Below are 199,494 nucleotides of genomic sequence, written 5' to 3'. Positions count from 1 at the left end.
TTTTCTGAATTCTATAGGAGATAAGTAGCCTAGCTTTTGTTGAATTCTAACTTTATTATAGTTTTCAATGTAATTTTCGACAATATCTATTACAATGTTATTAGAGCTTTTGAGCTCTTTGTTTAGATAGAATGTTTCGCACTTTAGCGAGGAATGGAAACATTCAATCGGGGCATTATCAGCTGGCGTTCCCTTACGGGACATGCTTCTGGTAATGCCTTTTTCTTCGCACAATTTATAATATTCATAAGATGTGTAAACACTGCCCTGATCACTATGGAGTATACAACTATCTGGAATTTCTAATTGATTCAATGTGTCGTTTACTAAACTTTGATTTTGATGATTATCTATCGTATAAGCAATTATTTCTCCGTTATACACGTCCATAATTGACGAAAGATATAACATTGTATTACCGAAAGGTAAATAAGTAATATCCGTTACAAGTGCTTCTAATGGACGGCTTGCGTTGAAATTTCTCTGTAGCAAATTATCTGTTTTATAAAATGGATTACCTGGTCTTTTAGATTTTTTAGGTTTAACGCGACAATTCAGCTCGTTTTCCTGCATAATTCTTTGTACTTTTTTATGGTTTACTTTTTTGACGCTATGTTTATTTAATTCGGCAGTTACTTTTCTATAACCATAGGTATAGTTGTGTTTACGACAAATATATTTTATTTTTTCTTCAACTGAATCTACTTCATAATTTTTAAGTTTCCAGCGGTAATAAGTAGATTCTGAGATATTAAAAACCCCTAATATTACCTTAACTGAATAACTTGATTTCAACGCATTAACCACTTGTATTATTACTTTTGGCGCCACTTCCTTTCCAATTCCTTGTACTTTTTTAAAACATCAATTTCAGCTTGTTGACGTTTAATTTCTAGTTTTAATTTATCTTCATTATTTAATTCTTCAATTCCTTTTCCATACGAATATTGTTTTCCGACTTGTTGATGAAACCTATTGCTTTCACCATCTCTATACCATTTCCACCATCTTTGTACTTGAGTTTTACTTTTAATACTTAAAGTTTCCATAATATGTTTAGTAGAATAACCTTGAATTTTCATTTCTATTACTTTGTTTTTAGTTTCTACTGAATACACTACTTTTTTCATAGAAAAAACACCTCCGAATAAATTCATTTTAATATGAATTCAACGAAAGTGTCTTTATTTTACTCTCACTTATTGGGTTCAGTTCATATAAGACGCGTTCTTTTTTATTTGGTAATTTTTGAATCAATATTAAATAGTTTTAAAATACTGGAAACAACCTTATCGATAGTTTCACTGTTTTATAAATGAATGCATATATTATTTACTCCAGATATTGTTTTTGTTCAGTCATAATTTTATGCGAAGTCATATTCATTGACCTAAAGTATACTTTAAGGTCTATTATGAACAGTGAAGAATATCAATAGAAATATTCTGAAGTACGAATAATGGAGGAATTAATATATGTTAAATGTTAAAGCTAGAGCTGTGAATAGTCCAGATTCTGATTTTTATGCTACAGAAATTAAAAGACGTGATCTTGATACACACGATATTTTAATAGAAATTAAATATGCAGGCATCTGCCATTCTGATATTCATACTGCACATGGAGAATGGGGTCCCGTTAATTACCCATTAGTGCCAGGTCATGAAATCGCAGGAATTGTTAAAGAAGTCGGTTCTGAAGTTAGTAAATATCAAATAGATGACCGTGTCGGCGTGGGTTGCATGGTAGACTCTTGTGGAGAATGTGTTCATTGTCAAAATGGCGAAGAACAATACTGTCTAAAAGGAAACGTCGGTACATATGCAGGTACAGACAGATATGGTGAACCAACTCAAGGTGGATACTCAACACATATCGTAGTACATGAAGATTTTGTATTACGTATTCCTGATAATATTGGTTTAGATGCTGCTGCACCATTACTTTGTGCTGGCATTACGACTTATTCACCTTTAAATCATTGGAATGCAAATGAAGATAAAAAGGTAGCAGTTATAGGTATGGGAGGACTTGGACACATGGCTGTTCAAATTGCACGTGCTATGGGTGCTGAAGTAACTGTATTATCAAGAACATTAAATAAAGAAGAAGATGGTTTGAAATTAGGTGCTTCACATTATTATGCAACAAGTGATGAAGCAACGTTTGAAACACTTGCAAGCTCATTTGACTTAATTATTAATACAGTAAGTGCGAATCTGAAATTAGATGACTACCTTAGATTATTAACACTAGATGGTACAATCGTTAATGTTGGGGCACCCGCAGAGCCTATATCATTACATGTAGCAAATTTAATAGGTCATCGTAGATCATTTGCTGGTTCAGCTATTGGTGGTATAAGAGAAACTCAGGAAATGTTAGATTTCTGTTCAAAACATAACATTGAACCTCAAATCGAATTAATTTCAGCTGACCAAATTGATGATGCCTATGAGAGAGTGTTAGCTTCAGATGTTAAATATCGTTTTGTAATTGATACAAGTACTATGTAATATTTTTAATGAATAATATTCATTTGTAATGACTAAGGAGGTTATTAGATGGTTAGTGAATCTGATATGACTTATTTAGAGAAATGTGTCGAATTAGCAGAACAGGCATTGAATAAGGGAGACGAACCATTTGGATCTATATTAGTGAGTTCTAATGGCAACATTTTATTTGAAGATCACAACCATGTTAGTGGTGGTGATCACACTAGACACCCTGAATTCGAAATAGCGAAATGGGCTGCTTAATCATTTAACACCAGAAGAGCGCAAGACAGCAACGGTTTACACTTCTGGGGAACACTGCCCGATGTGTGCCGCCGCTCATGGTTGGGTAGGTCTTGGAAGAATCGTTTATGCCAGTTCTTCTGAGCAATTAAATACATGGCTAAGTGACATTGGTGCACCACAATCACCAGTAAAAAGTTTACTATCCATCAAGTTATTGAAAATGCTGATGTCGATGGCCCAGTTCAAGAATTGGCAGAAAAAGTACACGTTTTACATTTAAAGTTACACACAAAATAGTTTGATTTCTTGCTAAGCTATTTTTAAAAACGCCTAAAATTGGATGAAAGTAATTCCCCACAATATTTTAAAGTATTGTGGGGTTTTTATGCCTAAATTAGTTGGTGTTGGTATTACCTGATTCAGAAAGATGAAACTTTACTTAACTACTTTTGATGCTAATTCATTCGATTTCACTTTTTTAATAATTCAAATCACCTAGGATAACTTTCTGCGTATCGGTTAATGATGCGGTTTTTTATATTGTTTTATCGTCAATCTTAAACATGTAAAATAACTTTTGAATTAAATGCAGTATAAATTAATTTAGGGAGCGAGACTACGATTCAAAATGAATTTTATCCCACTTCTCATACATGCTTAGTATCTCATTTTATTCACTAATGATTTGTCCTTTGATGACATAATCCTTTTGGTTAACAAAAAATCTCACATCTTTATCTTCAATTTTATAGATATATTCTTTACCTCAGGCTGATGTAGATGTATACTTTGCTTCACCGTAATGATTCAAAAATTCTTTTTTGCTCACTGACTTACGGTCTAATAAGAAGAAAACACCATTCGCTTTATGTTTAGAAACCCCGTAATATGTTGGATCGTATAAGTCTTTATTATTTTTAGTAATCTTGTAATTATTAATCTTGAAGTTAACAGCTTTTAGAGATGTTTTAAATTTCTTATCTAGAATAAAGTTACTTTGATGTGCTGTCTAACCTCTATAATTAAAAGAAGGTTTCACAGATTCTTGTGCATGTGCTTGAGTGACATTAAATAATTCGGGCGTTACAGAAAAGCTCAAAACTAAACTACTATCTAAAATAAATTTAGAAACTTTTTTCATAAAAACCCTCCTCATATTTGTCTTACAGGCCACATTATTACATTAATATTACAATGCCACAAAATAATTATATAAAAATATAAATTTTTTACTTCTTTTTACATTCATACACGCAATTTAACTTTTGATTTTCTTAGTTTAGAGACTTATCACTATAGACAAATTACAAAGTAAATGTTTGATATAATCATAATTAAACAAAGAGCGCATATACATTGCCATGCCCCATGTTGAGAATCATTTGATATACATTGATTTTAAGTGTAAATATAAAAAAATCGCCTGGAACAAAACGTAATGTTCCAGGCGTTGCTATGATAAGTCTTATAATAGTTTCGCGAGTGCGAACATGACAAATTGTAATTGCTCATCCACTTAGAAAGGTTGAATATTGCTTTTTGTATCATTCATTCTACCTCTCATGTAAGGATCTATAGATAAATAAATGGAGTCTACTTGAACTTCACCTACTTAAGGTTCTCGTGCTTCTATTGTTTCAAATCTAAATACAATGGTCTTGAGGGATACCTTATGGTAGTTTTGCAAGTACAATTTGTTGATTATTCATTTATTATTCCTCAAGATATTTAATCGTTGCGTCTGATAATGATAAATCACCATTAATGATTTGGAATTCGTGACCTTTTAATGTTTCATCAGTTAACACAGAAACAAGCACTTCTGCTACATCTTCTCTTGTAATAGACGGATTTTGTACATTTTCAAATTGCGCACTCATATTGAATTGTTGCGTTTCATGATCGTTAGTTAATGCGCCTGGATGCACGATGGTATATTTTAAATTTGCATGTCTTAAGTAGTCATCCGCATAATGTTTAGCAATAGTGTATGGTTTCAAGTCGCCTGACGCATCAAACGCTTCTCGACGTGAGTCGTACGTTGATACCATAATAAAGTGTTGATGACCGACGTGTTCACTTGCTTTAATTGCTTTCACTGCACCGTCTAAATCTACAATGATTGTTTGATCGTCACCTGTGCTCCCACCAGAACCAACGGAAAAAAGGATTTGATCATACGATTTAAATAATTCTATTAATTCATCAATAGATTGTTTTGCGACATCAATGTAAGTTGCATCGATACCATCTGCTTTTAAAGATTCAACTTGTTCTTCTTTTCTAACACCGGCAGTAAAATCAACATCTCGTGCTTTCAGTTTACGTATAAGATGTTGACCGACGCCACCATTAGCACCGATAATTATTGATTTCATGTGTATCGCTCCTTTATGAAATTATTGATTAGCTAAGATTTTTAAAGCGTGTTCAGCAACAGCATGTCCTGATTGAGGATTTTGACCAGTCACAATGCGACCATCTACGACTGCGAAATTGCTCCAGTCATCCTCTTTTTTAAAATGTGCACCGTTACTAATAAATTCGTCTTCTAATAAATATGGCATGTATTCAGTTGTACCATTTGCTTGTTCTTCACTATTTGTAAAACCAGTCACGTCTTTATGACGAACGAGGTAATCGCCATTTTCTTTAATGTCGAGTAGACCAGCCGCACCATGACATACAGAAGAGAGAACGCCTTGGTTATTGTAAATACTTAACGCAATGTCGTTAAGTTCTTTGTTATTTCTAAAATCCCAAATCGCACCATGTCCACCTGCAAAGTAAATGGCTTGATAGTCGCTAGAATTAACCTCTTTTGGAGATAACGTTTGTCCAAATTTGTTCATATAATCATGGTCCATATAGTATTCCCAGTCCTCAGCTCGCATCATTTCAGGGCTAAGACTGATAGGATCAAGAGGCACATATCCACCGTTCGGACTTACGAAATCAACATCATAACCTGCGTCATAGAAATCTTTCGCAAAGTGCGTAACCTCTGAGAACCACGCACCCGTAGGTCTGTCTATATTATCGTATTTTGCAATGTTTGTTACAACAATTAAAGCTTTTTTCATTGTATTTCCTCCTCATTCATGTTTATATAGAGTACAATATCAGTTAAACCTTGGTTTAAGAGAAAGGATATGCTTACATGAAACAATATTACATTGAATATGTCTCAGATTATTGCAATATACCTAAAAGCAAACTGCGTTATTACGAGAAAAAGAATATCTTGAAACACATCGACAGAGATAGAAATAACAAGCGTTTATACACAGACGACGATATCGAAATGATTAAATTTATCCAGTGCCTAAGCAATTTGAATATGCCATTAAAAGAAATCCGAAAAAACACAGACATGCTTTATCAAAACAAAATAGATGTCCCAAGCATTTTACGCGCACACCTAGAATTCTTGAACGAACAACGGAATTTGATCAGTACACATATCTACTTAATTGAACAAGAATTACAAACTGCCATGACCGAGTGACGAAGGAAAAGGGGGGTGTGAATTAAAAGAACGATGAGAAGAGTATGGAGAGTTAGTGAATGAATAAGCATAAGGAAGTTGTAGATTTTAAAGGTGGAGTGCGTAGATAAAGCACGATAGGTGGATAGGCAAAGCTAGAATGAGTCAGAAAATTGCGTCGGGTGGATAAGCTAGAATAGAATTAGTGGGCGATGGATGGATAGACTAGAACAGATTACACAAGCAATGGCGATGAAGGATAGGCATTGCTTGATTAAGGAAGTTTAACAGCAATTATTTTATTATTACTTAGTAATTTATGTGGCTTTGCAATTCTAATAAATTTATCTCCTAGAAACTGACGTGCATTATGAATAAAAGCAACTTGTGGATCTTTCGTAAGTTTATTGTTTATCTGTAAGTCCCTACTTTTTATTTGTGCTTTAATATGTTGATAATCTAATAAATCTTCACCTTTTTCTAAAAAGATATTTACAGGTTAAAGCTTACCTAAAAAAGTTTAATAGTCTTCACATCCACTTCTAAGTTAAGTACAACTTAATTTCTTGTTTTATTTATTATAGGGCTCTGCTTATCGATTTATGATGCGGTTTTTGGTTAATAAATAGCCGGTTTCAATATGAAACCAGCTAAACAAATTTTATGATTTTTATATATTGGGATAGTAACTACAATAATCTTTTAGCAATATGAACAGTAATTTTAGTATGAATGAATTAACTGATAGCAATCTACATGTATAATACAAATATGTAGAGGTTGGTTTCTTATAATAAATGACTCAATGTTCTTACTAATATGATTACGATTAATAAACGTTAAATTTTCATTTTTCAAATATCTAAGTTACAGCGGATACTTTAATTTAGTGAAATTAACTTACTCTAGTAGTACTTTTTTAAAAATGTCTTTTCAAAATTCATGAGCTGATACATAAATTTTTCAAAATCTTCTCTAACAAAACAACTTAACAAAAGTAACTTTATTTCTTTTGTTAAGTTTATTTTCATTTCTTTTAATAAGCGTTCTCCATTATGCGTCAAACTCACTAATTTAGTACGTTTATCATTCGAATAAACTCGTTGCACATAACCTTTGCTTTCTAACTTCTTAACACGTTTTGATGCAGCTGTCTTATAAGTACGTTGCTTATTTGCTAAGTCGTTAATCGATACTTTTTCATTATGCTGAATAAAATACATTGTTTCTATTTGTTCATAAGATAAGTAACGACCTGGTTCCAATTCTTTAACCATGTTAGTAATTGCTTTATTAATATTCGCTGTAGCATCATAGAATTGGTTAATTATTATTTCTAAGTTTCCCTCTTTATGCTCCATATTAACCTTCCTTACTAAACTATCGTTTTTCAACCATCATTGATTTTTTAAAAATTAAATATTACTTATTATAAGCATAATAACTTTATTCCATTACATCACTTTCTTCAGCTTTTTCAGTTGCTTTTCTCATCAGTGGATCAGTAATTGGTTTAAAGATAACACCAATTAATAAAAATCCTATACCAAATAATGAAAGTACCACTAATTTTTTAGTTAAAATTTCAGGTACAGGTCCTCCAACTGCTTCTCTTAAAGCATCTATTGAGTAGGAGAAAGGTAAATAAGGGTGAATTACTTGGAAGAACTCTGGTGTAACTTGGATTGGGAAGGTTCCACCACCACCTGCTATTTGTAGTACAAGGAAGATGATTGCAATTGCTTTCCCTGGATTTCCTAACAATGACACTAAAGTATATACAATTGAAATAAATACAAGTGATGAGAATACTGATATAGCAATAAACCATACAACAGATTCAACTTGCGCTTTCAGTATCACTATATCTCCAATTGATACGATGAGTGCTTGGATAATACCCAACATGTAAAACAACCCACTCTTTCCTAGATAAATTTCTCTTGTCGTTAGATGTGGCTCTAATGATTTATGTTTATTATCTGTCGTTAATAAACTTACTAGTAATAAAGCTCCTACCCATATTGCTAATGCTGTGTAAAATGGTGTGCTTGCTGAACCGTAGTCTTTCACAGGAAATATATCTTTTTGATCTATATTAATTGGATTTGCGATTACATTAGCTTGTTTTTTCAAATCATTTTTCAATAGGTCTACCATTTTATCCACTGCATCGTCGTCTTCAATCTCATCAAATAGTTTGTTCGCTTTAGCCAGATCTTTTTCAACATCTGGTAATTGATTACGTGCAAAATCTGCCAAATTGTGCAAGCTTTCTTTTGCACGTGGTTGATTTGTATCTAAAATATCTACCAAATTATCATAGCGATTAAACAGTGTAGGTATTGTATTGTTCACAGTTGCTGTTGTATCAGATAACTGTTGTTCTAAACCTGGCAAGTCATTTTCAATAAATGATGCTGCGTTAGAAACACTTTGTTTAAATTGTGGATAATAATTTTGAGCAATAGACATTGCATCCATATATCTTTGCTCAATGACTGGTAGTGCACTTTGAATCGTCTCAATTCTATCCTTACCAGTAGTTAAAATACTTTCTCCTGAATTTATAACTTGATCAATTGTGTTTAATTTCGATTGAACAGTTGATAGTTTTATATCGCCGTCATCTAATAATGACATCACATCATTAGATACATCTAATAATTTTTGGTTTAGTTCTGACTTAATATAGTTTCTTAAATCATCTAAGCTACTATTCACGCGTGGAATTTCTTTAAGTAATTCTACTGCTTCTTCTTTACCAGAACTTCCATTCGAAAGTGCTTCACTAAGTTGATTTTGTGTCTTAATTAAATTATTAATTCTATTATTTGCTGATTCTAATTCCTTAATCTCATCAGAAAGATCTACCTTTTCTCTATCTTCAAGCTCTGATAATATATCTATAAACTTTTGATTGGACTTACTTGTTACTTCAAGTCTAGATTTAATATTATCTAAAGTTTCTTTGAAATCTTTTGGCTTATCTGTAGATATAATACCGTAAGTGACATTTTTTAGCGCATTAATATCTTCTTGACTACTTTCCGCTTGTTTGTCGGTATAATTGGATAAAGATAATAATGATTTTGATAGTGAAGATTCCATTGCGCTTACATCTCCACTACTTATTGCTGTTCCATTTTGATTATTCCCAGCATTGTCGCTATTACCATTACTTATTTGCGAAGTTTTAATATTTGAATAACTATCTGACCCTTTAGAACTTTGCTGCTCAGTTTCAACATTTTCTTGTAATCGATTATTAGCATTTTGATTTGCTTCTTGTGCATTATCAACGACTTCTTGATAGCCTTCGACACGCTGTTGCACTGCAGGTAAATATCCTTGCGCTTCATTCAGGCCTTGTAACCCTGCGTCAACCCCTGCGCTTGCAAGGTCTACACCACGATTAATTTTTGGAAAAGCTTCTGGTACATCATTAGATGCAACATTCAAGGCATTTTCAATATTTGGCATGTAGTCATTTAATGCCAATATCAATTTAGCTCGCTCATTTAATGTCGGAATGGCCGCATTAACTTGGTTTAATTTATCTGCAGCATCTATAACCTCACCTTTATGATTTCCTAACGCTCTAAATTCATCAGCATAATTGTCAATTTCATCCTGATTTTCATCTAAATATATTATTTTATCAGCAACATCATTAATTTTGGGTATAGAATCATTAGCTTTAGATACTGCATCTTCAATTTTATTTATGGTTGGAATTTCTTCCTCAAGGTTCACGCCAAGTCGATTTGCTTCATCTAATAATGCTTTTGTTACTGTCTCATTAAATTGTTCATTTGCTTTTTGAACAATGGCACTCGTCCCTGCATTTGTCATTTTAGGCGCAATCGCATTAAGTTTTTGATTCACTTTGTATTCTACGTCTGCTTGCTGTGGGTTTTTTCGAAGTGTGCCGGTAATTTGGTGTGTAAACTTCTCTGGTATGTAAATGGCCGCGTAATAATCGCCCATCTTCAAATCATGATCGGCTTTTTTTCGACTTACAAATTGCCAATCAAAGTTATCATCTTTCTTTAGTTTATTAGTAATTTTATTGCCCACGTTCACATTTTTATCTTTAACTGTATCTCCCTTATCCTCATTTACAACAGCCACTTTAATATTTTTAGTATTACCGTATGGATCCCATGTCGCTTCTAAGTTAAACCAAGCATAAAAAGAAGGAAGAAGTGCTAAACCTCCTAAAATCACTAAAACAGCAGGCGTCTTAGCAATCTTTTTCAAATCCATTACAAATAATTTTATTGCGTTCTTCATTTATACACCTCTAAAACTGTATCTATTGATTTTTCTTACATAAATTTAAAATTACTATTTGTTAATTTCATATAAGTTGATATACTGAATGCATTAACAAAGTCTATCCATTTTATAGTTGATACGTATCAACTAAATCTAAGTCTATTTACAGTGTACCAAGACAAACCATAGTTTGTACATAGCAAAATAATATATTTTAGAAAAGAGGTATTTTCATGAAGCAACAAAAATTATTAGTCTGTTTGCTTTCAACTTCTTTACTTATTCCATCATTTTCTATCAACGATGTTAGTGCCGAATCTTTAGAAAAAAGTGCCACAACTTCTGAATCAAATGACGTGTATAAGGAAAAAGATGAGGAGCAAGCTAAGCAATCACATTCATCAAAAAATGGAAATGATGAAAAGAATAAAGCTAGTGATGAAAAGGAAAATAGTGAACGCAAGAGTAAGTTAAATAGTACAAAAGATGAAAGGACTACAGAAGATATTAATAATAAAAGACATAAAACTTCTGATAATGAATCATCCAACGAAAAAATACCAAGTTCATTTGAAAATTCATTTAATGATTCATCGTCTTATGATAGTTTGAATGTTTTCAAGCCAGAACCTTTTAGGAGTGACAAGGATGGGCTATCTGAATTATTAAATCAACTGTTCTCTAATAATAAAATGAAACAAACTTCTACTATAGAGAATAACGATGTACAAAACGAGAAGAATGACAGTCACAATGATAATACATCTATAGATCAAATAAATCCAAATACGACATATTCGGATGATAGTGACGAATCAAATACTAACAATTTAGAAAAGAATAGTGATAAGGGTTCACTACAAGATGACATTGATGATGTACAGTCATCGGAGAAGTCAGAGAACGATGATATAGATAATAAGTCTGAATCAAACAAACTTCCAGTTGATAAAAATCAAAAAAAAGATGATGGTGAGTCAAAACAATCCTCCCAACAAGATCAATCTTATGAAGAAGCAAATAATGATGCTGATGATCTAGACAACAAAGATAATGACACACCTGCTACTGAAAACGATAATGCCAACAGTGATAACGAAAATGCTGATAAATTAGATACAAAATCTGACGATAAAGTATTAGATGCAATTTTAGACGAGTATAGTGAAGATGCTAAAAATAATAAAAAACAATATGATGCTCAAAAAGATGATTTATCAAATGGAAATAGTAAAAGTAAGGAAAATAATTCTGAGAAACAGGCATCGAATACAAATGCTAACCCTCAATTACCTTCTGAATCACAATTAGCTAAAAAAGAAAAGCCAGCTCAATCATTTGAAAACGACATAAACCAATCAAACATCAGATCTACTGCAACTTTCCAACAATTGCCAAATTTATCGGATGGTAATAACAATTCTAACGATATAACAATTACTGAAAGTAAAAATACACGAGATTTTATTAAAACAGTTGCACAAGACGCTCACGACATAGGTCAAGATGAAGATATTTATGCATCTGTTATGATTGCCCAAGCCATATTAGAATCTGACTCAGGCACTAGCGATCTTGCTAGTTCACCACATTTCAATTTATTTGGAATAAAAGGAGCTTATGAAGGTCAGTCGGCTACATTTAATACACTCGAAGATAATGGCAACCATACGTTCCAAATTTCAGCAAACTTCCGTAGCTATCCAAGCAAAAAAGAATCATTGGAAGATTATGCCAATTTAATCAAACAGGGCATCGATGGTAATCAGGACATTTATAAACCAACATGGAAAAGTGAAGCTTATAGTTACCGTTCAGCAACAATGCATTTGGCTACCACATACGCGACTGATTCACAATACGCGGACAAATTAAATAGTATTATCAACCACTATGACTTAACACAGTTTGATAATAAAAAAATGCCTGATTTAGATAACTACAAAGCGAACAACGATGATTATGATTCAGCTTTCAAACCATTTTCAGAAACAACAAATGACTCTCCTTATCCTCATGGGCAATGTACATGGTATGTTTATAATCGCATGGCACAGTTCGACAAATATGTGAGTGGTGATTTAGGCGACGCACGAAACTGGAATAATCGAGCAGAAAGAAAAGATTATGCTGTTTCTTTAACACCAAAATCTCACACTGCCGTTGTATTTGAGGCAGGTCAACAAGGAGCAGACCAGATCTACGGTCATGTAGCTTTTGTAGAAAAAGTTAACGATGATGGTTCTATCGTTATATCAGAATCAAACATTAAAGGACTTGGTATCGTTTCTTATAGAACAATTGATGCAGATGCTGCAACTGAATTGAGTTACATTACAGGTAATAACTAGTAAATTTAAATATTACCTTTATTTTATTTATTAAAGTGTTTAATTTAACTTTTAATCATTCAAAATACAAATGCTCCATTCAAAGTGAACACTAGTAAGTGGAACTTTGAATGGAGCATTTTAAATATACTATATGAATTAACTCGTACTAAATACGTTATAATTTAATATTTACAATTTTTCGATTTATTTCGTTTGGTGAACCATATTAATCCACCACCTATAATGAAAAGTAGAATCCCTAATGGAATCGTTGATTTTTTTACTACTGTTCCTGTATCAGGTAAAGAAAAATCACCATTATTGTCAAATAAACCACTTAAAAAGCTACCCGAGGAATCACCTAGAGATAAAGCACGCCCAGGCGAAGGATTAGATATATCCTTAATTCCATCTAATATACTATTTCTATTGAATAAATCGTCAAATAGACTTGGTGTACCAAGTAATTTTGAATTTCCACTTAATTTTCGCATCTGTTCATCTCTGTCTAACAAACTCCCATCAAATTTATTTGATAAACTTGGCGTATATTTTAATGGTTCAAACAAACCATGCATATCATCTTTAAATTTACTTATATCTTTATCAGCCTTTAATAAATCATTCAACTCATTATTAATTCCCGATTTCATTAGATTTAATAAGTTATGCTTAGAATCTTCTTTTTTGGCAATAACGTCAGCAAGCGCTTTAGCTTTAGCATCATTTAATTTCGTAGCTAGCATTGTTTCTAAAGCTTTACGTTTATCATGAGATTGGTCCAATATATTTTCTAAAATATCATCGCTTGTAACATTGTCCCCAAAATGATGTTTGATTAAAGCTACAATTTGTTCGTTACTCGGATTTTTACGCATTATTTCACCAACGATTTTTGATGTATCTATATGATCAAATTTAGTTAATAGTATCGTTTTAATAAGTTCTTGCTTATCAGATGTTTTATCAAACATAGATTTTAAAATATCATCACTCGTAGTAGTAGATAAGTTATCTAACTCACTAACAACTTGACTCGCGATTTGTTGATCTGTTTTACCTTTTGTATCTATACGTTCTAAAATAGATTGTGCACTCTTTTCATCAAAAGTACCACTAACAATATCTTTTACAGCTTGTTCTTCATTATTTACAGATTGTAAATGATTTAATACAACGTCATTTTGTTTCTTTAGACTTTGTTGCGTTTTTTCTATTTCTTTTTTCAATTTTTCTTTGTTTTTAGCAGATATTGAGTCTCGTTCAGAAAGCTTTGAATCCAATATCTTTAAATTATTTTCTTTATTTTCGACATAATAATCTAAATTATCTTTTACTTTTGAATGGTTTGTCGTAACTTTATCGATGTCTTTTTTAATTTCGTATGATTGTTGCATTTGATTACTCTCAGTATTAGATGTATCTTTAAATGCTAAACCGTCTTGGTTGTTTTCTTTAACAGCGCTTTTGTCATTTTCTGAAGTTGTATTTTTATTTTCTTCACTATCATTCATATTTGCTATATCTTTACTTTCTTCATTTAGTTTACCCCTATCAACTAAATTGGAAAAATTAACACTATCATCAAACAAATGAGCTGTATCTTGCTTTGTATCTCTTTGATTTAAATTAGCATCAAACGTATTATCTTGCAGACCTTCTTGATCGAACAATTCATTACTATCTTGTTCTTCAATATGGTTAGACTTTTCTTTAACAGAAGAAGCTATATTTTTTTGACCATCTAACTCACTTTTTACACTTTCCTTATCTTCAGATACTTCCTTTTTGTCATTTTCAATTAAATGACTCTGCACTTTATTCTGTTCAATGATTTTATTATCAACCTTTTTTGCTTTCTTCAATATTGCTTCAACTTCTTCTGTACTTTTAGCTTTTATAATTTCTTTAATAGAAGCATCTTTCTGACTATCTTTAATGTTTTTTAGTTTATCAATTTTCTCTTTACCTTCTTGAATGCGTTTTTCTAGCGTATTTTCACTATTCGAATGTGTCTCAATATTTAAATCAGCCTTATCTTTTGCTTCTACTGATGGTGTTGAAGTCACACTATATCCCATTAAAGAAGTGCTAATAATGAGGGCCACACTAGAAAATTTAAATTGATGATTTAATCTGGTTTTATTATTTAAATTATTATACCTTAACTTTTTCATTAAATTCACCTTTCTTCTAATTATTCATCCTCATTATATAGGTTATATAAATTTATTCAAATAGCAATATTGAAATACTATCTCATTTAAAACAATAAATATTGTACAACTCAACTTTTAGCTTTATTTATTATAGGGTTCTGCGTATCGATTAATGATGCGGTTTTTATAATGATTAAACAAACCAAAGAAAGTGATTTACTTGTTAAGTTATCTATCAAAAGTTGTGATTATTACATTTCTTCTGCTACATAAATGGTGCGGTCTTCCCATTGGCCTGTTTCTTCATTATAATTATCACAGGTTATTAAAGTTAATTGTTTTTTTCTTTATCTTGTTCATCTAAAACATCTACGTCATCTGGCTTTACGTCAAATACTTTTGTTATGTGATACTTCCTTTTTTCGTCACCTACATTAAAATAAACTTTACTCCCTTTCTTAACTTCGGGTAAGTTTGTGAATTGATAATCACTTTGGTTTGTATTCGTATGACCTGCAATAGAGATATTTTGGTCGTCTAATGATTCGTCTTCTGTTGCTAAGCTAATACCTCGATCTAATTGTTTAGGTGTAGCAGCGCCAGGATATACAGGTGCTTTAATATCAGCATCTGGGATTGAGATGTACCCCACCATTTCAGATTTATCTTTAGGTATCTTCACTTTCTCATCATCTTTTGATTGTTTATTATAATTTTCTATTTTGTCTCATCATCTTGTTTAGAAAAATAATTTTCTATATATGGTTTTAAAAATAAAAAAATAGCAATAAGTATTAATAAAATACCAATAAACGTTAAAAGCCGACTTTGCCATCGTTTCATTACTATATCCCCTTAATAAAAAGGGAGACTAAGTTTTTATTATACTTAGTCTCCCTTTGAAATTTTAAATTTAAGCTTATTGTAACTTATTAATTTTGTTTTTTACGGCGTGTTCCTAATAAAAGTGCGCCAAGGCTTAATGCTAAACCACCAAATAATGACGTACCAAGCATAGAATCATTTTCACCAGTTTCAGGTAATTTGTCCATATGCTCTGTTGACCCATTTGATTCAGTGTTAGATGCTTCTTCAGTTATATAAAGTTTTTCGCCTGGATATATAACATCATTTACATTTAAGTCATTTACTTCGGCTAATGCTTCTGGTGTCATTCCATTTGATTCTGCTATTTCTGATAATGTTTGACCTGGTTGTACTATAACTGTTTCTTCGTTGCTTTCAGTACCTTCGTTGCTTTCAGTACCTTCGTTGCCTTCAGTTCTACTTTGAAAATTCATACTATCTTTAATTCTATTAAACACTTGTTTTGTGAATTAAATATGAACAAAATGTATAAAATACTCTTATTTGGTGAATATATGGAAATGATGAATTCGCTAATATTACTTTCATTACACAACTGTCTATTTTATCTATTACTGCATTAAGATAAATCTTGAATTTTGTTTGTTATAGAGCTTTGCGGCTCACTTATAATTAAAGTTTAAATGTCTTATTTTATTGGCTCTTATTCAATTAATATCATTATAAATATGCCACAACGTATATAAATTTACGTTGCGGCACTCTCTAAAGTGTATTTATTTTATTTAAATAACATTTCATTCTTCTTTATTGATTTGTTTTTCATACAAATACGTTCTGATTCTAATAAATTAAATTTTCATTATATCTATTTAGACTTTGCTTCTTTATCACTTTCATCTTTTTTTGACTCATCATCAATCTTTTTTTTATTTTGTTCTAATATTTCTTTATTTACGTTAGGTGTGTAATCGACGCCTTCTGTATAATCATTCGCCGCATTCCATAATAAGAACTCATTAATCCCATGGTCTTTGAGAGCTTGAATTTGATCTTCTACAGCTTGGCTATCATAGTCTTTATAGTTACCCTCGCCAAGATATTGTGCAGTAAAGTCTTGTAACCATGGGCGTGATTGTGGTTTCTTGTCATTTAATTCATTTAATACAGAAGTTTCTTTATCTAAGTATCTATCCACCGTTTTATATGGTTCTTTGTCGGGTGTAGTTAAACCAAAATCTCCAGGGCTCCAATGAGATGGATAAATCATTGATGAAATAGCGTCAATATTTTTGGAGATTCTAAGGAAACTTTGCCCAATACCTGGGGCTTCTTCAACCATCGCTGCATAACCAAAAACATCAGCTGAGACCTTAACATCATAGTCTTTAAGTTCCTTATGAGCTGTATTTAAAAATTGACTAATAGTATCAACGCGTTGGTCCACGTCACTCAAGTCGCTATCTTTATAATCACCTTTATCATATTTCAGACTACTTTCTACATTTTCAAAGCCTTCTGGGAATCTAACATAATCATATTGGATGTCTTTGAACCCAGCTTTAGCTGCTTCTTTTGAAACATCAATATTATACTTCCATACGTCTTTCTTAAATGGGTTTACAAATTTATCTCCGCCATCACTTTCCCATACAGAACCATCTGATTGTTTAAACGTCCATTCGGGGTGGGCTTCAGCTAAGTTTTTGTCTTTAAAGGTAACGATTCTCGCAATTGGGTAAATATTTTTATTTTCCATTTTCTTTAATAAAGGCTTAGCGTCCACAAGATCTATTGTATTATCATCAATTTGTTTATTCCCAGTATTAAAATTAATAGTGACATTACCCGAATCATCTTTAACATCTATTACCATCGTATTTAAATCCGTTTTTTCAATAAATTCTGTTAGTTCTTTAAACTTTTCTCCTTTTGTAGAATTTGCATTAACGTAAATCCCTCTCACGCCATCTTTAGGATATTCAATATTACTATAAGTTTTTTGATTTTTTTTGTCCTTTGATTGACTTGTTTGTTTTTTATCACCTGCGTCTTTTGAGCTATTTTGATTTGAGTCGTTTGAACAAGCAGTCGTTAGCATTAAAACACTTGTGAGTACGGCTGGTAAAATTATCTTTTTTTTCATCTTTATAATTCCCCCTAATTTAGACTTAGGCGTCCAATATTTTAGCATTCTTTTTTTAGTTTAAACGAATAATTATATATTGTAAACGTCCATTTATTTAATGATTAATATATTAAATTTTTTATCTCAATAAAAAGTTAGTTTTTAATATTTTTTAATATAAGTACTCTTCGTTGTGTATAGTTATCATTTATAATTTTTTAATTATATTAGGGTCAGCATAGAATTCATTTGCAATGAGCTCCGGTTTAGCTCGTTGATAAAAATTAGATTTTTCATCATAGTAATCATTTAATAATTGCAAACCATCCTTATTCATTGATTGCACTATTCTCTTTACATCTTCTGACACCTTTGGCTCTTTAAGTATTTTTTCTAATTCTTTCATATTATTCTCCCCATTCCATTTATTCATTAATCGAATTTAACTCATCTGTTATATTATTTAATCCATATGGTTGTGCTTCCATAATCCAATTCACGTGGCTTGCTAATCCATCTAAATCAGGAAATAACGATAATTCATTTATTCCATAATATGATAATTCTTCTCTTAATCTTGTTCTATACCGCTTATCAATTATAATTTTAATTAATTCTTCTTTTTTCGATAAGTTATCTTCAATAGATACAGTTGGTTGTTCATGAATTGTGAAAATACCACTTTGTCTTACTATTCTTGTTGCTAACCCATTTGGTTTTACTTTCTTTATCCCCTTACTCTCAAATGGATGCACTTCCTTTACATTAATATCTGATTTTTTTAAATAAGCATAAATAACAGCATCGCAATTCTCAAAGTCTTTCACAGCAAAATATGCTGCTACTAAAGGATTAAAGCTCCAATCTAATAGTCTTGTCGCTAACCCGTGATGCTGGGCAATGGTTAACATATCCCAATCGTTATAAGACTCCTTAAGGAAAATCATAGCCTGACGTTTCCATGCATAAAAAGTTTCTTCATCATTGTATTTGTCATACGGCGAACGCCCTGCTTTTGGTACTAAATCCCATTTTTCATTACTATGGCCCCTAAATAACCATAAACTATTCCCTCTATAGTCATCGAGTACTTCATGCGATTCTTTAAATGATTTAACTTTGTATTTCATAAACATCCCCTCTAAAACAGAACGTACGTTCCCTTATTTATATAACTATCTTAGCTTATATTTAAATAGAAGTAAATGCTAATAAACCGATTGAATAAATTGTTATCTTACACAAATTTATCGTTTATTAACATCTAAAATGGAGGATTCTTATGTTTATAGTAAATAATTCAAACAGTGAAATACTTAAGGCTTTTGCAAGCCTATTTAATAAAGCCACAAAAAACCTCGAATTTCCCAACGACGTTATAATATCATCTGATTCAAAATTAGAAGATGGATTTCAATATGGTCAGTATGAAATTATTATAAAAGATGACTTTAGTACATTAATATCTCAGTTTGGTAAATTAGGCAGTTTTTCTGTCATTTCAGAACGTTTATTTTCAGGACTATACATGTGGTTAGTAGATTATTATGATGAAACTTCTGTTAATGAACAATTTACTGCTACAAAAAATGAGATTATATCTAAGTTTATAAATGTACAAAATGAAACAATTACTAATTATCTAAAATTTTTATTAATGCAAGATTCATTAATATTTTTATCAGAAAAAGAAAAACGAGAGATTAAAATACAACAAACATTTGGAGGGCACTATTTGAATATAAGAAACGTCTTCAATTTTGCAACTTCAAAACCTGTCACTATAAGCAAGCCAAGCATTATAGAAGCCAGATTAAAAAATCTTAAAATTAGATATGCTAACAAAGCAGTTCTCAATAAAATAACCGATAATAGCAAGGATTTAAGTTTACTTACATATGGGTTATCTCAAGAGTATTTTTTCAATGATAATCCTAAGGATTTTTACAATATCAAATACTCTTTAGCTGACATAAAGGCAAGTTTCATCGCTACATATAAAAGTTACTTCACGTCTACATCTGAGTTTCAAGTTGAAGAGTTAAATAGACATGTTGAAAGCGTACTACTACATGTCAAAACTGAAGCTGATGATGATTTTAGCAACAAAGTTTATACTTTCTTTGATGCATTATTAATTGTTAGCTTTTGTTTTATTAAAAAAATAAATAATCAAAATACTTATTTATCATTTATAAGTAATACTCATATTAATAAGCCTAATTCATTGTCTCCCAAAAATATTAAAAGTGAAGGGATTTTCAATATTCTGTTCAAACAAGACGATAGTAAAAAAAATTAAATAAAGATTTCAATTCTTTCATTTCAAAATTAAGTGAATTAGTAAACAATCATCTAATTATTGGAACTAAAGATCAAATAGATTCAATTTCATCAAGTTATGGCGAATTACAAAATGATTATATTGGAATATTAGATTTTCATTATAATTTTCCAAATTCAAAATATGTACTACACCAACTATATAAAGATTATTTCATTTATTATTTCAAAGGCTTTGACGATTTAAAGCAAATTGTTGATTACATACAACAATGCATGTATTCATGTCACAGTAGAAATTGTTTATTTGATATTTTCACACTAAATGAGCAGTTAGCAAATGTACTTCAAAACTATTCTTACAAAGATATAGAAGGAATAAACAATAATGACGTTTGCATACCTAATGATTTAAATTTTATTCAGGTAAATGTCCTTGCTACTCTAAAATCTAAAACATTACTTTCGTTCTTTGAAGATGTGCACTTAATGAAGAAATACACTTCAAAATTGGCTCAATCTAGAAATAATAAAAAATAAAATTCCTGACAAACCCATATAATCATAAGAACAATTGAAAACTTCTTTACAAATTATATTCTTATTCTAAATACTTTGTTGACAGTTATTAAATAAGCGTAAACCCGCAAAAATGCAGGGTTTACGCTTATTTATTTTTGTAAAGATGTATTTAGCCAATATTGATATTACAACATACAATAACACTATAGCTAATCGGCCAAGCTAAATTTAAGCTATTGCTAGCATAGTGGAAAGGAGTAAATCATGTCTAAAAAAAGGCAAAATATGCTTTACGAAAGTACAAAGTCATTAACTTTTTATTTAAAAAAAGGTACGACATTTACTTTTTCTGATTTGAAAATCGCTACAGGCATAGTCTGTAGTACTGATGACCAGCGCGAAGCAGGTAGAAGATATAATGCTTGGGTTAAAAATTATCCAAAAGCACCTGTAGTTATTATTAATAAGAAACCAACTATCTATCAAATATTTTGATATCTAGGAGTGATATAAAATGAACACAAACAAAACACTTTTTGCGGTTGGTCAAATGTTTTTAGTTTTAACGGGATGGTTTATTTCCATCCCGCCTAAAACTAAAGGCGATGATTACAAAACATTTTGTATGTCCAATGCAATCGTGATTACAAAACGTTTTATTGATCCAATCACTAAAATTGAAAAAATTGTTTTATCGGATTTAGATAAAATTGAAATAGTTGAAGACGCTGATATTTTATCTTCCTTTAAACTACCTTCATTAATTAAATATGGTTTTAGTATTAATGAAAAATACACCAAACAATTAGGATTTGCATTACAACAAATGCGGGCTAAGACACCGATTTCAACATTAAAGGAAGGTGTCGGTGTACTAAATTACAACAATGTACCTTTTATATCTTTGAATAAGGCTCATTTTAATAAAAGTATCGCTAATGAACAAAGAAATGCAATTATGTGTAAATCTAAATACGATTTAGAACCAAAGGGCACTTTTGAAGGCTGGTGGCAAATGTATCTTGATGAAGTAAAAGGAAACTTGTTACTGGAGCTTGCTGTGATATTTGGTGTTTCTTCATTAGTGACTGCGTTCTTAAAAACAAAGCATGAAGTCGAATATTTTGGCACGATATTTTCATTTATGGGGAACTCTAGTACGGGTAAATCGACTGCAGCGGCATTAGCAGTTTCAATAGCAGGTAACCCATCTAAAGGTGACCAAACATTATTCAGAGGTTGGAACGGCACCCGTAATGCAATTGAAGGATACTTAAGTAACAACTTTGGTGTTCCTATTGCCTTAGATGAATTATCAGCAGCTACCTTTAAAGATACAAATGGTTTACTTTATTCACTAGCAGAGGGGCAAGGTCGTCTACGTGCTAATCGAGAAGGAAATGTAAAGAATCCTCACCACTTTGGATCTAGTGTGATTAGTACAGCAGAACACACAATATTCAAAGATGCTAGTGCAAATGACGGTCTGAGAGCAAGATGTATAGAAATTTCTGATGTCTTTACAACAAGTGCTGACAATGCAGACGCCATTAAAAAAGGAACATCAAAAAACTATGGACACATAATGCCGTTAGTAGCTGAATATCTTCTAAATCGTGAATCTGAAGTAATCAATTGGTTTCATAGAGAACACGATTGGTTCAAAACACAACTTAACAATGAAACAAACAATGTAGGCATACGTATGTTCAAGCGCTACGCCACCATTACGACATCAGCACGAATATTAGAACGTGTTATCGTAACCCCTATCGATTTGAATGCAGTTAGAGAATACCTAGTGAATTACCACTCAGATTCGGTAAGCGAAAGGTCTCTGTCCGATAAAGCAATCGAACTAATTGTCCAATTTGTAGCACAGTACAGAAATAAATTTTCAGATGATGGTCGATTATCAAATATGCTGGAGGGGTTCGGTCTCATAGAACTTAAAGATTACCATATACAAGTTAAGATAATTGCCAAAGTTTTCAAAGAGATGCTTAAAAATAATCAATTTCAGGACACTGACAATGTAGTTGAAGCTTTAAAAGAAAATGGTTATATGGAATCTGACCGAGGTCGTAAGACAACAAAGCGGAGTGTCAAAGATGCAACGGGCAAATCAAAAACGATAGTATTCTATCATCTTAAATTGGATAAAGAACTTGCATCTATTTTTGGCTTAAGTTCCAATACAGAAACTTTCACATCACCGCAATTTGATGTTAATACAAATCCAGATTTGCTTAATAATTTTATTAAACAAGCGAAAGAAAAAGAAGCAAATGACGATTTAGAAATATGAATTTGAATATTATACCGCTACAACGCTCTATGCGTTGTAGCTCATTAAATCAACCGGAGGAATTAACTATGAATGTAATTGTATTAGCACATGACATTACAGATGAAAGAGAAGCCTACTTAGACGAACCTATTGATACTGTAAAAGCATATTGTAAAGAACATGGTTACAAAATCACAAAAGATTATGACGACGATAGCCAATTAATAAATGACATTAAACTGAAGCACGTCAAACCTAAACGTATTGTTTTTTGGGGCACCTATGAAGATTATCCTGAGTTGGACCAAATCTGCTCAAAGCGAAAAATTGAATTCACTACAATATTTCCAATGTTGGTATAACACTTTTACTACTATCAAAGTCAATTGGGAGGAAGAATATGGACGAATTAATCACATTACTCGCTGATTTAGTGATTGAAGAAATCAATCACACTGATGACTAATAATAACGCCCAACACCAGCCAGGTGTTGGGCTTATCTATAAATTCGTTCATAAATATATATTATCACTTTGGAAGGAGGAAATAAGATGAAACAAGCAATGGGTTACTTACGTCAAAGTACACTCAAACAACAATCTCTAGCAGCACAGAAACAAACCATCAAGGCATTAGCCAAAAAGCATAATATTCCACACATCACCTTTTATAGCGATAAACAATCAGGACGTACTGATAAGCGCAATGGTTACCAACAAATTACTGAACTGATTCAACAAGGACAATGTGACGTATTATGTTGCTATCGTCTGAATCGACTTCATCGTAATCTAAAAAATGCATTAAAACTCATGAAATTATGTCAAAAATACCATGTTCATATCTTAAGCGTTCATGATGGCTATTTTGATATGGATAAAGCATTCGATCGGCTCAAACTCAATATTTTCATCAGCTTGGCCGAACTAGAATCCGATAATATAGGCGAACAAGTCAAAAATGGAATCAAAGAAAAAGCGAAACAAGGTAAAATGATTACAACACATGCACCATTTGGCTATCACTACCATAATGGAACATTCATGATAGACACAGTAAAAGCACCAACAATAAAAGCTGTGTTCAATTATTACCTTCAAGGTTATGGTTATAAAAAAATTGCACAATACTTAGAAGCTGATGATAAATTCATTAATCGTAAGCCCTATCAAGTGCGTAATATTATCCTTAACCCTAATTACTGTGGCCGTGTTATCAATCAATACGGACAATATGAAAACATGTTCCCAGCTATTGTCAGTACAACGATATACGAAGAAGCTCAAGTTACCCGAACTCAGAAACAAGTCAAACGTAAGCCGTCAGAAAACCAACTCAAACAAAAAATAAAATGTCCTTGTTGTGGTTCAACCCTTACCAACATGACCATTAGAAAAACCAATCATTCATTACGTTATTATGTCTGTCCTAAAAACATGAATGCATCACGTTTTGCATGTGACTTTAAAGGCATAAACGCTGAAAACATAGAAAAACAGGTCTTAGAATCTTGCCAAAAATTCTTTCGAGACCAACAGCTCTATTCGAAAATCAAACACGCTATTGAGAAACAGCTCAAAAAACAAAAAATGCATAATACTAATAACACATTAACTCATGAAAAGCTCATTGAAAAATTAGCTCAAGGAACAATTGATGTAGAAACATTCAGAGAACAGTCCCAATCAATTAATCTACAGAATAAACCTATACAAGCAATAAGTGATATTCGGATAAAAGCATCACTACAAAAGGTTATACAGAAAAGTTTCACGTTAAACATGCTGCATCCCTATATTGATGAAATTCATATTACTAAAAATAAAGAACTAAGCGGCATCTATTTAAAAGATGAGCCACTAAACATTGTTAATCAAGCGGTACAATCATCAACTGCCTAAACAAGAAAGGATGAATCATCTATGCAACAACTCAAACAAAAACGTGTCGGTATTTATGTCCGTGTATCCACTGAAATGCAAAGTACAGAAGGTTATAGTATCGACGGACAAATCAATCAAATCAAAGAATATTGTAACTTTCATCATTTCGAGGTCAAAGATATATACGCCGATCGTGGTATCTCAGGAAAATCTATGAACCGTCCTGAGCTCCAACGTATGTTGAAGGATGCGAATGAAGGTCATATCGATTGTGTCATGGTGTACAAAACAAACCGATTGGCACGTAATACATCAGACTTACTCAAAATTGTCGAGGATTTGCATAAACAGAACGTCGAATTTTTCAGTTTGTCTGAACGTATGGAAGTCAACACTTCTTCGGGTAAACTCATGTTACAAATACTTGCGAGCTTCTCAGAATTCGAACGTAATAACATTGTCGAGAATGTATTCATGGGCCAAACTAGACGTGCACAAGAAGGCTACTATCAAGGGAATTTGCCACTAGGATATGACAAAATACCTGATAATAAACACGAACTGATGATTAATCAACATGAAGCGAATATCGTGAAATATATATTCGAATCTTATGCCAAAGGACATGGTTATCGTAAAATTGCCAATGCCCTCAATCACAAAGGATATGTTACTAAAAAAGGTAATCCTTTTAGCATTAATTCAATAACCTATATCTTAGTCAATCCATTCTACATTGGTAAAATTCAATTTGCGAAGTACAAAGATTGGAATGAAAAGCGACGTAAAGGTCTCAATGATACTCCTGTAGTAGCTGACGGGAAGCATTCACCTATCATTAGTCAAGAACTATGGGATAAAGTACATTCACGTATGAAACAAGTTAGTCAAAAACCTCAAGTTCATGGAAAAGGAACCAATCTATTAACGGGTATTATTCACTGCCCACAATGTGGTGCACCAATGGCAGCTAGTAACACAACGAACACATTGAAAGATGGTACCAAGAAGCGAATACGCTATTATTCTTGTAGTAACTTCCGAAACAAAGGTTCAAAGGTATGTTCTGCGAATAGTGTTAGAGCTGAGGTGATTGAGAAATACGTCATGGATCAAATACTTGAAATTGTCAAAAGCGATAAAGTTCTCAAACAAGTTGTCGAACGCGTTAATCAAGACAATCAAGTCGATGTAGCTGGACTCAATCATGATATTGCCTATAAGCAACAACAATTTGATGAAATAAACACTAAACTAAAAAATCTAATTCAAACCATCGAAGATAATCCAGACTTAACATCTGCATTGAAAGCAACTATTCATCAATATGAAACACAACTCAATGACATTACAAATCAAATGAATCAGCTCAAGCACCAACAAAACCAAGAAAAAACATCTTACGATACGAAACAAATCGCTGCCCTATTACGACGAATATTTCAAAATATAGAATCCATGGATAAATCACAGCTCAAAGCTTTGTACCTAACGGTTATTGACCGTATTGACATTCGTAAAGATGAGAATCATAAAAAGCAATTCTACGTTACACTAAAACTTAATAATGAAATTATTAAACAACTTTTCAATAATAATAATCTAGACGAAGTGCTCCTCAGCACTTCGTCTTTGTTTTTGCCTAAAACACTCTACTTTCAAATCTAATATCTATGTACTGTCCTTTCGTCATTCAATAACACCCATCTAACGAACCTTTTCAACATACTAACAAGTCACAACTCAATGTGAAGCTTATATTGTATGACGAAAGAACATCCCAAAATAAAATGTTAACGGGATAACGACAGGATTCAATAACTTCATGTAACAGAAGGATTACGCAAGCGTAATCCCGAAATCCCATTATTATTTATAAATAAATAATATAAAAAGAAAAAGTAAGTCGTACTGACATCTACAAATCCAAATCATATATAAATATATAGCTATATTTCCCGAGAAATAAGCGGGATAACGGGATTTCCTCGTCATACCAACAATGAGCATGCATTTCGGTTGGGATATTTTCTGAATTTCAATGGGATTTTCAAATAATACTAAAAACCATAATATGATAACCAACTGAATGATGGTTCAAATCAAAGAATTGCGCAACAATTCACTAAAAGGTCTAAAATGATATAATTCAATTATATTGTAATATTGATTATAAAATCTAAAAATAGCTAAGGAGTGTATTTTATGTACAAAATAGCCATAGCAGGTGCAGGCGCAATGGGTGGAAGAATTGGTATTTCTATAAAAGAAGCTGGTTATGACGTAACACTTATAGATAATTGGGAAGAGCATGTTAATCAAATTAATCAAGATGGCATGAACATTAAAACAGAAACTGATAACTACTCAATTAACATTCCCGCAATATTAACCAAAGATGTTTCAGCTGAATTTGATCTCATCATAATATTAACCAAAGCTATGCAATCTGAAGAGATGTTACAACGTTTACAAGAAGCTGGCTGTATTCATAGTGGGACAGCTATATTAAGTATGATGAATGGCTTAGGTCATGAAGAGCGATTATCACAAATTGTTCCGCTATCACAAATCTATCTTGGCGTAACTATGTGGACAGCTGGACTGCGCGGGCCAGGTCAATTATTACTCGAAGGCGAAGGATCTATATATCTACAAAGAGCAGATGGTGAAGTAGATGAACAAGCTAATACTATACTTCAAATATTCAATGACTCTGGCTTGAATGCACAAATTAGTTCCAATGTATTCGAATCAATATGGTCTAAAGCTACACTCAATAGTGTTTTAAATCCTCTATGTACGATATTAAACAAAACCATTTACGAATTTGGTAATTATGCACAATCAGATGAAATGATTATGCCAATTATTGATGAAATTGTCGCAGTTGCAAAGGCAAAAGACATTCATTTGGATCGTAATGAGCTTTTTAAAAAAGTTGTATCAGCCTATCCAAAAGAAGCTCAAGGACTTCATTACCCATCAATGCATCAAGATTATTCAAATGGCCGCTTAACTGAAATAGACTACCTTAATGGACAAATAGCTGCTTATGGAAAAGAATTTAATATACCTACACCGATTAATACAATGCTAACTCATCTTGTCCACCAATTAGAATCAAAATTATAATAACTACAAAATCAAATTTAATCATTCTTCTCTCGACGAAGTGCGTCTCAGCACTTCGTCTTTATTTTTACCTCAAACCCTCTTTCTCAAAATATAATATAAACATACTTGTCCTTTCGTCATTCAATAACACGCATCTATCAAATATTTCAACAAACTAATCAGTCATAACTCGATATGAAGCTTATATTGATATGACGAAAGAACATCCCAAAATAAAATGTCAACGGGATAACAGCGGGATTCAATAACTTCATGTAGCAGAAGGATTACGCAAGCGTAATCCCAAAATCCCATTATTATTTATAAATAAATAATATAAAAAGAAAAAGTAAGTCGCAATTACTCCTACAAATCCAAATTATATAAATATATGGCTATATTTCCTGAGAAATGAGCGGGATAACGGGATTTCCTTGTCATATCAACAATTGTGATGATTTTCGATTGGGATATTCTCTTATTCCCACCGGGATTCGTAATAAATGACAAATCAAATATATATTATCCCAATGATGTATATCAACTACATCACTATCACACTATCTAGGAGGCAATGATATGAAAATAACCACTCAAGAGCTCAAACAATATATAACTCGTCTATTCCAACTATCTAACAATGAAACATGGGAATGTGAAGCACTGGAGGAAGCAGCAGAAAATATACTCCCTACTCGTTTTGTAGAGCATTCTCCTCTTGCGCATCTTACACTTGACACTTATACCTACTATAATGATGAGCTACATGAGCTAAGTATCTATCCATTTCTAATGTATGCTAATAATCAACTCATCAGTATTGGTTATCTAGATCATTTTGATATGGACTTTCTCTACCTCACAGATACTAAAAATACGATTATTGATGAACGTCATCTACTAAAAGAGGGAGGGAATGACCATGAATAATTGGATCAAAGTGGCACAAATATCTGTTACAGTCATTAACGAAATAATTGACATCATGAAAGAAAAGCAAAATGGAGGAAAATAGTATGAAAATCAATCGATACATCACAAAAGGCATTAGTGAACACCTATCTCTAGACCTTCAAATCTTACTTTGGAATATGGTAAAAGAAAGAGATAATCAACCTGATACAGATTACCTACACATTTTTAGACTGCAAGAAGATGAGACTATACTCTCAATCATACATGAACAAGAACAACCTGCATACAAATTGGAATATCACTATACAAACTATATGAAAAATCAAAATGCATTACCTAAGAAAGTCTACGTCATCCGTGAAGATGATGTAGACGCTTTTTATTATGTGATGCTTTTACCAGAAGAATACTAAAAGGAGTGACGATGATGAATACAATCAAAAGTACGATACACACAGAAGCCATATTTAGCGATGATGAACAACACCGCTACTTACTCAAAAAGACTTGGGATGAAAAGAAACCCGCATGTACCGTCATAACAATGTACCCTCATTTAGATGGTGTATTATCACTTGATCTCACAACTGTTCTCATTCTCAATCAATTAGCGAATTCAGAACGATACGGTGCTGTATATCTTGTAAATCTATTTTCAAATATTAAAACACCAGAAAACCTTAAACATATTAAAGAGCCATACGATGAGCACACAGACATTCACTTGATGAAAGCGATAAGTGAAAGTGACACAGTGATTCTAGCTTATGGAGCTTATGCGAAGCGGCCAGTTGTTATCAAACGTGTTGAACAAGTAATGGAAATGTTGAAGCCTCACAAAAAGAAAATTAAAAAGCTCATAAATCCGGCAACAAATGAAATTATGCATCCACTCAATCCTAAGGCTCGACAAAAATGGACACTGAAATAAAGGAGGATTATCTATGAACCATAACACTACACAATCAGACTGGCGAATAGTTGCTAGTTGCTTAGCATCGCAAAACTATATTTCAATTATAAAAGGACTAATATATCATTTTACAGCGATTGAAGATGAAGAAATACTTGATAAAATCTATGACGATTTTATGAATGATGACTCTATAACAACAGTACTTAATAATGATTTACAGACAATTATTAATCATTACCTATCAAAATAAAATTATAATATTATTTTAATAAAACTAGAACCTCTCTCATTGCTAGGTGAGAGAGGTTTATTTCTAATTTTTTTTAGTGCCATTCAACTTTAATTTTTCTACTTGAAGTTTCGTTTCTAAATCAGCTGGTATTTCAGTATATTCTCCTACAGTAGAAATAACACCACACGTCAAAACTTTATATTCTTCTCCTGAGTCATCTTTTAACTCTTCAATTTTATTTTCAACTTCTTTTCTATTATCACTTTGATATCTGTATACCTCAATATTCATTGAATTTAAAATGACCAATTCATAAATTGTTAATTGCATAACTTATATTCCTTTCTACTTACTTTACATAATAGGGCTTTATCAGAACCTACATAAACATTTTCTGTGAAAACCCTTGTTTACGTTCTTTCAATCTATCAATTTTTTGGTTTTGTTTTTCAAGAAATTCATCAAAGCTTCTAAAAAAATTACCGATTTTTTCTTGTTCTTCTTTTTTAGGATGATTAACTATTACTTTTGCAATTTCATTTTTATTTATTTTTTTTGGAAACGCTATATGCAAAGTCTTTCTCCATAATTCATTTTGAATTTTTGGAGACTGGATTAATGATTCTAAAAAATATGAATTCATATTTTTGGGTTTTAACAATGCTAAGCTTACATAGTAGGCTAAATCATCGTATGAATTAACTACATTTGTTGTGCCTACATCTCCTATACGAGTCATTAATACATCTCCGTATTCTGGACGAATTTTAAATTCTTTATCAAAGGCTTCTTTAGAAATGTACTTATTAGATTTCAATGTTTTGATATTTTCTACAGAAAGAAATTTAATTCCTTCATTTGTATATTTTGGAGTTTGATGAGTACCATCATAAACACTTGCTACTTCCCCTAATTTCTTCTCTTCCCACTCTGGATAACCATTCCCATTTTCATCTTTAAATCTAATCTTCTGTGAGAATATTTGTTGCATATATCCTTTTTTCTGTTCTTCTAACTTCTCTAATTTTTGTTCTTCTAATTCGATTTGTTGATCAAGTTTGCTAAAGAAGTTACCGATTTTTTCTTGTTCTTCTATAATCGGATAAGGTATTGGCATGGTTTTAAATATTAAATCTTTAATTGCAAAACGATCAGCTCTTGCTCCAGAATCACCATTTAATTTCATAAACTTATGCCAGCCAGTTGTTTCAAAGTAGTAATCTAAAAATACTACGTCAATATTGCGAGTTCTAAAAACATAGTAAAGTGGTGACATTACACCTGTTCTACCTAATTTATTTCGTTTTATCGGTCCAACTGGTGCAAAATTAGAAATACGTGGATTGTAAACAAAATCATCTTCTTGAACAATATAATAACCATTCAAATTCTTCTCGTTTGAAATATCTTTGTCAAAAAAATCTCTTTGGCTGATAACTCCATATTCAGCTGAGTTAGTGAGAGTCTCAGAAAATTGATTATTTTTATTCTTTTCAGTTACTTTATCAGATATTTCTTCTAACTTACACTCTTCCCAGTCACCATCAAAATTTGGAAACCTTAACTGGGGGATGTTTTTAATTTCATTAGTCATGCTTTAACACTCCTAATTCTTTAAGATAGTTATTAATTTCTTGTTCTACTTCGACAATTTCATCATCAATTTGATTTAAGTCTTTTTGAACTTGCTCCAAATCTACTGGTTCTTCTTCTTCAAATGTATCGACATATCTTGGAATATTAAGGTTATAATCATTTTCTGCAATTTCTTCTAAATTTGCCGCATAACTATACTTATCTACGGCTTCTCTATTCTTATATGTTGCTATGATTTTTTCTACTTGTTCGTCTGTTAAATGATTTTGGTTTTTACCTTTTTCAAATTCATTTGAAGCATCAATAAATAAGACATCTTGATCTGCTTCACGACATTTCTTAAATACGAGGACACATGTTGGAATGCTTGTGCCATAGAAGATATTAGCTGGCAAACCAATTACCGCGTCTAAATAGTTTTTCTCTTCAATTAAATATTTACGTATTACTCCTTCAGCTGCGCCACGGAATAAGACACCATGCGGTAAGACTACCGCCATCGTACCTTCATCATCTAAATAATGCACCATATGTTGGATAAAGGCAAAGTCTGCTTTAGATTTAGGTGCTAATTTCCCATAATTACTGAAACGCTCGTCATCATTAAATTTACTATCCGCAGACCATTTCGCACTGTATGGTGGGTTGGCTACAACAGCATCAAATTTTTCACCTTCGAATGCTGGATTTTCTAAAGTATCGTCATTTTGAATATCGAAGTTTTCATAACGCACATCATGTAACAACATATTCATTCGAGCCAAGTTATACGTTGTATTGTTACGTTCTTGACCATTATAACGGTAAACTGTTGTTTCTTTACCGACACGTAGCAGTAATGAACCTGAACCACACGTAGGGTCATAGACATTTCTTAATTTATCTTTACCTAGAGTAACAATTTGAGCTAATATTTTAGAAACCTGTTGTGGTGTATAGAATTCGCCGGCTTTTTTACCAGCGTTTGCCGCAAAGCGACCAATTAGGAATTCATAAGCATCACCTAACATATCAATTTCTAAATCGCTATGTACAAAAGGTAAATCTGCTAAATTAACTATAACTTTACTTAATAAAGCCGTTCTATCTTTAACTGTGTTACCTAATCTTGTAGAACTTAAATCCATATCACTGAACAAACCAATGAAATCATCTTCACTATCTTGTCCAAGCGTAGAGGTTTCAACTTTTCTAATAGCTTGAGCTAAGTGTTCAATGTCAAAGCGTTGATTTTCAATTTCTTTAACCATGCTACTAAATAAATCTTGTGGTTCAATAAAATAACCAACATTCTCTATAAGCTCAGCTTTTAAGTCTTCGCGGTATGCTTCATCTTCCCAAGCTTGTTCATATGTTAAATCTTCACCTGATAATGCTTCAACAACTTCATTTTCAGCTTTTTCTGATAAAAACCGATAGAAGATGAGTCCGAGAATATAGTTACGGAATTCACTCGCGTCCATATTTCCTCTTAAATCATTGGCGATGGACCATAAGCGTTTATGTAATTCAGCCTGTTGTTGGCGTTGTTTCTCAGTAATTGACATGTTATTTCCTCCATTTATTAAAATGCTCTTTGCTTATATAATTATCTTATGTGTTTGTAGCACATATCAAAACCTCTGCAATATTCATTATTACAAAGGTTTGATATATTTTCTAGCTACTATATTTTTCTGTCACTTCTTCGACAAATGATGTGACTGCTTTTTTCGTTTGACGTTTTTCTCGTAATTTTTTATCACCTACAAGCTCCTTAAGGTGATCTTGATTGACAATACCACTATATTCATATTCACCCGTGATATCTTTAAGTATCTGTTCATCAACTGCTTGTTGTTGTGCAAATTGATTAAATTCTGATTCACGTTTTGATTTTTCAAATAGGATATAGGCTTCATCTATATTGTCCTCTTCGGACAATTCAGGTATAACGTCATCGATAAATTCACGAATTAAATCACGTTTCAAACGTAATGTTGGATCATCCGCGTTGTCTAACATACGTATAATTTGTTCACGATTACGTTGTTGTTCTGCCTTATCTTTTAAATCAATTTGTCTGACGAGATCCATGATATAAGAGACATTAATTCGATCATTACGTAGGATTTCTATTTCAAAATCGATATCGTTTAGAATAGAAACTTTTTCAACTTCACCACGTTTAGGTTTCACTTCATCATATATCACAAAGTATTTACTCTTATAGTCTTCAAATTCTTGTTCATCCATACCGATATTTGCTTTTGTAAAATCAAACTCATCAAATGCTTTCAATCTCAGCACGAGTTTTGAAACTAAACGGAAGGCTTCCACAAATGCTTTTTTCTTATTTTCATCTTGAACTTGATCCATATCTTGAGGCTTCAATGCTACAGCTTTTAATTCAGCTAATGCGTCAACAAACTCGGCTTTATATTCATCATAATCTCTCATTAATACTCGATCTGTGTCTTCAGTTTGAGAGAACAATTTTAAGGCGTTATCGGTATTTTGTTTCAAATCACGATAATTCACAATCTTACCAAACGGTTTAGTTTCTTTTTCCACGCGGTTCGTACGTGAATAAGCTTGGATTAAGTCGTGATATTTTAAGTTTTTATCTACATATAATGTGTTTAATACCTTACTATCAAAGCCCGTTAAGAACATATTAACAACGATTAAAACATCAATTTTGTTGTCTTTGACACCTTTTTTGACATTTTTAGAGATATGATTAAAGTATTCTCGGAAGGTATCCGTAGCGAAATTTGTGCCAAAGTTATCATTATAATCTTTGATGACTTCTTCCAATTTTTCTCTAGAATGTGCCTCATCTACTTCTCCTTCATTACGTTCTTCATTGGCGGCATAAGAGAACACACCTGCGACTTTTAAAGGATGTTCATAGTCCTTACTGATCTTTTTAAACGTATCATAATATTTAACAAGTGCTGGAATACTTTGGACGGTTAATATCGCTGAATATTGTCTATTTCTTGTGTATTTGTCATGATTTTCTGTAATATGACGCGCAATCAATTCAACACGTTGATCAGATAACCAAACCTCATCGGTATTAATACCTTCAACTAATTCGTCTGTCTCTGTATCTATATTCTGAGCTTTAATTGTGTTGATATAGTCCACGGAAAAACCCAATACATTACCATCATGAATCGCGTCTTTAATTAAATAAGTGTGTAAACAGCGACCAAAGATGTCCGCAGTACTCCGACCATCCTGGCTTTGATTTTCTTCAAAACGCGGTGTACCTGTAAAACCAAAATATTGAGCATTATTGAAATGTTGACGGACAATGCGATGCATATCCCCAAATTGGCTACGATGACATTCATCAATAATGAATACCACTTTGTCTTTCTTATATTGATCTAATGCTTCAGCATTATTCTGAATCGCTTTAGACATTTTTTGAATCGTGGTAACGATTAGTGGTAAGCTCTTATCCTTTAATTGCTTAACGAGCTGTGCCGTATTATTCGTCTTATCCACGGAACCTTTGGAGAATTTATTAAACTCCTCTTCGGTCTGGCTGTCTAAGTCCTTACGGTCGACAAGGAAAATGACTTTTTTAATGTCATCTTGTTCTGACAATACTTGACTCGCTTTAAAGGAAGTTAATGTTTTACCACTGCCTGTGGTATGCCAAATATAACCATTATTACTCGTTTCCGTTGCTTGATGTATCAAGGCTTCAACTGCATGGACTTGATATGGACGCATGGCCATAAGGATATTGTCTGTTTCATTTAAAATCATATAGCGTGAAATCATTTTAGCGATATGACACGGTCTTAAAAATGTCTCAGTAAATTCATTTAATGTATTAATACGATTATTTTCTTTATCACTCCAATAAAACATATGACTTTTATATATTTCACCATCATTATTAGAGATATAACGCGTATCGATACCATTACTAATAATAAATAATTGTATGTAGCGGAAAAGACCTGTGTAGTTTTGTTTACGATAGCGCATCACTTGATTAAATGCTTCATTGATATCAATGCCACGACGTTTAAGTTCAATTTGAACTAAAGGCAACCCGTTAATTAAAATTGTGACATCATATCTCGCTTTATATGTGTCATCTACAGATACTTGGTTGGTAATTTGAAATTTATTTTGACACCAATGTCTCGTATCCAAAAATGATAAATACACTTCAGATTCATCATCTCGTTTCAAAGGCATTTTATCACGTAATATACGCGCACTTTCAAAAATCCCTTTACCATTAATCATAGTTAACAAGCGTTGAAACTCTTTATCTGTTAAAGGGTCCCCATTTAATTTATCGGCGTGACGTTCATTTAAAATCGAACGGAAATTATCTAATAGTTGTTGTTCATTTCTAATCGTTACAGTTTCATAGCCATTAGATTTTAACTGTTCCATCATTTCAGTTTCTAACGCAAATTCACTTTGGTATACCATAACATCCCACCTTTATCTCTATTCCATTCAATTATAATATATAAATAGATTTAGGTGGTGTAAATTTTATAATTAATTATTTCATTAAATGTTTACGACATATAAAAATAAAGAGCCTATCATTATTACATTTCAAATGTATAAATATCATTTTATTCATAATATTTTATAAAACCTTATTCTCTGATAGAATTAGTTGTGGATGAAATGTAGGGGAGGAGTGTTAATAATGAAGTTAAAAACATTATGTTGTATTAGTTTATCATCTATGTTCCTATTCAGTGCTTGTGGTCAAAACTCAAACGAAACTAGTCATAATAATAATAATCAAAAAACAGAAAAAAAGTCTGATACTAATGAAACAAGCAACAACCAAAATTCAATTAAGAATAAGTCAGACAATTCTAATGAAACTCAAAGTTCAAATGAACAAGTTGAGCATTCAGACAAAACTATAACAGTAGCTGAAGCTAAGTCTATTGTATACAATTCTGCAAATTCACAAAGTTTTCAAGCATTTGTCCAAAATAAAGATGAACTTATTTTTAACAAAGACAAAAGTAATAATAATGAAATATTTATCGAAACACCCTTTGGAGGCATAAATGAGTCAGTTAAGTTTTATGCAATTGTTAATAGACATACTGGTGAAATTATTACTACTGGAAGTGCAGGTACACATGCAGATGGACTTTTAAAAACAGATGATGGAAAGATAGACAAAAAAGCATATAATATAACTTTAGAATTTTATAACACATACGTATATAAAAAAGGTATGCCTAAATTTGAAGAAGCCACTTCTGATATGCCTGCAGAAGAATATAAGAAACTTTCACAATTAGTAGGTGACTATACAAAAAAACAAAAGCAAAATGAAAATAAAGAGCCTCAAACAAATAACAATACACAAAGTACAACTAATGAAAGAACAAATCAACAACACAATACAAACGAAAAACAGAAAAATGATCAAGCATCAAAACAAGAACAACAATCTGAAGCACAGCAAGAAAATCGTAACGAGGAAGCTTCGCAAAATGAGGAACGTGAGGATCCAAACCAACAAATAGAACAACCATCTAGCGAGGATAAGCAAACTCCAGATGCAGCACAAGAAAATAATAACCAAAACAATGATGAAAATACTGATGGTAACAACTATGAAAATGAACAATCTCAAGATGTAGAATCAAAAAGCACAGAAAATGACAAAGAAACTTCAAACGCTTCATAAATATAAAAATATTATTATCAAAAGGAGTCTTTAATTGGTTAGTGTTACACAAAGAATTTCACAAATTAAACAACCCCGTGGTGGGTATTTAAACAGAAAATCATTTGAAGTTAAGCAACTAGAACCAGAAACACTTATAGATACAAAATATGAAAATATAGCACCTCAAACAATTGGTTTAGTCGTAGACTACCTTACTCGTATGGTTATAAATCAAGACAAAGAAAAATCATTTGCCATATCGTTAACTGGCGCAAAATTAGCTGGGGAATTACAAACAGCCGAATCATTGTTAAAAGATATTAATGATAATGATGATCTATCTATTATTAAAGCATGTCAATTGGTAAATTACGATATGGTATATAGAGCAGGAAGCATGCCTAAAGAATTTAAAATTCCAGATCAAGAAACAATTAATAATATAAAATCACTTATAAACAGAAGTCTTTCATTTTTTAATCAAATTGGTGAAGTTAAAATGGATGGTTTCACATTTGAGGGTGGTTATACAAGCATTATTGATACTGGAGATGGCGACTTTCTAACTGAAGATACTTTGTGGGATTTTAAAGTTTCAAAACAACTACCACAGAAAAACAGTACGCTTCAATTAGTGATATATTATTTAATGGGTAAGGCATCTCAAAAGCCTACCTTTGAGAATATACGTTACATTGGTATTTATAATCCAAGATTCAACCAAATTTATAAATATGATATGACACAGGCTGATTCAGAAATGATTGAAACAATCCAAAAATGTGTTATTGGATACGATTAATATAAATATATGAAACATTTTAAGGGATGGTGTATTTGAAAATGAAAAAAACAATAACTAGTTTAGCAGTAGCTACATTGTTGTTATCAGCTTCAGGTGTTGTTAAAGCAGCTGAAAATAAAGAAGATTGGGATGAACCTGTTTTTATTAAAGGCGCTGACTTAGAAGGGCAAGATTTACAACAAACTGAGAATGATCTAGGCGTTGATGATAACTATGAAACTTATAATGTTAACGTCAATGATGTGAGTAATTATATGCCAAACAGCAGTAATCTAAGTTATATTTATTCAAGTGCAACAATTGAACATAAAAAATGGGGTAAAGGTGTTGATGTGAAAATTGATACACCAGATAACATTACAAAAGTGACATCTGAACAATATCAAAATGCTGCAATTACGGCAGGAATTAAAAATGCAGAAATACATATAGCTTCTGTAGAACCAGTAACGGGTGAAGGTGCTTTAGCAGGTATTTATAAAACGTATAAAGAAAAAGGTAACGATCTAAATACTAAAGATATTCAAAATTCAAACCAAGAAATGAATGATTTAGGTACAATTTCGGAAGAAAATAAAGGTAAAGATGGGTATTCAGATGAAGCTTTAAATGCTTCTATAGCAGATATTAAAGAACAACTTGCAGATATTAAACAAAATCAAGATAAACAAATTACACAACAACAAGTTGAAGACACTGTTAATAAAGTCCTCGATGAACGTGGTTTATCAGAAATATTATCAAATAATCAAATTCAAATGATTAATAATAATATGGTGAATGTGGCAAACTCTAATGCCTTAACTTCCGATCCTAAAGCATTTAAACAAAATGCTAAAGATGTATTAAAAAATATTGAAAAAAACTCTGATGATTTATTGAATAAAGCGAAGGATAAAGCCAAAGATTTGAATACAGAAGAAAATAGAAATATTCTACAAAAAATTTGGGATGCGATTGTGAATATTATACAAGCCATTATCCAATTTTTCTCAAATTTAATTAAATAGTTAATCAATACTATTAATTAGGAGGTAGCAAATGATTAAAAATATCGATAGAACTTGGGTTAGATTTTATAAAGAACTTGCTGAAAGATTACTTGATTATAAAAGTAATCGTGAAAATTTGATTGCAAAAATTAAAAAAGTATATGAACTTACTGAAATGAAATTGCCAACTTTAGAGAGAAATAATCAAATGACGGATGTGGATCCGTTTACAGTATTTGGATTATTTAATAAAAGCTCAATGAAAGAATCTAATAAAATCAAAGTTTTAGAAAAATTCGCTGAACTTTTTGATATCAAGGCTAAAGTTCCTTCTAGTTTTGATAGTATACCAACAATTAATAATTTGAATGCGACTTATTATTATTTTGAGGGAGATCGTGAAAAAGACGATATTGATAATTTATGGTTATTATTTGAAGTAGCATTAGCTTATGCTAAGGATAAAACAAAAGCGTATAAATACCAATTTATCAAATTTTTTAATTTAGTAATGGCTCAAAAAGGTATAGGTACTAGTAAATTAACAAGTGGTTTGTATTGGATTGCACCAGAATTTTATGTAAATCTTGATTCTAGATCTAGGTGGTATATATTTGAAACTGAAAAGGTTCCATATGAATACATTAGTCAAAATACAAAACTAAAGGATAAAATATCTGCTGAAGAGTATTTAGAAATTATACACAAATTAAAAATTTACCTTACAAGTACAAAAACATCAACGAAGGATTTTGTCGATTTTAGCTATGAAACTTGGCGATATTCAGAAGAAATTAACAAGAAAACTAAAGGAGAAGTTGAAACGACTAATGCAGACGAAGATGAAGAAATAGTAAATTATTGGACTTTCTCACCAGAGTCTGAAGCTGCAAATTGGGAATCCTTTTATCAAAACGGCATAATTTCCATTGGTTGGAATGAATTAGATAATTTTTCAATATACGAAGATAAGCACCAAATAAAAGAGAAATTGCAAGAAATAAATAAAACTAAAAATAGATACCACAATATTGCAAATGCTGTCTGGCAATTTACTAAAGAAATGAAGATTGGGGATATAGTATATGCTAAGAAAGACCAATCTAAAATAATAGGTTGGGGGGAAATATCATCTGATCATATTTATAACCCTAATGAAGAATTTAAAAATATTAGGTACGTTGAATGGAAAGAAAAAGGGGAATGGATAACACCTGTTAAACTAACTAACAAAACATTAACGAAAATAACTCCTTATAATGAGTTGGTTGAAAAATTAAATGAGCTATTTGACTCTAATGGTATGGATACCATTGAAGAAAAACAAATTTCCTACCCTGATTATGACAGTGAAGCATTCTTGAATGATGTATTCATGAATGAAGAAAATTATCATCGTCTGGTAGAGTTAATCAAAATGAAGAAAAATGTTATATTACAAGGCCCACCTGGGGTGGGTAAAACATTTGCTGCAAAGCGTTTGGCATACTCTATCATGGGATTAAAAGCTAAAGACCGTGTTAAAATGATACAATTTCATCAAAGTTATTCATATGAAGACTTTGTTATGGGCTTTAGACCAACAGAAACTGGTTTTAAACTCCATAAAGGAACTTTTTACAATTTTTGTAAACAAGCAGAAGAAGATAGTGAAAATGATTATTTCTTTATTATTGATGAAATTAATCGTGGAAATTTAAGTAAAATATTTGGAGAACTATTTATGCTAATCGAGAATGATAAGCGTGGCACAGAATTAGACTTATTATATGTGGATGAAAAATTTTCTGTACCAAGTAACGTTTATATTATCGGAATGATGAACACTGCTGATCGTAGTTTAGCTATTCTTGATTATGCTTTGCGCAGACGTTTTGCATTTTATGATATGAGTGCTGGTTTTTCTACAATTGGTTTTAAAACGTATCAGGAAATTTTGCAGAGTGCAAAATTTGATGAATTAATACAATGCGTACAAGAATTGAATAATGAAATTATCAATGATGAAATGTTGGGTGAAGGTTTTATTATTGGACATAGTTACTTTTGTAACATACAAGAAGTGTCAGTTTCTATTTTGTCTAATATTGTTGAATTTGAAATTATTCCGATGTTAAAAGAATATTGGTTTGATGAAGAGCCTAAAATAGCTATATGGTCTGATAGGTTAAGAAGTGCTATCAAATGATAGAAATTAAAAATATATACTATATGCTATCTTATGCATTTACAGTACTTAATAAAAATGGATACAGAAAATTAGAAACGGAAGACTTTAAAAATTCAGTTGATTTATATGCAGCTATTCTAATTAAAGGATTATTTAGTCAAATTAATAGAGGTCTTAATCATGAATATATAGAACAAGAAGAGTCTTTAACTATGATTCGTGGCAAGATTAATATCACTGATTCTATTAAAAATCTAGATGTTATTAATAAGAAATTACGTTGCTCTTATGATGAGTTTTCAGTAAATACATATATGAATCAGATAATTAAAACTACACTTACTTCACTACTTAAAGTAAATATTACAAAAGAACGAAAAATGAAATTAAAAAAATTACTATTGTTTTTTGGTCAAGTAGATATTTTAGATGACCGTAAAATTAATTGGAAATTACGTTTCACACGTAATAATAGGACTTATAAGATGTTGCTTTCTATTTGTTACTTAATTAATGAAAGTTTAATTCAATCAAAAAATGATGGAAGTAAGCAATTTATGGATTTTATAGATGAACAAAACATGTCACGATTATACGAGAAATTTGTACTTGAATATTATAAAAAGGAATTTCCGAAACTTTCGGTTTCAGCTTCTCATATTCCATGGATGGTTGATGACGGGGTGAAAACAATGTTACCAATGATGAAAAGTGATATTACATTGTCGTATAAAAACCAATATTTAATTATTGATACGAAATTCTATGGTAAAACACTCCAAAGTTACTATGATACTCATAAAATACATTCAGGGAATTTGTATCAAATTTTCACGTATGTAAAAAATTTAGATATGAGTTTAAATAAACAAAAAGCAAAAGTTTCAGGTATGTTATTGTACGCTAAAACAAATGAGAATATTAGTCCCGATAATACTTTTCAAATGAGTGGTAACCAAATTAGTGTAACTACATTAGATCTTAATCATGATTTTGAAAAAATTTCAGAAAAGCTAAATCAAATTGTAATTAATCATTTTGAAGTGTAAATTGAGTTTTGTAGAATAATTTTAAATTTTCAGAGTACTATTTCAAAAATTTTCGAAAAATCTTTCTATATCTGTTTGGTATAGCTTGTTCATTAAGGAGGAGGGTGAAAAATGTATTTATTGTCAAAGAATAATCTGGAAGAAATCGAACCAATTACCTTCGGAGAAATGAATATACAAGAAAAAGATATTGAAGAAATGTTACGTCAAAACATCGAGATAATTACTGATGAAGAAGAATCTTTGTTAATTATTGGAGACCAAATAAAAAATAAAGAAAATGCTAGAAGTGATTTGACTGCTTTAGACCAAAATGGAAATATAGTTCTTATTGAAATTAAAAGGGATTTAAAAGATATTAAACAAAGAGTAGAAGCTTTTGAAATTCAAGCTATTAGATATGCAGCAAGTTACGCAACAATTGAAACCATCTCAGAGGCAGTGAACAAAATTTATGCACCATATATAAACAAACATGAAGAAGAATTTTCAAAAGACTTAACTCATCTTAATAGCGATGAATTAGCCAAACGTAAAATAGTTCAATTTTTAGAAGTTAATAAAAGTTTAGACAATTTTAATAAATCTCAAAGAATTATATTGGTAGCTTCTGATTTTGATGTTCAAACTTTATCGGCGGTAGCCTGGCTAAGTGAGAACGGTGTTCAAATAGAATGTTACAAACTAATACCTTATGTATTCAATGAATCTTTTATAATTAATACAGAAAAAATATTGCCGGAAACTAAAAATAAAGCACATTTTATAGACATAGAGGATAAACAAATTTTAAATAGCAGAAAACAAACAAAAAATAGAAGCCTCCCTAGACTTAGAGAAATGATTTTTTGGGGAGTGGTTCAACCTGGAGATATAATAACTCCCAAAAATACAGATATAAAAGGTAAAATATTAGAAAATGGGTTGATTAAATATGGGGGAGAAGAGAAATCACTTAACTTATTTGTAAAAGAAGCATTGGAATGGTCGAGTGTTAAACCTTATATATTAGCCATACATGAACAAACTAATAAATCTTTGTCACAATTAAGGCTTGAATATATGGAAAAAAATAATATGATTTAAATCAAAATTGAGCACTTAACAATGATATGTTGAGTGCTTTTTAGCAAAATCACTAATAAGGGGAGCCTTATCAAAAACCGCATCATTTATGATATGCTTCTCCCCTCATTATCTTAAACGCACGGTAGACTTGCTCGATTACGATGACGCGCATCATTTGATGTGGAAAAGTCATTTTACTGAATGACAGGGCGTAGTTGCTGCGGTCTAAAACCTCTTTGTGTAGACCGTTTGATCCGCCAATAATAAATGTAAAGTCGCTTTGACCGCGTGTCATGCGGCTTTCTATTTCTTTGGCTAATCCTTCTGACGTCAGCATGTTTCCTTTAATCTCTAAAGTAATCACTGTGGATTGTGGTTTTACTTTTGCTAGTAGGCGCTGACCTTCTTTCTCTTTAACTTGCTCTATCTCTTTGTCACTCATATTTTCGGGTGCTTTTTCATCAGCTACTTCGATGATTTCTATTTTAGAATAAGCTCCTAATCTCTTCTCATATTCTGCTATAGCTTGTTTCCAGTATTTCTCTTTTAGTTTACCTACTGTGAGTATCGTAATCTTCATAGTTATCCTCCAAAAATTGTGTAGTAGTTGACAGTTATTAGACTTATCCACAAGTTATACACTTATTCACACTATTCCCTCTTATTATAACAGGAATGCATACTATTTTTTAATAATGTTTACGTTTTCTACACAAAAATAAGTGAATAACCTGTTTATTTGTGGATAACTCTGTGTACAATGTGGGTACTTCCCTGTGAATTGTGCACATCTCTGGATAACTATGTATAATTCCGTGGATAAGTACGAGGTTGTCTTACATACTTATTCACAGTGTTTACATTATCTTCATACTATCTTTGCTGAATCCTTACTACATAGTAATTTCATTAATTGTTATAATTATCCGTCAATTGCATATAGCTATTTTCAGTTAAGACCTAGGGTTGTATACCCATATATTCCTTCTTTTATTGAGTAAATTTCCCTATAAAAATCCTCCTATTAAATGTATTCTATCTTATATATATGCTAAAAAAATATAAAAAACCGATACCTGCTATTGAGATATCGGTTCCTTCACTTTATTGTTGACCATGGATTACATTAGCTTGAAGCTAATGCATTAAGAAAATCTAAACTTCAAACAAGTTAAAATATTCTATAGTGTATATATCGGTGTTGCTTTGGCTTTATCAGTATCGCATAGCAATACTTCTTTTTCTGTGTCGATGTCGTGTTCGTTGAGGACTTGTCCAACGCTCATACGTGCCAAGTCTTTCATGTTGTTATCTTGTGATAAGTGAGACAGGTAAATGCGTTTTGTGCTGCCTGTGATGACGTCTGTCATTGCTAAACCTGCATCTTCATTTGAAACATGTCCCATATCACTCAATATACGTTGTTTCGTCTTCCAAGGATAACCGCACATGCGTAACATATCCACATCGTGATTACTTTCGAATATAAAGGCATCACTACCTTGAATCATGCCTTTCATGCGGTCTGAAACATAACCTGTATCTGTTAAAATCGTGAATTTCTTATAATTATTATGGAAAATGTAGAATTGTGGATCTATCGCATCATGAGAAACATTAAACGATTCGATATCAAATCCAGCAATTGATTTCGTTTCATATGGATTAAAAATGAATTTCTGATCCATTGGAATCTTACTATCTTTCTTTTCAATGGCTGTCCATGTCTTCTCATTCGCATAAATTGGCAAACCATATTTACGTGCTAACACACCTAGACCTTTAATATGATCAGTATGTTCATGTGTAACTAAGATGCCATTTAAATCTTTAATTTGTTTATCTATTTGTCCAAATAGCTCTTCCATTTTTTTTCCTGTCAAACCTGCGTCGACAAGAATACTACCTTTATCACTTTCCACATAAGTGGCGTTCCCAGTACTGCCACTCGCCAATGCGCTCATACGTATCAAGCGATTCACCCTTTCTAATCTATTGCTTCTATTACTTATGGGGAAGTCTCCGGTTTATGTGCCATCAACATGCCCTCTGTCTAATTATTTATTATAATAAAGTAATTTATCTAAGTTTTTGAGAATATGAAACGAGCTCTTTTCTAAAAATTAGCTTGAGCTATCTTCAAAATTCTAAGTATATGATAGGCTTTTGAACCATTTCATACTTCTTTAATAACTCTCATTAACAGTATTTAATTTTAACATACTTTTAGCTTTCAGCATGTCCAAATTGTTTATTTAAATACTAATCTATCTTTTAAATTACATTAATCACTTTCTAAAAAGTGATTTAATAATTATACGTAACTTGTAAAAATTTTTAACGAGACGCCTGAGTAAACAACACGAGTCAAAATCTACAGGATAAGGCAGCGCCCGCGGAAAGCGTGCATAAAAAAACTGCCAACAAAGTCAGAGACTTTGTCAACAGCATGAGCACACCTTACTAAAAAGGTGTGCGTAATTCATTCTCAACTTATCCACAGTTATCCACAAGATTATTCTTCAATAATTTTTGGACTGTCTGCTACAGCTTCGACATAATATGTTTTAATTTTATCGCCGTGTTTTACTTTGATTTCCCAATTGGCTTCAAGCACTTGAACGTTCGGCTCTTTGACAACAGTATAGTAGCCTAGTCGTGCATTAGTTACTTCATCATTGCGCTTGAGATAACGATTATAGTAAAGGTCTTCGATGGCACTTCGCGCTGTGTTCACTTGCTTTTTATCATTATTCGTACCTTCTGAAGGCTCGATAGATTTCATAGCAGTTTGTTCATAACTTGAAGCTTTGCCATCTTCTACATTAAATTCTAATTTCGCTCTACTATTATTCATAATTGGATAATCATTATATGTCTGTTCAAATGTAACTTTTTCATCATCAATATGGCTCATTTCGTAATCTTCACCTTTATAGACGCTGCCTTTGACATACGATTTAAGGTCGGTGAATTGATCATTACTGATGTTAATTGGGTCACTAATATCACCTTTGGCTAATGCGCCTGAATGCTCGCTGGTGATACTTGGACGTGTCTTCGCATAAGATGAAAAATCATTAGACCTTGCTGTCAGTAATTGCATTTTCAAACCATTCACACTTGGGAGGTTCTCTGGAATTTTAATTTCTTCTTGTTTAAAATTCACTGCATTTTCGTCTTCACTATCGCTAATTTGTGATTTATTCACTTTATCCACGTAGATAATAATCAGGCTAATGTTGACTAGAATAAATACGATAATAAATAATGTTTTTGCGCGTTTCCAGTTCATTTATTCTAGCCCCCCATCGTTGTATGCATGCCATTCGCCTTTATACTCTACATACCATTGTGGTTTGAATTCACTATTACGTTGAATTTCGATGTCGCTACCGTCATCTTTATGTTCCATGTTGTAACCAATCGTCATATTTGTTACTTCTTCAAAGTCGATTTCAGGATTGTTTGCCAGTTCTGAACGTACTGTTTCAGCACCTGGTAAATCTATTTCATCTTCACCGCTGTCTATCGTGACATTAGATTTTAACAATGCACGTGCATAACTGAAGACGCCTTTGTCGCTCCATGAGACTTTAATATTATTCAAGTCGTCATCATTGAAAGTTGGTCGGCCGTTTAGGAACATTTGATATGTCAGTTCGCCGCCTTTATTATCTGTGCTGAACAGTCTGTAATCATCTGTAAAGCCACCATGATTGTTGATGTAATCATAAGTACTTGGAATACTATCTTGCATGTTTGTTGAACGATCCTCATCTTCTGAGAGATTCGTGTAGCGATATTTTTCATTATCTTCACTGTAGTTGGCGACACCGGTGTTATTGTTGTATGTCGCTGTCCCACTTTTCGTGCTACGTACGACTACTGAGTCATTGAAGAGTATAGAATTCATCGTATCGACACTGATGCGATTATAAATCGTGTGATATGATTTCAAACCTTTAGGTGCCTTCGGTGCAAAAATATGTGTAGCCTTATCGATGGTATCTTTATTCGTAATAATCTCTGTATATGGCTTCATACTTTTCTGTTGTTCTTTCATTTGTTTAGCAAATGAACTGATCTTCGCCGTCGTCGTCATACGCACAACATTATGACGATCTTTACTAACAGCATAGAGTTTAACTTTGCCGTCTTGATTGTCATCAATTAATAAACGGTCGAATTTAAAGTTATTCGGTACTTTCGCATCGATGTTCAATGCTTGGCCTAAATAAGTCGCTAGTGGCATGTCATAACTGAAATCCAGTACTAAAAATTCGTCACTTAAATCTGGAATGATCAAATTATGGTTACTATGCATTTGTTCGGCATGTAGTACGCGCTGATTTTTCAAGGGGCTGATGGTCTCTTCGACGTTGCTACGTGTCGCTTTCATACCTTCTGTGTCATCACCATTAGAGTGAATGATTTGATATGGCGCAACAACTTTACTCATACCTTGATCAAGTGGTTTACCTATCGTATTTGCTTTCGCATCTTTATTACTACTATCTTGTTGATCTACGTTCACTAAGTCTGGCGAGAAGTTCCACGTCATGTATGTCAGCACAACACTCATTAATACTAAAAGGTATAGGATGATGGATTTGATTAACTCTTTACTCCGCATCCCAATCACCATCTTCTAGTACTTCACATGGCAGTGTAATGAAGATTGATGTTCCTTGTCCTTCTACACTGTTTGCCCAAATGCGACCATTATGTGCTTCAACAATTTCTTTGGAAATGGCTAAGCCTAAGCCTGTACCACCCATTTTACGTGTACGTGCTTTATCCACACGGTAGAAACGGTCAAAGATTTTATCCACTTTATTAATTGGAATACCAATGCCATTATCTTTCACACGTATTGTCATACGATTGTATAATGCGTTCTGTTTCACGTGAAACTCTACACGTTTATCGCCGCGAGAATACTTCATCGCATTGGTAATGACATTATCAAATACTTGTGTCATCTTGTCTGGATCGATTTCTGTAAAAATCGTATTATTTGGAATTTCGCGGACGAATGTCGTTTCCTTATCGGACATTTCGTGACGGTTAATAATTTTATTGATAAACATATTAAAGTCTATGATTTCTTTCGTAATTTGATCGGATTCGTTATCCATTTTAGATAATTGTAAGAGATCATTTACAAGTCGAATCATACGTTCTGTTTCTTCACGTGTTACAGATAAGAATTGCGGCGCAAGTTCTTTATCTTCCCAAGCGCCACTTTCTAACGCTTCAATGTAGCTGTTCATAGATGTCAGTGGTGTACGTAATTCATGTGAAACATTTGCTACGAATTCACGACGTTCACGTTCTACTTGTTGCTGTTCTGTAACGTCATGTAGTACGGCAATGTAACCTGTCACAAACCCTGTTTCTTGAACAATTGTACTAAAGTTAACACGTGCAATAATGCCTTCATTTTCATTAATATCTAATAAGAAGCTATCATTATTCTCTTGAATTTCATCTAAAGAGAATTCTTCTTCTAATTTAAGGACATTTAACATGTAGTCCCCAATAATATCTTCTTTTAGTGAGCCCATCATCGTCAATGCCATGTCGTTGACAATACGCACGCGACCACGGCGATCGGTCGCTATAATACCATCACTCATATGAGTGATTACTGAGTCTAAGCGACGTTTCTCACTTTCTGTATTCGCTTGTGCTTCTTGTACACGTTTCGATAGATTATTAAAGGCAAGTGCCAGCTCACCAATCTCATCGTTACCGTATATTTTTACGCGTTGCGTATAGTTACCTTTAGACATCTCTGCAGCTTGGTTACGCATATCTGTAATAGGTTTCGTAATTGTTCGTGCAATAAAGAAACCTAAGATAATAGTAATTAACAAGGAAATCCCTGTACCAACGATAAAGATTTGGTTGATGCTGCTAAGTTGTTTAAATACATCGTTAATATCCGCTTCGATATAGACGTTACCTATCGTACCGTCGTTTGATGTTTTAACTGGTAAGTTATATACCCACACGCGTTGTTTCCCGTTACCGTAATCTTTTAACACGGTATGGCTATTAATTTCGCCTAAAGATAAGGCTTTTTGGATAGAGTTATCGTTCGCTTTTTGATTTATTAGACTACGCGTAGACTGCTTTGAAGTGGCCATAATAATCTGGTCTTTATCAATAAAGCGGATTTCTTCTATTTCTTGTCTATTGGCATACTCATTTAATAAGTTTTGAACTTCTTTTTGAGCATTAACCGAATTGTCTTCGTCATAGACTTTTTCTATATTAATTTCGATTTGTTTCGCGTATTGCGAAATATTATTTTTAAATGTTTGTGTTAATTCTTTTTCTAGACTATTGGTAAAATATAAACCGATAATTTGCATACCGATTACAATGAGCAACACATAGACAATAACAAGTTTCGTGTGTAAAGACTGAAAATATTTAAGCCATTTCATTTATAAGCGACCCCTAGTCATGTTGTTGGAGGAAATATCCAACGCCACGACGAGTTACTATATATTCTGGGTGAGATGGATCATCTTCGATTTTTTCACGTAAGCGTCGAATTGTTACGTCTACTGTACGCACGTCACCAAAATAGTCATAACCCCAAACAGTTTGCAATAAATGTTCACGTGTCATTACTTGACCCATATGTTTAGATAAGTAATGGAATAATTCGAATTCGCGGTGTGTTAAGTCAATTTCTCCGCCACGTTTTTTGATAGAGTATGCATCTGGATAAATAACGATGTCTTTAATAGAAATTTCATTGGATGCGTTGTCCACTTCTTGTGCTGGTTGTGAATAATGACGACGTAAATTTGCTTTCACACGTGCGATTAATTCGCGTGTACTAAACGGTTTCGTTACATAATCATCTGCGCCAAGCTCAAGACCTAATACTTTATCAATTTCTGAGTCTTTTGCTGTAAGCATAATGATCGGCATTTCAAATTTCTTACGTACTTCACGACATACTTCCATGCCGTCACGCCCTGGTAACATAATGTCTAATAACACGATGTCGGGTTCTTCTTCATATATTAAATCAACTGCATCATCACCATCGTAGGCACAAAATACTTCGTAACCTTCTTTTTTTAAGTTAAATTCTAAAATATCAGCAATTGGTTTTTCATCATCGACTACAACAACTTTTCTAGCCATATTTATAAACCTCATTTCTAAATTGTAGTACGTTCATTTTTAAAAATTTTACGTCTTTCTCTCTAGTATAATTTACCATTTATAACCTATTAATTCTATTTTTCTAAATAGAAAATTATATTTGTATATTGTAAAATTATAACATTGTTCGTATTAAATGGGTACTTATCGATAAATCATAGATGCATCAAGTGTAAACAATATCAGCGTATCAATCGAACTTCTTGCCTATAACCCATATACATCCTGCATTTAACCTTCCTTTTAAGAAGCATGCAATACGCATACATCTTCCTATCAAAATCAAAAAAAGTGATACATATATGAAGTAACGGGTCATGTATTCAAGTTACAGCGGAGAGTGATTCATTCGCTCTAATTTCTACATGTACGCGTCGCTTATTTATATGTATCACATATCATTTTTAAATTGTTTTCGTTTTTTTAACAAATAGAGACAGTATAAATCCGATTATTGTTAAACCTACTATAAAGAAGAAGGTATATTGGATACCATGTGCAAGTACAACTTCTTGTGCAGCAGTCGGGTTAGCTGAACCGAATGCCTTCATTGCTGTAGTGTAAATTGTTATGGCAATCGCAGTACCAGCTGAGCCACCTACTTGAATTAATGTTGTAATCGTAGCTGAACCATCTGCATATAGATGATGTGGCAACTGATTTAACGCATTTGTTTGTGCTGGCATCATAACCATGGATATACCACAGAATAACACCATGAATGCAAGAATGATTGCCCATACTGGAGTAGAAGCTGAAATCATAAACGCGAATGAGATTGCTGCGATAAACATAAGTACGAAACCTATAATGCCAAAGTATCTCGCGCCGAAGCGATCAAATAATGATCCAATAACTGGCGATAATACTAAGTTCACTGCGTTACCTGGTAATAAGATTAAACCAGCAACAACAGAACTAAATAATAGCGCGCCTTTTAAATAGAGTGGTAATAAAATACCTGTAGATAATATACATAAGATCGTTATGAACACCATTGCTGCACCTAGTATAAACATTGGGTACTTAAATACATTTAAGTTAAGCATTGGTGAGTCGATTTTAAACTGACGCACGATAAAGATTGCTAAGCCAATTACGCCAATGAGTAATGGCAACCATACAACGACATCAGTAAATGCCGCTTCTGCCATTGAGCTAAGTGCGAATATTAGTCCTGCAAAACCAATCGTCGATAAGAAAATCGATATAATATCTATTCTAGGTTTCGTAATTTCTCCAACGTTTTCAACATGTGAAAAAGCCATCAATAATACAACAATATATAAAATTGCGCTAATCCAGAAGATGAAGTGCCAACTTGATGCCGAAATAATAACACCTGATAATGTCGGCCCGAGTGCTGGTCCTGCTGTAATAACAAGTCCCATTATGCCCATGACGGCACCACGTTTTTCAATTGGGAAGATTAACATTAGTACGGTCACCATAATCGGTAACAAGATACCTGTACCTAATGCTTGAATAATACGTCCTAACAATAACAAACCAAAGTTAGGTGCAAGTGCGCCTACGATAACGCCTAATAAAGATAATAATATGCCTGTAATAACTAGAGACTTTGTACTAAACCATTTGATTAAATACGAAGAAGCAGGAACAAAACAAGCCATGACGAGTAAGTAACCTGTCGTTAACCATTGTACAGTTGCTGCTGAAACTTGAAAATCAGCCATGATATCTGTTAAAGCCATATTTAATGCTGTTTCACTAAACAGACCCATAAATCCGCCAATCATTAATACGAGTGCATACATTTTTGGATTTTTCACTATTACTTGTGTTGCCATTTGATATACTCCTTTTTATGGTAAACGAAGTATAAGTATAATTAAGAGATAATAAAGTGAGTGTTGCCTTGAGGTATATATTCAAGTGTATAGCAATCGTGCTTTGTCGCTCACTTTATTAAATTCATCTCCATGCTTTACTACTTATTCCTATATTTCCATTTCATTTTAGTCTATATAAATTGAACATCAGTTTAGTATCACCCAGGAAATAATTTAAATCATGATGATAACAAACAACATCCGCTCAATATGAACCTACTTACTGTACCAAATTTTTCAAATTAATGTCAACCTAGTTGACGAAAATGATTGTAAAAAAATTAAGCATCAAACAATTGCTTCTATTGCTTGATACTTAATTATCTATTTAATATTTATTTCAATATCTTCTAAATACCAATCTTGCTGGAGTACTTGTTTAAGTTGCTCTAACTGTGTACTACCAATCATTGTTTCTATGTGCGCGACGAGTTGTAATTTATGTTCTACATACTCTTCAAAACACTGCAGACCTAATGTAGTTAAGTTTACACATTTTTCTTTTTTATTATTGGGCACAGCTTCAACTTGAACGACACCTTTGTGCTCTAATTGTTTGATCGCTTTATGAATAGCTTGGCGTGTGAGATGAATTTTTCTAGTAAGTTCGGCAAAAGTTGGTTTCTCATAGTTGATTTTATCAATCAGATACCATTCTGAGCTGCTGAAGTGAACATCTTGTATTTGCTCTGAAGTTGTGGATTCCAAGGTTTGTCTAAGCGCACTGTGACGTTCACTAATTAAATCTATGAGGTCCAATCCCTCTATACTCTTATCATTTGCCATACTTACACTCCTCACATTGATTTCATATGATGCTATGCCAATAAATACTCATCATCACCACGACATCTCGTTATGTTTATGCTGAAAATTGATATTAATCTACCATATGCTCATTTATCATAAGCAATTTTTTTATCAAATTCAAATTAAGCTCATTTTATAGCTTCTATATGTAATAACACTAGTATAATCAATTGATAATTAAAAAAGCTGAGACATATATATGTCTCAACCTCAATCATTATACTGGCAGTGGCTGACTGAATTGAAAATGCACTTATACCAAGTTATTAAAGAACTACTACTTCATTTATGAAGCCAAGTAGTTCTTATGCAAGAGCTTCAGCGCTTGTATTCCATTTTACAGTCAGCTTTACCGGGCCAGGTTCATACGACGAAATCTTGCTAAAAACATTAGATTTCTGTCCCACTCCCAAAAAAATGCCCATCCTATTGGATGGGCATTGTACGGTCTCGACGGGAATCGAACCCGCGATCTCCTGCGTGACAGGCAGGCGTGTTAACCGCTACACTACGAGACCTAAAAAATGGTGACTCCTACGGGACTCGAACCCGTGTTACCGCCGTGAAAGGGCGGTGTCTTAACCGCTTGACCAAGGAGCCTGTCTTAAGCACAAGTTAAATTATACCAAGTCTCTAGAAGGAAGACAAGCTCTTTTTTTAATTTTATTAGTATAATTTTCTATATTAATTGTATAAAGTTATTGTTTTAAGATTTATTTTGAAAAAACTGCTATAAAGCCATTAATGAAAATGCAGAAATCTTTAAACTCATTCAATATCGTGTGATTAATTTTTAATTTAAAACAAAACTATTAAACTTAAAATCTTTTTTGTTTTCAAAACTTTTTGCTAAACTTGTGTAATAAAATAAATTAGGAGGCTTACCTTTGGCAAATGTATTATTTATCAACTCAGGATCACCCGGACATTTTAATCCAACTATTGCAGTATGTAAAGAACTCGTTGAGCGCGGTGAAAACGTCGTTTATTACATATGCGATAAATATAAAGATAAATTAGCTGACACAGGTGTAGAAGTACGCACGTTACCTACTGATGCTATAGTCGACCGTTTTAGATCTTATGGCCAACATCACTTATATAACGTAATTAACGGTTTATTGAAAACTGCGGATATCATCGTGCCTCAAATTTTGGAAGAAACGAAAGATGAGCATTACGATTATATGATTCATGATTCTATGTTTAGTTGTGGCCATATCCTTGCACAAAAATTAAATATCCCATCAATATCTTCTATTACATCATTTGCACATAATAAACAAAGTTTTGATGCATTTACAGAAAAATTAACAACAATGGTTGATGCCAATGAAATAAAACAAGCAGATGAAACATTTAATGAATTGAAACAACATATTGAATCTACATATAACGTTGAGGTGCCTTCTCGCTTTGAAGCGATGAATAATCCTGGAGATTTCAACTTATGTTATGTAATGAAAGGTTTCCAAATCAATTATGACCTATTTGATGAGCAACTTTGTGTCTTTACTGGTCCTTCAGTCATTCAACCACAACCCTCTGGATTTATGGATGACATTGATCAGACACAGCCAATCATTTACATTTCTTTAGGAACTATTTTTAATCAAAATATCGCTTTTTTCAATAAATGTTTTAAAGCATTAGCAGACATCAATGCATCGATCGTCGTTTCTATCGGTGAAACAAATCATCTGAACGATTTCGATGAGGTACCTGACAACTTTATAATTAAAGATTATGTACCACAAACTGAGTTATTACAGCATACAGCATTATTCTTAACACATGCGGGCATGAATAGTACAAACGAGGCTATGATGATGAATGTGCCAATGCTAGCCTTCCCACAGAGTGCAGACCAACCTATGGTAGCCAAACAGATAGCAAACTTAAATGTAGGTCATCATATTGATGAGGCCATTACGTCTGAACAATTAAGCTGTGCTGTATCAGAAATGTTAGAAAATCAAATGTATTATCAACGACATATCGAAAAAGTAAAAAACGTGCAATCTATCGATGAAGCGGGTTATGCATATGCAGTAGACCAAATACTCGCTTTTCGTAATAAAATTTGCCAATTCAATTAAATAACAGTTATATATAAATAAAAATACCTTGTAGACGCACCATTAACGGTGAACTCTACAAGGTATTTTTTCATAATTAGACTGGAAGCCTAACTTGGTATTATTTTCCTACCATAAAGATTTTAATAAGTTTGTTTGATTACGGTCTGGGCCAACTGAGAAGATTGAAATCTTCACATCACATAGCTCAGAAATGCGTTCTAAATATCTACGTGCATTTAAAGGTAATTCTTCTAATGAACGACAACCCGTAATATCTTCAGTCCAACCTGGTAGTGTTTCAAAGATTGGTTTACAACGGTTTAAGTCTTTCAAGTTTGCTGGGTATTCAGTGATTTCTACACCATCTAATTCATAAGCTGTACAAATCTTCACTTCTTTAAGACCAGTCAATACATCAATAGAGTTGATTGATAAGTCTGTGATACCACTTGCACGACGAGAATGACGTAATACCACTGAGTCAAACCAACCAATACGACGTGGACGACCAGTTGTTGTACCGTATTCACGGCCAACTTCACGAATGTGGTGACCATCTTCATCAAATAGTTCAGTTGGGAATGGACCATCACCCACACGAGATGTGTATGCTTTACATACGCCAATTACTTTAGATACGAATGTTGGACCAACACCGCCACCTACAGTAACGTTACCTGCTACTGGGTTACTTGAAGTTACAAATGGGTATGTACCATGGTCAAGGTCTAACATAACGCCTTGAGCACCTTCAAATAATACTTTTTCTTCTGCTACAAACGCATCATCTAATACTTTAGCTGTGTCTACTACGAAAGGTACGATACGTTGACCTGCAGCGTAATATGTTTCAAAGATTTCATCAAAAGTTGGACATGCTTTGCCAAACATACCTTTGAAGTAATCATTTTTATATTCAATATTATTTTTTAGTAATTGTTCAAATGTTTCTTTGTCTAATAAATCTGCCACACGAATACCGATACGTTGCGCTTTATCTACATAAGCTGGGCCGATACCTTTTTTCGTTGTGCCAATTTTATTATCTCCACGGCGTTCTTCTTCATATTCATCTTGTTTTAAGTGATAAGGTAAAATAACTTGTGCACGATTAGAAATACGTAAATTATCTGTTGAAATACCTCGTTCATTTAAAGCATCTAATTCTTTTAATAGTGCAACTGGATCTACGACTACACCATTACCAATCACTGATAATTTTTCTTTATAAAAAATACCAGATGGTACTAAGTGCAATTTATAAGTTTCTCCACCAAATATAATTGTGTGGCCCGCATTATTACCGCCTGAAAAACGTGCAATAACATCTGCTTGTTCTGCTAGAAAATCCGTAATTTTACCTTTACCTTCGTCTCCCCATTGTGTCCCAACGACTACTATTGATGACATATGAGCACCTCCAAGTTTTTCTCAATTAACCAATGAGTATTCTACCAATACCACAACGATATTGCAAACAAAAATCGAACATTGATTTTTCGTCATTTTTCTAATACTTATTAATTTTCAAATACTGCAATAAATGCGACAAACATAGTAACACCAATGTTTTAATTGTATTTTTCATTTAAAAAAGACACATACTTACATTAAGATTCAAGAATAAAATCCAAACAAAAACCGTACAATAAAACATAAGTTTGTATTATTGTACGGAAAAATTAATTTAATCTTTTTTCTAACCCATCATATCTGCATGAGCATAATCTATATCTGTAAATTTATTATATTGTTTCATAAAGTGCAGCTTCACTGTTCCTGTAGGACCGTTACGTTGTTTGGCAATAATAATTTCGATATCACCATTATCATCATTCGTTTGTGGTTCATAGTTCGTGTCGTCATCGTCTTCTTCATCTTCGCCTTGATTGTAATAATCATCACGATATAGGAAGGCAACGATATCCGCATCTTGCTCAATCGAACCAGATTCACGTATATCACTCATCATTGGTCGTTTGTCCTGACGTTGTTCAACGCCACGTGATAGCTGACTTAGTGCGATTACAGGACATTCAAGTTCTCTGGCAATGGCTTTTAATGTACGAGAAATCTCAGAAACTTCTTGTTGTCTGTTGTCTGAAAAGCGTGAACCACTACCTGAAATTAATTGTAGATAGTCGATCACTATCATGTCTAGCCCGTGTTCTTGTTTCAAGCGGCGACATTTTGAACGAATATCTGTAATACGGATACCTGGTGTATCATCAATAAATATCTTCGTACGTGATAACTTACCTACTGCAATTGTAAAACGATTCCAGTCTTCTTCAGTCATTGCACCTGTTCTTAATCGGTTAGAATCGACATTGCCCGAACTACAAATCATACGTGTCGCTAATTGGTCAGCACCCATCTCAAGCGAGAAGATACCAACTGAATAATTACGTTCATTTGTAGCTACTTTCTGCGCAATATTAAGTGCGAAGGCAGTCTTACCTACAGAAGGACGGGCAGCTAAAATAATCAAATCATTACGGTTAAACCCTGCTGTCATCTGGTCTAAATCACGATACCCTGAAGGAATACCTGGTGTCTGACCACTGTTTTGATCTAATAATTCTGCCGTCTCATATACTTCACCAAGTACGTCTCTAATGTCTTTGAATCCATCACTTTCACGTGAGGATGATAATTCTAATATACGACGTTCCGCGTCGTTCAGTATTACATCTAGTTCCAGTTCATCATTGTAACCATCATTCGCAATACTATCAGCTGTTTGTATTAATTTACGCTTGGTTGCGTGTTTAAATACGATTTCTGTATAGTACTGAATATTACGTGTGGTTGGCACATTACTAGATAATTCAGCTAGATATTGTGGACCGCCCGCTTCATTCAATCGTCCTTCTTGTGACAATTGATCCATGATTGTTACCACGTCAATATCTTTGTTGTCTTCGTTGAGGTTCATCATGGCTCTAAAGATGTGTTGATGCGCGCCTCTATAAAAGGACTCAGGAAGTAATACTTCCTGAGTTGTGTTGATCAATTCTGGATCTATGATAATGGCACCTAAGACAGACTGCTCAGCCTCATTACTGTGTGGCATTTGATTTTGTTCATACATTCCATCCATTACGATTACACCTCATATCTCAATCCGTTATTATTGTTCAACTGTGTGTACACGAATTGTACCTTCGACTTCTTTGTCTAATTTAACTGGCACGTTTGTGTAACCCAATGCGTGGATACCATTTGGTAAGTCCATTTTACGCTTATCAATCTTGATGTCATGTTGTTTTTGTAATGCTTGCGTGATTTGTTTCGTACTTACCGAACCAAATAATTTGCCGCCTTCACCTGTTTTAGCAGATACTTCGACTTCAATATTACTTAATTGTTCTTTTAATTGTTTAGCATCTTCAATTTGTTGTTGACGCTCAGCTTCAGCTGCTTTATTTTTTTGTTCTAATTGTTTTAAGTTACCTGGTGTTGCTTCCACCGCATAATTTTTCTTTATTAAGAAGTTGTTTGCATAACCTACTGGTACGTCTTTAACTTCGCCTTTTTTACCTTTACCTTTTACATCTTGTGTGAATATTACTTTCATGAATTTTCACTCCTACTCATTTGTTCTGTTATAGCTTGTTGTAATTTTTCGATTGCTTCATCGACAGTTACATCTTTCATTTGTGTAGCTGCATTTGTTAAATGACCACCACCGCCAAGTGCTTCCATCGTTAATTGAACATTAACTGTACCAAGTGAGCGGGCAGACATGCCTATGAGGTTGTCTTCTCGTCTCGCTATTACATATGAAGCCTCTACACCATCTAAACTTAACAGTTCATCGGCAGCTTGTGCAACTGTAACAGGGTGATAGATTTTGTCGTTAGAACCGTGGGCAATTGCTACCCCATTCTCTTGCAGTTTCACCGTTTGAATCAACTCAGTACGATTGATATACGTATCAAGATCATCTTTCAAGAAATGCTGTGTCAATATCGTATCGGCACCATGTGCACGTAGATAACTTGCGGCATCAAATGTTCTAGAGCCTGTACGCAATGTAAAGTTACGGGTATCTACGATAATACCAGCAAACATAACTGTTGATTCTAAACGTGTCAGACGTTGTTCTGTCGGTTGATACTCTAGTAATTCTGTGACAAGTTCAGCTGTCGAACTTGCGTAAGGTTCCATATATATAAGCAATGGACTAGAGATAAAGCTTTCACCACGTCTATGATGATCAATCACGACTTTACGGTTTGCTTTATTTAAAATATTTTCATCAATAACCATTTCAGGTTTATGCGTATCTACGATGACTAATGTTGTCTTAGATGTCATAATATCCCACGCTTCATCTGAAGTAATGAAACGATCTTTTAGTTCTGGTTTTTCATTCACTGCATCCATAACACGACGTAACGTTGGATCGATATCTGATTCATTTAATACAATGTAGGCATCTAAATTATTCATCATTGCAAAGCGGGATACACCAATTGCTGCACCGATTGCATCTAAATCAGGACGTGTATGCCCCATAATAATTACTTTGTCGCCTTCCATCAAGATATCTTTTAAAGCGTGTGAAATCACTCGTGCTCTTACACGTGTACGTTTCTCCATTGGATCAGTCTTACCGCCATAGAAACGTACATTACCATTCATACTCTTAATCGCTACTTGGTCACCACCACGGCCGAGCGCTAAATCTAAGCCTGACTGTGAAAGTTCACCCAGGTCGATAAGATTTTCTGAGCCTTCACCGACACCAACACTTAATGTAAGTTGGGCACGATAACCGACACTCTTTTCACGGAGTTGACTTAAAATACTAAAATTAGATTCTTCGATATCTTTTAAAATACGTTGATTTAAGTACGCCACAAATTGATCAGAACTATAACGTTTGAAATAAATGTTATATTCTGTCGCCCATCTACTGATTACACGTGTAACCATAGAGTTAATTTCTGATCTTTGTGTATCGTTCATATTTTGAGTAATTTCATCATAGTTATCTAAGAATAATGTCATGATAATCGGTTTGGATTCTTCATATAATGCTTCCGTCTGAATTTCTTCTGTAATATCAAAGAAGTATAAAACATGTTCTTTTTCAGAATATCGAACGCGATAGTGATATTCATTTTCTTTAATTTCAATTTCTTGTGTTTTTTCTAATTGTTTTAAGATATTAGGATATACTTCGTTTACTGGGTCGGAAATGACATTACGGTCTAATCGTTCCGACATAAAATGGTTCATCCACTCTATGTTTTCATTTTCGTCTAAGATGATCATCCCAATAGGTAAATTCTTAATTGCGATGTTGCTACCTTCAGAAATATGACCACTCAGACCATCTACATAGCTATCTAGTTTTTGTAAAGCTTGTCTTACCAAAAATACTGTCCCTATAATTATAACCACTAAGACAATCGCAGCGATGCCTGCCATAATTTGGTTGAAAACGAACCATATTACAACAAGCGCAATTGCCGTGAGTGCCATTATGATAAATGGCAAGAGCAAGGCTTTTTTAGTGGATTGACGATTCATTTTTCCACCTCAAATCATTTTTTAATGATACGTTTTAAGTTAATACATAAATCTACAACACCCAGGAGGCTTACAATATGTGTAAGTGGCATTAGAATTGTCCCTATTGCCATTAAAATCACAGTAAGTGTGAGCGGCATTGATTTTGCCTTTCCGAAAAAGTGAATCACACTTAACCCCTGAATATACATACATAATGATAACACAATTTCGAAGTTTAATACGATACTTTGGAATGCACTCGGTTCGACAGTAAACATAACACAAAGTAGGACAATCATATACATCCATAGCAATGAACGCTTCATTTGCCACGCATATAATGGTTTGAATATTGGTGTAGCAATTTTGAATTTACGTAAAATTGGAAAAGTAACTAGTAAATTGATTAATATGAGTATAAATACTGCAATAATTACATAACTTGGTAACTGAACTGATAATTGACGGAACATTTCTTCAAACATTTGTTTATAATCTGCACCAACACCTGCATTAGAAATATAATAATTTATTTGATCTTTCACAGGTTTCATTAATGTTGTTGATGTTGGTATTTTATCAAATGTTTGTAATGCCATAAATGCAATTAACGAGATCATACTCACGTATGTAGTTGTAATATAAAGTATACGCTCTTTAGATGTACGTTCTTTTAATAATTGGCCAACAACGAAACTCACTAAGAGTACGAGGACCATGATACTTAATACGAATATATTACCTAATAAAGTTGTCAATACAACTGTTACGACTGCTGTTAAACCAAATGATTCTACAGACTTATGCCATAAAATAATGCCTGGAATTGTCGCAAACAAACTCAATACAAGCCCAAGCGGTGGTAATATATGTAAAGCTAAAGCTACTATGACTAGCGTGATTATACTAAGTATAGTTGCCTTAGGATATATTTTTGAAAACAAATTCGCCACTCCCATACTATTTTTGACTATAACTTTTATTTTAACCTCTTTAAAACTTTTATACAATTATTGCCAACTCATTTCTATAGAAGTTAAACATACACTACACATTCAACTATTTGAAGATAAACTAATGTTCACCCTTTCAGTTGATATTTGATACAGGAACACTCCTTACTACTACATAAAATCACAGGTATTTCCTTGCATTTTCCCATAAAAAATAGGACATACAGTAGCAGTCAGTCTACCTTGTATATCCCACCTGATTATTCTGATTCTACTCTGTCGTCCTAAATTTAATATTCTATAATAAAGTCACTCTCATTTACGCTTGATTTTATATACCTTTAAGAAATGGTATAAATTAGGTGCCCAATCATTAAAATTAACTAAAAATCCATCATGCCCTACATTGTCAGGTACAAAGAAATGTTTATGATATTTAAAGCGTTGCCCAACTGCATAAACAAGGTCATCAGGATAAAGTAAGTCGTCCGCAAAGCCCATCGTCATCATCTTAGTATCTAGTTTACTGAACACTTCGTCCACGTCATCACGGCCTCTATCCACATCGTGACTGTCTAAGACGTCAAGCAGTGTTAGATAACATGAATAACTAAAGTGCTTCATAAACTTATCACCTTGGTGCCTTTGATATGCAACTACTTGATCTGGCGAGAAGCGTTGTTCATAACTTTTAGACGAACGGTATGTTAAGAAACCGAGCTGTCTTGCGATACTCATACCTTGCTCATGGTCTAAATGAATCGCTTGTCTCGCAATTTCATTAAATGCACGGCTATATGAAGATGTTCTCTGTGTAGCAGCAAGTATAACTGCTTTATCAACATCAAATTTACGGTTATATAATAACTCTACTGCCTGCATGCCACCTAAAGAGCCACCTATGAGTATATTAATACGTTCAAATCCTAAGTGCTCAATACCTAATTCAATTGCACGCACTATATCACGCAAAGTTAGTTGTTCTGGAAAGTCTTCATCAGTAAGTGCTGAACTAGAACCAAATGGACTACCAATTACATTAAAAGTTAAAAACTGATAATCGTTAATTGGCATATAACCACCATCAATAATGCCTCTCCACCATCCAGGTTGTTCACTTGTACCATACGTTAAGTGATTTCCTGTCAAAGCATGACACACGACCACAAGAGGTTGACCTTTCAATCCAACATGTTCGTAACGTAATTTTAAGTTTGAGATTGTTTCTCCTGACTCTGTTGTAAATGGTCCTAATTCTAATGTATCAACCGTATAATTCGTCATGATTTACCTCCTACTTAGTAAAAAAACTCCTCACTATAATAAGCAAGAAGTTGAAAATTACTTATCATTCGACTATATCGTTGGTTTTAGCACCGTACTTTATTCAGCCGGTTGCTGAAGCATCATTGGGCCAAATCCCTTAGCTTCTCGAAATAAGATTTAATTTTAATTGTATTGCACTACATTACTACTATTGATGTTTCTACAATCAATTTATCTTTTAAAAAATGTCGGAATTTTCTAATTATTGTTATTCTAACGGATAAAACGATTTACATCAATGAAATAAATTAAAACACCCATCTTAATGCAGCCATAATAATAATGCCACCTACGATTGTAATAGTTAAACTACGTGTGATAACTGCAATCACTACTGTAGGGACCATCGTAATTAAAAATGGCACATTAATGCTATACCCCATCATTCCATCTTGTTGTTCAATCAAACCGTCAATAACTAAAGCAGTAAATAGCGTAATTGGTATAAACGACAACCATTTTACAACTCTTTCAGATAGTTTAATTTTAGATATAAGTAAAAACGGTATTATCCGTGTAAACCACGTCACAATACCACAAAGCAAAATAATGATAAGCATGTGCGTCGTTGTTGTCATCGTTCCATCACCACCCCAATCCCAGCTGCTATCGTAGAAGCAAGTATAATTGCCACATAGGATGCCATAAAGAGACTTAAAAGAAGCATCATCACGATTACAGTAATAATCAATACAAAATACGTCTTAATGCGAGAGCGTTGAACTGATTCAAACTGTGATACAGCTAAAAAGATAAACATCGCTGCAATAGCGAAATCTAAACCTAACGTTTCTGGGTTGTTTATGTATTTTCCAAAAATAGCGCCCATAACACATGCAAATGTCCAAAACAAATAAGCTGTGATATTTAAACCGTGTAACCAACGATCATTAATTTTTTCTCCTTTAAGGTGTGGTGTAATTGCTACACCAAACGTTTCATCTGTAATGAGCGTTGAAAGCCCTATTCGATTTAATAAACCGTATGATTGATAACTCGGTGCGAGTGTCATACTCAGTAGAAACATTCTGGAATTAACGATAAATGCTGTTAACACAATCGCAGAAATCGGCGTACCGGCGATGACTAGTGCACAAATAATGAATTGTGCAGCACCAGCATACACGAGTAAACAGAGTAAGATAATTTCAAGCAAACTAAATCCTGAGGCTACAGCTACAATTCCAAAAGACAACCCTACCCCAGCGTACCCTAATAATGTAGGAACACATTCTTTCACACCTTGCTTAAAAGTTACATGTGCTTCCATTACCTCACTCCTTTCATTTTTAATTTTTAAAAACAATAGATTAAGTTTAATATAAAGCAAGAGTTTCATTCAATGACTTTAGACTTACGTTTGTGCGACGGAAGACAACCCTCAGTTTAAATATGCTGTTATCAAAAGGTTTTTGATGTGTCAGAATTTTATGAAATATTTTAGACTTACCTGTTGTTTTCCGTATAAAAAATCATTGAGGTCACTTATATAATTTTATAAATTACGTTATTTTTACCCCTCCCCTACCCCACCACGATATAAATAAAGAGCGTAGCAAATGCCTTTGCTACGCTCTTTTAGCCATGCTTGTTTAATTTTTATTTTACAGGACGGATTTCTGTTTTACCGCCCATAAACGGAACTAAAGCATCTGGTATTGTAATAGAACCATCTGCGTTTTGATAGTTTTCAACGATTGCTGCAAATGTACGTCCAACTGCTAACCCACTACCATTGAGTGTATGCACTAATTCTGGTTTAGCATTTTTATCACGTTTGAAACGGATATTCGCACGACGCGCTTGGAAGTCAGTTATATTTGAACATGAACTAATTTCCTTATAATCATTATAGCTTGGTAACCAAACTTCTAAATCATATGTTTTGCTAGCTCCAAATCCAATGTCACCTGTACACAGATTCACACGACGATAAGGTAGCACAAGTTCTTCTAAAATCGCTTCTGCATGATTTGTCATTTCTTCAAGCGCATCCCAAGAATCTTCTGGTTTTTCAAAACGAACCATTTCAACTTTGTCGAATTGATGTAATCGAATCAGACCTCTTGTATCACGTCCAGCTGAACCCGCTTCACTACGATAACATGCTGATTGTGCTGTAAATTTAGCAGGTAAGACATCAGGACCTATAATTTCATTACGATAATAATTCGTTAGTGGTACTTCAGCTGTTGGAATTGTGTACAGCCCTTCTTTTTCAATTTTAAATAAATCTTCTTCAAATTTAGGTAATTGACCCGTACCATACATTGAATCTGCATTTACTAACTGTGGTACCATCATTTCTGTATAACCATGTTTTGTTGTATGTTTCGTTACCATGTAGTTCATTAATGCTCTTTCTAATTGAGCACCTTCACCAGTTAAGAAGACAAATCTCGCACCTGATACTTTAGCACCACGTTCAAAGTTAGCCATATTTAAATCTTCTACAAGATCCCAATGTGCTTTTTCTTCAAAATCAAAGTTTCTTGGTGTGCCCCAACGTTTAAGTTCTACATTTTCTTCATCTGACGCGCCTACAGGAACATCATCTTGAATTATGTTTGGAATACGAGACAGTTTATCATTAAGATCATGGTCTATTTGATTTAAATCATCATCTAAGACTTTAATTTCATCCCCAAGTTTACGCATCTCAGCAATAACATCGTCTGCATTTTCTTTATTACGTTTCTTCTGAGCAATCTCTCCACTTACTTTGTTACGTTGCGCTTTCATTTCTTCAGCTTGGCTAATTAATTGGCGACGCTTTTCATCTAATGCTAAAATATCGTCAACTACTTGTGCATCCATACCACGCTTTGTTACTTTTTCTCTAACTAAATCAGGTTCGTTACGGAATAATTTAATGTCTAACATATCGCATTCATCCTTTCAATTTTTAAAAATGTTTGGATAATAACACAAAAAAGACCACATCCCCTCTACAAGGGACGTGGTCTACGTGTTGCCACCCTATTTAACAGCCTAATTAGACTGCACTCTCCATAAATAACGGCCAAAGCCGGTTGTTCTTCTAATAGTAGGTAGATTCACACTAACGTTGATTACTTGTTCACACCAACCACAAGTTCTCTGAAATCAAACAATTAATACTACTTAGCCTACGAACAATAACTTATTAACTTGTTTTAAATATAGCAAATAACCTTATATTTTTCAAGAGTGACAGTGCTGATGTCTATTATATCTCGTTCATATACGCAATATCGTGTAAATATTGCGATACCGCTGCGATATCTTTATGAAATTGTCTATCTTCTGTGATGGATGGTATGATTTGGCGTAACGTTTGATATTTTTCATATGTTTTTGGTGATAACTTATCAATATCTTTATATTCTACAGCTTGTAATGCAATAATTGTCTCTATCGCTAAGACACGTCGTGCATTCTCTACCATCATATAACCGTGACGAGAAGCAATCGTTCCCATAGATACATGATCTTCTTGGTTCGCTGACGACGGTATAGAATCAACACTGGCAGGATGTGCAAGTGTCTTATTTTCTGAAACTAAACTTGCTGCCGCATATTGCATAATCATTGCACCACTTTGTAAACCTAGTTGTGGACTTAAAAATGCAGGTAAGCCATTATTCAATTGTGGATTCACAAGTCTTTCTAGTCTACGTTCTGAAACATTAGCCAGTTCGCTGACCCCTAATTTTAAGAAATCTAAAGCAAAAGCAATCGGTTGTCCATGGAAATTACCACCGGATATCACTAGTGTTTCATCATCTTCATCAAATATAAGTGGATTATCATTTGCAGCATTCATTTCAAATTCTAGTTTTTCTTTAACATAATTGAACACTTGGAAACTTGCTCCATGAATTTGTGGGATACAGCGTAACGTATAAGCATCTTGCACACGTACTTCACCTTGTGTCGTTGTTAACTCGGAACCTTCTAACCAATCTAACATACGCGCAGCTACATCAATTTGTTCTTGGAAGTTACGTGCTTTATGTACTTTTTCATTATAAGCATCTGTAATACCATTGAGTGCTTGATGTGTAAGTGAAGCAATCCATTCTGCTTGATAGCCTAGACTTTCTGCTTCTATATAGCTGATTACACCCTGGGCAGTCATCGCCTGTGTACCGTTGATTAGTGCTAGTCCTTCCTTTGCCTGTAATTCTAGTGGCTTACGCTTCAAGTTATTTAAGACATACCGACTGTCTACCTCTTCACCTTGGTAAAAGACGTTACCTTCACCAATCAAGGCCAATGCTAAGTGAGATAACGGTGCTAAATCTCCAGAAGCACCAAGTGAGCCTTGTTGAGGAACTACCGGCACAATTCTATTATTAATGAAGTATACGAGCTGTTCGACTAAAGCTACTGTAGTACCAGAATGTCCTTTAAGTAGAGTATTTAATCTTAATACCATCATCACTAATGACACTTCTTCTGAAAATGGATCCCCCATACCACATGCATGTGAACGGATAAGGTTAACTTGTAATTGATTATATTCCCCTTCATCAATACGCACGTCACTGAACAAACCAAATCCTGTCGTAATACCATAGACTGTCTCTTTATTCGCTATAATATTCTCTACTGTTTGACGGCTTTGTTTTACCCGTTCAAAAGCTTCTTCAGTTACTTCCACCGTATCTTTCTCGTATAAAAACTTCCTGATATCTTCAATTGTAAGCATTTCTCCATTTAATTGTAATGTCATTTCTCCATCTCCCTACTTATGAATTTAATTCGATTAATTCGAGTATACGCTTACATTTTCAGCAGAACAATAGCTTTTGACACATCCGTAACATGGTATCAAATCACTGTTTTAATAGGGTAAAGTAGCATTCATCTTCATTTTAGAAAACTTAATCATTTCTTAACAGCGTTACCTATTGACTTAAATGCAATACAGGTTTATTATTTTCTATTGTATTAAAAAACAGCTTAAAAATTTAAAAATAAAACTCCTTCAATAGACAGCAATATTTTGCACGTATAATTGAAGATTTTAAAGCCAATTTATAATTACTTTTGTAATTTTAAACTCTGACTTTTACGTATATTATTCAAAAATGAATAGCGTTAAATTATCATAAAATTTAAAAGGAGGTTTCAATATGGAAACTTTATCATCGGTAAGCATTCCTAGACGTGAAGATGATACACATAAAGGTGATTATGGCAGAATCCTTTTAATTGGAGGTAATGCAAACTTAGGTGGCGCAATCATGCTTGCAGCACGTGCATGTGTTTATAGTGGCAGTGGGCTAATAACAGTAGCTACACACCCAACGAACCATGCTGCACTACATTCTCGTTGTCCTGAAGCAATGGTCATTGATATTAATGATACAAAAATGTTAACAAAAATGATTGAAAACACAGATTGTATCTTAATCGGCCCTGGATTAGGTTGTGATTTCAAAGGTAATAACGCAATCACATTCTTATTACAAAATATTCAACCACATCAAACGCTAATCGTAGATGGCGATGCTATAACGATTTTCAGTAAATTGAAACCTGAAATACCTGCTTGTCATGTCATTTTTACACCACATCAAAAAGAATGGGAACGTTTAAGTGGTATTCCTATTGATGAACAAACATATGAACGTAATCGTGAAGCGGTAGATCGTATTGGAGCAACTATTGTCCTAAAAATGCATGGTACGGAGATTTATTTCAAAGACAAAGATTATAAATTACCAATCGGCACGCCTGCTATGGCAACCGGAGGCATGGGTGATACCCTAGCTGGAATGATTACGAGTTTCGTCGGGCAGTTTGATGACACTCAGGAAGCTGTCACAAGTGCAACATACGCACATAGCTTCATTGGTGAACAGTTAGCAGAGAAAATGTATGTCGTTCCGCCATCAAGACTTATAAGCGAAATCCCACATGCCATGAAATCATTAGAAAGCTAATTTATAACGAAAAAAGACCTACCTTAATGAGGTAGGTCTTTTTATATGTGTATTTATATTTAATCAAAGATTATTCTTCTTCGTTGTCATCGCTATCTGCATTATCGATATCTTCGTTAACACGATCCATAAAGTCTTCTCTTACTTCTTTACGGCCATCTTCTTCAGAGTTGTCATCTTCAACTTCTGTATGGATACCATTTCCTGGTGTGTTATCTTCTACAACTGCTTCATTACTAGATGACGCATCTTGTGATTCAGAATCCGTTGTTTGAGCATTTGTTAAACTTGCTTCATTTGCTTCAGATTCTTCAATTGCTTCTTCTTCATCTTCCTCGTTTACTATAGCTACCGTAGATACAAATTGATTATCATCTAATTTGATTAATCTCACACCTTGGGCTGCACGACCATTTTGTGAAATGTCATTTACATCGATACGAATAATAACACCAGAATTTGTTACAACCATCAAGTCTTCTTCTCCTGTGACTGATGTTATACAAACAATATTACCATTACGTTCAGTAATCGTAGCAGTCTTAATACCTTTACCGCCACGGTTTGATAATCTGTAATCTCCTACAGGTGTACGTTTACCGTAACCATTTTCAGTAACGACTAAGATTTCATCATCTTGTTCCGCTTTAGTAACATCTAAGCCGACAACTTTATCGCCTTCTCTAAGCGTAATTCCTTTCACACCTGCTGCTGTACGACCAAGTGGACGTAATGCAGTTTCGTGGAAGCGAATTAATGACGCATGCGCAGTACCGATAAGAATATCAGTTTCACCATCTGTAAGACGTACTGCAATTAGTTCATCGTCATCTTTAAAGTTGATAGCAATCTTACCGTTTCTGTTTATGCGTGAGAAGTTGCTTAACGCAGAACGTTTAACTCTACCTTTTAATGTTGCAAATACAAGGTAATCTTCTTCACTTTCTAAATCTTTAACGGCAATCATTGTACTGATAGATTCATCACTATCTAACTCTATGGCATTGACTACTGGAATACCTTTAGACTGACGTGAGAGTTCTGGTACTTCGTAACCTTTAAGTTTATAAACACGACCTTTATTCGTAAAGAATAAAACGTGATCATGTGTACTTAACGTTACGAGTTGACTAACAAAGTCTTCTTCGAGTGTATTCATACCTTGTACACCACGGCCACCACGATGTTGTGATCTATATGTTGAAACAGGTAGACGTTTAATATAGTTATTATGACTTAATGTAATGACAATTTGTTCTTCAGGGATTAAGTCTTCATCTTCAATATTATCAAGTCCACCAAGTTGAATTTCAGTTTTACGTTCGTCACCAAAACGATCACGAACATCAATCAATTCATCACGCACGATTTGTAAAAGCTTTTCTTCATCTGCAAGAATTGCTTTTAACTCTTCGATATAAGCAATTAAATCATTGTATTCTGATTCAATCTTATCGCGTTCTAAACCAGTTAAACGTCTTAAACGCATGTCTAATATCGCTTGAGCTTGACGTTCAGTTAACTTAAATTGCTCTTGCAAGCTTGCCATCGCAATTTTGTCGTTATCTGATTCACGTATCACTCTAATGATTTCATCAATATGATCTAGTGCAATTCTTAAACCTTCTAAAATATGTGCACGATCTAATGCTTTTTTCAAGTTGTATTCAGTACGTCTTCTTACAACTACTTTTTGGTGATCTAAATATTCAACCAATGCTTCTTTAAGCGTGATAAGTCTCGGTCTACCATTTACCAATGCAATCATGTTTACACCAAATGATGTTTGTAATGGTGTTTGTTTATACAAGTTATTTAGAACAACACTTGCGTTTGCATCTTTACGAACATCAATTACGACACGTACACCTGTACGTAAACTTGTTTCATCACGTAAATCTGTAATACCTTCTATTTTTTTATCACGAGCTAATTCAGCGATTTTTTCTATCATACGCGCTTTATTGACTTGGTATGGTACTTCAGTCACTACGATACGTTGACGTCCGCCACCGCGCTCTTCTATTTCAGCACGAGAACGCATTATAACTGAACCACGTCCAGTTTCAAATGCACGACGGATGCCACTTTTACCTAGAATTAAAGCACCTGTAGGGAAATCAGGACCTTGAACATCTTCCATTAATTCAGAAATCGTGATGTCAGGGTTATGACTTAAACTTAATACGCCGTTAATAACTTCTGTTAAGTTATGCGGTGGAATATTAGTAGCCATACCAACAGCGATACCCGAAGCACCGTTAACTAATAAGTTCGGGAACCTTGATGGTAAGACTGACGGCTCTCTTTCATTACCATCATAGTTGTCTATGAAATCAATTGTATTTTTGTTAAGGTCTCTCAACATTTCAAGCGTGATTTTAGACATACGTGCTTCTGTATAACGCATCGCAGCAGCGCCATCGCCATCCATTGAACCAAAGTTACCTTGACCATCAATTAAAGGATATCGATAGCTGAAGTCCTGTGCCATTCTTACCATTGCTTCATAAATCGATGAGTCACCATGTGGGTGATATTTACCCATTACGTCCCCAACAATACGTGCAGATTTTTTATATGATTTGTCAGGTGTCATACCTTGTTCATGTAATCCGTATAATATACGTCGATGTACTGGTTTTAATCCATCTCTAACGTCTGGCAAAGCACGTGAGACAATAACGCTCATCGCATAATCTAAGAACGATTCGCGCATTTCATTGGTTATATTTCGTTCATTAATTCTTGATTCAGGTAGTTCAGCCATCAAGATATCCTCCTTCAAAAATTCAGTTCATTGTATTAGAAATCTAAGTTCGCATAGACTGCGTTATCTTCAATAAACTGTCTACGATTCTCAACAACATCGCCCATCAACATTTCAAATACTTGGTCTGCTTCTATAGCATCTTCTAATGATACTTGTAGTAACGCTCTGTGTTCAGGATTCATTGTAGTTTCCCACAATTGGTCCGCATTCATTTCACCGAGACCTTTGTAACGTGAAATCGACCATTTTGGACTTGGATCTAGTTCTTCTTTAAGCTTATCTAATTCACGTTCGTTAAACACGTAATATTTTTGTTTACCTTGCGTCAATTTGAAAAGTGGTGGTTGCGCAATATATACATATCCCGCTTCTAATAACGGTCTCATAAAGCGATAGAAGAATGTTAAAAGCAATGTTCTAATGTGCGCGCCATCGACATCGGCATCTGTCATAAGGACAATCTTGTGATAACGTGCTTTACTCAAATCAAATTCTCCGCCAATTCCTGTACCAAAAGCAGTAATCATTGAACGAATTTCATTGTTATTTAGTATTCTATCTAATCGTGCTTTCTCAACATTTAAAATCTTACCACGTAATGGTAAAATCGCCTGTGTCTCTGAATCACGGCCTGATTTTGTAGACCCTCCGGCAGAGTCACCCTCGACGATAAAGATTTCACTTCGAGATGGATCTTTACTAGAACAGTCTGCAAGTTTACCAGGTAGACTTGAGATTTCCAATGCAGATTTACGGCGTGTAACTTCACGTGCTTTTTTAGCTGCAAGACGTGCATGTGACGCCATAATACTTTTCTCAACGACAATACGTCCGACTTGTGGATTTTCGTATAAGAATCTTTCAAATAATTCAGCGAATAGTTTATCAACGACTTGACGCACTTCTGAGTTACCAAGTTTCGTCTTAGTTTGTCCCTCAAATTGTGGATCACTATGTTTGATAGAAACGACCGCTGTTAAACCTTCACGTGTATCCTCACCTGAAAGTCGCTCTTTATCTTCTTTGATTATTTTACTGTTTAGACCATAGCTGTTTAGCACACGAGAAAGCGCACGTTTGAATCCTTCTTCATGTGTACCGCCTTCGTATGTGTGAATGTTGTTCGCATATGTTAATAAGTTAGTTGCATAACCTTTGTTATATTGTAATGCGATTTCAACTTCAATGTCATCTTTTGATTCATGCACATAAATCGGTTCATCATGAAGTGGTTCTTTCGTTTCATTCAACATTTCTACGTAAGATTTAATACCACCCTCATAATGATATGAGTCTTCTCTTACTTCTTCTTCACGTTCATCTCTTAACGTAATTGAAATACCTTTATTTAAGAAAGCAAGCTCTCTTGTACGCTGTTGTAATGTGTCATAGTTATATTCTGTAGTTTCAGTGAAGATCTCAGGATCCGCTTTAAAACGAATTACTGTACCAGTAGGCTTATCAGTTTCCCCGATGACTTTCAAATCAAATTGAGGTATCCCTTTTTTATAAGCTTGATGATAAATTTTGTTATCTTTATAAACGTACACTTCTAAATCTTCAGACAACGCGTTAACTACTGATGAACCTACACCATGTAGTCCACCAGATACTTTATATCCGCCGCCGCCGAATTTACCGCCAGCATGAAGCACTGTCAAAATAACTTCTACAGCAGGACGTCCCATTTTTTCTTGAATACCTACTGGAATTCCTCGTCCGTTATCAGTAACTTTTATCCAATTATCTTCTTCTATAACAATTTCAACTTCGTCGGCATATCCAGCAAGTGCCTCATCGATACTATTATCGACAATCTCCCATACAAGATGATGCAAACCTCTTGCTGAAGTTGAACCTATATACATACCTGGTCGTTTACGAACCGCTTCTAGACCTTCTAATACTTGAATCTGACCAGCACCATAATCTTCCGTGTTGTTCACATCTGACAATGCTTCCACCTTCACTTTCTATTACTTTATAATTTCGCCTTGGTTGATGCGATAAAGTTTAGCGTTCTTCATAATTTCATGCTCTATACCGTCGACTGATGTTGTAGTTACAAAAGTCTGCACTTTATGTTGAATTGTGCTTAATAAATGCGACTGACGTGAATCATCTAATTCACTTAATACATCATCTAGCAATAAGATAGGGTACTCTCCTACTTCGATATTCATTAACTCGATTTCTGCGAGTTTTATCGATAAAGCAGTAGTCCTTTGTTGGCCTTGAGAACCATACGTCTGAGCATCCATACCATTTACATTGAAACCTAAATCATCTCTGTGAGGACCGTATAAACAAACGCCTCTATCTTTCTCGCGTTCCATATTGTCATTGAGCAAAGTTAAGACTTCTTCTAAGCGTTCCGTCTCACTTTTCTCTTCATCGCTGAGTTTTATACTAGGCAAATATTTTAATGACAATGTCTCACGTTCGTCCGTTATCCCAGAATGGATAGGCTTAGCTAGTGATTCAAGTTCTTTAATAAAATGTTCACGTCTGAGCGTAATTTTGAGCGCATACGCTGCAAATTGTTGATTTAAGACATCTAGCATTGTGCTATCTGTCTTTTGACCATATTGCAGCTGCTTCAAATAATTATTTTTTGTTTTAAAATTCGCTGGTACTGAGACAAATCATTTAAGTATACTGCAGAAATTTGTCCAAGCTCCATATCTATAAATCTGCGTCTAATTTGTGGTGATCCTTTGACAATATTTAAATCTTCAGGCGCAAACAATACGACGTTCAAGTGACCAATATATTGAGTCAGTCTACTTTGTTCCAAGTGATTAATTTTAACTTGCTTACCTTTTTTGGTTATAAACATCGTTAAAGGCATTTCACCGTATCTATAACTAAGTTCACCTTCTATTTTAGCATAGTCCATACCGAAACGTATAAGTTCCTTGTCATTGGACGTTCTATGACTTTTAGCCAACGCTAATGTATAAATAGATTCAAGGAGGTTTGTCTTCCCTTGTGCATTCTCACCTATCAATATATTTACCTCTGGATGACAATCAAGGGTAACTGAATCATAGTTACGATAATTTTCTATCTGGAGTGTCTTTAATCTCATTCTTCACCTTGATGTAAAATAACAAATGAACCGATTTCTGGTATGACAATGCTATCTTGATGGTTTAACTTTTTACCGCGACGTGTTTCACGTTCGTCATTTATCAAGACATCAAAATCTTGTAAGAACCATTTTGCTTGTCCACCAGATTCGATAATACCTTCTGTCTTTAGAAATTGCCCTAAAGTAATGTCTCCATCAACGATTACCTCTTCAACCAAATCAATCACTCCGTTTCTTTTAAGCTCACTAATATATTATACCTTTTTTCACGAAAAATTTCATGTAAAATACAGTGTGTAAGCGTATTCTTATAACTAATTTCCACTTCTTTTTAATAATTATCTACAAAGCCCGTTATAGTAGTTGTTTTACATGTAATATTATATCAAATTTCGAGTAGTTTTAATCCGATTTTATGATTCTCTATCCGTAATTTTCAAATATAATTCGAAATTATATCTGCATTTTTAATATTTGAGATTTTAAATGACATTTAAAGCGTGTTTTAGACGCATTTTAAAATTCTATTAAAATACCCTAACAATTAACTATAAATGCTTATATTTAATCTCTCAGTGCCTTTAAAAATGAAATATACCACTTAAAATACTTCTGAAATTTAAGCTTGTCTTAAAAAATGTCCCCTGCTTTATTTATATACACGCATATAGACCAGTAATTACTTTCGAATTTAAAAATGAATAGAAAAAACCCCAGACAAAATAAATTGTCTAGGGATAAGTTATTAATTTCTAATATGTTCTGATTGGTAGAATTAATTGTGTTACCGAATCATCGTCTTTAGGTTTTAAAATAAATGGTTTCATTGTGCCGAAGAATTCTATTTCGACTTCGTCATTATCAATTGCTTTCAATGCATCCATCATATATTTCGAGTTGAATGAAATCTTCAAGTTGCCACCATCAACGTTACTTGCTTTAACGTCTTCGTTAACAGTACCAATTTCAGGAGATGTTGAAGATAATTCTACTAATTCATTACCAGTACTTAATTTAATAACGTTATTACCACCTTCACGTGCTAATAATGATGCACGATCGATTGCATGATAGAATTCACCGTTATTAATGCCTAATTTAATTTCGTAATTCTCTGGGAATAAACGAGATGTATCAGGATAGTGCCCTTCTAATAAACGTGAAATAAAGTTCACATTGCCAACTTTGAACAGTACTTGGTTTGATGCAAAGAAGATATCAATCTCTTCTTCACTATCTGTCATTATTTTATTTAACTCTGATAATGCTTTACCTGGAATGATGACATTTTTATTTTCTGACTCGTCTTCTAATGCCACTTTTCTTACAGCCAAGCGATGCGAATCAGTAGCTGTGCATATTAATTCACTATCTTGTATAAGCCAGTTAACACCAGTGAGTACTGGGCGTGTTTCTGAGGTGGACACTGCGAAATTCGTCTGTGCTATCACGTTTTTAAGTACTTTTACAGATAATTGAATCGCATCATCGCGAGAAACTTGTGGTAATAATGGATATTGATCTGGATCTAAACCACTTAAGTTAAATTCAGAATGGCCTGAAGTAATTAATGTTTGAAATTGTTCATTTGTAGAAAGTTTTACTTCTTTACCAGGTAATTTTTTAATGATGTCTACGAAGAAACGACCAGGGAGTACGACTGATCCAGTTTCTGCAACTTCTATAATGTCTTCACCATCAACTTGTTTAGGTATAGTGATTTCGATAGATATTTCTGAGTCAGAACCAGTAAGTATCACTTCGTTATTTTTAACTTCAATTTTTATACCAGTTAATATTGGTAATGTAGTTCTTGGTGAGATGGCTTTTAATGTGTCATTTAATTGAGCAATAAAATAATCTCTTCTTATTGTGAATTCCATCTAATTTTCAAACTCCTTCCAGTCGTTTATATATAAATTATATAGGTTTTAAAACAGTAGTAATAGTAGTAGGGCTTGTGGATTACGGGATAACTTATATGAATTCAGGTATGACATTATTTAACGACTGTGGATAACTTGTGCACAGTGTGTATGACTTTTACACATTATCCACAATTCCCCAAAATTTATCGTTACTACGTTATTCCTCATTTTTCTACAATTAATCTGTTATAGTACAGTTTTTTTATTGATTTCTAATTTCTTTTTCCAAGTTTTCAAGTTCTTGTTTAAAAGTTGAATCACTACTTACTTCTTTAGCTATTTTTTCATGTGCATGGATAACCGTAGTATGATCACGACCACCAAACTCTTCACCAATTTTAGGTAATGAAAAATCAGTTAGCTCACGTGATAGGTACATTGCAATTTGGCGCGGATAAGCAATGGATTTTGTACGTTTTTTAGCACTAAAATCTTCAATTCTTACGTTATAGTATTGTCCAACTATCTTTTGAATGTCCTGAATCGTGATTTTTTTCGATTTTGGCGCTTGGATAATATCTTTTAAGGCTGCAGCAGTTAATTCAGTTGTAATCGGTTGGCCTTGAAGTTTAGAAAATGCTAATACACGAGTGAGTGCACCTTCAAGTTCACGAATATTAGACTGGATTTGATTAGCAATATAAGTTAATGCTTCAGTTGGAATATTTAAATTTTCTTCTCCAATTTTTTTCTGCAAAATAGCCATTCTTGTCTCGTAATCAGGAGGCGTAATATCAACGATTAATCCCCACTCAAAGCGAGAACGCAAACGATCTTCTAATTTAGCAATTTCTTTCGGCGGTCTATCACTCGAAATAACAATTTGTTTGTTTGCTTGATGTAATTCATTAAAAGTATGGAAAAATTCTTCTTGCGTTTGCTCTTTATTTTGGATGAATTGAATATCATCTATTAATAAAACGTCAATATTACGGTATTTTTCTCTAAAACGCTCAGTTTTATTATCACGAATAGATTTAATAAATTCATTAGTAAATTTTTCACTAGACGTGTAAATAACTTTAGCATCAGGATTGTTTTCCAATACATAATGACCAATTGCATGCATTAGATGCGTTTTTCCTAAACCAACGCCACCATAAATGAAGAGCGGGTTATAGGCTTGAGCAGGTGCTTCGGCAACAGCAAGACTTGCTGCATGAGGAAATCTATTGCCAGGTCCGATCACAAAAGTATCAAAAGTATTGTGTGTATTGAATTGTTCGCCGCCAATGACAGCTTCATCTACACCTGGTGTATACTTTTTCTTTTGTGGCATCTCCTGACTTGTGTGTTGATTTTCACCGGACTTTAAACTCTCTAACTGATCTTCAGAATAGAAAACTGGCATAATTTCATGACCGATTGCCTCATATAATGCAGTTTGAATAATTTCAACATAATGTGTTTTTAACCAATTGGCAACAAATGGATCATCGATAACAACGATAGCTTCATCATTTTGCAATGAGTAAAGCTTAGTATCTTTAAGGAAAGTTTGATAGCTAGGATAACTTACTTTCTCTTGAGCCAAGGTTAGGACTTTTTCCCAAATTTCTTTTTCTGACATATGATTAAACTCCAACTTTCATAAATTTTAAAAGTTATACACAAAAACAACAGGCTTAAATAAAACTAATCACAGCATGTTGATAATTATCCACAAGTTACACACAATCAGTGGATAACTATTTACTAACTATGATTTATACACAGCTGTTTAGTATATAATTCAATAAAGTAAACCCTGTATCTATCAATATTTACATGACTTATCCACACAATTATACTTTTTAACAATGACCAATGTCAAATGGCTGTGAATATGTTGTTAAAACGTAGATGACCTTGTTAATAACATATATATTATCCACAAAAATAGAAAACTTAACTGTGCATAAGTGGATAACTTAGAGGAACAAACAGTATATCAAAAATTTAGCCATTTGTGAGCTTGGGAAATAATTTATAAAGATTGTATGGAAAATGTATAAAGAAAAATGAAGGTAATGCGGTTTATTTTTTAGATAGTGATATTTCTACTATAATAGGGTGAAGTTAGGGAATTTATAATTCAACACTTCCTTATATGCAATTGAATTTGGAAGTGTTTTGATTTTGCCTATAAAATTGCAAAGACTCAAATTGATGCTTGCTTTATAAAATATATTTTGTTATATTGTAGAAGTTGCTTGAATTATGACTAGAAATTAATAACAGTTAAATCAAGACTTAAGAGCAGAAGCGTATATTAATTTATCTATTATAATAGTTAGATAACCGAATAAAGATGGAGGTGTTTTTGCATGGTAAAACGTACTTATCAACCAAATAAACGTAAACATAGTAAAGTTCATGGTTTCAGAAAACGCATGAGCACAAAAAATGGTCGTAAAGTTTTGGCGCGTCGTCGTCGTAAAGGCCGCAAAGTACTATCAGCATAAGATCACTGACTCATCAGTGGTCTTTTTTTTGGTTTTAATGAAGGAAAATGACAGGAAATTACGTTAATTTTCGTTAGTAATTTAAGAAAATTAGTGATATAGATTAAACATATATAAAACATAATACATCTAATGAAGAGATAAGTGAGTGATGGTTGGTGGAAAAAGCGTATCGAATTAAAAAAAATGGTGATTTTCAATTTATTTATAAAAAAGGGAAATCAGTCGCTAATAGACAATTTGTAGTATACACAAAACCCAACAAAAATTTAGAACATTTCCGCCTAGGAATAAGTGTTTCTAAAAAAATAGGTAATGCTGTAGTCAGAACCCGTATTAAGAGAGCTATTCGTGAAAACTTCAAGGTACACAAAGAAGACATGATACCATTAGATATTGTAGTAATAGCGAGGAAGCCAGCTAAAGATATGGATACGTTACAAATTCAAGCGAGTCTTGAACATGTATTGAAAATAGCCAAGGCTTTTAATAAGCGTATCTAAGTAGGGTAGGGGAGCGGTTAATTAGACTATCGTTAGTCTAACCTCAGACAAACCTAAGACTAACTGTGCATTTTTTCAATCAAGATGTTCGCTTTTTGATAGGAAACTCTTTACAATATTATAATGATAAAATTTAGACAATAAAGGAGGCGAGATGGATGATGGATTTAGATACAATAACGAGTATATCCACGCCAATGGGCGAAGGTGCGATAGGTATTGTACGTTTATCTGGTGCTGATGCAGTTAACGTTGCTGACAAGTTATTTAAAGGAAAACAAAAACTTGTAGACGTAACATCTCATACAATTAATTATGGTCATATTATTGACCCGGAATCAGAAGAAGTTATAGAGGAAGTAATGGTTTCTGTGCTACGTGCACCGAAGACTTTTACCCGTGAAGATATTGTTGAAATCAACTGTCACGGTGGTATTTTAACAATTAATAGAGTGCTTGAATTAACAATGAGTAATGGGGCACGTATGGCTGAGCCAGGAGAATTTACGAAACGTGCGTTCTTAAATGGACGTATTGATTTATCTCAAGCGGAAGCGGTAATGGATTTTATTCGTTCTAAAACCGATCGTGCATCAAAAGTTGCAATGAATCAAATAGAAGGCCGTTTGAGTGATATGATTAAGCGACAGCGACAATCCATTCTCGAAATCCTTGCACAAGTCGAAGTTAATATAGATTACCCAGAATATGATGACGTAGAGGACGCTACTACAGAATTTTTATTAGGTAAATCAAGTGAAATTAAAGAAGAGATTAATAAATTATTAGAAACTGGTACGCAAGGTAAGATTATGAGAGAAGGTTTGTCTACAGTAATTGTCGGTAAACCGAATGTTGGTAAATCATCAATGCTTAATAATCTAATCCAAGATAATAAAGCTATTGTTACAGAAGTGCCAGGAACGACACGAGATACATTAGAAGAATACGTTAACGTTCGAGGTGTACCACTAAGATTAGTAGACACAGCAGGTATTCGTGAAACTGAAGATATTGTAGAGCGCATAGGTGTTGAACGTTCTCGAAAAGCATTGGGCGAGGCTGACTTAATCTTATTTGTATTAAATTATAACGAAGCGCTCTCTGAAGAAGACCGTAAACTTTATGAAGTAATCAAAAATGAAGACGCGATTGTTATTGTAAATAAAATGGATTTAGATAAACAATTGGATATAGATGAAGTTAAAGTAATGGTTGGAGATATGCCGTTAATCCAAACTTCTATGTTAAAGCAAGAAGGAATAGATCAATTAGAAATACAGATTAGAGATTTATTCTTTGGTGGCGATGTTCAAAATCAAGATATGACGTATGTATCTAATTCAAGGCATATTTCATTGTTAAAAGAGGCTAGGAATACAATTCAAGATGCAATAGATGCAGCAGAATCAGATATACCAATGGATATGATTCAAATTGACTTAACGAGAACTTGGGAAATATTAGGTGAAATCATCGGAGAATCCGCAAGTGATGAATTGATAGATCAATTATTTAGTCAGTTCTGTTTAGGAAAATAATAAGGAGGAAAATAGTATGGCTCAAGAATATGATGTAATAGTAATAGGAGCCGGGCATGCTGGTATTGAAGCAGGACTTGCTTCAGCTCGACGTGGTGCAAAAACGCTGATGTTAACAATTAACTTAGATAATATCGCGTTTATGCCATGTAATCCATCAGTTGGTGGACCGGCAAAAGGAATCGTCGTGCGTGAAATAGATGCCTTAGGTGGACAAATGGCCAAAACGATTGATAAAACGCACATTCAAATGCGTATGTTAAACACGGGTAAAGGCCCAGCAGTGAGAGCATTACGTGCACAAGCAGATAAAGTATTGTATCAACAAGAAATGAAAAAAGTAATTGAAGATGAAGAAAACCTTGATATTATGCAAGGCATGGTAGATGACTTAATGATTGAAGATGATGTGATTAAAGGCGTACGTACTAATATTGGAACAGAATACTGGGCAGAGGCAGTTATTATTACAACAGGTACATTTTTACGTGGTGAAATCATCTTAGGAAACATGAAATATTCAAGTGGCCCTAACCACCAATTACCATCTATTTCATTAGCTGATAATTTAAGAAACCTTGGCTTCGAAGTTGTTAGATTTAAGACAGGTACACCACCTCGTGTAAATGCGAAAACAATTGATTATTCTAAAACTGAAATCCAACCAGGTGACGATGTAGGTAGAGCGTTTAGTTTTGAAACTACTGAATACATCTTAGATCAATTACCATGTTGGTTAACATATACAAATGCTGATACACACCAAGTGATTGATGATAATTTACATCTATCAGCAATGTATTCAGGAATGATTAAAGGTACAGGTCCAAGATATTGTCCATCAATTGAAGATAAATTTGTGCGTTTCAACGATAAACCACGTCACCAATTATTCTTAGAACCAGAAGGACGTAATACGAATGAAGTTTACGTACAAGGATTATCTACAAGTCTTCCAGAACATGTACAAAGACAAATGGTAGAAACAATCCCTGGTCTAGAAAAAGCAGACATGATGCGTGCAGGATATGCAATTGAATACGATGCACTCGTACCTACACAATTATGGCCAACACTTGAAACTAAAAAAATCAAAAACTTGTACACTGCTGGTCAAATCAACGGTACATCAGGTTATGAAGAAGCGGCTGGACAAGGTATTATGGCTGGTATTAATGCAGCAGCTAGAGTACAAAATAAAGATGAAGTTGTATTAAGCCGTTCTGACGCATATATCGGTGTATTAATTGATGATCTTGTTACGAAAGGTACAAATGAACCTTACCGTTTATTAACTTCTCGTGCAGAGTACCGTCTATTAATAAGACATGATAACGCAGATTTACGTCTAACTGATTTAGGTCATGAATTAGGAATGATTTCTGAAGAGCGTTATGCACGTTTTAATGCAAAACGAGACATGATAAAATCAGAACAAGAACGTTTAGCTAGCATCCGAGTGAAACCACATGATCGCGTTCAAGAAATTATTGAAGCACAAGGTGGTTCTCGCTTGAAAGATGGTATTTTAGCATTAGAATTGTTACGTCGTCCTGAAATGACTTACGACCTAATTCTTGAAATTCTGGATGAATCACATGTACTTCCATCTGATGTTGAAGAACAAGTAGAAATTCAAACGAAATACGAAGGCTACATCAACAAGTCGTTACAACAAGTTGAAAAAGTAAAACGTATGGAAGAGAAAAAAATTCCAGAAGACTTAGATTACAGTGTGGTAGATAGTTTAGCGACTGAAGCGCGTGAAAAATTAACAGAAGTTAAGCCATTAAACATTGCGCAAGCTTCTCGTATATCTGGTGTGAATCCAGCTGATATCTCAATTTTACTTGTTTTTCTTGAACAAGGAAAAATCCAAAGGGTGAAAAATTAAGATGAGTGTAGAATGGTTAACTAAGCAACTCAGTACACAAGGAATAGAACTTTCTGAAGAACAACAACGACAATTTCAAACGTATTATCAAATGCTTGTTGAATGGAATGAAAAAATAAATTTAACAAGTATCACTGAAGAACATGAAGTGTATTTGAAACATTTTTATGATTCAATTGCGCCAAGTTTTTATACGGATTTGACTAAAGAATTAACAATCTGTGATATAGGTGCTGGTGCTGGTTTCCCAAGCATTCCTTTGAAAATTATTTATCCGAATTTAAAAGTTACAATTGTAGATTCGTTAAATAAACGTATAAAATTTTTGAATCAATTAGCGGAAGCGCTAGACCTTGAAAACGTAAATTTCGTGCATGATCGTGCCGAAACGTTTGGCAAAGGAGTCTACAGGGAGTCTTATGATATTGTAACTGCACGTGCTGTTGCTAGACTTTCAGTATTAAGTGAATTGTGTCTGCCTTTAGTTAAGAAAGGCGGTCAATTCATCGCTTTAAAATCTTCTAAAGGTGAAGAAGAATTAGAAGAAGCACGTTTCGGTTTAGGTATCTTGGGTGGTAAAGTTCGAGAAACAATTTCATATGAATTGCCAGAAGAAGCAGGCGAGAGACAAATGATCCTTATAGACAAGAGAAGTCAGACACCTAAGAAGTATCCTAGAAAACCAGGAACACCGAATAAGTCTCCATTGCTTAACAAGTAAATGCAAATCAATACAATTAATTTAGAGGGAGCGCATGGAAAATGAAGAAACCTTTTTCTAAATTATTTGGTTTAAAGAACAAAGATGACATTGTTGGTTATATTGAAGAAGATCATAATAATAGCGTCGAATCTATTCATATCGAACGTATTGTGCCAAACCGTTATCAACCAAGACAAGTATTTGAGCCAAATAAGATAAAAGAACTCGCAGAATCAATAGAAGAACATGGTTTGTTACAGCCTATCGTCGTACGTCCAATAGAAGAAGATATGTTTGAAATTATTGCTGGTGAACGTAGATTTAGAGCGTTTCAATCACTTGGTAAAACACACGCAGAAGTCATTATTAGATATTTAGATGATGAAGAGACTGCAGTGGTTGCACTTATTGAAAATATTCAACGTGAAAACCTATCTGTCGTTGAAGAAGCGGAAGCATATAAAAAGTTATTGGAAATCGGGGATACCACACAGAGTGAATTAGCTAAAAGTGTTGGTAAAAGTCAAAGTTTCATAGCTAATAAACTGCGTTTATTAAAATTAGCACCTAAAGTCATCGAACGTTTACGTGAAGGTAAGATTACTGAACGTCACGCTCGTGCAATGTTAAGTTTGTCAGAAGAAGATCAAGAAATAATGGTTGAAACTGTTATTAGCCAGAAGCTAAATGTAAAACAAACAGAAGCACGAGTGAAACAAAAAGTTGGCCCTGAAAAGGTGACGGCTCAAACATTTGGATTTGAAAAAGACTTAACTGACGCACGTGATGCAGTTGGTAAAAGTCTTGAAAGTATTGAAAAAAGCGGTATTAAGTATGAACATCAAGCTAAAGATCATGACGACTATTATGAAATAAAGATTAAATTATACAAACGTTAATATAACCAAAATAAAACAATCTGGGAAATAGATCCTAGATTAAATCACTGACTGTTAGAATCCTAGTTGGAAATCTAACAGTCTTTTTTATGTTTAAATTTTATTAAGTTAATATAAAAATTCCATTGTAATATTGTGATAAATCAGAAACTGTGATTAAATTAAGAAAACGCTTACACATTATCTAAAGGGGGGGATGATAATATGATCACGTTTATCGTATCTATTATTTTATTAGTTATAGGTTATTTCACTTATGGTAAATACATCGATAAGATGTTTGGCACAAAAGTAGAACGACCGACGCCAGCATTTCATCAAAGGGACGATGTCGATTACTTACCGATGAAGACATCATCTAATTCACTGATTCAGTTATTAAACATCGCTGGTGTTGGTCCTATTTTCGGACCAATTATGGGAGCACTTTATGGGCCTGTCGCATTTATTTGGATTGTTGTGGGTTGTATTTTTGCAGGGGCGGTTCACGACTATTTAACTGGGATGATTTCAATCAGAAATAAAGGCGCTCATTTACCTGAGCTTGCTGGTAAGTTTTTAGGAAAAGTGATGAAACACTTTGTTAATATTTTTTCTATTTTATTATTACTTTTAACAGGGACAGTATTTGTTACAAGCCCGGCATTATTATTACATAATTTATTAGACGGACGTATTGCATTAGGTATCATTATTTTTGTTATCTTTATTTATTACGTTCTTTCTACAATTTTACCTATTGATAAAATTATTGGTCGTATTTATCCAATATTTGGGGCATTATTATTAATCAGTGCGGTTGGTATAGGGTTCCGTCTTATTCAAACGGGCGCACCGATTCCAGAAATTAATTTAAAAAACATGCATCCTGATGGGGCGTCTATTTTCCCATTATTATTCTTCACGATTACTTGTGGGGCATTATCTGGTTTCCATGCGACTCAAACACCAATTATTTCTAGAACAACGAAAAAAGAAAATAATGGTCGTTTTATCTTTTACGGCATGATGATTGCTGAAGGGATTATCGCTATGATTTGGGCAGCAGCAGGCATGAGTCTATTTAATGGTTACAATGGACTTAGTGATGTATTAGCCCGTGGTGAGGCAGCATTAGTGGTAAGTGAAGCTTCTCATCTATTATTAGGTTCTGTATTTGGAACAATGGCAGTGTTAGGCGTAATCATCTTACCGATTACAAGTGGGGACACATCTTTCCGTAGTGCTAGAATGATTATTGCGGATTATTTAAATTATGGTCAACGTAGTGTTGTCAAAAGAATTATCGTAGCTGCACCATTATTTGTAATTAGTTTCGGTTTGACTCAAGTAGATTTCACAGTACTTTGGCGTTATTTCTCTTGGGCTAACCAAACAACTGCCACTGTTGCGTTATGGGTCGGGGCTATGTATCTACTCATGGCTAAAAAGAATTTCTGGGTTGCAGCAATACCAGCCGTGTTCATGACATGGAATATATTTACGTATATTCTTAGTCAGCCAATTGGTTTAGGATTAGATCTTACATTAAGCTATGTGTTAGCGTTTGGCCTGACGATACTATGGATTCTGTACTTTGGTTATCAATATAAGAAAATCACTGCAGGTGAAGAATTTGAATTAGATCACCAAATTCAATATCAGCAACAAACAACTTAAGTTTTTATATTGGCAGTATTTGGATGATAGTTAGTTAGTCTTTAGGGAGCGGAATACGGAATCAGATTTTGATTTCTATCTCGCTCCCTTTGTACTGTCTAAAGGTAGTCTTAAAAACATTGATATCATAGGTGTAAAAGCATTTTGACAATTGAAAAGGTGCATATGTCAAAGAACTTTGGTAGTCTAATAATGATTTCCATATTAATCTCAAGTCAAAGGAGCATGACAATGAATTTAGGTTCTCAAATTAAGTATTTCAGACAGCGTGATTATTTATCTCAAGAAGATTTAGCAGAGAAATTATATGTTTCACGACAAACAATTTCTAATTGGGAGAATGATAAGAGTTATCCAGATGTTCATAATTTACTTATGCTTAGTTCATTGTTTGATGTTTCTTTAGACGATTTAGTCAAAGGAGACGTGGAGATTATGGAACAGAAATTAAAGCAAACGAACTTTAACTTGTGGTCACATTTAATGGTGTGGCCGATGTTATTAGCAGCGATTTTATTTGGTCCAGCAATTTATTATTGGGGAACGATTGGCATAGTCATTGAGGTTGTGCTATTTATTATTGCGATGTACGCTTCTATCAAAGTAGATTTAATTAAGAAGTCTAATAATATGCAAACTTACGATCGAATCGTAGCTTTTATGAAGGGTGAAGATCCTAATGAGGTTAATACTACAAAACTAAGAAATACCCTAACATTTATATATACCTTCGTATTAACCGTAGGCGGTTTTTTAATCATTATGTTATTAAGTATGTATTTTTTTAAATAAAAAATATAGTAAAAGCATCTTTCAAATTTTGAGAGATGCTTTTTTATGTAAACGGGACTGAATGAACTTTTTAGTGTTTTTATAACTTCCATTAAGAATTATCGCAATAAAGATTTGAATGACCAGTTTAGTAGTAATCAACTCCCTACAATTTAATAAATATATTTGTAGATTATGTACATAATGAAATACCTTAAAAATCAAGATACATGCATGCTTATCGGTATTCATTTCAAAAAAGTATCATTAATATCAAGGAAATTTTTACATTTAAATTGCATTTGATTTAAAAGAGTAAAAAACTACCTTAATGTAAGAAAGCGTTTACAAATAATAAATAAGGTGATATATTAACGTTAATTTGGTTAGTTAAATTAACAAACCAACTAAAATAAGGGGGAATTGCTAAAAGTTAACGCGTAAAAATAACTATACATATTACTGGTTTGGACATTCTAATTTATGAATAGTTGTTTTGTTAATCATCTATGAGCAGACATACATTAAAAATTAATGGGGTGGGGTTATGTCCGATAGTTATGATTCTAAACAAAGTGATAAGAATGAACGATTAGGAATGCCAGAGAAACTTACTTTTGGTATCGGGGATTTTGGAGCAAATTATAGTTGGACCTTTATTGCATCTTTTATAATAATTTATATGACTGATGTAGTGGGAATTGCTGGTGCTGTTATCGGTACTATCATTCTAATTTGTCGATTTGCAGATGGTTTTTCGGATTTGTTTATGGGAAGTATTATTGACAATACAAATACAAAGATGGGCAAGGCCAAGCCATGGGTATTTTGGACTGCTCCTATATTAGTTATTTTAACAATTTTATTATTTAACGTGCCACAATCACTTGGAGATACTGGAAAAATCACTTATATATTCGTAGTATACTCCTTGATATCAGTCGTTTTTTACACTGCTAATAACGTTGCGTATTCTTCACTTGTGTCGTTTATGACAAAGAATGAAACTGACCGTGTTTCATTGGGAAGTATTCGTTTTATTTTTGCTAACTTAAGTGTGTTGTGTATTACGACATTTACCACATTTTTAGTTAATGGATTTGGTGGTGGTCAACAAGGTTGGACGGTTACATCTATTATTTACGGCGCATTATGTGCTATACCATTAATGATTGCAGGATATTTTGTAACAGAAAGAAACGTTGCGACTAAGAAATATGACCACGTTGATAAAAAAGATGTCAAAAAACAAAAAAAACGCATACCTTTTACATTAATTATAAAAACATTAATAACAGAAAAATACTTTCTTATTACTATTGTTTTATATTTACTATGGTATTTACGTCAAACAGATAATAGCATGAGAATATATTATGCTACGTATATTTTTAACGATGAAAATGTTATGGCACTTTTAAGTTTTTCTACTTTAATCCCAACAATTTTAGGTTTACTTCTTGCAGCTAAATTTTCAGAAAAGGTTGGAATTAAGAAAAGTATCATTATTGGTTTAGTAATATCAATTATTTCTTATATCATTATGAGTTTGTTCTCGGAAAACTTAACTATGTTAGTTATAGGTTTAGTTATAAATGGTATAGGAATCGTACCATTTACTGCTGCACTAAGTGGTATTGTTGCAGATATTGGCGATATTATATATTGGAAAACAGGAGTTCCAGTACAAGGCTCAGTGTTTAGTTTGGCTAGTGCTGGGATGAAAATCGGATCCGGTCTACAGTCAGCTATTGTAGGGTGGTCATTGTCTATCGGTGGTTATGTCGCAGGAGCTTCAATACAATCTGAAAGTACTATTTTTGCCATAAAATCGATGCAAATATACTTTCCGTTTTTAATGGTTACACTAATAATGATTGTCACATTCTTTTTAAATTATGAAAAATTCATAGGTAAAGTTAAGGACCAAATAAGAAATAATGAAGTGGGAGAATTGAGAAATAAACAAATATATAAATAAGCGGAGGTTATATTATGTCAAAAAAATTATATGTAGCTAAAACAGGATCAGATTTTGCTAAAGGGTCTGAGGATGAGCCATTATTAACAATTAACAAAGCGGCTTCGCTTGCGTTACCAGGGGATACTGTAATCGTTCATGAAGGCGTATATAGAGAAGAAATAAACGACATAAATTCAGGATTAAGCGAGTCTCGCAGAATTACATTTGAAAGTGCAAAAAATGAAAAAGTTACTATAAAAGGCTCTGAAGAAATAAACGATTGGCATCTTGTAGAAGGAAATATATGGAAAGTAGAAGTGCCTAATCAATTATTCAAAACATTTAATCCGTTTTCAGTGAAATTATTTGGTGATTGGCTTGAGGTTGATAATAACCAGACTTTAGGGCAAGTATATTTAAATGGTTATGCACTATTTGAAGTAAGTACTTTTGAGAGATTGAAAAATCCACAAAAAATCGAAAAAGTATTTGATCATTGGACTGAAAAAGAAGTTGATTTTGATTACGCTGATTTATCGACATTTTTATGGTATGCGGAAGTAAATGAAAATAGTACTACAATTTACGCTAATTTTCAAAACAATAATCCAAATGAAGAATTAATAGAAATAAACGTCAGAGAACATGTATTTTCGCCAAATCAAACACATACTAATTATATAACGATTCGTAATTTTGAATTAGCGCATGCTGCAACACAATGGTCTCCACCTACAGCTAAACAAACTGGTTTGATTGATACGAATTGGAGTAAAAAATGGATCGTAGAAAATAATTATATACATGATTCAATGTGTAGTGGTGTTTCAATTGGTAAAGAGATATCTACCGGACAAAACTTTAGTTCAATTAGAAAAGATAAACCTGGCTATCAATACCAAATAGAAACAGTTTTTAGTGCTGTTAACGCTGATTGGAATAAAGAAACAATAGGATCACACATTATTAGAAATAATAAAATTAGCGATTGTGGACAAAATGCTATTGTGGGACATTTAGGGTGCGCTTTTAGTGAAATATATAATAACCACATCTTTAATATTGGTAATAGAAGAGCGTTTTTCGGATATGAAATTGCCGGTATTAAACTACATGCGGCTTTAGATACACAAGTTTATAATAATTACGTTCATAACTGCTCTTTAGGTATGTGGTTTGATTGGCAAACTCAAGGAACAAGAATTAGTAAAAATATATTTAATGAAAATACAAGGGATCTTTTTGTAGAAGTGACAAGCGGACCTTATCTCGTCGATAATAATATATTAACTGCTGATTACGCTTTAGATAATCATGCACAAGGTGGTGCTTACGTTAATAATATTATTAACGGTGAAATGGTTCATAGATTGATGCTAGATAGATCAACGCCTTATCATGTGCCACATAGTACATTAGTCGCTGGATTTGCTCCAGTCTATGGAGGAGACGATAGATTCTACAATAATATATTTATAGGGAAAAATGCTGTAAATAATATTGGAACGGAACTGTATAATGGTTATACAACATCTTTAGAAGAATATAAGTATTTGGTCTCTCAAGAAGAAGGAGATCACCAAGCGTATCATAAAATAAAACAACCTGTTTTTATTAACAATAATGCTTATTTCAATAAAGCCAAACACTTTGAAAAAGAAGAAAATAATTTAATAGATGAGAACTTTAATCCTGCATTATCTTTAGAAGAAGAATCAGAAGGTTTATATCTTAACATTTCATTACCACCATCATTTTTTGAAATTAAAGGAGAAACCCAATCAAGTGATACTTTACCTAAAGTAAGACTAGTAGATGCAGACTTTGAAAGTCAGAACGAAATGCCAATCAGTATTAATACTGATTTAGTAGAAAATATGAGAACGGATACTACACTGTTAGGACCAATTGAAAGTTTACAAGCTGGTGAAAACAAAGTGTTAATTTGGAAACGTGCTGAAATTTAAGAATATCTAAAGGACTAAGTCATTATGATACAGATAAAACGCACAAGATAATTAAAGTACTCTATCTTTAATAAATGTGATACGACCACAATTTGAAGCCCCCCTAAAATCTAAATTTTAGGGGGGTTTTTCATTTATTTGAAACATTGTTAGCTCAGAGGCTGACTATTTTAATTTTGGTTTTTAAGTTTATGAAAAGACTTCTTTTAATATCTTTTTGCTGGTATCATGCTTATCTTTTGTCATAAGTCTGTTAATCAATTTAGAATATTGGATGTTTTTAATGTTCTTCAATTGATTTGCTAATTGTCTTTCATCAGACGGTACTTCAGGGAAATCACCTAATTCAAATATATCAAAGTAAAAACCAACATCATTTTGATAATTTTTATCATCTTCTTGAAGTAAAAATATAGGTTTACTTAAGTGAGCGTAATCAAATATTGTCGATGAATAATCTGTAATCATTGCATCAGCTATAATATAAAGTTCTTTAATTCGTAATTTCAATTTAGTTCACTGTTATTCTTTTGTATTACAACCATTTTTTGAACCGCATGAACTGCATTTTCCTTCTTTGGATTTTTTCATAAATTTAGTTAATGTAAATATAGTGTAGCCAAAAATTGCTGAAAATATAACGATGTTAATGATAATCGACATAAAATCACATCATTAAATAAAAAATTGGCAAACTTGGTAGAAGATGAATGTCAGTACATAGGCAGCAATTAAAGGGTAGGCTACTGCGAATATGGTCCATTTTAAAGAATAGGTTTCCTTGCGAATGGTTGCTACAGTCGATAAGCAAGGGATGTACAATAGGATAAATATCATAAATGCATAGGCTGATAATGACGTAAATTGATCTTGAACGATGTTTACTAATCCGTCTTCATCTGAAGCGTAAATAATAGCCGTCGAACTAACTATGACTTCTTTAGCTAAGAATCCTGGAATAAGTGTCGCACCTGCTTGCCAAGTTCCGAATCCTAACGGTGCAACTAAAACTGCAAAGAAACTTCCGATAGAATGTAAAAAGCTGTCGTTTACATCTACATTGAAACCACTTGGTCCTGTATAATTTAATAGCCAAATAACGACTGAACCTGCAAAGATGAATGTTCCTGCTTTTTTAACAAATCCTTTTGCTTTTTCCCAGGTACTTCTCCAAAGTGTTTTGATAGAAGGTAAACGATATGTTGGTAATTCAACGATAAATACTGAATCATCATTTTTTAATACAGTTTTAGTCAGTAAGACACTTGTTAATAATGCGATGACAATACCAAGTACATAAAGACTTAACACAATGAGCGCTTGATTTTGCTCGAAGAAAACACCAACAAATAATGCATATACAGGTAGCCTTGCAGAACATGACATAAATGGTGCAATTAAAATTGTTGTAAGACGTTCTTTCTCACTTTCAATACTACGTGCAGCCATAATACTAGGCACGTTACATCCGAAACCAATAATCATAGGAATAAAGGATTTACCGCTTAAGCCAAAGGTTTCCATAATTCTATCCATCAATATAGCTATACGTGCCATGTAGCCTGAATCTTCGAGTAAAGAAATAAAGAAGAAAAGTACGATAATTTGAGGGACGAATACTAATACACCCCCAACACCTGCGATAACTCCGTCAGTAATTAAGTCCTGTAAGAAAGCTACAACACCAAGGTTGTCCATGGCTGACTTAACTGTTTCGGTAAATGTACCACCAAGAAATTCATCAAGCTGATCAGATAATGGTGTACCAACCCATGTAAATGTAATGTGGAATATGAGCCACATTATGCCTAAGAAGATAGGGATACCTAATATTCTATGTGTTAGCAATTTATCTATACGATTAGAAAGATATTGTTGTTCTTCATCAGGATATTCAATCACACCGTCTAATAATTGAGCTATGTAGTCGCTACGTTTACGTTGTACTAATTCACGAATAGAACAGTCTAGTAAATCAGATAATGTTTCACGTAATGGGATGATTTTTTCTAACACGGTTTTATCGAGTAATTCATGAATTTTAGGATTATCTAAAAGGAATTGTATAGCGATAAATCTGAAAAGCTGTTTATCGAAAGAAGTATGTTCAGATAAATATTTTTCAATACGAGATATTGTATCTTCTAATTTATCGCCATAATTTATTTTCAAAGGTCTAGATTTTGATAATGAATGGTCTTTAAGCGAATGTAATAAATGAGTCGTGCCTTTACCACTTCTAGCTATGATAGGTAATAAAGGTAGTTTTAATTTTTTCATTAGAGCAGTTTGATTAATACGAATACCACGTTTTGTGGCTACATCTATCATATTTAAGCCGATAATAATGGGTGCACCTAATTCCATTAATTGAACTGTTAATTGTAAATTTCGTTTGAGTTGGCTTGCATCTATGATATTAATCATACCTGAGAACTCATTGTTTAATAAATAGTCGGTTACTACAGTTTCATCTTTAGAAATAGGTGATAGTTCGTATATACCAGGTAAATCTATAAGGCTACCAGCATTCTCTTTTAGACGGCCGACCTTCTTCTCAACGGTAACACCGCTCCAGTTGCCTACATATTCGTAAGTGCCAGTTAACGCATTAAATAATGAGGTCTTACCTACATTAGGATTTCCTAGGATACAATAGCTATTATTCATGTGCTTCCTCTAAAAAATATGACATGCATCACAACCACGTATACTTAAACACTGATCATTAACTTCTAAAATACAAGGTCCTTTAAATAAACATTTTTGCTTAATTTTCACATCTGTCCCGTAATTTAAACCTAACGCATTTAAACGTTGTAACATATGCTGATTTTTGATGTTTAGCTCTTTAATTTTATAACGCTTTTCCAAAGTCGCTGTCTCGATATTTAGCATAGTCATCACTCTTTCTTAATTGTAAATAATAATCGTTTTCAATTATACAACTTAGTTTTGTACTATAAAAGAGTTTTAGAGTTTAATTTTGTGGACATTTTGTTAAAAAATATTGCAATGTTCATAGATTTCAATAAACTTATAATAAAATTTATCAGAAATATATATTAACCTTGAATTTAGGGTATAGATAAGTGAGCAAAAACATTGTATATTTACACTTAAGGTATTACACTCGAATCAAACTTGAAATGAAGCGGTCCAGTTTTTTAGATATTTTGATTCGTAAATATAGTTTTTAATACATAAAAATAAAGACACCAAGACGATTTGTATTCAATCCAATCAGTAGTAATATGTAAATAGTTTATAGGCATTAAGGATTTGTAAAATGCGCATAATGTAGGAGGGATTCAAATGGTTATTCGTGAAAATAAACGTATCAAAGTCAAAAGATTAAATGAAACACGTTCTAGCGGTATTTCTGTGATGATTGAGGAAGGCGGACTGGGAGCCGATCAATATTATCAAATAGAAAAGCAAAACACGGAAACTTCAGAAGAGCATTTACACCAATTTGAAAATGAAGTTCGTGAAAAGAGTGACATTGAACTTATAGATTTATTAGTTGTAAATGCAAAAGAAAATACCAATACGGATTATAATGAAGCGTTGCAAATAATTCAAGAAGAGATACTGGACCGCATGAAATAGTGATTAAAGTCATACAATTGAATAATAAAATGAGCATATGAAGGCTATTGATAGGGAGTAATTAGAACTATATCAGTAGCCTTTTTAGTATGATAGGCTGTCTAAAGTACGTCTATAATGTTAAAAATGATGAGAAATATCAATGAGAACATAAAAAAGGAACGGGAAAACGAAATCAAAAGTTGAAATTTGATTTCGTTTTCCTATTCCCATAAGACTGACTAGATATCAGACTGCTACTGTGTAATTGTTAGGTGGTACTTTTTTGTGCGTGCTTTCCAGCAGCACAGCTTTAGCGTGTAGTCTTCGGCTGATGCTTTCTCCACAGGAGTCGGTCTAAATCACTAACATTTTTATAACAATGAACAAATCAATTAAAAATATAAGGCTTGCCTCCTACGAAATATAGGAGACAAACCTTTAAAATTATATACTAACCCAAAGTACAGCTTTTTAGTTCTGTACACATTTGATTTGTCTATGTTCTGTTATAGCATAATATATTTGTATTTTTGTTAACCATTTAATTCTAATGGATTAGGTCCAATTCTCTTATTTTCATTTAATGCATCAATACGTTCCATTTGATTAGCTGTTAATGAGAAATCAAAGATATTAATGTTTTCTTCTATTCTATGAGGTGTAATTGATTTAGGAATCGTTACGACACCATGTTCTATATTCCATCTAATAACAACTTGTGCTGGAGATTTTCCAATTTCTGCTGCAATCGCATTGATTGTTTCATCTGTTAAAATCTCCGCGTTCATTAGTGGAGACCATGACTCCATGTATATAGATTCAGTATCTAGGTAAGTTCTTAATTCTTGTTGTGTAAAGTAGGGATGAAATTCGACTTGATTGATGACAGGTTTAATAGAAGTTTGTGATTTTAACACTTCTAAATGCTCAATATTGAAGTTACTTACACCAATATTTTTAACTTTTCCTGATTCATATAAAGCTTCCATCCCTTTCCAAGTTTCAATCATGACAGACTCATCTGTACCCGGCCAATGAATAAGATAAAGATCTAAGTAGTCTAGACCTAAGTTATCTATAGAAGTTTGGTACCCTTGTTCTACATTGTCTTTGCCAAAGCTATCAAACCAAAGTTTTGATGTAATAAACAAATCTTCTCTTCGAATATCGGCTGCAGCCATACCTTCTTGTATACCACGGCCCACCATTTCTTCATTTCCGTAAACTAATGCGGCATCAATACTGCGATAGCCGTTAATAATTGCATGCTTCACTGCATCTTTTGCAGTGTCATCATTTTCTACTCTAAAAACACCTAAACCAAGTTGAGGCATAGTATTACCATTATGAAAATCAATATATTGCATAGTTGTTCTCCCTTTTCTGTTTTTGATTTAAAATTATTTTCAAATAATGTTTATATTAATTATATTACCGTTGATTGATTAGAAATGTAAGTACGCACTTTAAAGTAACCTAGGTATCTATTTTATGAATAATCATATTTTCAATTGATTTTTTAAATCGATGTGATTATAATATAGGTATAAAAAATATGACCATTTAGTTCACCAAGCCCTCACTATTCGCTATAATAGTGAGGGCTTTTTATGGTGTGGCTTACGCTATCGCCTATTGTTTTTCGCCACGATTACGAAGCCATTGCGTAAACATGGCAATGATGCAACCACTGATGATTGTGGCTAAGACATTTATAAAAAATATGCCCATTCAGCTCATATCCTCTCAACGTCTAAATTGACGCCTGAGAGATAGGCGACATCCATATTATATAATAGAAAGTCGACGCTTTTATCATATGTTTGAGTTTGTCACTTTATCTTCAAATATTTCCTCAATTATACAAATTAAAACGAATATCATTCTCAATTTATTTAATTTCTTCTTAAAACAACATGTACATTGTATTAGAAAATCATTATACTTAAAAACATGTTTATTTTTAAAACAACAAGGAGTTAGACAAAATGAGTATCATTAAAAGAGTATTTCGGAAAGAAGATTTATCCCGTTATCAAAATAAAGATTCAAATTTAGAACGTACACTTCGTGTGAGAGACTTTTTAGCATTAGGTGTCGGAACGATTGTATCGACTGCTATTTTCACACTACCAGGTGTTGTTGCTGCAGATCATACAGGACCTGCTGTAACACTGTCATTTTTAGTATCAGCTATAGTAGCGGCACTCATAGCTTTCGTATATGCAGAGATGGCTTCAGTGATGCCATTTGCAGGTTCGGCTTATACTTGGATTAGTATATTATTCGGCGAGTTTTTTGGTTGGATAGTAGGGTGGGCGCTCATTGCAGAGTATATTATTGCAGTTTCTTTTGTAGCGTCAGGCTTTTCAGCCAATTTAAGAGGGCTTTTAGACCCCTTCGATATATCATTGCCAAACGCTTTATCCAATTCACTTGGAACTAACGGTGGCATAATGGATATTATTGCAGCAATTGTAATTATTATCACAGCACTCTTGTTAGCGAGAGGTGCATCAGAAACAGCACGCGTACAAAATATACTTGTTGTGTTAAAAATATTAGCGATTTTCTTATTTCTTATTGTAGGTTTATCTGTTATTAATCTTGGAAACTACATACCGTTTATTCCTGAATATAAAGAAACAGCAGCAGGTGCCTTTGGTGGTTGGCAAGGTATATACGCAGGGAGTTCAGTTATTTTCATTGCTTATATCGGTTTTGATTCTATTGCAGCCAATTCCGGAGAAGCAATTAACCCACAGAAAACAATGCCTCGAGGTATCTTAGGGTCACTACTTATTGCAGTTGGATTATTTGTTGCTGTATCACTCGTGTTAGTAGGTATGTTTGATTACTCAGCATACAAAGATAACGCAGAACCAGTAGGTTGGGCATTACGTATGAGTGGACACGGCACAGTTGCTGTTATCGTACAGGCTGTCTCAGTTATAGGTATGTTTACGGCACTTATTGGTATGATGCTTGCGGGTTCACGTTTGCTTTATTCATTTGGCCGTGATGGCATTCTTCCGGCTTGGATAGGCAAGTTAAATACCAAGAATCAACCTAACCGTTCTTTAGTCATATTAACAATTGTCGCAGTCGTTATCGGATCTGTATTTCCATTTGGATTTTTAGCGGAATTGATTTCGGCAGGTGCGCTCGTCGCATTCATGTTTGTGACAATTGGAATTTATGCATTACGCAAAAGAGAAGGTAAAGATTTACCAGAACCAGCATTTAAATTACCATTTTATCCTGTTATGCCGATATTTATTTTTATCTGTGTATTTGCAGTGTTTTGGGGATTAAGCGGACAAGCTAAATTCTATACATTGATTTGGTTTATTATTGGTATTGTATATTATTTATTTTATGCCATTAAGATGAATGGTCAGCAGAAATAGATAGCTAATTATTGGTAAATGTGTAAATACGTATTATACCTTTAGGCTTTATAAAATACATGAAAATCCCTTTCACTAGTAGCTAAAGTGAAGGGGATTTTATCAGTTTTTGATAGCATATCCTAAATTATGTTGGTGAAATAAACTGCAATACTTTCTAAGTTGTTCTGAATATATTCGTTTTATATCCACCAACTTCTAAATCGACTGAGAACATGTGGCCTGCCATGGGTTCTTGGTATTTTTCATAATCATTTAATGGTGCCAATGCCGTAGTCATAAATAAAGTTTTTAAATTTTCTCCACCGAATGCACAAGATGTAACGGTAGAAGTTGGTAAAGTAATACTGTCTATCCATTTTTTCTGGAAAGGGTCAATTTTTGCTACTACGCCGCCTTTGAATAAAGCAACATACAACATGCCTTGTTGATCAATTGTCATGCCGTCGGGTAAGCCATCTGATTCTTTAAAAGTATAAACAGTCTCTTCATTTGAAATTTGACCGGTTTTCGAATCATAATTAAATTGACTCACGGATTGGTTAGCAGAATCGATATAATACATAATATTTCGAACAGGGTCCCAATCAAGCCCATTAGAAAGTGTTACTTTCTCTTTTGCTGTTTCAATATTAGAAAAATCCTTTTCTACGCGATAAAGCCTAGCGATTTGTCCATGAAATTCAGTTTGAGTGCTATCTTGGCTTTCTTTAAACAATCTAAAATCATCATTAACTGTACCTGCCCAAAGTCTACCTAGAGGGTCACACTTAGCATCGTTTAAAAGTATTTTGTTATTTAAATCCATTGGTTTGAAAATCTCTTTTAACGTTTCTTCTTCTAAATTATACAGATAAAATCCATCTTTCATAATCACTATAAGTTCATTTTGTGAGTATTTTGCAAGTGACATTGGAGATTTTTCGAGTTGGTAAAAAGTATATTGATTAGTTTGAGGATAATATGCGCGAATTTTATTCTCTACATTATCTATCCAAAATAAACTTTGATTTTCATCGTCCCATAAAGGACCTTCTGCAAAAGTTGATTGTACACTTTCTTGTAGTAATTTGGCTTGCATGATGTTCCTCCTAATTTTTTCTATAAAAGTGTCTTATAGGAAAAGCACCTTATAGTAAACAGATTGTTGATAAATGAAATTACCTAAAAGGTTTCTAATCTCATACTATCAATATTTAATCTTGAATTACCAATATTGCTAAGTAGCACATAGCAAAGTTGTTTATAATTTAATTAATAAAGGTAAAGAAAGCATAGTTAAGCGTACTTTGATTTTCTAAAAGGTGGATTGTGAATTTATATGACCAATAAAGACAAAAAAAGAAAATTTGATAAAGAAGATAAATTTAGTATTATAACTATTATTCTAGATATATTACTTTCAATAATTAGAGGCTTAATCACTGTGATAAAAAATATATTTTCATAACAACATTCGATCAAAAGCGCTTAACAGTTTATACTCTGTTAAGCGCTTTTGATATATTTCTATTCATTTAATTAAAGATGCTATTTGACAATGTGAAAATTAAAATATATCATTTAAGTATATACTTAAATGATTAAATGAAAGGCTGAAGGTGGGATTTATGAGAGACGTTTTCAAAGCGTTATCAGATAAAACTAGAAGAGATATTTTGGAAATGCTTAAAGATAACAAATTAACAGCAAGTGAAATTGCGAATCACTTTGATATGAGTCAAGCAAGTGTGTCACAGCATTTAAAAGTATTGAAGTTTAACGATTTAGTCTATACAGAAAGGCAAGGAAAGTATATTTATTATCACTTGAATTTATCCGTTTTTGAGGAAGTTATTAAATGGATTGTTCAATTTAATAAAGAATAAATAGGAGGGTACGCTTTTGAAAGAAGTACTGAGACAGTCAAAAACAAGTTTATCTATCATTATTTTAGCAATTGTAACATGGTTAATTGCACTACCATTTTTACCTAATTCTATTCCAATGCAATACAATTCAAATGGAGATGTAAATTGGTCAGCTAATAAATTTTTAGCTTTCATAACAATGATTGGGATTATGATTTTTTGTTATATCATTACTAATATCAAAATATTTAAAGATAAAAATCAAACGACCTTTTCGAATAACGAATCTTTGAATCGATTGCTTAATCCATTAGTACATGGATTTATATATATAATTTCGATGGTTATGATTTTCAGTGCTTTAGGACAATCTGTATCTGTAGAATTTTTAGTTTCAATTTTTTTAGGTATTTTATTAATTATTGTAGGTAATTATTTACCCAAAGCGCCTAGAAATGGTTTGTTTGGTATTAAAAATAAATGGGTTAAAAGTAGTGAAGCAGTTTGGAAAAAGGCCCAAAGGTTTAGTTCGCGTGTTTATATCAGTGTTGGTTTAGCATTTTTAATCTTAGGTTTATTTAGTGTAATTAATTCAGTTATAACTATAGCTTTATGCATTATTTTAATTCTGTTACCATTTTGCTATTCATATTATTTATATCAAAAATTTGTTGCTGAATAATTGGAAAATTTATCCATAAAAAACACTCGTTTACTAATATTATAGTAAGCGAGCGTTTTAATGGTGCCATGTACTATAACTAGTTGAGTAGATTATAAATGAAGTGAGTAAGATAAGTTTCCATGAATGCTGAGATAATGTATAAGGGTAGTGCAATTAATATATAAACTTTCAATAAATTAGTTATAGCTATTTTAAAAGAAAGATTTGGTTTATTATTATTTCTGAAAATATTTGTGATTTTTCTTATTATTGATTTGTTCAGTTTATATAATCCACTGATAACAAAACACATTGCTAGTATTTCTATTATTGAGTGTGGAAAAGATGAAATAACCATTGTGCTGCCTTTATATAAATCAAAATGAACAACAAAACCAAATACAATACCTGTCATTATCGTCGTTGATAATAGGTTTACATAGTATAGAAAAGGAATAGGGAGCAATGATAGTATAAACATTTGTAAAGACACTCTAAAACCGTTATTTATTATGTATTGCCAAAGTTTATTTAAACCATAAGCTTCAGATATACCTTTATGTGATGAACTGCCTAAGCTTTTCAAAGTTTCATAGGATGGGCTAAAAATAATGGCTAAAATAAAAGTAAGGATAAAAATAATAACAGTTATAATATAAATTTTTATCGATCTCTTAAAATAATTAGAATCTTTGATATTCAGCATAAGAACCTTTCTCTTTTCATTTATTTAACTTTTTTATTTTAATGATTCATAGCTATCTTTCTTTTTCTTATTCATAGCTTTAACAAAAATCGGATAAAAAAGTAATAAACAAACGACTAACATTTTAGGTAACATATGTGACTTCCTCCTTTGATTCATGTAACATACAAAATTTTTTAACTAATAAGCACATTTATTACAAGCATAGCTAGACCAAAGTAAATATAAATCGGTTTAACTTTCTTTTTATTTAATAGAGAAAGTTGAATCATTGCTATTCCTAATAATATTAAAGTTCCTTCAAAATTTGACAGTTCAATAATTTTTAAAAGCCCTATGACTGCAAATATAATTAATAAAACGCTATTTAACATTAAAAACATAGCAGTTATTTTCTTCTTTAATCCTTCTGACTCGTTACGATCTATGAATAAAAACCACAAACTTATGGCGATACCATAAATTAGTGCAAGTATTTCTATCATTACGTTCATCATCTCCTTCTTTTCCTTTTCTTTTTATATTGATTTACTGCATATTTATAAACAGTCATTATAAATGCGAATAAAATAGTCGTTAGAATAGTTTTGATAATGTTATATTCATTTATAAAAATTAGGAGCAGTATGCTAAATATAATAAAGAATACGATTAAATTAAATATAAAATATTTAAGTAAGTTCATATGATATACTCCTCTGATTCATTTAATTGTCACTGTTTTAATTATTGTTATTTTCTGGTTTTAAAAAGATAAAGCAATAATAGATAGAAATTACCAGGAAATACTTACAAATATAAGTACTATATAGTCTTTATCTGCAATGAATTTGGGTACAGCAATAGCTACTAAAATAGTAAATAAAATCATGGCTATAATAGTTATTAACTCAATTATTTTCATTTTATATAATCTCTTTGACGCTTTTGACTATTCTCCGAGTTATTACGCCTTTTTGGAGCGACAATATCACTTAAGATACCGATAGCAGCAAAGCTTAATACGAATGCTAGTGACCAACCAGAAGAAATCCAGTCAGTCGACAGTAATAATATGCCGTAAGCGATGGCATATATACATAGCCCTATATGCATGTAAAATCTTAATTTAGTTCTATTCATATTTTTAATTGCCTCCAAACAATTACTTTATCAATTAATACCAAAACAAAAATTAAAAAACACTTTATAATTAAATTAACATGAATCTATTGGTTTTAATACTTAATTTTACATATATTGTTAGAAATATAATGCTTAAAAAAATAATAATAATTGCTTATGTAATATAAATATTGCTATATTATTCCATCTAAAAGACAGATTTGTAAAAGTAGATACTATATATTTTTTTGAAATTTCCTTTTTAATTCAAAATTAATATCATATAGGACTTATGAATAAAAATATAGTCTACTTTAAATTTTAATTTTTTTATAAGGGCAAAACTTTGACTTTCAAGAAATTTAAGCGTAATCTACGTTTTTGACACCGTTTACATATTGTAAAGAAAGAGGTAAGCAAATGGATATTGAAGTCTTGAAGGATTATGTTAACACTGGTCAACTTTCAGTAGGCATTGAATTTGGTTCGACAAGAATTAAGACTGTAGCAATTGACCCCCATTGCAATACAGTTTCTACAGGTTCTTATGAATGGGAAAATCAATATGAAAATGGTTACTGGACTTATTCAATGAATGATGTCTGGGTAGGTATTCAAAAAAGTTATAATGAAATGGCTCAAAAAATTAAAAATTTATGCGGTATACCTATCACTAATTTGTCATCTTTAGGCATTAGTGGAATGATGCATGGTTATTTAGTTTTTGATAAAAATGATGACTTATTAGTACCTTTTAGAACATGGAGAAATAACAATGCGAATGAAGCCGCTAAATTATTACGAAATGATTTTAATGTAAATATCCCTGAACGTTGGAGTATTGCCCAACTATACCAATCAGCTTTAAACAACGAAGATCATGTATCCAAAGTAAAATATATGACAACGTTAGCTGGTTATGTTCATTGGTATTTAACAGACAAAAAAGTGTTAGGTATAGGCGATGCATCTGGTATGTTTCCAATTAATACTGATAAAAAAGAGTTACGCGAAGATTTAATGGAGCGCTTTAACACACTATTTCAAGGATTAGGGTATCAACAAGATATTAAAGATATTCTGCCAGAAGTAATTGTAGCAGGTGAGTCAGCGGGATATTTAACAGAAACAGGTGCAAAATTGATTGACCCAAATGGCCAGCTGAAATCAGGTTGCCCAATGTGTGCTCCTGAGTCCGATGCAGCTACTGGTATGGTTGCTACAAATAGTGTCGCTCCTAAAACAGGCAATGTTTCAGCGGGAACAAGTATCTTTTCGATGATTGTATTAGAGCAACCAATTAAAAATGTATATCCAGAAGTAGACATAGTAACAACACCAGATGGTTATGATGTTGCTATGGTTCACGCGAATAATTGTACTTCTGATATTAATGCATGGATTGGACTTTTTGAAGATGTATTTAGAATAATGAATGTGAAATACGATAAAAATGAGTTGTTTACAAAGTTGTTTGAAAGCGCTTTTAATGGAGACGAAGATCTAGGCAAGCTATTATCATACGGATATATCTCAGGTGAATTTATAACAGATGTAAAACAAGGTTATCCAATGTTTTTACGTCATGTTAATAGCGATTTCAATATAGAAAACTTTATGAAAACACATATTTTTAGTGCTTTTAGTACTTTGAAAATAGGTATTGATTTATTAAAAGAAAAAGAAAATATTCAAATAGATACCATGTTAGGTCATGGAGGTATTTTTAAAACAGAAAAAGTAGCGCAATCGTTTTTAGCAGCAGCATTAGAGAGTCCGGTTAGTGTGATGAAGACAGCAAGTGAAGGCGGCGCATGGGGGATAGCTGTATTAGCACGATATTTGGTAGAAGAACAGCATAATAATTTAACCGATTATTTAAGTATCCACGCTTTTAAACATACTGAGCAATTTACTATAGAGCCTAACGAGAATGATATAAAGAGCTTTAAAAAATACATTCAACGTTTCAAATCATCTCTTCAACTGGAACAACAAGTAGATGAACACGCTTAATGTAAGTGTTAGTTACAGTGAATAAAGCATATTTTAATACGTAGGAGAGATTAGTGTGGAATCATTAAATGCAGATAAGCCGAAGCAATTTTTAGGTTTACCGAGAACTTTGATTTGGGGTTATGTTGCAATAGCCATCTTTATGACAGGTGATGGAATAGAGCAGGCCTTTTTATCTAAGTACATTGTTAATATTGGGTTTGAAGCCCATCAAGCTTCTACCGTTTTAACGCTTTACGGCTTAGTAGTAGCAATCGCATCATGGCTTTCTGGTATTTTAGCAGAAATTTTTAGTCCAAGAAAAATTATGATATTAGCTTTCATTATTTGGATTGTCTTTCATTATTTGGATTGTCTTTCATGTTGGTTTCTTAACTTTAGGTATAGAGCAGCATAGCTATACAATGATGCTGATCATGTATGGTATCCGTGGCTTCGCATATCCAATGTTTATTTATAGTTTCGTTGTGTGGATTACTTATTCAGCACCACGGCATCGTTTAGCTTCTGCGATGGGATGGTTTTGGGCCATGTACTCTGTTGGTATAGGTTTCTTAGGAACATATATACCTAGCTTTTCCATTCCTTGGATTGGCTTTATGGGAACATTGTGGTCATCAATAATCTTTATTTTAATCGGTGGATTGATGGCGATGTTCTTAGTTAAAGATAAAAAAGGTGAAGACAAAGAAGCTGATAAATTAACAGCAAAAGAAATGTTAATTGAGTTTGCTAGAGGTATTACCATTTTGAAAAATCCTCAAATAGCAATTGCAAGTGTTGTTAGAACCATTAATCAATTAGCCCTCTTTGGCTTAGTCGTTATTATGCCGATTGTATTTACAGACACCGTAGGATTTACAACATCAGAATGGTTACGTATATGGGGTCTCATGTACATTGTAACTATTTTCACTAATCTATTTTGGGGTGTTGTTGGTGATAAGATCGGTTGGGTTAGACAAGTTCGGTGGTTTGGGTGTATAGGTATGGTTATTTCAACATTAGCCTTTTATTACTTACCTATTTGGTCAGGACCTAATATTTGGATTGCTGGCAGTGTAGCTGTTATGTTCGGTTTTGCTGTAGCAGCTTTTGTACCGATGTCTGCGATTTTCCCTATTTTAGAACCTAATCATAAAGGTGCTGCGGTATCTATTCATAATTTATCCGCAGGCTTAAGTAACTTCATTGGCCCTGCTATTGCAACAATAACAGTTCCTATAGCAGGGCCTGAATTAACTATTTGGACATATGCAATTATTTATTTTATAGGATTTATTTTAACTTTCTTTATGAAAGTTAACCAACCTAATCATTAATTATAGAAAGGTGATATATTATGACAAACGTTTTAGAACAATTTAAATTAGATGAAAAAGTAGCAATCGTAACAGGAGGCGCAATGGGTCTAGGTAAATCAATGGCTACAGCATTAGCGCAAGCAGGTTCACATATAGTTATTGCAGATATAAATATAGCGGTAGCTGAAGAAACAGCAGAAGAAATTAAGAAAAACGAAAATGTTGAAGCAATTGGATTAAAAGTTGATGTTACAGATCCTGATGCAGTTAATAAAATGGTTGAAGATGTTTTAGGACAATTTGGTAAAGTTGATATTTTAGTAAATAATGCAGGGATGACGATTAATGCAAAAGCAGAAGAAATGTCATTTGAAGATTGGAATAAGGTTATCAATTTAAACTTAAATGGCATCTTTTTAGTAGCACAAGCTGTTGGTCGTGTCATGATTAAACAAGGATATGGTTCAATCATTAATACATCTTCAATGTCAGGTTTAATTGCGAATAAACCTCAAGAGCAAAGTTCTTATAATGCTTCTAAAGCTGGAGTAATCATGTTAACGAAAAGTTTAGCAATGGAATGGTCAAAATATAATATCAAAGTTAATACTATTGCACCTGGCTACATGAAAACAGAACTAACAAAACCATTCTTTGATCAAGGTGGAGAAATGATCGAAGATTGGATGGGCTTCACACCAATGGGACGTCCTGGTATGCCAGACGAACTAGGTGGTATTGTTGTTTATTTAGCATCAGATGCATCTTCATTTGCACAAGGTAGTGTATTTACTATTGACGGTGGTTATACGGCACTTTAATTCAACATATGATAATTATTAAATAGTAGAAATTACTTTAAAGTACCTAATATGAGGCTAAGACATCATACATGTCTTAGTCTCATTTATTATGTCGGGGTAGCTGACTGCTTTGAAAATGCACTTATATTAAGCTTTTAAAGAACCACTACCTCATTTATGAATACAAGTAGTTCTTATGCAAGATCTGTAACTCATATACGAAAAGTAATAATGGCGATATATATTCTAAAGTGGAACCATTGGAAACTATACACAAATCAATATAGATAGTCTAAGGTAGCTCATTGAGTTACCTTTTTTATTTGGATTTTATTAATGACTTTCAGTCAATGGTTCCATTATAATTTGAATTTTCCTAAAGAATATAGCCTTATACTTAATTAATTTATTGAAAACACTATCAACAATTCTTCTATTATTTGTAACTTTTCTTAAATATGCACAAATCTTTGTATTAATTATGTAAACGATTCCAAATATAATGAGGACAAATCAATTTTAGTAGGAGGACATCAGTTATGGATAGTTGGTTAGGTTTAGAAAGTAAAATTATAATTGTTACAGGTGGGAGCTCAGGCATAGGCAATGAAATCGTTAATAACTTATTAGATAATGGCGCAGTTGTTTATAATGCAGATCTGAAAAATAGTGAAGTAAATAATGAAAAATACAATTTTTTACAAGTAGATGTAACAAATAGAGACATCGTACAAAATGCTGTAGATGAAGTTTATTCCAAAGAAGGTAAGATAGATGTTTTAATCAATAATGCGGGTATTAACTTACCACGTGTGTTAGTTGATGAGAAAGAAGAACATCCTGAATACGAAATCAATAACAAAGATTTGGACTTTATGTTTGATGTAAACCTAAAAGGTCCTATTTGGTTCAGCCAAGCAGTTGCTAAATATTTTATTCAACAAGAACATGGCCACATTGTTAATGTTTCAAGTGAAGCGGGACAAGAAGGTTCTGAGGGTCAAAGTATATATTCAGCAACTAAAGCTGCATTAATTGGTTTAACTAGAAGTTGGGCTAAGGAGTTAGGCAAGCACAATATTAGTGTTGTTGCTATAGCACCAGGAATAATTGAAGAAACTGGATTACGCACCTCTCAATATGAAGAGGCATTAGCGTATAGTCGAAATACAACTGTAGATAAATTAAATGGGGATTATTCTAAATCCATTCCTCTAAAAAGAGTGGGGCAATTGAAAGAAATTGCTGATTTAGTATGTTATTTGAGTTCTACCAAATCAAGTTATATCACTGGTACAACAATTAACATTTCAGGTGGTAAATCCAGAGGGTAACCCCATAAAATAGGGGGAAATTATGAAATTAAGTGAAAAACATATAAAAATAGTTGAATTACTGCTCAATGACAATATTTCTCTCGAGAAATTATCATTTAACATAGAAGTTTCAGAAAAGACTATTTTAAATTATATAAAACAAATTAATCATTATTTTGATGGTTTGGTTGTTATATCTAAATATCATAGAACTCTAACGCTTTATATTAAGAAAGAGCAAGCGTTTTTTAATCACTTTGAAGATTTAGTGAGAAATAATGAGGAAAATAACTTTTCTAATTATAACGCCATGGTTGATATATTTTTTCAAATACTAAAAAATCATCCCATTACTATTGATGATCTTGCAGAGTATTATTTTATGAGTAAAACGAGCGTGAATAATTTATTGAGTAATCTCAAAATAGAAATAGATGGATACGATGTTTCAGTCATTGGTAAAACCAATGTAGGTTTATCTATCGGTGGGTTTGAGTATGATATTCGAAAATTAATTATTGAGAAATTCATGGATCGGTATAACAATACTGAAATAGAGGATAAATTATTTATACATCTAACTAAACTTCGCGAGACGTTAAAGCTTGATGAACAATCTTATAATCGTTTTCTTGTTTCTATATTGGTGACAATAGAGCGAATAGAAGAAAGTGAACTCATAGATGATGATATCACTTTAGACAATCATATTTTCTCTTCAAATGACTATAAGGAAATACTTTTTATTCGAGATTATTTGAATGAAAAATATCCAAATATTGATGTAGATAAAGAGATGATTTTAATCGTCATACAATTAATGGGACGACGTGCCTCTATATTAGATGAATTAATTTCATCCACAGATGAAGCACTAATTAATCGTATTATTTCAAACACAGTAGATGACGTTATTGAAAACTTTGCAATAGAAATAGATTATTCGTTATTTACCAAAGATATACGGTTACATATAAAACATTTAATCAACCGTATGCTTTTTGACATTAGACTTAATAACGAAATTTCTTATGATATGAAACAACGTTTTCCCTTTGCTTATGAATTGTCAAAAGTATTAGGTGAAAATATCACGAAAGAGATTGGTTTGGATGTTTCAGAACAAGAATTAGGATTCTTAACCATTTACTTCAGTATTTATTTGGAGCAATTAGAACAAGAATTAAATGAAATTTCTAATATTGCAATAGTGACAGATTATGGATTAAGTACCCTTAAACTGTTGAAAAATAATTTGTATAAAGTTTTTGGATCGAACATCAATATTACTACGATTGAAAAGGTAGAATTTAATGAACATGTAGTAAATGACTATGAGCTAATCATATCAACGACTAAAGAAAACAGACTTTTCAATAGAGTTATTTATATAGAAGATGCATTCGATGAACAATTATTAAAACTCAAAGTAGAACAATTTTTAATCTATAAAGATTTAAAAAGTAAAACTATTTTTAACAAAAGTGTCATTGTTGACAGCATGTCTGATAACGATTTGCATTATATAAATGAACTACTTAGTTATGAAGAAGTAATTGGGAAAATGGTAGATATTTTATATCACGAAAATAAAGTTGAGGACACTTTCAAAGCACATATTATCGAAAGAGAAAAAAGAAAATCTACAGTTAATAAAAATCTAGGTTTCCCACATGCTAGTCAAAATAGAGAAGGTATATATATCAAGGTCGCAATTTTAGAAAAAGGGTGCATCGATTATCCTGAATTAAAAATTGTCGTACTTATAGCTACTCCTGAAAGAGTTGTAAATGAAGCATTATTAATTCGAACGTATGAGGAAATATTGAATTTATCAACAAATGCATTTTTAATTAATAAGTTTTCCGAGAAAACTACCTTTGCTGATTTTGCACAATTATTAAATCAAGAAATGAGGAATTAAGTTATGTTTTTCATAATACTCATCGTATTAGCTGCAGTTGGTTTTGTTGTTCAATATTTATTGGGACTTTTGCAGATAAAAAATTTCACGAAAAATTATACAGATTTACGTAGTAATGGTCGCGTGGCGATTGGGAGAAGACCTTCAATATTTAAAGCAGGAACATTGGTTTTATTCCAATTAAACGGAAAAAATGAAATTGAAGAAGGCCGTTACATGCAAGGGGTAACAGTATTTTCTAAGTTTCGTAAGCTAGAAGGGTTAGAAGGTTTTAAATTAAATAAAGTTACTGATAAAGATTTGAAAAATTATAATAAATTACTAGTTAAAGCAATATTAGATGCTCAACACACACTCAATATTATTGATAAAGGTGGAGAAATTGAAAAAATTCCATCGCCTTTGATGAAAGCAGTTAAAAAGGTAAACAAATTATTTAAAAATGAAAGGGGTATGAAACATGGATTACATCGTTAAATTCGCAGAAGGATTTATAAAATTATTCCAAACGGGCGCGGATACATTTATTGATTGGATGGGGACAATAGTTCCATTAGTACTTATGTTATTAATAGCTATGAATACTCTAATTCAACTGATAGGTGAAGACCGTATTAATATTATTGCACAAAAATCAGCACGTAACCCATTTATGAGATATTTAGTTTTACCATTTTTAGGATCATTTATGTTAGCAAATCCGATGGTTCATTCATTAGGAAGATTTATGCCAGAAAAATACAAACCGAGTTATTATGCATCTGCAGCACAGTTCGCTCATACAAGTAATGGTATATTTCCACATATAAACCCAGCTGAATTATTTATTTTCTTAGGTATTGCCAATGGAATACAACAATTAGGTTTACCAACAGCTGACTTAGCAGTGCGTTACTTATTAGTAGGTTTAGTTATGAACTTTATTGGTGGTTGGATTACTGATTTCACAACAAGTTACGTAGAAAAGCAACAGAAAGTTAAACTGAGTAAAGAAATTAATTTGGAAGGTTGAGGTGAAAAAATGAGTAAACAAGTAGAAATCGTAAAAGGTTCTGGAGGATTTGGTGGTCCACTGAAAATTGCTGTAGCAGGCAAAAAGAATAAATTAGTTTATATAACTGGTGGGCATAAACCTGCAGTTGTGGATAAAATTGCTGATATTACAGGAGCAGAAATTGTTAATGGATTTGAGACATCAGTGCCAGATGAAGAAGTAATGGCAACTGTTATAGATTGTGGTGGGACACTAAGATGTGGTATTTATCCTAAAAAAGGAATACCTACTATTAATATTATGGCTACAGGCAAAAGTGGACCATTGCGTCAATATATTACGGAAGATATTTATGTTTCTAACGTAGATGAAGGACAAGTATCAGAAGTGTCGGAAACAGAAGAAACATCTTTGAGTGAGAGTACAACTCAAAAAGATAATACATCAGCTGAAAAGGTAGCTGGCACTTATTCCAAAGATAAAAAAATTATGGAAACACGAGAAGGAGAAGTAAACAAGTCATTCTTAACTAAAATTGGTTTGGGTGCAGGAAAGGTTATAAACACTTTTTACCAAGCTGCTCGTGATGCTGTAGATACAATGCTACATACCATACTTCCATTTATGGGATTCGTAGCTTTATTGATTGGTATTATCCAAGGATCTGGTATCGGTGACCTTTTCGCACAAATTATGTCACCTCTTGCTGGAAATATATGGGGGCTATTAGCTATAGGATTCATTTGTTCATTGCCATTCTTAAGTCCTTTGTTAGGCCCAGGTGGGGTTATTGGCCAAGTATTAGGTACTTTAATAGGTGTGGAAATTGGTAAAGGCAACATTCCTCCGAATTTAGCATTACCAGCTTTGTTTGCAATTAACACACAAAATGGTGCTGATTTTATCCCTGTAGGTTTAGGATTAGCAGAAGCGGAAACGAAAACAATCGAAGTAGGCGTTCCCTCTGTTTTATATTCAAGGTTCTTGAATGGTATGCCTCGTGTATTTGTAGCTTGGATCGCAAGTTTTGGATTATATAAATAAATTGAAGAAAGGGTTTTAAAATTGTATAAAACGTTAGTAAAAAAAATCGGGCAAGATGCAGGAGCATTTGAAGAAGAAAAAATGATTATATTATTTGGAGACAATGCCCCTGAAGAATTAGCAGATTACTGCTATATTATTGAAGTGCAATCTGTTGAAGATAGTATTACTGAGGAACAAAATTTTTATATAGATAATACAGCATTTGATATTACCAAAGTAGGTTCAGCAGTTAATAAAAATTTAAATGATTTAGGTCATATAACGGTGAAATTTGATGGCGGCACAGTGGCAGAGCAATCTGGCACACTATATGTTGAAGATAAAGATATTCCAATTATTAAAGAAGGTTCAGAGATAGTAATTAAGTAATTTCAATTAATTCCCGGGAAATAATCTACTAACTCATAGTTTTGTTTATGTTAATTTTGAGTATAGTTAAGAGTCATTTAAATCCTTAAGGTAATTTGAGGCAATTCCTGACTAGTTAATAAAGAAATAGTTGAAACTTATTTCCAACTAAACTATACACAAATCAATATAGACAGTCTAAGGTAGCTCATTGAGTTACCTTTTTTATTTGGATTGACGTATCAAATAAAGATAAATATTATGGTTTTCATTTATAAACCGATACAATTATCTTAATTATGATTAAAGGGGAATTTACAATGGATATTAAACTGATTGTTGCGGACATGGATGGAACATTTTTAAATAATGAAAGTCAATTTAATAGTGAATCATTTCAATTATTAAAAGAAAATTGCGAGAAACACAATGTTCGGTTTGTGTTTTGTACGGGGAAACAGTGTGAGCGTGTCGAAAGTATTATTGGGGATTTAGCACAAGATACGTTTATCGTAGGAGATAGCGCAACAAGAATTAAATTTAACGGTGATTTTATTTATAATGCCACGATTGAAAATAGTAAAGCTAAAAAAATTATTCAAGTAATTAAAGATATTGATCCAGCGCAAACTGTACTTGCATGTACCGCATCTGGTGCATATGTCTTACAAGATACACAAGAATCAGAGAAGATATTGGTACATGGCTCATTCCAAAATGTAATTTATATTAATAGTTATGATGAAATTGAAGAAGATATTTTAAAAATTTCTGTACACGATGCAACAGGTAAGTGTAAAGAGACTGCAAAGCAGATTAAACACTATGAGTCAGAGGTTTATATCATCGCATCTGATGAAGAATGGATTGATATTGCAGATTTAGGGGTTAACAAGGGAACAACTATTAACCGAATTCAAAGTTTACTTCAAATCAGTCCAGCAGAAACAATTGCATTTGGCGATGGCTTAAACGATATTGATTTATTTAAAGCAGCGAAATATAAAGTGGCCATGGATAATGCATACCCAGAGTTGAAAGCAGAAGCCAATTTAATAGCTATAAATAATAATGCTGATGGCGTAGTACAAACATTGAATTTATTACTAAATTTTAAATAATAAATATATATAATAGTTTTTAACAATAAGTAGTTGTTTGTGTGATATTATCTATCTAGTACATATGTTTTTTAAATATATGAATTATATAAGATGGAGGCATAGAACATCATGAGTACGAAACAACAATCTGGCAACAAATTAATTTTAGCTATTGTATTAAGTGTATTAACGTATTGGCTGTTTGCTCAATCGTTTATAAATATATCTACGCCAGTGCAACAAACATATCAAACAACGCCTGGTATTATTAATTTATCAGTGAGTATCACATCTTTCGCAACTGGTATCTTTATGGTGGGTGCAGGTGATGTGTCAGACAAAATAGGGCGACTTAAAATGACCTATTTGGGCATCATTTTAAGTATTATCGCCTCATTATTAATTATTATTTCTGATATTACGGCACTACTTATTATAGGGAGAGTCATACAAGGTATATCAGCAGCCATACTCTTACCTGCAACAGTAGGTGTGCTGAAAGATCAATTTGAAGGTAAGGATTTACGTAAAGCGATTAGTTACTTAATGATTGGTACTGTTGGAGGCGTAGGTATCGCTTCATTGGTTGGTGGATTTATCGCTACATATATCAATTGGCAGTCTAACTTCATCTTGTCTATTATTATCGCTATCATAGCATTTGTACTATTACTTGGTACGAAAGAAGAAGCTAAGGAAGTAATCGATAATCGACGATTTGACTATATAGGTATGTTAATCTTTGCCGTTTTAATAGGGAGCATCACCTTATTTGCAACGCAAGGCTTTGAACAAGGCTGGACGAGTCCTTTTTCAATTACTTGTGGTAGTGTATTTATTATTTCTGTAATTGTATTTTACTTTTTTGAACGTCGAAAGCGTGCCCCATTTATTGATTTTGCATTATTCCGTAACCGTGGGCTCGTTGGGTCATCTTTGGTTAACTTTGTACTTAATACAGGTATAGGGGTAACAACAGTATTTAATATCTATGCTCAGACAGAATTGGGCTTAACGCCGTTTCAATCAGGTTTAGTGACAGTGCCGTATGTCATCATGGCAGTGTTAATGGTTCGCTTAGGGGAAAAAATATCACTGCGTCATGGAGGTAAACCAATGTTACTTGTAGGACCATTATTTCCTGCAATAGGCATTATTTTCGCCAGTTTAACCGTATTGCCATCTGACTGGTATATTGTAGCTGTAACATTTGGTTTTGTTATTTTTGCTATTGGCAACGGTTTATGTGCCACACCTGGTTTAACTGTAGCTATTTTAACGATTCCAGATGAAAAAATTGGCCTAGCTTCAGGTCTTTATAAAATGACTTCTTCACTCGGCGGGGCGTTTGGCATTGCAATGAATACGACAATATTCGCGGCGGTACAAGTGACACATAGTGCAAGCGTGGCAGCGACTTGGTCTTTCATCGCTAGTATAATGTTAATGATCATTGGTGTGATTTTAGCGCAGATTATTATACCGAAAAATATAAAAGCTTAAATATGTGTTAAACATTACGCGAAAAGCCAGTTGCTTCATGCAACTGGCTTTTTAATATTGTATTTTATAATTGGTTACCCTTATTCGGAATTGGATTATCCTTGAAAATTTTGGCTAAGTGCATTGTATTATAGGCGAGCATTTCAACGTGTTTTTTAGTAAATTCGTTTACGTGCTCGATGTCTAAATAAGAAGGGCCTGGGCCTGCTTCACCAACCCAATAAGCGTCAACATTTGGAGGTACTGTTAAGCCAATATGAGATAGGGCATATAGTATTGAAGCCGCGGCATTTTTTGCGCCATCTTCGTTACCAGTAATAATCGCACCGCCCACTTTATTATAAAAAATGGATTGACCGTCTTCATTGGTTAAACTTGTACTGCCATAAAGACGTTCAATGGCAAGTGTTGCGATGCTACTTTTCTCACCTAGCCATAAAGGTGTCCCAATAATTAAAATATCTGCGTTTTTAATTTTTTCTAAAATGAGGGGCCATTCGTCTCCGTTGCCCATATCATCAGAAATGCCATAAGAAATATTATAATCACTTAATCGAATCATCTCACTCGCTACATTTTCTTTATGATAGATGTCAGTGACTTCTTGCGCTAACCCTTCTGTATTGGATAGTTCATCACCATGTTTTAGAGATGCATTTAAAATAATTGCTTTCAAGGTCATAACTTAGCCTCCATTTTTATATTTTCTTCTTGAACATGAGCTAGAAGTAATAATACGTTTTCTTGGAGTAGGACTAGTTGTTATATAAAAATGGGTTATAAAATTTTTTAGAGTTTTGTTCACCATTTTTTTCACAATAATACCAATTTTTACAGTCATAATTAGAATCTTTCATTCTTTTTTTAGCATCTTCTAGCGTTTCTGGTGGGGTAGCTAATAAATTATCTCCCTTTTTCCAATTAGCAGGTGTGTTATCTCCTGTTTCATCAGAGGTCTTCATCGCTCTAGTGACACGTAAAAGTTCGTCGATATTACGACCGGTAGTCATTGGATAGTAAATCATGGCACGAACAACAGCATCATCATCGATAATAAATACTGCTCTTGAGCTTTCTGTATTATTTGATTCAGGTGCCAACATACCATAGGTTTCTGATATTACCTTGTTGGAATCTGAAATAAGTGGAAACTCAATTTGTACATCAAAAGACTCTTCGATACTGTTTAACCATGCCACATGTGAGGCAAGACTATCTACACTTAAACCAACCAGTTTCACGCCTAAATCTTGAAATTCCGAATATTGATTTTGCAACGCTACAAACTCCGAAGTACAAACTGGCGTAAAATCAGCTGGATGAGCAAATAAAATCACCCAGTCATTTTTATAATCATCTAAAGTTATTTCCCTTTGTGTAGATTGACCTTTAAAAAATGGGGCTTTTTCTCCAATGCGTGGCAGACGTTGTGTTTCGGAATGTAAATCTGAATTAAGTGACATGTACATCACCTACAGTAGAAGGATGGTTGAAATATTTCACTTGCATTTTATTTATATTCAAATTAAATAGTGGCGCAGTTTGATCGCCAACGATTTTGAATTCTGTCTTAAGATAAGAATTATTTTGGGCAAAAGAATATTTCACTATATATTTATCGCCATCTTTAAAATACTCGTATTTATAAAAAGTAGTTACTAAACGTGTGAGTTTTTTTAAGTATTTATCTTTTATATAACGATTTACACCAAGATGTCCTGTTTTTATATATAGTTTTTTTCTTAAAAGAGATAAATCTTTAGGGCATAATAAACTACAAAATAACTCTGGGTCTTTTTTAATAATACTTTTTATAAAATCTTCTATACATTGTTCTATTTTCATAATTATCACACCTAAACTTTGAATTTTATATCGTAGCTTTGGAATTGAAAATTTAAAACTGTAATGGAAATTGTTAAAAAGGTTAAAAAAGTCGTTTATACAAAAGTAATATATTGAGTCGTTTGTGTATTAGACATGAATTTAAAAAGTTATATTGAACATTGAGAAAAATTGCTGCTATGGTGTATATATTCCACGTTTTTTATATATTAAACTTTTTGCAATAATTATGTATTATATTTATTGTTTTGTGTAACAAATAAAAATATCTCCCAAATTCTATTTGAATTGAGGAGACATTAATAATGCTATTAATTTTTTATTTTGTTTAAGGTTTTAAAATTACTTTAATATTATTATCTTTTTTCTGATCGAAAATTTCATAAGCTTCTGCCGCTTTATCTAATGGCATCGTATGGGTAAGAATGTCAGTTGGATCAAATGTACCTTCGCGAATCATTTCGTATAATTTTGGCATAAGATGAATCACTGGTGCTTGTCCGGTCTTAACTTGGACATTACGGTTGAAAATCAAATTGAGTGGGAAATCATCGGCTGGTGTTGCGTAGATACCTGTTAATTGAATTGTACCGAATTTACTTACAGCTTCTGCCGCAGTATCAATGGGACTGATTGTGCCGCGTTGTTCAGAATCTGGACTCAAGTCACGTTCAGATGCTTTGACTTGGCCATCCATGCCTACACAATCGATCACAATATCCGCACCACCATGCGTGGTGTCACGCAGTAATTTACCGATTTCTTTTTCTTTATCAAAATTATAGATTTCGACTTGGTTATATTCCTTGGCATGTTGCAGTCTGTGCTCAATATTATCTACAGCGATAACGCGTTTTGCACCTTTAAGTTTTGCGAATTTTTGTGCCATAAGGCCAATTGGACCACAACCTAAGATGACAACTGTATCACCTGATTTAACACCAGAATGTTCTACACTCCAATATGCAGTAGGTGCGACATCAGATAAAAATAAAACGTCCTCATCTTTCATATCATTGTCTGGAACAATAAACGAAGAAAAGTCTGCGTAAGGGACTCTTAAATATTCAGCTTGGCCGCCCCAGTGGTTACCATGCATACTGCCGAAACCAAACAAACCACCATTATCCATTTGCCAATTCGCTTGCTCTTGATTTGAATTATCACACTGCGATTCCATTTCGTGATTGCAATAGTAACAATCACCACAACCTATATTAAAGGGAATCACTACACGATCACCTTTTTTAAGTTTTTTAACGTCTTTACCAACTTCTTCAACGATGCCCATTGGCTCGTGACCAATGACAAATCCTGGGTCCATCATTAAATCACCTTGATGATATAAATGTAAATCAGAACCACAGATACCCGATGCTGTTATTTTAATAATAGCGTCTGTTGAATCTTCAATCTTTGGGTCACTGACTTGCTTAACTTCCATTTGTTTTTGACCTTGAAAAGTAACAGCTTTCATAAATAACACCTCATAATTTTCATAGAATTTCTCGTGATCAAGTGGCATAAATATAATCTGTTTCTTTATAATATATTCCCGTTGCCTATATGACTAAACTTTATGGACTTATAAAGAAATGGAAGGTTATAGTCTATTCGTTGAGTCTTGAAAATTATATTCAAGTACAAAAATTAATGGTGACAGACGATATTTAAAATGGTTAGTTTTTCCAATTATTTCCAAACTCTGATTGATGTGATTCCACATGTCCTCTGTGTCCATAAACTTCAACTGAATTGAGTGCTAATTCAATTTCTTCAAACTCTTTATCTGTTAATTCAACATTCCAACTATCAAGGTTTTCTAAAATACGTTCTTGGTTTTTTGAACCTGGAATTGGAATAATATTTGGATATTTGTGAAGCATCTATGCAAGTGAAATTTGTGCGTTCGTTGCATTTTTCTCATTTGCAAATTTTTCTAAAATATCTAAGAATGGTTTATTCGCAACAATATTTTCTTTAGGTAGTTGTGGCACAAATTTACGCACATCGTCATCTTCAAATTTAGTTTCTGTTGTAACTTTACCTGATAAAAAGCCACTAGCTGTTGGAGAAAATGGTATAAGACTAATACCATTTTCAATACAATAGGGTATGATTTTTTCCTCACAATCTCTTTCCATCATATTATATAGATTTTGAACAGCGCCTACAGGTGTTACTTCATGTGCTTCAGTAAGCATCTCTAGGGAAACTTGTGACAGACCCCATTCTTTAATAAGCCCGTCATCAATCAGTTGACCCATAACTATTGCAATATCTTTTAATGGTATTTCTTCATTTACTCTGTGTAAATAATAAAGATCTACATAATCTGTTTTTAAATTTTCAAGTGAAATATTTAAGTGTTCACGTATAATTGTATATAAATCCTTATCTTCTGAAAGCTCGTCTTCATCAATATGGAATTTCGTTGCTAGAATTATATTTTCTCTAAATGGTTCTATAGCTTTGCCTACAATTTCTTCATTATGACCAAGGTAAAACATCTCTTGACCATAAACTTCTGCTGTATCGAAAAATGTGCAACCTTTTTATATGCTTTTCGAATCGCCTCTATACTATAATCTTTTTCAGGAACTTCGCCATATCCATGAGAAAGCCCCATACATCCCATTCCTATCGGAGAAACTTCTAAGCTTCTAACGTTTCGTGTTTTCATATTAAATAACCTCCTTGAAATATGTATATCATATTCATATGATATGCTTACTTTACTACTTGAGAGTTACTCTAAGTCAAGAATGATAAAGGTGAGGAAAAAATGAAAACAGTTAAAGAAGTTTCGAAAGCTGTCGATATAAGTGAACATACAGTTCGTTATTATGCAGACTGTGAACTTATTCCATCATTAATGCGTAATAAAAATAATCAACGCTTATTCAATCAAGAATCTATAAACTGGTTAATTGGTATTAAACATTTAAGGAAGTGTGGCATGTCTATTAAGGAAACCCAAGATTATGTTCACTTATCCCTACAAGGGGATAGTACAATTCAAGAACGTTATGACATGTTTTTGGATTTAAAAGATATCGCTTCTAAACAATTGGAAGAAGCAAAAGAGAGAGTTCATTTCCTTAAAAAGGAAGCCTCTTTTTAATTTCATAATCAAACTTTATATTTAGCGGTAATATAAGAAACTTATCAATTACTTCGCTCCAAATAATAGCATCACTTAAATTTAATAAAGGTTTTAAGTATCTCTACATCTTATTTTAATTTTGTTCTAAATGTTGGACAAAGTTTTGCAATTTATTGTTAGTCTCTGTATAAAAGAATTGACCATTTTCATCACGTAATCTTTTTCCTCCTGATAACAATAGCATGCCATCTTCATGAAGTTTTGGGTTGAGGAATTTTAAAAATGTAATCAAGTTATCATAACATGCGTCACCACGCGCACTGCTTACTTTAAAAGAAACAGGCTTTTTATAAAGTATATTTGAGGCTAATAGCCATTCAATTGCATTTTTTAGAGTAGCTGGGACACCCCGAATATATTCAGGTATTGCCATGACAATATGATCACTTTTGTCTAATTTAGCTATATATTCTTTTATAATCTTCGGGTAATCTTCGTATTCTATACCAGAATGAAATAATGGAAAATCATATATTTCATCATACATTTCAAAAGTGTGTTCATCTGAGAGGTTCTGCTATATCAATTAATAACTTTTTGTTTAGTGAATTTTTGCGTTTACTTCCACATAATGCTAAAAAACGGGTCATATTCAATTACAACTGCTTTATATTTCATACCTTAGCCATTATTAGCTTAACTAAAATTATACAAAAATTAATCTTACTCCACTAAAAATTTGTTTCAGATACTTTAGCATCTAGAAAATAGAAAACAAAAATTGCAGAATGATAATATTTTTTAAATAATAGCAAAATAACTTTTTCATTAAAAATCTATTAAATTTCTTAGATTTGTATAAAAATATAGTTAATTGTGTAATTATTCCGATTCTTTGTTACAATTAACAACAAATATTATTATGTTTATATAAAAGCGCTAACATTTAATGTTAGCGCTTTTATAATTTAAAGGGGGATTTTTATGCAACAAGATAGTATTTGGTTAACAATTGTTGGATTGATAATTATCATATCTATTGTAGGTTTGTTAATTGCAAAACGTATTAGTCCAGTGGTAGGTATGATTTTAATACCTAGTGTTGGGGCATTAGTATTAGGTTATAGTATTGGAGATTTAGTTGAGTTTTTCAATAGTGGTTTGGATCAAGTGATAAATGTCGTTATTATGTTTATTTTTGCTATTATTTTCTTTGGTATTATGAGTGATAGTGGTTTATTTAAACCTCTCGTAAAGAAATTAATTTTGCTAACAAGAGGCAATGTAATTGTTGTTTGTATTGTAACCGCATTAATAGGCACTTTTGCTCAACTTGATGGTGCTGGAGCTACGACTTTCTTACTTTCTATTCCTGCTTTATTACCTTTAATATAAAGCACTTAACATGAACCGTTATCTACTATTATTACTACTTGCTTTAAGTGCTGCAATTATGAATATGGTGCCTTGGGGAGGGCCAATGGCACGTACTGCATCAGTTTTAGGTGTTAAAAATGTTAATGAGTTATGGTATGGTATCATTCCTATACAAATCACAGGATTTATTCTGGTGTTACTTTTCGCAGTATTTTTAGGTTTTAGAGAAAAATTACGTATTAATCAAGCTATTAATAAAGGTGAAGTAGCTGATACACAACACTTAGATATAAATAAGATAGTTGAAAATTATGAGCGTGACCAAGATATAAAATTTCCGGTACGTGGTGTAGCTATTAATAATCCATGGATGAATTGGATTAACGCTTTACTTACAATTGTAATTATCGTAGTAATGTTAGCAAACATCGCGCCTCCAGAATTTGCTTTTATGATTGGTGTAGCAATCGCATTAGTTATTAATTTTCCCAATGTAGATGAACAAATGAGTCGTTTGAAAGCACATGCACCAAATGCATTAATGATGGCCGCTGTGATTATTGCAGCAGGAATGTTCTTAGGAGTATTGAATGAAACGGGTATGTTAGAAGCTATTGCAGTTAACTTTATTCATATTATTCCTAACGCTGTAGGCCCTTATTTACATATTATTGTTGGCATTTTTGGTGTGCCACTTGATTTACTCACAAGTACAGATGCTTATTATTTTGCAGTCTTACCTATAGTTGAACAAACAGCAAGTCAATTTGGCGTGCCCGCTATTTCAACTGCCTATTCTATGGTTATAGGTAATATTATTGGTACATTTGTAAGTCCATTTTCTCCAGCCTTGTGGTTAGCTATTGGATTAGCAGAAGCGAATATGGGTACTTATATTAAATATGCATTTTTCTGGATTTGGGGATTTGCGATTATTCTGTTGATAATTGCTATTCTAATGGGTGTAGTAACAGTTTAATGGATAATTAAACGGGCAATTGAACGGGCAATTGAACAAATTTAATCAACTAGACACTATAATGCGAATACGCTTTTTGATTATAAATGTATCATAGTTTGTTAGAAATCTATTCAGCATAATTCAACTTATCGGAAGTCCATATGCTTGCGTATTTACAGATGGTATAATAGTTGAGTAGCCTATCTCTCAGGCGTCAAGCCGACGTAGAGAGGAGGTGTTATCTATGTTGGAATTCCTTGTTCACATGACGATCACAGTCATCAGTGATTGTATCATTGCGTTATTTACGCATTGGCTGCGTAAACGTAATGAAAAATAGGCGACAATAGCCACACCTACAAAAAGCCCCTCACTACTCGTAATAGTGAGGGGCTTGGTGTATCCATATTGGATTCCTTGTTAAGTGAATTATAACATCATAAGGGTTGGAAATGCAAAATACAGCCATATATCTATAAGTGTTTTAGAACCTGTTTTATTTCCTTCCAAGCTCTTTTTCTATGATATTCCATTAATTGTCTTGCGGTTTTTGCATCGCCAATTTTCATACAAGTTAACATGGCTTCATGCTCTTCAACTGAAAATTCAGGTATAGGTCTTTCATTAATAGTGTATAAACGAACTCTAAAAAGTTGATCACCATGTATATTTCTCATATTGATAAGTTTAGAATTATTAGCTAATTGAGTGATTTTTTCATGGAATGCATCGTCTTCTTTTGACCATTGATATAAGTCGCCTTGCTCTAGATGTTTCTTTTGGGCTACAATTATTTTATTTTAAAAGTAATCGAAGGAATTAAAAGTAATACACTAAATAAATATCAATATTTTTATCTTTTCCATCTAACGTATAAAGAGATTTATTATAAGGAGGGCTAAACCAAAGTAAATATAAAACGCTCTAATTTTATTTTCTTCTAATATGGACAGTTGGAACATCGATAGTGCTGATAATATTAAAGGTTGATCATAACTTATTATTTATAAAAGGTTTAAAAGCGTTAATCCCCCAAATATAATTACTATAAGACTGTTTAATATTGAAAGGGCAGTGGTTATCTTTTTCTTCAAGCCTTCTAATTCTCCATGACTTACGTATAAATACCATACACCTGTAATGATGCCGTAAGACAGTACTATTATAGCTATTATCTCTTTCATCATGTTCTTTTCTTACCTTTCCTTTAAAAATCTCTTTCACCTGATTTTATTGTTCATTTTTTAATGGGGTCTCTTAATTGTTTCAAAATCAAATTTATACTTAATAACAATGCTTACGGATAGTTGCTGTTAACTCTCTAAATAGCTTTTAACTTTTCATTAAAGCTTTTTATTTTTTCAGCTCTTAGACTTGTATAATATTCAATATCTTCTTCTCTAGTCTCTAAAGGAAATATATTATAAATATCTTGATAAAATTCAATGCTTGATTTATTACGTTGGCCTTCTAAAGATATTCTTGTACTATCAGGCTTAGTTGTTGATAATTCATAATTAGGTATCACACTATGATACACGTTTACTATTTTGCCATCTTTTATCAAATCTGATGTGTTTATAAATTTAATCTCTATATGATGTTGATGTGATAATTCACTAGTTAACATTGCTAGCATAACGTCACAAAACATAATGGTCATAACGCCTTTATTTTCAAATGTAGAGGTTACTTCTAGTTCTTCGATACAAAATTTTTCAGTTTCTCCATAATGATAAAACCTAGATTTGAATTCCTCGTTGTCTACACCATCACACTTACTAACAACACTTTTAGAAATATAATCAAATGAAGTATCTTTTAAATAATAATAAGCACTTCCATAATTTATTAACCTATTATATGTGAAGGCATTTGTTTCTTCATATTTATTTTTACAAATTATATTAAATGGATTGGTAATACTATCCTTTACAATCATACATTACGCTCCTTATAGAATTTTTACTTATATAATAGATAGACTTCACAACATCTATTATTAAACGTTGATTTAAAAACATAGAAAAACACCCCACATTAAAATGTGAAGTGCTAAAGCCGATATTTTTTGAATAGAAATAATATTTGAAGAAATAAAAACACCTACTTTTAATATAATTCTGATATTTTATATTCAATATCCGACTATATCAAAGTTCAACATTTAAAGAAACATAATTGATTCATTCGAATTTAATTATGAGTAGATTAAAATATTTTATTGAAAGTAAGCTTCTGTGTGTCGACAATTGCTCCGACTTTTTTACGATTTCACCCTTTATTTCGTGTGTAATGCCTTAATTTGTAGTCTTCATATAGCATTTTTCCCACAAGAGTGGGTCAGACTACTGCTAGTTCTTTATAAAAATTGATTGCTCGTTTAAACAATTTTGGGTGTAATAAAACAATTGGATTAATAATAAAAATATAATTTTAATTAAAAATATATTCTAAAGTAAAGAGAAGGATATTATTAATAACATTAGCCTTTTAAATAGTAGTTGCTAAAGTAACAAAAAAATATATAATTGATAATGAATATCAATATCAATTATATATGGGGGATCATAGATGAAAAAATTAACAGTACCATTTTTAATAGTATTATTGCTACTATCTGCATGTAGCAATAATGCTCATAAAGAAAAGGCGAAAGATGAAAAAAAGTATACTTTAGACTCTGGTAAAAAGATAAGTATACCCAAAAATCCCCAACGTATAGTTGTTGCAGCTGATACATACGCAGGAGGTATAAAGCAACTAGGTGGACATGTAGTTGGTGTGAACAAAGACATAAAGCAAAGTGAGATATTAAACGAAGAATTCAAAAAGGTTAAAAAAATAAACGCTGAAAATGTAGAAGAAATAGCTGAACTAAAACCAGATCTTATTGTTGCAGATACTGATGACAAAAACTTGAAGAAGTTCCAAAAAATCACAAAAACAATCCCGATGGAATATGGTAAAAGAAATTATTTAGATACTCAGATTCAATTAGGAAAATTATTAGGAAAAGAAGAAAAAGCAAAGCAATGGGTGAATAATTGGAAGAAACAGACAGCTAAAGATGCTAATGAAATTAAAAAGCACATTGGCACTAATGCCACAGTTTCAATTTTTGATGACTTTAATAAAGAATATTATGCTTTCGGTAAAGATTGGGGGAGAGGAGGAGAAATTTTGTATCAGGCATTTAATTTAAAAATGCCAGAACCTTTAGAAAAGGTAGTGAAAAAAGATGGGTATAAAGCTTTATCATTAGAATCAATGCCTAAATACGCTGGAGACTATATTATTACAATGAGCGAGAGAAAATCCTCTCCAGAGTTTGAAAAAACTAATGTTTGGAAGAATATTCCGTCAGTAAATCAAGGTCATGTATTTCACGTTAAAGCTGAAAACTATTGGTATAATGACCCATACTCATTAGAAGAAAATAGAAAAATACTAAAATCCAAATTGCTAAACAACTAAATTTAACTTTTTATAGAATAATAATTAGAATATTTAAGATAAACAATTTTGTATTCTTTCATAATGTAAAATGATTTTAGACACAACTCTGTTATTATCAAGTTTCTAACTTCAACTATTTTGAATTTAGTTCTCCAATGGTTGGCATTTGTTGTTACTAAATTAAAAAATATTTTTGAGGGTATTATATAAGTAATAGGTATCTAAATACTTGCTACTAGGAGGTTAGTGTATATGTTTAAAAATATATTATTACCCTATGATTTTGAAAATGATTTTAGTGCGATTCCTGACCATTTAGTAAAAATGGTTGATACAGATTCAATTGTTACAGTTTATCATGTTGTTGAAGAAACTAATTTTGCAACTAATTTAGAAAATTATATTGAACAAAAAAGTGATATTATTAGAGAAAAAGAAAGCAGCCTTGCTCCATTTTTACACGAATTAGATGAAAAAAAGGTTCAATATAAAGTAGATATTGATTTTGGACCTGTTAAAGATACAATCTTAGACAAAATTACTTCTGGCGATACAGATAAAGGTGAATACGATTTAGTAATTATGAGTAATCATAGAGTGAGTTTGAATATTAAACACGTTTTAGGAGATGTTACGCATAAGATTGCTAAAAGAAGTTCTGTCCCAGTATTAATTGTTAAATAAAGATTAAAAGCATAGAAACCTTATTAAACTAAGCATCATGCTAATATTTTTAATATATGCTGACCTAAAAAGTACTACAATCTTATAAAAGTATGTGTTCCTTCAAGGTGTGCGCTGAAAAAGTGTGGATTTTGAAGGGATTTTTAATTCGCTAATTTATGCCCGCCATTATCTGTTTTATTTATTAATTTACTATGTAAAATAAAGAATTTTTGCATAATTTTCAATAATAATGGTATATTACATGTAAGGGTTTACATTTATTAAAAAGGGAGAGATTATTCAAGGGGAAAATGATAGATAAAATAGCCGGATTAAACAAAGATAGGAGTCGCAAGTATGAAAATTATTCCGTTTTCAGATTTGAAAGACATCATTAATGAAGGTGATGTGATAGCCCTAGCAGCATTATCAACGGCTAACTTACCAGCTGAGATTCTCAAAACATTAGTCGATCAATATGATGAGCATCAAACGCCTAAAGCCTTCACCTTTATGTTGGCAAACGATATTAGTGATTATCGTGGCGACAGTTATGATTTAGATTCTTTTGTATCAAGGGGTATGATCAAACGATTAATCACAAGTATTATTACTGGTTCACCTAAGACTATCAATGCAATGCGCAATAATGATATTGAAGCCTATTACGTGCCTCAAGGTGTAATTACGACGCATTATCGTAGTCAAACATCTGCTTCACCAGGAACAATTACTAAGATTGGGCTGAATACCAATGTTGATCCTAGATATTCTGGTGGCAAAGTAAATACGCGTACGACAGAGGATCTAGTATCTTTAATTGAAATCAACGGAGAAACATATTTAAATTATGATTTTCCAGAAATTGATGTCGCATTGTTACGAGGTACATATGCCGATACAGAAGGTAATATTTATATGACGCATGAAGCACATCTTGGAGAGGGTTACAGTGTTGCAGCAGCTACACATAAGAATAAAGGTAAAGTGATTGTGCAAGTGAAAGCAGTCATCCAAAGTGGGCGTTTCAATCCGAGTGATGTATTTATTCCGGGTAAACTTGTAGATTACGTTGTAGTTAATAGCAATCCGAAATATCACAGACAGGTTGTCCAAACACAATATGACCCAGCACTTTCAGGACATTATCAGATTACTGAAATGCGAGAGCCATATATAGCATTAGGTACCCGTAAAGTGATTTTGAGACGTGCAGCTCAATATTTACTTGAAGGAGATGTAATCAGTATTGGTTTTGGCATTAATAATGAATTGTCGAATGTTTTAGAAGAGGAGCAGGCCAATCATTTAGTTCAAACGAATATAGATACAGGCGTTTTTGGTGGCTTAATTAGTAGCGGTAATTACTTTGGTATGAACTACAATCTAAGTGCACGCATGAGACACGAGTTAACATGGGATTTTATCTATAACGATGGCATAGATGTCGCATTCCTAAGCTTTGCTGAAGTGGATCAATATGGCAACGTTAATGTGTCTAAGTTCGGAGACAAAATGAATGGGTGTGGTGGTTTTATTGATATTAGCCAATCAGTTAAAAGGATTGTTTTTTCAGCTTCAATGGTTGTTGGGGGTCAACTAAATTTTGTGAACGGTGAAGCCCAAGTGGAAACACAAGGTAAGTCACCTAAATTTGTAAAAGAAGTTGGCAACATAGATTTTAATGTTGAAAATGCACGAAAATTAGCACAGGAAGTTTATTTTGTTACTGAACGCGCAGTGTTTGAACTGACGGACAAAGGTATTAAATTAATTGAAATTGCACCTGGTTTAGATTTAGAGCGAGATATTTTAGCAAATATGGAGTTTCAACCAATCATTTCTGACGAGATTAACATAACACAGAATGATATTTATCAAAAAACATGGGGAGGTCTGTCTCAGGTAATTAAGTCGGAAGATCGTATTTAAAATAAGGGGGAGAAAAATATGAATTACGACTGGATTAAAACGAGAGCAGTATTTGATGAGGAAAAGCCAGCAATTATCGATCCATTTAAAGGTACTGAATGGACATATCAAGATTTAAATAAACGTGCAGAGAACTTAGCAAATCATTTACAAGATCAAGGTATAGAACGTGGGGATGTCGTTGGTATTTTCTCACCAAACGATGTAGCTATTCTGGATTTATTATTCGCTACATTTAAAATAGGTGCAGTATATTTACCGATGAATTGGCGTTTGAAAACACAGGAAATTGAAAGCGTGATTCAAGATTCTGATGTAAAATTAATTTTTTATTCACAAAAGCATTTATCAAGTTTAGAGGGAATCGCAGACGAACTCATTCATATGGATGTCGATTCAAAACAATATGATGATATGGTCGATCCAAACAATCACCGTCCATTCAAAACGGTACATGTAGAAAAAGATGATTTAGCAGCGTTAATGTACACAAGTGGTACAACAGGATTACCTAAAGGCGTTATGTTTACGTATGAAACTTTCGTCAATAATCCAATAAATACGGCGCTCACTTATAAAATAAATTCTACGTATAAGACGATTGTTTCGACACCAATGTTTCATGTATTAGGCTTTAACGATTTGACGTTACCATTGCTAATGGCAGGCGGCACACTGATTATACAACGCTACTTCAATGGTGAAGCATTAAATGATCTCATGGCACATTACAAACCAAATTATTTAATACAGATACCAACGATGTATTATGCAATGTTAGTTGCAGAGAATTTTGATCTTAAAAACTTCGATAACATTGAATTCTTACTTCAAGGTGGGTCAGCACCACTACCTGCTGTGCAAAAGAAATTTAACAGTATGGGCCTATCTATCGTTAATGGTTACGGTTTGACGGAAGCGCCACTAACAATGGTTAACACGCCAGAAAATGGCGCTGAAAAACCTGGTAGTATTGGGCAGCCTGTCATGTTTGTGGACTATCGTATTTTAAATGATGAATTTGAAGATATACAAACTGGAGAAATTGGCGAATTAGCTGTTAAAGGTAACAATGTTACACCAGGTTATTGGAAGAAACCAGAAGAAACAGCGAAAAATTTCAAAGATGGATATTTCTTAACAGGAGATTTAGCAAAAATAGATGAAGACGGTGATATCTATATCGTTGATAGACGTAAAGAAATGATTATCACTGGTGGTGAAAATGTGCTGCCTTCTGAAGTAGAAGCGGTCTTATCAACACATCCATTAGTAGCACAAGGTGTGGTAGTGAGCTATGAAAGTCCTAAATATGGAGAATCTGTTTCAGCAGCAGTGGTATTGACTGAAGATGATCCAGACTTTGAACAAAAATTAGACGCACACATGAGAGAACACATAGCTGGGTATAAGATTCCGAGAATGTATTTAAAATTAACAAATATTCCGCTGAACTCAACTTCAAAACCAGATAAGCTAGAGTTACAGAAGAAGATGAATAATAAAGCTGACAAAGCGCGTCAACAAGATGATGAATTAGCTTAAATAACTTATGCTTTTATAAATATTTTAAAATAATAACTATAAATTTTTTTGACAAGATTTGTAAGCGTTAACATTAAAGTGGAGGTTTTAATTATGCCAACAAAAGAAGAAGTAATCAAAGCATTATATCCAGAGGATATTTTAAGTATTGCAAAAGATTTAACTGAAGGAGAAGTTAAATTATTAAAACAGCTTAATGATATGTTAGAAGAAAAATATAGAGACTCAGTTAATGAGCATTGGTTAAATGCGACTGAGCCAGAAGACTATTTTGAAGAATTGGGTAAATTAAACTATTTCAAAAATCCGTTACTATTTGAAGGACGTGAAGGAGAAAAAACACCTAGTCAACTATTCCAATTCTTTATGTCATACACAATAGCCAAATTTGATGTTTCTTTAGCGACATTACTCGGTGTACATCAAGGCTTAGGTCATAATTCATTTTGGTTTGGTGGTAGTAAAGAGCAACAAGCCTATTATTTACCCAAATTACAATCACACGAATTACGTACGTGCTTTGCATTAACAGAACCGGAACATGGCTCTGATGTCGCGGGTGGATTAGAAACTACTGCGAAACGTGAGGGCGATCAATGGGTTATTAATGGTGAGAAAAAATGGATTGGTGGTGCAAATGTAGCCGACGTTATGCCAGTATACGCAGTAGATGTAGATACTGGTAAACCTAAAGGCTTTATTGTCGAGCCTAGTCAAGAAGGCGTGGAAATCGAACTTATTGAAAATAAAATTGCACTCCGTATCGTTCCTAACGCCAAAATTCGTCTGAAAAATGTGGTCGTGAAAGAAGAACAAAGGCTGCAAAATATTAATAGCTTTAAAGACATTGCGAAAGTATTATATTCTACTCGTGCAGGCGTGGCGTACATGGCTACAGGAGCGATGGCAGGCGCATTAAAAGCTACGACAGACTATGTAACGCAACGTAAACAATTTGGTAAGGAAATTAGTAAGTTCCAATTAATTCAAGAGAAATTAGCTATGATGCAAGGCAATCTAGCTCAAGCAATGGCGACATGTGCGCAACTTGCACGTATGCAAGCAAAAGGTGAATATGATGAAGTGGCAACTTCAACAGCTAAAATGATGAATGCACTGAGATTAAGAGAAACAGTATCAATGGGCCGTGGTGTGCATGGTGGAAATGGTATTTTAGCAGGAGAGTACGATATTGCAAGATTCTTTGCAGATGCTGAAGCGATTTACACATATGAAGGCACACATGAAATCAATGCACTTGTAATTGGAAGAGCAATCACGGGAGACTCAGCATTTATTTAATATAAAATATGAACGATTGAAGATATAGAAAAAACAATTTGGAGGTTTTAGTATGACGATAAGAAAAGCAACTGTGTTAGGTGCAGGCACGATGGGTAGTCAAATCGCTGCGCTCCTTGTCAACGCAGGTTTAAAAGTAAAATTATTAGACATTGTGATTGATGAGAATGAACCTAATAAAATTTCCAAAAAAGCTTATGAAGTAATAACTAATCCAAAGCGTCCACAGCTATTTGACTTAGCCTTTGCCTCAAATTTATCTTATGGCAACTTTAATGAAGATTTAGTTGAGCAAGATGACGCTGACATTTATATTGAAGCAGTAAAAGAAGAAGTGGATATTAAGCATAATGTTTGGGATAAAGTGAAAAAGGTAGCAAAAGATGATGCTATATTTGCGACGAACACATCAGGTATTCCAATAGAGTCGATTGCAGATGTATTTGAAGGAAAAGATAAAGAACGCTTTTTCGGAATGCATTTCTTTAATCCACCACGCATTATGAAATTAGTCGAAGTAATTCCAAATGAAAAAACGTCTGAAGCGGTAGTGGAACGCGTACAAGCATTTGCAGAAGATGTATTAGGGAAAGGTGTCATTGTTGCAAATGATGTCCCAGGATTTGTGGCTAACCGTGTTGGTACACAAACGATGAATGACATTATGTACAGAGCTGAAAACCAAGATTTTTCTATTACAGAAGTGGATGCTTTAACTGGCCGTAGTATTGGACGACCAAAAATGGGAACGTATGGTTTATCAGATTTAGTTGGTCTTGATATTGCTATGACCGTAATTAAAGGTATGCAAAGCGTTCCAGATGAACAACCATTTTTCCACGATGTAAAACTTTCGGAAAAATTAGCGGCAAAAGGTGCATTAGGTAATAAAACGAAACAAGGATTTTATAAAAAAGTAGATAAAAAGCGTTTCGTCTTTGATGCAGAGCAAAATGATTATGTGCCACCGCAACCACCACAATTAGAGATTTTAGGCAAGTTTAATAAAGACTTGGCTTCTAACTTAGACGTTATCTTTAATGCACAAGATGATGCAGGCATATTTCTATGGGAAACATTGAGAAATAATTTCTATTATTCAGCGATTAACGTGCCGAAAGCGGCAACTGATTTTAAAGATATTGATCGCGCATTAGTATGGGGTTTTAACTGGAAACAAGGACCATTCCAATTGTGGGACTTAATGGGCTTCGAACGTGTGAAGTCACGCATGAAAGAAGAATTAGGATCACTTCCAGATTGGATAGAGCAACGCAATGAACCATTCTACAGTGAAGGTGAATCTATTGAACGTGTTACACCAGTCGCAGAGTATATTGATCAAGAAATTTGGGAAAGAGCAGATTCTAACTTATCTGTGGCGAATAAAGATCAATTACTTTTAAAATTACAAAGTAAAAATAATGTGATTACTGGCGGATTCCTTGATGATTTATTAGAATCAATTAACAAATTAGAAGATGAAGACTATAGTAGCATGGTCATCTATGCAGGCGGCAACAACTTTAGTGTCGGTGCGAATTTGTATCAAATGAAAAAAGCACATGAAGAAAACCAAGTGGTATCAGAAGTAGGCGCCATGGTCGAAAAACTTCATTATATATTCACTAGACTGAAACATGCGTTGAAACCAGTTGTTACTGCAGTTCAAGGTAGAGCCTTAGGTGGCGGTTGCGAACTTGTACTTCATTCACCATTTGTGGTAGCTGCAAGTGAATCTTATATTGGTCTTGTTGAGACAGGCGTAGGCTTACTACCAGCTGGTGGTGGACTCGCAGAATTAACGGATAGAGTATTGCGCACAAATCATAAAAACAATGATAAACAAGATTCAATTACTAAAATATTAATGCAAGTTGGTTTCGCAAAAGTTTCTACAAATGCATATGAAGCAGTGAAATATGGTTATTTGAGAGAGACGGATACTGTAATATTGAATACTGAAAGACGTGTTGAAGTTGCATTAAATAGAGCGCGTTACGAATCAGAAACTAATTATGTACCTACACCAAAATCACAATATATTGCTTTAGGCAAAGACTTTAAGGCATTAGCTGAAGGTCAGTTAGATGCACAACGTATGGGTAACTTTATCAGTGACTACGATTATGAAATTACGTTGAAAGTGGCAGAAGTATTAGCAGGCGGTGACATTCCTCGTAACACATACGTGAATCAAAGATATTTACAGACACTTGAAAAAGAAAGATTTTTAGAGCTTTTACAAAATAAAAAAACGTATGACAGAATTTCACACATGTTAGAAAAAGGAAAACCATTACGTAATTAATAGTTGAGAGTAAAAAGAAAGGGTGAACTTAAATGCGAGATGCATATATTGTAGCTTATGGACGTTCAGCAGCTGGTAAGGCAAAGAATGGGGCAATGGCTCACGAAAGACCAGATGAAGTGGCAGCAAAAGTATTAAAAGGTGTATTGGAAAGAGTTGGAGGTTCATTTGATCCTAGTATGGTAGAAGACGTTATCGTCGGCAATTCATTTCCAGAAGGCTTACAAGGACAGAACATTGCAAGAACAATTGCATTACTTGCAGGCATGCCAAACGAAGTACCAGGACAAACGGTTAATCGTTACTGTTCATCAGGCCTTCAAACGATTGCGCATGCAGCAAACCAGATTAACGCGAATCAAGCAGACATCCTTGTAGCAGGCGGTATTGAATTGATGAGTGCAGTACCAATGGGTGGTAATGAACCAACAAACAACCCGATTCTGCAAGATGAAGATTCAGGTGTTTCTTATCCAATGGGACTAACTGCAGAAATGGTAGCAGAAACTTACAATGTGTCTAGAGAAGACCAAGATGCATATGCAGTACAGAGTCATCAACGTGCTACAAAAGCACAACAAGAAGGTAAATTTGATGACGAAATTATACCGATTGAAGTGAATAAAGTCACTTATGATCAAAATGGTCCAGTCGTTTCGAAAGAAGTATTTAAAGACGATGAATTAATCAGACCAGATACAAATAAGGAAACTTTAGCTAAATTACCTACAGTGTTTAAGGCTAACGGTACAGTGACCGCAGGCTCCTCGGCACCCTTAACAGATGGTTCAGGGTTTGTCGTAGTCATGTCTGGTGAAAAAGTAAAAGAATTAGGCGTGAAACCCATCGCACGCTTTGTTGGCTTTAAAGCTGTGGGTGTAGATCCTAAGTTAATGGGTATTGGTCCAGCGTATGCTATTCCAGAAGCATTGAAATTAGCAAACTTGGATGTTAAAGATATTGATTTAGTTGAGTTAAACGAAGCATTTGCATCTCAAACATTAGCTTCCATTAGAGAAACAGGTTTAGATATGGAGAAAACCAATGTTAATGGTGGTGCAATTTCACTAGGGCATCCGCTTGGCGCAACAGGCGCGATGTTAGTAGGCAGACTACTTTCTGAAATGAAGAAACAGCCAGATACGAAATACGGAATGGTTACGATGTGTATTGGCGTTGGCATGGGTGCTGCTGGCATTTTTGAATATGTAAGATAATCGTAGTTTGAATATGTAATAAATAACCCCTTAAGCGTAAGATAAATGCTTAAGGGGTTTTAATTTATGATTTGTTATTTTATTATGGTTTTAATTCAAAGTGATAAATTGATGTGCATGTTGATGTGTAAGTGATTCAGGCCATTCGATTGCTAATGATGTCCAGCTTTTTCCACCGCTTTCGGAATAGAAAACCCTTTTATTATTAGCAATGTAAAATATACCATCCTTTTCGGAGATGGCTGAAATTAAGGTGCTCTCTGGTGCAGGTAAACCTTCATCAGCTTCTGTCCAAGCACTTTCATGTTCTTTATCAACATAGTAAATCGTTGAAAACGTGTCATCATCATAATTATGTGCGTTAAACGGTGAGTTCGATGTAGCGATGACAATATTACTGGAATTGTTAGAATTAACCGCTAATCCATAGCCGTATCTATATTTTATACCATCAATGAATGTCGTCCATGTTTGACCATAATCATCGCTTTCAATAAATGTATCTCTACCACCTTCTAAAAAGGCATCTCCTAAAACGCCGTACAATTGATTTGGGTAATCAGGATGGCTCTTAAGCACATGAATATCTATAGGTAGCACACGATCTGTGCGTGGGAGCTCCCAATGTTGACCATAATCTCTGGATTGAATAAATCCGCCGGCTTCAATAGTTAAATTGATTGTTCCGGGAGATTTAATATTAGTATCAAACCATTTTACATGATGCGTAAATGGTCTAGGCGGGAAGAACCATTGATTTTTACCTTGTATATGTTCAAAATCTGTAAGGAGTTCAAATGTTTGTCCCTCATTATAGGAGATGAAAAGCACACTTGGTTCCGTGCCAACAATTACGGTGCCAGAAGATTTACCAGTATCAACCACTGTCACTGCTGTGATTGATGTCATATGAATATCATCTTTCTTAAATGGGCTATTGTAAGTGAACCTTGTGCCTATTGGAGCCCATGTATCACCCTTGTCGGTACTTTTCCATAAACCACGGTCAAACGTGCCGCAATATAATATATTACTATTTAAAGGATCTTGAGCTATTGAAATCGGGTTAGTGCCCTCTAATTTAAATGCTGTATGAAGGCCTTGTGCATCATTTTTAATAAGCAATAATGCATTGTCATAAGTGATTGCGCATTGAGCCATATTTATCACGCTACCTTTGGGTAAGTTTATGATTTAAAGTATCGTATCAGACTTGTTTAACAAAAAGAAATTGAGTTACAAATACCTTAGATAATTATGCTGTTAGAAAACAACAGAAAATGAATTAATGTTGTTTTGTTCTTGGCTATAGTACATACATACTAATAAACATCACGTTGGTAACGTTGATTTTTAATTAAATCTCTTAAATAGTCTTCTGCACTATCTTGGCTGTAATTACCATGTTTAATCAGTACATTCACTAATGCTTGATGGACACCTGAAGCCATCTCATCTTTATTTCCACATAGATAAATCGTAGCGCCCTCTGTTATCCATTTATAAAATTCAGCACTATTATCTTCAATACGGTGTTGGACATAAATTTTAGTTTCAGTATCTCTTGAAAAAGCTAAATCTAATTTACTGAGTACACCGTCACTCAGCCAGCCCTCTAAATCACTCTGATAAAGGAAATCTGTATTATAATTTTGATTACCAAAAATAAGCCATTGTGATCCTTTAAGATTTAAGTGTGCGCGTTCTTGTAGATAGGCTCTGTAAGGTGCGATGCCTGTGCCAGCACCAATCATAATGACAGGTGTGGTTTCTTCATAAGGAAATTTGAAGTTTGGATTCTTTTTAAGATAAACAGGCATATGATCACCAGGTTGTGTACGTTCAGCAAGTTGAACGGAACAAACGCCTAGACGTTCACGACGATGCGCTTCATATTTCACGACACGTACTGTGATTTGTACACGATTTGGATTAACGTTGTTACTGCTTGCGATTGAATATTCTCTTGGTGGTAATTTTCTTAATAATTGCGGTAACATTTTTGGTTGAAGTGATACGGGTGTAAAGTCTTTAATCAAGTCGATGACATCTCGACCATAAATATAATCTTGAATCCAATCATTTTTTTGAACATTTGCGTTTAACATTGGATTACTAAATAACTCAGCAGCACTTTTCATTAGGGCAGGTGTTATTTTTGAAATTTCAAAGTAATGTGTCAACGCATCTTGTAATGTTAATGGTTGTTCATCTTTATCAACATAAACAAGTGTTTCAGCGTCCCAACCTAAAGTATCGATAAAGTGTTCAACAAGGGCAGGGTCATTTTCAGGTATTACTACTAAACTATCTCCAGGCTCATATGATTCGTTGTAACCTTCAAGAGATAATTCAAGATGTCTGACTTCGCGTGTTGCATTGGCTTCAGTCAGTACATTATTTTGTATTACTTCAGCTTGAAATGGGTTTGATTTGGAATACTGACCATGAGGTTCTTCAATTGTGACTTCATCGTCTATCACATCATTTGCATCTGTGTTTGGCGAAACGTTGGTTAATAGCTCTAGCATATCTGCAATCCATTGTTCTGCTACTTCTTCAAAATCAAAATCACAATCTACCCTTTCAGCTAATCGATGACCGCCTAATTTTCCGAAGATTTCATCAAAGTCTCTTCCTGCCTGACAAAAATCTGGATAGCTTTCGTCTCCTAATGCGAGTACAGAGAAGTTTAATCCATCTAATCGTGGGGCTTTATCACTGTGCATAAACTCATGAAAATCTATCGCGTTGATTGGGGGCTCTCCCACGCCTTGTGTAGAACATATGATAAACAGGTAATCTATATTTGTCAGTTCATCTAGCGGGAAATCATCCATCTCCGACAAATGAACATTTAAATTGTGTTCCTTTAATTTTGCTTCAAATTGATCGGCAACTTCTTCAGCATTACCTGTTTCAGTACCAAATAGAACATGTACTTCTAAAGGTTCAGCTACGGAACTATCAGTTGCGTTTGATGGTGTCACCTCATCATCCTGCGTTTCAGGATTAACTAAATAACTGCCTAACCATTGTTGCTGACTTGAAGATAATGTTGGCAGAAGTTGATTTATAAGTGCCAATTGTTCTTTGTTAAAAGGAGTATTGGTTTCATTTAATTGCAAATCATTCACCTCGTCTTCTTTTATTGTATGAGGTTTGTGTAAACATCATGTCCTTAAATCATAACATCATTGAATTACTTTATTAATTAATTGAAATAGGATTAATGTTTTTGATTCTCTGAAATGATCTTGTTTATTTCATTTATATCTCTTTGTGCTCTTCTACTTTCAATAGACCAAATAACAAAGTAAATCATTGTATATATGAGTATAAATACGATGATGACCGAGATTCGGAGTGGAAACCAACCTGCTAATATACCTAAAGGAAACATCACTATCAACATTACACTAAAATGAATCACCGTCTTTTTAAAAATTGAGAGGCGGGTATGTGAGAATATCAGTTCACCCAAACTAAATGTGACACCGATGAAAGCCCATATTAGAACAGATATCAGCATAATTTGTAACTCGGTGAAGTGTTCATAGTAAAATCGTCCCATTGTCGATATTGGAGAAACAGGCATAAATTGCGTATGCGAAAATATAAAAGAAAATAATAGCGAAATCATCGTACCAATCGAAACACCTATAGTTGCACCATGTATTAACCTTTTCATAGTTTTAGAGCCTCCTTTATTATAGATAAGTATCTTCTAGAAGAATATGTGAAGTCATCGTTTGAAAAGCGAATTTCTATAGTTCCGTTTTTATTGAGTTTCAAATGGTCGATATAATCGATATTGATGATTTCTGATTTAGATATTTGTAGGAAGTTTGAACTTAATTGTTTTTTAATAGTATATAATCTTTCGTTCAGGGTAAAGTGTTGATTCCATGTATAGATGGTTAGTATTTTATTTTCCATCCTGAAACATATAATATCTCGCTGTTTGATAAAGTGAATTTCATCATTATGTTTGCCTGTAAATGTTTTTCGGTTGGATAATTGTTTGATGTATTGCACGATATCTAGCAAATTTTCTGCGTTTTCATTAGCTTGTATTATAACTTCATCTTCGGATAATGCATTGTTGTATTTAACTCTGACCTTCATATGCAACGCCTCCTGTTAAGTTAAGTAAAACAAATATTAGCATTAAATACTACATAGTTTAATTAAGCGGTCAGTATTGCTAACTAAGTGGTTACAAATGCACATTAAGTGGATGACCTTTAAAAATGCACATAATAAATTCCCCTAAATCATTCTTGGTAGGGAATGATTTAGGGGATATAAATTATATCTTTTAAAAGGAGAAGTTGATATATAAGAAGTGCTCAATTTCTTAATATCTTTTATATTATAATAGCTAGAGTTTTAAGTTTGGGGTGCTCGTGTATATCTAATGATATCTTAAAGATTTAGCTATTAGGGTGTAATAGCGAATGCGCGTACAGGAAATCCTGGCGCGTCTTTAGGTTTAGGGCTAATCGTGTAAATAAGGGCACCACGTGTGGGTAGTTGATCTAAATTCGTCAACAGCTCAACTTGGAATGTATCTTGTCCTAGGACGTAACGTTCACCAACGATATCACCATTTTTGGCTACATCTATCGAAGCATCTGTATCAAATGTTTCGTGACCAATGGCTTTGACTTGTCGTTCTTCGAGCAAGTATTTTAAAGCATCGAGGCCCCAACCGGGTAAATGGAGGTTGCCATTGCTGTCTTTATTCTCGAATTGTTCGATGTCTGGCCAACGTTTCGACCAATCACTGCGTAAGGCGACAAATGTGCCGGGTTCAATTGTTCCATGCGTTGATTCCCATTGTTCGACATGTGTGCGAGTTAATATGAAATCTGCATTCTCTGCTACTTCTTGTGAAAAATCTAAAACAACAAGTGGTAGGGCGAGTTCTTTTAAATCTAATTCATGTAAATAGCGTGTGTTTTCCACAAAATGAATAGGTGCATCAATATGTGTACCGTACTGACTTACTATATTCCAATTTTGAACATAAAAGCCATCGTCTGCTACGTTAAACAGGGTAGAAACTTTAGCGCGTTCAAACTCACTGAAGCATGGAATGGTTTCATCAAATGTGTGGGTCAAATCGACCCACTTTGATGATTTTAATTGTTCTAATTGTTCTAATTGTTCCCATAATGGATAACTCATGTGTATCACCACCATTTTTAATCGTTATACTGTTGCTGTATTTGTTGATTTTCGTAACTTATCAACGGCATTTACTAAGACACTTAATGCTTCTACTACTTCATCTTCTTTACGTGTCTTCAATCCACAATCTGGGTTGACCCAGAATAACGAACGATCAATTTCTTGTAAGGCACGATGGATTGCTTCTGTAACTTCTGATTCAGTCGGAATACGTGGACTATGAATATCATATACCCCTAAACCAATACCTAAATCGTAAGTAATATCTTCGAAATCTTTAATCAAGTCACCATGGCTACGAGATGTTTCAATAGAAATCACGTCTGCATCTAAGTCGTAGATTGCGTGTATGATTTGTCCAAATTGTGAATAGCACATATGTGTATGAATTTGTGTTTCATCAGCCACGGAAGATGTTGCAAGTTTAAACGAATGCACAGATTTGTTTAAGTAGTCTTCGTGATATTCTGAACGAAGCGGTAAACCTTCTCTTAAAGCAGGTTCGTCTACTTGAATAATTTGAATACCTTCATTTTCAAGTGCCAATACTTCTTCATTAATAGCGAGCGCAATTTGATCTTGTACTTCTTCACGCGGTAAGTCTACACGTTCAAATGACCAGTTCAGAATTGTGACAGGTCCAGTGAGCATACCTTTTACAGGCTTGTCTGTTAAATTTTGTGCATAAAGTGTCTCTTTCACTGTAAGTGGTTCAGCCCATTTCACATCGCCATAAATGATAGGTGGTTTCACCGCACGTGATCCGTATGATTGTACCCAACCGAATTTAGTTACTAGGAAACCTTGTAGTTTTTCACCAAAGAATTCGACCATATCATTACGTTCAAATTCACCATGTACTAAGACGTCTAAACCAATATCTTCTTGAATTTTAATCCAGCGTGCAATCTCATTTTTTAAGAATGATTGGTAACTTTCATCTGAGATGCGGTCATTTTTCCAATCAGCACGGTATTTACGCACTTCTTGAGATTGTGGGAATGAACCAATTGTTGTCGTTGGTAAATCTGGTAAATTAAGGCGTTTGTCTTGTGCTTGTTTACGCGTTTTAAAAGCAGATTGTCTTGAAGTACGTACGCTATCAAAATCGTATTCAAGGTTTTTAAATGATTGATTCTGGAAGCGTTCATAGCGTGCTTTTAATTGATTATATTTTTCAGCATCATTGTCATTAAATAGGCGTCTCAAGGCATCTAATTCGTCTAATTTTTCAGTTGCGAAACTTAATCCTTCGGCAATTGATTCTTCAAGTGTTTCGTCATCTAATGATACAGGAACATGCAATAATGACGCTGATGGTTGAATAATAAGATCATTTGTATAATTTTGTAACGTGTCGATAAGTTCTTTTTTAGCTTCAATGTCAGCAGCCCAAACGTTACGACCATCGATAATACCTGCATAAAGTGTTTTGTTTTTATCAAAATCGCCAGCTTTAATTTGTTCAAGGTTAAAGTTATGGTCATGAACGAAATCAAGGCCAAGCCCTTTAACAGGTAAGCTGTTTAAAAATTGTAGATTAACACGTTCGAAATAGGTTTGTATCACGATATGATTTTCTAAACCAGCCTCAGCGAAATACTCATATGCTGCTTGTGTAATAGTTTCATAATCTGCGCTGTCATCTGTCACTAATGCAGGTTCGTCGATTTGAATATATTCAGCACCAGCTTCTTTTAATGATTGTAGTACTTCTTTATATAAAGGTAACAGTGTGTTTACTTTTTCTTCGAAAGATTGGTCGCCACCTTTAGATAATTTAACAAATGTAATCGGACCTACAATGACAGGATGTGCGTTTACATTTAAAGATTTTGCATAATTAAAGCGTTCTAATAAGACATTGTGATTAAGTTTCGGTTCGGCATGATCCCATTCTGGAACGATATAGTGATAGTTTGTGTTGAACCATTTGATTAAGGCACTTGCAACATGTTCTTTATTACCTCTAGCAATATCGAATAATAAATCATCATCTATGTCTCTACCTTGGAAACGTTCAGGAATAATATTAAAAAGTAAAGATGTATCAAGAATATGGTCATAAAGTGAAAAATCACCGACAGGAATACTTGATAAATTGTAATTTTTTTGTAGTAATAAATTTTCTTTATGCAAATCTGTTAATTGTTGATGCAATGTATCTAAATCTAATTTTTTAGACCAGTAACCTTCGATTGCTTTTTTCCACTCTCTTTTTCTACCTAATCTTGGAAAACCTAAGTTTGATGTTTTAATAGTCATAATATTGCCTCCTGTTTAGTTGAAGTAATTGATTTTGAATAAGCTGCAAGTTCTAATGTGTAATCTGCTTTTTGGAATGGTGTAATTAAATACAAACCATTAAAGTATTCATGTACTGTGTCAATCAGTTCTTTGGATAGTTTCAAGCTCAGTTCTTTTGATTTTTCTTTATCATCTTTAACGGCTTCAAATTGTTCTAACACTTCTTCTGATAATTTAATACCAGGTACTTCATTGTGTAAAAACAAAGCGTTATTATAACTTGTCACTGGCATAATACCGATAAAGAAGGGAACATCTAAATGTCTCGTTGCTTCATAGACTTCTTTAATTTTTTCAGTACTATAAACCGGCTGTGTAATAAAGTAGTGCATACCGCTTTCTAATTTTTTCTCTAAGCGTTTTACTGCACCTTCTAATTTTCTTACATTTGGATCAAAGGCACCTGCGATGTTGAAGTTTGTCTTTGTCTTCAGCGCATCACCATCTGTGTTAATGCCTTGATTGAAACGCGATGCAATTTCGGTTAAACCTTTGGAGTTTACATCGTATACGTTTGTAGCACCAGGTAAGTTACCAATCTTAGAAGGGTCACCTGTGATGGTTAATATTTCATTGATGTCTAGTAGTGATAGCCCTAATAAATGAGATTGTAATCCGATAAGGTTACGGTCGCGACAAGTGATGTGCACTAATGGTTCGATATCGTATTGTTGTTTAATAATGCTTGCTGCAGCGACATTACTAATTCTTACGGTTGCTAAAGAATTGTCTGCTAATGTGACCGCATCGATATTGGCGTCATCAAGTTTTTTGATATTTCTGAAAAATGCATCTGTATCTAAGTGTTTCGGTGTATCTAATTCAACTATAATCGTCGGACGTTGTTTTACTTTTGATGTTAGATTCTGAGATTGTTTTGATTTAGATGAAGTACTCGTATATTTTGTGATCGGTATTACATTTTTTTGTGTTACAGGTTTCAAATTAGCTATAGATGATTTGATGAATTCAATGTGCTCAGGTGTTGTACCGCAACAACCACCAATGACGCGAACGCCTTCGTTAATAAGTTTCTGTGCGACATTGCCAAAATACTCGGCGTTATCGCTGTATTTAAATTGGCTGTTTTCTATATCAAGCAAACTTGCGTTCGGATAGCACGATAAGTATGCGCCTTCTGGTAATTCAATATGTGAGAATGATTGTTGCATATGATGGGGACCATGATGACAATTCAATCCCACAATATCAGCACCACTTGCTGCTACTTGTTGTAATGCGGTATTAATCTCTGTACCGTCTCTTAAATAATTTGTATTCAAAGCAGTGAGTTGCGCAATAATCGGTATATTGTGTTTACGTTTTGTCGCTTTTATAATATTTGTAAGTTCTTCTAAGTCGTAATAAGTTTCAAAAAGTAAACCATCTACGCCAGATTCTACTAAAGTATCTACTTGTATTTCTGTATGATACTGAATCGCAGATAGACCTAAATCTTCTTGTTTAACGCCTCTAAAGCCACCAACAGTACCTAAGATGAATGTGTCATTTTTTGCAACTTCTTTTGCGATTTTTACAGCAGATTGATGAATTTCTTTCACTTTATGTTCTAAGCCAAAGTCTTTTAACTTTTCAAAGTTTGCACCATACGTATTAGTCTGTATAATATCTGCACCAGCTTCAATATAAGAACGATGGATATGTGCTACTTTCTCAGGATGTGTTAAGTTGTAAGCTTCAGGACATGTATCTAGACCTTCAGAGTAAAGAATGGTGCCGATAGCGCCGTCAGCTACTAATATGTTGTTCTTCAGTTTGTCGATGAGTTGACTCATTGAAAGCCTCCTTAATTGCGTAATTTAAATCTAAAATTAATTCATCCGCAGATTCTAAACCAACACTTAATCTAAATAATCCGAATGTAATGTTACGTTCTTCGCGTACTTCTTTAGGCACTGCTGCGTGTGACATTGTAGCTGGGTGAGAAAGGATTGTTTCTACGCCACCTAAACTCACAGATACGAGCGGTAATGATAATGCGTCTACAAATGCTTGTGCTTTGGTTTCGTCTTTTAATCTAAAGCCTAATACTGCACCACCGTGACGCGCTTGTGATAAATGTAAGGCGTCATTTCCCGGGTAATATACCTCAGCAATTTCTTCACGCTGAGCTAAAAATTCATAAAGTTGTTGCGCATTTTCCACAGATTGATTGAATCTCACGGGCAACGTTTTTAAATGTTTTGCTAAAGTCCAGCTATCGTGAGCAGATAATGCCGTGCCTGTACCATTTTGTAATAAATAAAGTGCATCTGCTACGCTTTGATTATTGGTAATCGCTACACCGGCAATAATGTCGCTATGACCACTTAAGAACTTCGTTGCACTATGAACAACGATATCTGCACCAAGTGCTAATGGTGATTGCCCAAGCGGTGTCATAAATGTGTTATCCACTGCGAGTAAGAGTTGATGCTGTTTTGCGATGTGAGCTGCACCTTTAATATCTGTAATTTTGAATAATGGATTAGATGGTGTTTCTACGTAAATTAGTTTTGTGTTGTCTTGTATCGCATCTTCTATCTCATTTAAGTTTGTCGTATCTACTGTTGAAAATTGAATATTAAAACGTGTTAATATCTGTTCAGTTAGTCTGAATGTGCCCCCATAAACATCATCAGGTAGAATAACATGATCACCAGCATTTAACGTAAGCAATACTGCCGAAATTGCGGCGATACCTGAAGCATAAGCAAATGCGTGACTGCCACCTTCTAGTTTGGCTAATTTTTCTTCTAATAATGCTCTATTAGGATTACCACTTCGTGCGTAGTCGTATTTTGCATTGCCACCTAACACTTTTTGATGAAACGTAGAAGAATCATATAAGGGAGGGTTCGCCGAATCATAATCTGTACCTCTATGTGCATCGAATATTACTTCTGTCTCTTTTGATAAACTCATGAAATCACTCCTTGGTTAGATTTTTGTAATGCTTGTACGATGTCTTTCTCAATATCTTCATAATTTTCAATTCCGATAGATAGTCTAAGTAAATGTTCGTCAATGCCACGTTTGTCTTTTTCCTCATCTGGCATATCGACATGGGTTTGGGTATATGGAAATGTTATAAATGTTTCAGTACCACCGAGACTTTCGGCGAATAAACAAACTTCCAAATGTTCTAAGAATTTGTCAGCTTTATAGGCTTTGTTTAAACGTAAGCTCAACATGCCAGTACGTCCGCTATAAAGTACTTTATCAATTGCGTCTAAGTTACTACATCGTTCTGCGAGTAGTTTAGCGTTATATTCTGAACGATCCATTCTGATGTGTAGTGTTTTTAAGCCACGTTGTAGTAAATAACTATCGAAAGGTGATAGTGTAGCACCAATCATATTGTGTAACTGTGCTAATTGTTCTGCTAGCGCATCGTCATTCACTGTGACAACGCCAGCAAGTACATCGTTATGGCCACCTATGTATTTTGTGGCAGAATGTAAGACGATGTCTGCACCATCCTCAAGTGGCGTTGAAAGATAAGGTGTTAAAAATGTATTATCTATAATTGTTAGTAAATTGAATTTTTTACTTAAGATATAGTACGGGTCGATATCAACTTCTATCATTTGTGGATTAGAAATCGGTTCTATAAATAGTGCTTTTGTATTTTCAGTAATACTTTGTTCTACTTCTTCATAATTAAGGAAGTCTACATATTTGAAATGAATACCGTACTGTTGCTCGTAAAAATCAAAAAGTCTAAATGTGCCACCGTATAAATCAAAAGATACCAATATTTCGTCACCAGTTTTGAATAAATTACAAATAAGTTGAATGGCTGACATACCACTTGAAGTTGCAAATGAAGCAGTACCTCGTTCTAGTTTTGCAAAAGCTTCCTCAAATGCTGAGCGGGTTGGATTTTTCGTTCTTGTATAGTCGTAACCAGTTGATTCGCCTAGGTGAGGGTGTTGGTATGCTGTTGATAAATAGATTGGATTTGCAACTGCGCCTGTATGATCTTGTGACAAAGCAATTTGTGCCAGTTCAGTATTTTTCATAATAGATAACCTCCTTTTAAAAATAAAAAAAGCTTCCGTCCTTTACACCCGAATAATCGGATATAAAGGACGAAAGCTTAGCTCGCGGTACCACCTTTGTTTGTTACTCTATCACTAAAGTAACCTTATCCAGTACGCCAAATTGTTGAATAGGCAACAGAGACTGAATAGTGACATCGTATCTTCGTTGGAATTAAAAAAACTCATCTTATATGAATAAAATGAGTATTAACGAAATATACGACGCGTGGATTTAATCCAGTACGCCATTTAACAAAATGTTAATACTGTATCGCTATAACGGGCGATCCCGTTGACACCTCATATTGGTATCAACACTCAAAGGCCATTTTCAAACTTTCTTTCCGTGTCTTCTTTCAGCGAACAAAGACTCTCTGTGTCAGCAGTGTAAGTTTTACTTTCCCTATTACTGTGTTTCGTATGTGCAATTCGTATTTGATATATCTTAGATTACACACCAAAATCCTTTTTGTCAACAACTTATCTGAAAATTTAGATTAAACAAACTATTTTTTATGTATATTTACTGTCATGAGTGTGATGATATACTGTGAATATATTATATACGTAAAGAGATATTTGATGATGAAAGTAGGTGTATGACAATCGAAAATTCAAAAGATTATAGATTGCAATTAGAAGAAGATGCTCAAATTCAACAAGTTAAAGTCACGACTATTAAAGCAAACCCTTATCAACCACGTAAAACATTTGATGAAGAACGTTTAAATGACTTAGCAAAATCGATTAAACTTCACGGCATTTTACAACCTATCGTATTAAGAAAGACTATTACAGGTTATCACATTGTAGTAGGTGAACGACGTTACCGAGCGGCAAAAATAGCAGGGTTAGCAGAAGTGCCTGCAATTGTTAAAGCATTAACTGATGAAGATATGATGGAACTTGCCATTATTGAGAACTTACAACGCGAAGATCTCAATGTTATTGAAGAAGCAGAAAGCTATCGTCAATTAATGGATGATTTAAAGCTAACACAACAAGAAGTTGCAGAGCGTTTAAGTAAATCCAGACCTTATATTGCGAACATGCTACGTTTGTTACAATTACCTAAAGACGTATCGAATATGATCAGAGAAGGTACATTATCAGGTGCTCATGGGCGTACCTTATTAATTGTAAAAGACGCACAAAAAATGCGTCAAATCGCCAAGCAAGTCTCCCGGGAGTCTTGGAGTGTTCGTTATTTAGAACAATACGTAAATGAAAATTATAATGAAAAAAGTACAAAGAAAAAAACACAAGAAGTAGCTACGAAACCTAAGTTTATTCAACAACAAGAAAGACAACTTAAAGAACAATATGGCTCAAGCGTTTCTATTTCTACACATAATAAAAAAGGACACATTACTTTTGAATTTAAATCAGAAGCTGAATTTAAAAGGCTAATCCATCAATTAAATGAGAAATATAATAATGAATAACTTACTTCATTTGTGAGGACTTAAACCCCTAAAATTTTAGACTGACTTGACTAGGACACTGACTCAGCTTGCAGTCTTCGATTCATGTGCTTCTTTCAGATGGCTCATCAAACTATTGATAAATGTTAAATCACTAAAAAGGACATGTTGAACTCAAAATTCAACATGTCCTTTTTATATCAATGTTTCGTATTATAGTGCACGCTTTCTGTAGATATGGTTTGAGACTGTAGTCTTTAGATGCATACTATTCTCATAGAAGTCTTTCAAACAATATGCATAAGCCATGTGATGCTATTATTTTTTATAGACTAATTTACCGTCACAAATCGTTGCTTCAATTAAGTTGTTATCGAGTGTTACATCTTCTTCTAGTGGATTACGATTCAGTATGACAAAGTCTGCAACATGACCAACTTTAATTGTACCTTCGTAGTCTTCTGTATGATTCAAACGCGCTGCATCTGCAGTCATCTTTTTATATGCAGAGCTACGAGATAAACGTTGGTGGGCACCTAGTATCTCACCGTTTTTAGTTTTTCTATCAACAGCAATCTGGATAGATTCCAAAGGAGAAATTGGTGTCACTGGCGCATCAGTGTGCAAAGTAAACAGCATGTTTTCATCTTCTGCCCATCTAACTGGGTCTAAATTGTTTGCTTTATCACTACCTAAAAAGACATCACGGTGTAAGTCACCAAAATAATAAACATGATTAATAAAGAAAGAGCCTCCAATATGATGCTCTGCCATTTCTTGAATATCTGAACGCGTTGCAGTTTGTAAATGTTCAACTCTATTGCGTAAAGCGTTCGTTTTATACATTGCTGTATCTTTATAAGATTCTATTACAGATTGGGCTGCATAATCACCATTTGCATGGGTAATAATATTAAAGCCTAATTGTTGAAAATGTTTAAATTTTTCTGTCATTACTGATTGTGACATTAAAGGTGCAGGTGGTGTTGCGCCATCTAAGTAAGTACCTCTTATAGAAGCAGTTTGTAATTGAATAGATCCGTCATTAAAGAATTTTACGCCGCCTAAATGACTCATACGGTTACTATGTTGTTGAAAAGTGCGATCGAGTGTTTCGGCATGTACGTCTTTAAATTCAGGATGTTTTTCTAGTAATTCATGCGCAATTACCCAGCGTGTACGGATACGTTGAGGTGCGTTTAAGAATGTTAATATACCTTTATAATCCGTGTAACCATTACCACCGATGAGTAAATCAGAAGTATTCGTTATACCGTTTTTCACATAATCATCAATTGCTAAATTCATACTATAAGCGAAACTATCTGCTGTAGCTTTAGGTAGTGCTGCTCTTAATTTAACAATCGCTGGCAATTCAATAAGCACGCCGTTGACATAACCCTCAGAATCTCGTTCGTAATAACCACCTTCTGGGTTATCGTCTGTTAGTTCAATCCCCATAATTTGCAGTGCTTTTGTATTTACAGTAGCCATATGACCTGAGTAATGCATAATCGCAATCGCAGTATCTTGAGAAATTTGGTCTAAATCAAAGCGATTAGGATGGCGTTGTTCGGCTAAAGCTTTTTCATTATAACCGTAACCTATCAACCATCCGTTATTAGTTAAGCTATCCTTATTGTCATTAAATTTATTAATTAAGTCCGTAATGTTTAAAATGTCAGAAGCAGCACAGTTCACCATTAATTTTGTCGATCCATAGCCTGTTGGGTGACTGTGCGTATCTATAAATCCAGGTGTAATCCATTGTTGTTCCAAGTCTAGTGCACTGTCATCCTCTACAATATCTTCTTGTGGCACAATGTCAGAGATGACACCGCCATTTAATATGAGTGTGCCTAAAAATGGTTCGTTATCTTCCATATCCAAAATCATTGCATTTACTATTTTTGAAATTTTCAAAGTAAAGCCTCCTACGTGTCTTTTGTATCCATTACACATACTAATCTTGAAAAAAAGTAATTTCAATTGATAACATATATTAAAGATTAATTTATTAGTTTAAAATATAAGTTTTTAAGTAGTATAAATTTCAAATTCATGTTATGTACATTTGTTTATTTTAAAAAAACGGAAAATAGTTACAAATTTATGTATCTAGAATATGAATGTTGTGTGAAATAAGTTTGAATTCATTGTAAGTAAATGAAGTTCGTATAATAATGGGTATATAGAATAAATTAGGAGGGCCAATATGTTAACTCAAGAAGAGATACAAACAATTAAAGAAACAGTGCCATTACTAAAAGATAAAGGACAAACGATTACATCAATTTTTTATAAGAGACTCTTTGAACAACATCCAGAATTAAAAAATGTATTTAATCAAACTAACCAAAAAAGAGGATTACAATCTTCAGCACTCGCAATGGCTGTATTAGCAGCAGCAGAAAATATCAAAGATTTATCACCAATTGTTCCAGCAATTATGCCTGTTGTATATAAACACTGTGCATTACAAGTTAAACCCGAACATTATCCAATTGTTGGTGAAAATTTAATATGGGCGATTGAAGAAGTGACTGGTCTTGAAGATGAAGATCCAATTATCCAAACATGGATTAAAGCTTATGGAGAAATTGCTGATGCGTTTATCGGCTTAGAAAAAGAAGTTTATAGCAATATGGCTTGGGATGGCTTCAAACCATTTGAAGTTACTGAAATCACTGAAGAAACTGAGATTATTAAAGCATTTACAATTAAATCAGATGATATTGATTTAAGTCAATTTGTTCCTGGTCAATATATTACTGTAGATATTACGAGTGACAAACTACCTTACCAAGCTAAGAGACATTATTCTATTGTTGATGGTGGTAAAGACTTCTTAACATTTGGAGTTAGAAAAGATGTTACTGAAGCGCATGAAGGTGAAGTATCAACAATACTACACGATGAAGTGTCAGTTGGAGATACGTTGAGCTTATCTGCGCCAGTAGGCGGTTTTACTCTAGCGAATAAAGAAAATAAACAATTATTCTTAGGTTCAGGTGTGGGTGTTACACCACTTGTTTCTATGTATAAAGAAGCGGTTAGTTCAGGTTTAGAATCAACATTCTTACAATCAACGTCTAATGCGCAAAATGTCGCTTTTGAAAACAAATTAAACGATATTTCTGACCAGTCTTCACTTGCACGTTTTGACACACATTTCCGTGATGAAGACGGCTTTATTGAAGTAGCACAACTACAACAATATGTAGATAATGAAACAGAAGTTTATATTTGTGGTGGTGATTCATTCTTAAAAGCAATGATTTCTGAATTACAAACAATCGGTATACCAATGGATAACATTCACTTTGAAACATTTATTCCAAGACTTAGTTTTTCAGCATAATTATTAGATAAAATTGAATTTATTCATGAACTAGCGCCAATGACATTTAGTTGTTATTGGCGCTTTTGTCATTTGATTAAAGAATAAAATATGAGCTTACAATAATTAAAATAAGAAAAATATTTATAAAAAATAATAAATGTTGATGTAACGTGTTTTACAACGTTGTTAATGAAAATTACATTATTATAATTATTATTTAAAAATAATTAATGAAAACATTTTGAATACGCTATGTTAAGCGCTTACATTTAACGGAATTATACTGTTTTTAATAGAAACCATAGTTTAAAAGTACGCTTGACATAAAAAATTACAATGAGTAAAGTATGTATCATAATTATTTTCGAATAATTCTAAAGACTAAAAATAATATGAATTTTAAAAACAGAACATTAAAGAAAAGGGGATGAACCCATTAATGTCAGAGGAAAAAATAACATATGAGCACTTTAATATCGACGCTTTTAATGACTTAGATATTTCAGATGAAACTAAAGGTGCACGTCAGGTTATCGCATGGGCGTATGAAATGTATGGTGATTCAATTGTTTATGCATGTAGCTTTGGTGCAGAAGGCATGGTTTTGATTGATTTGATTAATAGTGTTAGAAAAAATGCTGAAATCGTATTTTTAGATACAGATCTTCATTTTCAACAAACCTATGATTTAATCGATAGAGTGAAAACACGTTATCCAGAACTAAATATCAAGCTTAAAAAACCAGAATTAACTCTAGATGAACAGGCTGACCAGTTCAATTCAGCACTTTGGAAGAATGATCCTAATCAATGTTGTTACATACGTAAAATTAAGCCACTGGAAGAAGTGTTATCAGGTGCTACAGCTTGGGTTTCAGGATTGCGTAGAGAGCAATCACCAAGTCGTCAATTTACAAATTATGTAAACAAAGATGAAAGATTTAAATCAGTAAAAGTGTGCCCACTTATTCATTGGACGTGGGATGATGTATGGCATTATATTAAAAAACATGATTTACATTATAATGAACTACATGATTTTAATTTTCCGAGTATTGGCTGCATACCTTGTACATCAGCAGTTTCAACTTCTGGAGACTCAAGGGAAGGTAGATGGAGTAATTCTAACAAGACAGAATGTGGTCTTCATACGACTGAAAAACCATGATTTAGATTAAGATTCTTTTTTTTACTATTAATCCTTAGTATACACATCGGATATGTATAGAATTAAAACATTATTTATATAACAACTATATTATGTTTAATTTATAGAATTGTCTTTAAGAAATACAATAGCATTAGAAAGATTAATCAACATTTTTACAAATGGTATACAAAACAAAAAGAGGTGAACTTGCGGTGAATTTATCTGTATCAAATAGTCCATTTAATGAGCATCAAGCAGACCAACTCAATCAGGTCGTTAGCATTTTAACCACAGAACAAAAAGTTTGGTTGAGTGGTTATCTTTCAGCATATCAAAACACTTTAGTCAGTGATGCTGAAGCACCACAGCAAGTAGCAGAATATGTATTAAATAGTGAGTCAGAAGACAATATTGATAGAAATATTACAGTGCTTTATGGCTCAGAAACTGGTAACGCGCAAAGTTTGGCAGAAATTTTTGCAGATCGATTAGTAGAACATAACTACACTGTGAAATTGACTGCAATGGACGAATTTAAACCTAAAGACTTGAAAAAAGTAGAAGATTTATTTGTGATTTCAGCTACGCATGGTGAAGGTGATCCACCAGATAATGCACTTACATTTCATGAATTTTTACATGGTAGAAAAGCCCCTAAATTAGAAGGTGTACGTTATTCAGTACTTGCCCTTGGAGATTTATCATATGAGTTCTTTTGCCAAACAGGTAAAGACTTTGATGCTAGATTGTCAGAATTAGGCGGCGAACGTTTAGTAGCAAGACATGATTGTGATTTAGATTTTGATGAGCAAGCAGAAATCTGGATGAATGAAAATATTCAACAACTCAACCAATCATCCAGTCATAAAGAAACAGTAATACTAGCAGAAACAGCACAGGATACAAAAGAAAAGCGCTATTCCAAGTCAAATCCATATGAAGCAGAAGTCTTGGAGAACATTAATTTGAACGGTCGAGGATCTAACAAAGAAGTAAGGCATATTGAGTTTTTACTAGATGACTATGGTGAAGCATATGAGCCAGGTGATTGCTTAGTCGTAGTGCCACAAAACAATCCTAATCTCGTGGCATTACTTATTGAGACTTTAGGTTGGCATGCGCAAGACGAAATTCCTATTAATTCCAATGGTGACAAGCTAACACTTGAGGAAGCATTACGAGACCATTTCGAAATTACTAAATTAACAAAGAATTTAGTGCTAAAAGCCTCTACATTATTTGAAAATACGACATTAACCGAGCAAGTAGAGGATGCGTTATGGATACAGAGTTACATAGAAGGTCGGGACTTAATCGATTTATTAAGAGATTTTCCGCCGAATCAATTTGATTCACAGTCATTACATCAATTGTTAAGAAAGTTACCACCACGAGAATATTCTATTGCAAGTAGTTTTCAAGCAAATCCAGATGAAGTGCATATTACAGTCGGTGCAGTAAGGTATGAGGCTCACGAACGTGAACGTGATGGTGTTTGCTCCGTACAATTAGCCGAACGCTTACAGCCAGGAGATAGTATACCGATTTATTTGAAGAAGAATCCTAATTTTAAATTTCCATTTAGCGAAGAAACGCCCGTCATAATGATTGGGCCAGGTACCGGAGTTGCACCGTTTAGATCATATCTTCAAGAGAGAGAGGAACTAGGATTAACTGGTAATACATGGCTGTTTTTCGGAGAACAGTACTTTACTACAGATTTTTTATATCAAACAGAATGGCAAACTTGGTTAAAAGATGATGTATTAAGCAAATTAGATGTAGCGTTTTCACGCGATTCAGAAGAAAAAATTTATGTGCAACATCGTATTGCTGAACAAAGTGCAACATTTTACGAATGGATAATAAATGGTGCTGCATTATATATATGTGGTGATGAAAAACAAATGGCTAAAGATGTCCATGAAACGATTCGCTACGTATTAGAACAAGAAGGCGGCATGGCTGAAACGGATGCTGAAGCGTATCTTACACAAATGAAAAAAGAAAAACGTTATCAAAGAGATGTTTATTAAAAGAGAGGTAGGGATGATGTATGGCTGAAACGAATGTAAGTTTTTCTGACAAACTAGATGAATTAGAACGTATCAAAGAGCAGAGTAATTATCTCCGTGGCACGATTGTTGAAGGTTTAGCAGATAGAATTACTGGCTCGATTACAGAAGATGATACAAAACTTTTAAAGTTTCATGGCAGTTATATGCAAGACGACCGAGATATTAGAGATGAACGTCGCAAGCAAAAATTAGAACCGGCATACAGTTTCATGATTAGAGTACGCGCGCCAGGTGGTGCTTCAACTGCTGAACAGTGGATTGCGATGGATGATATTGCGAATACTTATGCCAATGGAACAATCAAACTTACGACTAGACAAGCATTTCAATTTCATGGCATTTTAAAGAAAAATTTAAAAAGTTCTATGCAAAGTATAAATCAGGCATTACTAGATTCTTTAGCAGCTTGTGGTGATGTGAATCGTAATGTGATGTGTAATCCGAATCCTTATCAGTCTCATGTACATGGAGAAATTAATCAAATTGCGAATGACATTAGTCGACACTTGTCACCGAAGACGCAAGCTTATCACGAAATTTGGTTAGATGGTGAGAAAGTATTAGATACGAGTGATGCAGAACCTGAGCCTATGTACGGTAAAACGTATCTTCCACGTAAATTCAAGATTGGTATTGCAGTACCACCTTCAAATGATATCGATGTTTATTCACAAGATGTTGGTTTGATTGCCATTATAGAACAAGACGAACTCGTCGGTTTCAATGTAACGATTGGTGGTGGCATGGGAATGAAACATGGCAATACAGCTACCTATCCTCAAGTAGGTCGGCTGATTGGCTATTTTCCTAAAGCAGAAGTTGTGGACGTTTGTGAAAAAATATTAACGATTCAACGAGATCATGGTAATCGTGAAGACCGTACGAACGCACGTTTTAAATATACAGTAGATCGCAAAGGCGTAGAGTGGGTTAAAAATGAATTAAACGCACGTCTTGGATGGCAATTAGAAAGTGAGCGACCATATCATTTTGACCATAATGGAGATCGCTATGGTTGGACAGAAGGCAGCGGTAAATGGCACTTCACGCTATTTATACAAAATGGTCGGGTCAAAGATACGGATGACTATAAATTAAAAACAGCGTTAAGAGAAATTGCTCAAATTCATAAAGGTGATTTTAGACTAACTCCTAACCAAAATTTAGTTATTGCGCATGTTTCTGACAGTGATAAGCCAAAGATAGAAAAAATCATCTCAGAATATAGTCTAACAGATGGCGAACATTATACAGGGTTAAGACGAAATTCTATGGCATGTGTTGCTTTTCCGACTTGTGGTTTAGCGATGGCTGAATCCGAACGTTATTTACCATCACTTATTGGAAAAATCGAAGAATTATTAGATGAAGCAGGCTTAAACGACGAAGAAATTACGATTCGAATGACAGGTTGCCCTAACGGATGTGCCAGACCTGCATTAGCAGAAATTGCATTTATAGGAAAGGGACCAGGAAAATATAACATGTACTTGGGTGGCGGCTTTACAGGTGATCGATTAAATAAGCTTTTTAAAGAAAATATAGCAGAAGCTGAGATTTTAGAAAGCTTGAGACCGATATTAATCCAATATGCGAAAGAAAGAACCGAGGGTGAACATTTTGGTGATTTCGTCATACGTGCAGGTATCGTAGACGAAGTTACAGATGGTCAAGTATTCCATAGTTAATAAATTGAGAAGGTGGTGGCAAGATGGGCAAAGTATTTTTAGTAGGCGCGGGTCCAGGAGATCCTGATTTAATCACAGTAAAGGGATTAAAAGCGATTCAACAAGCAGATATTATTTTATATGACCGACTAGTAAACAAAAAGTTATTAAGTCATGCATCGCCGAAAGCGAAGTTTATGTATTGTGGCAAAGATCCTCATCGTCATTCTTTACCACAAGAAGATACGAATAAATTGTTAGTGAATTTTGCGAAAAAAGGTCAAACCATTACAAGATTAAAAGGTGGAGATCCTTTTATTTTTGGAAGAGGTGGAGAAGAAGCAGAAATTTTAGCGGAACATCAAATTCCATTTGAAATTGTGCCAGGTATTACATCAGGTATCGCAGCACCTGCATATGCAGGTATCCCTGTTACACATAGAGATTATAGCTCATCTGTTGCCTTTGTTACAGGTGTGATTAATAAGAATATAGATAAAGATTCGTATTGGAAACATCTTGCACTCGGTCCAGAAACACTGTGTATTTATATGGGTGTCAAAAAATTACCAGAAATTAGTGAACTATTGATTAAACACGGACGTCCCATTGATACACCGGTCGCTTTGGTTCAGCTTGGTACATCAGAGAATCAAAAGACAGTGGTTGGTAACTTGATGAACATTGTTGAAGTTGCCAAAGATATTGAAAACCCAGCAATGATAGTCGTAGGTGAAGTGGTCAAATTAAGAGAACATATCAGTTGGTTTGAAGCGGGGCAATCACAAGCGTCACTTGCGAATTTAACATATCAATAGAGGGGGTCTTAGTATGCGAGGCGTCTTATATGTCAGCCACGGTAGTAGAGTAGATGAAGCTGTTACAGAAGCTGTGAACTTTATTGAATTAGTTAAAAATCAAATCGATGTGCCATTACAAGAAACATGCTTTTTAGAATTAACACAGCCTAACTTGTCACAAGGCTTTCAGCGATTAGTCAATAAAGGAGCAACTGAAATTTCTGTGATACCCGTACTCTTACTAAGTGCAGGACATTATTTCAAAGATATACCGAAAGAAATTCAACGAAATCAGCAACTGTACCCACATGTCAAAGTTTCTTATGGAAAACCATTAGGAGTACAACAACGCTTAACTGAAATACTACATCAAAGAATTGAAGAAACACAGATGACACCTAATATAGATGCGAAAGTGTTGATTGTAGGTAGGGGGAGTTATAACCCTCAAACACAAAAAGATCTCTCGACAATCAAAGCGCAGTTACAAGATATAAATATTAATTTAGACATCGAAGTGTGTTATTTGGCTGCGTGTGGACCTTCATTTGAAGAAGCACTTCAAGATGCAGTCAATAAAGCACATTCACAAATATTTGTAGTTCCATATTTGTGGTTTACAGGTATTCTAGAACGTCATATAGCAACAACTATAGATGAATATCATGGAGAGCATGGCATTGTACTGTGTGACCGACTTGGCAACCATAGTCATTTACAAATTGCATTAAAAGAACGTGTAGAAGAAACATTTGAAACTGTAAACCAGTAACAGTCTTAATTACTCAAGATAGTAAGGAGTGACATAATGCCATTGATTCCGCTCATGATTGATATTTCAAACAAGAAAGTCTTTGTAATTGGCGGCGGTAATGTTGCAGAACGAAGAGTGAATACTTTAGTCGATTATGCTAAAGACATTCATGTTATTAGCCCCACTATTACTGAAAATTTGAAAGATATGGTACAGCGCTCAGCAATCAAATGGAGTGAAAAATTATTTGAAATCAACGATATCCAACAAGCAGATTTCATTGTTGTAGCGACAAATAGCGCATCTACAAATCAATGTGTATTGCAACATAAACCAAGTCACGCAATGATAAATATGGCTGGAGCAGCGACCTCAGGTGATGTGGTATTTCCAAGTATATTACGGCGTGGCAAGTTGACATTAAGTATTTCTACAAACGGTGCAAGTCCAGGGCTTACCGCACAAATTCTCGCTGAATTTCAACAACAGTTTACGAGTCGTTATGAAATGTATGTAGATTTCTTATATGAATGTAGACAACGCGTTAAACGTAGTCCGTTATCTTCATTAGAAAAGCAAAGATTTTTAAAATCAATTTTAGCAGATCGTTATTTAGAAAAAGATAACCAAAGAGATGTGGTTAAATGGCTTGATTCACTGAACTAAACACAATTCGGAAGGAGTATGACACATGTATAAGTTATTTATCTTCGCACTTGCAGGATTTCTCGCACAATTGATAGATGGTTCCCTTGGTATGGGATTCGGTGCATCTTCTTCCTCAATATTATTAACTTTCGGTATAGCGCCAGCAATCGCATCTGCAACGATTCATTTTGCTGAAGTTGCTACAACTGCTGCTTCTGGCACAGCACACTGGAAGTTTGAAAATGTGCACAAGCCGACAATGATTAAATTAGCAATTCCAGGCGCAATTACAGCATTTATTGGAGCGGCATTTTTAAGTCATATACATAGTAATTTAATTAAGCCTTTTATTGCTGTGTTTTTATTAACTATGGGTTTTTATATTTTATACCAATTTTTATTTAAAAAAGACAACAAAATACAAAAAGATGCAAGTAAAATAGGTCGTTACGCTATGATTCCACAAGGCGCAATAGCAGGTTTTCTTGATTCAGTTGGTGGCGGGGGCTGGGGGCCAGTCAACACACCATTGTTACTAGCTCAAAAAAAGTTAGAGCCAAGATATGCAATTGGCACGGTGTCTGCGAGTGAATTTTTCGTGGCACTCTCAGCATCAATTAGCTTTATTATCTTTTTAGGTTGGAGTCAGATTAATTTAGGTTTAGTGGTGTCATTGAGTATTGGAGGATTAATTGCAGCGCCTTTCGCAGCTTGGCTTGTTAAAATTTTACCGGTGAATATCTTAGCGGTTTGCGTAAGTGGTTTGATTATCTTTACTAATAGTAGTTCTTTAATCAGCGTTTTTGACCCAACACCAGTAATATCTATAACAATTAAAGTATCGCTTATTGTCATTTGGATTATTTTAATTACTTATGCTTTATATCAAAATAAAAAATTATCATTTTCAATTTCTAAAAATAAAGCAAATACGAATGAACTAGATTAAAACATAAAGGGAGTGTATAAGCATGACATTAACAACAGAAACGATTACAAATACGATTGAAGCACATGGTGGAAAACTCATTAACAGAGAAGTGAGTGACTTACCAAAAAAGGAATTATTGGCCGAGTCGAAATCATTATCTGCTATTACGCTGAATCCTTGGAGTTTGTCAGATTTAGAGCTTATTGCTATTGGTGGGTTCAGTCCGTTAACAGGATTTATGAATGAAGCAGATTATAAAAATGTAGTAGAAGAGTTACATTTAAGTAATGGCTTAGTGTGGAGTATCCCAATTACCTTACCTGTAACTGAAGATAAAGCAAAGCAACTAGAGATAGGAACACGTGTCGCATTATATGGTGAAGACGAACATTTATATGGCGTACTTGAATTAGAGGAGAAATATACGTACGACAAAGAGAAAGAAGCGCAACATGTATATGGAACTACAGACGTTGACCATCCAGGTGTGAAGAAAGTATATGAAAAAGGGAATGTCTATCTTGCTGGACCAATCTATTTATTAGATCGACCAAAGCATGACGATTTTGTAGATTATCATTTAGATCCTGCTGAAACAAGACAATTATTTAATGACTTAAATTGGAAGACAGTTGTAGGATTCCAAACAAGAAATCCAGTACATAGAGCACACGAGTACATACAAAAAGCAGCTTTAGAATCTGTTGATGGTCTATTATTGAATCCATTAGTTGGAGAAACAAAATCTGACGATATTCCAGCTGCTGTACGCATGGAGAGTTATGAAGTCATTCTTAAAAATTATTACCCGGAAAATAAAGCACGCTTAGTCATTTATCCTGCGGCAATGCGCTATGCGGGTCCACGAGAGGCGATATTACATGCGACAGTGCGAAAAAATTATGGCTGTACTCATTTTATTGTTGGACGTGATCATGCTGGTGTAGGTGATTACTATGGTACGTATGAAGCCCAAGAGCTTATTACTAAATATGAAGCAGAATTAGGAATACAAATATTGAAATTCGAACACGCCTTTTACTGCAAAACTTGTGAAAACATGGCAACAGCGAAGACATGTCCACACGATGCTTCGTCACATTTACATCTGAGTGGTACAAAAGTCCGCGAAAAGCTTAAAAATGGAGAATCACTGCCTAAAGCATTTTCAAGACCAGAAGTAGCAGAAGTATTGATTAAAGGCTTGCAAGAGAAATAATTTAAAGGAGTGAAGTGAATGAACACATCTCAACATATTACATGGCACGAATCTGAAGTTAAAAAAGAAGAAAGACAACGCCGTAACGACCACAAAAGTGTATTGATTTGGTTTACTGGATTATCAGGGTCTGGTAAATCAACGGTGTCTGTTGCGTTAGAAAAAGCATTATTTCAACGTCAGATACATACGTATAGATTAGATGGAGATAACGTCAGACATGGACTTAACAATAATCTTGGGTTTAGTCCAGAAGACCGTACAGAGAATATTAGACGGATTGGCGAAGTAGGAAAGCTAATGGTCGATGCAGGGTTAATCACTGTTTCTGCATTTATTTCACCTTATCAAGCGGATCGTGACACGGTACGCAGTTTATTGCAAACGGACGAATTTATAGAAGTGCATACATTATGCAGTCTCGAGGAATGTGAAGCGAGAGATCCTAAGGGATTGTATCAGAAAGCTCGAAGTGGAGAAATTGCTGGATTTACTGGTATCAGTGCACCTTATGAAACACCAGAAACGCCAGAAATAGTCATAGATACAGAAAAAGAAAGTATCGAGCAATCTGTAAATAAAATTGTTAACTATTTGAAGCTGTATCAATATATTTAGATAGATGAATTAAATATTGTGGCGTGTTGATTAAAGTATTAAAAAAAGACAAAACACGAAAGGGGAATATGGTTGGAAATCTTAAATATAATTGCTTATAGTTTGCTTATTATATTGATCTTAGTAGTGTTTTGTGGTGTTTTCCTAGTAAATAAAGGACAAGATAGAAATTATTTTATGCTAGAGTTCAAAGTGATTGTCCTAATATTATTCACATGCTTTATAGGTTTAGGTATAACATTAACCATTTTGGGGTATTTTGGAAAACTATAATAAATTAAAGTGTATAAGCGATTTATAATTGATGAGCATCTGTCTTTAATGCGGATAGTTTTATGGTCATGTTAAAATAATCATGTTATAGTATATGAATTAATTTCTAATAAAATCTTTCTTTGTGTCTACAGCAAAATATAATTATAGTGACATATCGGAAGTAAGGAAGGTTTCAGACATGCATAAATCCATACAAGATATATCTAAAATAGAACTTCATTGTCATCTCGATGGCTCAACAAGTATAGCGTTAATAAAGCAACTTGCTGCTGAACAAAATATAACTTTAAAAGAATCCTATTTGCTCGTAAGTGAAAATTGTGAAAGCCTAGATGAATATTTGCAGTGTTTTGATGAAATATTAAAAGTGCTACAGACAAAAGATAGTCTCAAAAGAGCTGTCGTAGATGTTGCACAACAGGCAAGTAAGGATAATGTAAAGTATATAGAAATTCGCTTTGCACCGTTATTGCATACTGAACACGACTTGTCGTTAGCAGATGTATTGGAAGCAGTCGAAGCGGGTGTCCAACTTGCAACAGAAACGATGGATATCAAAATTAATTTATTGGTTTGTGCAATGAGACAGCATGAAGCTACAGTGAATGAAGCGCTTTTCGATTATCTTGAGCAGAGAGATAGTGAAGTGGTGCGTGGAATTGATTTTGCAGGTCCTGAAGCAGCATTTCCACCAGAAGATATTCGTACCACAATTCAATACGGTTTAGATAAAGGGTTTAATCTCACTTTACACGCCGGTGAATGTGGATGTATGCATAATGTTATGGAGTCTATTAAATTAGGCGCAAAACGTGTGGGTCATGGTGTTGCCATTAATGAAAATGAAGCAGCGTTACAAGAAATAAAGCGAAACAATGTGATGTTAGAAATGTGTCCGAAAAGTAATGTTCAAACGAAAGCGATAAAGGATTTAACAGAATTAAATATACCTTACTTGTTAGAACAGGATATTCCTTTTATTATTAACACGGATAATCGTACGGTCACTCAAACCTCACTAAATGAAGAATATGCGTTATTGATGAAACATCAACTTATTTCTATTGAACAGATTGAATTTATCAATTTAAGAGCAGTTCAATATGCCTTTTTGTCAGATGTTGAAAAAGAAAATTTAAAATCAGTGATGTAATTATACAAAAAGCGAACTTTCAACAGCTGAAAGTTCGCTTTTTGTATATTAAATTATGAACGGCCAGTTGCAATAAATAAACTCGCGTCTTTATTCATAAATATATTTTGACCTTCATAAAATGTGTGTGATTGGACATCCGTTAAGCCTAATTCAGTAAATAGTTGCTGGATATCCGTTTGTTCAAAGCCATTATAGACTTTTGGATGGTATACATTTTCATTCTTATTAAAATCAACAAGAACGAGCAGACCACCAGAATTTAATTTCGCACGTAATGCTGTTAATAACGCTTTGTAATCACCGCTGTGTAGTAATACTAAGGAAAGGAAAACTACATCATAGCTAGTATTAATCTGTGTTTCATCTGAAAGAATGTCACCTACATAAGCGTTAATATGTGTTTTACCTAGTTCAGAAATTTTGCTTTCAAACACCTCGATCATTTGAGACGCAGCATCCATCATTATGACTTCGTCAAAATGGTGCTCTATATTTAATGTTACTAGACCAGTGCCGCCACCATAATCTAATAACGACTGATACGAAGTGTTTTCGAATACCTTGTTTACCTCTGCTGCAATTGTATCAGCAAGATGTATTCTACTCGGGCCATCGTACTTTTTGGCAATTTGATCAAAACGGTCTTTATTCAAGTTAAAACTCCTTTGTTGAGTGAAATTATTAAAAAAATCATTCATTTATATAATAGTTATTATAGATATGTTAAGTCGTTAATAGAGTTTATCATAAGATGAAAAGTAGCACAATGCATATGATTTAAAGCAGCATATTTAATAATATGAGAATGTGTATAATCGAATCTTAGTTAGGTGAGCCTAAAGTATGATTGAGGGTATAGTAAAAATATGTTTTACTGGAGTCTATCAGTCATAATGAGGTGAAGTCATGAAGCGATTTTTAACAATGGCGCGTAGGCGTTTAGAAGGTTTAGATTTTAGTATGATTCTCTGTTTTATCATACTCGGTATTATAGGAGTAATGATGGTGTACAGTGCTAGTATGGTTTCTGCATCTAAGGGCGCATTAACAGGTGGCATACCTATTGAAAGTAATTATTTTATGAAAAGACAATTGCTTTTTTTGATTTTAGGTATAGTTATTATTATATTTATTGGTAGTTTTGTTAACATTAATGCTGTTAAAGAGCATAATGTACAGAAAATAATGGTGTTAGGTACATTGTTACTATTACTGATTACTGTGTTAATTGGTAAGGAAATAAACGGTTCCAAGAACTGGATTAATTTAGGTTTATTTAGTATTCAATCTTCAGAATTTTTAAAGCTAACCTCAATTTTTTATCTTTCTTATGTGATTAATCAACGTGTATCGAGTCGAAGGGATTATCAGTTGAAACATCTCATCCCACCACTAGGCATCATCGGTATTAGTCTATTACTTGTCTTAATGCAAGGGGACTTGGGCGGTACTTTATTAACAGTAGCGATTATTGCTTGCATACTTATTTATTCAGATTTAAAAAATAAGGTGAAAATTCAGATCATGGCAATTGCAGTGATTCCAATTGTATTTTATAGTATCTATACTTTGATTTTTGATGCTAAAAATATTTACAGATTAAGACGTATTCAAGTCATGCTTGACCCATTTAAATACGAAAAAGATGATGGGTATCAACTGACGAGTGCTTTAACAGCAATTGGAAATGGTGGATTTACTGGAAAAGGTCTAGGTAATGGCATTGCTAAACTAGGTTACTTACCAGAACCGCATACTGACTTTATTTTCACGGTTATTTCAGAAGAATTAGGTTTACTGGGTGTATTATTTATATTACTGATTTATGGCTTTATTTTAGTTAAAGGGCTTATATATGCAAATAAAACCACAAATCAATTTTATAAATTAATTTGCGTCGGTGTCGTAAGTTATTTATTTATGCAAGTGTTCATTAATTTAGCAGGAGTCTCGGGCATCATTCCTTTAACAGGGGTAACATTGCCGCTATTAAGCTATGGCGGATCATCTATATTGAGCATAAGTATCGCCTATGGAACGCTATTAGCAGTAGCTAGAAGAATTAATAACGAAAGGAAATTAAACTAAGTGAGAGACTATTTGAAAATGATTTTAATAAGTTTGTGCTTATTGATACTCATGATATGTATACATATAGATTTAACTGATCCATTAGATAATTTTATTTATCAATGGTTACATGGGACGATTAACTCTAACGGTGTCGTTGTATATCTTGAAATAATTTCTAATATATTTCAGCCGTTGCATTGTTTACTCATGATATTGGTGATTTTAATACTCGTATTTATTTATAATCAATTTAAGTTTTGGTGGTATGGATTTTGGTGTTTCAGTGTTTTGTTGATAGGTACATTTTTTAAATATATTATTCAACGACCAAGACCTGATATTAGTATAGATGGCTATAGCTTTCCGAGTATGCACGTGTTAAGTGTCTGTCTACTGGTGAGTCTCATATTATTGTTGAAAAATAATAAATGGTTAACTATCATCTGCGTATTATTGGTCATTTCGATTATCATTTCCAGAATTTATCTACGTGCACACTTTTTTACAGATACAATAGGTAGCATACTCATTATAGGGATTATGCTCCAAGCTTTGAAAGTGGGTAACGCAACCTCAACTCAAAACAATAGGTGACATTACTATCCATGTATAAAAACACCTTAACAAAAATAAATTGTTATTGATATGCCCCCCAAATTTAGGCTTAAAAAGCTAAATGTGAAGGGGGCATTTTTATATTGAAATACTATCAAAATGAATTGAAAAAAATAGATATAATAATATTAATATATTCAGTTTCATAACTATGAACGAATCAAAAAAATTAAAAGGCTTGTCTCCTACAAAAATAAGGAAACAAACCCTTTAAATTATATGGTAAAGCAAAGTACAGATTTTAAAATTTAGTACATATTAAGGTTTTTTGTATATTGTGACTAGCATGATTTGAAGTTTATTCTTCCATTACTTTATTTATAATTTCTGTCGCATTTAAATTTAGTATATTACTTGGTGTTACTTGGTCAATGTTATGATTGAACATCGTTTTTAATTTTTCTACTTCTTCTTTTTCACCAGCTAAGTAAAGTTGGTGCCAACCTTTTTTCTTAGCATTTTTTTCAATAGTAGCTACTAAACTTTTGAACCAACGTTCTTGATTAGCTTTCACACGTTCTTTATATTCATCTCTTTGCGCGCCGCCTTGAGTTAAATCATCACCTTGTGGTCCAGAATGTTCTCTCCAATCATTAGTATCTAAATCTAGAGTGTAATAATCTTCGTCTACAATCGTACCAATTTCAGTTTCAATCACACGTGCTTTGTCTTGTTGTAAAACTAAAACACCCGTATAAGGATAGCTTTGTTGTAATGATTTTAGCTGATCTAATTTAGGTTTTGTATCCCATTTAAATTCTGTTTTTATAGAAATATTTACGTGCTTTTCGAACTTTAATGTCTCGTCGGCAGTCATAAACAAAATAAGACCTCTTTTTAAATTAGGTTCAGCGCCCTGTATTTCAGTTTCTACTTTATTGATAATGTCTTTTGCTTGGTTTTTTTCTTCATGATTGTCACTGCTTTTTGTTTTGTCTGATAAGTCTTTTAGGGCATTTTTTAATTCGATCTTCCACTTTGTCCCTTGTTCGGGACTAGTATCTAAATAAATTGAGAATACTTTCTGATTTCGTGACTTACCATCGAATTGTTCCAAGTTATTAATTTCTTCTTGTAAAAGCATTATATATCACCCTTCATAATTCTTACATACTATACATTTTGCCTTTTTTATAGAAGTTAAACTTTATATATTGTCAGATTGTATTAGTAAATAAGTATAAATTATTAATAGTAATCTTTTAAAACAATAAAAGTTAATTTTAAGATTTTAAAAGTGTTTAAAAGCGTTTTCAAAGGGAAAAATAACTGTAATGTTGGAAAATGTAAACTTAAATTGAAGATTCACATGAATAAAAGGGGGGACTATGTATGGCTACGCTACTATTTCTTGTAACGATACTTTTCATATTAGTCATTTATTTACTTGTTAAGCTAAAGTATACAAAGGATTTTAAAACTTCAAAAGGTAAGCGTCACAGAGAAAGACGAATTGAAGAGTTTGTACAAAGTGCCTATAAGATAGACAACTTAGAAGCGATACATCAAGGGCGTGCGCATCTCGAACTCATTTATAAACGTAAGACCGTAGATGTAAGAAAAGATCAAGTTATTTTTGTTGAAGATGAAGAACAAGAAAAGGTTGAAACGCAATTTAAAATGACAGATGACATGGTCAGAGATGAATTGTTCGATTTAATGTTAGAGAACACTTATTTTTATATAACTGAAAATCGATATAACAGTTTAATGATTAAGGCGAAAAATTAGTATCTTAATAAGTTGAAGTATTGGAAAGGGATGATTCGTATGGCACCTGTTGTGAAACCTTATACAAATGACTCGGCTTTAGTAGCGGATGTGAAGGCTTTAAAAGATAGAGGTATTGGTAGCCAAGATATATACGTGCTATCAAATGATAAAAATCGAACTGCAGAGGTTACTGAACAAATAAAAGTTACAGCAGTTGATTATAATGAAGTTGATATAGATGAAGATTTTGATTCAAAAGCTGAAGAATTAAAAGAAAAACTTAGCATATTAGGTGTGCCTTCTAGTGATGCAGAAACTTGTGATGCAGATATGAAAGAAGACAAGATAATTTTAATCGTTACTGATTTTAGAGTTAAAGGGCTGTTATAAATCGTGTAAAGGGTGGTATGTATGACCCTACTTAAAATTCATAATTTAACAAAACGCTTTGGTAAATTTTACGCTTTAGATGGTGTGAATTTAGAACTCAATGAGGGTGAAGTTTATGGTTTTATTGGACCAAACGGGGCTGGAAAATCGACGACAATTAAAGCAATATTAGGTATGTTGAAACCAACACAAGGTAATATTGAAATTTTTGACAAAAATGCGCTGAAAGATGCAGTCGCTGTGCATAAAGATCTCGCTTTTGTGCCTGGTGATGTCAATTTTTGGCCAAATTTAACCGGTGGAGAAATTATTGATTTCTTTCTCAGTCTTCATCCTAAAGCAAATCACACTAGAAAAAATGAATTAATTAAACGCTTTGAATTAGATACTAGTAAAAAATGTAGTGCTTATTCTACGGGAAACCGTCAGAAAGTAGCATTAATTACTGCGTTTAGTATTGATGCAAAATTATATATCTTAGATGAACCTACTTCTGGCCTTGACCCTTTAATGGAAGAAGTTTTTCAAGAATGCATAAAAGACATTAAAAACAATAACAAAAGTGTACTACTCTCGAGTCATATTTTAAGTGAAGTTGAAAAATTGTGCGATCGCGTAGGTATTATCCGTAAAGGGAAAATGATAACTTCTGGGACTTTAGACGAGATGCGTCATCTTACACGTATGCAATTCACCGTTGAAAGTGGACAGCAATTAGGAACGTTAACACAAGTGACGGGTGTGAATAATGTGAGGCAAGAAGACAACACATATTATTTTGAAGTCGATTCAGATAAAATTTCTGCTGTAATTGAATATCTAAGTCGCTTCGAAATTAAAAAATTGGAATCTATGCCACCAACACTAGAAGCAATATTTAAACGATATTATGAAGCCACAGATGAAGTAGGTGAATGATATGAAACAATCATTTTACCAAACCTCAAAGTTATTTTATTTTTATGTAAAAAGAAATAGTAAAAAAATGATTTTATGGGTGGTCTTATTAACTGCTTTAACGTTAATGATTCCACCTGCTTTTGAGTCGATGTACCCGAGCCAATCTAAGATGAGTCCTATTATTGAAATGTCAAAAAACCCTGCGATGCAAGCGATGCTCGGTCCAGCTGATTTTGAACATGTAAACATTGGTGTCCTTTTTACGCATGAAATGACTTTATTCACAGCAATAATGGTAGCAATTATGAATATTTTGATAGTATCTCGAGGTACGCGTGGCGATGAAGAAGACGGTAGAATAATCATACTAACTGCTTTGCCTATTGGTAAACAAGCACCATTGATGGGCCACCTACTTCAGACTTTATTACTTAATGTCAGTCTAATGATATTACTTACATTAGGTCTAACGTTGTTAAGCGTTGATGGTATAGATTTAGTTGGGGCATTTTTATATAGTTCGGCTTTAGGTGTATTTGGTATTATGTTTGCTGCATTGACCATGTTAGTTGCCCAATTTGTATCATCAAGTAGTGAAACAACCGGTGTGAGTATCGCGCTATTACTCATCATGTATTTGGTTAGGGCGTTTGGAGACGTAGCCAACGAGACGCTATCTATGTTTTCACCGATGGGCTGGCTGTCTAGAACGTATGCTTTTTCAGAAGATTATTGGTGGCCGGTGTGGTGCATTTTAGGCATTACAGTTATCTTTGTTATATCTGCCTTTGTGTTAAATGGTTTGCGTGATATTGAAGCTAAATTATTACCACAGAAAAAAGGCAAGCAACATGCGAAATCGTACATGAAATCTCCACTAGGTTTACAAATAAAATTACAAAAAATGAGTTTTATATATTTTGCTATTGGGTTATTTATACTTGGTTTATCATATGGCTCTATTTTTGGAAATTTAGACGACTTTTTTAAAGATAATCCATTATTACTGTCTATGTTAGAAAATCCAAATGGAGATTACGTCAAACAATTTTTACCGCAATTAATGTTGGTGATGGCAATAATCAGTACGGTGCCTACACTGTTAGCTTTATTTAAAATAAAGAAAGCCATAGATAAAGAGTACGCGACGCTTGTATTAGCGAATCCGATTTCGCGTATCAAGTACTTATTGAGTTTTCTAATCATCAGTGTGGTGAATGCGGTAGTGATGATTTTTGTCGCAGGACTCGGTTTGTATGCTGGACAATTCTATTCAATGGATACGCCACTCGATTTTGACATGGTTATCCAATCAGCTATCGTCTATATACCAGCCATACTGAGTTTTGTTGGTATAGGAACTGTCGTAATTGGATGGGGCATAAAGTTAATGACTTTAGTCTATGCTTATCTTGCTTATACTTTTTTAGTGAATTATTTAGGTACTTTACTGAATGTGAAAGATTGGATGAAAGATATCACGCCATTTGAGCATATTCCAAGTCTGCCGATAGATGATTTTACAAGTGGGCCGATAATAACCCTTTTACTTATTTTCATTATACTGTGTGTCATAGGTGTGATCGGTTTTAACAGGAAAGATATATAATGACTATAATAAAAAATGATTTTGTATAACGGAAGAATTGTGATGTAAATTGAATATTATCGTTAAATAGAGTTGCCAAATTATTGGTAGCTCTATTTTGCTATATTACATATTATTTCATACTCGCTTGCCAAGGGCACAGCTACAGCCTGTATGTGTTCAATTCGGATTAAATTATTTAATGTGAGGCAGACGGCTACTACTTTCACTTTCTACATATAAAACATAGATTATTGCAAGAAAATAAAGTATAATTTCACAATTTGATAACAATGAAAAATAATGAAAACGCATAATTCATTATCACTTATAAGGATGTATTATCAATTCAAATGATTTATTAAATATTTAAATATAGACTTTAATCATTTTTGCGTTATAATAGATTATAATAATTACAAATAGATAATTATTGTAAAGAAGAGCGAGTTAGTGGAGGTGCACTTAACATGAAACGTGTAGCATTATTATGTATGTCCTATGGTACGCCATATAAGGAAGAAGATATTTTACCTTACTATACGCATATCAGACATGGACACGAACCAAGCCATGAAGCATACATAGATTTGAAAGATAGATATGAATATATTGGTGGCGTATCACCTTTAGCAACAACGACGGAAAAACAAGCAGAAACATTATGTTATACACTTAACTCAATGACGAATGACATAAGCTATGAATTATATATAGGTTTGAAACATATACATCCATTCATTGAAGATGCGATAGATGACATTAGTGCGGAGGGTATTGATGAAATCGTCAGTGTAGTTTTAACACCACATTATTCTTCATTTTCAGTAGAAATGTATAACCAACGCGCATCTCAATATGCAAATGAGAAAAATATTAAAGTAACTACATTGGATCAATTTTATAAAGAAGAGAAATTTATCCAATATTGGGTTGATTCAGTAAATACACAATTGAATTTAATACCTGAAGAAGCGCATCAAAAAACAGCAATTATCGTTTCGGCTCATAGTCTTCCAGAAAAGATATTGGAACATAATGATCCTTATCCAAGTCAGCTTGAAGAAACAGCACAGTTAATCCAATCACGAATTGGACATAACCATGTTTTTAACGGTTGGCAATCTGAAGGTAATACTGGAGAACCTTGGATTGGACCAGATGTGCAAGATTTAACTCAAACATTACATGAACAATATGATTATCAAAACTTTATATACGTTCCATTAGGTTTTACATGTGAACATTTAGAAGTCTTGTATGATAATGATTATGAATGTAAAAAAGTTTGCGATGATTTAGGTTGTAATTATTATAGAGCTGAAATGCCTGGCTCAAATCAACTGTTTATTGAAAGTATTGCAAATGCAGTCATCAATAATTATAAAGAAAAGAATCACTTAACTACGGTAAATTAAAGGAGATAATATAATGAGTAAAAAACTAACAGGGTTATTTGGTGCACCAGTAGGAGATAGAGAAAATAGTATGACAGCAGGTCCTAGAGGTCCGCTTTTAATGCAAGATATATATTTCATAGAACAAATGGCGCACTTCGATAGAGAAGTTATTCCGGAACGTCGTATGCATGCAAAAGGTTCTGGTGCGTTTGGTACATTTAAAGTAACAAATGATATTACACAGTACACTTGTGCAAGTATTTTTTCTGAAGTTGGAAAAGAAACTGAAATGTTCGCTCGTTTTTCAACAGTAGCAGGTGAACGTGGTGCAGCTGATGCAGAACGTGACATTCGTGGCTTTGCATTGAAATTTTATACGGACGAAGGTAACTGGGATTTAGTTGGTAACAATACACCAGTCTTCTTCTTCAGAGACCCTAAATTATTCGCAAGTTTAAACCATGTTGTTAAACGTAATCCAAAAACAAACATGAGAGATCCTCAAGCAAACTGGGATTTCTGGACATTATTACCAGAAGCGTTACATCAAATTACGATAGTGATGTCAGATCGTGGTATTCCTAAAGGTTTCAGAAATATGCATGGCTTTGGGTCTCACACATACTCTATGTACAATGATAAAGGCGAGCGTGTTTGGGTTAAATTCCACCACAGAACACAACAAGGTATAGAAAACTATTCACCTGAAGAAGCAGCACAAGTTATAGCAAATGACAGAGAGTCTTCTCAAAGAGATTTATTTGGAAACATTGAAGAAGGTAACTTCCCTAAATGGAAAATGTACATCCAAGTAATGACTGAAGAACAAGCACGCAACCATAAAGATAATCCATTTGATTTAACAAAAGTTTGGTATAAAGACGAATACCCATTAATCGAAGTAGGAGAGTTTGAATTAAACAGAAACCCTGAAAACTATTTCCAAGATGTTGAACAAGCAGCATTTGCACCAACAAACATCGTACCAGGGCTAGACTTTTCACCAGACAAAATGTTACAAGGCCGTTTATTCTCATATGGTGACACACAACGTTACAGACTTGGTGCTAACCATTGGCAAATTCCAGTAAACCAACCTAAAGGTGTAGGTGTTGAAAATATTTGTCCATTCAGTAGAGATGGTCAAATGAGAATTTTAGATAATAATCAAGGCGGTGGCACACACTATTATCCAAATAGTAACGGTGCGCTTGAAGACCAACCGCAATACAAAAAACCAGGCTTAGACATTCAAGGTCAAGCATTCGAATATGACTATCGTGAAGATGATGATAACTACTTTGAACAACCTGGTGAATTATTCCGTCGCATGTCACCTGATAAGCAACAAATATTATTTAATAATACGGCTAACGAAATGGGGCCAGTTACTGACCCACTTAAACACCGTCACATTAGACATTGTTATAAAGCAGATCCAGCTTACGGTCAAGGTGTAGCAGATGCTATGGGTATTGATATTAATACTGTAGACTTAGAAGTTGCAGACTAATTGAAAAGGTAGGTAATCGAATGATATTAGATAATATTAATCCAGAAGATTTATTTCCAACTGAGAAACAAGGTCCTTCCGTTTTAGGAAAAATGGAGTACCCTGTTCAAGGTGAAATCAAAGTATATGAGGCAGCTTATGTCGCAACAAATGAACGTCTTATTTTAAATGTTGATATGGATGGACAGTTTTACTATAGAAACATTAGATATGACGAAATTGAAAATATCGAATTAAATGATAATGTATTAACGATGCGCTTTAGCATTGGCACATTTTCATTAACAGATTTAAATAAAGATAATGCTGAAAAATTTGTTGCTTATGTAGAGCCTAAAAAATAGAATTAGCAATTTGATTTCAATAGATACTATGAATTATTATAAAACCCCTTCACAACCATTTAAATGGTTGTGAAGGGGTTTTTAATGTGTAAAACATTTGCTTTTCATAAGTTGTTTATAACGCAGTAAGACCGCCATCGATGACGAATTCAGAACCTGTAGAGTAACTCGCGTCATCTGAAGCTAAAAAGATGACCATATTAGATACTTCTTCTGTTAAAGCGATACGACGCATTGGAATAGTTTTCGCAAATTCTTCAACTGCTTCTTTAACGCCTTCTTGTTCAATCATAGGTGTTTGAATCACACCCGGATGTACTGAGTTTACACGTATATTATATGATGAAAGATCACTTGAAGCAGCTTTCGTCATACCCCGAACTGCAAATTTTGTATCTGTGTAACCAATAGCACCACCGACAAGTCCATTCATAGAAGATATGTTAATAATTGAACCGTGTTGTTGTTCTTTCATAGTTGAAGCGACTGATTTCATACCTAAAAATACAGACACTTGATTGATGTTTACAATTTTCATATAACTTTCTAAACTGAGCTCTTCTAAAGGCGTGTTATAAGTAATGCCAGCATTGTTAACTAAGACGTCTATTTTGCCCCATTTATTGATTACCGTATCTACTACATTTTGCCAATCTGCTTCATTAGAAACATCATGTTTAATAAAAAGTGCACTTTCCCCAAGTTCTTGTGCAACCTCTTGACCGAGCGTTTCATTGATGTCAGTTATCGCGACTTTTGCACCTTCATTCAATACTTTTTCTGCGTGCATTTTCCCCATACCTTGTGCTGCCCCAGTAATAATTACAACTTTATTGTCTAATCTTTTCATAAATAACATCCTCCCAATTTCTATTTCTTATTATATAATTTAACAGTAAATACATTAAAAGTTAAATATTTAGGTTTAAGTATTTTACTGCTAAAGTAAATTTATATATACTATTGTTATATCAACATATATAGGAGGGATATCATGGAAAAGAATAATTTTTTCGAACTCATTCATACTGCTGAGTTATTTAACGATGCGACAATGACACTTTTTTTGAAACAATTTAATATGAATGTCAATATTTCACAAATTATTGCCTTATCTAAACTTAAGGAGCATGGAGCGCAAAAACCATCAGCGCTTGCGCAGTCCCTTGGCTATACTTCAGGAGCAATTACCGGTTTGACAAACAAACTCGTTAAAGAAGGTTACATAGTAAGGGAACACCAAGAAGAAGATAGACGTTCCATTTTAATTACTATTACTGCAAAGGGGTTGGATGTGTTAGAAGAGGCTCAAAAACAAGGTCAAGCAATGAGAAATGACATTTATTCAGTATTGAATGATGATGAAGTGACACAACTACTTAATATTCAGAAGAAACTTTATAGTCATGTAAAACAAATGAATAAATAACATTTTGTAAGTAACCCAATATAAAAAACGAAAGTGTGATTTAATGGCTAAACTAGAAGGTAAAGTAGCAATTGTGACAGGCGGTGCAGGAGGTATTGGCTCTGGAATTGTGAAGTCTTATGCTAAGGAACATGCTAAAGTAGTTATCGCTGATATTGCTGAAGAAAAAGGAAGATTATTGAGTGAAACATTGAATGATCAAGGATACGAAACATTATTTATTAAAACAGATTTAACAAATAAAGATTCTTTGCAAGCTTGTGTCGATACTACAATTGTAAACTATGGAAAAATTGACATATTGGTTAATAATGCACATGCATCTCGCATGAATTCTTTTTTAGATATTACAGAAGAAGATTTGAATTTATCTCTGAATACGGGGTTTTATGCGACATTTTATTTATGCCAAATGGTTATACCTTATTTGAAAGAAACAAAAGGTAATATTATAAACTTTGGTTCAGGTGCCGCTGTAAAAGGTGATAAGAATCAAGGTGCATATGTTGTAGCAAAAGAGGCGATACGTGGTATTACACGTGTGATAGCGAATGAATTTGGAGAATTTGGCATTAATGCAAATATCATATCGCCAATCGCTTATTCTGAAGGCGTTGATCAGTGGCGTAAAGATAACCCAGATTATTATGAAAAGGTCGTTCAAGGCATTCCGTTGCAAAAATTTGGAGATGTTGAAAATGATATTGGTCCAGTAGCAGTATTTTTAGGAAGCGAAGATGCACAATATATCACAGGACAAACGGTTATGGTAGATGGCGGTAGTATTAAATTATACTAATGATGTTAAAAGTATAACGAAGTATTTTTGTATCAATTGAGTTGAAATAAAATAATTTATTAACGAGAACGGGACAAAAAACAACTTTCAAATGTTGGTTTTTGTCCCGCTTTTGTTATATATTTTGAAAATTTTAACGTTTGATAAGTGCCGTGAGTTCGCCTTCAAATACTTTAACTTCTTCATGATTAAATGTTGTCATTAATACCGTAAGTAATCCTTGGTCTCTTTTACCAGCCTTTTTATCAATAACTTTTATAACTGTATGTAATTCGTCGTCCGGAAATACTGGTTTGATAAATTTAATATTATTCATATGTGTACCTGCAATGACATCTTCTCCATATTTTCCTGTTTCAATCCATAGTTTGAAAGAAATGGCTAGTGTCTGGATACCAGAAGCGATGACACCATTAAATCTGCCTTGTTGCGCTTTTTCTTTATCTAAGTGCATATATTGTGGATCAAATTCACTAGCAAAATCAGTAATAGCTTCTTCGCTTATTTTATATGGCTTAGTCGTAAATTCTTCGCCAATGTGAAATTCATCTAGTTTCATGATTGTATTCTCCTTAGTGTGTTAAATTTTTCATATTTCTATTGTACTGAGAAATATGAAAAATTAAAATTTATTGAAATGAACTTTAGCTATGTTATCAACTAAATATTTGGTGTATAGGGCATATCTTCTTTTAACTAATATATCATTGAACCAATTATAGCAAAAGATACGTACAATCATTTCATTATTTATATTTGTTGTAAGGCAATTGAAAGCGACAACTTCATTTTGGGCTAAAAAAATCTCGAAATGATATATTTACACTAGTAGCTATTAAAATAGAAAGAAAGGGAGAATATTATGAAATTAAAAGATAAAGTAGCGATTGTCACAGGTGCAGCATCTAGAATGGGTAAAGCAATTGCTGAATTATATGCTAAAGAAGGCGCTAAAGTTATCATAGCTGATCTTAATTTAGAAAAGGCAGAAGCAGTGTCAAAAGAGATTAACGAAAATAATGGTGTTGCTCAAGCCATTGAGGTAAACATAGTTAAGCAAGAAGATATCGATAATATGATCGATACTGCTATAGAATCCTATGGTACTTTAGATATTTTAGTCAATAATACTGGAGTTATGGATGGATTTGAGCCTGTGGGAGATATCTTGGATGAACGATGGGATTTAATATTTGATATTAATACTAAAGGTGCGATGAGGGCAATGCGCAAGGCGATGCCAATATTCTTGGAAAAACAAGAAGGTATCATTATCAATACGACTTCTACAGGCGGATTAAATGGTGCTCATGCGGGCGCCATTTATAGTGCTTCTAAACATGCTCTCGTAGGACTTACAAAAAACACTGGATTTATGTATGCTGAAAAAGGTATACGCTGTAATTGGATTGCGCCAGGGGCAATTGAAACAAATATATCTGATTCAATGAAAAATATTAATCACTTTGGAGCTGAACGTACAAAAATAGCACAAAGTGCGATACCTAAAACAGGGCAAGCAGAAGAAATTGCTAAAGTAGCATTATTTTTAGCTTCTGATGATTCGAGTTTTATCAATGGGACAATCGTCACAGCAGATGGCGGATGGACTGCAGCATTTTAGAATAAATATGAATAACCTTATCATCATTATTTCTTGGGAAATAAAAAAACTATAACTAAAAAATGATGGCTCCTACGTGAAATAAAGTAGAAGCCATCATTTTTTGTATAAACTACGTGATTGTCATTAATATTATGGTTTTTTCTTATTTATAAAAATTCATTCATAAGCTAAGTACGGAAAAAAGCCTTCGAGAAATTTTTCTGTAGCTGGCATGAAATATGAGCCAAAATGATAATCAGGATCTAGCGTTGTAATAATCCAATGACCATATTGTTCGGAGTTTTGTTCATATAGGACAGCACCGCCATTTTTTGAGGCAATTAATATTTCAGCATCTTCTGGTGGCCAAAACACGCCATGTTGATGCCATGTGCAATCATTTAGCGTAAGGTAACGTGCGAATAGTGAATGATTCGGTGCTGATAAAAGCAAACCACTATCAGCATTCTCTTCTAACCACCACCAAAAGTTAGTAGGTCTAAATTCCCAATTTTGATTTGGTAACCAGTCATGTGGTTGTGGTCCGAATGCGATAACGGTGCCTCCAGATTGTGCGAAAGCGTGAATTTTATTGACGCTTTTTAATAATAAGGGCTGGTTTAACTGCGAAGGCACGATCAATATATCAAGCATGCTAATGTCTGTTCCTAAAAAATCTGGATGGTAAATTAATTGGTCTATAAATTGATGAAACTTAGGTTCGTGGAATGTACGATAATGTGACTCATTTCCAGAGTATATAATACCTATTTTATTCATTGAATTCTCCTCCTTGTAACGATGTGATTTCTTGTTTTAACCAAGTTGTAAATTGACTAGAAATATAATCGGTTGTTTTATTTTGTGCTATGTATCCTAAAAGTGAACGGCCAGCGTGCATAAAGAGTGTGCCTTCAGTTGAAATTCTATCTACATAGGTCACAACATGTCCGTTACGAAATGTTAAGTGTATTTCATGTTCAGGTTGCGTTTGGTAATGGCCTCTTGCAAAGAAACCAGCGACCCCTTTATTAAATGTCATGTCGTCAGTATCGACATTGGCATAGATAGAGGAGTCATTGTTTGGATATAGCGAATAATCACTGAAATGATTAATGTGTTCCGGCATAAACAAAGCAGTTTTTGGTAAAAATGGTTTGAATAAGTGACCAAAAAAGACAATGACTTTTTTAGCGTTCAAATAGTCATCAATCAAACGCTTATGACGATACAAATATTCTTGATCTACGAAATTTGGAATAATAATTGCATCAAATTTAAAAATGTCTAATTTATGAATTTCATATTGAGGGATATATTCTACTATTACTTCTTTGTCTATATTATTTTCTTTGGTTACGCCAAATGCATGTTCAGGGTCAATGTGCCCAATTAAATAAGTCATTAAAAACATCCTTTTATAATTAATTTGTTTTTTTGAAATAACATTTTTGATGATAATTAATTTTTTAATTTAAATTCAATTTTAAATTTTTAATTGAAATTGAGAATCATTATCGGTAAAATGGTTTATATATTATAAAATACGCATAAATATAAAATTTAGCAAGGGAAGTAGAAAAATGAATGAAATCGCATATTTAGCAATAGACATCCAATTTTCGAGACTTACAGAATTAGATCGTCAAAGAGGACTCGTGTTTTTAAATGTATACGATTTACCAAACACTAATTTAAATACATTTGATGGCGTAATTATTTCAAACCATATTGATGAACCTTATCTTTTGGCACATGACGCCATATTAACTGATTACATCAACCAAGGCGGAGTGATTTTCACATTAGTGGAAAAATCTTTACCTTGGTTGAATTGTGTATCGAATTGGAAAAGGTCTTCCATCCCATTAAAAGATCGGGCTTTAGAAGTGAAAGCAACGGATAATGGGCTTTTTGAGAACATTAAAGTAAAAGATTTGGAATATAGACGAGGCGTGCGGGGTTTCTTTTCAAGAGGCTATTTTGAAACAGTTCCTGAGCAAGCAAAAGTGTTAATAACGGATCAAGAACAACAACCTATTGTTTATGTAGACCGAACACATAAAGGAACGATATATGCAGGTGCTGGCACCGATATGTATCGTATCTATACATACGAAGACAACACTTCAAATCAAGTGGGGCTACAGATGTTAAATGCCATACGTACAGAAGCATCGAGAATTAGGGAGGATTATCAACATTGAATATAGCTTTGATTGTTAATGGGACACCATACCAAAATAGATTTTTAGAAGAACAGGAATTTAAGTATTTATATAATGACGTGATACATATTAGAACATTAAGTTCATACGACTTAAGTTGCTATGACACAATTTTATTATCGTGTCGGCTAGATATTCAATTATTGAAACAACATAGACAAATATTTTTAAATTTTTTAAAACAAGGTAAGCGGCTAGTAATTTTTGGAGAAGTATTGGATCAATGGTTTCCTCACATACATTGGGAAGATTCTGAAGTGAATTTCAGTTGGTGGGTTCGACCCAACGGCGACCTCCCGTTAAACCCTGATTATCAAACGCATAGTTTATATGAATACTTGAAAGTGGATGATATGAAGTGGCATTATCACGGCACGTTTGCTCCACCAAATGGCGCGAAATCACTGTTAAATACACCAGATGGACGGTCTATTTTTTATATTGATGATATCAATTTCAATGGCGAGTTAATCGTAACGTCGTTAGATCCAATGTTTCATATCGGACTCGGTTTTATTAATCAAGCAAAGCCATTTTTACATAGTTTAGGACAATGGCTAAGAACAGGAGATAATCAATGAAGAAAAAATATAGTGCTCTAGCTGGAATTGTATTATCAGCTACATTACTTACAGCATGTAATTCAAATACGACAGCTACGAATTCAGAAGAGAAAGAATTAACAAAAGAAGAAAAAATAGTGAAAGATCAAACAGGCCGAGAAGTGAAAATAAAGAAAGATCCAGACAGTATTGTAGTAGGAGGCATCTTACCATACTTTTCTACTTGGTTTGTAGGGACGAATTCTACAAAAGAAATTAAAGGTCTACATCCTAATGCGTATAACGCTGCAGAAAATTCTATACTTTCTAAAATATCGCCTGATATTAAAAAAGCGTCTACAGAATTTGTGAAAAATGGCGATGTGAATATAGAAGAACTCTCTAAAATAAACCCAGATGTCTATTTTGAAAATGCTACTGAACAGAAAACCTTAGATAAAGTTGCGGAGAGTGGTATACCAACCATGGGACTAGAAACAATCAAGGTAGAAGACGCTGATCCTTTAGCTACGTTTAACAGCTGGTTAAAAGTCACTTCAGATGTTAAAGGTGGTAAGACGAGCGATAGAACTGAGAAATTTATGAAAGAGGGAGAAAAATCTCAAAAAATGATTGATGATGGTCTAAAAGGCACGAAAAAATCAGACAAACCCAAAGTGCTATTCTTACATCAACATACAGACAACTCTATTGTTGTCGGTGGCGGTAATTTCTTTAGTGAAAAATGGACAGAAGCAACTGGTGGTATAGATGTTGTTGGCGATGACGGTGTCGATGGTCAAAAAGAAGTTAATATGGAGCAAATTTATAAATGGAATCCAGATAAAATCTATATTACGAACTTCACTGAGACCCAGCCTAATGATTTATTGAAAAACAAAGTGTCTGGTCAAGATTGGAGTCAGGTAAAAGCAGTTAAAGACAAAGCGGTCTATAAGGTCCCTTTAGGTATCTATCGTTGGTTCCCACCAAACGGAGATGCGCCATTAATGCTTAAATGGATGGCGCAACATAATCACCCAGATAAATTCAACTATGATATGAAAGATGAAATTAAATCATATTACCAAGATTTTTACGACTATAAATTATCAGACGAAGATGTTGAGTCTATTTTACATCCGTCATCTGATGCAGCGAAGTATTAAGGAGTTAACTAATGAAGAAATCAAAAATATTATTATTAATTGTTTTACCACTTGTGGTAGCAATTATTTCACTCGGAGTAGGAAGAGTTTTTATAGATCCTATTACCATTATTAAAATTTTAACATCACAAATTATTCCTATAGAAGAAACTTGGGCGCCAGTGCAAGAAACAGTTGTGATGAATGTCCGTTTTCCAAGAATATTATTAGCCTTATTAATAGGGGGTGGATTGTCTATTTCTGGTGCGAGTTTCCAAGGCATGTTTGGCAACCCATTAGTTTCGCCAGACATACTCGGTGTTTCAGCAGGAGCTGGATTTGGAGCTTCCCTAGGTATATTGTTCTTTGGTAACACATTTGGCGCACAAATATTGGCTTTAGCATTTGGATTATTGGCGATATTGTTTGCATTCTTTGTAGCGGGAAATCAAAAAAATTCTCCAATCTTTATGTTTGTACTCGCAGGTGTCATTACATCAGCATTATTTAACGCGCTTATTTCATTAATGAAGTTCGTAGCTGATCCAGAAGAAAAATTACCTGCAATAACATATTGGTTAATGGGAAGTCTAGGAACTGCAACTTATAAAGATTTATATGTTGCGGCACCAATTATCATTATAGGTGTGCTCATATTGTATACACTAAGATGGAGACTCAATTTACTCACGTTACCAGAAGATGAAGCTAAATCTATGGGGATTCCTGTTGTATCTTTAAAATGGGCAATCATTGCAGGTGCAACGATAATCACAGCAGCTACGGTTGCAGTAGCGGGTATCGTAGGATGGGTTGGTTTAATCATCCCACATATTGCACGTATGTTTGTAGGTAACAATAATCAATATGTGTTACCTGTATCACTCGCTATCGGTAGTACGTATCTGTTAATTATTGATAACTTAGCTAGAAGTTTAACAGCTACTGAAATTCCATTATCTATCTTAACTGCAATTATTGGCGCACCATTTTTTGCATACTTATTACGCCGTATGGGAGGTTCGTGGTAATGCACTTAGAAGTAAAAGCAGGCAATTTTCATTATAAAAACAAACCTTATTTATATAAAGAAGATGTGAGTTTTAAATTGGCTCCTGGCGAGGTCTTATCCATTCTAGGGCCTAATGGTGCAGGAAAAACAACATTGCTAAAATGTGTTATTGGTCTGCTAGATTGGACGGATGGCGAAACGTTTATCAATGATGTCCCGTTAAATGACCTGAAGAAAAAAGAATTATGGAAGAAGATTGGTTATGTGCCACAAGCTCAAAAAATGACTTTTGGTTATACGCTCTTAGAACTTGTGATTATGGGGAGAGCACCATTTATAAGTACTTTAGCACAACCTTCAAAAAAAGATGAAGCGGCTGCAATTGAAGCGCTGGAAACAGTAGGTATTAGCCATTTAGCCAATCAATCATGTAACGAAGTCAGTGGCGGAGAATTACAATTAGCACTTATCGCAAGAACACTTGTGTCGGGCCCTGAATTATTAATACTGGATGAGCCAGAATCTCATTTAGATATTCAAAAACAAATTACGATTTTACAAACGATACGTAAGCTATCAAAAGAACAGGGGATATCGTGCATTATTAATACGCATTATCCAAACCATGCGTTTTATCTATCAGATAATGTAATTATTACTGGAAAAGAAAAAGGTATTGTCTTTGGTGAAACAACTGAAGTAATGACTGAACAAAGAATGAAACAATTCTTCGATGTTGATTTAAAGAAACTGTACTATGAAGATGAAGAACTACAACTTGAAACGATGGTTCCTAAAGATTTAGGAATCCCCAAAAACAAGACTTAAGAACAAAATAATTATAATAATTTGGTATACAAAAGATTTTAGAATATAAAAATCCCCGATTTTGAAAGTGCATGCTTGCCTGGGGTATGGCTCGAGCCTGTAGTCTCTCACTCATACTATTACCCTAGGCGTCATCTCTTTAAAAAATCGGCACAATTTTATAGAAGAACGATACTTCTGTATGGAATATACTCATCTATCTATTAAATATAGATAAAAATCATAATAATTTGGTATACAAAAATGCCCCTTTCTAAAGTTATAGAAAGGGGCATTTTTTTAACTCGGTTTGGGTATATCGACAAAATCTTGTTGTGCTAATGAGACCGTTTCACCTTGTTGGTGCATTTTTTCAATATGGAACTCTCCCCAATAACAAAGTGAAGAAAGTAATTCTCCTAGTGTTTGACCATAAGTTGATAATTCGTATTCAACTTTAGGCGGGATTTGATCATATACGATACGGTTGATGATACCGTCATTCTCTAGTTCACGTAATTGCTGTGTTAACATTTTTTGAGTGATCGTTGGAATAGCACGTTTTAATGCAGATGTACGCATCAACCCGTTGTTTTGTAAATGACATAAGATGACAGGTTTCCATTTTCCACCGATGACATCAATGGTTGCTTCGACGCCAATATTATAAGATTTGCTCATTTAATTACCTCCTTATAGGTACTCAAAGGTGCCTATAGTACTTTAAAGTGCGTACTTCCGCTTTTGATACGTGTAGTTTATATTAACACATACACAAAACAAGAAGGAGTCAAAAAACATTATGAGAAAAAACAAATTCGCTATATTAGCGTTAGCAATGTCTGCCTTTGCAATTGGAATGACTGAATTTATTAGTGTAGGTCTCTTACCGCTCATTAAAAATGCTTTTAATACTACGATTTCATTAGCAGGATTAACTGTATCTTTGTATGCTGTGGGGGTAACAATAGGAGCACCTGTACTAACACCACTGACAAATAAAATGAAACGGAAGCATTTACTATTAATGATTATGCTTATTTTCATTGTTGCGAATACACTTGCTGCCTTTGCTACCACGTTTAGTATGTTGCTAGCAATGCGTGTATTATCGGCATTAATGCACGGAGTGTTTATGTCTATAGCCACAGCAATCGCAAGTGATTTGGTAACGCCTGATAAGCGTGCAAGCGCGATTGCAATGATGTTTACAGGTTTAACCGTTGCTACAATTACAGGCGTACCATTAGGAACGTGGATTGGTCAGCACTTTGGTTGGGAAGCGTCGTTTATTACGATTGCTATGATTGGATTGATCAGTTTAATCATTAATATATTTGCAGTGCCAAGTAATTTGAAAGAATATGATCAGGCATCGATAAAGGAACAATTAGAAGTGTTTAAAAACAAGTCATTAATGATGGTTTATTTGATTACTGCACTCGGTTACGGTGGCACTTTTGTAGTCTACACATACCTGACTAGTATACTTACAGATATTTTGAATTATAGTGACGAAGCGGTGGTACTACTACTTGTGATATATGGTGTAATGGTTGCTATTGGCAATACACTTGATGGGAAATTAACAAACAATAAGCCAACAAAAGTACTTATATGGATATTTTTAATTCAAGCTATTGTTTTATTACTTCTAGGCTTATCTGTGACACATTATTTCTTAGGTACGATAGCCATACTTATTATGGGGTTGTTCGCATTTATGAACGTTCCGGGTCTGCAATTGATTGTGGTGCTTTTTGCAGAACGTAAAAATAAGGCAACGACTAACTTTGCTTCTAGTTTAAACATTGCTGCCTTCAATATCGGCATCACATTGGGAGCGGTCATCGGAGGATATGTGCTCAATCATTTTTCTCTTTCAATGACACCATATTTTGGCTTTATTATGGTGGTGATTGCTAGCATTATGATGTATATCGTTTATAAAAATGAGACAGAAGTACAAGTAGATATACTATAAAAATTTCATAATAAGAGAGATTAACATTACTTCATTAAATATTTAAAAATGTAAAATTCCATAAAACAGTAATTTATTTTTGTATTAATCTTCTTTTAGATTTAAAATTTTAAAATAGTTAAATTATTTATAAACAAATCGAAAGAAGTGAACAGTTATGAATACAAAAGAGATATTATTTGAAAAGTTGGAAGAGAAGGAATCTGAGATGATTCAGCATCGTCGTTATTTACATCAACATCCGGAGTTGTCATTCCAAGAGGATGCTACGGCGCAATATATTAAAGATTTTTACAAATCGAAAGAAGTTACAGTTACGCAACCTGTTCTAGGTAGTAACGCAATTATTGTAGAAATCAAAGGGGACAACCTGGCAAAACAATAGGATTACGCGCTGATTTTGATGCGTTGCCAATACAAGAAGAGATAGATGTGCCCTTTAAGTCAACAAATGAAGGGGTGATGCATGCGTGTGGCCATGATGCACATACCGCGTATTTGTTAGGATTAGCAGACGCATTAATTGAAATAAAAGATGAACTTTCAGGTACAGTTAAAATTATTCATCAACATGCTGAAGAAATGCCTCCAGGTGGTGCACAACAAGTGATGCAATCAGGTGCATTAAATGATTTAGATGAAATATATGGTATTCATGTAGTACCCGTCGCTGGTACAGACGTGATTGGATATAATAAAGGCAATGCTTTCGCTGGTAGTTCTACATTTACTTTAACGATTAATGGTTTAGGTGGTCATGCTGCGAGTCCTCATAAAACACACGATGCTTTGATTGCAGGTACCAATTTTGTAAACACCCTCCAAACAATAGTGTCTAGACGTATCGATCCTTCAGAAATGGGTGTGATTACTGTTGGTGCGTTTGATGCACCTGGTGGAGCCAATGTTATACAAGACAAAGTTACAATCAAAGGAACAGCACGTTATCTTAATGATGACTTAGAGCAATTTATGTATGAAGAGATTGAGAAAGTCGCAAAAAGCGTAGCGGTCGGTTTTGATGTTACGTATGATTTAGATTACCAATTTGGTTATCCTGTGCTATACAATCATCCCGCACAAACAGAACAAGTGGTAGATATTTTAACAGCAAGTAAGGGTGATTATTTTGAACATCTTGTAGAAATACCGTCAGTTTCAGGTTCTGAAGATTTTGCGTATTATTTAAAAGAAATACCAGGTGCCTTTTTCATCGTTGGCTGTAAACCAGAAGACATTGAAGCGCCATATATGAATCATCATCCTAAGTTTGAAGTGAATGAAGATGCATTATTAGTTGCAGCGAAAGCAGTGGGTGAAATTGCAATTAACAGACTTTCTGCTACAGACTAATCTTTGAAATATTCTTTTATAATTGGCCTCGTAACTTTTTATTGCATTTTGGATTGAACTACTCATAGCTCAACCAATAGCGAGATTTGCAATGAAAACACTGCACGCTAACAAATCGAACAGTTAATAAAGCATTTTTATCAACCAAAGTTAATATATTAAAATATAAAAAACACTTTCGAAAACATTCTATTTATATGAATGTAACGAAAGTGTTTTTTTATTATCTATTATAATGAAGCTTTTTGATCGATTGTCTAATTAAATTGTTCTGCGTGATGGTTTACTGTCATCTTTAAGTTTAGCTGATAATAATAATGCGATGACTGATATACCAGTAGCGACCATGAATGTTACATTCACACCATGAATCATACCTTCTAGACCTTCACTAGGAATAGCTGAAACAGACATTAACGTAATGAATAACGCTGTACCGATTGCACCGGCCATTTGTCTAAATGTGTTGTTCATAGCAGTACCATGAGCAATGAGACTATTCGGTAATTGATTAATCGCTAGCGTTGTCATAGGCATCATAACCATTGCTAGTGATACCATACGTACTGCGTTAGCCGTGGCAAGATAAGTAAAGGTTGTATCAGCTGTGAGCATTGTAAATGGTATTGTTGAAGCAACTAATACGAGCAAGCCAATACGAGCGAGCCATTTACCGCCAAATTTATCAAATAAATAACCTGTAATTGGGTTCATTATTCCCATAACAACAGCGCCTGGTAATAATACTAAACCAGATTCTAATGCAGAGAATCCAATCATATTTTGCATATATAATGGTAAAATAATGTTTGATGCGATTAATACACCAAATACGAACATGCTTAATGCTGTACCTAACGTATAAATGCTGTAGCTAAACACTCTAAATTCAAGCATAGGTTCTTTGAGGTTTAACTGGCGACGAATAAATATAACTAATGCAATGATACCAACGATAAGTGGTAAGATAAATTGTACACTGCCCCATCCTGCTTCTCCAACAGAACTGAAACTGTATAAGAGTCCACCAAAACCTAGTGTAGATAGAATTACTGATGCGATATCTAGTTTTGGGTTTGAAGTTTCTGTAACGTTTTTCAATAGGAAAATTGAAGCAACGATGATAACAACTGCAATTGGGAATACGACGTAGAAGACACTTCTCCATGAGAGATGCTCTACTAAAATACCTGATAGCGTAGGTCCAATCGCTGGCGCGAATGCAATGACTAAGCCGAATAAGCCCATTGCGGTACCACGTTTTTCTACAGGGAAAAGTAAGAATAAGATTGTTTGCATTAATGGCATCATAATACCAGCGCCTGCTGCTTGTAAGACACGTCCAATTAATAGCATTGAAAAATCTAGTCCGACAGCACAGATTAAAGTACCTAATGCAAAAATGCTCATGGCGGTTAAGAATAACTGCCTCGATGTATAACGTTGAATTAAAAATGCAGTAACAGGTATCATTATACCGTTTACTAACATAAATATAGATTGTAACCACTGTACCGTACTTTCAGATACTTGTAGGTCTTTCATAATAGGGGGTAAAGCTGTACCAAGTAATGTTTGGTTTAAAATTGTAATAAAGGCCCCTGATAATAATACGATAAATAAGGGGATTCTTTTTTCTACATGGAATGCTCCTGTTTCAGTCAATAGACTCACTTCTTTCATAAAAATTGCACATCTAAACAGTTTAACACTAAGCTCATTTTCAATATAGTGATTGAGCTTAAAAATAAATAATACATCCGATAATTGATGAACAGGGACCATTTCTCAATCTATTTTAATAATTTTGAAATGGTGCGTATAATTTTCGTAGTGATTTACACATTTATAATGCTACGTATGAAATACTACACTTTTATTATAGCTAATGTCAAAATAAACTCTATTTATATGAAGGGAAATATAAATGAAGTTGAAAAATCAGGAGTTAACATAAATTATTTAGATTAATTTCAGAACTCTATAAAGTGATTGCTAGAGCTTTTTGTGGAATTAATAAGTGTATAAAAAAATGATTTTGCAAAAATATTTTAATTATTCTGAATTTAAAATATATCTATCTATGGGTCACTTTTGCTATAATAAATAAGTAAATAAATCATTTAAGTCATAATCGTATCTATTTACATGTAATAAGTTTAAAATTATCATTAAATTATTGGAAAGTATTTGGATAAGTAATCAGTAATCTATACATTTAAAGTACAATTGTACAGATTATAGATATTCAAATAAAAGGAGAGTAAATAATGAATAAACAAGATTTAATCGCTCCAGAAACTTATAACATAGTGAGCGAAATCGAAAAATTTACAGTAGATCAATCTAAAAAAGCTGTAATATTTGAAAATGAAACAGGAGAAAATAGAGAAATTACATATACCAACCTTATCAAAAATGCGAATAAAGTTGGTAATATGTTTTTAAAATATGGTTTTAAAAAAGGTGACAAAGTGCTCGTCATGATGCCACGTTGTATTGAGACATATGAGGTTTATCTTGCTGCCTTAAAATTAGGTATCATTATTATCCCTAGTTCTGAAATGTTACGTACGAAAGATTTACAATACAGAATTACACATGGTGAAGTAAAAGGAATTGTAGTTATTTCAGATGCGCTTGATGAGTTTAAAGCAGTCAAAGAATACGACACTTTAACTAAATTTATTGTTGGCGGTCAAGAAGATGGATGGATGTCAGTTGAAGATGAAAAAGCAAATTCAACGGATCAATTAGAGATTGTTGAAACTTCTCGTGAAGATATTGCTTTATTATCTTATACGTCTGGTACAACTGGTAATCCTAAAGCTGTTGTCCATTCACACGGTTGGGGCTATGCACATATGCAGATGGCGCCAAAACATTGGTTGAGTATTAAAGAAGACGATATTGTTTGGGCAACTGCTGCACCAGGGTGGCAAAAATGGGTATGGAGCCCATTGTTATCAATTATGGGATCAGGTGCAACTGCCTTTGTATATAATGGAAGATTTGATGCTGAAAAATATTTACAGTTATTACAAGATAATAAAATTAATGCGCTTTGTTGTACACCGACTGAGTATCGCTTGATGGCAAAACTGTCTAATTTAACAGATTATAATTTAGAACATTTGCATAGTGCAGTGTCTGCAGGCGAACCATTAAATAGAGAAGTCGTTGAAAAATTCCAAGAAAACTTTGATCTTACGGTAAGAGATGGATACGGCCAAACAGAAAGTACACTGTTGATTGGATTTTTAAAAGATACAGAGAGCCGTCCCGGTTCAATGGGTAAAGCAATCCCTGGTAGTCATGTAACAGTTATTAATGATGATGGTGAACTTTCTAAAGTAGGCGAAGTAGGTAATATCGCAGTGCCGTTAGACTTACCTGCATTATTCAAAGGTTATTATAAAGACCCAGAACGCACAGCAGAACCACAAAATGGTGACTATTTTATGACGGGTGATTTAGCTAAAATAGACGAAGATGGTTATTTCTGGTTTGAAGGTCGTAAAGATGACATCATTATTAGTTCTGGCTATACAATAGGACCATTCGAGGTTGAAGATTCACTTACGAAACATCCTTACGTAAAAGAATGTGCTGTTGTTGCAAGCCCACATGAAATTAGAGGGAACATCGTTAAAGCATTTATTATTTTACAAGATGATGTAACTGGTAATGAAGACACAATCAAAGAATTACAAAACTACGTCAAACATGACGTTGCGCCATATAAATATCCAAGAGCCATCGAGTTTGTCGAAGACTTACCTAAGACCAACTCAGGTAAAATTAGACGTATCGAATTAAGAGACGCTGAGAAAAAGAAACAATCGTAATTGATTAAACTTAAAAATGCTTAGTACACAAAAACCTGGCAATATCATTGAGTAATTTTAATGATAGTGCCAGGTTTATTTTTTTATTGAAAAGTGTTTGCTCTTTTTATTACGTCATATCATCTGTATTATAATATCGAAAGTAATGGGAATGCTAAATGCGGTTAGATTTTAAAAAGTCTAAAAGGATAATTTAATTTATCTCGATTTTAGTTCGTTACTTGTCATCCATTTATGATTTTTAACCATTTTGTCATTTTCAGTTGATCTATAATCAACTACATAAACAGTTGTCTTATTTACATCATCTATTTTTGCTTCTGCCCCCTTCATACCTGGCATATGGTCAGCTTCTAATTTAACTGTATCACCTTTCTTAAAGCCATTTTCAGGGGCATCGGCAACTTCTTCATTAACAACCCATTTATGATTACTTACCTTTTCATCCCCATTTGTGGGTGTATAGCTTACGACATAAGCATAAGTCTCATAAGCACCTTTTACAGTAGCTTCCGCATTTTTCATACCTGGCATGTGTCCTGCTGTAATAGTAACTTCATCATCTTTTTTAAATTTACTTTCTTCTGTGCTCTCCATATCCTCTGGAACTTTATTTTCACTTTTATGTTCCATATGTTCCTCGTGTTTTTGATCTTTAGAATCTTTTTCCTCTCCACTGCCATTTGAGCAAGCTGATAATACGAGGCCTGATGCTAATATAATAAAGCTTAATTTTTTAATCATAATTTTAACCCCTATCATTTATTTTAATTTTAAAGTAAAAGCGTTAATTGCTACGATAACTGTACTTAAGGACATGAGTATTGCACCTACAGCAGGCGATAATATTAAACCTATAAAAGCTAATATACCGGCTGCAAGAGGAACGGCTACAACGTTATATCCAGCACCCCACCATAAATTTTGAATTGTTTTTCTCATAGTGTTTTTAGAAAGTGTAAAGAAATTGATAATATCGGATGGATTGCTTTTAACAAGTATGACATCGCCTGATTCGACTGCTACATCTGTTCCAGCGCCTATCGCCATTCCAATATCTGCTCTTATAAGACTGGGAGCATCATTGATTCCATCGCCAACCATCATAATTTTACTACCTCTGCTTTGATATGCTTTAATAATACTTTCTTTATCTTCGGGCATTAATTGTGCATGGACATCGTTAATTCCTAATTGTTTAGCAACTGTTTCTGCAACTTCTTTATTATCACCAGTAAGCATCACTGGTGTAATGTTTCTTGATAATAAGTCTGAAATCATTTGTTGTGAGCTTTCTTTGATTTTATCGCCTTGTGCAATCATGCCAATAACTTGTTGGTTATGAATTAAATAACTAATAGAATTACCTTGTTGAGCAAGATGAGTGAATTGTTCTTTATTATACTTAAGATTGTTATTATCGAGATAAGAAGCATTCGTTATTTTGAGTATTTTATTATCAACTGTGCCTTCTAATCCTACGCCTGGTAAATTATTAACTTCTTTAGGATTAGCATACGAGATATTTTTACCTTTAGTAAAATCAACGATTCCAGTAGCAAGTGGATGATTAGAACTACTTTCTAATGAAGCAAATAGACTCAATATTATCTCCTCATGGAATTCATCAGTAAAACTTTCATAGTGATTTACTGTAAAATCACCTTCAGTAAGTGTTCCTGTTTTATCCATCATAACGTAATCAATATGTTGGGCAATTTCTACAGATTCTCTGTTTTTTATGATTAAGCCATTATGTGCACCTATAGAAGTAGAGCGTGCTGTAACTAATGGAATGGCCAGTCCTAATGCGTGTGGACAAGCAATAACTAATACAGTAACAAGTCTTTCAAGTGCGAAGTCGATATCATTTTGAATAAGCATCCATACAATAAATGAAATTAACCCTACGCTCACTGCAAAATAAAATAAATAACCTGCTACTTGATCTGAGAGAAGCTCGGCTTTTGACTTATCATTTTGCGCCTGATTAACTAATCCCATAACTTGAGATAGGTAGCCATTTTCACCAGTGGCTGTAACTTTAACTTGTATTGTGCCTGAACCATTGATAGAGCCGCCAATAACGTCATCATTATACTTTTTGGCAACTTTTTTTGATTCACCAGTAACTAATGATTCATCAATTGATGTCTCGCCCTGAGTGATTGTGCCATCTGTAGGTATGCTTTCCCCAGCTTTAACTTCAACAATATCATCAATATTGATGTTATCAATTTTAACTTCATGACGTTGGTCATCTTCTGTCACTTTAATTGCAATATTCGGTAACAGTTCTGCCATTTTTTTCAATGCATTGCCTGCTTTACCTACAGCATTCATTTCAATCCAATGACCTAACAACATAATTAAAATTAAAGTCGCTAATTCCCAGAAAAAATCCATTGTATGCGTTGAGGAATCGGTGAAATTATTCATGTAAAAAGCATATAAACTATAAAAATAAGCCACTGAAATGCCTAAAGCAACTAGCGTCATCATGCCAGGTTTTTTAGTTGAAATCTCATCCTTAGCACCTGTTAAAAATGGTTTGCCACCGTAAAAGAATAAAATTGTAGCAAGGATTAAAACAATCCAATCAGAACCTGGAAATGAAAATTGGAATGGCAATGTAACACCCATCATTGGTGATAGAATAATAATAGGTATTGCAAAAATTAAAGAAATAAAAAATTTATTTTTAAAATTACCGTGATGATGCGCATGACCATTATGGCTGTCATGATGCTCATGTTCGTGATGACTATGAGCATCATGATTATGGTGTTGATCATTATGTTCCATAATAAAACCCCCTATATTTATAGAATTGGTAATAAGATGATTTTAGTATAACACATACCTTATAGGGGTATAAATATTTCGACTTTTCATAAATAATTTGGTAGAAAACATAATGAGAGTGTTTATTTATATTGACTGTTACTCAGGGTAATAGTGTATTAAATAAAATAGGAGGTGAAAAATATGTCTATATATTCAACAGGAGAGTTAGCTGCCCTTTTTTCTACTCACGCTTTAAATATAGCGAAAATCACTTCTGTAAAATTATTTTCGATAAACAGTAATATGCTTTAATTGATAATTATTATCATTTGGAGTATATTATATAAATAGATTTAATCGTAAATGATGAGGAGAATATATAAATGCAGATATATTGGACTAAAATAAATAAGATTATTAATGAAACGTCTGAAATTAAAACGTATTTACTTGATTGCCCAGAGGGATTTACTTGGGAAGAAGGATCTCATACACACATGGGCTTAAAAGGCTTTAATGAAGGCGAAAAACCAAATAAAAGCTTGGTCCGCCATATGTCGATTTCTACCGTTCCTAATGAGAATATAATTGGAATTACTACAAGAATAAGAAAACAATGTTCTGAGTTTAAAAATATTTTAAATAATTTAGAAGTTGGACAGGAAGTAGCAATTTTTAAAACACATTCAAATATTCCACTAAAAAGAGAAAGTAAAAATGTGTATTTACTATCTTCTGGCGTTGGTTTGGCAACATATAGACCAATAGTACTTAAATATTTAGAGAACGCTGAGGATGTTAATAAAATACATTCTATAAATGTTGATTCGTCTAGAGAATTCTTATTTACAGATATATTTAAGTCTGTACCAGATAAAAAATTCACATCACAATTTGTGGATAGTAGAGCATCATATTATGAAGAATTAGAAAATATTGCAATGGATAAAAACGCCTGATTCTATATAGTAGGAAGCGATGAATTCGTAACTCAAAATATCGAAAAATTATTAGAATTAGATGTTAAAACGTCACAAATTGTAATTGATAAGCGTGAGAAACAACGCTCAGAATTCTTAACAATATAAATGTTTGAATTGTTATAAAATTAAAACATAAGAAGATAGCAGTGAAGAAATCTATAATGATAGAGGACTTCACTGCTATTTTTTATATTAATAGATTCCTTGGGAACTGGAATTTTAAATTTCTTTATACTGTTATATCACCATTACTATCTGCCTTTTTAAAAACAGTTAAAATCGCCTCTACGATACCAATGATTTCAGGAATACCAGACCAACAAAACACAAAATATAATATCCCTATTTTTCTTTTATTTGAGTAAAATTTATGGACGCCCAATCCACCTAGAAAGAAGGCTAATAGCATATAAATTATTTTGTTAACTTTCATTCAAGCATCTCCTAACTCTTTTATACGCACTATACAATATAAAAGGGGGTATACATAATATTTTGTCATTTCCATCAATTTGTTTCTTCTAAAACCAATATATCTGTATGATATAAATTATTATTACAATAACAAAATCTTAAAAAATATTTAATATCAAAATTATTTCCACGTGTTATTATGTAAATAATAATATAATATTTTTAATAACTTTTTATATCATTGTATATTTTTGTAAATCGATATGTATTAAACCTAGTTAGAATGGAGCAAATAGATGAAGTTATATTTAATAAATGTTAGTGACTTAAACTATGATGCTATACAAAAACGTTTTTTAAATCGTATAAAAGGCGACAAGCGGAGCAGAATCCATAAGTTACATGTTGAAAATGATAAAATGCTTGCTTTGGTTAGTGAACTGTTATTGTATTATGCGCTGATACAAGATTATGGATTTTCTCCTGAAGAACTCATTTTTGAGGAAAATGAGTATGGCAAACCTTTTTTAGCAAAAGCACAGAATGTACATTTTAATTTATCTCATTCAAATGAATGGGCGGCTTGTTATATCTCCAATTCGTCAGTAGGGGTCGATATAGAACAAATAGAAGACATAAATAAGAAGCTGTTTAATGATATAACACATGATAGTGAACGCGCTAAGCTGAGCAATAATAAAGAAAATTTCTTTTCGATTTGGTGCTTAAAAGAGAGCTATATTAAATTTGTAGGACAGGGTTTATATTTGAATATTCAAGATTTATCTTTTGATCTTAATAGGAAACAAAACATTAAACTGTCGTTCAATAATCAAGTTATTACAAATCATTTTCTATTGTTAGATATTATCGCAAATTACAAAGTAGCTGTTTGTTGCAAAAATATCACCGAACCTGATATTGAATTGGTTACTTATCAAAATATAAAAAAATCATTTATTAAAGTGTTGTAAACCAGCTGCTCTTATAAGCTGTTTTTACACTACGTTTGTTTTAATTAATATTATTTTTTGATTTCAATAAAATATTTACAAAATATTTACAATCTATAACTTTTTATAACCTTTATTTTAATAATAATAAAAGTTATAAAAGGTTATTTTTTAAAAAATATGTTAATCTTAAGATATAAAAAAGGGGGTTTAATTATGGAAACAATTAATTTATCAGATGCACAAACTGAGATTATTCAACTACAAGAATATTATGAAAATAATAGTATTAATAATATATCAGTTATTATTTATATTAAACCTGGTATTAAAATAGAAGAAATAGAAAAAGCATTAAATAATCTAATAAAAACACATGAAACTTATAGAATTAAATTGAAAAAAGTGAAGAGTGAATATAAACAATATATTAGTGAACATAAAGACAAAAAATTTGATTTTGTTGACTTTAAGAATAATCAAGTAGGGTATACCAAATGGATTAATGAACAAGCACGCAAAAATTTATTTTCAACAGATAGTGACTTATTTGACTTTAAAATAGTGAAATTACCTACTGGAAAAATCGGAATATTTTTGATGGAACATCATGTCATTTCAGATGCATGGAGTATAACAGTAGCTGCAAATACAATAAGTAAATATTTAAATGATGGACCGAATAGCAAGGAAATAGAATCTACATATTTTGATTACATCGAAGAAGAAATAGAATATAAAAATACTAAAAGATTTGAAAAAGATAAATCTTTCTGGTTGAAAAAGACTGAAAATTTAGAAGACAATGAATTATTCGAGAAAAATAGTGATAATAATGGTCATAGTAATAGAAAAAGTTATAGTTTGTCTGATATTGAAACCCATAGAATACACGAATTTTGTGAAAAAAATAATATAAGTATTAATAATTTATTCTCTGCTATGATGATTATTATAAAATATAAAAAAACGGCATCGAAAAAAATTTCAGTTGGGTCGATAATGCATAATAGAAATAAAAAAGCAGAAAAAGGAGTTACAGGAGTATTTTCAAGGGCGTTGCCAATTATAATTGATGTCTCTAGTGATTATTCTATATCTGATTTATTAACTCAAACAAAATATGAAACCTTCAATATATTAAAGCATAGAAAATACCCTTATAGAAATATAGTAGAAGATAGTGGTGGGCAAAAAGGACTATTAGACTGTCTGATCTCTTACCAAAATACTCAATACAGTCATGAAGTTTTAAAAAATGTTTATTCAGATGAATGGATAGAAAATGGCTCAAATAACGCGCCATTAACTGTGAATATTAGTAATAGAAATCGAAAGAACACTTTAACTGTAGATTATGATTATCAAACAGCTATTGTGAATGAGAAAGAAATTATAGATTTACATAATATTATTTTAAAAATCATGGATAAGGCAATAGAAAATCCAAATACAAAAATCAAAAATATAGAGATATTGGATGAAAATGAGAAATATACAATTTTAAATGAATTTAATGATACAGAGGCTAGTTTAAATAATAAGGAAACATTTGTAGAGCGTTTTGAAAAACAAGTAAAAGCAACGCCTTATCAAACAGCCATTACGTATGAAGGTGAAAGTTTAAATTATGATGAGTTAAACGCACGTGCGAATCAGCTTGCCTATCAATTAAGAGCTGAAGGTGTTGGAGCTAACAGTTTAATTGCCTTAATTATGGATCGACAACTTGAAACGATTATTGGTATTTATGGGATTTTAAAAGCAGGTGGTGCTTATGTTCCAATCGATCCTAAGTACCCAATTGACCGCATTAATTATATTTTAGAAGATAGTCAACCGAAGGTTTTATTAACAGATCGAGAATTAGATGAAGCTATAAATTATGGAAATAAAGTCATTGATTTAACTGAAACAACAAGGTTAGAAGCATTCCCAACTTCTAATTTAAAACAAATTTCAGATGAGTCTAACTTAATGTATGTTATTTATACTTCAGGTACAACTGGAAAACCGAAGGGCGTTATGGCGCATAGTGGAGGCGTTATGAACCGTTTAAACTGGGTGATAAATAAATATAATGTCGATGGTGAAGATACAATATTATTTAAAACGCCTTATACCTTCGATGTTTCAGTATGGGAAATCTTTGGCTGGGCAATGCTTGGTAGTCAAATTGTTCTACTACCTTCTGGAGAAGAAGGGAACCCTGAAAAAATAACTGAATTATTAGAAGGTTACTCAGTAGCGATGGTTCACTTCGTGCCGTCGATGTTAAATATGTTTGTTAATTTTATTAAATCTACAAACAACGCACAAGCCATTTCGAAACTAAAATATGTTTTAGCTAGTGGAGAAGCATTAAAACCGGAACAAGTTAATGACTTTAATCATTTTATTGGAAATAAAAACAATACTGCCTTACTCAACCTATATGGCCCTACTGAAACAACCGTTGACGTAACAAGTTTTGACTGTGAAAATCATAAAACATATGATTCGATTCCAATCGGCAAACCAATCTCCAATATTCAAGCTTATATTTTAAATGAAGATAATAATATAATGGGTATCGGAGTGCCTGGTGAACTTTGTATTGCAGGTGTCGGTGTCACAGCAGGTTATTTAAATCGTCCTGAATTAACACAAGAGAAATTTATTGATAATCCATTTGGGAAAGGTAAATTATATCGTACGGGAGATTTAGCGAAATGGAATGGCGACGGCAATATTAGCTATATAGGCCGTATAGATGAACAAGTTAAAATACGCGGTTATCGTATTGAATTGGGTGAAATTGAAAGTATTTTAAGACAACATACTCATATCAATGATGTAGCGAGACCGATGGTTGATAATGAACTATCTATTTGTGCGTATTTAGTATCAGATGACTCACTTGATTTTGGATCTTTAAAAACATCTTTAGGTCAAAAGTTACCAGATTATATGATACCTGCATATATGACGCAACTTGATGAACTGCCAGTAACTTCAAATGGAAAGCTGAATAAAAAAGCTTTACCAGAAATTAAAGTTGAAAGTAAAGTATATGTAGCGCCGACAAATGATATGGAAAGTGCTGTAGCAAAAACGTTTGAAGCAGTATTACATGTGGATCAAATTAGTATTCATGATAATTTCTTCGAAATGGGAGGAGATTCACTTAAGGCTATAAAGTTAACATCTTTAATATCTAAATCATATAATATATCAATTAAAGACATCTTTGAGTTACAGACCATTGCATCTATAAGTAAAGCGTTGGTTGAACGTGAAGAAATGAATGTAATGACAAAATTAGACGCATTAAAAATTCCGAATGTTAAGAATGAACATCATTTTAATAGTGACTTTATATCTGAAATCAATGATTACAAAGTGAAAAGTAATGAAAATTATAAATTTATTGATAAAGATGTAGTTAAATCAGATAAACAAATATTATTGACAGGAGCTACAGGTTATTTAGGTATCCATATATTAAAAGATCTACTAGAACGTAAAGATTTAATTATTTATGTCTTAGTGAGAAATAGTGAAAAAATAAGTGGTGAGAACAAATTAAATAACAATTGGTTCTATTACTTTAATTCTCAATTAAAAACAGAGGATTTGAGTCGTATTCATTTTGTAGAGGGCGATATTGAATCAAAATATTTAGGTTTTTCTAATAGCAATTATGATTATTTAGTAAATAATATAGATATTATTATAAATGCAGCAGCAAATGTAAATCATTTTGCGACAGAAGAGTCTTCTTATAACACAAATGTTAAATCAATCCACAACTTAATATCGTTTGCAAAAGATAAAAATAAAAAAGAAATTCACCATATGTCTACAATTAGTATAGCTTCAGGCAGTATAGAGGATAAAGATAGTAGTACTTTTTCTGAATATGACGTGGATATTTCTCAAAAACCAAATAATATTTATATTGATAGTAAAATAGAAGCTGAAAAATTACTTATTGCTTATCGTGAAGAAGGCATTGAGACGAACATTTATAGACTAGGTAACTTACAATGTGACTCTAGAACAGGAATTTTTCAAAAAAATGAAGAAAACAATGCTTTTTATAGTGTTATAAAATCATTCAAGATGCTTCAAAAGTTTCCAAGGCTCGAAGAAGATGACTTAGAATTTACTCATGTGGACCAAGCTGCAAAAGCATGTAATAAATTAATATTGAATGATCAATTAAGCAATGAAATCCATCACATTTATAACAACAAGCGCTTATCACTCCAGAAATTAATGGCAGTATATAATGAGAACAACCATTATATAGAAGCTGTTTATTGGGATGCTTTTTTGGATCACTTAATGGAATGTATAAATCTTGGTGTAATGAGTGATGAAGTCAATGCATTTCTACTGCATACAGGTATCTTAGACAATACATTATTTAATAAAGCACATTTTGAAATTTTGGATTATAAAACTAATTTCATACTAAAAAAATTGAATTTCCAGTGGGAACCAACAAGTGAAAATACATTAAATATAATGATTAATCATACAAAAAATAATTTCTAACAAAATGAGGTAGCAAATTTTATTTTGCTACCTCGTTTTTATTTTTTAGGATCTATACTAAACAGGACAGACTTAAAAATCAGTCCTGTTTTTTGGTATAAAAAAGCGCAAAAAATATCTATCATTGAAAATAAGATGGATGAATTTAAATGCGTTAAACATGTGGACAAGTGTTAATAGTTTCATCTTTTGCGACGCAACAACATATAAAGTCATG

At 33.3% G+C, this 199,494-nt stretch carries 164 protein-coding genes, 2 tRNA genes, 10 pseudogenes, 1 riboswitch and 2 other annotated features; of the genes and pseudogenes, 93 read left to right on the top strand and 83 right to left on the bottom strand.

What is annotated here, in order from left to right:
• A protein-coding gene (locus SOJ_RS01445; protein WP_156789155.1) for an IS3 family transposase occupies window positions 1–1,130 on the bottom strand; the annotation gives its coding sequence in 2 pieces (ribosomal slippage) (window positions 1–860 and window positions 860–1,130; 1,131 coding nt annotated over the 2 pieces). This gene is flagged as partial in the annotation.
• Between the two features lie 345 nt (window positions 1,131–1,475).
• Between SOJ_RS01445 and SOJ_RS01435 the strand changes: the two genes are divergently transcribed.
• Both SOJ_RS01435 and SOJ_RS01430 read left to right on the top strand, forming a co-directional pair.
• A complete protein-coding gene (locus SOJ_RS01435; RefSeq protein ID WP_002506279.1) occupies window positions 1,476–2,516 on the top strand; it encodes an NAD(P)-dependent alcohol dehydrogenase in 1,041 nt (346 codons plus the stop codon).
• A 48-nt stretch (window positions 2,517–2,564) separates the two neighbouring features.
• Window positions 2,565–3,041, top strand: a pseudogene (locus SOJ_RS01430) (nucleoside deaminase).
• Between the two features lie 373 nt (window positions 3,042–3,414).
• Here the strand turns inward: SOJ_RS01430 and isaB are convergent.
• The 4 genes and pseudogenes from isaB to SOJ_RS01415 all read right to left on the bottom strand — a co-directional run bounded on the left by isaB (window position 3,415) and on the right by SOJ_RS01415 (window position 5,827).
• Window positions 3,415–3,885: pseudogene (isaB, locus tag SOJ_RS01425) on the bottom strand (immunodominant staphylococcal antigen IsaB family protein).
• A gap of 378 nt (window positions 3,886–4,263) precedes the next feature.
• Window positions 4,264–4,411, bottom strand: a pseudogene (locus SOJ_RS14830) (NADP-dependent oxidoreductase); the annotation flags it as partial.
• A gap of 45 nt (window positions 4,412–4,456) precedes the next feature.
• On the bottom strand, window positions 4,457–5,122 hold the full coding sequence (locus SOJ_RS01420) for an NAD(P)-binding oxidoreductase (protein ID WP_002506276.1): 666 nt from the start codon (window positions 5,120–5,122) through the stop codon (window positions 4,457–4,459).
• 21 nt (window positions 5,123–5,143) lie between these two features.
• The gene (locus tag SOJ_RS01415; RefSeq protein ID WP_002506275.1) at window positions 5,144–5,827 is read right to left on the bottom strand and encodes a type 1 glutamine amidotransferase domain-containing protein; all 684 of its coding nucleotides are present in this window, start codon (window positions 5,825–5,827) and stop codon (window positions 5,144–5,146) included.
• A gap of 77 nt (window positions 5,828–5,904) precedes the next feature.
• On the opposite strand from SOJ_RS01415, the gene SOJ_RS01410 reads away from it, so the two are divergent.
• Complete coding sequence (locus SOJ_RS01410) at window positions 5,905–6,252, top strand: helix-turn-helix domain-containing protein (RefSeq protein WP_002506274.1); 348 nt, start codon at window positions 5,905–5,907, stop codon at window positions 6,250–6,252.
• Window positions 6,253–7,136: 884 nt separating this feature from the next.
• Here SOJ_RS01410 and SOJ_RS01405 read toward each other — a convergent pair.
• Both SOJ_RS01405 and SOJ_RS01400 read right to left on the bottom strand, forming a co-directional pair.
• Window positions 7,137–7,592 (bottom strand): MarR family winged helix-turn-helix transcriptional regulator, encoded by a 456-nt coding sequence (locus SOJ_RS01405; protein ID WP_002506273.1) that lies wholly within the window; start codon window positions 7,590–7,592, stop codon window positions 7,137–7,139.
• A gap of 85 nt (window positions 7,593–7,677) precedes the next feature.
• Window positions 7,678–10,527 carry a YhgE/Pip domain-containing protein gene (locus tag SOJ_RS01400; protein WP_002506272.1) on the bottom strand — a complete coding sequence of 950 codons (2,850 nt, stop codon included), beginning with the start codon at window positions 10,525–10,527 and terminating at the stop codon, window positions 7,678–7,680.
• 218 nt (window positions 10,528–10,745) lie between these two features.
• Here SOJ_RS01400 and SOJ_RS01395 point away from each other — a divergent pair, with 218 nt between their 5' ends.
• The gene (locus SOJ_RS01395) at window positions 10,746–12,863 is read left to right on the top strand and encodes an amidase domain-containing protein (RefSeq protein WP_002506271.1); all 2,118 of its coding nucleotides are present in this window, start codon (window positions 10,746–10,748) and stop codon (window positions 12,861–12,863) included.
• A gap of 164 nt (window positions 12,864–13,027) precedes the next feature.
• Here SOJ_RS01395 and SOJ_RS01390 read toward each other — a convergent pair whose 3' ends face one another.
• The 6 genes and pseudogenes from SOJ_RS01390 to SOJ_RS01365 form a co-directional block, all read right to left on the bottom strand.
• A complete protein-coding gene (locus tag SOJ_RS01390) occupies window positions 13,028–15,022 on the bottom strand; it encodes a GA module-containing protein (RefSeq protein WP_002506270.1) in 1,995 nt (664 codons plus the stop codon).
• Between the two features lie 233 nt (window positions 15,023–15,255).
• Window positions 15,256–15,847: pseudogene (gene srtA / locus SOJ_RS01385) on the bottom strand (class A sortase SrtA).
• Window positions 15,848–15,936: 89 nt separating this feature from the next.
• Entirely contained in the window at window positions 15,937–16,305 is a 369-nt protein-coding gene (locus SOJ_RS01380; protein WP_037539358.1) for a LysM peptidoglycan-binding domain-containing protein, read from the bottom strand.
• Between the two features lie 395 nt (window positions 16,306–16,700).
• On the bottom strand, window positions 16,701–17,978 hold the full coding sequence (locus SOJ_RS01375; RefSeq protein WP_002506266.1) for a putative glycoside hydrolase: 1,278 nt from the start codon (window positions 17,976–17,978) through the stop codon (window positions 16,701–16,703).
• Window positions 17,979–18,168: 190 nt separating this feature from the next.
• Window positions 18,169–18,366 (bottom strand): hypothetical protein, encoded by a 198-nt coding sequence (locus SOJ_RS01370; protein ID WP_002506265.1) that lies wholly within the window; start codon window positions 18,364–18,366, stop codon window positions 18,169–18,171.
• 19 nt (window positions 18,367–18,385) lie between these two features.
• Window positions 18,386–19,090, bottom strand: coding sequence for an FRG domain-containing protein (locus SOJ_RS01365; protein ID WP_002506264.1), 705 nt, complete (start codon window positions 19,088–19,090; stop codon window positions 18,386–18,388).
• Between the two features lie 152 nt (window positions 19,091–19,242).
• On the opposite strand from SOJ_RS01365, the gene SOJ_RS01360 reads away from it, so the two are divergent.
• From SOJ_RS01360 to SOJ_RS01310, 11 genes are all read left to right on the top strand, one after another.
• Window positions 19,243–20,262: a hypothetical protein gene (locus SOJ_RS01360; protein ID WP_002506263.1), complete on the top strand. Its 1,020-nt coding sequence runs from the start codon at window positions 19,243–19,245 to the stop codon at window positions 20,260–20,262.
• 767 nt (window positions 20,263–21,029) lie between these two features.
• Window positions 21,030–21,260: a cassette chromosome ssDNA-binding protein gene (ssb, locus tag SOJ_RS01355; RefSeq protein ID WP_002506261.1), complete on the top strand. Its 231-nt coding sequence runs from the start codon at window positions 21,030–21,032 to the stop codon at window positions 21,258–21,260.
• Window positions 21,261–21,279: 19 nt separating this feature from the next.
• A complete protein-coding gene (cch1, locus tag SOJ_RS01350; protein ID WP_002506260.1) occupies window positions 21,280–23,073 on the top strand; it encodes a cassette chromosome replicative helicase in 1,794 nt (597 codons plus the stop codon).
• 68 nt (window positions 23,074–23,141) lie between these two features.
• Window positions 23,142–23,417, top strand: a complete 276-nt coding sequence (locus SOJ_RS01345) for a hypothetical protein (protein WP_002506259.1) — start codon at window positions 23,142–23,144, stop codon at window positions 23,415–23,417.
• Between the two features lie 191 nt (window positions 23,418–23,608).
• Window positions 23,609–24,958 carry a cassette chromosome recombinase CcrA gene (gene ccrA / locus SOJ_RS01340; RefSeq protein WP_002506258.1) on the top strand — a complete coding sequence of 450 codons (1,350 nt, stop codon included), beginning with the start codon at window positions 23,609–23,611 and terminating at the stop codon, window positions 24,956–24,958.
• 21 nt (window positions 24,959–24,979) lie between these two features.
• Entirely contained in the window at window positions 24,980–26,608 is a 1,629-nt protein-coding gene (ccrB, locus tag SOJ_RS01335) for a cassette chromosome recombinase CcrB (RefSeq protein WP_002506257.1), read from the top strand.
• Window positions 26,609–27,145: 537 nt separating this feature from the next.
• Window positions 27,146–28,075 (top strand): ketopantoate reductase family protein, encoded by a 930-nt coding sequence (locus tag SOJ_RS01330; RefSeq protein ID WP_002506256.1) that lies wholly within the window; start codon window positions 27,146–27,148, stop codon window positions 28,073–28,075.
• Between the two features lie 561 nt (window positions 28,076–28,636).
• A complete protein-coding gene (locus tag SOJ_RS01325; RefSeq protein ID WP_002506255.1) occupies window positions 28,637–28,987 on the top strand; it encodes an SAUGI family uracil-DNA glycosylase inhibitor in 351 nt (116 codons plus the stop codon).
• 86 nt (window positions 28,988–29,073) lie between these two features.
• Window positions 29,074–29,385 carry a DUF960 family protein gene (locus SOJ_RS01320; RefSeq protein WP_002506254.1) on the top strand — a complete coding sequence of 104 codons (312 nt, stop codon included), beginning with the start codon at window positions 29,074–29,076 and terminating at the stop codon, window positions 29,383–29,385.
• Between the two features lie 14 nt (window positions 29,386–29,399).
• Window positions 29,400–29,903: a DUF1643 domain-containing protein gene (locus tag SOJ_RS01315; RefSeq protein WP_037539356.1), complete on the top strand. Its 504-nt coding sequence runs from the start codon at window positions 29,400–29,402 to the stop codon at window positions 29,901–29,903.
• A gap of 13 nt (window positions 29,904–29,916) precedes the next feature.
• A complete protein-coding gene (locus SOJ_RS01310; RefSeq protein WP_002506252.1) occupies window positions 29,917–30,138 on the top strand; it encodes a hypothetical protein in 222 nt (73 codons plus the stop codon).
• Between the two features lie 63 nt (window positions 30,139–30,201).
• On the opposite strand, the gene SOJ_RS01305 is transcribed toward SOJ_RS01310, so the two are convergent.
• The 4 genes from SOJ_RS01305 to SOJ_RS01290 all read right to left on the bottom strand — a co-directional run bounded on the left by SOJ_RS01305 (window position 30,202) and on the right by SOJ_RS01290 (window position 36,168).
• The gene (locus SOJ_RS01305; protein ID WP_002506251.1) at window positions 30,202–30,450 is read right to left on the bottom strand and encodes a hypothetical protein; all 249 of its coding nucleotides are present in this window, start codon (window positions 30,448–30,450) and stop codon (window positions 30,202–30,204) included.
• A gap of 49 nt (window positions 30,451–30,499) precedes the next feature.
• The gene (locus SOJ_RS01300; protein ID WP_002506250.1) at window positions 30,500–31,714 is read right to left on the bottom strand and encodes a restriction endonuclease subunit S; all 1,215 of its coding nucleotides are present in this window, start codon (window positions 31,712–31,714) and stop codon (window positions 30,500–30,502) included.
• Window positions 31,707–33,263, bottom strand: coding sequence for a type I restriction-modification system subunit M (locus tag SOJ_RS01295; protein ID WP_002506249.1), 1,557 nt, complete (start codon window positions 33,261–33,263; stop codon window positions 31,707–31,709). The genes SOJ_RS01300 and SOJ_RS01295 overlap by 8 nt, the downstream gene beginning before the upstream one ends.
• Window positions 33,264–33,375: 112 nt before the next feature.
• Window positions 33,376–36,168, bottom strand: coding sequence for a type I restriction endonuclease subunit R (locus tag SOJ_RS01290; RefSeq protein WP_002506248.1), 2,793 nt, complete (start codon window positions 36,166–36,168; stop codon window positions 33,376–33,378).
• A 229-nt stretch (window positions 36,169–36,397) separates the two neighbouring features.
• On the opposite strand from SOJ_RS01290, the gene SOJ_RS01285 reads away from it, so the two are divergent.
• The 6 genes from SOJ_RS01285 to SOJ_RS01260 all read left to right on the top strand — a co-directional run bounded on the left by SOJ_RS01285 (window position 36,398) and on the right by SOJ_RS01260 (window position 43,489).
• On the top strand, window positions 36,398–37,405 hold the full coding sequence (locus tag SOJ_RS01285; protein ID WP_002506247.1) for a hypothetical protein: 1,008 nt from the start codon (window positions 36,398–36,400) through the stop codon (window positions 37,403–37,405).
• Between the two features lie 34 nt (window positions 37,406–37,439).
• Window positions 37,440–38,189, top strand: coding sequence for a hypothetical protein (locus SOJ_RS01280; RefSeq protein WP_002506246.1), 750 nt, complete (start codon window positions 37,440–37,442; stop codon window positions 38,187–38,189).
• 41 nt (window positions 38,190–38,230) lie between these two features.
• Entirely contained in the window at window positions 38,231–39,202 is a 972-nt protein-coding gene (locus tag SOJ_RS01275; RefSeq protein WP_002506245.1) for a DUF1002 domain-containing protein, read from the top strand.
• Window positions 39,203–39,233: 31 nt separating this feature from the next.
• Window positions 39,234–41,372, top strand: a complete 2,139-nt coding sequence (locus SOJ_RS01270; protein WP_002506244.1) for an AAA family ATPase — start codon at window positions 39,234–39,236, stop codon at window positions 41,370–41,372.
• Window positions 41,369–42,403: a 5-methylcytosine-specific restriction endonuclease system specificity protein McrC gene (mcrC, locus tag SOJ_RS01265; RefSeq protein ID WP_002506243.1), complete on the top strand. Its 1,035-nt coding sequence runs from the start codon at window positions 41,369–41,371 to the stop codon at window positions 42,401–42,403. The genes SOJ_RS01270 and mcrC overlap by 4 nt, the downstream gene beginning before the upstream one ends.
• A 111-nt stretch (window positions 42,404–42,514) precedes the next feature.
• Complete coding sequence (locus tag SOJ_RS01260) at window positions 42,515–43,489, top strand: hypothetical protein (protein ID WP_002506242.1); 975 nt, start codon at window positions 42,515–42,517, stop codon at window positions 43,487–43,489.
• 82 nt (window positions 43,490–43,571) lie between these two features.
• Here the strand turns inward: SOJ_RS01260 and rlmH are convergent, their stop codons facing one another.
• The 10 genes from rlmH to SOJ_RS01210 form a co-directional block, all read right to left on the bottom strand.
• Window positions 43,572–44,051, bottom strand: coding sequence for a 23S rRNA (pseudouridine(1915)-N(3))-methyltransferase RlmH (rlmH, locus tag SOJ_RS01255; protein WP_002506241.1), 480 nt, complete (start codon window positions 44,049–44,051; stop codon window positions 43,572–43,574).
• Window positions 44,052–44,652: 601 nt separating this feature from the next.
• Window positions 44,653–45,453 carry an MBL fold metallo-hydrolase gene (locus SOJ_RS01250; RefSeq protein WP_102134920.1) on the bottom strand — a complete coding sequence of 267 codons (801 nt, stop codon included), beginning with the start codon at window positions 45,451–45,453 and terminating at the stop codon, window positions 44,653–44,655.
• Window positions 45,454–45,986: 533 nt separating this feature from the next.
• Window positions 45,987–46,766, bottom strand: coding sequence for a two-component system regulatory protein YycI (locus SOJ_RS01245; RefSeq protein ID WP_002506239.1), 780 nt, complete (start codon window positions 46,764–46,766; stop codon window positions 45,987–45,989).
• Window positions 46,767–48,107, bottom strand: a complete 1,341-nt coding sequence (locus SOJ_RS01240; RefSeq protein ID WP_037539355.1) for a YycH family regulatory protein — start codon at window positions 48,105–48,107, stop codon at window positions 46,767–46,769.
• Window positions 48,097–49,929, bottom strand: a complete 1,833-nt coding sequence (gene walK, locus SOJ_RS01235) for a cell wall metabolism sensor histidine kinase WalK (protein ID WP_002506237.1) — start codon at window positions 49,927–49,929, stop codon at window positions 48,097–48,099. The genes SOJ_RS01240 and walK overlap by 11 nt, the downstream gene beginning before the upstream one ends.
• Before the next feature lie 13 nt (window positions 49,930–49,942).
• The gene (gene yycF / locus SOJ_RS01230; protein ID WP_002506236.1) at window positions 49,943–50,644 is read right to left on the bottom strand and encodes a response regulator YycF; all 702 of its coding nucleotides are present in this window, start codon (window positions 50,642–50,644) and stop codon (window positions 49,943–49,945) included.
• Window positions 50,645–51,069: 425 nt separating this feature from the next.
• Window positions 51,070–52,476 carry a DHA2 family efflux MFS transporter permease subunit gene (locus SOJ_RS01225; protein WP_002506235.1) on the bottom strand — a complete coding sequence of 469 codons (1,407 nt, stop codon included), beginning with the start codon at window positions 52,474–52,476 and terminating at the stop codon, window positions 51,070–51,072.
• Window positions 52,477–52,842: 366 nt separating this feature from the next.
• Window positions 52,843–53,304: a MarR family winged helix-turn-helix transcriptional regulator gene (locus SOJ_RS01220; protein WP_002506234.1), complete on the bottom strand. Its 462-nt coding sequence runs from the start codon at window positions 53,302–53,304 to the stop codon at window positions 52,843–52,845.
• Between the two features lie 469 nt (window positions 53,305–53,773).
• Window positions 53,774–53,846, bottom strand: a tRNA-Asp gene (locus tag SOJ_RS01215).
• Window positions 53,847–53,853: 7 nt separating this feature from the next.
• Window positions 53,854–53,928: transfer RNA gene (locus tag SOJ_RS01210), tRNA-Glu, on the bottom strand.
• A 287-nt stretch (window positions 53,929–54,215) separates the two neighbouring features.
• Here SOJ_RS01210 and SOJ_RS01205 point away from each other — a divergent pair.
• Entirely contained in the window at window positions 54,216–55,427 is a 1,212-nt protein-coding gene (locus SOJ_RS01205) for a macrolide family glycosyltransferase (protein WP_002506233.1), read from the top strand.
• Window positions 55,428–55,535: 108 nt separating this feature from the next.
• Here SOJ_RS01205 and SOJ_RS01200 read toward each other — a convergent pair whose 3' ends face one another.
• The 10 genes from SOJ_RS01200 to hutH form a co-directional block, all read right to left on the bottom strand.
• Window positions 55,536–56,819 (bottom strand): adenylosuccinate synthase, encoded by a 1,284-nt coding sequence (locus tag SOJ_RS01200; RefSeq protein WP_002506231.1) that lies wholly within the window; start codon window positions 56,817–56,819, stop codon window positions 55,536–55,538.
• A 289-nt stretch (window positions 56,820–57,108) separates the two neighbouring features.
• A complete protein-coding gene (dnaB, locus tag SOJ_RS01195; protein ID WP_002506230.1) occupies window positions 57,109–58,512 on the bottom strand; it encodes a replicative DNA helicase in 1,404 nt (467 codons plus the stop codon).
• Window positions 58,513–58,542: 30 nt separating this feature from the next.
• A complete protein-coding gene (gene rplI / locus SOJ_RS01190) occupies window positions 58,543–58,989 on the bottom strand; it encodes a 50S ribosomal protein L9 (RefSeq protein WP_002506229.1) in 447 nt (148 codons plus the stop codon).
• Window positions 58,986–60,953, bottom strand: a complete 1,968-nt coding sequence (locus SOJ_RS01185; protein ID WP_002506228.1) for a DHH family phosphoesterase — start codon at window positions 60,951–60,953, stop codon at window positions 58,986–58,988. Before SOJ_RS01185 ends, rplI begins: the two co-directional genes overlap by 4 nt.
• Before the next feature lie 14 nt (window positions 60,954–60,967).
• Window positions 60,968–61,894, bottom strand: a complete 927-nt coding sequence (locus SOJ_RS01180) for a DUF2232 domain-containing protein (RefSeq protein ID WP_176721756.1) — start codon at window positions 61,892–61,894, stop codon at window positions 60,968–60,970.
• Between the two features lie 309 nt (window positions 61,895–62,203).
• Window positions 62,204–63,172 carry a homoserine O-acetyltransferase MetX gene (metX, locus tag SOJ_RS01175; protein ID WP_002506226.1) on the bottom strand — a complete coding sequence of 323 codons (969 nt, stop codon included), beginning with the start codon at window positions 63,170–63,172 and terminating at the stop codon, window positions 62,204–62,206.
• Between the two features lie 58 nt (window positions 63,173–63,230).
• Window positions 63,231–63,331, bottom strand: a riboswitch (SAM riboswitch).
• A 131-nt stretch (window positions 63,332–63,462) separates the two neighbouring features.
• On the bottom strand, window positions 63,463–63,792 hold the full coding sequence (locus SOJ_RS01170) for an AzlD domain-containing protein (RefSeq protein WP_002506225.1): 330 nt from the start codon (window positions 63,790–63,792) through the stop codon (window positions 63,463–63,465).
• The gene (locus SOJ_RS01165) at window positions 63,789–64,484 is read right to left on the bottom strand and encodes an AzlC family ABC transporter permease (protein WP_002506224.1); all 696 of its coding nucleotides are present in this window, start codon (window positions 64,482–64,484) and stop codon (window positions 63,789–63,791) included. The genes SOJ_RS01170 and SOJ_RS01165 overlap by 4 nt, the downstream gene beginning before the upstream one ends.
• Window positions 64,485–64,813: 329 nt before the next feature.
• Complete coding sequence (serS, locus tag SOJ_RS01160) at window positions 64,814–66,097, bottom strand: serine--tRNA ligase (RefSeq protein ID WP_002506223.1); 1,284 nt, start codon at window positions 66,095–66,097, stop codon at window positions 64,814–64,816.
• A 67-nt stretch (window positions 66,098–66,164) separates the two neighbouring features.
• Window positions 66,165–66,359: a binding site (T-box leader), on the bottom strand.
• A 63-nt stretch (window positions 66,360–66,422) separates the two neighbouring features.
• Window positions 66,423–67,931, bottom strand: coding sequence for a histidine ammonia-lyase (gene hutH, locus SOJ_RS01155; protein ID WP_002506222.1), 1,509 nt, complete (start codon window positions 67,929–67,931; stop codon window positions 66,423–66,425).
• Window positions 67,932–68,334: 403 nt separating this feature from the next.
• On the opposite strand from hutH, the gene SOJ_RS01150 reads away from it, so the two are divergent.
• A complete protein-coding gene (locus tag SOJ_RS01150) occupies window positions 68,335–69,147 on the top strand; it encodes an NAD(P)H-hydrate dehydratase (RefSeq protein WP_002506221.1) in 813 nt (270 codons plus the stop codon).
• Between the two features lie 70 nt (window positions 69,148–69,217).
• Here SOJ_RS01150 and gyrA read toward each other — a convergent pair whose 3' ends face one another.
• The 6 genes and pseudogenes from gyrA to dnaA form a co-directional block, all read right to left on the bottom strand.
• Entirely contained in the window at window positions 69,218–71,917 is a 2,700-nt protein-coding gene (gyrA, locus tag SOJ_RS01145; RefSeq protein ID WP_002506220.1) for a DNA gyrase subunit A, read from the bottom strand.
• Between the two features lie 35 nt (window positions 71,918–71,952).
• Window positions 71,953–73,884, bottom strand: coding sequence for a DNA topoisomerase (ATP-hydrolyzing) subunit B (gyrB, locus tag SOJ_RS01140; protein WP_176722589.1), 1,932 nt, complete (start codon window positions 73,882–73,884; stop codon window positions 71,953–71,955).
• Window positions 73,885–73,896: 12 nt separating this feature from the next.
• Window positions 73,897–75,011: pseudogene (gene recF / locus SOJ_RS01135) on the bottom strand (DNA replication/repair protein RecF).
• Window positions 75,008–75,241 carry a S4 domain-containing protein YaaA gene (gene yaaA, locus SOJ_RS01130; RefSeq protein WP_172457949.1) on the bottom strand — a complete coding sequence of 78 codons (234 nt, stop codon included), beginning with the start codon at window positions 75,239–75,241 and terminating at the stop codon, window positions 75,008–75,010. Before yaaA ends, recF begins: the two are co-directional and overlap by 4 nt.
• 525 nt (window positions 75,242–75,766) lie before the next feature.
• Entirely contained in the window at window positions 75,767–76,897 is a 1,131-nt protein-coding gene (gene dnaN, locus SOJ_RS01125) for a DNA polymerase III subunit beta (protein WP_002506215.1), read from the bottom strand.
• Window positions 76,898–77,144: 247 nt separating this feature from the next.
• Window positions 77,145–78,512: a chromosomal replication initiator protein DnaA gene (dnaA, locus tag SOJ_RS01120; RefSeq protein WP_002506214.1), complete on the bottom strand. Its 1,368-nt coding sequence runs from the start codon at window positions 78,510–78,512 to the stop codon at window positions 77,145–77,147.
• 736 nt (window positions 78,513–79,248) lie between these two features.
• On the opposite strand from dnaA, the gene rpmH reads away from it, so the two are divergent.
• From rpmH to SOJ_RS01070, 10 genes are all read left to right on the top strand, one after another.
• Window positions 79,249–79,386: a 50S ribosomal protein L34 gene (gene rpmH / locus SOJ_RS01115; RefSeq protein ID WP_000240855.1), complete on the top strand. Its 138-nt coding sequence runs from the start codon at window positions 79,249–79,251 to the stop codon at window positions 79,384–79,386.
• A gap of 158 nt (window positions 79,387–79,544) precedes the next feature.
• Window positions 79,545–79,889: a ribonuclease P protein component gene (gene rnpA / locus SOJ_RS01110; RefSeq protein WP_002506213.1), complete on the top strand. Its 345-nt coding sequence runs from the start codon at window positions 79,545–79,547 to the stop codon at window positions 79,887–79,889.
• 161 nt (window positions 79,890–80,050) lie between these two features.
• Window positions 80,051–81,430, top strand: a complete 1,380-nt coding sequence (mnmE, locus tag SOJ_RS01105) for a tRNA uridine-5-carboxymethylaminomethyl(34) synthesis GTPase MnmE (protein WP_156789156.1) — start codon at window positions 80,051–80,053, stop codon at window positions 81,428–81,430.
• A 16-nt stretch (window positions 81,431–81,446) separates the two neighbouring features.
• Window positions 81,447–83,324: a tRNA uridine-5-carboxymethylaminomethyl(34) synthesis enzyme MnmG gene (gene mnmG, locus SOJ_RS01100; protein ID WP_002506211.1), complete on the top strand. Its 1,878-nt coding sequence runs from the start codon at window positions 81,447–81,449 to the stop codon at window positions 83,322–83,324.
• A gap of 1 nt (window position 83,325) precedes the next feature.
• Window positions 83,326–84,045, top strand: coding sequence for a 16S rRNA (guanine(527)-N(7))-methyltransferase RsmG (rsmG, locus tag SOJ_RS01095; RefSeq protein ID WP_002506210.1), 720 nt, complete (start codon window positions 83,326–83,328; stop codon window positions 84,043–84,045).
• A gap of 41 nt (window positions 84,046–84,086) precedes the next feature.
• A complete protein-coding gene (locus SOJ_RS01090; RefSeq protein WP_002506209.1) occupies window positions 84,087–84,926 on the top strand; it encodes a ParB/RepB/Spo0J family partition protein in 840 nt (279 codons plus the stop codon).
• 204 nt (window positions 84,927–85,130) lie between these two features.
• Complete coding sequence (locus SOJ_RS01085) at window positions 85,131–86,585, top strand: carbon starvation CstA family protein (protein ID WP_002506208.1); 1,455 nt, start codon at window positions 85,131–85,133, stop codon at window positions 86,583–86,585.
• Window positions 86,586–86,816: 231 nt separating this feature from the next.
• Window positions 86,817–87,377, top strand: a complete 561-nt coding sequence (locus SOJ_RS01080; RefSeq protein WP_002506207.1) for a helix-turn-helix domain-containing protein — start codon at window positions 86,817–86,819, stop codon at window positions 87,375–87,377.
• 526 nt (window positions 87,378–87,903) lie between these two features.
• Window positions 87,904–89,337: an MFS transporter gene (locus tag SOJ_RS01075; protein ID WP_002506206.1), complete on the top strand. Its 1,434-nt coding sequence runs from the start codon at window positions 87,904–87,906 to the stop codon at window positions 89,335–89,337.
• A gap of 14 nt (window positions 89,338–89,351) precedes the next feature.
• A complete protein-coding gene (locus SOJ_RS01070; protein WP_002506205.1) occupies window positions 89,352–91,286 on the top strand; it encodes a right-handed parallel beta-helix repeat-containing protein in 1,935 nt (644 codons plus the stop codon).
• A 189-nt stretch (window positions 91,287–91,475) separates the two neighbouring features.
• Here the strand turns inward: SOJ_RS01070 and SOJ_RS01065 are convergent, their stop codons facing one another.
• The 4 genes from SOJ_RS01065 to SOJ_RS01055 are packed head-to-tail and all read right to left on the bottom strand — an operon-like array spanning window position 91,476 to window position 94,184.
• Window positions 91,476–91,796 (bottom strand): CDP-glycerol glycerophosphotransferase family protein, encoded by a 321-nt coding sequence (locus tag SOJ_RS01065; RefSeq protein ID WP_037539352.1) that lies wholly within the window; start codon window positions 91,794–91,796, stop codon window positions 91,476–91,478.
• 12 nt (window positions 91,797–91,808) lie between these two features.
• Complete coding sequence (locus SOJ_RS14130; protein ID WP_002506203.1) at window positions 91,809–91,949, bottom strand: FeoB-associated Cys-rich membrane protein; 141 nt, start codon at window positions 91,947–91,949, stop codon at window positions 91,809–91,811.
• A 12-nt stretch (window positions 91,950–91,961) separates the two neighbouring features.
• The gene (gene feoB / locus SOJ_RS01060) at window positions 91,962–93,956 is read right to left on the bottom strand and encodes a ferrous iron transport protein B (RefSeq protein ID WP_002506202.1); all 1,995 of its coding nucleotides are present in this window, start codon (window positions 93,954–93,956) and stop codon (window positions 91,962–91,964) included.
• 9 nt (window positions 93,957–93,965) lie between these two features.
• Complete coding sequence (locus SOJ_RS01055; RefSeq protein ID WP_002506201.1) at window positions 93,966–94,184, bottom strand: FeoA family protein; 219 nt, start codon at window positions 94,182–94,184, stop codon at window positions 93,966–93,968.
• Window positions 94,185–94,601: 417 nt separating this feature from the next.
• On the opposite strand from SOJ_RS01055, the gene SOJ_RS01050 reads away from it, so the two are divergent.
• Window positions 94,602–94,898 carry a hypothetical protein gene (locus SOJ_RS01050; RefSeq protein WP_002506200.1) on the top strand — a complete coding sequence of 99 codons (297 nt, stop codon included), beginning with the start codon at window positions 94,602–94,604 and terminating at the stop codon, window positions 94,896–94,898.
• Window positions 94,899–95,413: 515 nt separating this feature from the next.
• Here SOJ_RS01050 and SOJ_RS01045 read toward each other — a convergent pair.
• Together SOJ_RS01045 and SOJ_RS14320 are read right to left on the bottom strand one after the other, a co-directional pair.
• Window positions 95,414–96,247: an aldo/keto reductase gene (locus tag SOJ_RS01045; RefSeq protein ID WP_002506199.1), complete on the bottom strand. Its 834-nt coding sequence runs from the start codon at window positions 96,245–96,247 to the stop codon at window positions 95,414–95,416.
• Window positions 96,248–96,512: 265 nt separating this feature from the next.
• Window positions 96,513–96,611, bottom strand: coding sequence for a type I toxin-antitoxin system Fst family toxin (locus SOJ_RS14320; RefSeq protein ID WP_021339314.1), 99 nt, complete (start codon window positions 96,609–96,611; stop codon window positions 96,513–96,515).
• Window positions 96,612–96,868: 257 nt separating this feature from the next.
• Here SOJ_RS14320 and SOJ_RS01040 point away from each other — a divergent pair, with 257 nt between their 5' ends.
• On the top strand, window positions 96,869–98,290 hold the full coding sequence (locus tag SOJ_RS01040) for an APC family permease (RefSeq protein WP_002506198.1): 1,422 nt from the start codon (window positions 96,869–96,871) through the stop codon (window positions 98,288–98,290).
• A gap of 157 nt (window positions 98,291–98,447) precedes the next feature.
• On the opposite strand, the gene SOJ_RS01035 is transcribed toward SOJ_RS01040, so the two are convergent.
• Window positions 98,448–99,371, bottom strand: coding sequence for an SMP-30/gluconolactonase/LRE family protein (locus SOJ_RS01035; RefSeq protein ID WP_002506197.1), 924 nt, complete (start codon window positions 99,369–99,371; stop codon window positions 98,448–98,450).
• A gap of 529 nt (window positions 99,372–99,900) precedes the next feature.
• Here SOJ_RS01035 and SOJ_RS01030 point away from each other — a divergent pair.
• Window positions 99,901–100,158 (top strand): autorepressor SdpR family transcription factor, encoded by a 258-nt coding sequence (locus SOJ_RS01030; protein ID WP_002506195.1) that lies wholly within the window; start codon window positions 99,901–99,903, stop codon window positions 100,156–100,158.
• A 16-nt stretch (window positions 100,159–100,174) separates the two neighbouring features.
• Window positions 100,175–100,822, top strand: coding sequence for an SdpI family protein (locus SOJ_RS01025; RefSeq protein ID WP_002506194.1), 648 nt, complete (start codon window positions 100,175–100,177; stop codon window positions 100,820–100,822).
• Window positions 100,823–100,901: 79 nt separating this feature from the next.
• On the opposite strand, the gene SOJ_RS01020 is transcribed toward SOJ_RS01025, so the two are convergent.
• The 3 genes from SOJ_RS01020 to SOJ_RS01005 all read right to left on the bottom strand — a co-directional run bounded on the left by SOJ_RS01020 (window position 100,902) and on the right by SOJ_RS01005 (window position 102,632).
• Window positions 100,902–101,510 (bottom strand): stage II sporulation protein M, encoded by a 609-nt coding sequence (locus tag SOJ_RS01020; RefSeq protein WP_002506193.1) that lies wholly within the window; start codon window positions 101,508–101,510, stop codon window positions 100,902–100,904.
• A 176-nt stretch (window positions 101,511–101,686) separates the two neighbouring features.
• On the bottom strand, window positions 101,687–101,995 hold the full coding sequence (locus tag SOJ_RS01015; protein WP_002506191.1) for a hypothetical protein: 309 nt from the start codon (window positions 101,993–101,995) through the stop codon (window positions 101,687–101,689).
• A 415-nt stretch (window positions 101,996–102,410) separates the two neighbouring features.
• A complete protein-coding gene (locus SOJ_RS01005) occupies window positions 102,411–102,632 on the bottom strand; it encodes a hypothetical protein (protein WP_021339306.1) in 222 nt (73 codons plus the stop codon).
• Window positions 102,633–103,034: 402 nt separating this feature from the next.
• On the opposite strand from SOJ_RS01005, the gene SOJ_RS01000 reads away from it, so the two are divergent.
• From SOJ_RS01000 to SOJ_RS00945, 11 genes and pseudogenes are all read left to right on the top strand, one after another.
• Window positions 103,035–104,630 (top strand): xylulokinase, encoded by a 1,596-nt coding sequence (locus SOJ_RS01000; RefSeq protein WP_002506189.1) that lies wholly within the window; start codon window positions 103,035–103,037, stop codon window positions 104,628–104,630.
• A 55-nt stretch (window positions 104,631–104,685) separates the two neighbouring features.
• Window positions 104,686–105,952 (top strand): annotated as a pseudogene (locus SOJ_RS00990) (MFS transporter).
• Window positions 105,953–105,972: 20 nt separating this feature from the next.
• Complete coding sequence (locus SOJ_RS00985; protein ID WP_002506186.1) at window positions 105,973–106,755, top strand: SDR family NAD(P)-dependent oxidoreductase; 783 nt, start codon at window positions 105,973–105,975, stop codon at window positions 106,753–106,755.
• Window positions 106,756–107,276: 521 nt separating this feature from the next.
• On the top strand, window positions 107,277–108,071 hold the full coding sequence (locus SOJ_RS00980) for an SDR family oxidoreductase (protein WP_002506185.1): 795 nt from the start codon (window positions 107,277–107,279) through the stop codon (window positions 108,069–108,071).
• Window positions 108,072–108,093: 22 nt separating this feature from the next.
• Window positions 108,094–109,977 carry a BglG family transcription antiterminator gene (locus SOJ_RS00975; RefSeq protein ID WP_002506184.1) on the top strand — a complete coding sequence of 628 codons (1,884 nt, stop codon included), beginning with the start codon at window positions 108,094–108,096 and terminating at the stop codon, window positions 109,975–109,977.
• 3 nt (window positions 109,978–109,980) lie between these two features.
• Window positions 109,981–110,454, top strand: a complete 474-nt coding sequence (locus SOJ_RS00970; RefSeq protein ID WP_002506183.1) for a transcriptional regulator GutM — start codon at window positions 109,981–109,983, stop codon at window positions 110,452–110,454.
• Window positions 110,438–110,989 (top strand): PTS glucitol/sorbitol transporter subunit IIC, encoded by a 552-nt coding sequence (gene srlA / locus SOJ_RS00965; protein ID WP_002506182.1) that lies wholly within the window; start codon window positions 110,438–110,440, stop codon window positions 110,987–110,989. Before SOJ_RS00970 ends, srlA begins: the two co-directional genes overlap by 17 nt.
• Window positions 110,990–110,998: 9 nt before the next feature.
• Window positions 110,999–112,015: a PTS glucitol/sorbitol transporter subunit IIB gene (gene srlE / locus SOJ_RS00960; protein WP_002506181.1), complete on the top strand. Its 1,017-nt coding sequence runs from the start codon at window positions 110,999–111,001 to the stop codon at window positions 112,013–112,015.
• Between the two features lie 21 nt (window positions 112,016–112,036).
• A complete protein-coding gene (locus tag SOJ_RS00955) occupies window positions 112,037–112,387 on the top strand; it encodes a PTS glucitol/sorbitol transporter subunit IIA (RefSeq protein ID WP_002506180.1) in 351 nt (116 codons plus the stop codon).
• 299 nt (window positions 112,388–112,686) lie between these two features.
• Window positions 112,687–113,487, top strand: coding sequence for a Cof-type HAD-IIB family hydrolase (locus tag SOJ_RS00950; protein ID WP_002506179.1), 801 nt, complete (start codon window positions 112,687–112,689; stop codon window positions 113,485–113,487).
• 108 nt (window positions 113,488–113,595) lie between these two features.
• A complete protein-coding gene (locus SOJ_RS00945) occupies window positions 113,596–114,972 on the top strand; it encodes an MFS transporter (RefSeq protein WP_420496902.1) in 1,377 nt (458 codons plus the stop codon).
• Between the two features lie 64 nt (window positions 114,973–115,036).
• On the opposite strand, the gene SOJ_RS00940 is transcribed toward SOJ_RS00945, so the two are convergent.
• The 6 genes and pseudogenes from SOJ_RS00940 to SOJ_RS14605 all read right to left on the bottom strand — a co-directional run bounded on the left by SOJ_RS00940 (window position 115,037) and on the right by SOJ_RS14605 (window position 119,500).
• On the bottom strand, window positions 115,037–115,654 hold the full coding sequence (locus tag SOJ_RS00940) for a flavodoxin family protein (protein ID WP_002506177.1): 618 nt from the start codon (window positions 115,652–115,654) through the stop codon (window positions 115,037–115,039).
• Window positions 115,655–115,727: 73 nt separating this feature from the next.
• Window positions 115,728–116,435: a peroxiredoxin gene (locus SOJ_RS00935; RefSeq protein WP_002506176.1), complete on the bottom strand. Its 708-nt coding sequence runs from the start codon at window positions 116,433–116,435 to the stop codon at window positions 115,728–115,730.
• Entirely contained in the window at window positions 116,425–116,817 is a 393-nt protein-coding gene (locus tag SOJ_RS00930) for a hypothetical protein (protein ID WP_002506175.1), read from the bottom strand. The genes SOJ_RS00935 and SOJ_RS00930 overlap by 11 nt, the downstream gene beginning before the upstream one ends.
• A gap of 328 nt (window positions 116,818–117,145) precedes the next feature.
• Window positions 117,146–118,294, bottom strand: coding sequence for an alcohol dehydrogenase catalytic domain-containing protein (locus tag SOJ_RS00925; protein WP_002506174.1), 1,149 nt, complete (start codon window positions 118,292–118,294; stop codon window positions 117,146–117,148).
• A gap of 202 nt (window positions 118,295–118,496) precedes the next feature.
• Window positions 118,497–119,327 (bottom strand): annotated as a pseudogene (locus SOJ_RS14610) (aldo/keto reductase).
• Entirely contained in the window at window positions 119,294–119,500 is a 207-nt protein-coding gene (locus SOJ_RS14605) for a hypothetical protein (protein ID WP_021339295.1), read from the bottom strand. Before SOJ_RS14605 ends, SOJ_RS14610 begins: the two are co-directional and overlap by 34 nt.
• Window positions 119,501–119,602: 102 nt before the next feature.
• Between SOJ_RS14605 and SOJ_RS00915 the strand changes: the two genes are divergently transcribed.
• Window positions 119,603–119,941, top strand: coding sequence for a MerR family transcriptional regulator (locus tag SOJ_RS00915; protein ID WP_002506171.1), 339 nt, complete (start codon window positions 119,603–119,605; stop codon window positions 119,939–119,941).
• Between the two features lie 115 nt (window positions 119,942–120,056).
• Here the strand turns inward: SOJ_RS00915 and SOJ_RS00910 are convergent, their stop codons facing one another.
• Window positions 120,057–120,470 carry an NADPH-dependent FMN reductase gene (locus tag SOJ_RS00910; RefSeq protein ID WP_002506170.1) on the bottom strand — a complete coding sequence of 138 codons (414 nt, stop codon included), beginning with the start codon at window positions 120,468–120,470 and terminating at the stop codon, window positions 120,057–120,059.
• A 437-nt stretch (window positions 120,471–120,907) separates the two neighbouring features.
• On the opposite strand from SOJ_RS00910, the pseudogene SOJ_RS00905 reads away from it, so the two are divergent.
• Window positions 120,908–122,279, top strand: a pseudogene (locus tag SOJ_RS00905) (CitMHS family transporter).
• Window positions 122,280–122,505: 226 nt separating this feature from the next.
• Window positions 122,506–122,601: a type I toxin-antitoxin system Fst family toxin gene (locus tag SOJ_RS14315; protein ID WP_021339293.1), complete on the top strand. Its 96-nt coding sequence runs from the start codon at window positions 122,506–122,508 to the stop codon at window positions 122,599–122,601.
• Between the two features lie 133 nt (window positions 122,602–122,734).
• Here SOJ_RS14315 and SOJ_RS14855 read toward each other — a convergent pair whose 3' ends face one another.
• Window positions 122,735–123,052 (bottom strand): FCD domain-containing protein, encoded by a 318-nt coding sequence (locus tag SOJ_RS14855; protein ID WP_236582974.1) that lies wholly within the window; start codon window positions 123,050–123,052, stop codon window positions 122,735–122,737.
• Window positions 123,053–123,582: 530 nt separating this feature from the next.
• On the bottom strand, window positions 123,583–124,203 hold the full coding sequence (locus SOJ_RS00900) for a hypothetical protein (protein ID WP_002506166.1): 621 nt from the start codon (window positions 124,201–124,203) through the stop codon (window positions 123,583–123,585).
• Between the two features lie 632 nt (window positions 124,204–124,835).
• On the opposite strand from SOJ_RS00900, the gene SOJ_RS00895 reads away from it, so the two are divergent.
• The 7 genes from SOJ_RS00895 to SOJ_RS00865 all read left to right on the top strand — a co-directional run bounded on the left by SOJ_RS00895 (window position 124,836) and on the right by SOJ_RS00865 (window position 134,693).
• A complete protein-coding gene (locus SOJ_RS00895) occupies window positions 124,836–125,738 on the top strand; it encodes an ABC transporter substrate-binding protein (protein ID WP_002506165.1) in 903 nt (300 codons plus the stop codon).
• Window positions 125,739–125,972: 234 nt separating this feature from the next.
• Window positions 125,973–126,404, top strand: coding sequence for a universal stress protein (locus SOJ_RS00890; RefSeq protein WP_002506164.1), 432 nt, complete (start codon window positions 125,973–125,975; stop codon window positions 126,402–126,404).
• 339 nt (window positions 126,405–126,743) lie between these two features.
• A complete protein-coding gene (gene fadX / locus SOJ_RS00885) occupies window positions 126,744–128,318 on the top strand; it encodes a fatty acid degradation protein FadX (RefSeq protein WP_002506163.1) in 1,575 nt (524 codons plus the stop codon).
• Window positions 128,319–128,336: 18 nt separating this feature from the next.
• Complete coding sequence (gene fadD, locus SOJ_RS00880) at window positions 128,337–129,863, top strand: long-chain-fatty-acid--CoA ligase FadD (protein ID WP_002506162.1); 1,527 nt, start codon at window positions 128,337–128,339, stop codon at window positions 129,861–129,863.
• 93 nt (window positions 129,864–129,956) lie between these two features.
• Window positions 129,957–131,165 (top strand): acyl-CoA dehydrogenase FadE, encoded by a 1,209-nt coding sequence (gene fadE, locus SOJ_RS00875; RefSeq protein ID WP_002506161.1) that lies wholly within the window; start codon window positions 129,957–129,959, stop codon window positions 131,163–131,165.
• 52 nt (window positions 131,166–131,217) lie between these two features.
• A complete protein-coding gene (fadB, locus tag SOJ_RS00870) occupies window positions 131,218–133,476 on the top strand; it encodes a 3-hydroxyacyl-CoA dehydrogenase/crotonase FadB (RefSeq protein ID WP_002506160.1) in 2,259 nt (752 codons plus the stop codon).
• 32 nt (window positions 133,477–133,508) lie between these two features.
• Window positions 133,509–134,693 carry a thiolase family protein gene (locus tag SOJ_RS00865; RefSeq protein WP_002506159.1) on the top strand — a complete coding sequence of 395 codons (1,185 nt, stop codon included), beginning with the start codon at window positions 133,509–133,511 and terminating at the stop codon, window positions 134,691–134,693.
• Window positions 134,694–134,783: 90 nt separating this feature from the next.
• On the opposite strand, the gene SOJ_RS00860 is transcribed toward SOJ_RS00865, so the two are convergent.
• The 9 genes from SOJ_RS00860 to SOJ_RS00820 all read right to left on the bottom strand — a co-directional run bounded on the left by SOJ_RS00860 (window position 134,784) and on the right by SOJ_RS00820 (window position 146,221).
• Window positions 134,784–135,854: a hypothetical protein gene (locus SOJ_RS00860; RefSeq protein ID WP_002506158.1), complete on the bottom strand. Its 1,071-nt coding sequence runs from the start codon at window positions 135,852–135,854 to the stop codon at window positions 134,784–134,786.
• Between the two features lie 161 nt (window positions 135,855–136,015).
• The gene (locus SOJ_RS00855; RefSeq protein ID WP_002506157.1) at window positions 136,016–137,821 is read right to left on the bottom strand and encodes an assimilatory sulfite reductase (NADPH) flavoprotein subunit; all 1,806 of its coding nucleotides are present in this window, start codon (window positions 137,819–137,821) and stop codon (window positions 136,016–136,018) included.
• 101 nt (window positions 137,822–137,922) lie between these two features.
• A complete protein-coding gene (locus tag SOJ_RS00850) occupies window positions 137,923–138,384 on the bottom strand; it encodes a DUF3021 domain-containing protein (protein WP_002506156.1) in 462 nt (153 codons plus the stop codon).
• Window positions 138,381–138,821: a LytTR family DNA-binding domain-containing protein gene (locus tag SOJ_RS00845; protein ID WP_002506155.1), complete on the bottom strand. Its 441-nt coding sequence runs from the start codon at window positions 138,819–138,821 to the stop codon at window positions 138,381–138,383. Before SOJ_RS00845 ends, SOJ_RS00850 begins: the two co-directional genes overlap by 4 nt.
• A 315-nt stretch (window positions 138,822–139,136) precedes the next feature.
• The gene (locus SOJ_RS00840; protein ID WP_002506154.1) at window positions 139,137–139,886 is read right to left on the bottom strand and encodes a cyclase family protein; all 750 of its coding nucleotides are present in this window, start codon (window positions 139,884–139,886) and stop codon (window positions 139,137–139,139) included.
• Window positions 139,887–139,910: 24 nt separating this feature from the next.
• Window positions 139,911–142,157: a 5-methyltetrahydropteroyltriglutamate--homocysteine S-methyltransferase gene (gene metE, locus SOJ_RS00835; protein ID WP_103170100.1), complete on the bottom strand. Its 2,247-nt coding sequence runs from the start codon at window positions 142,155–142,157 to the stop codon at window positions 139,911–139,913.
• Complete coding sequence (locus SOJ_RS00830; protein WP_002506152.1) at window positions 142,151–143,992, bottom strand: bifunctional homocysteine S-methyltransferase/methylenetetrahydrofolate reductase; 1,842 nt, start codon at window positions 143,990–143,992, stop codon at window positions 142,151–142,153. The genes metE and SOJ_RS00830 overlap by 7 nt, the downstream gene beginning before the upstream one ends.
• On the bottom strand, window positions 143,946–145,121 hold the full coding sequence (metC, locus tag SOJ_RS00825; RefSeq protein WP_002506151.1) for a cystathionine beta-lyase MetC: 1,176 nt from the start codon (window positions 145,119–145,121) through the stop codon (window positions 143,946–143,948). Before metC ends, SOJ_RS00830 begins: the two co-directional genes overlap by 47 nt.
• Window positions 145,118–146,221: a PLP-dependent transferase gene (locus tag SOJ_RS00820; protein WP_002506150.1), complete on the bottom strand. Its 1,104-nt coding sequence runs from the start codon at window positions 146,219–146,221 to the stop codon at window positions 145,118–145,120. The genes metC and SOJ_RS00820 overlap by 4 nt, the downstream gene beginning before the upstream one ends.
• Window positions 146,222–146,283: 62 nt before the next feature.
• Window positions 146,284–146,661: a binding site (T-box leader), on the bottom strand.
• A 180-nt stretch (window positions 146,662–146,841) separates the two neighbouring features.
• Here SOJ_RS00820 and SOJ_RS00815 point away from each other — a divergent pair.
• The gene (locus SOJ_RS00815) at window positions 146,842–147,687 is read left to right on the top strand and encodes a ParB/RepB/Spo0J family partition protein (RefSeq protein ID WP_002506149.1); all 846 of its coding nucleotides are present in this window, start codon (window positions 146,842–146,844) and stop codon (window positions 147,685–147,687) included.
• 297 nt (window positions 147,688–147,984) lie between these two features.
• On the opposite strand, the gene SOJ_RS00810 is transcribed toward SOJ_RS00815, so the two are convergent.
• Entirely contained in the window at window positions 147,985–149,589 is a 1,605-nt protein-coding gene (locus tag SOJ_RS00810) for an amidohydrolase (RefSeq protein WP_002506148.1), read from the bottom strand.
• Window positions 149,590–149,881: 292 nt separating this feature from the next.
• Between SOJ_RS00810 and SOJ_RS00805 the strand changes: the two genes are divergently transcribed.
• The 11 genes from SOJ_RS00805 to add all read left to right on the top strand — a co-directional run bounded on the left by SOJ_RS00805 (window position 149,882) and on the right by add (window position 162,303).
• On the top strand, window positions 149,882–151,027 hold the full coding sequence (locus SOJ_RS00805; protein WP_002506147.1) for a globin domain-containing protein: 1,146 nt from the start codon (window positions 149,882–149,884) through the stop codon (window positions 151,025–151,027).
• A gap of 421 nt (window positions 151,028–151,448) precedes the next feature.
• Window positions 151,449–152,177, top strand: coding sequence for a phosphoadenylyl-sulfate reductase (locus tag SOJ_RS00800; protein ID WP_002506146.1), 729 nt, complete (start codon window positions 151,449–151,451; stop codon window positions 152,175–152,177).
• 161 nt (window positions 152,178–152,338) lie between these two features.
• Window positions 152,339–154,195 (top strand): assimilatory sulfite reductase (NADPH) flavoprotein subunit, encoded by a 1,857-nt coding sequence (locus SOJ_RS00795; protein WP_394802360.1) that lies wholly within the window; start codon window positions 152,339–152,341, stop codon window positions 154,193–154,195.
• 20 nt (window positions 154,196–154,215) lie between these two features.
• Complete coding sequence (gene cysI / locus SOJ_RS00790; protein ID WP_002506144.1) at window positions 154,216–155,925, top strand: assimilatory sulfite reductase (NADPH) hemoprotein subunit; 1,710 nt, start codon at window positions 154,216–154,218, stop codon at window positions 155,923–155,925.
• Between the two features lie 23 nt (window positions 155,926–155,948).
• Window positions 155,949–156,722: a uroporphyrinogen-III C-methyltransferase gene (gene cobA / locus SOJ_RS00785; protein WP_002506143.1), complete on the top strand. Its 774-nt coding sequence runs from the start codon at window positions 155,949–155,951 to the stop codon at window positions 156,720–156,722.
• Window positions 156,723–156,735: 13 nt separating this feature from the next.
• Entirely contained in the window at window positions 156,736–157,476 is a 741-nt protein-coding gene (locus SOJ_RS00780) for a sirohydrochlorin chelatase (RefSeq protein WP_002506142.1), read from the top strand.
• Window positions 157,477–157,512: 36 nt separating this feature from the next.
• Entirely contained in the window at window positions 157,513–158,124 is a 612-nt protein-coding gene (locus SOJ_RS00775) for an NAD(P)-binding protein (RefSeq protein ID WP_002506141.1), read from the top strand.
• 25 nt (window positions 158,125–158,149) lie between these two features.
• On the top strand, window positions 158,150–159,055 hold the full coding sequence (locus SOJ_RS00770; RefSeq protein ID WP_002506140.1) for a sulfite exporter TauE/SafE family protein: 906 nt from the start codon (window positions 158,150–158,152) through the stop codon (window positions 159,053–159,055).
• A 22-nt stretch (window positions 159,056–159,077) separates the two neighbouring features.
• Entirely contained in the window at window positions 159,078–160,256 is a 1,179-nt protein-coding gene (gene sat / locus SOJ_RS00765) for a sulfate adenylyltransferase (RefSeq protein WP_002506139.1), read from the top strand.
• An 18-nt stretch (window positions 160,257–160,274) separates the two neighbouring features.
• Window positions 160,275–160,874 carry an adenylyl-sulfate kinase gene (gene cysC, locus SOJ_RS00760; protein ID WP_002506138.1) on the top strand — a complete coding sequence of 200 codons (600 nt, stop codon included), beginning with the start codon at window positions 160,275–160,277 and terminating at the stop codon, window positions 160,872–160,874.
• A 454-nt stretch (window positions 160,875–161,328) separates the two neighbouring features.
• Entirely contained in the window at window positions 161,329–162,303 is a 975-nt protein-coding gene (gene add / locus SOJ_RS00750; RefSeq protein ID WP_002506137.1) for an adenosine deaminase, read from the top strand.
• Window positions 162,304–162,356: 53 nt separating this feature from the next.
• Here the strand turns inward: add and SOJ_RS00745 are convergent, their stop codons facing one another.
• Window positions 162,357–162,959 (bottom strand): class I SAM-dependent methyltransferase, encoded by a 603-nt coding sequence (locus tag SOJ_RS00745; RefSeq protein ID WP_002506136.1) that lies wholly within the window; start codon window positions 162,957–162,959, stop codon window positions 162,357–162,359.
• A 253-nt stretch (window positions 162,960–163,212) separates the two neighbouring features.
• On the opposite strand from SOJ_RS00745, the gene SOJ_RS00740 reads away from it, so the two are divergent.
• Window positions 163,213–164,394 (top strand): FtsW/RodA/SpoVE family cell cycle protein, encoded by a 1,182-nt coding sequence (locus tag SOJ_RS00740; protein WP_002506135.1) that lies wholly within the window; start codon window positions 163,213–163,215, stop codon window positions 164,392–164,394.
• An 18-nt stretch (window positions 164,395–164,412) separates the two neighbouring features.
• Window positions 164,413–164,973 carry a phosphatase PAP2 family protein gene (locus SOJ_RS00735; protein WP_002506134.1) on the top strand — a complete coding sequence of 187 codons (561 nt, stop codon included), beginning with the start codon at window positions 164,413–164,415 and terminating at the stop codon, window positions 164,971–164,973.
• Between the two features lie 319 nt (window positions 164,974–165,292).
• Here SOJ_RS00735 and SOJ_RS00730 read toward each other — a convergent pair whose 3' ends face one another.
• On the bottom strand, window positions 165,293–166,078 hold the full coding sequence (locus tag SOJ_RS00730; RefSeq protein ID WP_002506133.1) for a VLRF1 family aeRF1-type release factor: 786 nt from the start codon (window positions 166,076–166,078) through the stop codon (window positions 165,293–165,295).
• Between the two features lie 248 nt (window positions 166,079–166,326).
• Here SOJ_RS00730 and SOJ_RS00725 point away from each other — a divergent pair, with 248 nt between their 5' ends.
• The 7 genes from SOJ_RS00725 to SOJ_RS00695 all read left to right on the top strand — a co-directional run bounded on the left by SOJ_RS00725 (window position 166,327) and on the right by SOJ_RS00695 (window position 172,842).
• Complete coding sequence (locus SOJ_RS00725) at window positions 166,327–166,725, top strand: hypothetical protein (protein WP_002506132.1); 399 nt, start codon at window positions 166,327–166,329, stop codon at window positions 166,723–166,725.
• A gap of 39 nt (window positions 166,726–166,764) precedes the next feature.
• Window positions 166,765–167,097 carry a general stress protein gene (locus SOJ_RS00720; protein WP_002506131.1) on the top strand — a complete coding sequence of 111 codons (333 nt, stop codon included), beginning with the start codon at window positions 166,765–166,767 and terminating at the stop codon, window positions 167,095–167,097.
• A gap of 21 nt (window positions 167,098–167,118) precedes the next feature.
• A complete protein-coding gene (locus tag SOJ_RS00715; RefSeq protein WP_002506130.1) occupies window positions 167,119–168,015 on the top strand; it encodes an ABC transporter ATP-binding protein in 897 nt (298 codons plus the stop codon).
• Between the two features lies 1 nt (window position 168,016).
• Window positions 168,017–169,606 carry an ABC transporter permease gene (locus tag SOJ_RS00710; protein WP_002506129.1) on the top strand — a complete coding sequence of 530 codons (1,590 nt, stop codon included), beginning with the start codon at window positions 168,017–168,019 and terminating at the stop codon, window positions 169,604–169,606.
• 449 nt (window positions 169,607–170,055) lie between these two features.
• Entirely contained in the window at window positions 170,056–171,003 is a 948-nt protein-coding gene (gene hemH, locus SOJ_RS00705; protein ID WP_002506128.1) for a ferrochelatase, read from the top strand.
• Between the two features lie 13 nt (window positions 171,004–171,016).
• Window positions 171,017–172,498, top strand: coding sequence for a catalase (locus tag SOJ_RS00700; RefSeq protein WP_002506127.1), 1,482 nt, complete (start codon window positions 171,017–171,019; stop codon window positions 172,496–172,498).
• A gap of 20 nt (window positions 172,499–172,518) precedes the next feature.
• Complete coding sequence (locus SOJ_RS00695) at window positions 172,519–172,842, top strand: PH domain-containing protein (protein ID WP_002506126.1); 324 nt, start codon at window positions 172,519–172,521, stop codon at window positions 172,840–172,842.
• Between the two features lie 115 nt (window positions 172,843–172,957).
• Here the strand turns inward: SOJ_RS00695 and SOJ_RS00690 are convergent, their stop codons facing one another.
• Window positions 172,958–173,692 (bottom strand): glucose 1-dehydrogenase, encoded by a 735-nt coding sequence (locus SOJ_RS00690; protein ID WP_002506125.1) that lies wholly within the window; start codon window positions 173,690–173,692, stop codon window positions 172,958–172,960.
• Between the two features lie 144 nt (window positions 173,693–173,836).
• On the opposite strand from SOJ_RS00690, the gene SOJ_RS00685 reads away from it, so the two are divergent.
• Both SOJ_RS00685 and SOJ_RS00680 read left to right on the top strand, forming a co-directional pair.
• Complete coding sequence (locus tag SOJ_RS00685) at window positions 173,837–174,271, top strand: MarR family winged helix-turn-helix transcriptional regulator (RefSeq protein WP_002506124.1); 435 nt, start codon at window positions 173,837–173,839, stop codon at window positions 174,269–174,271.
• A gap of 43 nt (window positions 174,272–174,314) precedes the next feature.
• A complete protein-coding gene (locus tag SOJ_RS00680; RefSeq protein WP_002506123.1) occupies window positions 174,315–175,070 on the top strand; it encodes an SDR family NAD(P)-dependent oxidoreductase in 756 nt (251 codons plus the stop codon).
• Between the two features lie 133 nt (window positions 175,071–175,203).
• Here SOJ_RS00680 and SOJ_RS00675 read toward each other — a convergent pair whose 3' ends face one another.
• The gene (locus SOJ_RS00675; RefSeq protein WP_002506122.1) at window positions 175,204–175,629 is read right to left on the bottom strand and encodes a MaoC family dehydratase; all 426 of its coding nucleotides are present in this window, start codon (window positions 175,627–175,629) and stop codon (window positions 175,204–175,206) included.
• Window positions 175,630–175,932: 303 nt separating this feature from the next.
• Between SOJ_RS00675 and SOJ_RS00670 the strand changes: the two genes are divergently transcribed.
• Entirely contained in the window at window positions 175,933–176,694 is a 762-nt protein-coding gene (locus tag SOJ_RS00670; protein WP_002506121.1) for an SDR family oxidoreductase, read from the top strand.
• A 159-nt stretch (window positions 176,695–176,853) separates the two neighbouring features.
• On the opposite strand, the gene SOJ_RS00665 is transcribed toward SOJ_RS00670, so the two are convergent.
• Window positions 176,854–177,456, bottom strand: coding sequence for a hypothetical protein (locus SOJ_RS00665; RefSeq protein ID WP_002506120.1), 603 nt, complete (start codon window positions 177,454–177,456; stop codon window positions 176,854–176,856).
• Entirely contained in the window at window positions 177,449–178,081 is a 633-nt protein-coding gene (locus tag SOJ_RS00660) for a hypothetical protein (RefSeq protein WP_002506119.1), read from the bottom strand. Before SOJ_RS00660 ends, SOJ_RS00665 begins: the two co-directional genes overlap by 8 nt.
• A gap of 178 nt (window positions 178,082–178,259) precedes the next feature.
• Between SOJ_RS00660 and SOJ_RS00655 the strand changes: the two genes are divergently transcribed.
• The 5 genes from SOJ_RS00655 to SOJ_RS00635 are packed head-to-tail and all read left to right on the top strand — an operon-like array spanning window position 178,260 to window position 182,434.
• Window positions 178,260–178,883, top strand: coding sequence for a hypothetical protein (locus SOJ_RS00655; RefSeq protein WP_002506118.1), 624 nt, complete (start codon window positions 178,260–178,262; stop codon window positions 178,881–178,883).
• The gene (locus SOJ_RS00650) at window positions 178,880–179,485 is read left to right on the top strand and encodes a hypothetical protein (protein WP_002506117.1); all 606 of its coding nucleotides are present in this window, start codon (window positions 178,880–178,882) and stop codon (window positions 179,483–179,485) included. The genes SOJ_RS00655 and SOJ_RS00650 overlap by 4 nt, the downstream gene beginning before the upstream one ends.
• Complete coding sequence (locus SOJ_RS00645) at window positions 179,482–180,615, top strand: ABC transporter substrate-binding protein (RefSeq protein ID WP_002506116.1); 1,134 nt, start codon at window positions 179,482–179,484, stop codon at window positions 180,613–180,615. Before SOJ_RS00650 ends, SOJ_RS00645 begins: the two co-directional genes overlap by 4 nt.
• 11 nt (window positions 180,616–180,626) lie before the next feature.
• Window positions 180,627–181,625: a FecCD family ABC transporter permease gene (locus SOJ_RS00640; protein ID WP_002506115.1), complete on the top strand. Its 999-nt coding sequence runs from the start codon at window positions 180,627–180,629 to the stop codon at window positions 181,623–181,625.
• Window positions 181,625–182,434: an ABC transporter ATP-binding protein gene (locus tag SOJ_RS00635; protein ID WP_002506114.1), complete on the top strand. Its 810-nt coding sequence runs from the start codon at window positions 181,625–181,627 to the stop codon at window positions 182,432–182,434. The genes SOJ_RS00640 and SOJ_RS00635 overlap by 1 nt, the downstream gene beginning before the upstream one ends.
• Window positions 182,435–182,713: 279 nt before the next feature.
• Here SOJ_RS00635 and SOJ_RS00630 read toward each other — a convergent pair whose 3' ends face one another.
• Window positions 182,714–183,094: a winged helix-turn-helix transcriptional regulator gene (locus tag SOJ_RS00630; protein ID WP_002506113.1), complete on the bottom strand. Its 381-nt coding sequence runs from the start codon at window positions 183,092–183,094 to the stop codon at window positions 182,714–182,716.
• Window positions 183,095–183,215: 121 nt separating this feature from the next.
• Between SOJ_RS00630 and SOJ_RS00625 the strand changes: the two genes are divergently transcribed.
• Together SOJ_RS00625 and SOJ_RS00620 are read left to right on the top strand one after the other, a co-directional pair.
• The gene (locus SOJ_RS00625) at window positions 183,216–184,397 is read left to right on the top strand and encodes an MFS transporter (protein ID WP_002506112.1); all 1,182 of its coding nucleotides are present in this window, start codon (window positions 183,216–183,218) and stop codon (window positions 184,395–184,397) included.
• Window positions 184,398–184,554: 157 nt separating this feature from the next.
• Window positions 184,555–185,750: pseudogene (locus SOJ_RS00620) on the top strand (amidohydrolase).
• Window positions 185,751–186,011: 261 nt separating this feature from the next.
• On the opposite strand, the gene SOJ_RS00615 reads toward SOJ_RS00620, so the two are convergent.
• Window positions 186,012–187,433 carry an MDR family MFS transporter gene (locus SOJ_RS00615; protein WP_002506109.1) on the bottom strand — a complete coding sequence of 474 codons (1,422 nt, stop codon included), beginning with the start codon at window positions 187,431–187,433 and terminating at the stop codon, window positions 186,012–186,014.
• A gap of 587 nt (window positions 187,434–188,020) precedes the next feature.
• Between SOJ_RS00615 and mbcS the strand changes: the two genes are divergently transcribed.
• A complete protein-coding gene (mbcS, locus tag SOJ_RS00610; RefSeq protein ID WP_002506108.1) occupies window positions 188,021–189,598 on the top strand; it encodes an acyl-CoA synthetase MbcS in 1,578 nt (525 codons plus the stop codon).
• 198 nt (window positions 189,599–189,796) lie between these two features.
• Here mbcS and SOJ_RS00605 read toward each other — a convergent pair whose 3' ends face one another.
• The gene (locus SOJ_RS00605) at window positions 189,797–190,342 is read right to left on the bottom strand and encodes a DUF1541 domain-containing protein (protein ID WP_002506107.1); all 546 of its coding nucleotides are present in this window, start codon (window positions 190,340–190,342) and stop codon (window positions 189,797–189,799) included.
• An 18-nt stretch (window positions 190,343–190,360) separates the two neighbouring features.
• Window positions 190,361–192,403, bottom strand: a complete 2,043-nt coding sequence (locus tag SOJ_RS00600; RefSeq protein WP_002506106.1) for a heavy metal translocating P-type ATPase — start codon at window positions 192,401–192,403, stop codon at window positions 190,361–190,363.
• A gap of 365 nt (window positions 192,404–192,768) precedes the next feature.
• On the opposite strand from SOJ_RS00600, the pseudogene SOJ_RS00595 reads away from it, so the two are divergent.
• Window positions 192,769–193,473 (top strand): annotated as a pseudogene (locus SOJ_RS00595) (dihydropteridine reductase).
• Window positions 193,474–193,597: 124 nt separating this feature from the next.
• Here SOJ_RS00595 and SOJ_RS00590 read toward each other — a convergent pair.
• Window positions 193,598–193,801 carry a TM2 domain-containing protein gene (locus SOJ_RS00590; RefSeq protein ID WP_002506104.1) on the bottom strand — a complete coding sequence of 68 codons (204 nt, stop codon included), beginning with the start codon at window positions 193,799–193,801 and terminating at the stop codon, window positions 193,598–193,600.
• A 277-nt stretch (window positions 193,802–194,078) separates the two neighbouring features.
• Here SOJ_RS00590 and SOJ_RS00585 point away from each other — a divergent pair, with 277 nt between their 5' ends.
• Together SOJ_RS00585 and SOJ_RS00580 are read left to right on the top strand one after the other, a co-directional pair.
• Window positions 194,079–194,756, top strand: coding sequence for a 4'-phosphopantetheinyl transferase family protein (locus SOJ_RS00585; protein ID WP_002506103.1), 678 nt, complete (start codon window positions 194,079–194,081; stop codon window positions 194,754–194,756).
• Window positions 194,757–194,951: 195 nt separating this feature from the next.
• Window positions 194,952–199,277: a non-ribosomal peptide synthetase gene (locus SOJ_RS00580; protein WP_002506102.1), complete on the top strand. Its 4,326-nt coding sequence runs from the start codon at window positions 194,952–194,954 to the stop codon at window positions 199,275–199,277.
• The last annotated feature ends 217 nt before the right edge of the window (window positions 199,278–199,494 follow it).

The sequence above is a fragment of the Staphylococcus sp. OJ82 genome, from assembly GCF_000294465.1.
GTDB classification, from domain to species: domain Bacteria; phylum Bacillota; class Bacilli; order Staphylococcales; family Staphylococcaceae; genus Staphylococcus; species Staphylococcus equorum.
This window is presented reverse-complemented; position numbering and strand designations above follow the sequence as displayed.

Coding starts and splice junctions, on each gene's coding strand:
- rplI (WP_002506229.1), bottom strand. CDS start 58,989: ATGAAAGTAATATTCACACAAGATGTAAAAGGTAAAGGTAAAAAAGGC.
- SOJ_RS01310 (WP_002506252.1), top strand. CDS start 29,917: ATGAACCATAACACTACACAATCAGACTGGCGAATAGTTGCTAGTTGC.
- SOJ_RS00800 (WP_002506146.1), top strand. CDS start 151,449: ATGTCAGAGGAAAAAATAACATATGAGCACTTTAATATCGACGCTTTT.
- SOJ_RS00655 (WP_002506118.1), top strand. CDS start 178,260: ATGAATGAAATCGCATATTTAGCAATAGACATCCAATTTTCGAGACTT.
- ccrA (WP_002506258.1), top strand. CDS start 23,609: ATGAAACAAGCAATGGGTTACTTACGTCAAAGTACACTCAAACAACAA.
- SOJ_RS01320 (WP_002506254.1), top strand. CDS start 29,074: ATGAAAATCAATCGATACATCACAAAAGGCATTAGTGAACACCTATCT.
- cysC (WP_002506138.1), top strand. CDS start 160,275: ATGAACACATCTCAACATATTACATGGCACGAATCTGAAGTTAAAAAA.
- SOJ_RS00615 (WP_002506109.1), bottom strand. CDS start 187,433: ATGAAAGAAGTGAGTCTATTGACTGAAACAGGAGCATTCCATGTAGAA.
- SOJ_RS00700 (WP_002506127.1), top strand. CDS start 171,017: ATGAGTAAAAAACTAACAGGGTTATTTGGTGCACCAGTAGGAGATAGA.
- walK (WP_002506237.1), bottom strand. CDS start 49,929: ATGAAATGGCTTAAATATTTTCAGTCTTTACACACGAAACTTGTTATT.
- SOJ_RS00890 (WP_002506164.1), top strand. CDS start 125,973: ATGTTTAAAAATATATTATTACCCTATGATTTTGAAAATGATTTTAGT.
- SOJ_RS01075 (WP_002506206.1), top strand. CDS start 87,904: ATGTCCGATAGTTATGATTCTAAACAAAGTGATAAGAATGAACGATTA.
- rlmH (WP_002506241.1), bottom strand. CDS start 44,051: ATGAAGATTACGATACTCACAGTAGGTAAACTAAAAGAGAAATACTGG.
- SOJ_RS00900 (WP_002506166.1), bottom strand. CDS start 124,203: ATGATTGTAAAGGATAGTATTACCAATCCATTTAATATAATTTGTAAA.
- rsmG (WP_002506210.1), top strand. CDS start 83,326: ATGAGTGTAGAATGGTTAACTAAGCAACTCAGTACACAAGGAATAGAA.
- SOJ_RS01420 (WP_002506276.1), bottom strand. CDS start 5,122: ATGAAATCAATAATTATCGGTGCTAATGGTGGCGTCGGTCAACATCTT.
- SOJ_RS01015 (WP_002506191.1), bottom strand. CDS start 101,995: ATGATAGAAATACTTGCACTAATTTATGGTATCGCCATAAGTTTGTGG.
- SOJ_RS00715 (WP_002506130.1), top strand. CDS start 167,119: ATGACCCTACTTAAAATTCATAATTTAACAAAACGCTTTGGTAAATTT.
- SOJ_RS01345 (WP_002506259.1), top strand. CDS start 23,142: ATGAATGTAATTGTATTAGCACATGACATTACAGATGAAAGAGAAGCC.
- yycF (WP_002506236.1), bottom strand. CDS start 50,644: ATGGCTAGAAAAGTTGTTGTAGTCGATGATGAAAAACCAATTGCTGAT.
- SOJ_RS01000 (WP_002506189.1), top strand. CDS start 103,035: ATGGATATTGAAGTCTTGAAGGATTATGTTAACACTGGTCAACTTTCA.
- ssb (WP_002506261.1), top strand. CDS start 21,030: ATGTCTAAAAAAAGGCAAAATATGCTTTACGAAAGTACAAAGTCATTA.
- SOJ_RS00680 (WP_002506123.1), top strand. CDS start 174,315: ATGGCTAAACTAGAAGGTAAAGTAGCAATTGTGACAGGCGGTGCAGGA.
- SOJ_RS01245 (WP_002506239.1), bottom strand. CDS start 46,766: ATGAACTGGAAACGCGCAAAAACATTATTTATTATCGTATTTATTCTA.
- SOJ_RS01275 (WP_002506245.1), top strand. CDS start 38,231: ATGAAAAAAACAATAACTAGTTTAGCAGTAGCTACATTGTTGTTATCA.
- SOJ_RS01005 (WP_021339306.1), bottom strand. CDS start 102,632: ATGAATAGAACTAAATTAAGATTTTACATGCATATAGGGCTATGTATA.
- SOJ_RS00685 (WP_002506124.1), top strand. CDS start 173,837: ATGGAAAAGAATAATTTTTTCGAACTCATTCATACTGCTGAGTTATTT.
- SOJ_RS00845 (WP_002506155.1), bottom strand. CDS start 138,821: ATGAAGGTCAGAGTTAAATACAACAATGCATTATCCGAAGATGAAGTT.
- SOJ_RS00860 (WP_002506158.1), bottom strand. CDS start 135,854: ATGGCTCAATGCGCAATCACTTATGACAATGCATTATTGCTTATTAAA.
- SOJ_RS00735 (WP_002506134.1), top strand. CDS start 164,413: ATGATTTTAATAAGTTTGTGCTTATTGATACTCATGATATGTATACAT.
- SOJ_RS00740 (WP_002506135.1), top strand. CDS start 163,213: ATGAAGCGATTTTTAACAATGGCGCGTAGGCGTTTAGAAGGTTTAGAT.
- SOJ_RS00770 (WP_002506140.1), top strand. CDS start 158,150: ATGTATAAGTTATTTATCTTCGCACTTGCAGGATTTCTCGCACAATTG.
- SOJ_RS00775 (WP_002506141.1), top strand. CDS start 157,513: ATGCCATTGATTCCGCTCATGATTGATATTTCAAACAAGAAAGTCTTT.
- SOJ_RS00590 (WP_002506104.1), bottom strand. CDS start 193,801: ATGAAAGTTAACAAAATAATTTATATGCTATTAGCCTTCTTTCTAGGT.
- serS (WP_002506223.1), bottom strand. CDS start 66,097: ATGTTAGACATTAAATTATTCCGTAACGAACCTGATTTAGTTAGAGAA.
- SOJ_RS00975 (WP_002506184.1), top strand. CDS start 108,094: ATGAAATTAAGTGAAAAACATATAAAAATAGTTGAATTACTGCTCAAT.
- SOJ_RS00865 (WP_002506159.1), top strand. CDS start 133,509: ATGCGAGATGCATATATTGTAGCTTATGGACGTTCAGCAGCTGGTAAG.
- SOJ_RS01035 (WP_002506197.1), bottom strand. CDS start 99,371: ATGCAAGCCAAATTACTACAAGAAAGTGTACAATCAACTTTTGCAGAA.
- SOJ_RS00635 (WP_002506114.1), top strand. CDS start 181,625: ATGCACTTAGAAGTAAAAGCAGGCAATTTTCATTATAAAAACAAACCT.
- SOJ_RS01290 (WP_002506248.1), bottom strand. CDS start 36,168: ATGGTATACCAAAGTGAATTTGCGTTAGAAACTGAAATGATGGAACAG.
- ccrB (WP_002506257.1), top strand. CDS start 24,980: ATGCAACAACTCAAACAAAAACGTGTCGGTATTTATGTCCGTGTATCC.
- SOJ_RS01315 (WP_037539356.1), top strand. CDS start 29,400: ATGAATACAATCAAAAGTACGATACACACAGAAGCCATATTTAGCGAT.
- SOJ_RS00640 (WP_002506115.1), top strand. CDS start 180,627: ATGAAGAAATCAAAAATATTATTATTAATTGTTTTACCACTTGTGGTA.
- SOJ_RS00930 (WP_002506175.1), bottom strand. CDS start 116,817: ATGAAAATAGAACAATGTATAGAAGATTTTATAAAAAGTATTATTAAA.
- SOJ_RS00935 (WP_002506176.1), bottom strand. CDS start 116,435: ATGTCACTTAATTCAGATTTACATTCCGAAACACAACGTCTGCCACGC.
- SOJ_RS00895 (WP_002506165.1), top strand. CDS start 124,836: ATGAAAAAATTAACAGTACCATTTTTAATAGTATTATTGCTACTATCT.
- SOJ_RS01370 (WP_002506265.1), bottom strand. CDS start 18,366: ATGAAAGAATTAGAAAAAATACTTAAAGAGCCAAAGGTGTCAGAAGAT.
- SOJ_RS00980 (WP_002506185.1), top strand. CDS start 107,277: ATGGATAGTTGGTTAGGTTTAGAAAGTAAAATTATAATTGTTACAGGT.
- SOJ_RS01030 (WP_002506195.1), top strand. CDS start 99,901: ATGAGAGACGTTTTCAAAGCGTTATCAGATAAAACTAGAAGAGATATT.
- dnaB (WP_002506230.1), bottom strand. CDS start 58,512: ATGGATGGAATGTATGAACAAAATCAAATGCCACACAGTAATGAGGCT.
- SOJ_RS00820 (WP_002506150.1), bottom strand. CDS start 146,221: ATGAAAAATACTGAACTGGCACAAATTGCTTTGTCACAAGATCATACA.
- srlE (WP_002506181.1), top strand. CDS start 110,999: ATGAGTAAACAAGTAGAAATCGTAAAAGGTTCTGGAGGATTTGGTGGT.
- SOJ_RS01180 (WP_176721756.1), bottom strand. CDS start 61,894: ATGGGAGTGGCGAATTTGTTTTCAAAAATATATCCTAAGGCAACTATA.
- cch1 (WP_002506260.1), top strand. CDS start 21,280: ATGAACACAAACAAAACACTTTTTGCGGTTGGTCAAATGTTTTTAGTT.
- hemH (WP_002506128.1), top strand. CDS start 170,056: ATGAAACGTGTAGCATTATTATGTATGTCCTATGGTACGCCATATAAG.
- SOJ_RS00780 (WP_002506142.1), top strand. CDS start 156,736: ATGCGAGGCGTCTTATATGTCAGCCACGGTAGTAGAGTAGATGAAGCT.
- SOJ_RS01150 (WP_002506221.1), top strand. CDS start 68,335: ATGGAAACTTTATCATCGGTAAGCATTCCTAGACGTGAAGATGATACA.
- SOJ_RS01285 (WP_002506247.1), top strand. CDS start 36,398: ATGAAGTTAAAAACATTATGTTGTATTAGTTTATCATCTATGTTCCTA.
- SOJ_RS00830 (WP_002506152.1), bottom strand. CDS start 143,992: ATGAGTCAACTCATCGACAAACTGAAGAACAACATATTAGTAGCTGAC.
- SOJ_RS00795 (WP_394802360.1), top strand. CDS start 152,339: ATGGTATACAAAACAAAAAGAGGTGAACTTGCGGTGAATTTATCTGTA.
- mnmE (WP_156789156.1), top strand. CDS start 80,051: ATGGATTTAGATACAATAACGAGTATATCCACGCCAATGGGCGAAGGT.
- fadB (WP_002506160.1), top strand. CDS start 131,218: ATGACGATAAGAAAAGCAACTGTGTTAGGTGCAGGCACGATGGGTAGT.
- SOJ_RS01295 (WP_002506249.1), bottom strand. CDS start 33,263: ATGTCAATTACTGAGAAACAACGCCAACAACAGGCTGAATTACATAAA.
- SOJ_RS00585 (WP_002506103.1), top strand. CDS start 194,079: ATGAAGTTATATTTAATAAATGTTAGTGACTTAAACTATGATGCTATA.
- SOJ_RS00675 (WP_002506122.1), bottom strand. CDS start 175,629: ATGAAACTAGATGAATTTCACATTGGCGAAGAATTTACGACTAAGCCA.
- SOJ_RS00670 (WP_002506121.1), top strand. CDS start 175,933: ATGAAATTAAAAGATAAAGTAGCGATTGTCACAGGTGCAGCATCTAGA.
- dnaN (WP_002506215.1), bottom strand. CDS start 76,897: ATGGAATTCACAATAAGAAGAGATTATTTTATTGCTCAATTAAATGAC.
- SOJ_RS01330 (WP_002506256.1), top strand. CDS start 27,146: ATGTACAAAATAGCCATAGCAGGTGCAGGCGCAATGGGTGGAAGAATT.
- mcrC (WP_002506243.1), top strand. CDS start 41,369: ATGATAGAAATTAAAAATATATACTATATGCTATCTTATGCATTTACA.
- SOJ_RS00840 (WP_002506154.1), bottom strand. CDS start 139,886: ATGAGTTATCCATTATGGGAACAATTAGAACAATTAGAACAATTAAAA.
- SOJ_RS00925 (WP_002506174.1), bottom strand. CDS start 118,294: ATGAAAGCTGTTACTTTTCAAGGTCAAAAACAAATGGAAGTTAAGCAA.
- SOJ_RS01055 (WP_002506201.1), bottom strand. CDS start 94,184: ATGCTAAATATCGAGACAGCGACTTTGGAAAAGCGTTATAAAATTAAA.
- SOJ_RS01395 (WP_002506271.1), top strand. CDS start 10,746: ATGAAGCAACAAAAATTATTAGTCTGTTTGCTTTCAACTTCTTTACTT.
- SOJ_RS01380 (WP_037539358.1), bottom strand. CDS start 16,305: ATGAATTTTCAAAGTAGAACTGAAGGCAACGAAGGTACTGAAAGCAAC.
- SOJ_RS01300 (WP_002506250.1), bottom strand. CDS start 31,714: ATGACTAATGAAATTAAAAACATCCCCCAGTTAAGGTTTCCAAATTTT.
- hutH (WP_002506222.1), bottom strand. CDS start 67,931: ATGACATTACAATTAAATGGAGAAATGCTTACAATTGAAGATATCAGG.
- SOJ_RS01365 (WP_002506264.1), bottom strand. CDS start 19,090: ATGAAATACAAAGTTAAATCATTTAAAGAATCGCATGAAGTACTCGAT.
- SOJ_RS00970 (WP_002506183.1), top strand. CDS start 109,981: ATGTTTTTCATAATACTCATCGTATTAGCTGCAGTTGGTTTTGTTGTT.
- SOJ_RS01040 (WP_002506198.1), top strand. CDS start 96,869: ATGAGTATCATTAAAAGAGTATTTCGGAAAGAAGATTTATCCCGTTAT.
- SOJ_RS01225 (WP_002506235.1), bottom strand. CDS start 52,476: ATGGCAACACAAGTAATAGTGAAAAATCCAAAAATGTATGCACTCGTA.
- metX (WP_002506226.1), bottom strand. CDS start 63,172: ATGACGAATTATACGGTTGATACATTAGAATTAGGACCATTTACAACA.
- SOJ_RS00950 (WP_002506179.1), top strand. CDS start 112,687: ATGGATATTAAACTGATTGTTGCGGACATGGATGGAACATTTTTAAAT.
- SOJ_RS01090 (WP_002506209.1), top strand. CDS start 84,087: ATGAAGAAACCTTTTTCTAAATTATTTGGTTTAAAGAACAAAGATGAC.
- SOJ_RS01165 (WP_002506224.1), bottom strand. CDS start 64,484: ATGGAAGCACATGTAACTTTTAAGCAAGGTGTGAAAGAATGTGTTCCT.
- SOJ_RS01220 (WP_002506234.1), bottom strand. CDS start 53,304: ATGGCAAATGATAAGAGTATAGAGGGATTGGACCTCATAGATTTAATT.
- SOJ_RS01390 (WP_002506270.1), bottom strand. CDS start 15,022: ATGAAAAAGTTAAGGTATAATAATTTAAATAATAAAACCAGATTAAAT.
- mnmG (WP_002506211.1), top strand. CDS start 81,447: ATGGCTCAAGAATATGATGTAATAGTAATAGGAGCCGGGCATGCTGGT.
- SOJ_RS01375 (WP_002506266.1), bottom strand. CDS start 17,978: ATGAAAAAAAAGATAATTTTACCAGCCGTACTCACAAGTGTTTTAATG.
- SOJ_RS01305 (WP_002506251.1), bottom strand. CDS start 30,450: ATGCAATTAACAATTTATGAATTGGTCATTTTAAATTCAATGAATATT.
- fadD (WP_002506162.1), top strand. CDS start 128,337: ATGAATTACGACTGGATTAAAACGAGAGCAGTATTTGATGAGGAAAAG.
- SOJ_RS01045 (WP_002506199.1), bottom strand. CDS start 96,247: ATGCAATATATTGATTTTCATAATGGTAATACTATGCCTCAACTTGGT.
- SOJ_RS00660 (WP_002506119.1), bottom strand. CDS start 178,081: ATGACTTATTTAATTGGGCACATTGACCCTGAACATGCATTTGGCGTA.
- SOJ_RS00915 (WP_002506171.1), top strand. CDS start 119,603: ATGAAAACAGTTAAAGAAGTTTCGAAAGCTGTCGATATAAGTGAACAT.
- SOJ_RS01020 (WP_002506193.1), bottom strand. CDS start 101,510: ATGCTGAATATCAAAGATTCTAATTATTTTAAGAGATCGATAAAAATT.
- cobA (WP_002506143.1), top strand. CDS start 155,949: ATGGGCAAAGTATTTTTAGTAGGCGCGGGTCCAGGAGATCCTGATTTA.
- SOJ_RS00720 (WP_002506131.1), top strand. CDS start 166,765: ATGGCACCTGTTGTGAAACCTTATACAAATGACTCGGCTTTAGTAGCG.
- add (WP_002506137.1), top strand. CDS start 161,329: ATGCATAAATCCATACAAGATATATCTAAAATAGAACTTCATTGTCAT.
- SOJ_RS14320 (WP_021339314.1), bottom strand. CDS start 96,611: ATGGGCATATTTTTTATAAATGTCTTAGCCACAATCATCAGTGGTTGC.
- SOJ_RS00815 (WP_002506149.1), top strand. CDS start 146,842: ATGACAATCGAAAATTCAAAAGATTATAGATTGCAATTAGAAGAAGAT.
- SOJ_RS00805 (WP_002506147.1), top strand. CDS start 149,882: ATGTTAACTCAAGAAGAGATACAAACAATTAAAGAAACAGTGCCATTA.
- SOJ_RS00725 (WP_002506132.1), top strand. CDS start 166,327: ATGGCTACGCTACTATTTCTTGTAACGATACTTTTCATATTAGTCATT.
- SOJ_RS00625 (WP_002506112.1), top strand. CDS start 183,216: ATGAGAAAAAACAAATTCGCTATATTAGCGTTAGCAATGTCTGCCTTT.
- gyrA (WP_002506220.1), bottom strand. CDS start 71,917: ATGGCTGAACTACCTGAATCAAGAATTAATGAACGAAATATAACCAAT.
- fadE (WP_002506161.1), top strand. CDS start 129,957: ATGCCAACAAAAGAAGAAGTAATCAAAGCATTATATCCAGAGGATATT.
- SOJ_RS01050 (WP_002506200.1), top strand. CDS start 94,602: ATGGTTATTCGTGAAAATAAACGTATCAAAGTCAAAAGATTAAATGAA.
- SOJ_RS01410 (WP_002506274.1), top strand. CDS start 5,905: ATGAAACAATATTACATTGAATATGTCTCAGATTATTGCAATATACCT.
- SOJ_RS01270 (WP_002506244.1), top strand. CDS start 39,234: ATGATTAAAAATATCGATAGAACTTGGGTTAGATTTTATAAAGAACTT.
- SOJ_RS00600 (WP_002506106.1), bottom strand. CDS start 192,403: ATGGAACATAATGATCAACACCATAATCATGATGCTCATAGTCATCAC.
- SOJ_RS00850 (WP_002506156.1), bottom strand. CDS start 138,384: ATGAAAAGGTTAATACATGGTGCAACTATAGGTGTTTCGATTGGTACG.
- feoB (WP_002506202.1), bottom strand. CDS start 93,956: ATGAATAATAGCTATTGTATCCTAGGAAATCCTAATGTAGGTAAGACC.
- SOJ_RS00580 (WP_002506102.1), top strand. CDS start 194,952: ATGGAAACAATTAATTTATCAGATGCACAAACTGAGATTATTCAACTA.
- SOJ_RS01070 (WP_002506205.1), top strand. CDS start 89,352: ATGTCAAAAAAATTATATGTAGCTAAAACAGGATCAGATTTTGCTAAA.
- SOJ_RS01325 (WP_002506255.1), top strand. CDS start 28,637: ATGAAAATAACCACTCAAGAGCTCAAACAATATATAACTCGTCTATTC.
- SOJ_RS14130 (WP_002506203.1), bottom strand. CDS start 91,949: ATGTCGATTATCATTAACATCGTTATATTTTCAGCAATTTTTGGCTAC.
- SOJ_RS01085 (WP_002506208.1), top strand. CDS start 85,131: ATGATCACGTTTATCGTATCTATTATTTTATTAGTTATAGGTTATTTC.
- SOJ_RS00710 (WP_002506129.1), top strand. CDS start 168,017: ATGAAACAATCATTTTACCAAACCTCAAAGTTATTTTATTTTTATGTA.
- SOJ_RS01240 (WP_037539355.1), bottom strand. CDS start 48,107: ATGCGGAGTAAAGAGTTAATCAAATCCATCATCCTATACCTTTTAGTA.
- SOJ_RS00940 (WP_002506177.1), bottom strand. CDS start 115,654: ATGACCTTGAAAGCAATTATTTTAAATGCATCTCTAAAACATGGTGAT.
- SOJ_RS01260 (WP_002506242.1), top strand. CDS start 42,515: ATGTATTTATTGTCAAAGAATAATCTGGAAGAAATCGAACCAATTACC.
- SOJ_RS01170 (WP_002506225.1), bottom strand. CDS start 63,792: ATGACAACAACGACGCACATGCTTATCATTATTTTGCTTTGTGGTATT.
- fadX (WP_002506163.1), top strand. CDS start 126,744: ATGAAAATTATTCCGTTTTCAGATTTGAAAGACATCATTAATGAAGGT.
- SOJ_RS00695 (WP_002506126.1), top strand. CDS start 172,519: ATGATATTAGATAATATTAATCCAGAAGATTTATTTCCAACTGAGAAA.
- SOJ_RS01360 (WP_002506263.1), top strand. CDS start 19,243: ATGTTTATAGTAAATAATTCAAACAGTGAAATACTTAAGGCTTTTGCA.
- metC (WP_002506151.1), bottom strand. CDS start 145,121: ATGAGTTTATCAAAAGAGACAGAAGTAATATTCGATGCACATAGAGGT.
- srlA (WP_002506182.1), top strand. CDS start 110,438: ATGGATTACATCGTTAAATTCGCAGAAGGATTTATAAAATTATTCCAA.
- sat (WP_002506139.1), top strand. CDS start 159,078: ATGACATTAACAACAGAAACGATTACAAATACGATTGAAGCACATGGT.
- dnaA (WP_002506214.1), bottom strand. CDS start 78,512: ATGTCAGAAAAAGAAATTTGGGAAAAAGTCCTAACCTTGGCTCAAGAG.
- SOJ_RS01405 (WP_002506273.1), bottom strand. CDS start 7,592: ATGGAGCATAAAGAGGGAAACTTAGAAATAATAATTAACCAATTCTAT.
- SOJ_RS14605 (WP_021339295.1), bottom strand. CDS start 119,500: ATGAAAACACGAAACGTTAGAAGCTTAGAAGTTTCTCCGATAGGAATG.
- SOJ_RS01400 (WP_002506272.1), bottom strand. CDS start 10,527: ATGAAGAACGCAATAAAATTATTTGTAATGGATTTGAAAAAGATTGCT.
- mbcS (WP_002506108.1), top strand. CDS start 188,021: ATGAATAAACAAGATTTAATCGCTCCAGAAACTTATAACATAGTGAGC.
- rpmH (WP_000240855.1), top strand. CDS start 79,249: ATGGTAAAACGTACTTATCAACCAAATAAACGTAAACATAGTAAAGTT.
- SOJ_RS01080 (WP_002506207.1), top strand. CDS start 86,817: ATGAATTTAGGTTCTCAAATTAAGTATTTCAGACAGCGTGATTATTTA.
- SOJ_RS00665 (WP_002506120.1), bottom strand. CDS start 177,456: ATGAATAAAATAGGTATTATATACTCTGGAAATGAGTCACATTATCGT.
- SOJ_RS01185 (WP_002506228.1), bottom strand. CDS start 60,953: ATGAATCGTCAATCCACTAAAAAAGCCTTGCTCTTGCCATTTATCATA.
- SOJ_RS01415 (WP_002506275.1), bottom strand. CDS start 5,827: ATGAAAAAAGCTTTAATTGTTGTAACAAACATTGCAAAATACGATAAT.
- SOJ_RS14315 (WP_021339293.1), top strand. CDS start 122,506: ATGTTGGAATTCCTTGTTCACATGACGATCACAGTCATCAGTGATTGT.
- SOJ_RS00690 (WP_002506125.1), bottom strand. CDS start 173,692: ATGAAAAGATTAGACAATAAAGTTGTAATTATTACTGGGGCAGCACAA.
- SOJ_RS01435 (WP_002506279.1), top strand. CDS start 1,476: ATGTTAAATGTTAAAGCTAGAGCTGTGAATAGTCCAGATTCTGATTTT.
- SOJ_RS00985 (WP_002506186.1), top strand. CDS start 105,973: ATGACAAACGTTTTAGAACAATTTAAATTAGATGAAAAAGTAGCAATC.
- SOJ_RS00730 (WP_002506133.1), bottom strand. CDS start 166,078: ATGCTTTTACAAGAAGAAATTAATAACTTGGAACAATTCGATGGTAAG.
- SOJ_RS00630 (WP_002506113.1), bottom strand. CDS start 183,094: ATGAGCAAATCTTATAATATTGGCGTCGAAGCAACCATTGATGTCATC.
- SOJ_RS01200 (WP_002506231.1), bottom strand. CDS start 56,819: ATGTCATCAATAGTAGTCGTTGGGACACAATGGGGAGACGAAGGTAAA.
- SOJ_RS00645 (WP_002506116.1), top strand. CDS start 179,482: ATGAAGAAAAAATATAGTGCTCTAGCTGGAATTGTATTATCAGCTACA.
- SOJ_RS00605 (WP_002506107.1), bottom strand. CDS start 190,342: ATGATTAAAAAATTAAGCTTTATTATATTAGCATCAGGCCTCGTATTA.
- cysI (WP_002506144.1), top strand. CDS start 154,216: ATGGCTGAAACGAATGTAAGTTTTTCTGACAAACTAGATGAATTAGAA.
- SOJ_RS00910 (WP_002506170.1), bottom strand. CDS start 120,470: ATGTATGATGAAATATATGATTTTCCATTATTTCATTCTGGTATAGAA.